This is a genomic window from Vibrio sp. Y51_MX_L26 (genome assembly GCF_024181935.1).
Lineage (GTDB): Bacteria > Pseudomonadota > Gammaproteobacteria > Enterobacterales > Vibrionaceae > Vibrio > Vibrio diabolicus.
In genome coordinates, this window is record NZ_JAMZAS010000008.1 from 1 (window position 1) to 182,009 (window position 182,009).

At 45.4% G+C, this 182,009-nt stretch carries 153 protein-coding genes, 1 tRNA gene, 1 rRNA gene, 1 other RNA gene and 2 other annotated features; of the genes, 57 read left to right on the forward strand and 99 right to left on the reverse strand.

The annotated features are described in order from the left end of the window. The 4 genes from NL645_RS16205 to rluD form a co-directional block, all read right to left on the reverse strand. Positions 1-224 (reverse strand): 16S ribosomal RNA (locus NL645_RS16205); the annotation flags it as partial. Between the two features lie 507 nt (positions 225-731). Continuing rightward, positions 732-3,305 carry an ATP-dependent chaperone ClpB gene (gene clpB / locus NL645_RS16210; protein WP_005397478.1) on the reverse strand — a complete coding sequence of 858 codons (2,574 nt, stop codon included), beginning with the start codon at positions 3,303-3,305 and terminating at the stop codon, positions 732-734. A 144-nt stretch (positions 3,306-3,449) separates the two neighbouring features. Continuing rightward, positions 3,450-4,178 (reverse strand): peptidoglycan editing factor PgeF, encoded by a 729-nt coding sequence (gene pgeF, locus NL645_RS16215; protein ID WP_253652041.1) that lies wholly within the window; start codon positions 4,176-4,178, stop codon positions 3,450-3,452. A gap of 1 nt (position 4,179) precedes the next feature. After that, a complete protein-coding gene (gene rluD, locus NL645_RS16220; RefSeq protein WP_005385913.1) occupies positions 4,180-5,157 on the reverse strand; it encodes a 23S rRNA pseudouridine(1911/1915/1917) synthase RluD in 978 nt (325 codons plus the stop codon). Between the two features lie 136 nt (positions 5,158-5,293). Between rluD and NL645_RS16225 the strand changes: the two genes are divergently transcribed. The 5 genes from NL645_RS16225 (at position 5,294) to yjjX (ending at position 10,279) form a co-directional block, all read left to right on the forward strand. Continuing rightward, positions 5,294-6,022 (forward strand): outer membrane protein assembly factor BamD, encoded by a 729-nt coding sequence (locus tag NL645_RS16225; RefSeq protein WP_006743118.1) that lies wholly within the window; start codon positions 5,294-5,296, stop codon positions 6,020-6,022. A 144-nt stretch (positions 6,023-6,166) separates the two neighbouring features. Then, positions 6,167-7,648, forward strand: a complete 1,482-nt coding sequence (locus NL645_RS16230; protein WP_309474421.1) for a lytic transglycosylase F — start codon at positions 6,167-6,169, stop codon at positions 7,646-7,648. Positions 7,649-7,973: 325 nt separating this feature from the next. Continuing rightward, the gene (gene raiA / locus NL645_RS16235; RefSeq protein WP_005397484.1) at positions 7,974-8,300 is read left to right on the forward strand and encodes a ribosome-associated translation inhibitor RaiA; all 327 of its coding nucleotides are present in this window, start codon (positions 7,974-7,976) and stop codon (positions 8,298-8,300) included. Positions 8,301-8,408: 108 nt separating this feature from the next. Further along, positions 8,409-8,530, forward strand: a sequence feature (Phe leader region). Positions 8,531-8,542: 12 nt separating this feature from the next. Beyond that, complete coding sequence (gene pheA / locus NL645_RS16240) at positions 8,543-9,721, forward strand: prephenate dehydratase (RefSeq protein WP_005397485.1); 1,179 nt, start codon at positions 8,543-8,545, stop codon at positions 9,719-9,721. A 24-nt stretch (positions 9,722-9,745) separates the two neighbouring features. After that, positions 9,746-10,279 (forward strand): inosine/xanthosine triphosphatase, encoded by a 534-nt coding sequence (gene yjjX / locus NL645_RS16245; RefSeq protein ID WP_005397487.1) that lies wholly within the window; start codon positions 9,746-9,748, stop codon positions 10,277-10,279. A 110-nt stretch (positions 10,280-10,389) separates the two neighbouring features. Here yjjX and trpR read toward each other — a convergent pair whose 3' ends face one another. Together trpR and sltY are read right to left on the reverse strand one after the other, a co-directional pair. Continuing rightward, the gene (gene trpR / locus NL645_RS16250; RefSeq protein WP_012842123.1) at positions 10,390-10,698 is read right to left on the reverse strand and encodes a trp operon repressor; all 309 of its coding nucleotides are present in this window, start codon (positions 10,696-10,698) and stop codon (positions 10,390-10,392) included. Between the two features lie 13 nt (positions 10,699-10,711). After that, a complete protein-coding gene (gene sltY / locus NL645_RS16255) occupies positions 10,712-12,649 on the reverse strand; it encodes a murein transglycosylase (RefSeq protein WP_253652042.1) in 1,938 nt (645 codons plus the stop codon). Between the two features lie 373 nt (positions 12,650-13,022). Here sltY and ettA point away from each other — a divergent pair, with 373 nt between their 5' ends. From ettA to NL645_RS16270, 3 genes are all read left to right on the forward strand, one after another. Continuing rightward, complete coding sequence (ettA, locus tag NL645_RS16260; RefSeq protein WP_253652043.1) at positions 13,023-14,690, forward strand: energy-dependent translational throttle protein EttA; 1,668 nt, start codon at positions 13,023-13,025, stop codon at positions 14,688-14,690. Positions 14,691-14,921: 231 nt separating this feature from the next. Beyond that, positions 14,922-15,290 carry a PilZ domain-containing protein gene (locus tag NL645_RS16265; protein ID WP_253652044.1) on the forward strand — a complete coding sequence of 123 codons (369 nt, stop codon included), beginning with the start codon at positions 14,922-14,924 and terminating at the stop codon, positions 15,288-15,290. A 28-nt stretch (positions 15,291-15,318) separates the two neighbouring features. Beyond that, complete coding sequence (locus NL645_RS16270; RefSeq protein ID WP_253652045.1) at positions 15,319-16,320, forward strand: peptidoglycan DD-metalloendopeptidase family protein; 1,002 nt, start codon at positions 15,319-15,321, stop codon at positions 16,318-16,320. 77 nt (positions 16,321-16,397) lie between these two features. Here NL645_RS16270 and tyrA read toward each other — a convergent pair whose 3' ends face one another. From tyrA to nagZ, 3 genes are all read right to left on the reverse strand, one after another. Beyond that, the gene (gene tyrA / locus NL645_RS16275; protein WP_253652046.1) at positions 16,398-17,525 is read right to left on the reverse strand and encodes a bifunctional chorismate mutase/prephenate dehydrogenase; all 1,128 of its coding nucleotides are present in this window, start codon (positions 17,523-17,525) and stop codon (positions 16,398-16,400) included. 21 nt (positions 17,526-17,546) lie between these two features. Continuing rightward, on the reverse strand, positions 17,547-18,623 hold the full coding sequence (locus tag NL645_RS16280; protein WP_005397501.1) for a 3-deoxy-7-phosphoheptulonate synthase: 1,077 nt from the start codon (positions 18,621-18,623) through the stop codon (positions 17,547-17,549). 207 nt (positions 18,624-18,830) lie between these two features. Continuing rightward, positions 18,831-19,814, reverse strand: a complete 984-nt coding sequence (gene nagZ, locus NL645_RS16285) for a beta-N-acetylhexosaminidase (RefSeq protein ID WP_046873941.1) — start codon at positions 19,812-19,814, stop codon at positions 18,831-18,833. A gap of 99 nt (positions 19,815-19,913) precedes the next feature. Here nagZ and NL645_RS16290 point away from each other — a divergent pair, with 99 nt between their 5' ends. Next, a complete protein-coding gene (locus NL645_RS16290; protein ID WP_182036161.1) occupies positions 19,914-21,026 on the forward strand; it encodes an anhydro-N-acetylmuramic acid kinase in 1,113 nt (370 codons plus the stop codon). A gap of 36 nt (positions 21,027-21,062) precedes the next feature. Next, on the forward strand, positions 21,063-21,992 hold the full coding sequence (gene murQ / locus NL645_RS16295) for an N-acetylmuramic acid 6-phosphate etherase (RefSeq protein WP_134647790.1): 930 nt from the start codon (positions 21,063-21,065) through the stop codon (positions 21,990-21,992). A 51-nt stretch (positions 21,993-22,043) separates the two neighbouring features. Here the strand turns inward: murQ and NL645_RS16300 are convergent, their stop codons facing one another. Next, on the reverse strand, positions 22,044-22,316 hold the full coding sequence (locus NL645_RS16300; protein ID WP_012842127.1) for a hypothetical protein: 273 nt from the start codon (positions 22,314-22,316) through the stop codon (positions 22,044-22,046). A 113-nt stretch (positions 22,317-22,429) separates the two neighbouring features. Further along, complete coding sequence (locus NL645_RS16305) at positions 22,430-22,771, reverse strand: DUF2799 domain-containing protein (RefSeq protein ID WP_012842128.1); 342 nt, start codon at positions 22,769-22,771, stop codon at positions 22,430-22,432. Between the two features lie 280 nt (positions 22,772-23,051). Between NL645_RS16305 and NL645_RS16310 the strand changes: the two genes are divergently transcribed. From NL645_RS16310 to NL645_RS16325, 4 genes are all read left to right on the forward strand, one after another. Then, positions 23,052-24,536 carry a carbon starvation protein A gene (locus tag NL645_RS16310; protein ID WP_005381914.1) on the forward strand — a complete coding sequence of 495 codons (1,485 nt, stop codon included), beginning with the start codon at positions 23,052-23,054 and terminating at the stop codon, positions 24,534-24,536. A gap of 193 nt (positions 24,537-24,729) precedes the next feature. Next, positions 24,730-26,400 (forward strand): sensor histidine kinase, encoded by a 1,671-nt coding sequence (locus tag NL645_RS16315; protein WP_253652047.1) that lies wholly within the window; start codon positions 24,730-24,732, stop codon positions 26,398-26,400. Between the two features lie 31 nt (positions 26,401-26,431). Continuing rightward, positions 26,432-27,160: a two-component system response regulator BtsR gene (gene btsR / locus NL645_RS16320; RefSeq protein ID WP_047009112.1), complete on the forward strand. Its 729-nt coding sequence runs from the start codon at positions 26,432-26,434 to the stop codon at positions 27,158-27,160. Between the two features lie 71 nt (positions 27,161-27,231). Continuing rightward, entirely contained in the window at positions 27,232-27,705 is a 474-nt protein-coding gene (locus NL645_RS16325) for a low molecular weight phosphatase family protein (RefSeq protein WP_124009012.1), read from the forward strand. 46 nt (positions 27,706-27,751) lie between these two features. On the opposite strand, the gene ispH is transcribed toward NL645_RS16325, so the two are convergent. From ispH to murJ, 6 genes are all read right to left on the reverse strand, one after another. Beyond that, positions 27,752-28,717: a 4-hydroxy-3-methylbut-2-enyl diphosphate reductase gene (ispH, locus tag NL645_RS16330; protein WP_167713382.1), complete on the reverse strand. Its 966-nt coding sequence runs from the start codon at positions 28,715-28,717 to the stop codon at positions 27,752-27,754. A 23-nt stretch (positions 28,718-28,740) separates the two neighbouring features. Then, positions 28,741-29,172 carry an FKBP-type peptidyl-prolyl cis-trans isomerase gene (gene fkpB, locus NL645_RS16335; protein WP_012842130.1) on the reverse strand — a complete coding sequence of 144 codons (432 nt, stop codon included), beginning with the start codon at positions 29,170-29,172 and terminating at the stop codon, positions 28,741-28,743. A gap of 156 nt (positions 29,173-29,328) precedes the next feature. Further along, positions 29,329-29,838 carry a signal peptidase II gene (lspA, locus tag NL645_RS16340; protein ID WP_005397302.1) on the reverse strand — a complete coding sequence of 170 codons (510 nt, stop codon included), beginning with the start codon at positions 29,836-29,838 and terminating at the stop codon, positions 29,329-29,331. 73 nt (positions 29,839-29,911) lie between these two features. Next, the gene (ileS, locus tag NL645_RS16345; RefSeq protein WP_253652048.1) at positions 29,912-32,740 is read right to left on the reverse strand and encodes an isoleucine--tRNA ligase; all 2,829 of its coding nucleotides are present in this window, start codon (positions 32,738-32,740) and stop codon (positions 29,912-29,914) included. Positions 32,741-32,804: 64 nt separating this feature from the next. Continuing rightward, positions 32,805-33,740, reverse strand: a complete 936-nt coding sequence (gene ribF / locus NL645_RS16350; RefSeq protein WP_006743103.1) for a bifunctional riboflavin kinase/FAD synthetase — start codon at positions 33,738-33,740, stop codon at positions 32,805-32,807. A gap of 70 nt (positions 33,741-33,810) precedes the next feature. Beyond that, on the reverse strand, positions 33,811-35,373 hold the full coding sequence (gene murJ, locus NL645_RS16355) for a murein biosynthesis integral membrane protein MurJ (protein WP_253652049.1): 1,563 nt from the start codon (positions 35,371-35,373) through the stop codon (positions 33,811-33,813). Positions 35,374-35,678: 305 nt separating this feature from the next. On the opposite strand from murJ, the gene rpsT reads away from it, so the two are divergent. Continuing rightward, positions 35,679-35,939 (forward strand): 30S ribosomal protein S20, encoded by a 261-nt coding sequence (gene rpsT / locus NL645_RS16360; protein WP_005381938.1) that lies wholly within the window; start codon positions 35,679-35,681, stop codon positions 35,937-35,939. Between the two features lie 304 nt (positions 35,940-36,243). On the opposite strand, the gene NL645_RS16365 is transcribed toward rpsT, so the two are convergent. Then, positions 36,244-36,552 (reverse strand): metalloregulator ArsR/SmtB family transcription factor, encoded by a 309-nt coding sequence (locus tag NL645_RS16365; RefSeq protein WP_005381940.1) that lies wholly within the window; start codon positions 36,550-36,552, stop codon positions 36,244-36,246. A gap of 289 nt (positions 36,553-36,841) precedes the next feature. Beyond that, positions 36,842-37,732: a transcriptional activator NhaR gene (gene nhaR, locus NL645_RS16370; protein WP_005381942.1), complete on the reverse strand. Its 891-nt coding sequence runs from the start codon at positions 37,730-37,732 to the stop codon at positions 36,842-36,844. 386 nt (positions 37,733-38,118) lie between these two features. On the opposite strand from nhaR, the gene NL645_RS16375 reads away from it, so the two are divergent. Together NL645_RS16375 and NL645_RS16380 are read left to right on the forward strand one after the other, a co-directional pair. After that, positions 38,119-39,264 carry a Na/Pi symporter gene (locus tag NL645_RS16375; protein ID WP_031780616.1) on the forward strand — a complete coding sequence of 382 codons (1,146 nt, stop codon included), beginning with the start codon at positions 38,119-38,121 and terminating at the stop codon, positions 39,262-39,264. 148 nt (positions 39,265-39,412) lie between these two features. Next, complete coding sequence (locus tag NL645_RS16380) at positions 39,413-40,555, forward strand: flavohemoglobin expression-modulating QEGLA motif protein (RefSeq protein ID WP_237309061.1); 1,143 nt, start codon at positions 39,413-39,415, stop codon at positions 40,553-40,555. A gap of 71 nt (positions 40,556-40,626) precedes the next feature. On the opposite strand, the gene NL645_RS16385 is transcribed toward NL645_RS16380, so the two are convergent. From NL645_RS16385 to rppH, 5 genes are all read right to left on the reverse strand, one after another. Next, the gene (locus tag NL645_RS16385) at positions 40,627-41,478 is read right to left on the reverse strand and encodes a thymidylate synthase (RefSeq protein ID WP_005381947.1); all 852 of its coding nucleotides are present in this window, start codon (positions 41,476-41,478) and stop codon (positions 40,627-40,629) included. A gap of 9 nt (positions 41,479-41,487) precedes the next feature. Further along, positions 41,488-42,309, reverse strand: a complete 822-nt coding sequence (gene lgt / locus NL645_RS16390) for a prolipoprotein diacylglyceryl transferase (RefSeq protein ID WP_150916304.1) — start codon at positions 42,307-42,309, stop codon at positions 41,488-41,490. Positions 42,310-42,396: 87 nt separating this feature from the next. Next, positions 42,397-43,188 (reverse strand): sulfite exporter TauE/SafE family protein, encoded by a 792-nt coding sequence (locus NL645_RS16395; RefSeq protein ID WP_253652050.1) that lies wholly within the window; start codon positions 43,186-43,188, stop codon positions 42,397-42,399. 6 nt (positions 43,189-43,194) lie between these two features. Beyond that, on the reverse strand, positions 43,195-45,441 hold the full coding sequence (ptsP, locus tag NL645_RS16400) for a phosphoenolpyruvate--protein phosphotransferase (protein ID WP_253652051.1): 2,247 nt from the start codon (positions 45,439-45,441) through the stop codon (positions 43,195-43,197). A gap of 2 nt (positions 45,442-45,443) precedes the next feature. Beyond that, a complete protein-coding gene (gene rppH, locus NL645_RS16405; protein ID WP_005381953.1) occupies positions 45,444-45,965 on the reverse strand; it encodes an RNA pyrophosphohydrolase in 522 nt (173 codons plus the stop codon). 619 nt (positions 45,966-46,584) lie between these two features. On the opposite strand from rppH, the gene mutH reads away from it, so the two are divergent. Continuing rightward, complete coding sequence (gene mutH / locus NL645_RS16410; protein WP_005397318.1) at positions 46,585-47,265, forward strand: DNA mismatch repair endonuclease MutH; 681 nt, start codon at positions 46,585-46,587, stop codon at positions 47,263-47,265. Between the two features lie 15 nt (positions 47,266-47,280). Here mutH and NL645_RS16415 read toward each other — a convergent pair whose 3' ends face one another. Next, the gene (locus tag NL645_RS16415) at positions 47,281-47,592 is read right to left on the reverse strand and encodes a DUF6482 family protein (protein WP_005397320.1); all 312 of its coding nucleotides are present in this window, start codon (positions 47,590-47,592) and stop codon (positions 47,281-47,283) included. A gap of 154 nt (positions 47,593-47,746) precedes the next feature. On the opposite strand from NL645_RS16415, the gene NL645_RS16420 reads away from it, so the two are divergent. After that, positions 47,747-48,781 (forward strand): NADP(H)-dependent aldo-keto reductase, encoded by a 1,035-nt coding sequence (locus NL645_RS16420; protein WP_253652052.1) that lies wholly within the window; start codon positions 47,747-47,749, stop codon positions 48,779-48,781. 134 nt (positions 48,782-48,915) lie between these two features. Here the strand turns inward: NL645_RS16420 and NL645_RS16425 are convergent, their stop codons facing one another. The 7 genes from NL645_RS16425 to xerD form a co-directional block, all read right to left on the reverse strand. Beyond that, positions 48,916-49,167, reverse strand: a complete 252-nt coding sequence (locus NL645_RS16425) for a DUF1127 domain-containing protein (protein WP_085343981.1) — start codon at positions 49,165-49,167, stop codon at positions 48,916-48,918. Between the two features lie 528 nt (positions 49,168-49,695). Then, positions 49,696-51,030, reverse strand: a complete 1,335-nt coding sequence (gene vpsR, locus NL645_RS16430; protein WP_253652053.1) for a cyclic-di-GMP-binding transcriptional regulator VpsR — start codon at positions 51,028-51,030, stop codon at positions 49,696-49,698. Between the two features lie 244 nt (positions 51,031-51,274). Next, positions 51,275-52,792 carry a lysine--tRNA ligase gene (gene lysS / locus NL645_RS16435; protein WP_005397328.1) on the reverse strand — a complete coding sequence of 506 codons (1,518 nt, stop codon included), beginning with the start codon at positions 52,790-52,792 and terminating at the stop codon, positions 51,275-51,277. A 34-nt stretch (positions 52,793-52,826) separates the two neighbouring features. Next, positions 52,827-53,925, reverse strand: a protein-coding gene (prfB, locus tag NL645_RS16440; protein ID WP_100068604.1) for a peptide chain release factor 2 whose coding sequence is annotated in 2 segments (ribosomal slippage) — positions 52,827-53,849 and positions 53,851-53,925 — 1,098 coding nt in all. Because the reading frame shifts where the segments join, the coding sequence is not laid out codon by codon here. A gap of 173 nt (positions 53,926-54,098) precedes the next feature. Beyond that, positions 54,099-55,838: a single-stranded-DNA-specific exonuclease RecJ gene (gene recJ, locus NL645_RS16445; RefSeq protein ID WP_253652054.1), complete on the reverse strand. Its 1,740-nt coding sequence runs from the start codon at positions 55,836-55,838 to the stop codon at positions 54,099-54,101. A gap of 44 nt (positions 55,839-55,882) precedes the next feature. Next, on the reverse strand, positions 55,883-56,671 hold the full coding sequence (dsbC, locus tag NL645_RS16450) for a bifunctional protein-disulfide isomerase/oxidoreductase DsbC (protein ID WP_253652055.1): 789 nt from the start codon (positions 56,669-56,671) through the stop codon (positions 55,883-55,885). Between the two features lie 59 nt (positions 56,672-56,730). Next, entirely contained in the window at positions 56,731-57,648 is a 918-nt protein-coding gene (gene xerD, locus NL645_RS16455) for a site-specific tyrosine recombinase XerD (RefSeq protein ID WP_005397336.1), read from the reverse strand. 158 nt (positions 57,649-57,806) lie between these two features. Here xerD and fldB point away from each other — a divergent pair, with 158 nt between their 5' ends. Then, positions 57,807-58,325: a flavodoxin FldB gene (gene fldB, locus NL645_RS16460; protein ID WP_005397338.1), complete on the forward strand. Its 519-nt coding sequence runs from the start codon at positions 57,807-57,809 to the stop codon at positions 58,323-58,325. Positions 58,326-58,410: 85 nt separating this feature from the next. On the opposite strand, the gene brnQ is transcribed toward fldB, so the two are convergent. Further along, the gene (brnQ, locus tag NL645_RS16465) at positions 58,411-59,721 is read right to left on the reverse strand and encodes a branched-chain amino acid transport system II carrier protein (protein WP_006742676.1); all 1,311 of its coding nucleotides are present in this window, start codon (positions 59,719-59,721) and stop codon (positions 58,411-58,413) included. A gap of 330 nt (positions 59,722-60,051) precedes the next feature. On the opposite strand from brnQ, the gene NL645_RS16470 reads away from it, so the two are divergent. After that, positions 60,052-60,771, forward strand: coding sequence for a tRNA1(Val) (adenine(37)-N6)-methyltransferase (locus tag NL645_RS16470; RefSeq protein WP_253652056.1), 720 nt, complete (start codon positions 60,052-60,054; stop codon positions 60,769-60,771). Between the two features lie 107 nt (positions 60,772-60,878). Then, positions 60,879-62,102 carry an ATP-dependent RNA helicase SrmB gene (srmB, locus tag NL645_RS16475; protein WP_253652057.1) on the forward strand — a complete coding sequence of 408 codons (1,224 nt, stop codon included), beginning with the start codon at positions 60,879-60,881 and terminating at the stop codon, positions 62,100-62,102. A gap of 109 nt (positions 62,103-62,211) precedes the next feature. On the opposite strand, the gene yaaA is transcribed toward srmB, so the two are convergent. Together yaaA and NL645_RS16485 are read right to left on the reverse strand one after the other, a co-directional pair. Further along, positions 62,212-62,988 (reverse strand): peroxide stress protein YaaA, encoded by a 777-nt coding sequence (gene yaaA, locus NL645_RS16480; protein WP_005396292.1) that lies wholly within the window; start codon positions 62,986-62,988, stop codon positions 62,212-62,214. A 111-nt stretch (positions 62,989-63,099) separates the two neighbouring features. Beyond that, positions 63,100-64,533 (reverse strand): sodium:alanine symporter family protein, encoded by a 1,434-nt coding sequence (locus NL645_RS16485; RefSeq protein ID WP_005396293.1) that lies wholly within the window; start codon positions 64,531-64,533, stop codon positions 63,100-63,102. A gap of 721 nt (positions 64,534-65,254) precedes the next feature. Here NL645_RS16485 and NL645_RS16490 point away from each other — a divergent pair. Next, the gene (locus NL645_RS16490; protein ID WP_005396294.1) at positions 65,255-65,440 is read left to right on the forward strand and encodes a DUF3545 family protein; all 186 of its coding nucleotides are present in this window, start codon (positions 65,255-65,257) and stop codon (positions 65,438-65,440) included. A 235-nt stretch (positions 65,441-65,675) separates the two neighbouring features. Here the strand turns inward: NL645_RS16490 and NL645_RS16495 are convergent, their stop codons facing one another. The 3 genes from NL645_RS16495 to nfo form a co-directional block, all read right to left on the reverse strand. After that, on the reverse strand, positions 65,676-66,227 hold the full coding sequence (locus NL645_RS16495) for a hemerythrin domain-containing protein (protein ID WP_005396296.1): 552 nt from the start codon (positions 66,225-66,227) through the stop codon (positions 65,676-65,678). A gap of 112 nt (positions 66,228-66,339) precedes the next feature. Beyond that, entirely contained in the window at positions 66,340-67,020 is a 681-nt protein-coding gene (gene ung / locus NL645_RS16500; protein ID WP_253652058.1) for a uracil-DNA glycosylase, read from the reverse strand. Positions 67,021-67,303: 283 nt separating this feature from the next. After that, positions 67,304-68,191 (reverse strand): deoxyribonuclease IV, encoded by an 888-nt coding sequence (gene nfo, locus NL645_RS16505; RefSeq protein WP_046873969.1) that lies wholly within the window; start codon positions 68,189-68,191, stop codon positions 67,304-67,306. Positions 68,192-68,517: 326 nt separating this feature from the next. Here nfo and grcA point away from each other — a divergent pair, with 326 nt between their 5' ends. Further along, a complete protein-coding gene (grcA, locus tag NL645_RS16510; protein WP_253652059.1) occupies positions 68,518-68,895 on the forward strand; it encodes an autonomous glycyl radical cofactor GrcA in 378 nt (125 codons plus the stop codon). A gap of 91 nt (positions 68,896-68,986) precedes the next feature. Here grcA and NL645_RS16515 read toward each other — a convergent pair whose 3' ends face one another. The 5 genes from NL645_RS16515 to thrL form a co-directional block, all read right to left on the reverse strand. Then, the gene (locus tag NL645_RS16515; protein WP_253652060.1) at positions 68,987-69,646 is read right to left on the reverse strand and encodes an NADPH-dependent FMN reductase; all 660 of its coding nucleotides are present in this window, start codon (positions 69,644-69,646) and stop codon (positions 68,987-68,989) included. A 115-nt stretch (positions 69,647-69,761) separates the two neighbouring features. Further along, entirely contained in the window at positions 69,762-71,042 is a 1,281-nt protein-coding gene (gene thrC / locus NL645_RS16520) for a threonine synthase (protein WP_104971278.1), read from the reverse strand. Next, the gene (gene thrB / locus NL645_RS16525; RefSeq protein ID WP_253652092.1) at positions 71,039-71,995 is read right to left on the reverse strand and encodes a homoserine kinase; all 957 of its coding nucleotides are present in this window, start codon (positions 71,993-71,995) and stop codon (positions 71,039-71,041) included. The genes thrC and thrB overlap by 4 nt, the downstream gene beginning before the upstream one ends. 20 nt (positions 71,996-72,015) lie before the next feature. Then, on the reverse strand, positions 72,016-74,475 hold the full coding sequence (gene thrA, locus NL645_RS16530) for a bifunctional aspartate kinase/homoserine dehydrogenase I (RefSeq protein WP_065645164.1): 2,460 nt from the start codon (positions 74,473-74,475) through the stop codon (positions 72,016-72,018). A 53-nt stretch (positions 74,476-74,528) separates the two neighbouring features. After that, positions 74,529-74,648, reverse strand: a sequence feature (Thr leader region). After that, entirely contained in the window at positions 74,584-74,661 is a 78-nt protein-coding gene (gene thrL, locus NL645_RS16535; protein ID WP_074192076.1) for a thr operon leader peptide, read from the reverse strand. It overlaps the preceding feature by 65 nt. 425 nt (positions 74,662-75,086) lie before the next feature. Here thrL and NL645_RS16540 point away from each other — a divergent pair, with 425 nt between their 5' ends. Then, positions 75,087-75,557, forward strand: a complete 471-nt coding sequence (locus tag NL645_RS16540) for a ribonuclease regulator (protein WP_065645163.1) — start codon at positions 75,087-75,089, stop codon at positions 75,555-75,557. Here NL645_RS16540 and NL645_RS16545 read toward each other — a convergent pair. Both NL645_RS16545 and NL645_RS16550 read right to left on the reverse strand, forming a co-directional pair. Continuing rightward, complete coding sequence (locus NL645_RS16545; RefSeq protein ID WP_005396309.1) at positions 75,554-76,036, reverse strand: putative 4-hydroxy-4-methyl-2-oxoglutarate aldolase; 483 nt, start codon at positions 76,034-76,036, stop codon at positions 75,554-75,556. The genes NL645_RS16540 and NL645_RS16545 overlap by 4 nt on opposite strands. Before the next feature lie 55 nt (positions 76,037-76,091). Beyond that, positions 76,092-76,499 carry a DUF3293 domain-containing protein gene (locus tag NL645_RS16550; protein ID WP_031780532.1) on the reverse strand — a complete coding sequence of 136 codons (408 nt, stop codon included), beginning with the start codon at positions 76,497-76,499 and terminating at the stop codon, positions 76,092-76,094. Positions 76,500-76,860: 361 nt separating this feature from the next. Between NL645_RS16550 and arcA the strand changes: the two genes are divergently transcribed. Further along, positions 76,861-77,577 carry a two-component system response regulator ArcA gene (gene arcA / locus NL645_RS16555; protein ID WP_005381824.1) on the forward strand — a complete coding sequence of 239 codons (717 nt, stop codon included), beginning with the start codon at positions 76,861-76,863 and terminating at the stop codon, positions 77,575-77,577. 83 nt (positions 77,578-77,660) lie between these two features. Here the strand turns inward: arcA and NL645_RS16560 are convergent, their stop codons facing one another. The 4 genes from NL645_RS16560 to NL645_RS16575 all read right to left on the reverse strand — a co-directional run bounded on the left by NL645_RS16560 (position 77,661) and on the right by NL645_RS16575 (position 83,451). Next, the gene (locus tag NL645_RS16560) at positions 77,661-78,110 is read right to left on the reverse strand and encodes a hypothetical protein (protein WP_253652061.1); all 450 of its coding nucleotides are present in this window, start codon (positions 78,108-78,110) and stop codon (positions 77,661-77,663) included. 1 nt (position 78,111) lies between these two features. Further along, on the reverse strand, positions 78,112-80,466 hold the full coding sequence (arcB, locus tag NL645_RS16565) for an aerobic respiration two-component sensor histidine kinase ArcB (RefSeq protein WP_046873978.1): 2,355 nt from the start codon (positions 80,464-80,466) through the stop codon (positions 78,112-78,114). 241 nt (positions 80,467-80,707) lie between these two features. Next, complete coding sequence (locus tag NL645_RS16570) at positions 80,708-82,456, reverse strand: diguanylate cyclase (protein WP_253652062.1); 1,749 nt, start codon at positions 82,454-82,456, stop codon at positions 80,708-80,710. A 35-nt stretch (positions 82,457-82,491) separates the two neighbouring features. Further along, positions 82,492-83,451: a TIGR01212 family radical SAM protein gene (locus tag NL645_RS16575; protein ID WP_253652063.1), complete on the reverse strand. Its 960-nt coding sequence runs from the start codon at positions 83,449-83,451 to the stop codon at positions 82,492-82,494. A gap of 552 nt (positions 83,452-84,003) precedes the next feature. Here NL645_RS16575 and gltB (NL645_RS16580) point away from each other — a divergent pair. The 10 genes from gltB (NL645_RS16580) (at position 84,004) to NL645_RS16625 (ending at position 101,113) form a co-directional block, all read left to right on the forward strand. Continuing rightward, positions 84,004-88,554, forward strand: a complete 4,551-nt coding sequence (gene gltB / locus NL645_RS16580; RefSeq protein WP_065645159.1) for a glutamate synthase large subunit — start codon at positions 84,004-84,006, stop codon at positions 88,552-88,554. Next, the gene (locus NL645_RS16585; protein WP_253652064.1) at positions 88,554-90,023 is read left to right on the forward strand and encodes a glutamate synthase subunit beta; all 1,470 of its coding nucleotides are present in this window, start codon (positions 88,554-88,556) and stop codon (positions 90,021-90,023) included. Before gltB (NL645_RS16580) ends, NL645_RS16585 begins: the two co-directional genes overlap by 1 nt. Before the next feature lie 451 nt (positions 90,024-90,474). Further along, complete coding sequence (gene gltB, locus NL645_RS16590) at positions 90,475-94,938, forward strand: glutamate synthase large subunit (RefSeq protein ID WP_253652065.1); 4,464 nt, start codon at positions 90,475-90,477, stop codon at positions 94,936-94,938. Positions 94,939-94,958: 20 nt separating this feature from the next. Further along, positions 94,959-96,371 (forward strand): FAD-dependent oxidoreductase, encoded by a 1,413-nt coding sequence (locus NL645_RS16595; protein ID WP_253652066.1) that lies wholly within the window; start codon positions 94,959-94,961, stop codon positions 96,369-96,371. A gap of 91 nt (positions 96,372-96,462) precedes the next feature. Further along, entirely contained in the window at positions 96,463-96,891 is a 429-nt protein-coding gene (locus tag NL645_RS16600; protein WP_031780533.1) for a DUF1499 domain-containing protein, read from the forward strand. Between the two features lie 63 nt (positions 96,892-96,954). Then, on the forward strand, positions 96,955-97,650 hold the full coding sequence (mtnN, locus tag NL645_RS16605) for a 5'-methylthioadenosine/S-adenosylhomocysteine nucleosidase (protein WP_005396324.1): 696 nt from the start codon (positions 96,955-96,957) through the stop codon (positions 97,648-97,650). Between the two features lie 11 nt (positions 97,651-97,661). Continuing rightward, positions 97,662-98,615 carry a cobalamin biosynthesis family protein gene (locus NL645_RS16610; protein ID WP_253652067.1) on the forward strand — a complete coding sequence of 318 codons (954 nt, stop codon included), beginning with the start codon at positions 97,662-97,664 and terminating at the stop codon, positions 98,613-98,615. Further along, positions 98,615-99,439: a vitamin B12 ABC transporter substrate-binding protein BtuF gene (gene btuF, locus NL645_RS16615; RefSeq protein WP_253652093.1), complete on the forward strand. Its 825-nt coding sequence runs from the start codon at positions 98,615-98,617 to the stop codon at positions 99,437-99,439. Before NL645_RS16610 ends, btuF begins: the two co-directional genes overlap by 1 nt. 69 nt (positions 99,440-99,508) lie before the next feature. Then, positions 99,509-100,129: a TRIC cation channel family protein gene (locus NL645_RS16620; protein ID WP_253652068.1), complete on the forward strand. Its 621-nt coding sequence runs from the start codon at positions 99,509-99,511 to the stop codon at positions 100,127-100,129. A 129-nt stretch (positions 100,130-100,258) separates the two neighbouring features. After that, complete coding sequence (locus tag NL645_RS16625; protein ID WP_253652069.1) at positions 100,259-101,113, forward strand: LysR family transcriptional regulator; 855 nt, start codon at positions 100,259-100,261, stop codon at positions 101,111-101,113. A 62-nt stretch (positions 101,114-101,175) separates the two neighbouring features. Here NL645_RS16625 and NL645_RS16630 read toward each other — a convergent pair whose 3' ends face one another. From NL645_RS16630 to carA, 5 genes are all read right to left on the reverse strand, one after another. Beyond that, positions 101,176-101,595 (reverse strand): hypothetical protein, encoded by a 420-nt coding sequence (locus NL645_RS16630; RefSeq protein ID WP_046873988.1) that lies wholly within the window; start codon positions 101,593-101,595, stop codon positions 101,176-101,178. Beyond that, positions 101,592-102,416 carry a hypothetical protein gene (locus NL645_RS16635; protein WP_046873989.1) on the reverse strand — a complete coding sequence of 275 codons (825 nt, stop codon included), beginning with the start codon at positions 102,414-102,416 and terminating at the stop codon, positions 101,592-101,594. Before NL645_RS16635 ends, NL645_RS16630 begins: the two co-directional genes overlap by 4 nt. Positions 102,417-102,552: 136 nt before the next feature. After that, positions 102,553-103,332 carry a TSUP family transporter gene (locus tag NL645_RS16640; RefSeq protein ID WP_114323150.1) on the reverse strand — a complete coding sequence of 260 codons (780 nt, stop codon included), beginning with the start codon at positions 103,330-103,332 and terminating at the stop codon, positions 102,553-102,555. Positions 103,333-104,231: 899 nt separating this feature from the next. After that, on the reverse strand, positions 104,232-107,465 hold the full coding sequence (gene carB, locus NL645_RS16645) for a carbamoyl-phosphate synthase large subunit (RefSeq protein WP_047009081.1): 3,234 nt from the start codon (positions 107,463-107,465) through the stop codon (positions 104,232-104,234). 16 nt (positions 107,466-107,481) lie between these two features. After that, complete coding sequence (gene carA / locus NL645_RS16650) at positions 107,482-108,621, reverse strand: glutamine-hydrolyzing carbamoyl-phosphate synthase small subunit (protein ID WP_253652070.1); 1,140 nt, start codon at positions 108,619-108,621, stop codon at positions 107,482-107,484. Positions 108,622-108,866: 245 nt separating this feature from the next. Between carA and NL645_RS16655 the strand changes: the two genes are divergently transcribed. Further along, positions 108,867-109,094 (forward strand): hypothetical protein, encoded by a 228-nt coding sequence (locus NL645_RS16655; protein ID WP_253652071.1) that lies wholly within the window; start codon positions 108,867-108,869, stop codon positions 109,092-109,094. Positions 109,095-109,102: 8 nt separating this feature from the next. Here NL645_RS16655 and dapB read toward each other — a convergent pair whose 3' ends face one another. The 3 genes from dapB to secA all read right to left on the reverse strand — a co-directional run bounded on the left by dapB (position 109,103) and on the right by secA (position 113,317). Next, positions 109,103-109,912, reverse strand: coding sequence for a 4-hydroxy-tetrahydrodipicolinate reductase (gene dapB, locus NL645_RS16660; RefSeq protein ID WP_006742699.1), 810 nt, complete (start codon positions 109,910-109,912; stop codon positions 109,103-109,105). 110 nt (positions 109,913-110,022) lie between these two features. After that, a complete protein-coding gene (gene mutT, locus NL645_RS16665) occupies positions 110,023-110,421 on the reverse strand; it encodes an 8-oxo-dGTP diphosphatase MutT (protein ID WP_005396433.1) in 399 nt (132 codons plus the stop codon). A 166-nt stretch (positions 110,422-110,587) separates the two neighbouring features. Next, positions 110,588-113,317 (reverse strand): preprotein translocase subunit SecA, encoded by a 2,730-nt coding sequence (gene secA / locus NL645_RS16670; RefSeq protein WP_253652072.1) that lies wholly within the window; start codon positions 113,315-113,317, stop codon positions 110,588-110,590. A gap of 408 nt (positions 113,318-113,725) precedes the next feature. Here secA and NL645_RS16675 point away from each other — a divergent pair, with 408 nt between their 5' ends. Next, the gene (locus tag NL645_RS16675) at positions 113,726-114,184 is read left to right on the forward strand and encodes a DUF721 domain-containing protein (protein ID WP_005396436.1); all 459 of its coding nucleotides are present in this window, start codon (positions 113,726-113,728) and stop codon (positions 114,182-114,184) included. A gap of 113 nt (positions 114,185-114,297) precedes the next feature. Here NL645_RS16675 and lpxC read toward each other — a convergent pair whose 3' ends face one another. The 16 genes from lpxC to rsmI form a co-directional block, all read right to left on the reverse strand. Beyond that, positions 114,298-115,215: a UDP-3-O-acyl-N-acetylglucosamine deacetylase gene (lpxC, locus tag NL645_RS16680; RefSeq protein WP_005381871.1), complete on the reverse strand. Its 918-nt coding sequence runs from the start codon at positions 115,213-115,215 to the stop codon at positions 114,298-114,300. Positions 115,216-115,316: 101 nt separating this feature from the next. Beyond that, positions 115,317-116,555: a cell division protein FtsZ gene (gene ftsZ, locus NL645_RS16685; RefSeq protein WP_012842149.1), complete on the reverse strand. Its 1,239-nt coding sequence runs from the start codon at positions 116,553-116,555 to the stop codon at positions 115,317-115,319. A gap of 30 nt (positions 116,556-116,585) precedes the next feature. Next, positions 116,586-117,848 (reverse strand): cell division protein FtsA, encoded by a 1,263-nt coding sequence (gene ftsA / locus NL645_RS16690; RefSeq protein WP_012842150.1) that lies wholly within the window; start codon positions 117,846-117,848, stop codon positions 116,586-116,588. After that, positions 117,841-118,623, reverse strand: a complete 783-nt coding sequence (locus NL645_RS16695; protein WP_012842151.1) for a cell division protein FtsQ/DivIB — start codon at positions 118,621-118,623, stop codon at positions 117,841-117,843. Before NL645_RS16695 ends, ftsA begins: the two co-directional genes overlap by 8 nt. Before the next feature lie 192 nt (positions 118,624-118,815). Beyond that, the gene (gene murC, locus NL645_RS16700; RefSeq protein ID WP_005396442.1) at positions 118,816-120,273 is read right to left on the reverse strand and encodes a UDP-N-acetylmuramate--L-alanine ligase; all 1,458 of its coding nucleotides are present in this window, start codon (positions 120,271-120,273) and stop codon (positions 118,816-118,818) included. Between the two features lie 22 nt (positions 120,274-120,295). Next, on the reverse strand, positions 120,296-121,363 hold the full coding sequence (gene murG, locus NL645_RS16705; RefSeq protein ID WP_253652073.1) for an undecaprenyldiphospho-muramoylpentapeptide beta-N-acetylglucosaminyltransferase: 1,068 nt from the start codon (positions 121,361-121,363) through the stop codon (positions 120,296-120,298). Beyond that, positions 121,350-122,546 carry a cell division protein FtsW gene (ftsW, locus tag NL645_RS16710; RefSeq protein ID WP_005396444.1) on the reverse strand — a complete coding sequence of 399 codons (1,197 nt, stop codon included), beginning with the start codon at positions 122,544-122,546 and terminating at the stop codon, positions 121,350-121,352. Before ftsW ends, murG begins: the two co-directional genes overlap by 14 nt. Positions 122,547-122,564: 18 nt before the next feature. After that, on the reverse strand, positions 122,565-123,878 hold the full coding sequence (gene murD / locus NL645_RS16715) for a UDP-N-acetylmuramoyl-L-alanine--D-glutamate ligase (RefSeq protein WP_253652074.1): 1,314 nt from the start codon (positions 123,876-123,878) through the stop codon (positions 122,565-122,567). 39 nt (positions 123,879-123,917) lie between these two features. After that, positions 123,918-125,000 carry a phospho-N-acetylmuramoyl-pentapeptide-transferase gene (gene mraY / locus NL645_RS16720; RefSeq protein ID WP_005372931.1) on the reverse strand — a complete coding sequence of 361 codons (1,083 nt, stop codon included), beginning with the start codon at positions 124,998-125,000 and terminating at the stop codon, positions 123,918-123,920. Continuing rightward, positions 125,000-126,364 (reverse strand): UDP-N-acetylmuramoyl-tripeptide--D-alanyl-D-alanine ligase, encoded by a 1,365-nt coding sequence (gene murF / locus NL645_RS16725; RefSeq protein ID WP_253652075.1) that lies wholly within the window; start codon positions 126,362-126,364, stop codon positions 125,000-125,002. The genes mraY and murF overlap by 1 nt, the downstream gene beginning before the upstream one ends. Continuing rightward, the gene (gene murE / locus NL645_RS16730; RefSeq protein ID WP_253652076.1) at positions 126,361-127,842 is read right to left on the reverse strand and encodes a UDP-N-acetylmuramoyl-L-alanyl-D-glutamate--2,6-diaminopimelate ligase; all 1,482 of its coding nucleotides are present in this window, start codon (positions 127,840-127,842) and stop codon (positions 126,361-126,363) included. Before murE ends, murF begins: the two co-directional genes overlap by 4 nt. A 62-nt stretch (positions 127,843-127,904) precedes the next feature. Beyond that, a complete protein-coding gene (locus NL645_RS16735; protein WP_253652077.1) occupies positions 127,905-129,698 on the reverse strand; it encodes a penicillin-binding transpeptidase domain-containing protein in 1,794 nt (597 codons plus the stop codon). Further along, entirely contained in the window at positions 129,695-130,012 is a 318-nt protein-coding gene (gene ftsL, locus NL645_RS16740) for a cell division protein FtsL (RefSeq protein ID WP_124008985.1), read from the reverse strand. The genes NL645_RS16735 and ftsL overlap by 4 nt, the downstream gene beginning before the upstream one ends. Before the next feature lie 5 nt (positions 130,013-130,017). After that, complete coding sequence (gene rsmH, locus NL645_RS16745) at positions 130,018-130,968, reverse strand: 16S rRNA (cytosine(1402)-N(4))-methyltransferase RsmH (protein ID WP_253652078.1); 951 nt, start codon at positions 130,966-130,968, stop codon at positions 130,018-130,020. A gap of 229 nt (positions 130,969-131,197) precedes the next feature. Beyond that, positions 131,198-131,625, reverse strand: an RNA gene (gene rnpB / locus NL645_RS16750) — RNase P RNA component class A. 167 nt (positions 131,626-131,792) lie between these two features. Continuing rightward, positions 131,793-132,656, reverse strand: coding sequence for a 16S rRNA (cytidine(1402)-2'-O)-methyltransferase (gene rsmI, locus NL645_RS16755; RefSeq protein ID WP_005396454.1), 864 nt, complete (start codon positions 132,654-132,656; stop codon positions 131,793-131,795). A 68-nt stretch (positions 132,657-132,724) separates the two neighbouring features. Between rsmI and NL645_RS16760 the strand changes: the two genes are divergently transcribed. Genes NL645_RS16760 through NL645_RS16775 form a run of 4 tightly spaced genes read left to right on the forward strand, consistent with a single transcriptional unit; the run spans position 132,725 to position 136,172 of the window. Further along, positions 132,725-134,536 (forward strand): penicillin-binding protein activator, encoded by a 1,812-nt coding sequence (locus NL645_RS16760; protein WP_253652079.1) that lies wholly within the window; start codon positions 132,725-132,727, stop codon positions 134,534-134,536. Next, positions 134,523-134,891 (forward strand): YraN family protein, encoded by a 369-nt coding sequence (locus NL645_RS16765; protein ID WP_104971259.1) that lies wholly within the window; start codon positions 134,523-134,525, stop codon positions 134,889-134,891. Before NL645_RS16760 ends, NL645_RS16765 begins: the two co-directional genes overlap by 14 nt. Before the next feature lie 3 nt (positions 134,892-134,894). Next, positions 134,895-135,485 carry a phosphoheptose isomerase gene (locus NL645_RS16770; protein WP_005372901.1) on the forward strand — a complete coding sequence of 197 codons (591 nt, stop codon included), beginning with the start codon at positions 134,895-134,897 and terminating at the stop codon, positions 135,483-135,485. 21 nt (positions 135,486-135,506) lie between these two features. Continuing rightward, on the forward strand, positions 135,507-136,172 hold the full coding sequence (locus NL645_RS16775) for a BON domain-containing protein (RefSeq protein ID WP_253652080.1): 666 nt from the start codon (positions 135,507-135,509) through the stop codon (positions 136,170-136,172). Positions 136,173-136,241: 69 nt separating this feature from the next. Here NL645_RS16775 and sspB read toward each other — a convergent pair whose 3' ends face one another. From sspB to zapE, 8 genes are all read right to left on the reverse strand, one after another. Then, positions 136,242-136,727 (reverse strand): ClpXP protease specificity-enhancing factor, encoded by a 486-nt coding sequence (gene sspB, locus NL645_RS16780; RefSeq protein WP_253652081.1) that lies wholly within the window; start codon positions 136,725-136,727, stop codon positions 136,242-136,244. A gap of 17 nt (positions 136,728-136,744) precedes the next feature. After that, positions 136,745-137,380 (reverse strand): stringent starvation protein SspA, encoded by a 636-nt coding sequence (sspA, locus tag NL645_RS16785; RefSeq protein ID WP_005372897.1) that lies wholly within the window; start codon positions 137,378-137,380, stop codon positions 136,745-136,747. 96 nt (positions 137,381-137,476) lie between these two features. Then, the gene (locus NL645_RS16790; protein WP_005372881.1) at positions 137,477-138,214 is read right to left on the reverse strand and encodes a cytochrome c1; all 738 of its coding nucleotides are present in this window, start codon (positions 138,212-138,214) and stop codon (positions 137,477-137,479) included. Then, positions 138,211-139,476 (reverse strand): cytochrome bc complex cytochrome b subunit, encoded by a 1,266-nt coding sequence (locus NL645_RS16795; RefSeq protein WP_005372880.1) that lies wholly within the window; start codon positions 139,474-139,476, stop codon positions 138,211-138,213. The genes NL645_RS16790 and NL645_RS16795 overlap by 4 nt, the downstream gene beginning before the upstream one ends. Beyond that, entirely contained in the window at positions 139,476-140,066 is a 591-nt protein-coding gene (gene petA, locus NL645_RS16800) for a ubiquinol-cytochrome c reductase iron-sulfur subunit (protein WP_005396462.1), read from the reverse strand. The genes NL645_RS16795 and petA overlap by 1 nt, the downstream gene beginning before the upstream one ends. Before the next feature lie 618 nt (positions 140,067-140,684). Next, complete coding sequence (gene rpsI / locus NL645_RS16805; protein ID WP_005372876.1) at positions 140,685-141,077, reverse strand: 30S ribosomal protein S9; 393 nt, start codon at positions 141,075-141,077, stop codon at positions 140,685-140,687. 15 nt (positions 141,078-141,092) lie between these two features. Continuing rightward, positions 141,093-141,521 carry a 50S ribosomal protein L13 gene (rplM, locus tag NL645_RS16810; protein WP_012842158.1) on the reverse strand — a complete coding sequence of 143 codons (429 nt, stop codon included), beginning with the start codon at positions 141,519-141,521 and terminating at the stop codon, positions 141,093-141,095. Positions 141,522-141,771: 250 nt separating this feature from the next. Next, positions 141,772-142,875: a cell division protein ZapE gene (gene zapE / locus NL645_RS16815; protein WP_253652082.1), complete on the reverse strand. Its 1,104-nt coding sequence runs from the start codon at positions 142,873-142,875 to the stop codon at positions 141,772-141,774. A 195-nt stretch (positions 142,876-143,070) separates the two neighbouring features. On the opposite strand from zapE, the gene zapG reads away from it, so the two are divergent. From zapG to degS, 3 genes are all read left to right on the forward strand, one after another. Further along, positions 143,071-143,514: a Z-ring associated protein ZapG gene (gene zapG, locus NL645_RS16820; protein WP_005395919.1), complete on the forward strand. Its 444-nt coding sequence runs from the start codon at positions 143,071-143,073 to the stop codon at positions 143,512-143,514. 203 nt (positions 143,515-143,717) lie between these two features. Continuing rightward, complete coding sequence (locus NL645_RS16825) at positions 143,718-145,085, forward strand: Do family serine endopeptidase (RefSeq protein WP_005395920.1); 1,368 nt, start codon at positions 143,718-143,720, stop codon at positions 145,083-145,085. Positions 145,086-145,275: 190 nt separating this feature from the next. Next, positions 145,276-146,340: an outer membrane-stress sensor serine endopeptidase DegS gene (degS, locus tag NL645_RS16830; protein WP_005395921.1), complete on the forward strand. Its 1,065-nt coding sequence runs from the start codon at positions 145,276-145,278 to the stop codon at positions 146,338-146,340. Positions 146,341-146,377: 37 nt separating this feature from the next. On the opposite strand, the gene parC is transcribed toward degS, so the two are convergent. The 6 genes from parC to nudF form a co-directional block, all read right to left on the reverse strand. After that, positions 146,378-148,663, reverse strand: a complete 2,286-nt coding sequence (parC, locus tag NL645_RS16835) for a DNA topoisomerase IV subunit A (RefSeq protein ID WP_253652083.1) — start codon at positions 148,661-148,663, stop codon at positions 146,378-146,380. 3 nt (positions 148,664-148,666) lie between these two features. After that, positions 148,667-150,547, reverse strand: a complete 1,881-nt coding sequence (gene parE, locus NL645_RS16840) for a DNA topoisomerase IV subunit B (protein WP_005395924.1) — start codon at positions 150,545-150,547, stop codon at positions 148,667-148,669. 249 nt (positions 150,548-150,796) lie between these two features. After that, entirely contained in the window at positions 150,797-151,381 is a 585-nt protein-coding gene (gene yqiA / locus NL645_RS16845; protein WP_046874000.1) for an esterase YqiA, read from the reverse strand. A 47-nt stretch (positions 151,382-151,428) separates the two neighbouring features. Continuing rightward, entirely contained in the window at positions 151,429-152,235 is an 807-nt protein-coding gene (gene cpdA / locus NL645_RS16850) for a 3',5'-cyclic-AMP phosphodiesterase (protein WP_253652084.1), read from the reverse strand. A gap of 61 nt (positions 152,236-152,296) precedes the next feature. Continuing rightward, positions 152,297-152,740, reverse strand: a complete 444-nt coding sequence (locus NL645_RS16855; protein WP_005395930.1) for a DUF1249 family protein — start codon at positions 152,738-152,740, stop codon at positions 152,297-152,299. Beyond that, on the reverse strand, positions 152,740-153,390 hold the full coding sequence (nudF, locus tag NL645_RS16860; RefSeq protein ID WP_161444865.1) for an ADP-ribose diphosphatase: 651 nt from the start codon (positions 153,388-153,390) through the stop codon (positions 152,740-152,742). The genes NL645_RS16855 and nudF overlap by 1 nt, the downstream gene beginning before the upstream one ends. Positions 153,391-153,619: 229 nt before the next feature. Between nudF and tolC the strand changes: the two genes are divergently transcribed. Further along, positions 153,620-154,948 carry an outer membrane channel protein TolC gene (gene tolC, locus NL645_RS16865; RefSeq protein WP_012842165.1) on the forward strand — a complete coding sequence of 443 codons (1,329 nt, stop codon included), beginning with the start codon at positions 153,620-153,622 and terminating at the stop codon, positions 154,946-154,948. Between the two features lie 181 nt (positions 154,949-155,129). On the opposite strand, the gene hldE is transcribed toward tolC, so the two are convergent. The 3 genes from hldE to NL645_RS16880 all read right to left on the reverse strand — a co-directional run bounded on the left by hldE (position 155,130) and on the right by NL645_RS16880 (position 160,841). Next, positions 155,130-156,560: a bifunctional D-glycero-beta-D-manno-heptose-7-phosphate kinase/D-glycero-beta-D-manno-heptose 1-phosphate adenylyltransferase HldE gene (hldE, locus tag NL645_RS16870; RefSeq protein WP_253652085.1), complete on the reverse strand. Its 1,431-nt coding sequence runs from the start codon at positions 156,558-156,560 to the stop codon at positions 155,130-155,132. A 67-nt stretch (positions 156,561-156,627) separates the two neighbouring features. Next, a complete protein-coding gene (gene glnE, locus NL645_RS16875; RefSeq protein ID WP_253652086.1) occupies positions 156,628-159,471 on the reverse strand; it encodes a bifunctional [glutamate--ammonia ligase]-adenylyl-L-tyrosine phosphorylase/[glutamate--ammonia-ligase] adenylyltransferase in 2,844 nt (947 codons plus the stop codon). A gap of 113 nt (positions 159,472-159,584) precedes the next feature. Beyond that, positions 159,585-160,841 carry a methyl-accepting chemotaxis protein gene (locus NL645_RS16880; RefSeq protein ID WP_005395942.1) on the reverse strand — a complete coding sequence of 419 codons (1,257 nt, stop codon included), beginning with the start codon at positions 160,839-160,841 and terminating at the stop codon, positions 159,585-159,587. A gap of 105 nt (positions 160,842-160,946) precedes the next feature. Here NL645_RS16880 and NL645_RS16885 point away from each other — a divergent pair, with 105 nt between their 5' ends. After that, positions 160,947-161,720, forward strand: coding sequence for a potassium channel family protein (locus NL645_RS16885; protein WP_104974514.1), 774 nt, complete (start codon positions 160,947-160,949; stop codon positions 161,718-161,720). Between the two features lie 40 nt (positions 161,721-161,760). On the opposite strand, the gene NL645_RS16890 is transcribed toward NL645_RS16885, so the two are convergent. Continuing rightward, the gene (locus NL645_RS16890; RefSeq protein ID WP_253652087.1) at positions 161,761-163,293 is read right to left on the reverse strand and encodes an inorganic triphosphatase; all 1,533 of its coding nucleotides are present in this window, start codon (positions 163,291-163,293) and stop codon (positions 161,761-161,763) included. A gap of 212 nt (positions 163,294-163,505) precedes the next feature. On the opposite strand from NL645_RS16890, the gene NL645_RS16895 reads away from it, so the two are divergent. From NL645_RS16895 to NL645_RS16905, 3 genes are all read left to right on the forward strand, one after another. Further along, complete coding sequence (locus tag NL645_RS16895; protein ID WP_031780508.1) at positions 163,506-164,186, forward strand: TIGR00153 family protein; 681 nt, start codon at positions 163,506-163,508, stop codon at positions 164,184-164,186. 131 nt (positions 164,187-164,317) lie between these two features. After that, entirely contained in the window at positions 164,318-165,577 is a 1,260-nt protein-coding gene (locus tag NL645_RS16900) for an inorganic phosphate transporter (protein ID WP_005395948.1), read from the forward strand. 178 nt (positions 165,578-165,755) lie between these two features. Next, a complete protein-coding gene (locus tag NL645_RS16905) occupies positions 165,756-166,367 on the forward strand; it encodes a TIGR04211 family SH3 domain-containing protein (RefSeq protein WP_031780509.1) in 612 nt (203 codons plus the stop codon). Between the two features lie 91 nt (positions 166,368-166,458). On the opposite strand, the gene ggt is transcribed toward NL645_RS16905, so the two are convergent. The 3 genes from ggt to NL645_RS16920 form a co-directional block, all read right to left on the reverse strand. Further along, on the reverse strand, positions 166,459-168,189 hold the full coding sequence (ggt, locus tag NL645_RS16910) for a gamma-glutamyltransferase (protein WP_253652088.1): 1,731 nt from the start codon (positions 168,187-168,189) through the stop codon (positions 166,459-166,461). A gap of 278 nt (positions 168,190-168,467) precedes the next feature. Then, positions 168,468-169,151, reverse strand: coding sequence for a general secretion pathway protein GspB (locus NL645_RS16915; RefSeq protein ID WP_253652089.1), 684 nt, complete (start codon positions 169,149-169,151; stop codon positions 168,468-168,470). Continuing rightward, positions 169,151-170,767, reverse strand: coding sequence for an ExeA family protein (locus NL645_RS16920; protein ID WP_005395952.1), 1,617 nt, complete (start codon positions 170,765-170,767; stop codon positions 169,151-169,153). The genes NL645_RS16915 and NL645_RS16920 overlap by 1 nt, the downstream gene beginning before the upstream one ends. A gap of 138 nt (positions 170,768-170,905) precedes the next feature. Here NL645_RS16920 and NL645_RS16925 point away from each other — a divergent pair, with 138 nt between their 5' ends. After that, positions 170,906-172,123: a multifunctional CCA addition/repair protein gene (locus tag NL645_RS16925; RefSeq protein WP_253652090.1), complete on the forward strand. Its 1,218-nt coding sequence runs from the start codon at positions 170,906-170,908 to the stop codon at positions 172,121-172,123. A gap of 222 nt (positions 172,124-172,345) precedes the next feature. Here the strand turns inward: NL645_RS16925 and NL645_RS16930 are convergent, their stop codons facing one another. Genes NL645_RS16930 through folB form a run of 3 tightly spaced genes read right to left on the reverse strand, consistent with a single transcriptional unit; the run spans position 172,346 to position 174,003 of the window. Next, positions 172,346-173,149, reverse strand: coding sequence for an undecaprenyl-diphosphate phosphatase (locus NL645_RS16930; protein ID WP_006743204.1), 804 nt, complete (start codon positions 173,147-173,149; stop codon positions 172,346-172,348). Between the two features lie 9 nt (positions 173,150-173,158). Next, on the reverse strand, positions 173,159-173,647 hold the full coding sequence (gene folK / locus NL645_RS16935) for a 2-amino-4-hydroxy-6-hydroxymethyldihydropteridine diphosphokinase (protein WP_012841141.1): 489 nt from the start codon (positions 173,645-173,647) through the stop codon (positions 173,159-173,161). Continuing rightward, the gene (gene folB / locus NL645_RS16940; protein WP_005395977.1) at positions 173,644-174,003 is read right to left on the reverse strand and encodes a bifunctional dihydroneopterin aldolase/7,8-dihydroneopterin epimerase; all 360 of its coding nucleotides are present in this window, start codon (positions 174,001-174,003) and stop codon (positions 173,644-173,646) included. The genes folK and folB overlap by 4 nt, the downstream gene beginning before the upstream one ends. Before the next feature lie 250 nt (positions 174,004-174,253). Here folB and plsY point away from each other — a divergent pair, with 250 nt between their 5' ends. Continuing rightward, the gene (plsY, locus tag NL645_RS16945; RefSeq protein ID WP_005379857.1) at positions 174,254-174,865 is read left to right on the forward strand and encodes a glycerol-3-phosphate 1-O-acyltransferase PlsY; all 612 of its coding nucleotides are present in this window, start codon (positions 174,254-174,256) and stop codon (positions 174,863-174,865) included. Positions 174,866-174,899: 34 nt separating this feature from the next. On the opposite strand, the gene NL645_RS16950 is transcribed toward plsY, so the two are convergent. Together NL645_RS16950 and tsaD are read right to left on the reverse strand one after the other, a co-directional pair. Beyond that, positions 174,900-175,715 (reverse strand): alpha/beta fold hydrolase, encoded by an 816-nt coding sequence (locus tag NL645_RS16950; protein WP_253652091.1) that lies wholly within the window; start codon positions 175,713-175,715, stop codon positions 174,900-174,902. A 175-nt stretch (positions 175,716-175,890) separates the two neighbouring features. Next, complete coding sequence (gene tsaD, locus NL645_RS16955; protein WP_046874179.1) at positions 175,891-176,907, reverse strand: tRNA (adenosine(37)-N6)-threonylcarbamoyltransferase complex transferase subunit TsaD; 1,017 nt, start codon at positions 176,905-176,907, stop codon at positions 175,891-175,893. A gap of 230 nt (positions 176,908-177,137) precedes the next feature. Between tsaD and rpsU the strand changes: the two genes are divergently transcribed. From rpsU to NL645_RS16980, 5 genes are all read left to right on the forward strand, one after another. After that, complete coding sequence (gene rpsU / locus NL645_RS16960) at positions 177,138-177,353, forward strand: 30S ribosomal protein S21 (protein ID WP_001145625.1); 216 nt, start codon at positions 177,138-177,140, stop codon at positions 177,351-177,353. A 27-nt stretch (positions 177,354-177,380) separates the two neighbouring features. Further along, positions 177,381-177,824: a GatB/YqeY domain-containing protein gene (locus NL645_RS16965; protein WP_005395984.1), complete on the forward strand. Its 444-nt coding sequence runs from the start codon at positions 177,381-177,383 to the stop codon at positions 177,822-177,824. A gap of 149 nt (positions 177,825-177,973) precedes the next feature. Beyond that, the gene (gene dnaG, locus NL645_RS16970; RefSeq protein WP_005379719.1) at positions 177,974-179,740 is read left to right on the forward strand and encodes a DNA primase; all 1,767 of its coding nucleotides are present in this window, start codon (positions 177,974-177,976) and stop codon (positions 179,738-179,740) included. A 99-nt stretch (positions 179,741-179,839) separates the two neighbouring features. Continuing rightward, positions 179,840-181,702 carry an RNA polymerase sigma factor RpoD gene (gene rpoD / locus NL645_RS16975; RefSeq protein WP_005395986.1) on the forward strand — a complete coding sequence of 621 codons (1,863 nt, stop codon included), beginning with the start codon at positions 179,840-179,842 and terminating at the stop codon, positions 181,700-181,702. A gap of 155 nt (positions 181,703-181,857) precedes the next feature. Continuing rightward, positions 181,858-181,933 (forward strand) — tRNA-Ile (locus tag NL645_RS16980). The last annotated feature ends 76 nt before the right edge of the window (positions 181,934-182,009 follow it).

Here is a 182,009-nt window from a genome sequence, read left to right on the forward strand (position 1 = left end):
GCCCGAAGGTCCCCCTCTTTGGCCCGTAGGCATCATGCGGTATTAGCCATCGTTTCCAATGGTTATCCCCCACATCAGGGCAATTTCCTAGGCATTACTCACCCGTCCGCCGCTCGACGCCGTTATCGTTCCCCGAAGGTTCAGATAACTCGTTTCCGCTCGACTTGCATGTGTTAGGCCTGCCGCCAGCGTTCAATCTGAGCCATGATCAAACTCTTCAATTTAAGATTTTGTTCGGCTCAATGAATACTGAACATTACATAAAGTAATGTTTGAATTGACTGTGCTGAATCCGAAGATTCAATGGTCACTTCGTTTCATTGAAACCTAATTTGAAGCCGAAGCTTCTAATTGGATTATCATCAACGAGTGCCCACACAGATTGATAGGTCTATATTTTTAAAGAGCACACTTTGAAATTCTCTTCAAAGTGGACGGCCATTTTAGCTAGATAACTTATCGTGTCAAACACTTTTTTAAGTTATTTATCTGCGAGTTAATTCTTAACTCACTGGCCTTGTTGTCTAGACGTCACTTAACTTGCTTTCCCTTGACAACGGAGGCGCATTATAGGGCGTTCATTAAGGAACACAAGTGCATTTTTAAAAAAAACTCACCTTTTTAGTTCATTCGTACAGAAAACAGGCAAGAGGCTCTAAAACATTATAGAAAAGGGGCCAAATGGCCCCTTGAATGTGATTTTTATCTCATTTCTTATTGTATCCGTGCAATTACTGATGGGCACGAATTTGGTCATTAGTAACGATTAGCTGCACTTTCTTGTCTGGAACAATTTCACCAGAAAGAATCGATTTGGCTAATGGGTTCTCGACATTCTGTTGAATTGCGCGTTTTAAAGGACGCGCACCATATACAGGGTCGAAACCAACTTGAGCGATCAAATCGAGTGCTTTGTCAGAAACCTCTAGTTGATATCCTTTTTCTTCTAGTCGTTTCGCCAAACGTTCTAATTGAATAGAAGCGATGGACTTGATGTGCTCTTGACCAAGTGGATGGAACACCACGATTTCGTCAACACGGTTCAAGAACTCAGGACGGAAGTGTTTGCTAACCACATCCATTACTTCACTCTTGATACCTTGATAGTCTAATGTTGCGAAATTCTCTTGGATACGAGATGAACCCAAGTTCGATGTCATGATCACAACCGTATTACGGAAGTCAACAGTACGACCTTGACCATCCGTTAAACGCCCATCATCGAGAACTTGCAGCAGAATGTTAAATACATCCGGATGCGCTTTCTCTACTTCATCTAACAGAATTACCGAATACGGCTTGCGACGAACCGCTTCCGTTAAGTAACCACCCTCTTCATATCCGACATAGCCTGGAGGCGCACCAACCAATCTTGCCACTGAGTGTTTCTCCATGAACTCAGACATGTCGATACGGACCATCGCATCTTCGCTGTCGAACATAAAGCTCGCAAGTGTCTTACAAAGCTCTGTTTTACCTACACCAGTTGGACCTAAGAATAAGAAGGAGCCAATTGGTCGGTTTGGATCAGAAAGCCCAGCTCGACTACGACGAATGGCATTCGATACAACAGAGACCGCTTCGCTTTGCCCTACCACACGATTATGCAGTACGTCTTCCATACGAAGTAGTTTCTCTTTTTCCGCTTCTAGCATCTTGGATACTGGGATGCCAGTTTGCTTAGAAAGTACTTCTGCAATCTCGTTGTCGGTTACTTTATTACGCAATAGTGTCATTTCCTGCATTTCCGCTTGGGTTGCAAGATCTAACTGCTTCTCAAGTTCAGGAATACGACCATATTGAAGTTCCGACATGCGGTTTAGATCACCAGCTCGGCGAGCAAACTCCATATCCATACGAGCTTGTTCAAGCTCAGACTTAATATGTTGAGTGCCAGAAAGTGCGGCTTTTTCCGTATTCCAAACCTCTTCTAGTTCAGCGTACTCACGTTCTTTTTCATTGAGTTCTTCATTAAGCGCTTTCAAACGCTTTTCACTCGCTTCGTCGTGCTCGTTACTAAGCGCCTGTTGCTCAATCTTAAGTTGGATGATTTTACGTTCAAGCTTATCTAATGACTCTGGCTTAGAGTCAATTTGTAAACGAATGCTTGAAGCCGCTTCGTCGATTAAGTCGATCGCTTTATCTGGCAGTTGACGGTCAGAAACATAACGATGTGACAAACTCGCCGCTGCAACAATCGCTGGGTCAGTAATTTCAACGTGATGATGAAGCTCATAACGCTCCTTCAAGCCACGTAAAATAGCCACGGTATCCTCAACGGTCGGCTCATCCACCAGAACTTTTTGGAAACGACGTTCTAACGCCGCATCTTTTTCGATGTACTGACGATATTCATCCAGTGTTGTTGCGCCAACACAGTGCAGTTCACCACGGGCTAATGCAGGTTTGAGCATGTTCCCCGCATCCATTGAGCCTTCACCTTTACCCGCACCAACCATAGTGTGGAGCTCGTCGATAAACAGAATGACATTACCTTCTTCTTTTGCGAGTTCATTCAATACCGACTTCAAGCGCTCTTCAAATTCACCACGGTACTTAGCACCAGCAACCAGTGCGCCCATATCTAATGACAGCACGCGGCGACCACGCAAACCTTCTGGCACTTCATTGTTAACTATGCGCTGCGCTAAGCCTTCAACAATTGCGGTCTTACCTACGCCAGGTTCACCGATGATCACAGGGTTGTTTTTAGTACGGCGCTGCAATACTTGGATGGTACGGCGAATTTCATCATCACGGCCAATAACCGGATCCAGTTTGCCCTGTTCTGCTCGCTCGGTCAGGTCAATGGTGAACTTTTCCAATGCTTGGCGAAGCTCTTCTGCATTCGGATCATTAACCTTTTGACCACCTCTGATCTTTTCGATTGCTTGGCTAACTTTTTGCTCTGTTAAACCGATCTCTTTGAGTAATTGCCCCAATGGTCCGCGATCTTCTAAAGCAGCAAGCAGGAAGATTTCAGACGAGATATAGGAGTCTTGACGCTTTTGCGCCACTTTGTCACACAGGTTAAACAACGTGCCCATCGAACTAGAGAGCTGTACATCTCCACCGATGCCACTGACTTTTGGTAATCGATCTAGCATTTCACTCAATTTAGAGCGTAAATGCGTTACGTCCACATCCAGCATAGTAAGCAATGGACGAATTGGACTGCCATTTTGGTCAAGCAAAGCCACCATGAGGTGAACTGGCTCGATATATTGATGATCGCGCCCTAACGCTAGTGATTGAGCATCAGAGATAGCGATTTGAAACTTACTTGTGAATCGATCAAGACGCATATCTACCTTCCTAACCTCAACTAAAGGAAATTCTTTTGACAGTTAGAAAGATGGATACTCAGAGGAGGAATTTCAAGGGAGTGAATGAATAAAGATAGCTTTGCAAAAATAGCACTATGCATCTTGGCACTTTAGTGCTTATAACTAATCTTCAATCCAAATAAAGGTGGCTTGCCGACCAGTTTTACCATCACGGCGATACGAATAAAAAGAGGCTTTATCTTGGTAAGTACAAAGTCCAGAGTCAAACACTTGTGTCACACCAGCTCGATTTAGACGTTGCGTTGCCAGCTTTGACATATCAGCCAACCATTTACCTTTAGCCTCTCGTGGCATAAAAGCTTGATGTGCCAGAGAATCGACATCAACAAAAGCTTGCAGAACATCTTCACCGACTTCAAAAGCTTCAGGCCCAATAGCAGGGCCAAGCCACGCTATCACTTCACCTGAAAACAACGCTAATGCATTTTCGACAATACCATTTGCTAAGCCGCGCCACCCTGCATGAACGGCAGCGACCTGCGTGCCTTGTGTATTAGTCAATAATACAGGTAGACAATCGGCGGTCATCGCTGAACAAACAACATGGCTTGAAGAAGTAAATACACCGTCCGCATCAAGCACTTGTGTTGTTGGTTCATTTGCTTGAGCCACAACGGTTGAATGCGTTTGGTTTAACCAGATTGGCGCATGGGGCATGTTCGCCTGCTGCGCCAACCAAGCTCGGTTCTTCTCTACTAAAGACAAATCATCCCCAACGTGAGTACCTAAATTTAGCCCTTGATAAGGGCCTGTCGAAAAACCGCCTATACGTGTTGAGGCAAAAGCTTTGACATTTTTAGGCGCACGCCAATTCGGAACGATTGTCTTCATCTTAGAACTCTTCCGGTAAACCGTGCTCTTCCGTATCTTGACGAAGCGCTTCAGTCATCGCCACCATGTCATCAGGCACAGGGGCATGGAACTCAAGTACTTCTCCCGTAATTGGATGTTCAAAGCGTAGCATTACGGCGTGCAATGCTTGGCGGTCAAAGCCACGGATCATTGCCGTTAGCTCTTCAGAAGCACCTGTCGGGATGCGAGCACGTCCACCATATGCAATATCACCGAGCAGCGGATGCTGAAGGTAAGACATGTGCACACGGATCTGGTGCGTACGACCCGTTTCAAGACGCAGACGGATACGTGTGTGTTCGCGGAAACGTTCAGCGACACGGTAGTGCGTTACCGCTGGTTTACCCATTGGTGCTACCGCCATAAGCGTGCGCTTGGTAGAATGACGACCAATAGGTTGGTCCACTTTACCGCCCGCTGTCATACGACCAATAGCGATCGCTTCGTACTCTCGAGTAATATTACGTTTTTGCAGCGCGCGAACCAGACGAGTTTGTGCAGGAACGGTTTTCGCCACCACCATCAGACCCGTTGTGTCTTTATCCAGACGGTGCACAATGCCAGCACGAGGCACTTCTGCAATATCAGGGTAATGATGCAACAACGCATTAAGCACCGTACCATCTGGCGTACCGGCACCTGGGTGAACCACAAAGTCACGAGGCTTATTGATAACGATAATATCGTCATCTTCAAAAACGATATCTAGCGGGATATCTTGCGCTTCCCAGCGTTCTTCATCTTCTAACTCGGCTTGCAATGTAATTTCCTCGCCACCCATTACTTTGGTGCGAGGTTTGGTGACAACTTCACCATTAACTTGAACTTTCCCATCAAGCAGCCACTCTTTCAGGCGCGAGCGAGAGAAGTCCGCGAATAATTCGGCGATAGCTTGGTCTAAACGTTGACCTAATTGGCTATCTTTTACGGTATTTGTTAATACAATCTGCTGAGCCATATCGAACTTTTTTAAAAACTGTGAGACTAATGCTCACGACTGTGAAAAAATAGACTATTACGTCATTGTATCTGTTACTGGAAAGAAAGTAACGGCAGCTTAAGAAATATTTAGATTCAAGGAACAGACTCCTGATATGAAACGTCAGACTTTAACAGGCCTTTTAGCGGTATCCCTTCTGTTTGGATGTGCAAGCAAAGAAGAAATCGTTCCTGATGTGCCGCCTTCGGAACTGTATGCAGACGCACAGATTTCTCTTCAAAGTGGTAATTGGCTTTCTGCAATTGAGAAACTGGAAGCATTAGACTCACGTTACCCATTCGGTGCCTACTCAGAACAGGTGCAGCTTGACCTAATCTATGCGTACTACAAAAACGACGACCTTGCTTTGGGCTTGGCAACCATTTCTCGATTTATGCGTTTAAACCCAACCCATGAAAAAATGGACTGGGTACTGTACATGCGCGGCCTAAGCCATATGGCGCAAGATCGTAACTTTATGCATGATCTGTTCAGCGTAGATCGAAGCGATCGCGATCCTGAGCCAGTAAAAAAAGCGTTTGATGACTTCAAAAAACTGCTCCAACGCTACCCGAACAGTCCATACGCAGAAGATTCACAAAAACGCATGGTTGCGCTAAAAAACCGCCTAGCGAACTATGACTTAGCGACGGCTGACTTCTACCTCCGCCGTGAAGCCTGGGTAGCTGCAATTAATCGCAGTCAAGAGCTACAAAAAGCATTCCCAGACACAGAAGCGGCACGTAAGTCACTGACTATCCAGCTAGAGGCCTACAAGCAACTCGGTTTGGAAGACGCCGTAGCAAGAACTGAAAAGCTTATCGAGCTCAACCCTGTGAAGTAACTGAGCCGCTTCAAACTAAACCGCCACCGTTTTTACCGTGGCGGTTTTTTATTACCCGCAATAGCGTTCTCTGCCCTTGCTTGATGATCTACGGGGCTCTACATATGCTTAAAGTTCCCCTCCCCTTTATAAAAGGATGTGAACGTGACGATACCTAAGCTATGCGCAGTTATGCTGCTCTTATTGTCTGCTTCCGTTTGCGCACTGCAAATATCACCACTCAAGCAACCTCCTTACACTGGGGATCTCGATGTTATTAAAGAGAAGAATGTTTTACGTGTCCTCGTTTCTGCTGATCTAGGCTTCTATTACATTGAAGGCGGTACACCAAAAGGAATAGGTGCAGAACTCCTGGCGCATTTCGAAAAAGACCTTCGTAAGCTCAAACCGAAACTTAACGTACAAATTATTCCTCTAGCCCGTGACCAACTTCTGCCAGCCTTAGAAAATGGCTCCGGTGATCTAGTCGTCGCCAATCTGACCATTACCAACACACGTAAACAGAAAGTCGATTTTAGTTCACCCATTCTTACTGGTATTGACGAGTGGATAGTCACGAACAAAAGCACACCAGCCATGACTAACATTGAGCAACTGAGCGGCAAAGAGGTTTGGGTACGTGCCAGTTCTAGCTACTTTGAGAGTATTCAAGCACTAAATAAGAAGCTAAATAAAAAAGGCTTGCCACCCGTTGTCGTACATTTTATTGAAGAAACACTGCAAGACTACGAACTGGTTGGGATGCTCAATAACGGCTACGTCAAAGCCATTGTTCTCGATAGTCATAAAGCCAAACTTTGGCTGAAAGTGATGGATGATATTCGAGCTCACCCAGAAATCCCTATTCGTGAAAATGGTAAAATCGCTTGGGCAATGCGGGAAAACAGCCCAAGTTTGAAAGCCGTCGTGAACAAGTTTATTCAGAAATCTCGTTCTGGGACACTGCTCGGTAACGTCATTTACGGAAAATACATCGATAACACAGGTTGGCTAAACAAAGCCCTTAACCCCAACAAAATTGCTCAACTAGAAAAGCTTGCTACGTTGTTTTCACGCTATGGTGAGAAGTACGATATCGACTATCTACTGATCGCAGCCGTCGCTTATAAAGAGTCCGGCTTTAATAACGACCTCGTTGGAAGTCGAGGTGCAGTCGGCATAATGCAAGTTTTACCCAGCACGGCTCGAGACCCTAATATCAATATCAAAAACGTTCGGCAGCTAGAAAACAATATTCATGCTGGCGTGAAGTATTTAGCATTTTTGCGTAAACAGTACTTCAGTGATCCTGCTATTACGGCGGAAAATAAACTCTACTTTACCTTAGCGGCTTACAATGCTGGCCCCGGGAATGTAGAACGAATTCGTAAACGTGCAGCCCAGCAAGGCTACGATCCTAATATTTGGTTCAATAACGTGGAAGTCGTTATGCGGAAAAGTTTAAGCTCAACGGTTGGGTACGTCACAAGCATTAATCGCTATTACGTTATATACAAACAGCTAGAAAGTTTGGACCAGGTCAAAAGTCTAGAGCGGGTATCACTGGCTCCAAAGGATCCCTTCTTCATGATACCGCTACGAAAAGTCAGTCAAACGCCAGACACAAAAAAGCCGCTTGTACAATAAGCGGCTTTGTAAATAAATTCGTCTGAGAGACTCAGTGACTGTCATCACACTTTACGTATAGTTAAATTTTAACCACCTCTAATATTAGGCCGTAAAACTTCCCTAAAAACGAAGACGTTTTCAGCTGAGTACTCTATCCAATCTACGGATTTACTAACCGATAACAAGCAATTTCACGATAAATCTCAGCAGATCTTGAGTGAGATCACATTCATTTTTCATCATAAAAAACCCGAACAAAATAATGATCTGAGTCACATTTTTTTATGCTTAAAGCGGTAATCTGAACTCAACCCATGAGGGATGCAACAGAGGAAAAACACTTATGACAATGAATATCACTGGCAAAAACATCGAAATCACCTCTGCAATCCGAGCTCATATTGAGAGCAAGTTTAAAAAACTGGAGAAATGGCAAGTAGACCTAATTGGTTGCCAAGCAACTTTCAGTGAGGAACCAAACAAACAGAAGAAATTCGAAGCGGTTATTAAAGTTCCTAAAGGCCAGCTCATTGCCTCAGCAACTCACGAAGATCTTTACGCAGCTATCAACGAAGTGGAGCAAAAACTAGAACGACAATTGAACAAGCTGACCCACAAACCTGAAGCTCGACGTGCAAATAAGCCTGAGCTAGTGGAAGAAGAAGAGTAAACTGACCTGATTGAGGAAATAGCGCCGAAAGGCGCTATTTTTTTGCTTGACGCTCTCCCCTGCCTTGCTTATTGTGTTTAAACACTCATAAATTAAGCACTATTTATGCATTTAACCTCACTGTTTATTTTTGACTTCTTTTTCCTCCCATAGTCGGAGGGGCGAACTCGTTTGTGAAAGAAAAGTCAAAAACAAACAGAAAGCCTCCCAAATCGGGAGGCTTTTTTATAAGGAAAGAATTGATGACTGACCAACCTATTTCCCTCGAAGAAATTCGTTTGCGCTTGAATGAGCTAGATGACCAACTTCTCAGCTTATTGTCTGAGCGCCGTAAACTCAGCATTGAAGTAGCCAAAAGCAAAGTACAAACCTCAAAACCCGTTCGTGATGCCGTTCGAGAACAACAACTATTAGTTAAGCTGATTTCTAATGGCCGAGATAAATACGAACTCGACGCGCAGTACATCACTAAACTTTTCCATACCATCATTGAAGACTCTGTGCTTCTTCAGCAAAGTTACCTGCAAAACCTCGTTAACCCGCAACAAAGTCGTAAGCCACTTGCTCGCGTCGCTTTCTTAGGAGCCAAAGGCTCTTACTCGCACTTGGCAAGCCGCGAATACTTCAGCCGTAAAAATACAGAACTTATCGAGCTCAACTGCGAACACTTCAAAGAAGTGACTCAAACAGTAGAATCGGGCCATGCTGATTATGGTGTTCTGCCTATCGAAAACACCAGTTCAGGCTCTATTAATGAAGTGTATGACCTACTACAACACACGACGCTGTACATCGTTGGAGAGCTAACTCAACCAATCGAGCACTGCTTGGTTGCGAAAAAAGACATTCGTCTGGAAAACATTAAAACGCTGTATTCACATCCTCAGCCACACCAACAGTGCAGTGAGTTTTTAAGCCGTATGAAAGGTGTAAAACTGGAGTCTTGCGCCAGCACGGCAGATGCAATGCAAAAAGTCCAAGAGATGGATCGTGATGATGTTGCTGCAATTGGTAATGCATCAAGCGGTAAGCTATACGGCTTGCAAGCAATTCAAGGCAACATCGCAAACCAAACTGAGAACCATACTCGTTTTATCGTGGTTGCTCGCAAACCAGTTGAGGTTTCAACTCAGATTCCAGCAAAAACCACCTTGATCATGTCGACCTCCCAAGAGGCTGGCTCATTGGTTGAAACACTATTAGTGCTGCAACGTTACGGCATCAATATGACCAAGCTAGAATCACGTCCAATTATGGGGAACCCATGGGAGGAGATGTTCTACGTAGACTTGGAATCTCATCTTGCTTCGACAGAAATGCAACAGGCACTAGAAGAGCTAACAAAAATAACTAAACACTTGAAAGTATTAGGCTGTTACCCTAGTGAGAACGTAAAGCCTACCCAAGTAAAATTGAGTTAATAGACACCAGTGAGTAAAAAGATCATGGCAACCCAAAAAGTCGTAATCGCATCGCTAAACCCAGCTAAAATTAATGCCGTTCAAAGTGCATTTAACAGTGCATTTCCGCACCAAGAGTTCAACTTCGTCGGCGTCAGTGTACCTAGTGAAGTCGCAGATCAACCTATGACTGATGAAGAAACTCATCGCGGTGCACTAAACCGCGTTAAAAACGCAAAAGTAGAGATGCCAAACGCGGATTACTATGTCGGACTTGAAGCGGGAATTGAAACAAACGTGACGTTTGCGTGGATGGTTATTGAGTCGAATACTCACCGCGGTGAATCTCGCTCTGCGAGCTTAATGCTGCCGCCCAAAGTATTGGAAAAACTCGAGCATGCGAATGAGCTGGGAGATGTCATGGATGAGGTGTTTGGTACCGAGAACATCAAACAGAAAGGTGGTGCCATCAGCCTGCTCACCCAAAACCAGCTGACTCGAAGTTCGGTTTACCATCAAGCCTTGATTCTGGCTCTGATTCCATTCACAAACCCTGAGCACTTCCCTTCAAATTTATAACGCTCATCCTATTCGCTAGGTACGAAAAAGGGCGGATATTTCCGCCCTTTTTAACACGTTATCTTAACCACTTGTGATACCAATACCTAAAAGCGAATAGGAATCACTGGCTACTTAGATACCGCAACTTGCTCTAACAAAACCTTGAGTTTGTCTTTCTCTTCATCAGATTTAGACTTTAACTCGTTAGAGCCACGAGTAATAGTGGCAATACCCACGCCAAGCATCTGGCTGATCTGGCGTTGAGATAATTCTCCTTTAAGAAGCTCGTTAATAATATTAACGCGTGATATTAATGATTCTCTCTCATCACGTGACATCAGCATGGTTAACAGCATGTCATCTTGCTCACTGTCCATGCTAGTTCGAATTAGCTCAATAATCTGTTGCCAGTCTTTGTACTCGGGTTCGTGCGACATCAAGTTACCTCACTCAATACTTGGTATTGATCTCATGTTGATTCAAGAACGCGCCATCGATACCCAAAAGATCACGGTAATATGTTTCAAACATCAGGATGTTTTGTACATAACCGCGAGTCTCTCTAAATGGAATTGCCTCAATAAAGGCATAAGCATCCACTTTTCCTTGGGTACGCTCTCGCCACGTTTTTACTCTGTTAGGACCTGCATTATAAGCAGCAAGAGCAAAAATACGATTATTATCGTAATCCTCTAATAAGCCTTGCAAATAATGGCTACCAATTTCGATATTTTTGCCCACATTGTAGAGATCCTGCGTACCTTGATAACTCAACTTATATTTACGTGCCGTGTACTTTGCTGTAGCGGGCATGATCTGCATAAGACCACGAGCACCAACTGGAGAACGGGCTTCGACATCCAACGCACTTTCCTGTCGAGCTAGGGACATCATCGTCACGGGATCTATGTTGTGTTTTTTTGCATAAAAGTTAAACCACCAGCGATGCGCAATCGGGAACCTCAGTTCGATATTATCCCACATCTGCGCTTGAATACTCGCGGTCACCGTTAGGTTATGCCAACGCTTAGAAGACGCATAAGCCGCCAGCATCGCCTTTTCATCTTTCCCTACGCGGCGCAATAAATGTGCCCATTCACTTTTCGCTGCTGCAATTTTATCCGTCGCGATCAACTCTTCAATACGAACTAACGAGTCTTGATAGGGTTGAACCACTCGCTTATCAAACTTAACCGTATGCGTAGGGTATTTGATTGATTGTCCAATCGCATTGGCGGCTGCCACACTATAAAAGTTTCGCTGCCCGACCAAAGTCGCTAAACGCTGTTTCCCTGCGATGTCATCACCTAACGCAATTTCACTTCGTCCAAGCCAGTATTGCCAGCGAAGCGACGCTTGCTCTTCTTTATTGAGAACGGCAATCCACTCTTGTACGCCCTTCCAATCCGCGTTCTGAATCGCTAAGCGAATGCGAGTTTCAATGAGCGGTAAGTACTGGCTGGTTTTCGTTTTATCATCACGCCACTTCGCTAGTGACTCAGACTCCGTACGGGTCAATCGAAATGCGATATAGTCAGCCAGGGCTTGCGCCTTTTCTGGAGAAAACTTCTGCCCTTTAATAACGGCATCATATACACTCTGCGCTTGACTGGTATTCATGCGAGCTAGCTTTTCCAACGCATATTCGCTTTGCGCTCGATTAAAATCATTAGCCGTTTTTTTCTTCGCGAACTCCGCAACGCTTGAAGGGTTATCAAACAACGCCTTCATTTCTTTCGCTTGTTGCCTTGCCTGCGAGGATTTAGGCAGTTTAAGTAAGTAACTCATCAAACTGCCATTACGAGCATCAAACGCCAGTAGCATACGCTGGAGGATCAATTCATCAGTACGTTCACCTGCCTTGTCCCATGCTGCGAATAATGGATCGCACTCATCGGCAATACTTCTGCCACGCAACCACATATGCTCAGCCCCTTTAAACGCGGCAACTTTCTTACCTTGCTCTAACTGAGCCACGTAGAAAATACATTGGTAACGCTCGCCACTTGGAATGACTTTTTGAAACTCAGTAATGGTTTTCCAATCTTTTTGCTTATAAAGATGGTTGAGGTATGGAGCGCGCACACGACGAGAAAAAGGAAACGACTCGTGCTCCGAAATAAATTCGTTCACCTGCTGTGGCGATTTTTCCGGTAACTGTCTAATAAACGTTCGGTAGTCCACATAAGGCGTCAGTGGATAGTCAGAAATTTTAGGACGGATCGAAAGGTATCCGTCGATGTCATTTTTATCTAATAAATCTTGAGCTTGCTCATAAACTTCACGCTGCTTTTCCAAGCTCAGCGCGGCATTAGCACTCAAACTCATCGCACACAGCGCGGCTGCACAGCATACGTTTTTAGCCAATTCAGATACGTTGAATCTCATTTGTGTCATTTTCCCCAGACATATACTGCCCCAAAGCCTCGTTTTGTTAGCGTTCATGTGATGTTAAGGCAATTTTCACACATGCATCTATTTACACAGAACGCAGATGTCCATGTAAAGCAACTTAGTGTATTAAAAATTGTACTCGTGAAACTTTTAAGACGATGGAGACAAGGAGTTCCTAACTTGTGCAGAAAGCACTTCGTCATTTATAACGAATAACAAAAGTGTATACCCTAACCGTGTAAGTTTCCGGTCAGCTCAAAATAAGAAATCCATTCGAAAGGGAAATTCTTGCAATGCGGTAACAAAAACAAAGCACTTGGTATAAAATGATAGGTTTGAATGACAGTTAATTTAGGAACGATCGGCAATGGCTGAATACGTATATACCATGTCGCGGGTGAGCAAGATTGTGCCACCTAAGCGTCAAATTCTTAAAGACATCTCTCTGAGCTTCTTCCCTGGTGCGAAAATCGGTGTTTTAGGTCTGAACGGTGCAGGTAAATCCACACTGCTACGTATCATGGCAGGTATCGACACGGATATCGACGGTGAAGCGCGTCCACAACCTGGTCTAAACGTAGGCTACCTACCTCAGGAGCCAGTATTAGACGAATCAAAAACCGTTCGTGAAGTTGTTGAAGAAGCGGTTGCTGACGTTGCTGACGCACTGAAACGTTTGGATGCGGTCTATGCGGCTTACGCAGAACCAGATGCAGACTTCGACGCACTTGCAAAAGAGCAAGGCGAACTTGAAGCTCTGATTCAAGCGAAAGATGGTCACAACCTAGAAAACGCACTTGAGCGAGCAGCAAACGCACTTCGTTTACCTGAATGGGACCAAAAAATTGCGCATCTATCAGGTGGTGAACGCCGTCGTGTCGCTATTTGTCGCCTGCTACTTTCTAAGCCAGACATGCTGCTGCTTGATGAGCCTACCAACCACCTAGATGCAGAATCTGTCGCTTGGTTAGAGCGCTTCTTAGTGGATTACACAGGTACTGTAGTCGCTATCACCCACGACCGTTACTTCCTAGATAACGCCGCGGGTTGGATCTTAGAGCTTGACCGTGGTGAAGGTATCCCATGGGAAGGTAACTACACCTCATGGTTGGAGCAAAAAGACGCTCGTCTACAACAAGAAGCATCTCAAGAAAGTGCTCGTCAAAAAACCATCGAGAAAGAACTTGAGTGGGTACGTAAAAACCCTAAAGGTCGTCAAGCGAAATCAAAAGCACGTATGGCACGCTTTGAAGAGCTGCAAAGCTCTGATCACCAAAAACGTAACGAAACCAATGAACTGTTTATCCCGCCAGGTGAGCGTCTAGGTGATAAAGTTATTGAAGTGAAGAACCTAACGAAGTCATTTGACGGCCGTGTTCTAATTGATGACCTATCATTCAACATCCCTAAAGGTGCGATTGTTGGTATCATCGGTGCGAACGGCGCAGGTAAATCGACCCTATTCAAGATGTTAAGTGGTACTGAACAACCAGATTCAGGCACAATTGAAATGGGCGATACTGTGAAACTTGCATCGGTCGATCAGTTCCGTGACAGCATGGACGATTCTAAAACCGTATTCCAAGAGATTTCTGAAGGCGCTGATATTATTAAGATCAACAACTTCGAAATCCCTGCTCGCGCGTACTGTTCGCGCTTTAACTTTAAAGGCAGCGACCAACAAAAAATCATTGGTGAGCTATCAGGTGGTGAGCGTAACCGTGTCCACCTTGCGAAACTGCTTAAAGCGGGCGGTAACGTGTTACTACTCGACGAACCGACCAACGACCTTGACGTTGAAACACTGCGTGCTCTAGAAGAAGCACTACTAGAGTTCCCTGGTTGTGCAATGGTTATCTCGCACGACCGTTGGTTCCTTGACCGTATCGCGACCCACATCATTGACTACCGTGACGAAGGCCAAGTTAACTTCTACGAAGGTAACTACACCGAGTACATGGACTGGTTGAAGAAAACGTTGGGCCCTGAAGCCGCAGAACCACACCGCATCAAATACAAGCGTATTGCGAAGTAATCGCAACTCGCAAAGTTTGATTGTAATTTGTACAAAGGCCGCTATCATAGCGGCCTTTGTTTTCTTTGTTATAAAAAAGAGCTCATTAGCCCGTCTCGTTCGTTAAGAACATGACATTGCACTTACGTCACTCTGTAGCGACCTCGACACTTTTCAAACAGCAATCGAACATTTTTTGTTCGCATTGATATACTATTCAATTCTGTTTGAAGACATGACGAGAAAATGCACATGGCAGAGAGACGACGCTTTTCACGCATTCTCCATCAAGCGCCAGCGAAGGTAGAACAACGTGACTTGGCAATTGAAGCTAGGATTCAAGATCTTTCCTTACATGGTTTACTCATGAAAGTGGAAGAGACTGAGGCTTTGGATCCAACCCTTCCAGCCCATGTTGCTTTTTCATTTGATCAATCTGAACAAGTGATTACGTTAAAAGCGCAAATTGTGGATGTTTCTAAGTGTGAGATTAGGTTAAAGATCATCAAGATAGACATCGAGAGCATTAGCCAACTAAAACGATTTATAGAATTGAATGTAGGCAATAACGACCTTCTGAACCGAGAGTTAGAACATCTCTCTGATTTAGGAGAAAAATAAATGAACGCCTATTTAAGTAACAATAACTATGTCTAAAAAAATCATCATGCAGATCCCGACGAAAGACGGCGATCAGCAGTTCTATTTGGGCCGCAGTTCGGTCCTAGCAGTATTTGCTTCGGTATTGGCATTACCCGCCGTCGTTGGTGGCGCGTGGTACCTCAATCAACAGCAGATACACAATAAAGACGAACTAACACAAACCATCGCCAAACTAGAAAGTGAAAAGGCCGAAATCACCGCTCTTTATGAAGAGCAGCTTGATACCAACCACTCGCTTTCTCAATCATTGACCGATAAAAACAATCAAATTCAGCTATTAGGAAAACGGGTATTCGACGTCGAATCGGTTCTAGGTCTCGCAGACGAAGAGCTGATGATCGATGAAAACAACATGGCGTTAGAAGAGCGAATTGATGCAGCAGCTATCGATTCCGCGGTTCGAGCAACCATGTTTCGTTTGATTCCAAATGATAGTCCAGTGACATACCAACGTATTTCTTCTTCCTATGGCAGTCGCATTAATCCTATTTCAGGTAAACGACACGTTCATACTGGTATCGATCTTACCTGTAAACGAGGAGAAGAAATCCTCGCACCTGCAGACGGAGTGGTGGAAACCGTTCGCCCGAGTAATCGTGGCTATGGCAACTATGTCACTATTCGTCACTCATTTGGCTTTATGAGCTCCTTTGCTCACTTACAACGCTTTAAAGTGAAAAGCGGCCAATTTGTCAGTAAAGGCGATGTGATTGCTCAATGTGGTAGTTCAGGTAATTCCACTGGCCCGCACCTGCATTATGAGGTGCGCTTTCTCGGGCGAGCACTCAACCCTCAATACTTGATGGAGTGGACACCTGAAAACTTCAATTATGTATTTAAAAAAGAGAAAAAAGTGAAATGGGGCCCTTTAGTTCAATTGATTGATAATGTCGTGCGTCTGCAAGTCAATTTAACCAACTCCCCCTATCGCGACACCAGTATCAATACAGTATCAAGTGAAGATACCAGCAATACCGCGACTAACTGATTTATCTCTCGACACAGAAAAGAGCAGCGTAAGCTGCTCTTTTCGTTTCGGGCTCCACACGGATAGATAACCCGCGATTAACCGCGATGAATATTATCATTCGCCTGTTTGAGTAAGTTTTGGCTCTCATTCATAAATTGTTGTGAATAATCACCAAACCACTCACTCACCTGCTCAAAGCTTTCGACAAATTTGGCTTTATTTTTGCTATCCAAAATCGCAAGTGCTTCGCCGAAGCGTTGGTGGAATCGCTTAATCATGTCGATGTTTTCTTGCGATGAGAGAATAATGTCACCGTAGAGGTTTGGATCCTGACCAAACAGACGCCCTACCATCGCCAACTCCAGGCGGTAGATTGGTGAGCTCAACTTTAACAGTTGCTCAATGTTCGGGTTCTCTTTGCTTAGATGCATGCCGTAAGCAAATGAGGTGAAGTGACGCAGCGCTTGGATTAACGTCATGCCATGATCGTGCTCTTGCGCATCAATCTGACACAAGCTCGCGCCCCAAATACCAAACTGTTGCAGCAACCATTGGTATTGATCATTTCCACGCCCATCACAGTACACAATCACCTGCTTGGCAAGGCTAGGCACATCTGGACCAAACATTGGGTGTAATCCAACTACCGGTCCTTGGTGCACATTCAACATTGCTTGCAGTGGCTTAGATTTGATAGAAGTCAGGTCACACAGAATGCAGTCTTGTGGCAGATTACCTAGCTTTTCAATCACACCTTCTGTTAGGTGAATCGGCACAGTAACCACCACCAGGCCCGCATCTTTTAGGATGTCATCCGCACGCTCCCAGTCTTTGCTACCAAGCACTTTGACTTGATAACCAGATAGCTTGAACATACGTCCAAACAGGCCGCCTAACTGGCCATTACCACCAATAATGACCACTGAGCGTAATTCAGGGTTCAAACACTTAAAACCGGAGTCTTTTTCACTGGCATAAGACTCACGCATGGTACGACGCAGAATATCTTCAATAAGCTGTGGAGGAATGCCCATTTTCTCAGCTTCTGCTCGGCGAGAAGCCAGCATCGCCGCTTCACGATCAGGAGCATAAATAGGCAAACCATGTTCGCTTTTTACTTCCCCAACTTTCTCTACGAGCGCCAAACGCTGAGCTAATAGCTCCAACATTTGCTTGTCGACTGCATCAATTTGATCGCGCAATGCGTTAAGTTCAACTGCCATTGATGTTCCTTAAATCCTGTATTAATTAGCCTTTAGACGATTTTCTAAGAAAGGCACGAGCTCTTCATGTGCATGACGTAATAGTGCCTCAGTTGAATCCCAATTGATACATGCGTCAGTGATAGATACACCGTATTTCATTTCTTCGAGAGCTAAGTCAGAAGATTGATTTCCTTCATTGATATGGCTTTCAATCATAAGGCCGATAATGGACTTATTACCTTCACGGATTTGGTGAATAACATCTTCTGCGACCAATGGCTGGCGACGGTAATCTTTACGTGAGTTGGCGTGACTACAATCCACCATTAATGATGCATCAAGGCCAGATTTCGCCATTTCTTGCTCACACTCAGTAACTGACACTGAGTCGTAGTTAGTTTGCTTGCCACCACGTAAGATCACGTGTCCATTAGCATTACCCTGAGTGGTCAATAGCGCTACTTGTCCCTCACGGTTGATCCCCATAAAACGGTGGCTAGAAGACGCAGCTTGCATCGCATTGATTGCGGTTGCCAAACTGCCATCCGTGCCATTTTTAAAACCGATTGGCATAGACAGGCCACTTGCCATTTCACGGTGAGTTTGTGACTCCGTAGTACGTGCGCCGATCGCAGCCCAACTAAAAGTGTCCGCCAAGTATTGTGGGCTAATTGGGTCCAGAGCTTCAGTCGCGAGCGGGATTTCCATCTCTGCCAATTCCACTAGCAGTTCGCGTCCAACATGCAGACCATGTTCAATATCGAAGCTGCCATCGAGGTGCGGATCGTTAATCAGCCCTTTCCAGCCGACCGTGGTGCGTGGTTTTTCAAAGTAAACACGCATAACAATATACAGTTGGTCACTTAATTGTTCAGAGAGCGCTTTAAGACGTTTTGCGTAATCCTTCGCCGCTTCCACGTCGTGGATAGAACATGGACCACATACAACTAGCAGGCGATGATCCTTTTTATGAATAATATTAGCGATAGTTTGGCGAGACTCTTGAATAAAGCGGCGCGCTTTTTCACTCAAAGGAAGCTTGGTTTTTAGCTCCTCTGGAGTAATAAGAACCTGCTCTTCGCTAATATTAATATTGCTCAACTCACTTTTCTGCATAACTCTAACCTGTATATTTATTTTTACACCCAACCAAATCCTTGGTGAGGCAACTTAGCTTTAACTACAAGATAACAGGCTAAAAAAGAAAAACAAGCGTACACAATAAAAAACATTTTGTGTAAATTTTTATTTACAGATAAATAAAAAGCCAAAGTATAATTAACTTTGGCTTCTAATCGGTGTTTTGAATCGTTTACAAGAAGTTTAGCTGGTCAAGCGTTTCATCGCTTCACTCGCCGCTTTCCACTCTTGAGATAACTTGAGATCGCTTAGAGAAAACGACTGTTTTTTCAGTAACGCATCCGCCAGTGGCACAGTTGATACCGGCAAGTTATCCAACACCTCAATATGTGCTTCGCGCTTATTACACATCAATAGCATATCGCAACCGGCTTTCAGGGCTTGAGCCCCACGCTCGGCAGGGCTACCCATAATTGCAGCGCCTTCCATCGTCAGATCATCGGAGAAAACCAATCCTTTAAAACCGAGTTGCTGTCGCAAAACTTGTTTCAACCAGTATTCGGAACCACTCGCAGGCTGAGAGTCGTAGTTCGGAAAAATCACGTGAGCAGGCATCATGGCATCTAAAATACCGGCATCAATTTGCGCTTTAAAGATAGCCATGTCTTGTTCAAAAATGTCGCTGCGCTCGTCGTATGGCGTTTCTAAGTGTGAGTCAGCAATCACACCACCGTGACCCGGGAAGTGTTTACCTGTTGTTGCCATTCCAACGCTCTTCATACCCTGCATGTAAGCGGTGCTAAATCGAAGAATGGTATCGGCATCTTCGCCAAATGCTCGGTTACCGATCGCTTTACATTGATGACCTTTATCGAGCACGGGTGCAAAGCTTAAATCAATGTCGTGTGCTATCAACTCCGCTGCCATTAGCCAACCGCCCATACGTGCTAACTCTTCACCATTTTGATGTTTGGCGTATTCTTCTGCTGCAGGGATCAACGAGAAACCTTCACGGAAGCGTTGTACTCGCCCCCCTTCTTGATCCACACCGATCAAAATCGGGCGCTTGGCTGCCTTGCGGATTGATTGAGTAAGTGCTTGAAGCTGTTCACTATCATGATAGTTGCGAGCAAATAGAATTAAGCCACCAACCGTAGGATGTTCCAGAATTTCTTTGTCTTCAGCGGTCAGTTCATAACCCGCGACGTCAACCCATAACGGTCCCATGTTTTCTCCTCAAAATCGGCTGAATATCTCGTATTCGATGAGGTTATTCGCTTCAGATTTGCTTTACAATAAGTGAATGAAGAATTGACGAGATCGGCTATGAAATTTAACGAACTGTACATTGGTGTGATGTCTGGAACGAGTATGGACGGCGTTGATACCGCTCTGGTTGAAATAAGTGATGAGCACGTTCGTCTGGTTGCGCACGACGATTACCCAATGCCCACAGCACTGAAAGAAATGCTGTTATCTGTTTGTACCGGTCAAGCCACAAATTTAAAAGCCATAGGTGAATTGGATCACCAACTTGGCCACCTCTTCGCTGACGCCATTTTACAACTGCTCAATAAGTCTGGCTACGTCGCGGAACAAATTCGTGCGATTGGTAATCACGGTCAAACGGTATTCCACCAACCTACTGGAGAGTTACCCTTTACCACTCAGTTGGGTGATGCCAACATCATCGCAGTGAAAACAGGGATTGATACGGTTGCAGATTTTAGACGTAAAGATATGGCGCTAGGTGGTCAAGGTGCACCGCTGGTTCCCGCTTTTCATAAAAGTATCTTTGCCATGCAAGATTCCACCACCGTCGTGCTGAACATCGGTGGTATTGCCAACATCTCTGTACTGCATCCCGAGCAACCAGTCATTGGCTATGACACAGGTCCGGGCAACATGTTGATGGACGCGTGGTGTGCGCTGCACACTGGGCAAAGCTTCGACAAAGATGCACAATTTGCACTGAAAGGAACGGTAAACGCGACTTTGTTGACTCAATTACTTAAAGAAGCTTACCTCGCCATGCCAGCACCTAAAAGTACCGGGCGAGAACTGTTCAATATTGACTGGCTGCATCAGCAACTGGCTCATTACAATTTACCAACCGAAGACGTACAGCGTACACTCTGCGAATACTCTGCGATTACCATTGCCAACGAAGTCGACAAGTTTTCTCATGGCATCACGCCTCAACTATTGGTCTGTGGCGGTGGAGCAAGAAACCCACTTTTGATGCAGCGACTGGCCAAGTTATTGCCACAATGGAGCGTTGCGACAACGGCAGAAAAAGGCGTTGATGGCGACTACATGGAAGCAATGGCGTTTGCTTGGCTTGCGCAGCGCCATATTCACGGCCTCCCTAGCAACTTACCGGAAGTTACGGGGGCAAGTCGTCTCGCTTCACTGGGTGTACTCTATTCAAAAAATTAAGGGCAATAGATCCTAAACAAAAAGGCTTAATTCATTATGACAAACGATGCACTTATCGCAGCTTTATCCCATCTGGTATCTGAAGGGCGAAATCCAGACACCATGGACATCGACTTGCTGCCTTCTCTCGATATTGTTCAACGCATCAACCAACAGGACAAACTCGTTCCTCTTGCCGTTGAAAAAGTGTTGCCTGAGATCGCTGAAGCCGTTGATAAGATCACGGAAGCATTTAAGGTCGGAGGTCGGTTGTTTTACATCGGTGCAGGCACCAGTGGTCGGCTCGGCGTCTTGGACGCTTCAGAATGCCCGCCGACTTTTGGCACGGATCCTGAGATGGTCGTTGGTATTATTGCGGGTGGAAAAGAGGCAATGTTCCGTGCAAAAGAAGGGGCCGAGGACGATCCTGCACTAGGCGAGCAAGATCTTAAAGAGAATGCGCTAACACAACGCGATGTCGTCGTTGGTATTGCGGCAAGTGGACGAACACCGTACGTGATTGGTGGCTTAGAGTATGCGAACGAACTTGGTGCCACCACTGTAGCACTATCTTGTAACCCTGACTCTCCGATTGCCGATATTGCCGATATTGCGATCAGCCCCGTTGTTGGACCTGAAGCGTTAACGGGCTCCACTCGCTTAAAATCAGGGACGGCGCAAAAGCTCGTCCTGAACATGCTCACTACTGCAAGCATGATTCGCCTAGGTAAAAGTTATCAGAACTTAATGGTAGATGTGAAAGCGACGAATGCAAAGCTAGTTGCAAGAGCGGCTCGTATTGTTATGCAAGCAACAGATTGTACTAACCAAGAGGCTAAAACGGCTCTCAAAGAAACGGACTACGACGCCAAGTTAGCTATTTTGATGATTTTAACCGGGCTGGATAAAGAAAGCGCGACTGAGCAACTGAAAGCCAAACAAGGATATTTAAGAAAAGTCGTGATCGATCAAGCGAATCAATCTTAATCAATAAAGCGCCTCACTTATTTAAAAGTCAGGCGCCTTTTATGGCTTAATTTAGTAGTTCAATCGTTCAATGTGAGTAATACCGACTTTACCTTCAAGGTCGCTGAACATATGAACCATTGCTGGGTATGGTTGTGCTCCAGGGTAGACAACTTCTGCATTACAGAAAAACGCATAGTTTTGTCCGGCTACGACTTGAGTAGCCACAACCAAAGGGGAATATTTGACGCCGACAAACCCCTCGATACCTTTAGCAAATACTTCTTTATCCTCTGCTTTGAGTTCATTAAATGGACTCCAGCCACCAGCCATTTGCGTTGACATAATGTGATTCCTTTTTTCTGTGCTCACTATCAAGCAATATGAACATAGTTTAATAATGGGGATTTTGCCACAATTATGTTTTGCGGACGGTATCACAACGGCTTTATTGACTATTAATTTGAGTACTCATTCCAGCCACGCTGCCATTCCATACGGAATTTTTGTGCTTGCTCAGTACCCTCACAAACCCCTTCATAATACTGACCAGATAGCCCCATTTGATACGCAAAAGCAGGGTTGCAGTATTCACGTAGCCCCTCTAAATAACCTTGGTCGTAATCACTTTGCTTAACGCTACCCAACTCACGCAGCTCGCTCATCGTGCGTGATGTATGTCCGGCTACACCATCTTGATATCCGATCTGATGCCAATCTCCTGACTTGGCAAGATCTTCCGTCGTTGCAGCGCATCCTGCAAGTAAAGCCAGCGCCAAACCTAACGTTGCCTTTTTCATGGTTCTTCCTTAAGTAATTGTTTTCAAAAATAAGCTTACCACTAATTATTGGCGTTTGCCGCTTAGCTTGCAGATTAAGCCACTGACGCCTCGAATCAACCGCTCACTACTGCAATCAACCGTTCGCCAATTTTAAAAACCGCTCAAGCAGTATATCGACCACTCAGTGCTCTATTCGACCACTCATCTACTAACCGAATGCATTTAACACAAGTGACGCATAACATGCATCCTGAGATTAAAAAATTACCCTACCCAACTAAGACCAAGGACAATTGCTATGATGTGGTTTCTAACCTGTGTCGCAGCCCTAATCGGCGGATACTTCATCTACGGCGCTTTCGTCGAGAAGATTTTCGGCATCAATGAAAAACGCCAAACGCCTGCTCACACCAAATCGGACGGTGTTGACTTCGTTCCAATGTCAACAAAGAAAGTTTATCTAGTTCAGCTACTTAACATCGCTGGTGTTGGTCCAATTTTCGGCCCAATCATGGGTGCACTATACGGTCCAGCGGCAATGCTTTGGATTGTTGTCGGTTGTATTTTTGCAGGCGCAGTACACGATTACTTCTCTGGCATGCTTTCAGTACGTAACGGCGGTGCATCTGTACCTACTATTACGGGTCGCTACCTAGGTAATGGCGCAAAACACTTTATGAATATTTTTGCCATTGTCCTACTGCTTCTTGTTGGCGTAGTGTTCGTTTCTGCACCTGCAGGCATGATTACTAACCTCATCAATGATCAAACAAGCTTGAGCGTAAGCATGACTACTATGGTTATCGCTATCTTCGCTTACTACATCATTGCGACGATTGTTCCTGTCGATAAAATCATTGGCCGCTTCTACCCACTGTTTGGCGCTCTGCTTATCTTTATGTCTGTTGGTCTAATGACAGCCGTTGCGTTTTCTAGCGAACACACAGTAATGGGTGACTTCCAAGTTTCAGACATGTTCTCGAACCTTAACCCAAATGATATGCCACTATGGCCAGCACTGTTCATCACTATCGCATGTGGCGCGATCTCTGGCTTCCACGCGACTCAGTCTCCACTGATGGCGCGTTGTATGGAAAACGAGAAAAACGGTCGTTTCGTTTTCTACGGAGCAATGATTGGTGAAGGTGTTATCGCGCTAATCTGGTGTGCTATCGCTCTGTCTTTCTTCGGCTCTCTAGACGCACTATCAGAAGCTGTGAAAAACGGTGGTCCTGGTAACGTAGTATACAGCGCATCATTTGGTCTGCTTGGTGTGTTCGGTGGTATCCTTGCGTTCTTAGGTGTGGTTATCCTACCAATTACGTCTGGCGATACAGCGTTCCGTTCAAGCCGTCTGATCCTTGCTGAATACTTCAACATGGAACAAAAGACGCTACGTAACCGCCTACTGATGGCACTTCCACTGTTCGTTATCGGCGGTATCTTAACTCAAGTAGACTTCGGCATTATCTGGCGCTACTTCGGTTTTGCTAACCAAACAACAGCAGTAATGATGCTTTGGACTGCGTCCGCTTACCTACTACGTCACAACAAGCTGCACTGGATTACCACTATCCCTGCTATCTTCATGACCACGGTATGTGTCACGTTCATCTTAAACAACAGCTCGCTAGGTTTTGGCCTGCCAATGCAACTATCAACTATCGTCGGTATTGTGTTTGCCCTAGCAGTGACTGGTTACGTTATCAAAACCTCTAAGGGTAAAGGTGAAACTGAACTGGCTGACGAAGAGAAACCACAAGCCGTATCAGAAACAGCGTAATACTCGTCACATCTGAGTGACTAAGATAGGAGCCTGCCAATTGCAGGCTCTTTTTGTTTTATACCCAAGTCACTTTAAGGTTCAGAACTCGGAGCGCAGCGTCATTTACTTAGCTGTTCTTATTTATCTGAGCCAAGCATCTTGAGGTGACTTAGGTATACAATAACAACATTGATTCTAGGTTAGGTTCACTATGGAACTGGTCGTTTCCCTTTTACAACAGATGTGTGTGTACTTAGTTTTGGCTTACATGCTAAGTAAAACGCCAATCATCTTACCTTTGCTGAGTATTTCTTCGCGCTTAAGCCACCGCCTAATTTGTTACGTACTCTTCTCTGGCTTTTGTATTCTCGGCACCTATTTCGGTCTGCACATCAACGATGCTATTGCTAATACTCGCGCGATCGGCGCGGTCATGGGCGGGCTGTTTGGTGGACCTGTTGTAGGTTTCGCCGTCGGATTTACTGGTGGCATCCATCGATACTCTCTTAGTGGCTTTACTGACCTCGCCTGCGCAATTTCAACCACCGCCGAGGGTGTAATTGGTGGCTTGCTCCACGTTTACCTTATCAAGCGAAATAAAGGCGCATTGCTGTTTAATCCAAGCGTCGTATTCAGCGTCACGTTTGTTGCAGAAGTGGTGCAAATGATTTTGCTGCTCGCCGTCGCGAAACCTTTTGCTCAAGCCTATGAGCTGGTGTCTGCCATTGCAGCACCGATGATCATCGCGAACTCATTTGGTGCGGCATTGTTCATGAGTATCCTGCAAGACAGAAAAGCGATCTTTGAAAAGTTTTCTGCGACGTTTTCGCGTCGAGCACTCACCATTGCTGATCGCTCAGTGGGAATTCTAAGCAACGGCTTCAACACCGAAAACGCTGAGAAAATCGCACGTATTATTTATGAAGAAACCAAAGTGGGCGCTGTCGCGATTACCGACCAAGAAAAAATCTTAGCGTTTGTGGGCATTGGCGATGATCACCATAAACCGAACACGCCGATTTCATCGCAAAGCACATTGGATTCCATGGAGAAAAACGACATCATTTATCTTGATGGCGCAGAACGTCCATACCAATGTTCCATCGCAAAAGACTGCAAACTTGGCTCCGCGCTGATCATCCCACTGCGTGCGGGAAAAGAGGTCATTGGTACCATTAAGCTGTATGAACCGAAGCGTAAATTGTTCTCCACGGCCAACATGTCAATGGCGGAAGGGATAGCTCAGCTTCTCTCTAGCCAAATCCTGTATGGCGATTACCAACAACAACAAGCCTTGCTCGCTCAAGCAGAAATCAAACTGCTTCACGCTCAGGTGAATCCACACTTTTTGTTTAATGCACTCAATACTATTAGTGCGATTACTCGTCGTGATCCTGACAAAGCGCGCGAGCTAATCCAAAATTTATCGCACTTCTTCCGCAGCAATTTAAAGCAGAACATTAATACCGTGACGCTAAAGGAAGAGCTTGCACATGTGAACTCGTACTTGAGCATCGAAAAAGCGCGTTTTACGGACCGCTTAGAGGTTGAAATCGATATTCAACCTGAATTGCTGGACATCAAATTACCAAGCTTTACACTCCAGCCTTTGGTTGAGAATGCCATTAAGCATGGCATTTCAAATATGCTTGAAGGTGGTAAAGTTCATATATACAGCGAAGCACACCCACAAGGTCACTTGATTACCGTCGAAGACAACGCAGGCAGTTTTGAACCACCAAAAGAAAACCACTCAGGGCTAGGTTTAGAAATTGTCGACAAACGTCTCACTAATCAATTTGGACGTGATGCAGCGCTAAAAATTACGTGCGAGCCACATCAATTTACTAAAATGAGCTTTATCATTCCCCCAAAATCATAAAAGCACGCTGAAGCAATAAAGGTAATGTTGGATGTTAACCGCACTCGTCATTGATGATGAACAGTTTGCTCGTGAAGAGCTAGCAGAGTTACTGGATGAAACAGGCCAAGTTGAGGTAGTGGGCGATGCCTCAAACGCAATCCTTGGCCTAAAAAAAATCAATGAACTCAAGCCTGATGTGGTGTTTCTCGATATCCAAATGCCTCAAGTCACGGGGATTGAATTACTTGGGATGCTTGATCCAGAAACCATGCCTTATGTGGTTTTTGTCACGGCTTATGATCAGTATGCGATTCAAGCATTTGAAGACAATGCCTTTGATTACTTGCTCAAACCTGTCGACCCATGCCGTTTAACCAAAACGGTCAAACGGCTAAATAAAGTCATTAGTCAATCAGCCCTAACTCAACAGCTGTCTGCTATTACGCCCGATACTTTAGATCAGATTCCGTGCATCGGGCACAACCGTATCGTTATCATGGCCACCGACACGGTAGAATGTGCATACAGTGACATCAGCGGCGTGCATGTACGCTCCACCAGCCAAGCCGCGAGCACTCAACTGACATTAAAAACGCTAGAAGAGAAAACCCCACTGGTACGCTGTCATCGCCAATACTTAGTCAGCATTAAGGCCATCAGCGAAATCAAATTACTCGAAAACGGATTAGCAGAAATCATCACCAAAACTGGCTTTGAGATACCAGTAAGCCGCCGCTACCTTAAAGTGCTCAAAGAGATGCTGGGCATTAGCCACTAACACAAAAAGTTCACACATCACCGCTGAGTTTCCGCTAGCGTATAAATAAGACGCTCCGAAAAGACGAGGCGATGATGTATAAAGTTTTGTTCATATGTAAGCACAATGCTGGACGAAGTGTGCTCGCTGAGTCGATCGCAACCCATATCCTACCAGCAGATTTTAGTGTCGCCAGCGGTGGCTCTCATCCCACAGGCAAAGTTCACCCGGTGGTGCAAAAATATTTAGATGACCACCAACTTCCCATTCCACATATCCACACCCACTCATGGGAAGAGCGAACTCAGTTTCTTCCTGACATCGTTATTATTCTCTGTGACTCTTTACATCAAGAGGCAGCTCCTCAGTGGCTTGCGGGTGGCGTTCGAGTAAACTGGCAAGTCGATGCCTTTCCGACTGAAGGTTCTGATGAAGAGGTGTACGCACATTGCGAAAGGGTTGCTCAGTCGCTTGAGCGAAGAATCACGAAGATGTCCGATATGATTATCGATGGTTTAGGGAAAGACCAAATTCGTGATTACCTAAATGAACTGAGAGAGATGTAAAAAAGACGACCCGCTGGTCGTCTTTTTAATATTCGATAAATGGAGATTAATCCACTTGCTTGATTTGCAGTTCTTTGGGTACTTCAAAGAACATATTCTCTTCACGACCAAGTACTTCATCGACCGCTTCGGCACCGACGAGTTCTTTGATTCGCTCTAGAATCTGATTAACGAGCTCTTCCGGAGCAGATGCCCCCGCAGTCACACCTACTTTCGTTTTGCCTTCGAACCATTCAGGTTTGATATCTTCCGGACAGTCGGTTAAGTAACCTGGTGTCCCTAGCTTTTCAGCTAGCTCTTTAAGACGTGTAGAGTTTGATGAGTTTCTAGAACCCACCACAACCATCACATCTACGTCACCCGCTAATTCACGTACGGCATCTTGGCGGTTTTGTGTCGCGTAACAGATATCGTCTTTACGTGGTCCTTGGATATCTGGGAAGACGCGGCGTAGCTCTTCGATAACATCGGCAGTTTCATCTACAGAAAGTGTCGTTTGGCTTACGTAATGAAGATCAGATGGATCTTTCACAATCGACTTCAGTTTCTCAACATCGGCCGGGGTTTCAACCAAGTACATGCCACCGGTTTCACTCGCGTACTGCCCCATTGTGCCTTCCACTTCAGGGTGACCTGCGTGACCAATCAGAACCACTTCCATATTGCGGCGGCTTGCTCGCGCTACTTCCATATGCACTTTGGTTACCAACGGGCACGTCGCGTCAAATACCGTCAAATCTCGCTGCTTGGCTTCCTGACGAACCGCCTGCGATACACCATGAGCAGAAAAAATCACAATGTTGTTGTCTGGCACTTCATGCAGCTCTTCAACGAAGACAGCGCCACGTTGTTTTAGCCCTTCAACCACAAAACGGTTATGCACCACCTCATGACGAACATAAATCGGTGGCTGATACATCTCTAGCGCACGCTCTACGATGCTAATCGCACGGTCTACACCAGCACAAAAGCCGCGTGGGTTAGCTAATAGGATTTTCATTTCATTGCTCATGGAAATTATCTTTATTGGGTTCGCTATTCTACTGACAAAATTTCAACTTCGAAAGTCACGTCTTGTCCCGCTAGAGGATGGTTGAAGTCCACAGTGACTGAATCGCCAGCAATCTCTGTAATAATGCCCGGGATTTCCATGCCATCAGGACCACTGAACGCCATGATTGTACCCACTTCTACTTCTGCATCACCTACAAACTTAGTGCGATCCATATGGTGTACATGGTCTGGGTTTGGCATGCCAAACGCGTCTTCTGCTTTTAGCTCAATCGCTTTTTGTGCGCCTGTTTCGAGGCCTATCAAGCACTGCTCAAAGTTTTCACTCAAGCTGCCATCACCCATAACAAATTTCGCTGGTTTACCCATGTTATGAGTACTATCCGCAACCGATCCATCTTTCATTTTAATCGTAAAGTGAAGGGTTACTACAGATTCATTGGTTATTGTTGTCACGTTACTGCTTCCTTGTTCTTGGGTTATTACGCTGTCAGCTTGGTCTTTTTATACATTGATATGCTGATTGGCGCTCCAACATAATAAAAAGCGTCGCTCGAATCAACGGGCGACGCTTAGGGTTATTCAACTTTTCGCAATATACACTGCCACTACTTAGGCTTTCGCCTCGTCTTTCTTTCGAAAGCCGTCAAGAATAATCATCGCGGCACCAATACAGATCGCCATGTCTGCAAGGTTGAACGCTGGCCAGTGATAATTACCCCAGAAAAAGTCCAAATAATCCACGACAAACCCATGTATTACTCGGTCGAATACGTTGCCTACTGCGCCACCAATAATCATGGCATAAGCAATATTATTCCATTTCTCTTTCGCTGGTAGTTTGCTCATCCAGTAAGTCAAAAGACCTGTAACGATAAAAGCAATACCTGTAAATAACCAACGTTGCCAGCCCGCTTGATCACTCAAAAAGCTAAAAGCAGCACCATAGTTATGCACGTACAAAAGATTAAAGAATGGCAAAATTTCTATGCGGTTTGCCCAGCCATATCCCATGTTGTTCATTACAACATACTTAATACCAATATCAGCTAAAAAGATAACCACCGCTAACCATAACCAGCGAATACCAGATTGCTTTAAAGACAGTGCTTTTTCACTCATTACTTAACCTACAAACAGCCCCAGTAAATACTGGGGCTGTTAATTTTAAAAAAAGTTCAGTCGTTCTAGGCAATTACGCGAATTTACGTACTTCACCTTCGCCGTCTACGTTAGACACACAACGACCACAGATCTTCTCGTGACCTTCGATTGTGCCTACGTCTGGCGTGTGGTGCCAACAACGGTCACACTTCTCGCCTTCAGCTGCTGCTACTTCAACAAACAAGCCTTCGATATCTGTCGCTTGTGCTGCATCCGTCTTCTCACCTAGAGGCTTAACTTTCGCAGCAGAGGTTAGTAGAACAAAGCGCAGTTCATCTTCAAGTTTGTTGATCTTCGCCGCTAAAGCGTCATCAGCAAATAGAGTCACTTCAGCTTGTAGTGCACCACCGATGGTTTTCTCTTTACGCGCATCTTCTAGAAGTTTGTTTACTGCACCACGAACCGCTTGGATCTCAGTCCAAAATTCGTTGTTCAGCTCTTCACCTTCAGCAAGACCGAATAGGCCGTCGAACCACTCACCAGTGAATACGAACTTGTCGCGCTCGCCTGGCATTTCGTTCCAGATTTCATCTGCAGTGAACGACATGATTGGCGCCATCCAACGAACTAGCGCTTCTACGATGTAGTAAAGTGCTGTCTGACAGCTACGTTGAGCGTTACCGCCACGTTTTGCTGTGTACTGACGGTCTTTGATTACGTCTAGGTAGAAAGAACCCATTTCAATTGAACAGAATTGCATTAGACGCTGAGTCACACCGTGTGTGTTGTACTCTTCGTATGCTTTAACAATCTCTTCTTGTGCTGCTAGCGCACGACCAACTGCCCAGCGATCTAGCGCAACCATCTCTTCAACAGGAACGATGTCTGTTTCAGGGTTGAAGCCGCTTAGGTTAGCAAGGAAGAAACGCGCTGTGTTACGGATACGACGGTAAGCATCTGCGCTACGTTTTAGGATTTCATCAGAAACCGCAACTTCACCAGTGTAGTCTGTTGAAGCAACCCATAGACGAAGAATGTCAGCACCTAGCTTGTTAGTTACGTCTTTTGGCGCAACCACGTTACCGATAGATTTAGACATCTTACGACCCTGACCATCAACCACGAAACCGTGTGTCAGTACTTGTTTGTAAGGCGCTTCGTCTTTCATCGCGATAGATGAAATTAGAGAAGACTGGAACCAACCGCGGTGTTGGTCAGAACCTTCTAGGTATAGGTCTGCACTATTGCCGTTGTACTCTTCACGAGCATCAACAACAGAGAAGTGAGTCACACCTGAATCGAACCATACGTCTAGCGTATCTAGTACTTTTTCGTACTGGTCTGCTTCGTCACCTAGTAGCTCAGCTGAGTCAACATCCCACCACGCTTGAATACCTTTCTCTTCAACCAACAGAGCAACCTTCTCGATAAGCTCTAGTGTGTTTGGATGAAGTTCTGCTGTTTCTTTATGAACAAACAGAGCAATTGGCACACCCCAAGTACGTTGACGAGAGATACACCACTCAGGGCGACCTTCGATCATACCTTCGATGCGGCTTTGACCCCACTCAGGCATCCACTCTACATTCTTGATTGACTCTAATGCTTTAGCACGTAGGCCAGCTTGGTCCATAGAAACGAACCATTGAGGTGTAGCACGGAAGATGATTGGAGTCTTATGACGCCAACAGTGTGGGTAGCTGTGCTCGTAAGCGTGGTGGTGTAGTAGTGCACCTTTTTCTTTTAGTACTTCTACTACTGCATCGTTCGCTTTAAATACGTGCTGACCAGCAAATAGCTCAGTGTCTGGAAGGTAAACACCGTTTGAGCCAACTGGGTTCGCTACTTCTAGGTTGTACTTGTTACCAACCGCAAAGTCTTCTTGACCGTGACCCGGTGCAGTGTGAACAACACCAGTACCTGAATCAGTCGTAACGTGATCACCAAGGATCGCCGGTACAGTGAAATCGTAGAATGGGTGTTGGAACTGAGAAAGCTCTAGATCCGCACCTTTCGCAAAACCAAGGTTATGGAAATGCTCGATACCCGCACGGTCCATAACGTCTTTCGCCAGCTCAGCAGCAACGATGATACGTTCAGGTTGCTCGCCTTCAACTTGGAGAAGTACATACTCAAGGTCATCACGTAGACACACAGCACGGTTCGCAGGAAGCGTCCAAGGTGTTGTCGTCCAGATGACAATAGAGATATCGCCTTTACCTTCATGGCCTTCAGTCAGCTCAAACTTAGACAACAGTGCCGCTTCGTCAGCCGCTTTAAAACGAACGTCGATAGATGGCGATACTTTATCTTTGTATTCTACTTCCGCTTCAGCAAGAGCAGAACCACAGTCTGTACACCAGTGAACAGGTTTGAAACCTTTTAGCAGGTGACCATTGCTTGCGATCTTACCAAGAGCACGAATAATGTTCGCTTCAGTTGCGAAATCCATAGTGCGGTATGGCTTGTCCCACTCACCCATGATACCAAGGCGTTTGAAGCTCTCTTTCTGACCTTCAACCTGACCTGCTGCGTATTCACGACATTTCTCGCGGAATTCTGCTGCCGTCACTTTTTGGCCTGGCTTGCCTACTTTTTTCTCTACCATTAATTCAATAGGTAGACCGTGGCAATCCCAGCCAGGAATGTAAGGTGCGTCAAAACCTGAAAGTGTTTTGGATTTAATAATAATGTCTTTAAGAATCTTGTTTAGTGCGTGACCAATATGAATGTCACCATTTGCGTAAGGAGGGCCATCGTGCAATACGAATGACTTTTTGCCTTTCTTAGCTTTACGGATTTCACCGTAAAGATCTTCTTTGTACCAACGCTTAAGCATTTCTGGCTCACGATTGGCCAGATTGCCGCGCATTGGAAACCCTGTTTCAGGTAAGTTCAGGGTATCTTTATACTCACTCATCGATTCTTAATTCCGTTATATTGGGCGAAAATTAGACATTATGTTGAACGGTGGAATAAACCGCTCAACGCTTAAGCTGACGCAGCCACACCCTTGCTGCTTCAGCATCCAATTCGATTTGTTGTTTAAGTGCTTCAAACGACTCAAACTTTTGCTCATCTCGAAGTTTATGCAAAAGTTCCACTTCTAGTTGCTTGCCATATAAATTGGCATGAAAGTCGAATAAGTGTACTTCTAACTGCTGGCGAACGCCATTGACAGTCGGTCTTTGACCAATATTAGCGACACCACCAACTGGCTTATTTCCTAAGCCAAGCGCTTGAACAACATAGACTCCGGAAACCGGAGAAACACAGCGTTTCAAAGGAATATTCGCAGTAGGAAAACCTATCGTTCTGCCCAGCTTTCTTCCGTGAGAAACACGACCGCTGATGCTGTAGTTTCTTCCCAGCATCTGTTGCGCGGAATGCAAATCGTCACGCGCCAGCGCTTGACGGATAGCCGTACTGCTGACACGTAATTGTTGTAAACAAAAGCTCTGGGTACTCACGACATCAAAACCGTACTTTTCCCCCGCTTCCTGCAGCATTGCAAAGTTACCTGTACGGCCTTTGCCAAAGCAGAAATCATCACCAACGACAAGAAACTTAACACCCAAACGCTCGACCAACAAGTCACGGATAAATTCTTCCGCGGTTAAACTTGCAAAATGACGATTGAAATTGACGCAGAGCAAGCGATCAATATCGAGCTTACTCAATTGCACGAACTTATCGCGTAATCGCGTCAACCGTGCAGGTGCCTTATCTTTGGCAAACAGCTCCATCGGCTGAGGTTCAAAGGTCATCACAACAGAAGGCAATGATAGCCTGTCCGCTTGCTCAGACACTTGCTGCAATACTTGTTGATGGCCTTTATGGACACCATCGAAATTGCCAATAGTCAGCACGCAACCATGATGTCGCGGGGTGATATTGTGAATGCCTCTAATCAGTTCCATTGGATACTGCTTTCTGCCTCTGTTTTTACTTTACACTGTGTGAAACTGACGGATTATATACTAATCACCCTTAGTCTGTCCCAGCTTTTAGGTCTTTTAAGCGTGCACCCGTTAAAAATAGAACCACTAGGTAAACCACGGCTCCTAGACCGATCAACATTCCTAGTACACCGCTGCGGTGAGTAAAGCTCCAATCTAGCCACACTGACATGTCTTCCAATTGCCATAAGATCGCAGCCACCATCGCCGCACCTGCAATAACCAAACGTATAATAAAGAAGACGGTTCGTTTGGTGATTTGGTATACCCCTGCGATATGTAGACCACGATACAGCAATGCCATATTCACAAACGCCGAAAGTGCCGTCGCAATAGCCAAACCAACGTAACCATAAAAGTACGCAAAAATTGCGTTAAACACCATGTTGGTCACCATCGCAATGATGCCGTACTTTACTGGCGTTTTAGTATCTTGACGCGAGTAATAACCTGGCGCGAGCACCTTGATCAACATGAAGTTCAACAAACCTGAAGCGTAGGCAAAGAGCGACAATGATGCTTGATGTACGTCTTGAGGAGAAAATTCACCTCGCATAAACAGAACCATGAGCATAGGTTTTGCCAGTACCATCAGACCAAGCATTGCAGGAAGGCCAAGCAAGATCACCATGCGCACCCCCCAATCCATGGTTTGCGCGAAGCCTTCACTTTGTGCGTCAACGTGTTTACGTGAAAGCGCGGGTAAAATCACAGTCGCAATCGCAATACCAAACAGACCTAAAGGAAATTCCAATAAGCGGTCTGAGTAATATAGCCAGCTGATCGAACCGGTTTGCAAAAAACTGGCGATGAACGTATCAAACAACAGGTTAATCTGACTGACCGATACACCAAATAAAGCGGGGATCATCAAAGTACGGATTTTCACTACACCCGGATCGCGCCAGCCCCATTTTGGCTTAACCATGACGCCTGCTTTAATAAGGAAGGGAATTTGGAATAAGAACTGGACCAAACCACCTAAGAAAACACCAATGGAAAGCCCTATTTCTGGCATTTCCATTTGCGGCGAGATAAACCACGCCGCCAAAATAATCATCACATTGAGGAAAACAGGGGTAAAGGAGGAGACAGCAAATTTACCTAATGTATTGAGGATAGCGCCCGATAGGGCGACAAAGGTAATGAACCATAAATAGGGAAAGGTGATTTTGAGCATCACGCTAGCAAGCTCAAACTTTGCTGCAGCCGGGCCACCATGCATCCAGTCAAGGAACCAACCAAAACCAAACACTGCAGTGACCACGCCGGAGCCTAGGACACCTAAAATGGTAACAATCGAGACTATCACCCCTAACGTACCCGCCGCTCTAGCAATCAGTTCCCGAGTTTTGTCCATGTCACCTTGAGCATGACTTTCCGTTAAAACAGGTACAAACGCTTGGGAAAAAGCTCCTTCAGCAAACAAACGTCGTAAAAAGTTAGGGATTTTATTGGCGAAGAAAAAGACGTCTGCGCTTGCTCCTGCCCCCATTAAATTTGCCACTACAACATCACGAACTAGGCCAAGAACGCGGGAAATAAATGTCATAGCACTGACGATCATGCCAGACTTGAGTAGTCGTTTACTCACTGTAACCTCGGAATATCACCATAAGACAGCTAACCCTATACTGTTTCTCTGACAGGTGCTGTAAATAGACGTCAAAAATCTATCCGCGGGTTGTAAGGAATAAGTGTGCCTTTCGCGGATAATTATTAGCATTGGTATAAAAATGCTGTTAGAATCCCCGCCATCTTAACCGCGATAACCTCTCTTACCAAAATTTGTTTTGGCTTAGATCGGTTTTTGCACAAATCATTTGACATTTAAGCGCAAATGAGGGATATTCCTCGCCCTTAAATTGTCACAGAACTAAGTTTTTGGGAGTTAGACCCTTGGCAAATAGTAAATCTGCTAAGAAGCGCGCTATCCAAGCTGAGAAACGTCGTCAGCACAATGCTAGCCGTCGCTCAATGATGCGTACTTACATGAAGAAAACTGTTGCTGCTATCGAAGCAGGCGACAAAGAAGCTGCAACTGCTGCATTCGCTGTAGTTACACCTATCCTAGACCGCATGGCAACTAAAGGCCTTATTCACAAGAATAAAGCAGCTCGCCATAAGTCTCGTTTCGCTGCACAAATCAAAGCTCTTTAATAGAGTCCTGATTTTACAGTGAAGAAAAAACCGACCTTGTGTCGGTTTTTTTATATCTACAAAATTTTCTTAATAAAAAAAGCTGGCAATGCCAGCTTTTCTTTTTCTGAATGTCCCATTTAAAGACATCAGCTTATTCATTACCCATATAACGCTCAAACTAGAAAGCACTAATAAAACACTTGAGAACAAAGCAAATTGGTCGATGAGTAGTACCCTATCATCAAAAGTTTAACGCCACTCTCAAATATTCCAACAAGTTAGATTCACACTCTAAGATGAGCAGTATATTAGGACTATTTAATTAATGTTGAGCACTCTCAGCACAATAAAGACTATGCAGTGTTTTTATTAACGCTTTCACTTCATCACTCTTTAATGTGTAGTACACGGTTTGTGCTTCTTTCCTTGTCGTGACTAGCTCATCACGGCGAAGCCAAGCAAGATGCTGAGATAATGCCGACTGGCTTAGCTCTAACTTTGCACACAGCTCTCCCACGGACAGCTCTTGGTTATGCAGCATACAAAGGATTTGTAGGCGTCTCTCGTTTGCCATCGCTTTGAGCAACACGACGGCTTTTGCGGAGTTCTGCTCCATTTCTTGTAGATTCATGTGTTGGACCTCTAGCTACAACTTACTTATTCCAACCCTGGCCAGCTTGTTGTGTTGCACTGATTTATATATCTAAGAAAATCAAGATACACTTCCAGAGTCTTCATTATTAGAACCTCTAATTTAGTTGTTAGTGATACACCAATATTATCCACCAAAGTGAAGAATTGATGCGCCATCAATAATTAATAGTTTTGCTCACTAAAACAAGTATCTTGAGTTACTTAGGTATTATTTAGAATTATATTTTTATTGATAGTAATCTATTTATTTGCGCAACGATACGGGTTTACTCAAACATTTGACTGAAATCAGCATCACAAACATTTTTTACCGCTGGGTGTTGGATCATTCGTTCCGCAAAAATCACGTAGTACTCTTCTTTTAACCCATCGACATGACCAATTAGCTGTAGATTTCGGTCGTCCTCAATCTCCGACATGTATACGGTCGGCGCTAAGAAAATCACATCATCGTGATACCGTGCGAAAGCCTTCATCAACGCAACATCATCAAATTCTCCCAACACATTAGGCTGAAGACCTTGACGATCAAACCACTGAATAACCTTACGCCCCATTGCTGTTCGGCTTGCAGGAATCAAAAGCTTTTTCTGTTCCAGAATCTCAGGGAAACGCACATTTTCAATTTCAGAAGAGGCGAAAAAGCTCATGCTGCTCTCACCTAGCTTTTTGCTATAAAGGCCAGGGCTTTGAGTTGAGTCAACGGGACAATCCGAGAGGATCATATCCAGCTTGTGCTGAGACAGTCGTTCAAGTAGCAATTCGTGGGTTGACTCATAACAGCGTAAATGAATACTGTTATCTTCCGGGACAGTCGTCATTAGTACTTTACTGACCAAGCGCTTAGATAACGCATCGGCTACGCCAACTTCAAACAGAATGTTCGAGTGCTGACTGTAATTGACGATATCTAACATCTCATAACTCAAACCAAACATTCGGTCGGCGTACTTAAAAACAAGTTGCCCTAACTCAGTTGGCTCAACTGTACGACCATTTCGTTTGGTTAACTTTCCTTTCATGCGTTCTTCAAGCGCTTTAATCTGCCCTGTCACGGTTTGCGGTGTCAGGAAAAGCGCATCGGCCGCTTTAGTTACAGAGCCCTGTTTGCACACCATCCAGAAATAATATAGATGGTTGTAGTTTAAATGTGACATGATCAAGTCCCGAAAAGAAAGTGATGCTTTTTATACCAAATGTGACAGAGACAAACAATAAACTCGACAAAACCATACAATACATTACAAAAACATAAGTTTTACCGAATATATAAAATTAACACTGTCATAAAAGTTGAACTGAGGCGCATTTTCTTTCTAAAGAAAACGCAAAAACCACACAAAACAAAAGTCAATTTTATTCATTAAATTCAAAGAGTTAAAAACCTTCATTTTTCCCTACTCACACCACTATCAAAAAGAACAATAAAAATTACTCACAGCAAGAAATCTGTAATATTACTGAAATATTTGTTCTCTAACATCGCCCGCAGTTTCAACTACAGACCGAAAAATGAACTGAAAGGTCAACGGAGAAAATTATGATGAACCAAGCTACTTCAACAGTGGCGCCAATTTCGAGCACTGCTCGTTGGTTACGCTGGGCTAACTTGGCATTCATGTTGTATCTGCTTCTTCTAGCAGTATCTATGGTTGGTAGTGGCTTCAAATGGGCAACTGGCGATCAAGCTAAGGTGCTATTTGAGTTTGCCGCTCACCCTGTTGCTGGTCTAATGATCGGCTTGGTGGCAACAGCCTTAATTCAGTCCTCAAGTACTGTAACGTCTATTATTGTAGGTTTAGTTGCAGGTGGCTTACCAGTAGAAACCGCGATTCCGATGGTGATGGGTGCCAATATTGGTACCACAGTGACTAATACGCTTGTTTCTCTTGGTCACGTACGTTGTAAAGAAGAGTTCAAACGTGCATTTGCAAGCGCAACTATTCACGACTTCTTCAACTTACTTGCTGTTGCTATTTTCCTTCCGTTGGAAATGATGTTCGGCATTTTAGAGAAAGTTTCTCATTGGCTTGTTTCTCCACTACTTGCTACTGGCGATATGAGCATTAAAGGCTTCAACTTCATTAAGCCAATAACAAAACCAGTTGTGGGTGCAATTAAAGAGCCACTTTCAACATTCGGTGATACTGTTGGTGGCATCATGCTTATCGTTTTGGGTATTGCGACAATCTTCGTTGCAATTACGGTAATGGGTAAGCTAATGAAGAGCCTAATGGTTGGCCGCGCACGTGAAATTTTGAAAAACGCGATTGGTCGTGGCCCTATTCACGGTATTGTATCGGGTTCAATCGTGACTGTGTTGGTACAATCTTCATCAACAACAACTAGCTTGATGGTTCCACTTGTGGGTACAGGCGTTCTTAAAGTTCGTGATATTTACCCATTCACGCTAGGTGCAAACATTGGTACTTGTATTACGGCGCTACTAGCAGCAACAGCCGTATCGGGTGAGTTCGCGGTATTCGCGCTTCAAATCGCTCTGGTACACCTAGTATTTAATATCATGGCAACGCTGTTTATCTTTGGTATTCCGTTCCTACGTGAAATTCCAGTGAAAGGCGCTGAGATGATTTCTGAAATGGCTATCAAGAACAAAGCTGTTGTCGGTGGCTACCTAATGTCTGTATTCGTTATTTTACCAGGCGCGATCTTAGCCCTAACGACATAACAATAACTTACATACCATCGCTTATTGTTTAGGCTCCACATTGTGGGGCCTTTTTTGCGTTAATGACGCTGTTCAAATTCGTTGTCTGGTGATAATTTGAGCCATACCAGCATACTTATGCTGAGCTACCTCATTTGGAGTCGACAACATGACGCAGCTTAATGGCACTATTTCTGATCAGCTACTCGCAATAGACGAAAACCTAACTCAACTGGTTGCTGATATTGATATCCTCAGTAGCGTGAATCCTCTCAATTATGCTCAGGAAAGAGAGCGCTTTATTAAGAACAAATACTCTCAAGAGCCTAACTTCCAATACTCAACTACCAATCTAGATACTCACAGCGCAAAGCGACGTTTGTATGAACTGCCTTTAGAAAATATTCAAGACACCCAATTACAAAAGCTGTACGCGGATGTGATTCAGTCTTACGCAGATAAATTGGATCAAGTGAATACTATCGGTACACAAGAGTTTCTTTATAACTCCTTGCGCTATTACGGAGAGCCGAGCGCCAAAGATATTGCCAACGCCCATTTCATTTTACACCTTCCCACGGAAGAAGAGAGCAAACCGCAGCATGATAGCCGTGCGATAGCACACTTCATGCAAAACTTTGCTCAACGTAATGGATATGAGTGTGAAATACAGGTGTTGGATGGGATGTTAGCAAACGCACTCGTTTCGGGGTCTCGAGTCAAAATTAACCACGCAGCATACATCACGACCGATGAGTTAGAGGCTCTCGCACATCATGAAATGGGTGTACACCTTCTTACTACGCTTAATGGTCGTCAACAACCGCTAAAGGTCCTGAGCTTAGGGTGCCCAGCCAATACCAACACCCAAGAAGGGCTGGCTATATTGTGTGAATATCTGTCAGGACATTTCAGTATCAAACGCCTAAGAACCTTAGCCTTACGAGTCCTGGCGGTAGAGTCGATGATCAAGGAACGAGATTTCCGCCATACGTTCATGCTATTAAAAGAACAGTATAAAACGTCTGACCTTCAAGCATTTACAACGACTGCTCGTGTGTATCGAGGAGGCGGTTTGACGAAGGATTACTTGTACCTCAGAGGGTTCCGAGAGGTGCTCAATGCCTACGATAAACTGGGCAATGACTTTTCATTGTTGCTATGTGGGAAAACAGAACTGAAGTATTTTGAGCTTATTCACTCATTAGTGAGCAAACAAATATTCACCCAACCCAAGTTTATTAGCCCGGCACTGTCTGCACCGAAGCAGACCAACCCTATTCACCGCTATATTGTCAGTGCACTCAAGTAATATCTTCAAAGTACGAAAAAGCAAAAAAGCTCCATTCGGAGCTTTTTTCATATCTTGAAGAACAACACTGGTTACACTGAGAATGGGTAACGAATAGGGTCGTGATGCTCGTATCCTTCAACCCAAAAGTCATCCAGTGTGACCCATGTTTCCAGATCTTCTAGAGATTTAATCTCTGGATTGATGTGGAACGTCGGCGCTTTTAATGGTTCACGCTTCAACTGAACATCACGCATCAGTTCAAGCTGATCTTCATAAATGTGCGCATTCACAATCTTATGAAATGCCTGACCAGGTTTCTTGCCCGTGATTTGCGCCATGATCGCCAAGAACACGTAAACTTGAACCATATTGAAGTTTAAGCCAAGCGGTACATCACACGAACGCTGAGTACTGTTCAGGTAAAGCGTATCATCCAGCAATGAAAAATGGTGGCTATACATGCAAGGACGCAAGCACCCCATGTGGAATTCACCCGGGTTGTAGAAGTTCAAGATTTCACCGCGATCATCAACACCACGCGTTAAGTCATCCACTATCTTGCGTAATTGGTCAACATGCCCGCCATCAGGCTTCGCCCATGCGCGCCCTTGGACGCCGTAGACACGGCCCATGTCGTCTTCACCTTTACGGTATGGATTATTTAACCAAGCATCATTTAGGTTGGCATTGGCATCCCAGGTTTTCGTGCCCAGCTTACGAAAATCTTCCGCATTATCGTAACCACGAATGTACCCTAGTAGCTCTGCAACGGCCGCTTTCCAAAAACTTTTACGTGTGGTTACCAACGGAAATTGATTGTTCGCAACATCGTAGGTTAAATCCGCGTTGATTACGGTCAGGCAGCGCTTGCCTGTACGCTCATTTTCAACCCAAACACCTTGGTCAACGATGCGTTGACACAAATCTAAATACTGTTTCACACCAATACCTTACTTCGTCTTTTGTGGTAACTCATCTTTGTAATGACCACGTTTGTATGCCCAAACCATCATTAGGATACCGATAACCACCATTGGCAGGGATAGAATCTGTCCCATGGAAATAAAGCCACCGAATAAACCCAAATGAGCGTCTGGTTCGCGCACGTACTCAACTAGGAAGCGGAATGTACCATATCCAGCTAAAAATAGCCCTGATACAGAACCTAGAGGACGAGGTTTCTTGATGAACCAATTCAAGATGAAGAAAAGTACGATACCTTCAAGCGCCATTTCATAAAGCTGCGATGGATGACGTGGCAGTGGACCACCATTTGGGAAAACGATCGCCCAAGGCACATCCGTTACTCGGCCCCACAATTCGCTGTTCATGAAGTTACCTAAACGCCCCATACCCAAACCAAATGGCACAAGCGGCGCGATAAAGTCGGCAACGCCGAAGAACGTTCGCCCGTTTTTGTGTGCATACCAGAACATCGCGGTAATAACACCCAGTAAGCCCCCGTGGAAAGACATACCACCGGTCCACACTTTAAACAGATACAAAGGATCAGCCAGGAAGAGCTCAAAATTGTAGAAAAGCACGTAGCCAACACGGCCACCAATCACCACGCCAAGGAAGCCTGCGAACAACAAATCAGAAACCTGTTCTCGTGTCCAACCACTTCCCGGCTTATCCGCACGTCGGTTCGCCAACCATAGGGCGAACATAAAGCCCACAAGGTACATCAAACCGTACCAACGAACCGAAACAGGACCAATAGAGATTAAAACCGGATCAATATTGGGAAATTCAATATATCCCTGAGACATAAATCATTCTCTTCTTATCACAACAAAATAAATATACCCAAGTAACCTCTAGATGCTTGGTTCAGCGAGAATGACTTGGGTACAAACTTAGAGCAGCATGGTCGCTGCTACAAACATTAAGAACACCGCGAATATCTTTTTTAATACCGCAGTTGGAAGGTTAGTTGCCAGCTTCGCACCCACTTTTGTTGTGAGCATCGAGGCCATGGCAATCGCTAATAATGCGGGTAGATAAACATAGCCAATACTGTATGAAGGTAAGCCTTCCACTTTATAGCCATGTAAGATGAAGCCGATCATACCAGAAATAGCAATCACGCAACCACAAACGGAGGATGAGCCCACCGCTTTACGCATTTCTATCCCGTGTTTATTTAGAAATGGTACCGACAGTGAGCCACCACCAATACCAGCAAGGCTTGATACGACACCAATTCCCGTGCCATATGCAACGGTCACCCGGCTGCTCGGCATAGGTTTACTGCTCGTAACTTTAATGGAACGGAACATTTGTACTGACAGGCAAAGAACAATGACACCAAATACTTTCGGCAAGTAGTGCGTAGGGATCCACTCAGCAATATTGGCACCGACAAAACCACCTATAACCACACCTGGCATCAACCATTTTACGACGAACATATCGACATTGCCGAGCTTAAGGTGATTCATCGCCGATGAGCCTGACGTGACAATAATACTCGCTAACGAAGTGGCTAAGGCCATGTGCATACTCATTTCTGGAGAGATCCCAGCAAGAGGAAGCAAATACAACAAGGCAGGAACAACAATCAAACCACCACCGATACCGAGTAACCCCGCCATCACACCCACAAAAGCGCCTAGCGCCAACAATAACAAAAATAAAGAGACGGTCACGATTTCCTACTTTTTACCTGCACGGATAAAGCCCGCAAAACCCTGTTGGATGAAGAAGTCATGCATCATTTGATGAATGTCCTCCCCGTAGGACTTTGTCATTGCTTGCTCCGCTAATTTTTCTAATTCTTCTTGTTGGCTATGACGAATCAAATATTTCACCTTAGCCACGTTGGAGGTGTTCATACTCAAACTGGTATACCCTAACCCAAGTAAGAGAAGAGCGCCAAATGGGTCGCCAGCTAACTCACCACAAATACACACTGGCACCTGATACTTATCGCACACGTCATGGATTTGCTTAAGCGCTAGCAGTACCGCAGGATGCATAGATTCATAGACATCCGCGACGCGGGAATTGTTCCTATCAACTGCTAATAAATACTGGGTTAAATCGTTTGTCCCGACAGAAACAAAATCAACACGGTGAGCAATCGTTGGCAATAAATACACCATTGATGGCACTTCGATCATGACCCCAACTTGTGGGAACTGAATTCTATCATCAAGCAACACGGCTTCGCTGTGAGCTTGATTAATCAAGCTAATGGCATCGTCTAGCTCTTTTACCCCTGACACCATTGGCAATAAGATACTTAAGTTTCTGCTTTCTGCACTCGCTCTTAACATTGCACGCAGCTGGATCAAGAAAATGTCTGGATGATCCAATGTAAAACGAATGCCACGCCAGCCTAGAAACGGATTATCTTCTTCGATGGGCAAATACGGCAAAGGTTTGTCACCACCAATATCCAAAGTGCGCATCACCACTCGTTGATTCGGATAACTGTTGAGTATCGCTTGGTATTGATGATACTGCTCATCTTCGGACGGAAAGTGATGTTGAAGTAAAAATGCAATCTCAGTTCGGTACAACCCAACTCCATCAACACCTGTATTGATGGCAATATTACTGTCTGCACTGAGCCCCGCATTGAGCATAATTTCGATGTAGTGATTGTCTTGCGTAACCGCTGGGAGTGCGAGGTCCTTGTTTACCATTGCAAACAATTCTGACTCTTCACTCACTAAGCTGTGATACTCTCGCAATAATTGACGGTTTGGCTCTAGGAAGATCTCGCCCGTATAACCATCCACTATCCCGAGTTTGCCATTGACCACATCCGGGTTAATGTTGGCGCCCATGACAGCGGGAACTCCAAGTGCGCGAGACAAAATAGCCGCATGAGAGTTCGCGCCACCTTCTAGTGACACGACGGCTAACAAAAACTCTTTAGGTACAGACGCGAGCAAGGTGGCTGTGAGTTCACTCGCCACCAAAATAATGGGACGATCAATTGCAGAATTTTCTTGCTCACTGTTATGTAGAAAATAGAGCAGCCTTTGCCCTAACTCTCGGATGTCTTGCGCTCTCTCGCGCATGTAGACATCCGACATTCTGGCAAATCGATTCGAGTATGACTCTACCACTTGGCGTAACGCCCAATCTGCCCTGTCTCCTTTTTCAATTTGCTTCTTCAAATCACCACGAAGCATCGGATCATTCAGTAAGTGAGTAAACAGATCGAAGATCGCCAGCGCATCTTTGTTGATTTCACTGTCCAGTTTTTTCCGCATACGGCGAAAGTCATTTAACGCTCGCTCTATCGCCACCAGCAATGTCTCGTGCTCACGTACCTTATCTAACGTGGACGATGGGAAAACATCCGATAAACTCGGTTGGGTATTGTCGAACCAAAACTCTCCAATCGCGACACCAGTAGATGCAGGCAAACCTTTTAATACCGTGGGTTTAGATGCCAACTGCCAATGCCCAAGATTCTGCGCATGCGCAATAAGCACTGCTAGCTGAGCGGACAACGTGACAAGAAACGACTCTTCCATTTCACTGAACAAGCGCGGTGTTTTTTGCTGGATCACCAACACACCTAAAACTTGTTTTCGATGAATGATTGGAGTGGCTAAAAAGGAGTGGTAAATCTGTTCGCCGAGTTGAGGGAAGAATTTAAACTCGGGATGTTTTGAGGCTTCGGCAAGGTTGAGTGGCTCTGCGCTTCGTTTAACCAACCCAACCAAGCCTTCATTGAAGTTGATATGAATACTATCACCTTCAAAAATAAGGCCTTGAGTTGCCATTAACTCAAGGCGCTGCATTTCTTCATTAGCAAGATAGATAGTACAGCACTCAGTGCGAAGGGCAGCACAAGTCTCTTTCACCAATATATCGAGTGCCAGATGCACATCATCGACCCTGGAGACTTTCTCAACTATTTCCCTTAGCTGACTGAGCATGATTATCCTCTACGTTGCTTTTTTCTTTTCCCTTTCGCTTTTCTCTCTCGAAAAGGCATGGCTAAGGATGCAAACTCTTTCATCGCTCGTCGATAAACATCTCGCTTGAAAGAAACAACTTGCCTAACTGGATACCAGTAACTCACCCAGCGCCAACCATCAAATTCAGGGGATTTTCCGCGTTGCATATTAATACGAGATTCATCGCATTCTAATCTCAGCAGAAACCATTTCTGTTTTTGGCCGATACAAACAGGCTTGGAGTCCCAACGCACCAATCGCTTTGGTAGCTTATATCTTAACCAATGACGACTTGTTGCAATGATCTTAACGTCTTTTTTCGTTAAACCGACTTCTTCGTATAACTCCCTGAACATGGCTTGTTCAGGGGTTTCACCTTCGTCAATCCCACCTTGTGGAAATTGCCATGAGTGTTGCCCGTATCGTTTAGCCCAGAAGACCTGACCATGGTTATTACATATCACAATACCAACATTAAGTCGGTAACCATCGCCATCTATCACTGGCTAACCTCTATGAATAAATTTTTTATTACCGTGATTTTTCCACATATCCCCATTACTAGCAAACTTACTGATGTGATATGAGCAAGATTTATTACCTTTTCACCATATTTGGATATCTTTTAATCAAGCCATACCTTATCAACACAAGAGTGAGACATTGCCCACATTTATTCACCTTTTCTGTGAATAACTTTGTGAAGAATTCAATTCAAATGAGTAATTCTGTTCAACCCCATCACAAGAAAAACAAATAAAGAAACAGAAAAACAAACATAAAACATTGATAAAAAAGTCTTTATTTTAAAAAATAGCGATAAATCGATCTTCAGTTTCTTGATGATCTTTTCACCAAACTCAGATCGGTCAAAGATCCACCAATAGGCTATTTATCCACACTCACCTGCTATTCGTTTAGATGATTACAACAAAATCAACCCCAAAAATGCATTTTAACCCCTGTTTATTCATACAGACCCCGTCAGGATCTTATCAATACCTCCTCCACCTGTGGATAAGTTATGAATTGATCGTTCTTACACCGCCTCGGTGAAATCTTAAACAGTAGATTTGGCCGGAGTTTGATAAACTATATTTTTTGTAATACCACCTTGTGACTATGAAACCAGAACCACAAACAGAAGCAGAGCTATTGGAACGAGCGCATGATATGGCTGGACTCAGTTTTGCTGAGTTGGCCGCCGAGGCGAATATGATTGTTCCTGAAAACTTAAAACGTGATAAAGGTTGGGTGGGTCAATTACTCGAATGGCACTTGGGCGCCCCAGCTGGCAGTAAACCTCAACAAGATTTCGCTAAGCTAGGGATCGAGCTGAAAAGTATTCCGATCAGTCACTCTGGCAAACCATTGGAAACAACCTTTGTTTCGGTGGCTCCTCTCACAGGTGTTCATGGTCTTACATGGGAAACAAGCCACGTACGCAACAAGCTGTCTCGTGTGCTTTGGGTACCAGTGGAAGGGGAACGAGAAATTCCACTTGCAGAAAGACGTGTTGGTAGCCCACTGATTTGGTCACCAGACGACGACGAAGAGCGTATTTTACGAAACGACTGGGAAGAGCTAATGGAGATGATCGTCTTGGGGAAATTTGATCAAATTTCCGCCAGACACGGAGAAGCGCTGCATCTTCGCCCTAAAGCCGCGAATGCAAAAGCCCTCACCGAAGCATATAGCTCAAATGGCAAGCCGATAAAAACTCTGCCCAGAGGTTTTTACCTCAGAACACAGTTTACTGAACAGATCTTACTCAAGCACTACATCAGCACGCCATCTGAGTAATGTTGTTTCCGCCATTTAGTGCGTCACGAGCGATAACTCGATATCACAGTACGAGGCTGCCTCTTCAGTGCCACATTCGTCATATGCATTGTGCAGCCTTAAGTACGCTTTATCTACCCCTAACCTCAGCAGCTCTTCTTTCACCAAATCTAGCGAACCGAAATGTATCGGATCTTCACCGTCTTTAATTGGCTCGAGTTGATGCTTGTACTCCACTGCTAGCAAATAGTCAGAGACATCAGAACACCCAATCACAAATACTTTGGGAGTTTTATAAGTATCTTTATGGGGACCGTGTAACCACATGTCCAATTGATGCTTCTGCATAACGTACCTCCTTCACACGATCATTTAAGTGTAGTTAGGCAATGTATAGCTTTCGAGTTTGGTCTTCCTTTATACGTAAATCATTTGCGATAGCGGTTAAAAATCCCCTATATTGGAATCACTTATTTAGTCGGTAACTCTTCAAGGACGTGATATGCAATACACAAAACTACCGCACTCATCACTTGAGATCAGTAAAATCTGCCTCGGAACCATGACGTTTGGCGAGCAAAATACAGAAAAGGACGCCTTTGAACAGCTCGACTTTGCCCTTGATCATGGGGTGAATTTCATTGATACCGCAGAGATGTACCCTGTACCTCCCAAAGCGGAAACGCAAGGACTCACCGAGCAATACATCGGTAATTGGTTAGCAAAGAGCGGCAAACGTGAAAAAGTTGTGCTGGCAACAAAAGTGGCTGGCCCTCGTGGTGTCCCTCACATCCGAGACAACATGAGCCTTAATCGTCGCCACATCCATACAGCAATTGATGACAGCCTTAACCGCCTGCAAACGGATTATGTCGATTTATACCAATTACATTGGCCTCAACGTCAAACTAACTGCTTTGGTCAACTCAACTACCCATACCCTGACAAACAAGAAGAAGTCACGTTAATTGAAACATTGGAAGCGCTTACAGAATTAGTGAATGCAGGCAAAGTACGCTATATCGGCGTATCAAACGAGACGCCGTGGGGTGTGATGTCGCTACTGCGTTTGGCAGAGAAACACGATTTGCCAAGAATTGTCTCCATTCAAAACCCATATAACTTATTGAACCGCAGCTTCGAAGTTGGCTTGTCTGAAATCAGCCATTACGAAGGCGTTCAGTTACTTGCTTACTCTCCTTTGGCATTTGGCTGCCTGAGTGGTAAATACCTAAACGGGGCAAAACCTGAAGGCGCTCGATGCACTAAGTGGGAGCGTTTTGCGCGCTACTTCACTCCACAAGGTGTTAAAGCGACCGAAGCTTACGTCAATTTAGCCCAAGAGCATGGTTTGGATCCTGCACAAATGGCACTTGCATTTGTCAATCAGCGCCCATTTGTAGCATCTAATATTATCGGCGCGACCAACCTCGACCAATTAAAAGCCAACATCGACAGTATCGATCTAAAACTAAGCGATGAGTTCCTGACTGAGATTCAAGCAATTGGTACAACCTACTCGAACCCTTGCCCTTAACAGTAAAGCTCCCCTCAAACGAAAACAGCTGACCTTCAAGGTCAGCTGTTTATCAAATGAAGTATGACTTCATATCGCACGTTAAACGTGTTGAATGACTCGATAGCAACTCAGTCAGTCCAACACGCTAACGATTACGTCATTATTCGCGATGTTAAAACTCGACGAAGGTGACGAACTCGACGTTCAACTTTTACTGCATCCGGAACATTGGCGCGTGTGGAACGACCATCGCTATCTAAACCAATATCTCTCAATAAATGAACATTCGTCCATGGAACATCATGAGCAGTGCGGCGTATGGTTCGCTGCCATTCCTTTTCTTCGCGTTTAAGGTCTGCTTTCAATAGCAAAGTTGCCAGTTGTAGGTAAATAGAGTGACGCATAATATTTTCTCCGATTATCGATGTATTCGACTGGGAAAAGTAGTGCGTAAAATGAACAGAGGTGTTCTGTTGATACTAAGCCGCTACTTTTCCGCAGCCTAGTAATAAATAAGATAGGTTACGGATTAATTTTTATCTTGTGAGCCAGTGGTATTGGTATCATCCGACTTAAGAGTCATCGGAGCGATAGGCATACGATCAGCGCAAGCAGTGGTGTTAACAACGTAATGTTTCATCTTGCGCCTCCTAGCTAAAAATTAATCCGTTTATAAAAGGTATAACTCATTGAGTTACGGTTAAATTGTAAGCTTTGATGAATATATATCAAACATTTTTTGTCTTTTTGATTAAAAACAAACCAATACACCGCAATTCAGTTTCATATACTTTTCTATATAACATATTCACCTAGGGAATATATGAAATTACGGATTTTATAAATCAAACTGAATACAAAACAAAAAGAGCGGCTTTGTAGCCGCTCCTTCACTGATATTCATTCACCAATTTAACTTCAGAAAGAACAAATTACATGGCTTGATCAGAAATCAAATTATGTTTGTTCAGTAGTCGATACATCGTCGCGCGTGAAACACCAAGCTCCTTCGCCGCATTCGAAACTTGACCAGAATGAGATTCCAAAACAACCAGTAACGCGTCACGCTCACTCTTCTCACGAATCGATTTCAAACTACGCTTTGAGTCATTACGCTGAGGCAAATCTAGGTGATGCTCTTCAATCATTACGCTGTCAGACATCAGAACCGCTCGTTTCACTTGGTTCATCAATTCACGTACGTTACCTGGCCAGAAATAACGTGTCAGTGCCTTGAGTGCATCCTCAGAAAAGCTTTTTGCTTGCGAGTTATACTCTTTAGAAAACTCTTGTAAGTAGTAGCGCGCTAACAAAGAAATATCGCTCGCGCGCTCTTTTAAGCTCGGGACATTAATGCGTAATACGTTAATGTAGTGGTAAAGCTCTTCATTAAAATCTCCGTCAATCAAGGCTTTTTCTACATCTGACGAGTTAGCCGCAAGGATGCGTACGTTGACCGCTTTTACACCATCTTTGGTATCAATGGTGCCTTCTTGCAAGAATCTCAGCAGATTCATTTGTTGCTCTTTTGAGATGGTAAGAATGTCATTAAACAACACGGTGCCGCCATCTGCTTGTTCGAGCATACATGCTTCCATATCTTCATCGGCGTTAATACCAAATACTTCCGCCTGGAAACGTTGCTCATTGAGCGCGCGACAGTTAATTGCCATAAACGGTTTATGAGAACGTGAAGAGACTTTGTGGATAGCGCGAGCAACCGCTTCTTTACCTGTACCACTTTCCCCAGAAATAAGAATACTGACGTCCGTCGGACCGATTCGCTTTACTTGATCGCGTAAACGCTTCATCGGGATAGATTCACCGAGCAGCCCCATGTCTAAGCTGCTACCAAAACTAGGCCAAACTTTTTTCTCCAACTTGAGCATACCAAGCTGGTGACCAATCGTGCTTAAAAGCTGGGCATCCGGGATTGGCGCAGTGAAAAAGTCTATACAAAAGTTAACAATGAACTGGCATATGGTATCAGTGCCAAGCTGAGATTCACGAATAAACGCTAACCAACGCACGTGTTTGTGAGAACTGACTAAGTTCGCCAAACCGTTCAAGCTGAATTCGTCATGGCTGAGATCGACAATACCGATACATGGACCAATATCCTCTAACAACGTATTAGCTTTGCGTAAGTCACCCACTTGGTGACACTTCCAGCCCACTTGCTCAAGTACTGATAACCAAGGCTCATAAGTACCGCCAACTACCACAAGCGATCCCGGGATGGAATCCATCTTAAACTGCCCAGCCATTCTCTAACCCTTTTTCATTGTTAATAGAAATTTTGCGCCACAAACCTATCTTTGCGAGCGGGTAACATTATCGAGACTCCGCGCCCCCACGTCTGTCTCAGTATTAAGACTATGCAATAGATTGAGATTTGGCGAATGTTTATTTGCATATCCTATTAAAAAGCAAATGCAACAACTTGAACTTATTTAACTAAAAGGCATAAAAAAACCACCCGAAGGTGGTTTTTTTGATCATCCTGCCAAATTACGCTTGTGGGCGCATTGCTGGGAATAGGATCACGTCACGGATAGTGTGCGTGTTAGTCAGTAGCATAACCAGACGGTCGATACCGATACCTTGGCCTGCCGTTGGTGGTAGGCCGTGCTCTAGTGCAGTGATGTAATCTGCATCGTAGAACATGGCTTCGTCGTCACCAGACTCTTTAGCTTCAACCTGTGCTTTAAAGCGCGCGTCTTGATCTTCTGCATCGTTAAGCTCTGAGAAGCCATTCGCCACTTCACGACCGCCGATGAAGAATTCAAAGCGGTCTGTAAAGAACGGGTTGTCATCACTACGGCGAGCCAATGGAGAGATGTCCGCTGGGTAGCCAGTGATGAACGTTGGCTGCATTAGCTTAGGTTCTGCTGTTTCACCGAAGATTTCTTCTAGAAGCTGACCGCATGTCCAGAAGTCTTCTACTTCAACATGTACTGATTTCGCGATAGAAACCATCAGTTCACGGTTTTGTAGATCTTCTTCGGTTAGCGCTTGGATTTGCGCGTGATCTGGGTTGTACTGCTTGATTGCTTCAAACATGCTCATACGAGTGTAAGTGCCACCAAATTCAACCGTTTCATCACCGTAAGGCATTGATGTTGAACCTAGAACTTCTTGCGCTACCGAGCTTAGTAGTTCTTCAGTAAAGTCCATCAGATCTTTGTAATCCGCGTACGCCATGTAGAATTCCATCATAGTGAATTCAGGGTTATGACGTGGAGAAAGACCTTCGTTACGGAAGTTACGGTTAATTTCGAATACGCGATCGAAGCCACCAACCACTAGACGCTTCAGGTATAGCTCAGGTGCAATACGTAGGTACATTGGCATGTCTAGTGCGTTGTGATGCGTGATGAATGGGCGTGCACTTGCACCACCAGGGATCACGTGCATCATCGGCGTTTCTACTTCCATGAACTGTTTTGAGATCATGAAGTTACGAATTGCAGACATCACTTTAGAACGTACAATAAATGCTTTACGTGAATCTTCGTTCACAATCAGATCAACGTAACGCTGACGGTAACGCATTTCTTGGTCAGTAAGACCGTGGAACTTCTCAGGAAGTGGACGAAGTGCTTTAGTTAGCAACTCGTATTCTTCCATGTTCACGTACAGGTCACCCTTACCAGATTTGTGCAGCGCACCTTTAACACCGATGATGTCACCGATATCAAGACCTTGGTATTTCTCTTTTAGCTCTTTTTGTACGTCTTTAGCAGCGTAAGCTTGGATACGGCCAGATGTTTCTTGAATTACTAGGAATGGACCACGCTTAGCCATAATACGGCCAGCAATTGCAACCACGTGGTTAAGCTCTTCTAGCTCTTCCTTCGTCTTTTCACCGAACTCTTTTTGAAGGTCGCCCGCTAGTGCGTCACGACGGAAGTCGTTTGGGTGGCCGTTTGCTTTGCAGCTCTTTCGGATTTCATCCAGTTTAGCGCGGCGTTCAGCAATCAGCTTATTTTCTTCTAGTACAGTTTCGTTTTGAACAGCATCAGTCATTTTCGATGTATCCTGTTTTTGTCGGTGAAAAGCTTTATAGTCCTGATTTCAGGCTAGCTTCAATAAATTTGTCCAGATCGCCATCAAGAACCGCTTGAGTATTACGGTTTTCAATGCCCGTACGGAGGTCCTTAATACGTGAGTCATCCAATACGTAAGAACGGATCTGGCTACCCCAGCCAATGTCAGACTTAGCGTCTTCATTAGCTTGTTTTTCCGCGTTTTGCTTTTGCAATTCAAGCTCAAATAGCTTCGCTCGAAGCTGTTTCATTGCCTGATCTTTGTTCTTATGTTGAGAACGGTCATTCTGACACTGAACCACTGTATTCGTAGGTACGTGCGTAATACGTACCGCAGATTCTGTGGTGTTGACGTGCTGACCACCTGCGCCTGACGCACGGTAAACGTCGATGCGTAGGTCAGAAGGATTAATGTCGATGTCGATATTTTCATCAATCTCTGGATAGATAAACGCAGACGCAAATGACGTATGGCGACGGCCGCCTGAATCGAACGGAGATTTACGAACAAGACGATGAACGCCCGTTTCAGTGCGCAACCAACCGTAGGCATACTCACCAGAGATGCGAACTGTTGCCGACTTAAGACCCGCGACTTCACCTTCAGAGACTTCAATCACTTCAGCTTTGAAGCCCTTCGCCTCTGCCCAGCGTAGGTACATACGCAGCAGCATGTTGGTCCAGTCTTGTGCTTCCGTACCACCAGAGCCAGCTTGCAAATCGATGTAGCAATCTGAGCTATCATGGTCACCCGAGAACATACGACGGAATTCAAGCTTTTCTAGCTTCTCTTCCAACTCAGCAAGTTCTGGTTCAATTTCGTCAAATGTTTCTTGATCTTCTTCTTCTACAGCCAGCTCAAGAAGACCTTCTACGTCTTCTACACCTTGCTCTAGTTGATCAATAGTTTCAACAACCGCTTCTAGCGATGCACGCTCTTTACCCAGTGCTTGTGCACGTTCAGGTTCGTTCCATACATCGGGTTGTTCAAGCTCTGCGTTGACTTCTTCTAGACGCTCTTTCTTCGCGTCATAGTCAAAGATACCCCCTCAGGACATTTGTGCGCTGAGACACGTCCTGCAGACGGTTTTTAATTGGATTGATTTCAAACATGTTTACTCAACATTTTAGAATAGAATTTAACCGAGAAATTCTACTGAAAAATGTGACCGAGATACAGGAAAATTTCGGATGAGAAATCAGATTGCGGTTAGAGAGAGCACGGTCATAAAATTTTACACCCTCTTAGGGGCAACCGTACTCTATAAGAAAGGTTAATCTAGATATTACTTAGCTTCGATATGATCGATCATCAATTGCAGTGATTGATTACCACGAAATTCATTCACATCCAATTTGTAAGCTAAACGTACCGTTTTAACTGATGCATCCGGCCAGCGACGCAAATCAACATTAAATGCAATACCATCGATCATCACATTGGTAGGATGACCTTTGTAAAGCGGCTCTAACATCAATTTAAGATGCTTCTCACCCACCAGCTTTTGATGCAACACTTTAAACTCACCATCAAAGATTGGTTCAGGGAAGGCTTGTCCAAAAGGGCCACCAGACCGCAGCTGTTCAGCGACATGCATAGAGAATTCTTCAGGCTTAAGTTCACCATCTGACATGATCACGCCTTTTAGCGCCGCTTCATCGAGTTCCTTTTTTACCACTTCATCAAATAAACGGCTGAAACGTTCGAAATCCTGCTCTTTAATTGTTAAGCCTGCCGCCATCGCGTGACCACCAAATTTGATGATCAAACCTGGGTTTTGCGTGTCGATGAAATCCAACGCATCACGCATGTGTAACCCCGGAATAGAACGACACGAGCCCTTAATTGTCCCTTCTCCGCCATCAGCAAATGCGATGACTGGACGGTGAAACTTCTCTTTGATGCGCGAGGCCAAAATACCAATCACACCTTGGTGCCAATCACGCTGGAACAAGGCTAAGCCATAAGGAAGCTCACTGCCTTCACCAAACTGAAGACGCTCGCAGAAAGCCATCGCTTCTTGCTTCATGCCTTCTTCAATCTCTTTACGAGTTTGGTTCAAACCATCCAGTTCACTTGCCATACGACGAGCGGCGTGAATGTTGTTACACATCAACAGTTCAACACCAAATGACATGTCATCAAGGCGACCTGCAGCATTGATACGAGGGCCTAAAGCAAAACCAAAATCGGACGCCACCAAACGACGCGCATCACGCTTCGCGACCTCAATCAATGCTTGAATGCCAGGGCGCGCTTTGCCCGCACGAATACGTTGCAAGCCTTGGTGTACAAGAATGCGGTTGTTTTCATCCAATGGAACGACGTCGGCGACGGTACCCAGTGCAACAAGGTCAATCAGTTCCATCAACTTAGGCTCTTGCATGCCCTGCTCAGCAAACCAATTGTGTTTTCGCATATGAACGCATAGTGCCATCATGAGATAAAATGCGACCCCGACACCAGCGAGCGCTTTAGACGGAAAATGACAGCTCTCAAGGTTTGGGTTCACCATTGCATCCACATCAGGCAACACTTGTCCCGGTAAGTGGTGATCGGTAACGAGCACGGTAATGCCGTTTTCTTTTGCGTAACTCACGCCTTCGATTGATGACACACCGTTATCTACCGTCATGATCATCTCAGCGCCAAGCTCTAATGCCTGGTCAACGACTTCTGGGCTTAACCCATAACCGTCTTCAAAACGATTCGGTACTAGGTAGTCCACATTGTGACTACCAAGCATACGCAGCGCGAGCACCGACAATGCAGAGCTCGTCGCACCATCAGCGTCAAAATCACCGACAACGATGATGCGTTTTTGTTCTTTTATTGCCTGAAACAAAAGCTCGACCGCTTGCTCAATCCCCCCGAGTTTTTGGTAAGAATGCAAACCACGAGCTGACGTTTCTAGTTGCGCAGGATCCGTAATCCCACGGTTGATGTAGATACGTTTGAGAATCGGAGGAATGGAGTCAGGAAGAAGGGAAAGATCAGGTTCAGGACGTCGTTGAATTTCTATCATGCTTGAAAAGAGCCGGCGACTTTGCCGGCTCTGCTCCTAAAGGATTATTGTTGCTTTAAACGTTTCAATAGCTCTGCAGGTGGTAGGTAACCGCCAACCATTTCGCCATTCGGTAAGAAGATCGCTGGCGTACCAGAAATTCCCAATTGGCGGCCTAGATTGTAATGTGATTGGATGGTTTCTTTACACTGTTTTAAGTCTTTCGCAGGGTTATCAAACGTACGATTCACTTTCGCGTTGTGCATTGCCGACTTTGGATCTTCAGCACACCAAATCGTCGCCATTTGCTCTGCCACTGAGCCAGTAGCACCTTGGCGAGGGTAAGCCATGTAACGCACTGTAATGCCTAGATCGTTATAGCCTTGCATTTGGCTGTGCAGACGCACACAGTAACCACAAGTGATATCAGTAAATACCGTCACAGCATATTTTTCATCGTCGGCTTTGTATTCAATCATGCTATCGGAGAACTGCGCGATTTTCTCCGCATTAAGCGGCGCTTGGCGCTCTGCAATGACATCTTTGTAACTACCATCGTCATTGATGGCATAAAGCGTACCGGCGATAAAATGGCTACCATCATTTGAAGCAAACAAGATCCCGCCATTAGTTTGGATTTCCAATAAACCAGCAACTTCTGATGGCTGAATATCAACGATAGATAAACCAAGCTTTGAGAACTTAGTTTTTAATGCTGCTTCATCAAAATTGCTTTGCGCAGCTGGCGCCACTTGCTGTGCAGGAGTGTCCGTTTTAGCCTGACTTTCTTCTGCACCACACGCGGTAACAAAAAATGGTAAAGTCAGCAGAGTTAGTCGGCGTAATACGCTCATGAAATTCACCTTAATATAAAATCGTTTTTCCAAGAAGACATGGATGAATCTAACCATTGTTATGCTCTTGGGTGGTGTTGACTGTGGATCTGCTTCAATCGTTCAGTCGCCACGTGAGTATAAATTTGCGTGGTCGATAAGTCACTATGTCCTAATAGCATCTGTACGACCCTGAGATCTGCGCCATAGTTCAATAAATGCGTGGCAAAGGCATGACGCAGTACGTGCGGCGACAACTGTTCAGTGTCAATCCCTGCTATCAAAGCATAGTACTTAATACGGTGCCAAAACGTCTGACGAGTCATTTGCCTTGCGCGTTTGCTAGGAAAAACAATATCAGATGATGTATCACCAAGTAACGCAGGGCGCCCTTGTTGAATAAACGTCTCGATCCAATCTACCGCGTTCTCCCCCATTGGCACTAAGCGCTCTTTACCGCCTTTACCTGTGACACGCACAACACCTTGACGCAAACTTATGTTTTCCATAGTTAAACTGACCAATTCCGTCACACGCAAACCAGTCGCATACAGCAGTTCCAGCATCGCTTTATCCCGCAATTCCACAGGATCATTCGGGTCTGGCGCTTCGAGCAAGGCGTCCACTTGCTCTTCACTAATATCTTTGGGCAAGCGTTGTGGCAGTTTAGGACTGACCAAGAGCGCACTCGGATCATCAGCACGTACTTTCTCACGATGCAGATATTGGAATAAACGGCGAATTGCCGACAACATACGCGCACGGGACGTCTGCTTGTAATCCAAGTCTACAAGGTAGCTTTGGTATTCTTGCAAGCCAGACAAACTAATGAAATCAAGACGGTAGCGATGTTTCTCCATCCACGTGAGCAGCTTCATCAAATCATTTCGATAGGAAGCCAGCGTGTTCTCTGATAGCCCACGCTCCATCCACATCGCATCTAAGAATTGCTCAACAAGCGAAAAATCTTGTTGATTGACAGGCTGTTGTGCCGTCATGAACGCTTCCTTATCTGTTTATATTTACAGTACTTAGATTAAGGCACCTGCCGATCCAATACCATAAAAAAATCATCCCGCTTAGGATATTCGCTGCAATCTTCCTCAATTTATGGTTAGAATCTTCCACAACAGCAACACAAATAACGATGAATATAATGAAAATCGGACTCTTTTACGGCTCAACGACCTGCTACACCGAAATGGCAGCAGAGAAAATTCGTACCATTATTGGTGAAGACCTTGTCGACATTCACAATGTGAAAGAGACACCGTTATCACTAATGGCGGACTACGACTTATTACTCCTTGGCATCTCAACTTGGGACTTTGGTGAAATTCAAGAAGATTGGAACGCGATTTGGCAAGACATCGCAACAACACCATTAAAAGGTAAAGTTGTCGCGCTGTTTGGTCTGGGTGACCAAGAAGGCTACGGTGAGTGGTATTTGGACGCGATGGGCTTACTTCACGATGAATTACAAGCGACCGGCGCAACCTTTATCGGTTACTGGCCAAATGAAGGCTACGAATTTGAAGCATCGAAAGCACTGATTGAAGATGGCAGCAAGTTTGTTGGACTAGCGTTAGATGAAGACTCGCAGTACGAACTGAGTGATGAGCGCATCGAAAAATGGTGTGAACAAGTTCTTGTGGAGTTCCACGACACACTTTAATAGTGTGAACGCTTCAAAGATAAAACATAAAAAGCCCGATGAAGTAATTCATCGGGCTTTTTAATATCTTGATAGTGCGAAGTTATTACGCTGTTTCTTGTGCTAGCTCTGGACGAGGTTTCGCGATGAAGAACATGCACACGATAGCCGCAAATGTTGGAAGCACCCAACCCATGCCCACTTCGAATAGTGGCAACATGTTAAACGCAGAAACATCAACACCCGATACTTTTGCCGCATCAACCAACGCAAACAGCAGAGATACAAGCAGTACCGCGCGGTAAGCAAAACGTGGATTTGGCAGTTTGCTGCGTACAAATGTTAGTGCAACCAATGCAATCGCTACTGGGTATAACGCAAACAATACTGGCACTGACAGAGAAATCAGTTGTGCAAGGCCGACATTCGCAACCAACGCACAAACAGAACCGTTAATAAGTACCCATTGCTTGTATGACAGTGGCGTTTTCGAGCTGAAGAAATCTGAACACGCAGAAATCAAGCCAATAGCCGTTGTCAAACACGCTAGTAATACAATTACAGACAGAACGATTTGACCGTATGGACCAAACAGCGCTTGAACGTATTGGCTAAGTACCAGACCACCGTTATCTGCACCAGCAGCAACAGTTGCACTCGTCGCGCCCAAGTAGAATAGTGAGATGTAAACAAACGCAAGACCGGCAGCTGCAATACAACCTGCATAGATCAGATACTTAGTGGTTGCAGAACGCTCAGTAATGCCTTTACCTCGCAGTGCATCAACCATCAGCATGCCAAACATCAATGACGCGAACGTATCCATTGTGTTGTAGCCTTCTAGGAAGCCTTTGGTCAGTGGTTGCGTTAAGTACTCACCGTGCGCGCCCAGCATGTCACCTTGAGGATCAATAAATACCGCCACAGCAAGAATGATCAAGCCGACAAACAGCGCTGGAGTCAGCACTTTACCAATCAAGTCGATAAGACGGCCTTGGAACCATGAGAACATCATCGCCGCAATAAAGAAGATCACTGAAAATGCAGTGAGATGCGTTTGTGACGCTTCAAGGAAGAAAGGTTTCACCGCCATCTCGTAAGCCACTAGGCCAGTACGAGGCGCAGCAAACGCAGGACCGATGATGATGAAGATCAACGCAGCCATAATAACCGCTGCTTTTTTCGGAAGGTCTTGCGTTAAGTGATCCCAAGAACCACCAGCAACAGCAATAGCAACGATAGTAATAAGAGGTAGACCTACCGCTGTTAGCAAGAAACCAAACATCGCTGGCATTAAGTTTTCACCGGCTAGCTGACCCGCTAGAGGTGGAAAGATGATATTGCCCGCACCTAAAAAGAACGCAAATAGCATAAAGCCTACTGCGATAATATCTGTTAGTTTTAACGTCTGCTTCACAGATAACCCTTGTCTTTTAATTAATGAATGTTGTGTATGCTTAGACCACTTTTTGTATACCTAAAGTCAATAAGTACACGTGGTTCAATCTATAAAATTTTCGCCGCATAATGACGAAAGACTCATCATTTGGCAACCTTTAAGAAAAAAACACCATATTAATTTAGTTTTCAAACTTAAAAGCAGTGGATATAACCAGTTCTAAACAACAGACCAGTTCTTTATCTCGATCAATTAACAATACAATTTAATAACCAACAAAACAACAATCTATACAATTAAGAAACAATAGAGAAATTCACTTAATTATTGAGCAAACATAAAACAATCATGAAGAGCAAAAAACTGAAAACTAAGGGCTTCAATTTTAAGCAATTTTGTATTGAGGGCGGCGAGAGTGGTATGCCCGTCAGCACTGATGGGGTCATGCTTGGTGCTTGGATTCAAAGCCCGAACAACGCTCAAATTCTCGATATTGGCACTGGCACCGGGTTGCTTGCCCTGATGTGTGCCCAACGCTTTACAGAAGCTCAAATAACCGCGGTCGATATTGAATTAACAGCTATTGAAGCTGCGCAAAAAAATGTGGTTCAGTCGCCTTGGTCAGATCGTGTGAGTGTGCATCATTCCGACATACTAGACTTTACGCCGACGCATCCATTCCAACGCATCATTTGTAATCCGCCCTACTTCAACAGCGGCGAGCAATCGAAACACAGTCAACGTGCAGCCGCGAGGCACACTGATACGCTACGCCACAACGCATTGCTACAACGTTGCTATCAGTTGCTTGATGAACAAGGGAAAGCTAATTTTGTGTTACCAATCACCGAAGGCGAACGGTTTATTGAACTAGCATTACACCAAGGTTGGCATCTATCGCGAGTCTGTCGTGTACAACCATCAGAAAAGAAACTGGTACATCGACTGTTATTTGAACTGGCGAAGCAGCCTTGCGATACTCAAGAATCCCATTTAATAATTCATTCGCATGACGGTTACAGTGACGATTTCGTCCAATTAACCCGCGAGTTTTATCTTAAGATGTGAAATAACATGTGATCCTTATCACCAATCACTTTATAATGTGCGACCTTTTTGTATTCTATGCTGTTGTGGCGAACCATTAACCAAGCTTTGCTTGTGGAGAACTCATTGTGATCAGAACCTTTGCTGAACTTGATCTAGACCAAAACCTACTTGAAGCCATTGAAGAGATGGGTTACGAACGCCCAACAAAAATTCAGGCAGAAGCGATTCCACAAGCGTTGGATGGTCGTGACATTCTAGCGTCAGCGCCAACAGGTACTGGTAAAACGGCAGCCTTCGTCCTGCCTGCATTGCAATACTTGCAAGACTTCCCTCGTCGCAAGCCTGGACCTGCGCGTATTTTGATCCTAACGCCGACGCGCGAATTGGCGATGCAAATCGCCGATCAAGCACGAGCTTTGGCAAAAAACACTAAACTGAACATTTTCACCATCACAGGTGGTGTTCAATACCAAGAGCACGCCGATATCCTTGCGACAACACAAGACATTGTGGTTGCAACGCCTGGCCGTTTAAAAGAATACATTGATGCAGAGCGTTTTGATTGCCGTGCGATTGAATGGTTAATTCTGGATGAAGCAGACCGTATGCTAGACATGGGTTTTGCTCCTACTGTCGATCGTCTATCTAACGAGTGCCGCTGGCGTAAACAAACCCTTCTGTTCTCAGCAACGCTAGAGGGTAAAGGCGTAGAAGGCTTTACCGCTGATCTGTTGAATGATCCAGCAGAGATCGATGCAAAATCGCCACTGCGTGAGCGTAAGAAGATTGCTCAGTGGTACCACCGTGCTGATGATGCAGAACACAAGCTTGAATTACTAAAACACATTATTACTCAGCAAGCAGAACGCACCATCGTCTTCTTGAAGACACGTGAGCGTTTGGCAGAGCTACGAGCGCAGCTTGAGAGTGCACAGATTCCATGTTCTTGGATTCAAGGTGAAATGCCTCAAGATCGTCGTAACAATGCGATTTCTCGCTTCCGCGATGGTGCTGTGAACGTGCTGCTCGCGACGGACGTTGCTGCGCGTGGTATCGACCTTCCGGATGTGTCACACGTTATTAACTACGACATGCCACGTACGGCTGATGTTTACCTTCACCGTATTGGCCGTACGGCTCGCGCAGGAAAGAAAGGTAACGCTATCTCAATCGTAGAAGCACACGACCAACCAATGATGGATCGCGTTGCACGTTACGTGAAAGAAGACATCAAAGAGCGTTTCGTGAAAGAGATGCGTCCAAAACACAAAAAACCTGTGTTTAAGAAGAAAAAGAAAAAAGAAGACAAGAAGAAACCAGCGAAAAAGAAAACCGCTAAGAAGAAGTAATCTTGTTGGGGCGAAATAGCCTAAGCTAAAACATAACAAAGGGTTGGCACTGCCAACCCTTTTTCGTTTGTGTTTATTGAGATTAACGTAGACTACGTCTCAATCAGTTTTAGTTTTGCTCTTCGCGTTTAAATACTAACTCTGTTGGTGTCGATTCATCTTCAACAAAGTAGTAACCCGCCGTATCAAACTTAGTCAGGTCTGCCACGCTCTCAATACGGTTTTCGATGATGTAACGCGCCATCATGCCGCGCGCTTTCTTCGCGTAGAAGCTGATGACCTTGTATTGGCCATTCTTACAATCTTTGAATACTGGCGTGATCACTTGCGCATCTAAGTTCTTTGGCTTCACCGCTTTAAAGTATTCATTTGATGCAAGGTTGATAAGCACATTATCACCTTGAGCAGAAATCGCTTCGTTAAGCTTGTCCGTAATAACATTGCCCCAAAACTGGTACAAGTTCGTACCTTTGTCGTTTGCAAGCTTGGTACCCATTTCAAGACGGTATGGCTGCATCAAATCAAGTGGTTTTAGTAAACCATAAAGACCCGATAGCATACGCAGATGATCTTGAGCATATTCGAAGTCTGCTTCAGATAAACTTTCGGCGTCTAGCCCTGTGTAAACGTCACCTTTAAATGCAAGAATGGCTTGTCGTGAGTTTTCCGTGGTAAACGTTTCACTCCACTCTTGGAATCGGCCCACATTTAAATCGGCAATCTTGTCGCTCACTTTCATTAAAGAGGCAACATCAGCAGGAGTCAGTTTGCGGCAAACATCGATAAGCTCTTTTGAGTATTCGACCAACTCAGGTTGAGTAAATTTTTCTGTCGCTAACGGAGACTCGTAATCAAGAGTCTTCGCTGGAGAAACTACGATAAGCATGACTTTCCCTTCTCTAATTTTGTTTTTTAATAGGGTACAAAAAAAGCCATGCATTGTCTGCATGGCTTTTTACATCGTACTAATAGCTTTCAACTATGAGTGATAGCTCACTTAGTCTTTTTTATCGTTGTACCAAATGCCTTCTTCAAGCTGAGATTTCAGCTCAGGGAAGTCATTCGCATCAAACGTTGGTACTTTACCTTCACCAAGTTGGCGGTTGTAATCTTTTGCTAGCTTAATCACGATGCCAGATAGCAAGATGATTGCCACCAAGTTGACTATCGCCATCAGCCCCATCGAAACATCAGCAAGTGACCATACGACTGGGAGCGAAGCAAGTGCACCAAACATCACCATACCAAGAACAACAACGCGGAAGATGCTTAGGCCCGCCTTATGGTTGTGCTCTAGGAAGATTAGGTTCGTTTCAGCGTACGAGTAATTCGCGATGATTGATGTAAATGCAAAGAAGAAGATTGCCACGGCAACAAAGATGCCACCCCAATCACCAACTTGCGAGCTCAATGCACGCTGAGTTAGCTCGATACCCGTCACTTCTGTTGCTTGACCGACATACTCACCTGACATCAGGATGATAGCCACTGTCGCTGAACAGATAACGATCGTATCCATAAATACACCTAGCATCTGAACATAACCTTGAGATGCAGGGTGTGGTGGGTAAGGCGTTGCTGAAGCCGCCGCGTTTGGCGCAGAACCCATACCCGCTTCGTTCGAGAATAGACCGCGTTTAATACCGTTAATCATTGCCTGTGCAATCGCGTAGCCAAGACCACCAGCCGCCGCTTCTTGCAGACCAAATGCACTCTTAAAGATAAGCATTAATACATCAGGTAGCTTCTCTAGATTAGAGAACATGATGAACAGTGCTAGAGCCAAGTAAAGCAGCGCCATGATCGGAACGATCATCTCTGCTACTTTTGCGATACGCTTGATACCACCGAAAATTACAATCGCAGACAGTACTACAACCGCGATACCAACGTACAGGTCACTCCAACCAAATGCGGTGCTCATTGCATTTGCAATTGAGTTAGCTTGTACGGCGTTGAATACCAAACCAAAAGCGATGATTAGGAAAACTGAGAACAATACGCCCATCCAACGCATGCCCAGGCCTTTTTCCATGTAGTAGGCAGGACCACCACGGTAGTTGCCATCATCATCTTTGGTTTTGTATAGCTGCGCCAGAGTACTCTCTGCAAACGACGTTGCCATACCAAGCATTGCGATCAGCCACATCCAGAAGATCGCGCCAGGACCACCTGCAGTCAATGCAACTGCAACGCCCGCCATGTTACCTGTACCAACACGTGCAGCAAGACTAGTACAAAGCGCTTGGAAAGAAGAAATACCAGCTTTGTCTGCTTTACGACTGTTCTTAAGAACAGAGAACATGTGGCCGAAATGGCGGAACTGAATGAACCCTAATCGAACGGTGAAGTAAATACCAACACCAACAAGAAGATAAACCAGAATCGAACCCCAAAGGAGATCGTTCATCAAATTGATTAAGTCTGTCATGTGTACCTCAAAGTGAGTTGCGCCGGTCTATGCGTCCAAGCCATCCACCAAATTGCCTGCTAAGTGTCAAAGTGTGCTTAGCTTTTTAAGTAATGTTTATGGGCAATCTAGAATCGTAAACGTCGCTTCATGCATCCATTTTACGTACCAGCGTATTTTTTGACGGGCGGATAATGCAACCTAGGAGCGCAAAAATCAATATGCAACCATGATAATAACATTGTTATTTTTCACTATAAAGTCACCAAAAAATAACATAAATGGAAGACTTAACACCCATAAACCGCAACATTTCAATTACCAAATGCCAACATAAATAATTATCGCCCACCAAACAGAACGGAGACCCATATAATTAAGACCAAGCTAGTATTCACAAGGTGTTACATAAATTTGCTCTAGTGCCTTACCATCTAATTGAACACTATTTCATCAAACTGGTTTTATGCAACTTTGACCTTTGCACTGTCTCCCCACTCGCCAAATCGAATTAACATTGAAAATCTCTCTATTTAATCGTTTTCTTGAGATCGTTTGTGCATTTTTTAGCCACCACATTGCCATGAAAAGTGTGATTTTGAGAATATTTTTGCACGAAAATGTCATGCTACCGACACAAATGCGAAATATATCATGGTTATTCTCACGGCTATTGTGGTACTTAAAAAACTCCACAAGGACTGGTTACAACAGTTTAGCTTAAGAAAGGTAAAGGTGGCTTATGGAAGGCTTTCAACTAGATGACATTTTTAATCTGGATACTACCTCAACAACCAAATCTCGTGCCAAACCAGTAAAGCGAAAGTGGCGTGAAATAGAAGAGATGAACGACAGGCGCAATTTGCTTAAAGAGCTACGCGAACTTGATGCCTGTACCGACTACAACTTGGAAGACATTAAACTCTAATTCAAACAAAAGGCACCTTAAGGGTGCCTTTTGTTTTTGTTTACAGTAACGGGTAAACGACTTGAGTTTAAGCGCCAGGATTTGAGTATGAGTACCGTTATTACTCAATAAGAATTTTCCTGTCTTTGGGTCGAGAAGCGCAAACGATAAATTTACGTCCAATTCTCAATAAATAAGAAATGCAGCTAACAAACCCGAGTGATACTTTCGCTCGCTCAGGTTTTATCGCACACACTTAAACATACTCAGCATCACTTTGACGCACACGTTCAGCTAACTGTTTATAACGATCGGCAATGGTGTCACCAAAAACTGGGTCATCTTCACTGACGCTCCATAAGCTTTCAACATGCTGCCAATCCTCGGTAGTGAACAGCTCCTCAATGAGAGGCAGGATTTTTCGCTCCTCTAACTCCAAGTGGCGTCTTTGTGATTCAATGAAGTCCTCTAGGTGGGCCACAAACATGTCTTGAGGCACAACAGCATCCTGCAGGATCATCTCTATCAAGGAAGCAAACTCTTTGGTTTTACTCGCTAGCTCTTGGTGTTCTTTCTCTAAGTTTTCCATGGTCTGTTGCTTACCATAGTGCTCAAGAAAGTGGTGATAGAGAATATCTTCTTTCGGATGGTGAACTTTTTCTGAATGATTAGAGAGGTAATCAACTATCTCGCTTACTAATGCGTAGTTGATCGCACGTTCTTCTTTTATCTCATTAAGTTTATGGCGCAGTATCGCCAACAGACGAACCATATAGCCGTGTTCGCGTCGAATTCTTTCGATCATCATAGCGTCTCTCCTTAACACCTACTTTTAATAAGTGTACATGAGAAATTTGCCATCAGCCTCGAGCGTGCTCAAAAAAACAGCGATAATGGCAGCATTATCGCTGTCTCTTCTTTTATACAGTTAATGGCAAATGCCAGTTGATTGGTGCTTTTCCTTGCGAGGCAAGTAACTGGTTTGCTTGAGAGAAATGCTTACAACCAAAAAAACCTCGGTGTGCTGAGAGTGGTGATGGATGTGGTGCGGCTAACACATGATGTTTATTGCGATCAATAAAGCGCCCTTTCTTCTGAGCGTGAGAGCCCCACAATAAAAACACCACGCCTTCCTGATGCTTGTTTATCGCTTCAATCACTCGGTCAGTGAACGTTTCCCACCCCGTTTTTGAATGTGAATGCGCTTTACCTTGCTCAACCGTCAATACCGTATTGAGCAACAATACACCTTGCTCAGCCCAACTTTGTAAGAATCCATGCTGAGGGATCTGGAACCCTTCAATATCTTGAGCCAGCTCTTTATACATATTAACGAGTGATGGTGGCGTTTTGATTCCAGGAAGCACGGAAAAGCACAAACCATGCGCCTGATTTGGACCATGGTATGGGTCTTGTCCCAGAATCACTACTTTAACATCGTTAAACTCGGTAAAACGAAACGCATTAAAGACATCTTTCGCTGGCGGGAAAATCGCTTTGCCTGCAGCGCGTTCTGCTTCTACAAAATTCAAAGTGTCTACAAAGTAGCTCTGTTTTTTCTCTTCGCCGATCACATCGTGCCAAGTGGGTGACTGATTCATGGAAAGTTCCTGTCCTAAATTTTGCTTCTATTCTAACGAGCGAAACCCAAACAAACAAAAACTTACCACGAACTTGAGAATAGTAATAAAAGACTAATGCTTCTGTGGCGTTCGAAAATGCCCCTGTCCTGTAATGTGACGATTAGGCATCGGCAAACGAAGCACGCGGCGGCTATATGCGTAAGAAGCAAAAGAGAGTGGTCGAGACATAGTGGCATCCTTCTTTCTTAATTCAAATTGACTTAAGTGGCTAAGAAAGAAAGGTGCCAACTCTGTGATCACATCATTGGTTATCTATCGCCGCTAGATGAAACTGACGCAGTGCGTTGATTTCTTGCTGCCAGATGTCCGGATCAATTGTTTCTAAAATCAGAGGGATACCATCAAATCGAGGGTCTTTCGCGATGTACTCAAAGCAATCCCACCCGATTTCTCCTTTGCCTAATGAGTGGTGGCGATCCACTTTGCTGGCAAACTCAACTTTTGAATCATTTAGATGCATTGCTCTTAAATAGTGCATCCCAACAATACGGTCGAATTCCGCAAAGGTATGCTCACAATCCTCTTTAGTACGCAGATCGTAACCGGCAGTAAACGTGTGGCAAGTATCGAGACATACACCAACACGTTCTTTGTCTTCCACTTGATCGATGATTTCAGCAAGATGCTCAAACTTCCAACCTAGGTTTGTACCCTGACCAGCCGTATTCTCGATTACCGCGATCACATTCGGCACCGCTTTGTGCGCAAGATTGATCGACTCAGCGATCGTCGCTAAGCACTCCTGTTCCGAGACTTTCTTTAAGTGGCTCCCAGGGTGAAAGTTCAGCAACGTTAAACCCAATTGATTACAACGCTCCATCTCATCGATGAATGCAGCGCGTGACTTATCCAACTTATCCGCTTCTGGTGCACCTAAGTTAATTAGATAAGAGTCATGGGGAAGAATATGTTCTGCGCCGAAACCCAGCATTTTACAGTTCGCTTTAAACGCACTGATGGTTTTTGCTTCTAAAGGCTTAGCCACCCACTGGCGTTGGTTTTTTGTAAATAGTGCGAACGCATTCGCGCCAATTTCGCGAGCTCTCAACGGCGCTTGATCGACCCCACCAGCAGCAGAGACATGTGCACCAATGAGTTTATTCCCAAGCTTGTTTTTCATGTTTGTCATTTAATCACTTTAGACTTTCAGTATTGCTACCTAAATACAGATAGTTGCGTTAATCAGTTTAAACTTTAAGCTTAATTTGTAGTAAATTTACAACAAAATAAGTTATTAAATATTTTTTATATTATCAAATAAATTGTAATTAGTTTGTTTTCAAAGGTTTTATTGATTTAACTCAATAAAATTACCTTAATAAAAATAATGTTTTTGGTTGTTTTTTGACTTAAATCAATATTAAAATAGTGGATATTAGCTATATAATACTCAGCTCAACGAAAATTCGAAAATTAACACCAATAATCACCACGTAAGTGGTCTAGGAGATAGTGATGATCCAAGGTATCCAAATTACAAAAGCGGCAAACGACGACCTACTAAACTCTATCTGGCTATTAGATAGCGAAAAAAGTGAAGCTCGTTGTGTTGCTGCAACTGCTGGCTACGAAGCAGACCAAGTTATCGCAATCAGCGATCTAGGTGAATACGAAAGCCGTGAAGTAGCAATCGAAACAGCTCCTCGCATCGAAGGCGGTCAACACCTAAACGTGAACGTGCTTAAACGCGAAACACTAGAAGATGCAGTTGCACACCCAGAGAAATACCCACAGCTAACAATCCGTGTTTCTGGTTACGCTGTACGTTTCAACTCGCTAACTCCAGAGCAACAACGTGACGTAATCGCTCGTACTTTTACTGAGACTCTATAATTTCTCAGTAAACTAGCTCGCTAGAATTTAAAAAGCTTGGTCTCAATGGCCAAGCTTTTTTGTTTTCCTAGTATCTAACCGTTCTGTTCCTTTACGGAGCATTTCTCTGTGACGGATCCTTCTTAAACACTTCAGCCAATGAGGTTGGGTCAAGCCTTTCTCTTTGCAACGACGCTCCTTCTGCCCACCAAATCAATTGATGCATAGTGCGATTCATATAGCTGTCCCACTGCGTCTGCTCAGACTCACCCGCAGCCACGCCCTGTTCATCAAACACTTCTTGCGCTTTCGGAATGTGAATCATCGCCGAGACAGGTAAACATCCAAGTTCAGATAAGAAGGTACGCATCGACACAGCAGCTCGAACACCACCCCATTGTCCAGCAGAATAGGTCACGATAGCACTTGGCTTATAAGAAAACAGCGAACTACCAAAATGGTTAAGCATGTTTGCCAAAGCAGGGCTCATCGAATGGTTGTATTCCGGACTGACCATCACGTACCCATCGGCGCTTTTAATTTTGTCTGCCAGTTCTCTCAAGTGGGATGGCACTTTAGCGCGATGGTAAGCAAACTCAGGCTTAAACACGTCGTCAAAGTCGTAGTTCAATGGGTCAATGATTTCGACGGTATGTTGCGAATGCTGACTCACGATGAGTTTTTCACACGCTCTAGTGACTCGCATTCCTAAACGGGCTGGTCGTGGTGGCGTGCTGTCTCTGACTGAGCCAAGAAAAATCAAAAAATGCATGCTTCTATTTCCATCTTTAAGTTCGTTTCTCAATCATAAAGAGAGTCGAGACTTACCGACAATAAAAAAGGCGAATGATTGCTCATTCACCTTTCGTCGTTCATCATTTTAATAATTACTGTACACGGCGCAGTACTTGTTTCAATGCATCAAAGTCTGCGTCTAGCTCTTCCGATAGCAGTTCCATCGCCGCGTGCTTCGCTAATGGAGCAGGAAGGTCGATGTCGGATTGCAGAATGTCATCCACCACTTCTTTGAACTTCGCTGGGTGCGCAGTACATAGGAACAGACCGGTTTCACCTTCTTGCAGTTGCTCTTCAAGAACGCGGTAAGCAATCGCACCGTGCGGTTCACATAGGTAGCCCAATGAGTACAGGTCTTTCACAGATTGTGCGCTTTGCTCATCTGAAACCGCGCCTTTACCTAGAGTCTCTAGGCCCCACTCTTTCACTCGGCAGAGCTCTTCGATACGCGGCCAGTTGTTCGGTTGACTCACGTCCATCGCGTTCGATGTCGTTGCAACCGTTGGTTTTGGCTCCCACTTACCTGTTTCTAGGTAGCGCGGAACCGTGTCATTAGCGTTAGTTGCAGCGATAAAGCGTTTGATCGGCAGACCCAGCGCTTTTGCCAGTAGACCAGCAGTTAGGTTACCAAAGTTACCACTTGGTACAGACACGACTAGGTTTTCACGCTCTTGTTTACTCATTTGCGCAGCTGCTTCAAAGTAGTAACAGATTTGCGCCATCAAACGGCTGATGTTGATTGAGTTTGCAGAATTCAGACCGATCTCTTCACGCAGTGCGGAATCATCGAAAGCTTGCTTAACCAGAGCCTGGCACGCATCGAAGTCGCCATCGATCGCGACAGTGTGAATGTTCTTGCCTAGCGTACAGAATAGCTTCTCTTGCAGTGGGCTGATCTTGCCTTTCGGGTAAAGAATCACAACGTTGATGTCTTCCATACCATAGAAAGCGTGCGCAACGGCTGCGCCAGTATCGCCAGAAGTCGCAGTCAGAATGGTGATCTTGCCACCGTCCGATACCGCCGCAAGAGATTGCGCCATAAAGCGACCGCCAAAATCTTTAAATGCCAGCGTTGGACCATGGAAAAGCTCTAACGCGTAAACACCGTCTTTGACTTGATTGATTGGCGCCGGGAATTGGAACGCTGCGTCCACAAGCGCGTTGACTTGCTCTTCCGCCAGCTCATCACCGATAAACGCTGATAAAATCTTAGTGCTACGAGAAACAAAGTCTTCTGCCAGTAGCGCATCAACGTCTTCAAACTTTGGTAATTCCGATGGGAAAAATAGACCTTGGTTACGGCCTAACCCTTGACGAACGGCTTGGCCAAAGGAAACTTGTTCATCATTTTCTTTTATATTGTAAAGCTTCATAGCTCACTTCCTGTTACTTTCGAACCCTGCTTATCTAGACGACAAACGTGGACGAATCCTTCTTCGTTTTGTACGTAGTTCTGTTCTAACCAGCGAGCAACTCGCTCAGCGACATCTTTCTCTTTGCAAATACTGAACAGTGTTGGACCACTGCCAGAAATACCGGTTGCTAACGCACCTGCTGATGCAGCGTATTGACGTGCATTCGCAAAGCCCGGAAGCAGTTTCTCACGATACGGTTCTGCGATCACGTCTTTGATCATTTTTGCAGCTAGCTCTGGCTGACCAGAATGACACGCATGAATAAAGCCCGCAAGGTGTCGACCATGAGCGATGATATCTTGTCGGCGGTATTGAGATGGTAGGATCTCACGCGCTTCTGCTGTTGATACTTTGATACCCGGATAAGCCATCACCCAGTACCAATCGTCAAAGCAAGGCACTTCCTGACTGATGATACCCAACTCTTCAAGCATCAACTGGACACCACCAAGGTAACACGGCGCGACGTTATCGTAGTGAATACCACCAGAGATTTTGCCTTCCATTTCCCCCATCAGTGCTAGCAGCTCAGTCTCATTCAGCGGTTGACCATGGAATCGGTTTAAGGCATCCAGCGCCGCCACGATAGAACATGCACTTGAGCCTAAACCTGAGCCTATTGGCATGTTCTTTTCTAGCGTCATTTCAAGTGGTTTTAGCTCAACACCTTTTTTGTCTAGTTCGCGAGCAAACACCAACCAACAATCGTAAACGATGTTCTCTTTTGGCTCTGTAGGCAACTTAGAGACAAAATTACCCGCAGTTTTCAGACTGAACGGCTCAGTCCCTGCCTTAACTTGCACTCTGTCACCTAGCAAGGCCCCATCCACTGGGGACACCGCCGCCCCCAATACATCAAAACCAACACTTACATTACCAATTGATGCTGGGGCATAAACCACTACATCCATATCACTTGAACTCATTCTTGTTATACCCCTAGTTTCCAACCTAAAGTACGCATCACGTCAGAGAATACACCCGCAGCCGTTACCTCAGTACCTGCGCCATAACCACGCAACACAAGTGGGATTGGCTGGTAGTAACGGCTGTAAAATGCCAGTGCGTTTTCACCGTCTTTGATTTTATACATCGGATCGTTTTCATCCACCGCAGCAATGCTTACTGTGCACTTGCCCTCGTTAATTTCACCAACGTAACGCAGTACTTTGCCTTCTTTTGCTGCTTTAGCTGATAACTCTTTGAAGTAGGCGTCCGCTTCTGGGAGACGCGCCATAAACTCATCAACACTGCCTGAATCATCAAAACCTGGCGGTAGCGCTTGGTCAACAACAACATCTTCAAGCTCTAGTGACATGCCCGCTTCACGAGCTAGGATCAACAGCTTACGCGCGACATCCATACCAGACAGATCATCACGAGGATCTGGTTCAGTAAAGCCATTTTCTTTTGCGATATTCGTCGCTTCACTTAAGCTCATTCCTTCATCTAACTTACCGAAAATATAAGAAAGAGAACCGGAAAGAATACCGCTGAAGCGCTCCAGTTCATCGCCTGCAGAAATTAGGTTTTGCAAGTTTTCAATAACCGGTAGGCCTGCACCTACGGTTGTTTCATACATCAATTTACGACGGGAGCTACGAGCCACATCGCGAAGCTGATGGTAGTACGCCATGCTTGCTGTGTTTGCTTTTTTGTTTGGTGTTACAACATGAAAACCTGCCGCTAGAAAGTCGGCGTATTGTTTAGCAATGTCTTCACTGGAAGTACAATCAACCAATACAGGGTTGATAATATGATTGCGTTGTACCAAAGAAATCAGACGCGCTAGGCTGAATTCTTCTGTGGCTGCTGACATACGATCACGCCAGTGCTCGAGCGGTAAGCCTTCGCTATCAAGCAACAGACCTTTGCTGTTTGCTAAGCCACAAACTCGAATCACAATGCCTTTCTCAGCCAGTTTGACTTGTTGGCGCTCGATCTGATCCACCAGCTCGCCACCCACACCACCAACACCAACAACGAACACATCGAGGAAGTGTTTCGAGTTGAATAGGTTTTCGTGACACGCTTTGATCGCCTCAGAAATTTTGTCTTCTGGAATAACGGCAGAAATCGCACGTTCTGATGAGCCTTGTGCTATCGCCACGATATTCACGTTCACTTCAGCAAGAGAAGAGAAGAAGCGAGAAGCCACACCACGCGATGTGCGCATACCGTCACCAACAAGCGTAATGATTGAAACATTATCAATAAACTCGACCGGTTCTAGTAAGCCATCTTTCAGTTCTAGCTCGAACGCATCTGCCAGCACTTGCTGCGCTTTCGCTTTATCTTCAGCCTCAATACAGAAGCTGATGCTGTATTCAGAAGAAGACTGAGTGATCAGAACAATAGATACACCAGCAGACGACATCGCACCGAATACACGACTCGCCATGCCTACCATGCCTTTCATACCAGGGCCTGATACGTTAACCATGGTTAGGTCGTTAAGTGTTGTAATACCTTTGATCGCAAGATTATCTTCACCAGTATCTTGGCCGATAAGAGTACCTGCACCTTGAGGGTTAAAGCTGTTTTTGATCAGACATGGAATGTGGAATTGAGCAATAGGGGCGATGGTTTTCGGGTGCAGAACGGAAGCACCAAAATAAGAAAGCTCCATCGCTTCTTGGTAGCTTAGTGATTTAAGTAGGCGAGCATCTTCGACTAAACGTGGGTCACAGTTGTATACACCATCAACGTCGGTCCAGATTTCACAGCAGTCTGCGCGTAAACAAGCTGCAAGAACCGCTGCCGAGTAGTCAGAGCCATTACGACCCAGCGTGACAAGCTCTCCTTTTTCGTTGCCAGCTGTAAAGCCCGGCATAATGTTCACATGACCCTGAGGAAGGGGTTTTTGACGGAAGTTTTGCGTTGAAATATCCACATCAACCATAGCTTCAAGATGATCACCTTGGGCATACAGATACTCGACAGGATCGATCAAGCTCGCTTGTTGTCCCTTCGCCTCCAAGACAGCTTTCATCAACTGAATGGAAACACGCTCACCTTTACTAATAATGCGCGCATTTACGTTGTTTGGGCACATACCTAATAGATTGATGCCGTGAACAAATTGACGTAATTGAGATAGCGAGGTTTTCACTTGGTTATCGAAAGCTGAGCCATCAATATTGGGTAGTACTGCTTGGATTTGAGTGAATAGCGTTTTAAACGATTCATCCAACTCTTTGATTTGCAGCTCTGCTTCACCATTGCGCAACGCGCCTTCAATGACCGCAACCAACTTATTTGTTGTTTTACCTGGGGCTGAAAGAACAACCGCCACTTCTTCTTGTTGAGCGTTATTGGCAATGATGTCTGCCGCTCTTAAAAAGCGATCTGCATCAGCTAGTGATGAACCGCCAAACTTCAATACTCGCATCCCTTCCTCCGGTATATCTTCTCAAACTTGTCTAAATTCTGGATAAAAAAGCATAAAAAAAGGCCTGTATCTTGTTGGATACAGGCCTTTTTTGTGAATTTCTTTCGCTCAGCAGCCTGCCCCAACATGTGTCGTGTCGGTAATAATAATGGTCGTGGTCATTACTACTAGGCTGTTAGATGGCATAAATAAATATTCAACGTTAATTGTGTTTGCTTAACTCTACGTTTACCGAGTTTCCGATTCATAGTCAACAAAAAATTGTTTGTTTTTCAGTCTTACAGCGATTTCTGCTAAGCAATCTTATTGATATTTAAAGCTAATTGGATGTTATTGCTCGTTAGGAAATCTGTCGCTTATTTTTGTAGGGGGCTCATCCCATCGTCATCAGTCTCACTTTTTACTCCATAACTAGTCTGATCTTCGTCATAAAGCGTAAGATCAAATTATGAAAGGGAGTTGTTGACACTTAACAACAACTTAACTGTGACCTATGTTCACAGGATCGAATTATTTAGAAAATAGGTGAGCTAGCTTTCATATTCTATGCTTTAATAGTGAGAAGCTTTGGGCACATACTAATAAAAAAGTTGACACAAGGAGTGGTGAGCATGAAAAGAGGGCTTTTTCTGTTGCTGTTTTTTGTGCCTGGCGTTTGTCTAGCAAACGAGCTTCCGCCTCTTCCAGGCAAAACATCCCCTTCTCCTCATAAACTATTTATTTCCAGCGACAGCTATCAATCTGACAGTTTCGATGTTTGGAATATCGACACGGGTTATGCGTACGAACTCTTTGACTCAGTAGACGTTTACGTCGGTGCACGAGTCAACAACTCTCCAACCCAAAACCAAAGCGGTTTTTTGAGTGGGATCAGCTATCACTTCAATGATCGTGTCACACTAAAAAGTACGGTTCGCTCTTACAAGAATGAGACTGCGGAAGGTATTCGCCAAGAAGACAGCAGCCTCGCAGCTGAAGTCTCAAGTCGCGTAAAAATCACCGATAAACTGGATCTTCACGCGACTCTTGATTACCAAGATTGGCAACAAGGTATTGAGGTAGGTTTAGGCTTTCGTTTTTAGAAATCTAATTTTTGCTTTGAGATCAACACACCATTCCAATCAGCGTACACATAATGCTTCGGCTGCACGATTTGGTTTTGCATCGTTAAGGTCACATTGACCTCTCCCATACCTCGCTTCTCTGTCTTAAACGGATTGGTACCAAGTGCTTGCACGCCAATGTCCATCTGAGATATTTGTGCTACGTCGCGTATTGCACCATAGACAATAATGCCTTCCCACCCATTTTCTATTCCGAGTATTGCTAATTGATCGCCAAGCAATGCTTTCTGACACGAACCATGTCCGTCAACAATCAATACTTTCCCCGTTCCATCTTCGCCCAGTACTTCACGTACTTTTGAGTTGTCGTGATAGCAACGCACTGTGACAATTTCTCCGTAAAAAGCGGTGCGTTGACCAAAGTTCTGCAGTGGCAAAGTAAGCAGGGTAACTTGGTCTTCAAATTGGTCACAAATATCGGGTGTAATGTCTCTCATATTTCCTCCGTGAATTTTCTCACCCAAGCAGTGCTTCGGTGAGTAGTATCCTTTCCTATACGAGTCGAGGCTTAAGGGAGCCTAACTTATGCAACACTTTCGGCTGTGAGCACGCAATAAGGTACAGTTGATCATCAATGACGTAGTAAATCGCGTTTTGTTGAAAGTCATTCGCCAATGCGACCGCCGCCTCTGGTGATAACTCGACGGCAAAGCTTTCCTCATACCATGTAAAAGAGCTGTCACCTACTGTGATAGGCGCGTAATTAACGTGCTGTAGCAGTGTTTCTAATGCTTGATTGCTTATGCAGTTCTCTTCTTTGGACCGCAAATTACTGTATGGGTTCCAAGCGGTTATCACAGCGTAGTTTGAAACGCACCACTCGGCCTCGAATCTGAAAAAAGATTCTGAATAAGCATTCCATAACGATGCGTCTATGTTCGTATTACTTTTTTCTATCATAAGTCTTAAACGATTAATAACAGTTACATTTCATCAATTGATATAAATCAACAAACTGAATGGAATTAACATTTGAGCATTGTTAGCATGCTGTTAACAATATAAAATCCGCTCCATATCTCAGGGTGTTTACGTTTCAGGCCCCACAGAAAGCAGGAAATGAAAGGTAAACAAGCCCTTTAGAATAAACGTCGCCATTGGATACTGGTGAGTTGGCAAAATTCCATGGAGGGCGGATAACTGAAAGAAGTGTTTTTTTGATCAACTTGATTTATTATCAAAATCACATTACCTGTATGTTATATTTTTGCCTAGAATTTATTCTATTAGCACAATTTTGTCACAAATTTAGGTACCGCCAATGCAAACCCCGCAGATTCTTATCGTTGAAGATGAGCAAGTAACTCGTAACACTCTTAAGAGTATTTTTGAAGCAGAGGGATACGCTGTTTTTGAAGCCAGTGACGGTGAAGAGATGCACCAAGTGTTGTCTGACAACTCAGTCAACTTGGTTATTATGGACATTAATCTTCCAGGCAAGAATGGCCTTCTGTTAGCGCGTGAACTACGCGAACAAGCGAACATTGCTTTAATGTTCCTGACAGGCCGTGACAATGAAGTGGACAAGATCCTAGGTCTTGAGATTGGTGCAGATGACTACATCACTAAACCATTCAACCCACGTGAACTGACTATTCGTGCTCGCAACCTACTTAGCCGCTCAATGAGCTCTAACGCGGTGCAAGAAGAGAAACGCTCAGTAGAAAAGTATGAATTCAATGGTTGGGTACTGGACATCAACAGCCGCTCTCTAGTTAGCCCTGCTGGTGATAGCTACAAGCTCCCTCGTTCTGAGTTCCGAGCTCTACTGCACTTCTGTGAAAACCCAGGTAAGATTCAAACTCGTGCCGATCTTCTTAAGAAGATGACTGGCCGTGAACTTAAGCCGCATGACCGTACTGTAGACGTAACGATTCGTCGTATTCGTAAACACTTTGAGTCTGTTTCAGGTACTCCTGAAATCATCGCGACTATCCACGGCGAAGGTTACCGCTTCTGTGGCGATCTAGAAGACTAATTGAATCGCTAATACGCAAAGGGCTTGCTCATTGAGCAAGCCCTTTTATTTTGGGTTTAGCAATTAGCGGACAATTCCTGAGTCTAATAAACCTTGTTAATCTTCACGTACTTTTCCACTAACCAGCGCTGTTTACCTGCGTCGTCTAAAAGGACCGCGATATCAACCGATTTTTCTGTGTCCGCGTCTACCTGAAACGTGAAGGCTACTTCCCATTGGCTCTCACTATGAGTTCGAGTTTCTAAAGAGTCTTCATCCACCCACCACTCTTTTTCCCCTTGCTTGATGATAAGCGCTTCGGCAGTCAGGTTGGCTGGGAGTAACTGGTCTCCTTCAAGGTAAAGTGATCCTTGAATGCTTTGCTCTTGCACTTCCCCAACGGTCGGCATCAGGTTCACCCATAAGTTACTTTTGAGCTCGACATTCACCTGGTTAATCGTAATCTGACTGTTTTGTTGCCAGTTCACACTTGGAACGGAACTGCAGCCAGCCATCAATGCTATAACCAACGCCAACGGTGCGATTTTTTTCATGTTATTTCCTTTGTTCCAACCAACTTTTGAGGACTTGAATATCGTTTTGGTATTCATTTTTGATCTCTTCAACCCAGTCTGAAATGTTTTCCCACCATGCTGGCATATCGGGAGATTGCGCTTTCTGCGCCACACTTTGGATACGTTTGAGGCCAATCGAACCTGCAGCGCCTTTAATTTTATGCGCTTCAGAAACAATCCCATCTTGATCTTTCGCCGTCATGTTTGAGTCTAAGACATCAATATAGTCTGGCATCATGTCTTCAAACATTTTTATGCTGTCGTAGACCGGCTTGGCACCAACAATGTCGACGTAAGACTCTAACATATCCATATCGAGCAAGTGTGTCTCAATCACAGGAGAAGGGGTCGGCTCTTCCACTGTTTCTGGAACGCTCTCAGGTTGCTCTTGCTGCTCTACCTGATGCGCGAAGAATTTATCAATTACAGACTGAATGGCGTTCACAGCAAGCGGTTTACTGATGGCATCATCCATACCGTTATCTAAGTATTCACGACGATCTTTCATCACATTAGCTGTTAGGGCGACCAATGGAGGCAGATTGTTATAATGCTCGCGATAATAATTTGCGACATCAAACCCCGTCATATCAGGCAGCTGAATATCCAACAACGCCAAGTCATATTTTTCTGGCACAAAGTTCACGAGCGCTTCTTGTCCCGTCATCGCCACGGTAACGGAGTGTCCTAAGCTCTCAAGCAACGATTTGGCAACAGTGACGTTAAGCTCAATGTCTTCGACCATAAAGATGTTGAGATGCACATTGTCGCGTTTTGCATCAATGACTGGTTCTTCGAGTTCCACAATAGGAACGTGAATCGATACAGTAAAAGTACTACCAAAACCTTCTTCACTGGCAACCGTAATGTCACCATCCATCATATTGATCAGCTGTTTTGACACCGCCAAGCCTATACCAGTCCCGACAGCATGCAGGTTGTCTTTACCTGATTTCACTTGGTAATACATGGCAAAGATTTTATCGAGCTCATCTTCCGGTATACCAATACCTGTGTCTTCCACTTCCATAATAATGGTGGCAAAATCGTCTTCGACATCCGCGCTCACCGTCATCACAACGCCACCTTCTTTGGTAAACTTCATTGCGTTGCTGACCAAGTTCCAAATTACCTGACGCAAACGGGTCGCATCCACTTCAATTGCTTTTGGTAAATCACTCAAACGTTCTAAGTCAAAACGCAGCCCTTTTTGCTCCGCCATCAAAGCAGAGATGCTTTCAATCTCAGCGACGAAGTCTTCGAAGTTAAGTGGCGCAGGTAATAGTTCTAGCTTGCGGCGATCAAACTTATCCATATCGATAATATCGTTGAAGATGTTACCTAGCGTAATCGCACTCACATTGATGGTCTGCATGTGTTTGCGCTGCTCTTCTGTCAATGGACTATCGAGAAGCATACGACTTAAGCCCACAATGCCATTTAGTGGCGTTCGCAGTTCATGACTGATGGTTGAGATGAAAGTAGTTTTATCACGGCTTGCTTTCTCTAACGACTCTTCATGACGTTTACGTTCAGTGATATCACGGCCAAAACCTACCAATCCAAGGTGACGACCATCTTTGCTGTAAAACGGCACTTTACGCAGTTCAAAGTAGTGCTTGCGTCCATCAGGGTACTCTAGCCACTGCTCGTAAGTGATGGCTTGATTATCGGCGAAGACCTTTTGGTCAGTATCAACGATGTGCTCAGCGATTTCTTTGCTATACACATCCCAAGGGCTTAATCCGACTAACTGGTGCTCTTTCTTGCCCGTTAGCTCTTCCATTGCCCGGTTACAACCGGAGAACACACCATCGGCATTGCGGTAGTAAATTAAGTCTGGCGAGGCATCAATAAATGAACGCAGTAGTGCAGTGCGTTCCGCCAGCTCTAACTGAGTACGCTCTCGTTGGAACACCTCGTTTTCGAGATCTTGCATCGCCTCTTCTCGAGCTTCTTCTGCTTTAATGCGCTCTTCAATTTCTTGGTTGAGCTTTTCGATGTTTTGTTGCAGTTGATAATTCAGTTCTTGGTCTCGCGAGCGCATGTCTTTCAGTTTGGACACCAACTTGGTTAAACGCTGGCGAGACTCTTCTAGCTGATCAACAACAACAGAAAGAAAATAAACCGCCCAAGGTGTAATCAAGAGACCAAAAAACACCGAACGGACAATGTCGATATCGTCGACTCGCCCCTTGAGAGCTAAAGTAATCCCCACCTGCACCACAACGGCTAATGCCACCAGCGCAAGGGCCAGCAAAATCGAGAAACGAACAATCCCCAGTTTGACTAGCAAGTCGACATAATACTGGGCGAGATTTTTCATGGGTTTCATTAACTACTCCATGGTGCTGGCTAGATGTTGCCCTTCAATGATAAAAAACGAGCAGACATATTCGGCCTAACGCAATTTAGGTCTGTGTGATTAGTGAAAAATACGTAGTGCGAACTGCGCTTGCTAAACAAGATAAAAAGATAAGTTAACCAACGAACGCACAGGCTTCGGTAAGTTTAACGTGTTTAATACGGCGATTTAAACAATCAGCTATCAACTTAGAGCAAGCGGTCACAAAGCGTTAGCAAGAACTTGGGTGAATACAGGTGCGATTACGTCCATCCGCTTTGGCTTGGTATAGCGCACTGTCAGCCATGGCAATACCCATTTCCGGTTCATCACCATGTTGAGGAATATAAGAGACAAGACCGATACTGACCGTGAGACGTTCCGATGCTTCTGAGCTGTCGTGCTCCATATCGAGTTGTCGAATTTGTTCATGAATACGCTGTGCTACATTGCTCGCGCCTTCCGTTGTGGTATTCGGCAGGATAAAACCAAACTCCTCACCACCATAACGCGCAACACAATCCGAAGAGCGATTGATGACTTTTGTGAATACGGTAGCAACACTGACCAATGCTTCATCACCTTGCTGATGGCCGTAACAGTCGTTGTAATCTTTGAAAAAGTCGATGTCACACAACATGATAGTGAGCGGCAGCTTTTCGCGGGCATGGTGGTACCATAGTACCTGCAGTTGTTCATCGAAGCGGCGTCGGTTCGATACCTGAGTTAAGCTGTCCATAAAGCTCAACTTTTCTAACTCTAAATTGGCTCTCTCCAACTTTTGTTCGGCAAGGTAACGTTCAGAAATATCACGCGCCATGATCAGCACACCATTTGTTCCTGAAGCTTTATCTTTAAAAGGCGATTTCACCACATCAAACCACGTACTTTTGCCATCACTGCTAACGACTTTATCTATGTATCGGACAGGCTCTGACTGACGCAATGCATCTAAATCACTAGCAGCTAAGCGAGCGTACATCTCTTCAGGAATGACATCTTGAAGGCGCTTACCGATCAAATCAGACACGTCTGAAATACCTAATGCATTAACGAACGGTTTATTACACGCTTGATAGACCATATTCTCATTGAAGATACCGATAGAGTCAGGGCTAGCGTCAAGAATAGTTTGTAAGATGGTATCCCTTTGCGCCAATGCAACTTCTGTATCTTTACGACGCTCCATTTCATCTCTCAGGTTTTGCTGCATTTTGTGCCACTCGGTCACATCATGACTAATGGATAATGTACCGATCAGCTCACCACTCGGTGACACAAGGGAGTTTTGATTCACTTCCAATAAGCAACTGCGACCTTGTGGATCCGTCGTCCACTTGCGCTCACTCTTTCTGGTAGCCTCACCCATGGAAGCCTTTGATGCGCAGGCTTCTTCCCTTCGCCCTTCCCAAAATTGATCAAATGCTCGGTTCGTCGTTAATAAATTCCCTTGGCGATCTTGGGTACAGATTAACTCAGAGAGTGAGTCTAGTGCCGAACGGGCGATCGTTAATTGCGCAAGCTCTTGTTGCTGCTCTTGATGAGTGGATTGATATGGCTGCGCGTAGATGATCCAAACACGGTGATTGCGCAGCAAACTCTTTCTTCCTGACAACTCCACCTTGATAGATTCGCTTTCAGATAAGCGCCAATCAAATACCTGCTGGCTAAAATGACGACTAGAGACACTGTCGAGAAACGACTCAAGCGCACGAATATCGAATAAAGCGGGATACAAATATCCCGTGCCTAGAGAGCGAATACCTAATAACTGCATCGCAGCTTGGTTAGATAACAAGATCTGAGCATGGCCAGTATCCAGCACTATGACTGGATAGGGTGAATCCGTTACGAGTTGCTTAAGTGATGTTTGAAAGTGCAAATAGATCAGTGCTAACGCGCACACGCTAGCAATTAATAACAAGACGACATAGCCATAACCGCCTTGACCATCCCAAAGCCAATTGAGTAACTGATCCATCGTTTAAACCTTTAAAGAAAACTGGTTAAAATATATCAGTTATTTATTGAGCGATCTGCTATTAATTCCGGTTTACTATAGATAAAAGCGTTTCCCGTTAGGCTTCCTTGAGCACCATGTTCACTGAGGGCTCGACCAATTTCAGTCATCGCCAGCCAGCGATTTTCACACCACAGTGGCGATAATAAGGTAGGTCTACGAGCTGCTGATGAAACGCGATGGTAAATCACGTCCGGTGGCGTCATACGAATCATCTCACTGGCAATTGCGACATATTCTTCTAGCTCTGGCGCCTCTAATCGTCCTGCACGCCACGCTTTCGCCATGGTGCTGCCTTCCACAATATGCAAGCCATGTAACTTAATGCCATCCGTGCCCACGGCTAACACTTTTTGCAGCGTCTCAATATTATCGTCGCGGCTTTCTTTCGGTAATCCAACAATTAAATGAGTACAGACTTTAATACCTAGCGCACGCGCACGCTTGGTGATCTCGGCATAACATTCGAAATCATGACCGCGATTGATGCGCTTAAGGGTGTCGTTATTAGCGGTTTGAAGCCCTAACTCTAGCCAAATTTCATAACCTTGCTGTACATAGTCAGACAGCAAATCTAATACGGCATCAGGCACGCAATCTGGACGAGTCCCGACACACAATCCCACAATATCAGCCGCTTTTAGTGCTTCTTCATACATATTTTTCAGCACTTGCACTTCCGCATAAGTACTGGTGTAAGCCTGAAAATAAGCCAGATACTTCTTCGCTCGATGAATTTCGCCCGCACGATCTTTCAACTGATCGTGAATACTCTTTATCTGTACTTCTTCATCCGCAAACGAAGCCACATTACAAAAAGTACATCCTCCCCGACCAATCGTGCCATCTCGGTTAGGGCAACTAAATCCACCGTGCAACGTTAGTTTATGGACTTTTTCACCGTATCGACGCTGAAGATCTTGGCCGATTGTATTGACCAACTCATGTAACTGCATAAATTCTCACCAACAATGAACCGTAATCAATCTCACTACGATCTGTGTAAATAAATTACATCCCTGCAAGAAAAAACACACAATACTAGTCAATTCAAACAAACATCATACGGCTCAAAATCAATAAACCTGCATAAATACAGATAAAAAACGTTCATGTTGCGTAAATGTTAAACTAAAAATGCATAATTAAACGAAAAAATTGGGTCACAACGTCGACTTTTTCATTGCATTCTGAAGTGACAAAATTGTAGGATACTTACACAACCCCGTTATTTTTGTGACTTTTATTACAAAGTACACTGCGGGATTTGTCGGTGTTATCCCACTCCTACCTATATAAATCACTAAATAGTGGCAATAAATAAAGGGATACCACCAAGGATTGTTTTTCTCGCAAAACTTTTCCTGCGAGATACGGAAAGGAATCAAGATCGATCAACCTAGATCGGTGGCGATAATAAATATAAAGGACAAGACGTAATCAATGGTCTAGGTGGCATTTGCCTGCCTGGTGCTTTTGCGTCGACATTGAACTGGAAGGATGTATCTATGGTAGATAGAGAGCAAAATCCACAGGGTCTATATACTCCTGAATTGGAGCATGACGCGTGTGGTATCGGTTTTGTTGCTCACCTTAAAAACCGTAAATCTCATGAAGTAGTGACTCAAGCATTGGATATGCTAGCTCGCATGGAGCACCGTGGTGGTCAAGGTTGTGATCCATGCAGCGGTGATGGTGCGGGTATCTTGCTACAAAAACCTCATGAATTCCTATTAGAAGAGGCCGTAAAGCTCGGCATTAAACTGCCTTCATTTGAAAAGTATGGTGTGGGTGTCGTACTTTTCCCGAAAGACGAATACAAACGCGAGCAATGCCGTGACATTCTAGAACGCAACGCTCAGCGTCTAGACCTTGAAGTTATTGGCTACCGCGTTTTGCCAACCGATAACTCGATGATCGGTGCCGACCCGCTAAGCACAGAACCTCAGTTTGAGCATGTGTTTATCTCTGGTGGTCCAGGTATCACACCTGAAGAGCTAGAGCGCAAACTGTACGTACTTCGTAACTACACTGTACGTGTTTGTCTAGAAAGCGTTTCGAACATTGGTGATGACTTCTACATTAACTCAATGTCTTACAAGACATTGGTGTACAAAGGTCAGTTAACGACCGAGCAAGTCCCTCAGTACTTCCTTGATCTGCAAAACCCGACCATGGTGACCGCACTGGCACTGGTACACTCTCGCTTCTCTACCAACACCTTCCCGAAATGGCGTCTTGCACAACCTTTCCGTTACATTGCCCACAACGGTGAAATCAATACAGTTCGAGGTAACTTGAACTGGATGAAAGCCCGTGAGGCGATCATTGAATCCGATCTATTTACCCAAGCTGAAATCGACATGCTGCTTCCTATTTGTCAGGAAGGCAGTTCGGATTCATCTAACTTTGACATGGCTCTTGAGCTCCTAGTTCTTTCTGGTCGTAGCCTGCCGCACGCATTGATGATGATGATCCCGGAAGCATGGCAAGAAAACAAAAACATGGATCCTAAGCGTCGTGCGTTCTATCAATACCACGCGAACATCATGGAACCATGGGATGGTCCGGCTTCAGTATGTTTTACTGATGGTGTTCAAGTTGGTGCGACACTCGACCGTAACGGTCTGCGCCCTTCTCGCTACACAGTGACCAAAGATAACTTCCTAGTAATGGCATCAGAATCTGGTGTTGTGGATATTGAGCCAGAGAACGTTGAGTTCCGCGGTCGTCTACAACCAGGTCGCATCTTCGTTGCAGACTTAGAGCAAGGTCGCATCATCTCTGATGAAGAAGTGAAAGACACCATCGCAACAGCGCAGCCTTACGAAAAGTGGGTAGAAGAAAACCTACTGAGCTTGAAGAAGCTGCCAGATGCGAGCAACCAGTTCAGCCAACCTAAGCCAGAACATCTTCTACACCGCCAACAAGCGTTTGGCGTAAGTACTGAAGAAGTGAACGAAATCATCGTTCCAATGGCGAATGACGCAAAAGAACCATTGTCAGCAATGGGTGCCGACTGGCCTCTTGCAGTTCTATCTCATCAGTCTCAACATCTTTCAAACTACTTCAAGCAGCTGTTCGCACAGGTAACTAACCCACCGATTGACCCGATCCGTGAGCGTATGGTGATGTCGCTGAACACTTACTTGGGTAAAGACCAAAACCTTCTGACTGAAACACCACTTCACTGTCAGAAAGTCGAATTGGAATCGCCTGTTCTGGCGAACTCTGAGCTTGAGAAACTGCGTGCGATCGATAACGAGCATCTTCAGGCGAAAACGCTAGATATCGTATTCCAAGCCAGTGAAGACCAAGGCAAGCTTGAGCGCGCACTAAAACGTATCTGCCAATACGCAGAAGACGCGGTTATTGATGGTTACTCAATCATCCTGCTAACTGACCGCGCAGTGAACTCAAACCACGCCGCTATCCCAGCCATGCTGGCAGTTGGTGCAGTGCATCACCACTTGATCCGCAAAGGTCTACGTGCGAAGTGTGACATTGTGGTTGAAACCGGTGACGCGCGTGAAACGCACCACTTTGCAACGCTAATTGGTTACGGTGCCAACGCCGTTAACCCATACCTAGTGATTGAAACCATCATTGAGCTTCAGCGTACGAAGAAGCTGGACCCAGAAGCGAACCCTCGCGATCTGTTCAACAACTACCGTAAAGCGATCAATGGCGGTCTTCTGAAGATCTTCTCGAAGATGGGTATCTCAACCCTGCAGTCGTACCACGGTGCGCAAATCTTCGAAGCCTTAGGTATTCATAAGTCAGTGGTAGACAAGTACTTCACAGGTACAGTTTCTCGTATCCAAGGTCTCACCCTTGACGATATTGCTAAAGAAGTGCTCGTTCGTCACCGCATCGGTTACCCACAACGCGAAATCCCAATTCAAATGCTGGATGTTGGTGGTGTTTACCAATGGAAACAGCGTGGTGAGAAGCACCTATTCAACCCAGAAACCATCTCGCTACTGCAAGAGTCTACGCGCAACAAGAACTACGATCAGTTCAAGCAGTACGCGACAGCAGTCGATAAACAAGGTGACAACGCGGTAACTCTGCGTAGCCAGCTAGAATTCATTAAGAACCCAGCTGGTTCTATCTCTATCGACGAAGTCGAGCCAATTGAAAGCATCGTGAAACGCTTCGCGACAGGTGCAATGTCATTCGGTTCTATTTCTTACGAAGCACACTCCACATTGGCTGTTGCGATGAACCGCCTTGGCGCAAAATCGAACTCTGGTGAAGGTGGTGAAGACCCAATGCGTTTCGAGCGCAAAGAGAACGGCGATTGGGAACGCTCTGCAATCAAACAGGTAGCTTCGGGTCGTTTCGGCGTAACCTCTTACTACCTAACCAACGCTGATGAGCTACAAATCAAGATGGCTCAAGGTGCGAAACCAGGTGAAGGTGGTCAGCTACCAGGCGATAAAGTAGATGACTGGATCGGTGCTACACGTCACTCAACTCCGGGCGTCGGTCTTATCTCGCCACCACCACACCACGATATCTACTCAATCGAAGATTTGGCTCAGCTTATCTACGATTTGAAGAACGCGAACCGCGCGGGTCGTGTAAACGTGAAGCTGGTATCGGAAGCTGGCGTAGGTACGATCGCTTCCGGTGTAGCGAAAGCGAAAGCAGACGTTGTACTAATCGCAGGTTTCGACGGCGGAACTGGTGCATCACCAATGTCTTCAATCCGTCATACCGGTCTTCCTTGGGAACTTGGCTTGGCAGAAACGCACCAAACGCTACTGAAGAACGGTCTACGTAATCGTATCGTGGTTCAAGCGGATGGCCAGATGAAGACACCTCGTGACCTTGCAGTCGCAACACTACTTGGTGCAGAAGAATGGGGCGTGGCAACCGCAGCATTGGTGGTTGAAGGTTGTATCATGATGCGTAAGTGCCATAAGAACACCTGTCCTGTTGGTATCGCGACTCAGAACAAGACGCTTCGCGAGCGCTTTGATGGCCGCGTAGAAGACGTCGTAACCTTCTTCCAATACATGGCACAAGGTCTACGTGAAATCATGGCTGAACTTGGCTTCCGCACTATCGATGAGATGGTCGGCCAAGGTCAGAAGCTGAAGATTCGCCAAGACGTTTCTCACTGGAAATACAAGAACCTAGATCTGTCTCCTGTTCTACACGTTGAACAACCACGTGAGTCAGACGGTATCCATAACCAAACGCAACAGAACCACAATCTGGAATCGGTACTAGACCGTAAGCTGATTCAAGCGGCGATTCCTGCTCTCGAGAAAGGCGAGGCGGTGAATGCCGAATTCCCTATCGTCAACACTGACCGTTCTGCGGGCACCATGCTGTCGAACGAAATCTCGAAAGTGTACAAAGATGCCGGCCTACCTCGACCAATGAACGTGAAGTTCAAAGGTTCAGCGGGTCAGTCATTCGGCGCATTCCTAGCTAAGGGCGTGAAGTTCGAAGTAGAAGGCGACGCGAACGACTACTGGGGTAAAGGCTTATCTGGCGGTACGTTAGTACTTTACCCAGATGCGAAATCAAGCATTGTCGCAGAAGATAACATCGTGGTTGGTAACGTGTGTTTCTACGGTGCCACTTCGGGTGAGTCTTTCATTCGCGGTATGGCTGGCGAACGTTTCTGTGTTCGTAACTCAGGCGCGAAAGTAGTAGTAGAAGGCGTCGGTGACCACGGTTGTGAATACATGACGGGCGGTGCAGCAATTATCCTTGGTTCAACAGGTCGTAACTTTGCCGCAGGTATGAGTGGCGGCGTGGCTTACGTATGGGATAAATCAGGCGACTTTGAGTCGAAACTGAACCCAGAGTTAGTAGACCTAGATCCAATCGAGCAAGAAGACAGAGATCTATTACTCGACATGCTAACTAAGCATGTTCAATTCACAGGAAGTGAAGTCGCTCAGTCTTTCCTAGACAACTTTGAAGCAAGCCTAGCCTCTATGGTTAAGGTGATGCCGCGTGACTATAAAGCGGTGCTTCAAAAGCGTAAAGCTGAAGCACAGTCTCAAGGAAACGAAACTCAAGTGGAGGCCGTATAATGGGTAAGCCTACTGGATTTTTAGAGCATGGTCGTGAACTACCACAGAAGATCGACCCAGCTGAACGCATCAAGAACAACAAAGAGTTCGTTCTGAACGAGGAATTTGGTGACAAGATCAATACTCAAGCGTCTCGTTGTATGGATTGTGGTGTGCCGTTTTGTCATAACGGCTGCCCTATCGGTAACATCATCCCAGAGTTTAACGATGCGGTTTATCGTGATAGCTGGGAAGAAGCATGGAACATTCTAAGCTCAACCAATAACTTCCCAGAGTTTACTGGTCGTGTTTGCCCTGCTCCATGTGAAAGTGCTTGTGTACTTGGCATCAACCAAGACCCAATCACCATCTGTAACATCGAGAAAACCATCGTAGAAACGGCGTATCGTGAAGGGTACGCCAAGCCAAAAACGCCACGTTCTCGCACTGGTAAAACGATAGCGATCATTGGATCTGGACCAGCGGGTCTTGCGGCTGCTGAGCAGCTGAACAGCGCTGGTCATACTGTGACAGTATTCGAGCGAGACGAGAAGGTTGGTGGTCTGCTGCGTTTCGGTATTCCAGATTTTAAACTGAGCATGGAAGTCATTGATCGTAAGATCAATCTAATGGCAGAAGCTGGCGTTGAGTTTAAAGTAAACCAACACGTCGGTGTTGATGTAAATGCTCAGCAACTGCGTCAAGAGTTCGATGTGGTTCTACTGACGGGTGGCTCAACGGTTCCACGTGATTTGCCAGTTCCGGGTCGTGAGCTCAAAGGCGTTCACTTCGCAATGGAATTCCTAGGTCAAAACAACCGACGTGCAAATAACATGGACCTGAAAACGGAAGAGATTCACGCAAAAGGTAAACATGTGGTTGTCATTGGTGGTGGTGATACCGGTTCAGACTGTGTAGGTACGTCAAACCGTCACGGCGCAGCAAGCGTAACTCAAGTGGAAATCATGCCGATTCCACCAGAGAAGCGCCCAGCCAATATGCCTTGGCCTCAATACCCAATGATCCTACGTACTTCGACCTCTCATGAAGAAGGTGTCGATCGTCACTGGAACATCCTGACCAAAGAGTTCATCGGAAATGACAAAGGTGAAGTCACAGGCCTTCGTCTTGCTGATATCGTTTGGCAAGATGCAAAACCAGACGAGCGCCCAAGTTTCAAAGAAGTAGAAGGCAGCGAGCGAGTGATCCCATGTGATATGGCATTCCTAGCAATGGGCTTCTTACACCCAGAACCTACAGGCGTGCTTGCTCAACTGGATATCGCGCTAGATGATCGCGGTAACGTAGCAACTCAAGGTTTTGCTACTAACCAAGAAGGCGTATTTGCTGCTGGTGATATGCGAACAGGCCAATCTTTGGTGGTTCGTTGTATCAACGAAGGTCGCGAATGTGCTCGTGCTATCGATGACTACCTAATGGATGGCACAAACCTAGAAGCAAAAGCAGATTCACTGATGCTTTCTGCTTAACGGAAGTATTCACGCTTCCCTCTTTCAATGCCATAAATAGCCATCAGCGATATCGATGGCTATTAGCAAAGAAAGAAAACAATTCCTTCCAATCTTTCTATTTTGACCAGCATTTTATGCTGGTCTTTTTTATTTTCCACAGAATCAAATGTTACTTTTTTGTAACAATCAATTTTCTATCTATTTGAAATCATTAAACTATTTTAGCTTATTAAATGGTAAATCGCATATTCACGTGATTATCCACTAATAACTTGACCTTTTTTACAATAAGCTATAGCTTGTGAAGTTGATGAAAATAAAACACTCAAAAAATGTTAAATATTTCACAGATTTTATTGAATAAATATACATAAAACCATAAAAGATGACGCATATTCAGTCATCACTATCAACGTAAGCAGTGTTGATATATCTGTCGGGATGACGGATAAGCAAAGGGAGAATTGCAATGGCTCTTTATGATCCAAGTCTTGAGAAAGACAACTGTGGATTTGGCTTGATCGCGCATATGGAAGGCGAACAAAGCCACAAGCTGGTTCGTACAGCAATTTCTGCACTTGACCGAATGACCCACCGTGGTGGTATTGCCGCCGATGGTAAAACCGGTGATGGTTGTGGTCTTCTATTACAAAAGCCCGATTCCTATTTACGTCTTATTGCCGAAGAAAATGGTTTCAACCTTGGCAAGCAATACGCCGTAGGGATGATTTTCTTCAACCAAGATCCGGTCAAAGCTCAACTCGCTAAAGACATCGTCAACAGAGAACTTGCGCAAGAGACGCTAACAGTGGCCGGTTGGCGTGAAGTTCCAACCAATTCAGAAGTGCTCGGTCCAATTGCGGCTAACTCGCTTCCAAATATTCAGCAAGTCTTTATCTCTGCACCGGCTGGTTGGCGAGAGCGTGACATTGAACGCCGTCTCTACATCGCACGCCGTCGCATCGAGAAACAAATCACCGAAGATCCTGATTTCTACATCTGTAGCTTGTCGACTCAAGTTTTGGTGTACAAAGGCCTGTGCATGCCTGCGGACTTGCCTCGCTTCTACCTTGATCTTGCTGATCTACGCATGGAATCCGCTATCTGTCTGTTCCACCAGCGTTTTTCTACCAATACTCAACCGCGTTGGCCATTGGCTCAGCCGTTCCGCTATCTTGCTCATAACGGTGAGATCAACACCATTGAAGGTAACCGCCAATGGGCCCGAGCGCGTGCTTACAAGTTCTCGTCACCACTGCTGCCCGATCTTCAAACTGCAGCACCATTTGTGAACGAGACAGGTTCAGACTCCTCCAGCTTAGATAATATGCTGGATCTCTTCTTAGCTGGCGGCATGGATATCTTCCGTGCCATGCGCATGCTTGTGCCACCAGCATGGCAAAACCACCCAGATATGGATCCGGATCTGCGGGCGTTTTACGACTTCAACTCCAAACACATGGAACCATGGGATGGTCCTGCAGGTATCGTACTGTCCGATGGTCGTTATGCTGCTTGTAACCTAGACCGAAATGGTCTGCGTCCTGCACGTTATGTAATTACCAAAGACAAGTTGATCACTCTGGCATCTGAGGTAGGGATTTGGAATTACGCCCCAGATGAAGTTGCCGAAAAAGGGCGTGTAGGTCCGGGTGAATTGCTCGTCATCGACACTCGTAAAGGTAAGCTTTGGCAGTCTAGCGAGATCGATAATGATCTGAAATCTCGTCACCCTTATCGCGAATGGATGGAAAACAACGTTCGCAAACTAACACCATTTTCTCAGCTACCTGAGGATCAAGTAGGCGAGCGCAGCTTTGATGAAGACTTACTTAAGACTTATCAAAAGCAATTCGCGATGACGAACGAAGAAGTCGACCAAGTTCTGCGTGTACTCGGAGAAATGGGCCAAGAAGCCGTTGGTTCTATGGGTGACGATACTCCAATGGCTGTGCTCTCCTCAAAAGAGCGCTTGGTAACTGACTACTTCCGCCAGAAGTTCGCTCAGGTCACCAATCCACCGATCGATCCACTGCGTGAAAAACACGTGATGTCACTGGCGACCAGTATCGGTAAGGAAATGAATGTCTTCTGTGAAACCGATGGCCACGCGCATCGCGTAACATTTGATTCGCCTGTACTGCTTTATTCAGACATGCAGCAACTGCTCGAGCTTGGTGACGATCACTACCGTAATACCATTCTAGATATCAACTACGACCCACAAGAGAAAGATCTTAAACAAGCCATTAATGATCTCTGTGAGCAAGCAGAGCAAGTCGTACGTGAAGGCACGGTTTTAGTGGTACTTTCAGATCGCGCTTTGGTCAAAGGCAAGTTACCAATTCCAGCGGCAATGGCAGTCGGCGCCGTTCAAACTCGTTTGATTGATGCGAACTTACGTTGCGATGCCAACATTGTAGTCGAAACCGCAACTGCACGTGATCCACACCAATTTGCTGTCTTACTTGGCTTTGGTGCGACTGCAGTTTACCCATACCTTGCTTATGAAGCGTTAGGTAAACTGATTGATGATAAGGCACTAGAGAAAGACTATCGCGATGTGATGCAGAACTACCAATACGGCATCAACAAGGGCCTGTATAAAATCATGTCAAAGATGGGGATCTCAACCATCGCCTCTTACCGCTGCTCACAACTGTTTGAAGCAGTTGGCTTGAGCCAAGATGTGGTCGACCAGTGTTTTAAAGGCGTCACAACTCGTATTGAAGGCGCAAATTTTGACGACTTCCAGCAAGATCTTACAAACTTATCTCGCAAAGCATGGGCGAAACGTAAATCGATTGATCATGGCGGCTTGTTAAAGTATGTCCATGGAGGTGAGTATCATGCTTACAACCCGGATGTTGTCGGCACGCTGCAACAGGCCGTTAAATCTGGCGAAAGTAACGACTATCAGAGCTTTGCTAAGCAGGTAAACCAACGCCCTGTTGCCATGCTGCGTGACTTAATGTCGCTGAAAAAATCAGACTCACCGCTGCCACTCGAGCAAATAGAACCACGCATTGAACTGTTCAAACGCTTCGACTCTGCGGCCATGTCCATTGGCGCACTTAGCCCTGAAGCGCATGAAGCACTCGCGACTGCGATGAACCGTCTTGGTGGCTATTCAAACTCCGGTGAAGGTGGTGAAGATCCTCGCCGTTTCGGCACTGAACGTAACTCGCGCATCAAGCAAATTGCTTCAGGCCGATTTGGTGTCACGCCTCATTACCTTACTAATGCGGATGTACTACAAATCAAGGTAGCGCAAGGAGCTAAACCGGGTGAAGGTGGTCAGCTACCGGGACACAAAGTCACCGCAGAAATCGCCAAGCTACGTTACTCCGTGCAAGGGGTGACGTTAATCTCTCCTCCTCCACACCACGATATTTATTCTATTGAAGATTTGGCCCAGCTGATCTTCGACCTTAAACAAGTCAACCCGAATGCGCTGGTTTCGGTAAAACTCGTCTCCGAGCCAGGTGTCGGCACCATCGCAACGGGCGTAGCCAAGGCTTACGCTGATCTTATTACCATCTCGGGTTACGACGGCGGTACAGCAGCAAGCCCGCTGACTTCGGTAAAATACGCAGGTAGTCCATGGGAATTAGGTCTAGCAGAGACGCAACAAGCACTGGTTGCTAATGGTCTGCGTCATAAGATCCGCCTACAGGTAGACGGTGGTCTAAAGACTGGTCTAGACGTGGTTAAGGCCGCGATTCTTGGTGCGGAAAGCTTCGGATTTGGTACCGCGCCAATGGTTGCTATGGGTTGTAAGTTCCTGCGAATTTGTCACCTCAATAACTGTGCAACAGGGGTTGCGACTCAAGACGAAACGCTGCGTAAAGAGTTCTTCAAAGGCTTACCTGAAATGGTGATGAACTACTTCACCGGACTGGCAGAAGAAGTGCGCGAGCTGCTTTCTGAGCTAGGCGTTGAAAAACTGACGGACTTGATTGGTCGTACCGATTTACTTGAAGCAGTAGAAGGCTTTACCGCGAAGCAAACCAAATTGGATCTATCCAACATTCTAGAAGCTCCCGTCTCGCCTGAAGGTCATCCACTGTTTTGGACGGAACCAAATAAACCGTTTGATAAAGCTGAGCTCAATCAAAAGATCATTGATGATGCCATGCATGCGGTAGAAAACAGCCAATCGGCAAGTTTCTTCTACAATGTCATCAACACTGATCGTTCTGTGGGTGCACGCTTATCTGGCGAAATAGCGAAGCGCTATGGCAACCAAGGATTGGCGGCTTCCCCTATCAAAATCTATCTTGACGGCACAGCCGGTCAGTCGTTTGGTGTTTGGAACGCAGGTGGTGTAGAGCTGTACCTCACAGGTGATGCGAATGACTACGTAGGGAAAGGCATGGCAGGCGGCAAGATCGCCATAAAACCTCACTTAGGTACAGCGTTCAAGTGTCATGAAGCCACCATTATTGGGAACACGTGTTTGTACGGCGCAACGGGCGGTAAACTGTTCGCGGCAGGTAAAGCGGGTGAACGTTTTGGGGTACGCAACTCAGGTACGATTGCCGTCATTGAAGGTGCGGGAGATAACGCTTGTGAGTACATGACCGGCGGTATTGTTGCCATTCTAGGTGCAACAGGCGTGAACTTTGGTGCAGGTATGACCGGAGGCTTTGCCTATGTTCTGGATGAAAACCAGAGCTTTGAAGGTCGAGTCAATACAGAATCTGTCGAAGCCATTTCATTGTCCGATCTATACATCCACCAAGAGCATTTGCGCGGCCTGATTGCGGAACACCTTGAAGAAACAGGGTCGAGCCACGCAGAAAATATTTTGGCGAACTTTGATGAATGGATTCCAAAGTTCTATTTGGTGAAACCACAAGCGGCAGATCTTCGCACGCTACTTGGTCACCAGAGCCGCAGTGCCGCTGAGCTGCGCGTTCAAGCACAGTAATCATGGAGGATGTTTGAATCATGAGCCAGAACGTTTATCAATTTATCGATGTGCAGCGCGTAGATCCTGCGAAGAAGCCTATCAAAGTTCGTAAGATCGAGTTCGTTGAAATCTACGAGCCGTTTACTAAGCAACAAGCCACTGCGCAAGCAGACCGCTGTTTAGATTGCGGTAACCCATACTGTGAATGGAAGTGCCCAGTCCACAACTACATCCCTCAATGGCTAAAACTGGCAAATGAGGGACGTATTCTTGAAGCTGTTGAGCTATCGCATCAAACCAATAGTTTACCTGAAGTATGTGGACGCGTTTGTCCTCAAGACCGTCTATGTGAAGGTTCATGCACGCTTAATGATGACTTTGGTGCCGTCACCATCGGTAATATAGAAAAGTACATTACCGACAAAGCCTTTGAAATGGGCTGGAAGCCAGATATGTCCAAGGTGGAGTGGACCGATAAAAAGGTCGCAATCATTGGAGCTGGCCCAGCAGGCTTGGCAGCCGCTGATATCCTAGTGCGCAATGGCGTTAAGCCAGTCGTGTTTGACCGCTACCCAGAAATCGGCGGACTACTGACTTTCGGTATCCCTTCGTTCAAGCTTGAAAAAGGGGTAATGGAAAATCGTCGCCGTGTGTTCACTGAAATGGGCGTCGAGTTCCGCATGAACGTGGAAGTCGGTAAAGATGTACAAATGCAAGATCTAATCGATGAGTACGATGCCATTTTCTTAGGCGTTGGCACCTATAAATACATGCGTGCAGGACTAGAAAATGAGGATGCGCCGGGTGTATATGACGCGCTGCCATTTTTAATTTCGAATACCTACAAAGTCATGGAGCTTGAGAACAACCAACCTTTTATCGACATGGCAGGAAAGAAAGTGGTCGTGCTTGGTGGTGGCGATACCGCAATGGACTGTGTACGAACCTCTATTCGCCAAGGAGCCTCCAATGTGATTTGTGCTTATCGTCGTGACGAAGCCAACATGCCTGGCTCTCGTCGCGAGGTAAAAAACGCGAAGGAAGAAGGCGTGAAGTTCATGTTTAACCTGCAACCACTCGGTGTGGAGGTCGACGCCTCAGGTAACGTATCGGGCGTTAAAGTGGTAAAAACCGCGTTAGGTGAGCCCGATGATGCAGGTCGTCGCAGACCAGAACCAGTGGAAGGCAGTGAACATGTATTGCCTGCGGATGCCGTGATCATAGCATTTGGTTTCCAGCCACACAAAATGGACTGGTTGGAACCGTATGGTGTCGATTTAGACCAATGGGGACGTATCAAGGCACCTGTTGAGCAAGCGTTCATGTACCAAACCAGCAATGCGAAAATCTTCGCTGGCGGTGATGCGGTCCGTGGCTCAGACCTCGTCGTAACCGCCATTGATGAAGGGCGAAAAGCGGCAGAAGGCATTCTTGATTACCTAGAAGTCTAATCACAGCTAACATCACAAAAAGGATCCTATTATTGGATCCTTTTTCTTTTGTATCCATATAATTAGAAGCAAAATTATAAGAGTAAATACAATGAAAAAAGCCGCTCTCCTTTCCATCGCTTTACTCAGCCTTACAGCCTGCAGCCAAGGAGTCACCAGTATGCCAGATCGTTCTCAATCACCTTGTGGTGACAAACCAAATTGCGTTTCAACTCAGGACTCAAGAGACAAGTTTCAATTAGCACCTTTTTTGCTCACTGAGTCCGCAACGTTAGATGCCATTGAGCAAGCCGCGCTTCAACTTCCTGGCGCCAAAACCGCGGTAAAAGAGGGTGATTACCTTCGGATAGAATGCACATCTAAAATCATGCGCTTCGTGGATGACCTCGAATTAAAAGTAGCAGGAGACAAACTGATTGTTCGCTCAGAGTCACGTGTGGGCTATTCTGACTTTGGCGTAAACAGAAAGCGCGCCGAACAATTACGAGAAAAGCTCACTCAAGCTAAGCTCATCAAATAGAAAACTGCTCACGGGGAGTGCTATACTCTCGGCCAACTAAAATATTTACCGAAAGAGAGTGTTATGAAAGTTGGTATCATCGGTGCGATGGAACAAGAAGTGACCATCCTGAAAGAAGCAATCACAAACTGCAAAACCGTAAATAAAGCAGGTTGTACGTTTTTCTCTGGTCAAATTAATGATGTAGAAGTAGTCGTACTACAATCAGGTATCGGTAAAGTTGCAGCTGCAGTAGGCACTACCATTCTTCTTGATGAATACCAGCCAGATGTTGTGATTAACACAGGCTCTGCTGGTGGCTTCGATTCAAGCCTAAATCTAGGTGATGTTGTTATCTCAACAGAAGTTCGTCATCACGATGCAGACGTGACCGCTTTTGGTTATGAAATTGGCCAAATGGCTGGCCAGCCTGCTGCATTCAAAGCGGATGAAAAGCTAATGGATTTAGCAGAAAAGGCACTAGCGCAAATGGAAAACACTCATGCAGTTCGCGGCCTGATCTGTACTGGTGATGCATTTGTTTGCACCGCTGAACGCCAAGAGTTTATTCGTAAGCACTTCCCATCCGTTATCGCGGTAGAAATGGAAGCATCTGCTATCGCTCAAACTTGTCACCAATTCAACACGCCGTTTGTTGTTGTGCGCGCAATCTCTGATGTCGCTGATAAAGAGTCACCAATGAGCTTTGATGAGTTCCTACCGCTAGCAGCAAAAAGCTCTTCTGAAATGGTATTCAAAATGCTGGAACTCATTAAGTAAACGACTCATTCATGGAAGAAGTTTTTCAGTCATTTTATGCCAACGGTGCGCTCCTTATTATGTGGGGCGCACTGCTCTTTCACCTTATTTTACCAATCCCCCGTTCATCGCATCCCATCACTTTATGGCGAAAGTTAGCTGAGAACCTCGCCAACAAAGTAAACAATAATCATAGTTACTCACAGAGCCTGACCTCCGGCAGTCTTGCATTGGGCTTGATGCTATTGCCTTGCTTGATCTTGCTGATTGCCGTGGAGCCATTCGTTTGGCAAGTGCCTTTATACGAACTAGTGCTATTGATCATTGCTTTGGACTGGCGCAACAGCGAAGCCTTAACGAAACAACTCGTCACAAGTATGTCGAGAGAAGACAAAGCTCAGTGCCGACAATTACTAAGACCATACCTTAATCGCGATACTGACAGCCTCTCGATCATCGGCATAGGTAAAGCAAGCTCAGAAGCTGTGATTATGGGATACAGCCGCAACGTAATCGGTGTGTTATTTTGGTACGCACTAGCAGGTGGTATTGGTGCGTTAATGTATCGACTAGCCACAGAGTTAGCTCGAGTTTGGTCCCCTAGCCGACGCCAATATTTGCCCTTTGGTAAACCTGCCGTTCAGCTGGTTGCCGCTCTGGATATTATTCCACTTCGTCTCTTTGCCATACTTTTAGCTGTAGGAAAGAACGTAAGCAATGTGCTTTCTGGTGTACAGCAACAAGCGAAGTCTTGGCCACTACCCGGGCCCGCCTGGGTGTTGTGTACCATCGGACACAAACTACAACTCTCTTTATGCGGCCCTGCTATCTATCAAGGTATACGTGCGGAACGCGCAAAAATCGGTGGACGAATCGCCCCATCGGCTATTCACCTTTCACAAATACATACGCTGCTCGTTTTGCGAGTCTTCGTTTGGATAGCTATCCAAAGTCTGCTTTTAGGAATGATTTATCAAGGATTATGATGAATAAACTATGCTTCGCATTAACGCTGTTTGTTTCGACAGCGACCTTCGCCCAAACACCAGCGCAACGCATTGTAAGTTTAGCTCCGCATGCCACTGAAATTGCCTTTGCGGCAGGGCTAGGAGGCAAGCTTGTTGCTGTCAGCGAAATGAGTGATTATCCAGAGCAGGCAAAGCAGCTGGAAAGAGTCTCTAATTACCAAGGAATTAAATTAGAGCGCATTATTGCTCTTCAACCGGATTTAGTCATTGCTTGGCCGGCAGGAAACCCGGCAAAAGAGCTGGAGAAAATTAAACAGTTCGGCATTCCTATCTATTATTCCACTACAGGCTCACTGGAAGATATCGCCAATAATATCGAGCAGCTAAGCCAATACAGCGAAACCCCGCAAATAGGACAAAAGGCCGCTGAAGATTTTAGAACGCAACTGAATACACTAAAAGAGAAGTACAACACGCATGAGAAAGTTCGTTACTTTTATCAGTTGAGTGAAAAGCCTATCATCACTGTCGCCGGGAAGAACTGGCCAAGTGAAGTCTTTACTTTTTGCGGTGGTGAAAACATTTTCGCAGCATCCAGCGCGCCTTATCCTCAGGTCAGCATCGAGCAGGTCATCACTCGCCAACCAGAGGTTATTTTTACTTCTCGTCACGCAATGAGTAATGATGGTATGTGGGCAGAGTGGAGCAATGAGCTTCCCGCGCTTAGAAATAAACACATCTGGTCTCTAAACTCAGATTGGATTAACCGCCCAACCCCACGCACACTAAATGCGATCACAGAAGTGTGTGAGCACTTTAAAAGCGTTCGTCAAAAACGCTAACGATTTCGTGGCAAATACCGTACAATTTCCGCCCATTTTTTCTCACACTATATAAAGGTACTAAGTAACATGGACTCCATGCTGCTTTATATGATCGATTTGTTCGGTACCGCTGTTTTCGCTATCTCTGGCGTGTTACTGGCGGGCCGTTTAAAAATGGATCCATTCGGCGTTATCGTTCTCGGCAGTGTGACTGCTATTGGTGGCGGAACAATCCGAGACATGGCGCTAGGTGCCACTCCTGTATTTTGGGTAACAGATACTACGTACTTATGGGTGATATTTGTTACGTGTCTACTAACCATGCTTGTTATTCGAAGACCCAAGCGACTCTCATGGTGGGTATTACCCGTTTGTGATGCCATCGGTCTCGCTGTATTTGTGGGAATTGGAGTAGAGAAGGCACTCGCCTACAATGCATCTGGAATGGTCGCTGTGATAATGGGGGTTATTACTGGCTGTGGAGGTGGCATTATACGAGACGTGCTGGCTCGCGAAGTTCCTATGGTATTAAGAAGTGAAGTCTACGCTACGGCATGTATTATTGGCGGCATGTTCCATACGATGGCGGTAAACATGGGTTATGACCACTCAACGGCTTTACTCGCTGGTGTAATCTCAACGCTCATTATACGTCTCGGTGCTATTCGTTGGCATCTATCCCTACCAACTTTCGCAATTAATCGTTAAAAACAAATTACATGATTCGGTCATGGAGTCGACTGAGTGTCGGCTCCTCTCATTTATACTCATTTGATTCGCCAACTCTTGTACAATTCGCTAAATTATTTCAACCATTCCTAACTTTCATTAATCATTATGTTGCTTGAAGGTATTGAGACGTTACTTGTCCTCAGTAAAGAAAAAACCATGAGCCGCACGGGCAGCCAACTCTATATTAGTCAATCTGCGGTGAGTAAGCGCATTTCGAATCTAGAGAAGAAGTTAGGAAAAAAATTGATTGAGCCAAGTGGTCGGCACATAAAGCTGACCTCCGATGGCCATGCGCTCATCAACACGATCGAGCCAACGTTCAATGAGTTAAGAGGTCAGATCTATGATCAGCAAGAAATAGAAGATACTTCTTTGATCAAGATAGACTGCTCTGAAACCTTAGTCGCTGGATACCTTAGTGTGATCATGGCAGAACGCTTTGCCCATGACCAGTACATACGAATATCGACCAATCATACACCACGCATTATTGAGAACGTCAAATCGGGTAAAGCGACACTGGGATTCTGTGCTGGTTATTTACCGTCTCATCATGGATTAATGAGCCTTCACCTCGCTGATGAACCTTTTTCAATCGTCAGTAGATACCCACTTTCGCAACTACCCAAAGCCATTTTGACCAATGACTTAACCAATCCTGCCAACACTTACCAACAAGCTATTTTGTCAAAATACGGAATTGAGCCTTTGATGGAAATGGATTCATACACTGCGGCAGCACAACTGGCTTTGGGCGGAATGGCTCCCGCTTTAATTCCTAAATCTATCCTGAAGACACTTAATATCACACCCAAATTCTGCTATGACTTTGAAGAACTAGGACAGTTAATTCGACCAATACATATCTGCTTGCGCCACAGCACATATCGCAGCAAACGAGTTAAAGCACTGACAAAATCCATTGCTGATGTTGTTGCCAAAGAAGTTTCGTTGCCATAAGCATCGACATCACAACAACTAGACAATTGAAGTAGAGTATAATGTAAAAGTGTATTTCATAGTCATTTTACAAAAACATAGTACTCACTTAAGAACCATCGAGAACTAAGTTCCTCAGAATAATGGTATCCATGACTTTCAGCATAAGACAGCAGCCACTCATTAAACATATAAGAAAACAAAAAACTAGAAACTAATAAAACAAAACATAATTTAAAAAGCTTTTTAAGTTTTTCTTTATTTGGCTTTCTCTTAGTAGAAACAGTATAAATAGAAACATAAGAAAGCAAAGCAAATAAAAAACCGGATGAAAATAACTGAATATTCTGACCACCTAAGGATAAACTTTCCTGATCGGATGAAATTGCTCCAAAAAAGTCCAACAAATCAGATACCGGAAGATAAATCATAAAATATGTACATATAGGAAATAGAATTGAACCTATAATAAATGTGCTATAATCTATTTCTTCATTTTTCATAATGAAAAACCACTATTTTTAAAGCTCTGCATCGCTCGGTATTGGTTTATTTTATCTTTCATCTCCCATTTTTCCACCTCTTCCTTTTGAGACCAAAATAGCATAATTTCCTTTTGGAACCTCTTTGTGAGGTTAAATTCTTCATCTATTTTACTAGCTGCAAAGCTGGCAACAACACCGACAAAAACAACCACAAACAGAGCTGCTGAACCACCAGCAGCGACAACACCTACAGAAACCATCGTTTTTAATGTTATACTAGCAACTAAAGCAGCCAAACCCACTTTAATAATGTCACTTGCTATAACTCCGAATAATTTAGCCAATACTCTTTTATTTGACTCTTTAAAGAAATACTCAGCTATTCTATAAGATGTGACAAAGATAACAGTAATAATTGCACCTTGCTTAACCGTCTGTAATGCCTTTTCTTTTCCTATAGCAAAACTTACGGCCATCGGTGGCGAAATCTTACCAGACAAAGCCATAACTTTTCTTTGTAAACTAGGTGTTCCTTTAATTACAATATGATTAAAACCACCATACTTCTCAACTGCAATAGGAGCTGCGCTACCTGACAAGGCTACAGCAACTCTACCTAAATACGCCAAATCATCTACAGTTGCATAGTAGTTTGCAATAAATTCTAACTTATCCTTTAAACTATTCCACCGAAGTTGTTCATGCTTAGGGATAAATTTACTAACCAATTTATCAAATTCATTGATAGAAAATGCATAGCATTCTCTTTTTGACTGGGTATTATCTCGAGATATAATAGGATACATATAACCAACAATTAAATATTCTAAACTTAGCATTCTAACTTTATTAAATAAAAATTGTTTATTACTTTTTCATTTTAAGTACGATATCACACTATAATGAAATCATAGATATATCAGTATTTCTTTACATATAATTCATGAGTAGGCGTAGTTGAACGTAGAGAACGAGTTATAATACTGACAAAATCCATTGCTGATGTTGTTGCCAAAGAAGTTTCGTTGCCATTAGCATCGACATCACAATAACTAGAGGACGAATCCATTTTTGCCCTTTACTTACCACGACCTTCGCCCCTAACTGAGCACCAAGAAAACCGCCAACAGCCATGGTTAAGCCAAGCTTCCACACTGGCAACCCGGCTAAGATAAAAAAGAGTAGTGCCGCTATGTTTGACGTGAAATTGAGGATTTTTGTTCTAGCAGTGGCTTCGACCAAAGAAAAGTGACCCAGTGCAACAAAACAAACAGTAAAAATAGATCCAGTCCCAGGGCCAAAAAAGCCATCATAGAAACCGATCCCACCACCAATGCATAGCGCAAACATCGCTTCAGATAACTTTGGTTCTCCATCGATTTTTCGCGTACTTGGCGCGAGTAAAAAATAGAGGGAAATGGCGATCAAAAGAACAGGGATCAAACTGGTGAGTACGCTAGCATCAATAAACTGCACAGCCTCGGCACCAATCGCTGCACCGATAAAAGTGCAGAGTATCGCGAAACGCATTTCCTTTAGGCTGACAATACCGTTACGCACGAAATACCAGCTAGCAGAGAAACTGCCAAACGAACTTTGTAACTTATTGGTTGCTAGAGCTTGAGTCGGACTCACCCCCGCAGCCAAAAGCGCAGGGAGCGTAATGAGCCCTCCCCCACCAGCCATCGCATCAATAAAGCCTGCGGCAGTCGCAACCAAAAATAGGGCCAACAAAATCTCAACCGTGATTTCCACTACACTTCCTTTTTGAAGAGGTATCAAAGAGGAAGAAACGGTAGCACTTATTCACAAAACTACCAATGGAAAGTCAAGACACCAATCTATTCCTAATTTTCATCAATTAATGAATCTAGAAAATGACACATTAAAAATATCAATTACATCAAAATATAGAGCCTCTTAATATTTTGATAGAAAAGGAAAGCGCTGTCTTAATAGGGAACGTCTAATCTGATAAAAGCGAAAATAATGGATAACTTACTGACTCGACCATCCAGAAAAACAACAATTACACTCAAAAATCGAACAAATAGTGAACATTAATCAGCTATTCAACGTTATTGGCTCTAAACCCAAGACGAACGGTTATTCGGGAGAGCTAAGAAATCTTACAATTGGAATCTATGAGGAATTGAAAGTTGAATACTAAATCAATTAACATAGCGAACATCTCAATAAGTGTATGTTTATACTTGGCATTGACTATTGGTCTGACTATTAGCTTAAGCATTTGGAATGACTGGTTTTCTTTCACTCAACACATTGATCTAGATACGTACCTTCTTACATTGGGAGCTATTACGGTTGTTGTTGTATGCATTCCAAACATCCTGACAATAAGCAAAGGATTAAGTATTGCTGCAAAAATAAACTTAATCACTATCTCTTTTATCATTCTTACCTGCAGTATCAACTTTGTTGTAGCAAGTGGTAGTACTATTTCTTCATCTTTAGGAACATTGCTTGCCATAATTAGCTTGATGATCTTCAAAAGCGAAGCATACCAATCGTTCCTAGCACACTTTAATGCTCTTCATTTTAGAAAAACCTCAATATAAAAAAGCCCGCTCAAATGAGCGGGCAATGAGGTTGTCATGTAAGCCCTGATTAACGAGCTTACTGATTTTTATCTGTTACGCGTCTAGACTAGCTTTCACTTTAGCGTGTAGCTCTTGAACCGAAGTTACTGACGCTTTTGCGTCTGCAGTATGAGACATACATGTAGCGAACGCTGCGTTCAGTGTCGTTGTGTAGTTCACTTTCTCTGCCAGTGCGCCGCGACGTAGAACTTTCGAATCTTCAATCGCTTGACGACCAGCAGCCGTGTTTACGATGTAGGTGTATTCGTTGTTCTTGATACGGTCAAGAATGTGTGGACGACCTTCGTGTACTTTGTTTACCAAACGTGGGTTAATACCCGCTTCGCCCAGAATTACAGCAGTACCGTGTGTCGCATCCAACTGGTAACCCAGTTTCACTAGCTTAGAAGCCAGGTCAACAACACGCTCTTTATCGCCTTCACGTACTGACAGTAGCGCACGACCACCTTCAGGGTAAACCGCACCACAACCTAGCTCTGCTTTCGCGTAAGCTTCTGCGAATGTTGCGCCAACGCCCATTACTTCACCTGTTGAGCGCATTTCTGGGCCCAATAGCGGATCAACGCCAGGGAACTTGTTGAACGGCAGAACCACTTCTTTCACTGAGTAGTAAGGAGGGATAATCTCTTTAGTAAAGCCTTGTGACTCTAGAGATTGACCCGCCATTACACGTGCAGCGATTTTCGCTAGAGGTGCACCTGTCGCTTTCGATACGAATGGTACCGTACGAGCAGCACGAGGGTTCACTTCGATTAGGTAAACGTCGTTGTCTTTCACAGCAAACTGCGTGTTCATCAAACCGCGTACACCGAGTTCGAACGCCAGCTTCTCAACTTGCTCACGCATCTTGTCTTGAATTTCCTGACTTAGCGTGTATGCAGGCAGTGAACATGCAGAGTCACCAGAGTGAACACCGGCTTGTTCGATGTGTTCCATGATACCGCCGATAACGACGCGTTCACCGTCACAGATAGCATCAATATCAACTTCGGTTGCATCATCCAAGAAACGGTCTAGTAGAACTGGAGACTCGTTCGATACGCTTACTGCTTCGTTGAAGTAGCGACGCAGGTCTTGCTCATCGTAAACAATTTCCATCGCACGACCACCGAGTACATAAGACGGGCGAACAACTAATGGGAAGCCAATTTCTTTCGATTTTTCAACCGCCTGTTCCATCGTTGTTACTGTCGCGTTTTCTGGCTGAAGTAGACCTAGACGGTCAACAGCTGCCTGGAAGCGTTCACGGTCTTCCGCACGGTCGATAGCATCTGGGCTAGTACCAATGATTGGAACACCAGCCGCTTCTAGAGCACGAGCCAGTTTAAGTGGCGTTTGACCACCGTACTGAACAATCACACCTTTTGGTTTTTCAACGCGAGCGATAGACAGTACATCTTCCAGAGTTACTGGTTCGAAGTACAGGCGATCAGACGTATCGTAGTCAGTAGATACCGTTTCTGGGTTACAGTTAACCATAATGGTTTCGTAACCGTCTTCACGCAGCGCAAGTGATGCGTGTACACAACAGTAATCGAATTCAATACCTTGGCCGATACGGTTTGGACCGCCACCAAGAACCATGATCTTGTCTTTGTCTGTTGGGTTTGCTTCACACTCTTCATCGTAAGATGAGTACATGTAAGCCGTGTCAGAAGAAAACTCTGCGGCACACGTATCCACACGTTTGTAAACCGGGTGAATATCAAACTGCTCACGAGCACGGCGAATTTCACTTTCAGCGACACCTAGCAGTTTAGACAAGCGCGCATCAGAGAAGCCTTTACGTTTCATCTGGCGAAGAACTTCTTTGGTCAAACCTGCGTAGCCGCCCGCCTTGACTTGCTCTTCGAGTTTTACGATTTCTTCGATTTGAACCAGGAACCAACGGTCAATTTGAGTCAAGTTGAACACGCCGTCAACTGACATGCCAGCTCGGAATGCATCGGCGATGTACCAGATACGCTCAGCACCTGCTTCTTTAAGTTCGTGACGAATCTTAGTCAGTGCATCTGGTGCTTCTAAATCGACCATCTCGTCAAAACCAGTTGCGCCAACTTCTAGGCCACGAAGTGCTTTGTGAAGAGATTCTTGTTGGTTACGACCAATTGCCATTACCTCACCAACCGATTTCATCTGAGTAGTCAGACGGTCGTTTGCGCCAGCAAATTTCTCGAAGTTAAAGCGAGGAATCTTAGTTACGACGTAGTCGATAGTTGGCTCGAATGATGCTGGTGTTGCACCGCCCGTGATGTCGTTTTGTAGTTCATCCAGAGTAAAGCCAACAGCAAGCTTCGCGGCAATCTTAGCGATTGGGAAACCTGTTGCTTTTGACGCTAACGCAGAAGAGCGAGATACACGTGGGTTCATCTCGATGATAACCATACGGCCATCTTTCGGGTTGATACCAAACTGTACGTTTGAACCACCTGTTTCAACACCAATTTCACGTAGAACGGCTAGCGATGCATTACGCATTAGCTGGTATTCTTTGTCAGTCAGTGTCTGTGCTGGTGCTACTGTGATTGAGTCACCCGTGTGGATACCCATTGGATCAAAGTTTTCGATTGAACATACGATGATACAGTTGTCCGCTTTGTCACGAACGACTTCCATTTCGTACTCTTTCCAACCGATTAGTGACTCATCGATAAGAAGTTCGTTGGTCGGAGATAAGTCCAGACCGCGACGACAGATTTCTTCGAACTCTTCTTTGTTGTACGCGATACCACCACCAGTGCCACCCATGGTGAACGATGGACGGATGATACAAGGGAAGCCAACCATATCTAAAACTTTGTAAGCTTCTTCCATGCTCTTCGCTGTATCTGCGCGAGGACACTCAAGGCCGATAGACTTCATCGCTTTATCAAAACGAGAACGGTCTTCCGCTTTGTCGATTGCATCTGCAGTTGCGCCGATCATCTCTACGCCGAATTCTTCTAGTACGCCGTGTTTCTCTAAGTCTAACGCACAGTTAAGTGCAGTCTGGCCACCCATGGTTGGCAAAACTGCATCTGGACGCTCTTTTTCAATGATCTTGCGTACCACTTCCCATTGGATTGGCTCGATGTAAGTCGCATCAGCCATCTCTGGGTCAGTCATGATCGTTGCAGGGTTCGAGTTAACCAGAATAACTCGGTAGCCTTCTTCACGAAGTGCTTTACAGGCTTGTGCGCCAGAGTAGTCAAACTCACATGCCTGACCGATAACAATCGGACCAGCACCAAGAATTAGAATACTTTGAATGTCAGTACGTTTTGGCATTATCTACTACTCCGAATTAAGCGCTGTGTTTTTTGATTAGTTCGATAAAGTGGTCAAATAGCGGTGCCGCGTCATGTGGACCTGGGCTCGCTTCTGGGTGACCTTGGAAGCTAAATGCTGGCTTGTCTATGCGGTGAATACCTTGCAAAGAGCCATCAAATAACGATACGTGAGTAGCACGTAAGTTTTCCGGTAACGTTGCTTCATCTGCCGCAAAGCCGTGGTTTTGCGAAGTGATCATAACAACGTTACGGTCTAAATCTTTTACTGGGTGGTTTGCACCATGGTGACCAAACTTCATTTTCACGGTTTGTGCACCTGACGCTAACGCAAGGATTTGGTGACCTAAACAGATACCGAAGATAGGTAAGCCTTTTTCTAGGAACACTTTTGTCGCTTCAATCGCGTAAGTACATGGTTCTGGATCACCAGGGCCATTTGATAGGAAAACACCGTCCGGGTTCATCGCAAGCACTTCTTCCGCTGACGTTTCAGCAGGAACAACCGTTAAGCGGCAACCGCGGTCAACCAACATTCGTAGGATGTTGCGTTTTGCGCCGAAGTCGTAAGCAACAACGTGGTATGGCAGCTCGCTGTCATCTTTCGCCTCTGGAAGTCCACCTTCAAGCGTCCACGAACCTTGTTTCCATTGATACGCTTCTTTCGTTGTAACTTCTTTCGCAAGGTCCATTCCTTTTAAGCCTGGGAATTCTTTTGCTTTCGCTAGAGCCAAAGCTTCATCTAGGTTATTACCCGCAACAATACAACCGTTTTGAGCACCTTTTTCACGCAAGATACGAGTGAGCTTTCGCGTATCAATATCAGCGATGCCAACGATATTTTGAGACTTAAGGTAATCAGAGAGGGATTGTTCATTACGGAAGTTAGAAGCGATAAGAGGAAGATCGCGAATCACAAGGCCTTGTGCATGAATGGAAGAGGATTCTTCATCTTCGGAAGTGGTTCCGGTATTGCCAATGTGAGGATAAGTAAGGGTGACGATTTGCTGAGAATAGGAAGGATCAGTGAGGATTTCTTGATACCCCGTCATCGAGGTATTAAAAACGACTTCACCAACGGAAATACCATCTGCCCCTATGGACACTCCGTGGAACACTGTCCCATCTTCTAGGACTAACAGTGCTAATTTACCCAAGACAACCTCCAGAATAAAAATGCAAAAAAAATAAATCAAACTGCAAACATGCCTTCCTTTACCTATAAAATCTACATAAATAGGTATTTCAGACAAATTGGCGGTATTCTAAAGTTGGACTGGAAACCTGTCAACCTACAATCAAAAATAAATTATCAATTTCTAGCGAGTAAGGTCATTTCGAATCAGTAAGGCTCAAAAAGACAACTTTTGAATGCTATTACATAGGGAGGGATAGAGGTTTAATGAATTTTACAAATTTGAACTTTTTAGGGATCACAAAAAATTATGAGTTTTTAACGCAAACGTTCACTACGGCAAAAACAGGAACACTTTTAACGGTTACACCCAAAAATAAAGCCAAAACAGACAAAAACATAACAAAAGTAAGTGCTAAAATCTTCTCTATCAGAATCATTTTATTTACAAACAATTCTATAGATATAAAAAAGCCGGCTAGCGCCGGCGAATAATTATGTATTTATAGTTCATTCAATCCCAAAACATCCGTCATGGTATAAAAGCCCGCAGGTTTAGCACTCAACCAAACGGCAGCCTTTACGGCCCCATTAGCAAACGTCATGCGATCAGTCGCTTTGTGCGTTATTTCCACTCGTTCCCCGATATCAGCAAACATAGCTGTATGCTCACCGACGATATCGCCAGCGCGAATCGTAGCAAAGCCGATCTCATCTTTTGTTCTTTCACCAGTAATGCCTTCTCGGGCATAGACAGCTACATCATTCAGCTTATTACCCATCGCACCAGCAATAGCTTCTCCCATTCCGATAGCAGTACCAGAGGGGGCATCAACTTTATGGCGATGGTGTGCTTCAACAATCTCGATATCACAGTAATCTCCCATCACTTTGGCCGCTTTCTCAAGAAGCTTAAAGACAAGGTTTACGCCTACAGAATAATTTGGCGCCATCACAACAGGCACTTGCTTGGCTGCTTCATCGATAAGATCACGCTCTGCATCGCTGAAGCCAGTCGTCCCAATCACAATGCTCTTACCGTATTTCTTACACAACTCGAGATTCGCTAATGTGCTTACTGGAGCGGTGAAATCGATGATTACATCAAAATTATCGACGTCTTTAGCAAGATCATCCGTTAAGAGCACATCGAATTTACCTTCACCACAAAGCTCACCGATATCGACGCCGACAAGTGAAGACTCAGGTCGTTCTGATCCCGCGCTCACTGTCGCTTCAGGATTAAGGTGTGAAGCTTTAACCAAATTGCGGCCCATTCGGCCAGCTGCTCCTGCGATTGCAATACGAACCATTGCGCTTTCTCTCCTTCTCTGGATAACGAGGTTTGCTCTCGTTCTCTCGTTTCGCTTAATCTGTTTAAACTAACAACATACCGTGGTTACCACAAGCAAGTTCATCGAGCTTAAGCAAACTCTTTTACAACACGCTCCAAGATAGGTACGTTCGCTTCAGGAAAGGTGTAGTCGCCCAATTCGCTGATTTCAACCCAGCATCCTTCTTGACCTTCTCGACCGTAAGGCTCATTACTGAATTGAGATACTGTAATAAAATCAAACTTGAGTGATTTGTCTGGATAGTCGTATTCCAAATGTTCAAAAGGGGCTTGCTCAATAACTTCAATTCCTACTTCTTCTTCGAGTTCTCTTGTAATTGCAAGCTCAATGCTTTCTCCCGGCTCGACTTTGCCACCCGGAAACTCCCAAAACCCGCCTTTGTGCTTATCATCAGGACGCTTTGTAATAAAGATCTTTGATTTATCTTGGTTAAAAATAATTGCCGCGACTATGTGAATTCTTTTCATGGGGATTCCTAACTCTCAAGACCGTTGTACTTTACTATTGTGACAACGAGCTTCTACATCTCAAAAACTTTCTGACCTATCAAACTTATGGAATTTGATAGCCAAAGAATTTATTTAAAAAAAGAGTCGCCTAAGCGACTCTTTGATAAATAATCCGACTAACAGATTAGTCGATTTTGCCGTGGCACTGTTTGTACTTCTTGCCACTGCCACAAGGGCAAGGTTCATTGCGACCTACTTTACGTTCATCACGTACCATTGGTTGATTTGAACCTTCTTCAGATTCTTCGCCTTCAGAAAGCGGATTTTGTGCTGCAGCGTGTTGCGCTTGTGCACGACGAGCGGCTTCTTCAGCTTGCGCACGACGCTGGTCTTCCATACGTTCAACTTCTTCTTGTTGCTGAACGCGAACACGAGATAGAACAGTAATAACGTCTGTTTTCAGCGCTTCTAGTAGACCCTCAAACAGTTCAAACGACTCACGTTTGTATTCTTGTTTTGGGTTCTTCTGTGCGTAGCCGCGTAAATGGATACCTTGACGCAAGTGATCCATCGCAGCCAAATGCTCTTTCCAAAGCGTATCCAGAGTCTGAAGCATGACCGATTTTTCGAAGTTGCGAAGCACTTGTGCGCCCACCACTTCCTCTTTCTCTTTGTACACTTCAACGGCTAGGTTGATGATCTTTTCACGTAATGCTTCTTCGTAAAGCTTGTCGTCTTCTTCAAGCCATTGCTTCACTGGCGCATCAAGATCGAAGTCCGCTTTCAAGCGCTCTTGTAGACCTTCAACATCCCACATATCTTCTAGTGACTGTGGTGGAATGTACTCATCAATAACCGCTGTTAGCACATCTTCACGGTTTTGCTCGATCATGCCGCTGATGTCTTCAACGTTCATTAACTCGTCACGCAGTTCGTAGACAACCTTACGTTGATCGTTCGCTACATCATCGTATTCAAGCAGCTGCTTACGGATATCAAAGTTACGACCTTCCACTTTGCGCTGTGCTTTTTCAATTGAGCGAGAAAGCATTTTCGATTCAATAGCTTCACCTTCTTCCATACCACTTTGAATAAGGCTCGCCATACGATCAGAAGTGAAAATACGTAGCAAAGAGTCTTCCATAGATAGGTAGAAGCGCGATGAACCCGCATCACCTTGACGACCAGAACGACCACGTAGCTGGTTATCAATACGGCGAGATTCGTGGCGCTCAGTACCGATGATATGTAGACCACCAGCTTCTAGTACTTGGTCATGCACCACTTTCCACTCTGCTTTAATCGCATCGATTTGCTCTTGAGTTGGGTTCTCTAAAGCTTCAACTTTTGATTGCCAGCTACCGCCAAGCACAATGTCCGTACCACGACCGGCCATGTTGGTCGCGATAGTTACCGCACCAGGCATACCCGCTTCAGCAACAATTTCCGCTTCTTTCTCATGGAATTTCGCGTTCAATACGTTGTGTTTGATCTTAGCCTTCTTCAATGCGTTAGAAAGAAGTTCTGACTTTTCAATCGACACAGTACCAACAAGCGTTGGCTGCCCTTTGGCAACACGCTCTTTAATATCTTCAATGATTGCCGCAAACTTCTCTGCTTCAGTACGGTAAACCACATCTGGCATATCGTTACGAATCATCGGCTTGTTGGTTGGGATAACCACCGTTTCCAAACCATAGATAGACTGGAATTCGAACGCTTCAGTATCCGCTGTACCTGTCATACCTGACAGTTTTTCGTATAAACGGAAGTAGTTCTGGAAGGTAATAGAAGCCAAAGTTTGGTTTTCGTTTTGGATCTTAACGCCTTCTTTCGCTTCTACTGCTTGGTGAAGGCCTTCAGACCAACGACGACCTGGCATTGTACGACCAGTGTGTTCATCAACGATGACCACTTCGCCTTCATCAGTAACGATGTAATCAACGTTACGCTCGAATAACACATGAGCACGCAAAGCAGCATTCACGTGATGCAACATGCTGATGTTAGCCGGAGAGTAAAGTGTATCACCTTCCTCCATCAGACCGTTTTTCACCAACAGTTCTTCAACGTATTCTTGACCCGTTTCAGTTAGGTATACTTGCTTTGATTTTTCATCAACAGTGTAGTGACCATCACCACGGTATTCTTCAGAGTCTTCTTTATCTTGCTTTTTCAGATGCGGGATCAAAAGGTTGATTCGAGTGTATAGCTCAGAGCTATCTTCAGCAGGACCAGAAATGATCAAAGGAGTACGAGCTTCATCAATTAGGATTGAGTCTACCTCATCGACAACTGCAAAGAAGCGATCACGCTGTACACGGTCTTCGCTACGGAAAGCCATATTGTCACGAAGGTAGTCAAAACCAAATTCATTGTTGGTTCCGTATAGAATGTCAGCTTGGTACGCTTCTTTTTTCTCTTGAGGAGGCATGTTTGGCACGTTTACGCCAACGGTCATACCTAAAAATTCAAATAGAGGGCGGTTCGTCTCAGCATCACGTTTAGCTAGATAATCGTTCACTGTTACGATGTGAACGCCTTTACCAGCAAGAGCATTTAAGTAAGCAGGAAGCGTTGCAGTCAGCGTTTTACCTTCACCTGTACGCATCTCCGCAATTTGACCCGCATTTAGAACCATACCACCGATAAGCTGAACGTCGAAGTGACGCATGCCGTAGACACGCTTAGATGCTTCACGAACCGTAGCAAAAGCTTCAGGAAGTAGTTTATCAAGAGTTTCACCTTTCTCTAGGCGCTCACGGAACTCAACCGTCTTTGCTTTTAACTCTTCATCACTTAGAGCTTCGAATGTTGGCTCGTAGTTATTAATTTCTTTTACAATTTTTCTAAGGCGGCGCAGTGTTCGGTCGTTGCGACTGCCAATCACTTTTGTCAGTAGCTTAGTTATCATTTTTCGTGAATCTCTCTTTAATCAGACCGTTCCCGATCTACTCATAATGCCTTCAGTCTCTGCCAGTTTGGAACTAAGAATACTGAGATAAATCATTTATCAAAGATATTGAGTTCAAACATCCATATTTCAAGGCTAAGTTTCGAAACAATGTGGCTTAGTGTAAGGATTTTTCATCGATACAACCATAAATAGACGTATTTGTTTGAAGCACTCTGAAGTTTTTACTTAAAGTGGTGACTGATTAGACGATATTGCATACCACAATATGTGTAATCTATTCAGAGCAGACTTTGCTTTTTACCTTGCTACATTGTAAAACTGAAGCGAAAGACGTTAATGTAAACTATACCTTGATAGAAAGCTGCTCTAGAATAGCTGATATCTCAACAAAATTAGATTTTACCTATGCGTGATCACCGTCCAACCTCGACTGAAGATGTTATTGCTGAATCACAGTTCAAGCAGATTCAAGAACATGCTGGAGAAATCTTACAGCTTAACCAAGCTTTGCAAGAGATCTTACCCAAAGGGACGGCCGATCATTGCCGGGTGGCGAATGTTCGTAACGGCCACCTATTGATCGATGTTTCTAGTGCCGCGATCAAAATGAAGATCGATTACGATCGCCTCATGATCCTAAATAAACTTCGTACTCAAGGCTTTGCCAAACTGATGAGCGTTGAAGTGAGGATCAATCCATCATTATACCGAAATCGTTTCGAACAAGACGACAGACCTAAACGTCCACCATTAACAGAATCTGCAGCAAAGTCATTGATGACGATTGCCGACATGGCACCGCCTAAAATTCAAGAGCGTTTAAAGCGATTGGCCGATATGGCAGAAAAGAAAGACCGTAAGTGATCGTTATTTCAATATGCTGAAAAGCTCGAATGCTATTAATAAGCCCAAGATTAAAGCCAAATAGCAAAAAACCAGGCATAAGCCTGGTTTTTATTAATTTTAATGCCGAGTATTTACGCAAGCACCATATTTGGTTCAGCGAATGCTACTGGTGAGCCGACTTCTTCTTCGAATGTAGTCCACTCCCACGCTTCCTGATCAGCAAGAACAGCTCGCAGAAGTTGGTTGTTCAAACCGTGACCCGATTTAAAGGCGCGAAATTCACCGATGATTGGGTGACCACACATGTAAAGATCACCAATCGCATCCAACACTTTGTGAGTCACAAACTCATTTTCAAAGCGTAGACCTTCTTCGTTAAGAATACGGTAATCATCCAATACGATAGCATTGTCGAAACTACCACCCAATACTAGGTTTTGAGATTGTAGATATTCGATATCACGCATAAAGCCAAACGTACGTGCACGAGAAATTTCACGAACGAAGCCTTTTGAAGAGAAATCAAACAGCAAGCGCTGTTCGTCTGACTCAATAGCAGGGTGATTAAATTCAATTTCGAAGTCCATGCGGAAGCCGTTAAATGGTACAAACTCTGCCCATTTATCGCCATCTTCAAAACGAACTGGCTTTTTAATACGGATGAAACGTTTTGGCGCATTTTGCGTTTCGATACCTGCTTGTTGTAGCAAGTATACAAATGGGCTAGCACTACCATCCATAATTGGAATTTCAGGTGCGTCTACTTCGACAACAATGTTGTCGATGCCCATACCAGCAAGTGCCGCATTCAAGTGCTCTACAGTTGAAATACGCACACCTTCGTCGTTTACCAAAGCAGTACATAGCATGGTGTCACGAACAGAAGCTGGATCAGCTGGAAAATCTACAGGTGGGTTTACATCTGTACGACGGTAAATGATACCTGTATTTGCAGCAGCCGGGCGCAGAGTAAGCGTGACTTTACGACCAGAGTGGAGGCCCACACCAGTTGTTTTCACTATTTCTTTCAGAGTACGTTGTCTGATCATCTGCTTGCCTCTCAAAAATTTGCTACAAAACACGGCCGTCTGTAACGTCGACCGTGAATGCTACCATAATTTTGAGCCATGTCAAATTTATGGATTAAAGATTAATCAGCCTGACGACGCAAAAATGCCGGGATATCTAAATAACCACTTTCCTTCTCTTGCTTCGGAGCCGCAGAGCTTTGGCTCGACGATGCTGGAGAAGAAGAAACTGTATTTGTAGGCTGAGGAGTTACCTGTGGCTTCTCTTGCACTTGATTATTTTGCAAGGTTTGTGCCGGCTTCTCTTCAGCTTGCGTTGCCGCCGCTTGCTGTTGTGGTTGAGCCTGCGGCGTCGGAGCCACTTTCGCTTTACCACCCGCAACTAGCGTGATATCTGGTTTTTTCTCATTGCCAATACCTGTCGCTACAACTGTTACGCGGATTTCGTCCGTCATATCTGGGTCTAGAGAAGTACCGATAACAACAGTGGCATTGTCAGAAGCAAATGCTTTCACTGTATTACCAACCGTCTCAAACTCGTCAAGACGCATATCCAGACCTGCAGTAATATTGACAAGAACACCACGAGCGCCCGCTAGATCGATGTCTTCCAGAAGTGGGCTAGAAATTGCCATTTCAGCCGCTTCTTCAGCACGATCTTCGCCTTTAGCAATACCGCTGCCCATCATCGCGTGACCCATTTCAGACATTACTGTTCTTACGTCCGCAAAGTCGACGTTGATCATGCCTGGGCGAGTAATTAGCTCTGCAATGCCTTGAACTGCGTTCTTAAGAACGTCGTTCGCACTTGCAAAAGCTTCTAGTAGCGTGACACCACGGCCAAGTACTTTAAGCAGCTTTTCGTTTGGAATCGTAATCAAAGAGTCAACGTGCTTAGACAGCTCATCGATACCTTGCTCTGCAAACGCCAAACGCTTTTTGCCTTCAAAGCTGAACGGTTTTGTCACTACCGCGACAGTTAGAATGCCAAGCTCTTTAGCTACTTCAGCAATAACAGGTGCTGCACCAGTACCTGTACCGCCACCCATACCAGCTGCGATAAACACCATATCGGCGCCAGTTAGGGAATCTTTAATTCTATCTCTGTCTTCGAGAGCTGCGTCACGGCCAACCTGTGGATTAGCACCTGCACCCAGACCTTTGGTGATATCGCCACCGATCTGAATAACATTGCCAACGCTTGTCTTACGAAGTGCTTGCGCATCAGTGTTGACGCTGATGAATTCCACACCTTCGATGGATTCACGCACCATGTGTTCAACGGCGTTACCACCGCCGCCACCAACCCCAACGACCTTGATTACTGCATCGTCAGACATTTCCATCATCGGTTCAAACATGTGTTGTCTCCGTTTATCCTGCAACTCAGGTTAAAACTCTTTTTGTATCCAGTTACGCAATTTATCGAAAAAGCCAGTAACAGATGAGCGTTTAGGTTCATTATAATCGCTATCGTCGCTAGACTGCATGTCTCTTGCGTAATGAAGTAATCCAACTGCCGTAGAATGGTACGGCTCTTTTACATAGTCAGTTAATCCGCTGACTTCGAGCGGTTTGCCGACCCTTACTTGATTGCGGAATACGCGTTCCGCACATTCTATCACTCCGTCCATTTGCGCAGCACCGCCGGTGAGTACAACTCCCGCAGCTAGATGGTGCTTTATACCCTCTTCGCGCAATTTCGCTTGTACAGAGTCAATAGTTTGGTTAACCAGTCCCATAAGCTCAGAGTAGCGTGGCTCAATCACTTCTGACAACGTTTGACGTTGCAGACTACGTGATGGTCGCCCACCTACGCTTGGTACATTAACCGTGTCATCCTTACTGACCAGTTCACTCAAAGCACAGCCATATTTAACTTTTATTTCTTCAGCATCGCTCACTGGCGTACCAAAAGCAAAAGCAATATCGCTGGTTACAGCATTTCCTGCGTACGAAAATACTTCTGTGTGACGTAACGCACCGCCAGTCCAGATGGCCACATCCATCGTGCCAGCGCCAATATCCACCACACAAACTCCAAGCTCTCTTTCATCCTCGGTGATTACTGCATTACTTGCAGCAAGCCCAGAAAATACGAGTTGCTCTACTTTAAGGCCGCATCGTTCTACCGCCTTAATAATATTGCGTGCCATGTCATTATGGCATGAGATAAGGTGGACACTTACTTCCATTCTTACCCCAGATAAACCAAGCGGATTTTTGATTCCCTCTTGGTAATCAATGGTGAACTCTTGCGGAATCACATGAAGGATTCGCTGTTCATCACCGATTTTAATCGATTTTGCGGTATGGATAGCGCGATCCATGTCTTCTTGAGACACTTCTTCATCTGAAATCGTGCCCATACCTTTTTCAATTCGGCTTGCGATATGCTTACCAGACAACGAAATGAAGACTCGGCTGATCTGGCACTCGGCCATCAATTCAGCTTGATCAATTGCACGTTGTACTGATTTTACAACCGACTCCAAGTCATTCACGCCACCTTTATCCATGCCACGTGAAGGGCTACTACCTGCGCCAATAATATTAATTTGACCGTCTGGTAGAACCTCACCCACTAGAGCCGATACGGTTGCAGTGCCTATATCAAGACCAACAATAATGTTGTCATCAGCGGCCTTAGTCATCTGTACTCTCTTCTAACTCTTGTTCAGGAAACCAACCAACTGCGGCTCCTGTATCGTACCTAAGATCGATATAACTGATTCTTTGCGTGTCACTGCCAAGCTTGTTATAGAGCTTAAAAAATCGCTCTATACGCTCAAGAAGAGACTCTTTACCGAGCTCTAATCGAATACCGTTATCAAGGATGATTTGCCAAGCTCGTCGCTCGTTTAATACCAGAGACGATATCGCTAAACCCAATTGCTGAAACTTAGGACTCAAATCACGGTAAGTCTGTAAGACTTCTGGTCCGCTGTCTTTGGGTCCGTACAGTTTCACTTTTTCTTCTTGTAACAGAGCCACATCGCCATCAAAAACAAACCCGTTTTTATCTAACAGTTCGTTGCCATTCCAAATGGCTTCAGGTTGATGCTCTGTCAAAAAAACTTTTACTGTATCCGGCCACTGCTTTCGGATTGCGGCATGCGCCACCCATGGCAGAGCTTCGACACTTTGCTGTAATACATCAATATCCTGAGACATAAATGTACCGATGTGATCTATTCGACTAAATGCAGCCTGCACATCGTCAGCTTGGACATACTCCAGTTTTCCCTGAAGTACTATTTTGGAGAGAGGTAACCTTTGGTCATCCCACATCCAACTGATCGCCGAGTACAAAACAGAACTAATTAAGGTCACAACCACAACGAAAAATAACGCACCCAAGATTTTCTCTTGGCGACCACGGTTATTATCCGTGTTTGGCCGCTCGTCATTCAGTGCAATATTCAACAACGTCTTCGTTTCCTGACTTTTGTCGTGTACTTTTTACCCACATAATTACGCAGAGGTAAAAGTCTTGACTTTAACCTTGGGATTATACTGAGCTCTTGTAAACTATCAAACACTGATAGCAATAAATCACAATGATATTGACGCAAAATCGAGATCTGAGTCTTTATCTGTCCTTCGCGCCAACAATCTGTGTTAACCAAGCATCTTGTTTATATTTAATTCAAGACCTGCCAGTTGTTTCGCCACTTTACCAACATCACCCGCACCTTGCGTTAAGATTAGGTCGCCGTCTTGTATAACGTTAGCTAAAACTGAAGGTAATTGCTCGATTTCTGGAACAAAAATCGGATCTACCTTACCTCGGCTGCGAATTGTGCGACACAATGAACGTCCATCAGCTCCTGCAATTGGCTTTTCACCTGCGGCATAAACATCCAACATGATTAATACATCAACTTGCTCTAGCACATTCGCAAAGTCATCGTACAGATCACGAGTACGGCTATAACGGTGTGGTTGGAAAATCATAACGAGACGTTTATCTTGCCAACCGCTTCGCGCAGCATTAATGGTCACATCAACTTCTGTTGGGTGGTGTCCGTAATCATCCACTAACATGGCATGACCATTACCAGTATCAAACTCGCCAAGGTGATCAAAACGTCGTCCCGTGCCTTGCGTACCGGCCATTGCTTTTAGAATTGCATCGTCTTCAATGTCATCTTCGGTAGCCACTGCAATCGCAGCCGACGCATTAAGTGCATTGTGACGACCTGGAATGTTCAGAGTGATATCTAGGTTGGCACGCCCTTTACGTACTACCGTAAATTTGCCTTGCTGACCTTCTTGACGATAGTTTTCAATGCGTACGTCAGCATCTGCGGAGAAACCGTAAGTAATCACTTGACGACTAATACGTGGGATTAACTCTCGAACCACAGGATCATCAATACAAACAATAGCTTGGCCGTAGAACGGTAGATTGTGTAGAAAATCAATGAAGGTTTGCTTTAACGTTTCAAAGTCACCACCATAAGTATCCATATGATCGGCTTCAATATTAGTGACGATACTTACCATTGGTTGCAGGTGCAGGAATGACGCGTCGCTCTCATCCGCCTCAGCAATTAGAATACGACTCGAGCCTAAACGAGCATTTGTACCTGCGCTTTTCACCAAGCCGCCGTTTACAAACGTTGGATCAAGGCCTGCTTCAGAATAGATTTGTGTCACGAGTGCCGTCGTCGTCGTTTTACCGTGCGTGCCCGCAACGGCAATACCATGACGGAAGCGCATCAACTCAGCGAGCATCTCAGCACGACGTACAATAGGGATACGTAACTCCCGTGCTGCCATCACTTCTGGGTTTTCTTCGTTGATAGCGGTTGAAACCACAACCACACTGGCTTTTTCAACATTGCTAGCTTGGTGTCCGATAAATACCGTCGCACCTTTTGATACTAAACGCTCTGTCACAGGGTTTTCTGATAGGTCAGAACCCGTGATTTGATAGCCTTCATTCAACAGCACTTCTGCAATGCCGCTCATGCCCGCACCACCAATACCGATGAAGTGGATGGATTTCACGCGGCGCATCTCTGGCACCATGGCGCGAATCTGAGCTAAGTCTTGTGTATGTTGGATTGTCATCAATTCTATTCTCAATAATTCGTTAACGCTTTTCGGTCAAAGCGACAATGGCTTGTGCGACAACTCGGTCGGCATTCAATTTAGCAGCGCCACGCGCTTGCTCAGCCATCGTAAGTAAAGCTTGGCGATCCAATTGTTGGATCTGCTGAGTCAAAGACTCAACGGTTAAATCTGGTTGTTCAATCATTTTCGCTGCGCCGCATTCTACTAGATGATCGGCATTCAGTGCTTGTTGGCGATCTTTATGCATAAAGGGAATAAAGATCGCACCAACGCCAGCAGCAGAAACTTCAGAAACGGTTAACGCCCCTGAACGACAAACTAAAAGGTCAGCCCATGCATAAGCTTCTGCTACGTCGTCAATGAACTCTGTGACCTCTGCATTTACCACACCATTAGCTTGGTATGCTGCGTTCACTTCTTCGGCGGAACCTTTGCCCGCTTGATGACGAATACGGTAATCACCGCCCAGCTTTGCCATCACTTCTGGCAGAGTTTGGTTAAGAATGCGTGCACCTTGGCTACCGCCCATCACCAGAATACGAATTGGGCCTTGGCGATCTTGCATTCGCTCTGCAGGTGCTTCTAATCTTGTTAGGTCTTCACGCACAGGGTTACCGACTACCTCAGCAGCAGGGAACGCGCCAGGAAAGGCCTGAAAGACTTTCTTAGCAATTTTTGATAGCCATTGGTTTGTCAAACCCGCAACCGCGTTTTGTTCGTGCAGAACAACAGGAATATCGCTCAACCAAGCCGCAATACCACCGGGGCCACTCACATACCCCCCCATACCTAACACGGCATCGGGCTTCCAATGCTTCATGTGCGCGCGAGCTTGCATGATGGCATTAATAATTTGAAATGGAGCTGCAAGCAGACGCTTTACGCCTTGACCTCGTAACCCTTTCACTTTGATAAAATCGATTTCAATGCCATGTTTTGGCACCAAATCCGCTTCCATTCGATCCGCCGTGCCTAACCAACGGATCTCCCAGCCTTGCTCTTGCAGCTGTTTTGCTACAGCTAACCCTGGGAATACGTGACCGCCAGTACCACCAGCCATCACCATCAAACGTTTATTTTGTTTCATTAGTTTGTTGTTCTGATTGTTGTTGCTCGCGTTTCAAGCGGCATTCGTAATCGATACGCAGCAATATGGACACTGCGACGGACATAATAATCAGACTGGAACCACCATAACTGATTAGCGGAAGTGTTAAACCTTTGGTTGGTACGATACCAGCTGCAGCACCAACGTTCACCAAGGTCTGGAACGCAAACCAAATACCTATACCGAAAGCCAGATAACCGCCGAACATTTCGCCTTCTTCAAACGCACGCTTGCCTATGTAAACCGCTTTTAGCACTAAGCTAAAAATCAACATTAAGACCAACACAACGCCCACGAAACCAAGCTCTTCAGCAAGTACCGCAAACACAAAGTCGGTATGCGCTTCTGGTAGATATTCCAGTTTTTGAATTGAATTACCGAGACCTTGACCGAACCATTCACCACGACCAAACGCCATCAAAGATTGAGTCAACTGATAGCCACTACCAAATGGGTCTTCCCACGGGTCAAGGAAGGAGGTTACTCGTCGCATACGATATGGCTCGACTAAAATCAAACCTACCACAGCGCCGATACCTGCCACCATCAACGCGAGAAACTGAGTCAGTTTTGCGCCTGCGATAAAAAGCATGCCAAACAGCGTGACCAACATTACGACGACCGTCCCCAAGTCTGGCTGACCAAGTAGCAATACTGCGAAGAAGGCAAACACCATGATTGGCTTCATAAAGCCACCAAAGAAGGTTTGTCGTACTTCGTCTTGCTTTCGAACTAAGTAACCAGACATGAAGATAAACAGCGATAGCTTCGCGACCTCTGCTGGCTGAAGGTTAAACAGCCCAAGGGGAATCCAACGAGACGCACCATTAACCGACTTACCCGCCAAGAGCACGATGATCAACAGTGCGAAAGAAGCCCAAAGTAAGTAGTGGCTTTTCTTAAACCACTCTTGCAAAGGCACTTGCAAAATAACAGCGGATGTCCCTAGCGCCAGCACAAGAAACGTCGCGTGACGAAACATAAAGTGAAACGGCTGTTCGGTTAATCGTGAGCTGATCGGAAATGATGCAGAGGTTACCATGACCAACCCCGTCAACATCAAACCCAGTGCAATCCACACTAGCTGACGATCAAACATCGCCTCTGGGGCTGGATGCTTGAGCCAATTGCCAATACTGCGTTTAACGTTACCTAAACCCACGAAGTGTGTAACCTTTAATTATGCATATTTCTGAACAAGAGCAGCGAAGGCATCGCCTCTTGCCATAAAGTTGTCGAATTGATCAAAGCTAGCACATGCTGGAGACAGCATCACCATATCACCTGGTTTTAACTGCGAAGATACTTGTTGAATCACATCTTCCATGGTGTCGAAACGTATTGCAGATTCATGCAGTGGCATAAAATCATCGCCATCAGCGCCAAAGCAGCACAGTTGCAAGTTAAGCGTCGCGAAGATCGGTTTTAATGGCGAGAAGTCAGCACCTTTGCCAACACCACCAACGAGCAAGTAGAGCTTGCCTGTCGATTCCAAACCAGATAGCGCAGCCATAGTGCTCGCAATATTAGTTGCTTTAGAGTCATTCACCCATTTTACGCCTTGATTATCCGCAACCACCTGGCATCGGTGTGTCAGTCCCGTGTAATTTTTAAGTGCATTCAATGCGTTGTGATAATCAACGCCCGCAGCCTTTAAGAGCGCTAAAACGACCAATGCATTGGATAAGTTGTGTTTACCAACCAACTTAAGCTCATCACTTGCGACGACTCGTTGACCGTGATCGAGCAGCCAAGTACGGTTGCCATCCACCTCGAGACCAAAGTCCTGATTGTCGCTGCCAAATGTCACCAATGGCATCTCTTCATCTGGGAAGGTTTCTTGATCATCACGGTTCACTACCGCAAGAGCAGCGTGGTCAAAAATACGCAACTTAGCTTGTCGATAGTCAGACATGCCTTGATAACGGTCCATATGATCTTCAGAAAGATTCAGAAACGCAGCGGCTTTGAGCTTTAAGCTTGACGTCGTTTCTAACTGGAAGCTCGAAAGTTCAAGCACATACAGGTCTGCGTCTTGTTCTAACAAATCCAGTGCAGGAACACCAATGTTACCACCAACGCCCACATCCAAACCTGCAGCCTTAACCATCACACCTGTGAGGTCGGTGACTGTGCTCTTACCGTTTGAGCCCGTAATCGCAATCACTGGTTTCTGCACCGCCCAGGCGAATAACTCAATATCACCAACTACTGTCGTGCCTTTTGCTAATACGGCTTGGATCTCTGGTGTCGCTAGCGCAATACCAGGGTTGGTCACGATAAGATCAGCGTCAGAAAGCCAGTCTGTATTCCAACCACCACTATGCAGTTGAACATCTTCCGGCAAACGCTCTGCACCCGGAGGGTTTACGCGAGTATCAATGACTTTGACCACAAGCTGTGGCTGATTTTTTCTTAGGTGTTTAACGACAGAGAGCCCGGTAATACCGAGCCCTACGACGACAACACTATGTATGTTTTGCCAACGTTCCATATTTGATCACACTGTAAATCTTGTTCTTGGAAAGTGCGATTAACGCACTTTCAATGTCGCAAGACCAATCAGAACAAGAACCATAGAAATAATCCAGAAACGCACGATTACGCGAGGTTCTGGCCAACCTTTCAATTCGTAGTGGTGGTGAATCGGTGCCATACGGAAGATCCGCTGACCACGCAGTTTGTATGAACCCACCTGTAGAATTACCGACAGCGTTTCCATCACAAACACACCGCCCATGATCACCAACACCAACTCTTGACGAACGAGAACAGCAATAGTGCCTAACGCGCCGCCAAGCGCTAGTGAGCCGACATCACCCATGAACACTTGTGCTGGGTACGTGTTAAACCACAAGAAACCAAGGCCTGCACCGACGATTGCTGTACATACGACAACCAACTCAGAAGCATGTGGTAGGTATGGAATATGAAGGTATTCAGAGAAGTTAACGTTACCCGTCGCCCATGCAATAACCGCGAAGCCTGCAGCAACAAGAACCGTTGGCATGATTGCCAAACCGTCTAGACCATCGGTCAGGTTAACCGCGTTACTCGTACCGACAATCACAAAGTAAGTCAGGATAATGTACATCAAACCAAGTTGCGGCATGATGTCTTTAAAGAATGGCACCACGAGCTGAGTGGCTGCAGTGTCTTTACCGTAAGCGTACAATGCAAAAGCCACGACAAACGCGATCAACGATTGCCAGAAGTACTTCCAACGCGCGATCAAACCATCGGTATTTTTGCGCACCACTTTACGATAATCATCAACAAATCCGACTGCACCGTAGCCAAGCAAGACCGTCAATACCGCCCATACATATGGGTTGGATAAGTCAGTCCAAAGCAAGATTGTGATTGAGATGGCCGCTAAGATCATGATACCGCCCATAGTTGGAGTACCACGCTTACTAAAGTGAGATTCAGGACCTTCGTTACGTACTACCTGACCAATTTGCAGCATTTGCAAACGCTTGATCATGATTGGTCCCATCCATAATGACAGACCCAGAGCGGTTAATACGCTTAGAATTGCTCGAAAAGACAAGTATTCAAACAATCGGAAAAAAGACAGGTATGGCTGTAGCAGCTCGGCAAGCCAAATAATCATTAATAATACTCCTTCAAAGCAGCAGCGACTTCAAACATACGTGCACCGTTCGCTCCTTTCACCAAAATCGTATGGTTTTCAGGAACGGCTTGGTCTAGATGCTGCTTGATGTATTCAATCATCTCTTGGTGCTTCTCAAAATGAATGCCTTGGCAAAGCTCACTGATCACCTTGGCGTCTGCACCATATGTGAGAACATGTTCAAATTTTTGTGGGGCAGCATGTTCCCCGACTTGACGATGAAGTGCAAGACTTTCCTCGCCCAATTCCGCCATATTACCTAAAATCAGCCAGCGCTGACCTGGGAAAGCAGCCAATAAGTCAACCGCCGCTTTCATGGCTGGCACGCTTGCGTTGTAGCTGTCATCAATCAATTTGATTTTTTCGCTCAGCGCTTCAACCTCGACGCGACCTTTCACTTTGTTTAAATGTTTAAGGCCAGCGCGAACCTCTTCTAATGTGGCGCCCATTTGTAACGCAATAATAGAAGCTGCGATTGCATTCGCCACGTTGTGTTGACCTATAATACCCAGAGACAGTTCAATTTCTTGTGAGCTTGCTGCGATATGTAGGTTAAAGCTGGCCTCTCCCGCGGCATTCATCACGATATTTGATGCATAGTAATCAGCCGCAGAATTACTTTGTGAGAAGGTGATAACTTCCTTATCCGCCAGCACGCTTTCCCACTTTGTTTCGCCATTGCTGTCTAAATTGACAATCGCAATACTACCTGCAGCAAGACCTTGGTAAATTTCACCTTTGGCTTGTTTCACGCCATCAATAGAACCAAAGCCTTCAAGGTGCGCAGCGGCTACATTATTCACTAACGCGATATCTGGTTTTACTAACTGCGTTGTGTAAGCAATTTCACCGATATGATTAGCACCAAGCTCAATCACGGCATAGTCGTCATCCTGCTGTGAGCGCAATAACGTCAACGGAACACCAATATCATTATTGAAGTTACCTGCAGTAAACAGCACTTTGCCTTTCAATTGCAGAATGCTCGCGACCATTTCTTTGACGGTCGTTTTACCACAACTGCCTGTGATGGCAACGGTAGGTGTTTGGCAAGTTTGATGCACCCAAGAGGCTAACTCACCCAGTGCCATTTTGGTGTCCGACACCACGACTTGTGGCACATTCACATCTAGATGTTTTTGTACGAGTAAAGCACCTGCGCCTGCATCCACCGCTTGTTGGCAAAAGTTATGCGCATCAAAGCGCTCACCCACCAGCGCAACAAATAAAGCACCGTTGTCAATCGCTCGTGTATCAGTAGAAACCGCGTCGATAAGTAGATCATCGCCGAATAGCTCACCGCGAGTGATGTTGGCAATTTGAGATAACGTTACTTTGATCATAAGGACAATCCTAAAAGCTGCATAGCAGACTCACGGTCGGAGTAATGAATCGTTTCGCCATTCCGAATTTGATAATCTTCGTGGCCCTTACCCGCTAACAAGATGATGTCTTTTGGCGAAGCATTCTCAACCGCATAAGACAGTGCTTTGAAGCGGTCATGCTGCACAATCGCTTCGGCAGGTTTTGACAGCCCGGATAACATGTCTTTTACAATCTGAGCCGGCTCTTCGCTGCGTGGGTTATCGTCAGTCAACACCACTCTGTCGCCTAGACGCTCTGCAATTTCCGCCATCATTGGGCGCTTACCTGCATCGCGATCGCCTCCGCAACCAAAAATAGCCCACAGCTGCCCCTCACAGTGAACTCGTAAAGCTTGCAGCGCTTTTTCTAAAGCATCAGGAGTATGGGCATAATCGACCACGACTTTGGCACGGTCCTCTGTCTGGAATAACTCCATTCGGCCGAGTACAGGTTGTAACTGACCTGCGGTTTCGAGTAACGCTTGTTTATCCTTACCCAAGCTTAATAAGGTCGCAAAAGCGAGCATTATGTTGGTTGCGTTAAACTCACCAATCAGTGGCGCGTGCAATTGACCTGAGCCAAATTTACCATCAAATTGGATAGTAATCCCCGACTCCGCGTAACGGACATCTGTCGCCCAAATTGCGCTTTCAAATTCAGTGTTCGGTTTAAGTGACACCGCAATCGCATTGCTTAACTGCGACGCCCATGCATGACCGACTTCATCATCGACATTGATAATGGCACGTTCACATTGATGTTGCGTAAACAACTCCAGCTTTGCATTGGCGTACTCTTCCATCGTGCCATGATAATCTAGGTGATCACGACTTAGATTAGTAAACACACCCGCCGCAAACGACAACGCCTTGACACGGCCTTGCGTTAAGCCATGAGAAGAGACTTCTAGCGCGGTGTATGTGGCGTGTTGATTTGCGAGAGAGGAGAGCGTTTTCTGAATTTCTACAGCATTCCCTGTTGTATTCGCGGCTTGCTGTAAATTGTCGAGAAAACCATTTCCCGTCGTGCCCATCACTGCCGATTTGTGGCCAAGTAGCTCTAGCCATTGTGCAATTAGCTGAGTAATGGTGGTTTTGCCGTTGGTGCCGGTGACACCAATCAAATCCATATCTGGGTAAGCATAGAGCTTTCCAGCGATTGCAGATAAACGTTGATCCAACGTATCGAGGTAAATAACGGGAACGTCATCGATGATTTCCACCGTGCCGTGTGCTTTTAGATCGCAGGCTTGCGCTAGAACCGCATTGGCGCCTTGCTCAATGGCAGAGGCAATGAAGTTACGCCCATCCACAACATGGCCAATCACCGCAACAAACGTGGTTCCAGGCTGAACTCTTCGGCTGTCGAGCTCCAATTCAGAAACAAGAACGGACGATAAGCTAGGGCAATCCACCCAAGGGGAAAGCAGCACGTCCATACTGATGGCTTTAGTCATATTTGTTCTCCGAGCTTTGGCTCAGGTTTTCTTAATTTTGTTTGCTCAGTAAGCCACTCGGCTTACTGCTGGAATTTGTTTTCGTCTGGTGCAACATTGAGTATTTGTAGCGCGCCTTTCATGATTTCAGAGAAGACAGGAGACGCTACCGAACCACCATAGTAATCATCACCTTGAGGCTCGTTTACGATCACAACCAATGCAATTCGCGGATCGCTAACCGGAGCAAGCCCTGCCGTATAAGTGATGTACTCATCGCTGTATCCACCTGCAGACGCTTTACGTGAGGTACCCGTTTTGGCTCCCACTCGATAACCAGGAACTGCCGCTCGACGAGCTGAGCCTCCTTTTTGGGTTACGGTTTCCAGCATGTCCAAGACCTGGCGTGCGTACTTTGCACTCACTACTTGGCGCGACATGTCATGATCATTGCTTTCGATAATATGGATTGGCTCGTATTTGCCGAGATTTCCAAGCGTCGCATAGGCATGCGCTAACTGGATTGGCGTTATCGATAGACCATAACCAAACGCAATCGTGGCACGTTCAATAGGAGACCATCGTGTTCGTGTCGGGAAGATACCAGTCACTTCCCCAACGAGGTTCAGACCAGAAAGCTCACCAAAGCCCACAGAGCTGTACAGACCGAGCAGCGCCTCTACTGGCATTTGCATTGCCAGCTTCGTCACACCGATGTTACTCGATTTTTTGAGGATCGTGGTCAAGCTAGCTTTACCCACGCGGGATACATCTCTTACTCGGCTACCACCTAAACGAAGTACACCATTACCGGTATCTACGATGGTATCTTTATCGGCTACCCCATTTTCTAAGGCGGCTAAAATAACGAAAGGCTTAATGGTAGAGCCAGGCTCCATCGAGTCCGTGATTACTCGGTTACGCATTTTATAGCTTTGCCAGTCGCTACGATTGTTAGGGTTGTAGGAAGGCGCATTCACCATGGCCAATACGGCGCCGGTTTTCACGTCCAACATAACAACGGAGCCTGACGTGGCGCGATGGTCCGCAACAGCTTGTTTAATCGCACGATAAGCAATCGCCTGTAGGCGCTGGTCGATTGTCAACTGGAGTGACTTACCTTCTTGCTTGTCTTGCCACGCAATGTTTTCTACGACGCGACCATAACGGTCTTTACGAATAGTTTTCTTACCTGCGGCGCCAGTAAGCCACTCATCGTAGCTACGCTCAACACCCTCTAGACCATGCCCATCAATCCCCGTCACCCCAACTAAGTGAGCACTAACCTCACCGGCAGGATAGTAACGACGAGATTCTGACTTAAGACCCACACCAGGCAGCTTTAGCTCACGAATATAGTTCGCCATGGCTGGACTCACTTGGCGCTGCAAGTAAATAAAGCGGCGCTTTTCATTGTGCTTGATCTTGTCTATCAACCCTTGTCGGTCAACACCAAGAACATCCGCTAATGCATACCAACTCTTGGTCTGGCTTAAGGCATTTTCTTTAAATATCGTCGCGGGATCCGCCCAAACGGCCTCAACAGGCACACTGACAGCGAGCGGCTCACCATTTCGGTCCGAAATAATACCGCGTGCAGAAGGAATGGATTTCACACGAACCGAGCGTAGGTCACCTTGTTTAATCAGGTTATCCGGTTCAATGATTTGAATATAGGCTACGCGCGCCACCAAAAGTGCAAATGCACAAAAGACAAAAAACAGTAATAGATGGAAGCGCCAACGAATCAGAAAGGATTCTTCAACCGCCACTTTCACTGCTTTTTTCTCGATTTTCGTATCCCCCGAAGCGTTTTTTTCTTTCGCGACAGGTTTACGCTTGTTGCTTGGTTTCGTGTTGGTTTTCTTTCTAATCATTTGAGCGTGACAACCACTTCTTTATCGCCATCAGGTCGTTTCATTTCAAGTTCTTTTTTGGCAAGGTCTTGAACACGGCTGTGTTCCGCGAGGGCCGTTTCTTCCAACATCAGGTTGCGCCATTCGCTATCTAAACGCTCTCGTTCAACCAAAGTGTGATCTTTTTCGGTGATCGCTTGACGCGCATGGTGGGTAGCAAATACCACTCCCATTGCCGATGCCACGATCAATAGCAACAACAGTAATGGCCAGCGACCAACGCTGATAAGATCCGTTGCAATCAACTTAGCAAGGTTAGGAGTGGGTTTCGTCATAATAATTAAAGCTTTTCTGCAATTCTTAGTACAGAGCTGCGCGAACGAGGGTTCATTTCAATTTCTTGTTTGCTTGGCTTAATCGCTTTGCTCACCGCTTTCATATTCGCACTACCAAGAGCACGAATTTGCTCTTCAGTCATTGGAATGCCATGTGGCACTTCAGGTCCTTTGCTCTCTTTACGGATAAAACGTTTGACCATACGGTCTTCCAGAGAGTGGAAACTGATGACAGATAAACGACCTTCAGGAGCCAGAATACTTGCCGCGCCTTTTAGTGCCGTATCAATTTCTTCTAACTCACTGTTGATGTAAATACGAAATGCCTGGAACGCACGAGTCGCAGGGTGTTTTTTCTCTTTAAAGCTTTTGGGTGCAGCATCTGAGATCAGCTTCGCGAGCTGGCCAGTACGTACCAGTGGTTCATTTTCTTCGTCTTCACGGTAGGCAACAATCGCTTTGGCAATGCGGCGCGCGTGTTTGTCTTCACCAAACTCACGAATCACCCAAGTAATATCATCTAAGTCAGCTTCCATTAGCCATTGAGATACGGGAATACCTGATGTTGGGTCCATACGCATATCTAGCGGGCCGTTTTTCATAAAGCTAAAGCCACGCTCTGCGTCGTCTAACTGCGGAGAAGAAACACCTAAATCCAGTAGAACGCCATTAACTTTGCCAACCAAGTCATACTCTTCAGCATACTCAGCAATACCAGAAAATGGACCATGAATGATGGTAAAGCGAGGATCATTGATTTTGCCTGCTTCAGCTATCGCTTGAGGGTCACGATCGATACTGTACAGTCGGCCGTTTTCTCCGAGTTTAGATAGAATAGTCCGGCTGTGACCGCCACGGCCAAATGTTCCATCGATATAGATACCGTCTGGTTTGATAGCTAAGCCATCAATGGATTCATTTAATAACACGGAAATATGTTGGAAGGTTTCGGTCATAGCTTTCTCGTTGAATGATCTTGAAGCGATTTTAAGATATGTTGCTCTCTCATGCTGAATACTTATAGCAAAAGATCAACCTACCATAGTGTACTGATTTCCCACATCATCGCCACCTCAAGTCTAAAGTCAGACGTGATTTAACGCCAAGTTTATTGGTAATGACAGGGTTTGCGTCAATAAAATGCAAAAAACCCATCACTACAAAAAGTAGTGATGGGTCTCGAATAGTTGGAGTCGACACATAAGCCGGGTTCTGTTCCGCTTGCGCGGCGGTAGCCATTCGTCTAGGCCAGCAATCGCTCACTGGCTCAAGCAACCTACCCGCCTCCTTACGCGAGCAACGCAATGTGGAGGCCTATTTGGTCTTGCTCCGGGTGGAGTTTACCCTGCAACGAACTATTGCTAGTCGTCCGGTGCGCTCTTACCGCACCCTTTCACCCTTACCTGTGCCCTAGGGCCATCGGCGGTCTTCTCTCTGCTGCACTTGTCGTAGGCTTGCGCCTCCCAGGCGTTACCTGGCACCCTGCTCTATGGAGCCCGGACTTTCCTCCCCTTTACCAGTCTCCCGAAGGACGTCAACGTCAGTCTCCCAAAGGACTTCAACGTCAGTCTCCCGAAGGACATCAGTAAAGCAGCGACTACCCAGTCAACTCCGAGGGCGGATTGTATAGAGTTATCCACTCAGAGTCTAGTGAGATCACAGATATGATGAAATGAATGCATTGAGTGGTGTTTTTTTAACCTAACCATCAAACATTGAGCCTAAAAAAGGCCGATATTTTCACATCGACCCGCTTTACCATGTGTCTCGTTAGCAGTGCTTAGTCTAAGTTTTCTAAGCCCCACTTATACAACGCATTCTTCTTCAAGTTATGAATTTCTGCCACCAAAGCCGCTGCTTTTTTCAAAGGCAGCTCTTTGGTTAAAATCCCTAATGTACGCAAAGCATCATCTGGCAATGAGTCGTCCGCGGTTTCGCGATGGCCATGCACCAGCAACACCATTTCACCACGCTGTTGGTTATCGTCACTTTTCACCCACTCAATTAACTCACCTAATGGCATGCCTTGAATGGTTTCAAAGGTTTTCGTTAGTTCTCTCGCCAACACGACTTCTCTATCTGGGCCAAGAACGTCTAACATGTCTTGTAGAGAGTCCAAAATACGGTGCGGTGACTCGTAAAAAATACACGTACGCTCTACCGAAGCAATCTCTAGGAATTTATCCTTACGGCCTTTGCTTTTCGGTGGTAAAAAGCCTTCGAAGCTAAAGCGATCGGATGGCAAGCCTGATGCACTTAACGCCGTAATGACCGCGCAAGCACCAGGAAGCGGCACAACTCTAACGCCCGCTTGACGACATTTTGTCACCAAATGGTATCCTGGGTCGCTGATAAGTGGCGTACCAGCGTCAGAAACTAACGCGATAGACTGACCGGAAAGCAGCTTTTCTACCAAAACCTGTGCTTTTTGCTGTTCATTGTGATCATGCAGAGCAAAAGTTTTGGTTTGAATATTGAAGTGAGACAGTAATTTACCCGTATGTCGAGTATCCTCAGCAGCAATGATGTCCACCGTCGACAGAATTTCGATAGCACGTTGGGTGATATCCGCTAAATTTCCGATTGGAGTCGGTACGATATAGAGAGTTGGCCCCTCATTCGGCAACTTATTTTTATCTGTCATTTGTTTACCATCACTTCAACGATTAATATAGAGACAATTTTGTACAAAATTATAGAGAACTCACGGCAATGATTAACCATAAGAGACTCAGTGTACCACGCATACTTACTCCTGTTGCACTAGCAATTACGCTCGCCGCCTGTTCTTCAGGTCCAAGACAGCCTGATGGCGTTGATGTAACACTTGAGCCTACTCAGTCTGTTCAGAACTATATGATCCAAGCTGATAGCACGGAAGGCAGTTTACAAAATGACTGGTTGATCATGGCAACCAAAGCCGCTATTCAAGCGAACCAGTTTGATCAAGCAGAACTGTTGATCAAACGTCTGGCTCGACAACAGTTGACCGAAGTTCAGCAAGCGGAGTGGCAACTGGCGCGTGCGACCATACAGCAAAAGCAAGGTAATTACTCGCAGTTGCTGCAATTGTTAAACTTTAAACCTTGGTGGAAATTGCCAAACGAGCAATGGAAAGACTATTACTTGATGCGTGCCGACGCTTATCAAGGCCTCAACCAAGCGTTTGAAGCAAACCGCCAGCTGGTTGCATTTGGTCAATACGCCTCGTCAGCAGAGCAGAGGGAAATCTCTAGCCGTATTTGGATGAACTTTGGCAGCTACTCAGAATATGAACTCACCTCATTAGAAACAGAGCCGAATGAGGATGTTCTAGACGGCTGGCTTCAGCTGGCTGTTTATGCAAAAACGCTGTCGGGCAACCTGTCCCAACTTAAAAATACGCTAGAGCGCTGGTTAAGCGAAAACCCTTCGCACCCAGCTGCTATCTATACACCAGAAGAGATTCAAAACATTCTCTCTCTTGATATCGTGAAGCCAAACAATACTGCTTTATTGCTGCCGCTGACGGGTAAGTTCTCGCCACAAGCGCAATTAATTCGTGATGGTTTTGTGTTTGCGATGATGAATGATCGTAATCGAGATCCTAGTGCAACACTTACGGTGATTGACACCAATGCGTATAACGCTGACCAAATTAAACAACGCTTGATCAATGAAAACATCGATTTTGTTGTTGGCCCTCTAGAAAAAGAGAACGTGGAGTTGTTACACACAACCATGGATGGCTCAGCAAATGGCACTACCATTCCAGCCCTTGCGCTAAATATTCCCGAGGATGTGCAACCAGATAGCAATATTTGCTACTTGGCATTATCACCGGAACAAGAAGCCGCACAAGCTGCAAAACACTTGTTCAGCGAAGGCTACAACTTCCCTCTTATTCTTGCACCAAAAGGCAGCTTTGGAGAGCGTGTAACTGAGGCTTTCAACAAAGAATGGCGAAAGTACAGCTCTAACAAAGTCGCAGCAAGTTACTTTGGTGACAAGCGCCAACTTCAAAAAGACATCAATGAAGTATTTGGCCTGCAAGAGAGCAAGCAGCGTATCGCCCAGATGCAATCATTAATGCGAATTAAGCTTGAAACACAGCCACGTAGCCGTCGTGATGTTGATGCGGTTTATATCGTAGCTAGAAGCACTGAGCTGACTTTGATCAAGCCGTTTATCGAAGTAGCGATTAACCCTGATGCGAAAGCACCACAAATCTTCTCTAGTTCGCGTAGCAACAGTGGCGGCGCGACATACGAAGATCTAACAGGCATCATCTACAGCGACATTCCATTGCTTATTGACCCAGATCCTAGCGTGACCGCTGAAATGAACGAGCTTTGGTCAGAGCAATCTAACATGGAAAAACGTTTGAAAGCACTCGGTATGGATGCATATAAATTGATCGGTGAACTTCCACAAATGAAGGTCGTTCCTGGTTACTCAGTCGGTGGCCAAACCGGTATTTTAAGTATCGACAACAACTGTGTTGTACAGCGTGAATTGAGCTGGGCTGAGCGTGGGGCTCTTTAGTAAGCGCCAAATCGGAAATCAATATGAAGCTCTGGCGAAGCACTATTTGCAACGCCAGGGCTTGCGCTTTATTGAACAAAATTTCCTGACCAAGGTCGGTGAGATTGATTTAATCTTCCAACAAGGTGAAACTATTGTGTTTGTTGAAGTCAAATATCGTAAGAACGATCACTTTGGCTCAGCAGCAGAAATGGTAACGCACGCAAAAATGCGCAAGCTAATCAAAACTGCACAAGTTTGGCTTAGCCAACAAAAGCGCTTAAAACACAATATCGATTATCGGTTTGATGTCATCGCTATTCATAACAATGGGCGAGATATCAACTGGATAGAAAACGCAATCTCTGAAGGATAAGCGATGCTAGACAGCATTAAAGACAGCTTTACAGAAAGTATTCAAATTCAAATCGCAGCAGCAGAGGCGCTGCCCGATGCCATTACTCACGCGGCCCAAGCGATGGTCTCAAGCTTGCTCAATGGCAACAAAATTTTATGTTGTGGTAATGGCGGCAGTGCTTCAAACGCTCAACAATTTGTTTCTTGTCTTTTAAACCGTTTTGAAACTGAGCGCCCTAGCCTACCAGCAATGGCCTTAACAGCCGATAATACAACCCTGACCGCTGTTGCAAACGACTACCACTACCAGGAAATTTTCTCAAAACAGGTACGAGCGTTTGGCCAGCCAGGCGACATTCTGCTTGCCATGTCGACTAGCGGTAACAGCAAAAATATTATCAAAGCGATGGAAGCGGCCGTAACTCGAGACATGACGATTATCGCGCTAACAGGAAAAGATGGCGGTGAGATGGCAGGCCTGCTTGGTGAGAACGACGTCGAAATTCGCATTCCATCACACCGCACTGCACGTATTCACGAAGTACATATGGTGACACTCCATTGTCTTTGTGATCTTATTGACCAGGTGCTTTTCCCTGCTCATGAAGAGTAACCAAGACTGAGGGTCAGAATTATGATACGTAGCCTCGTTATCTTATTAACAGCATTGAGTTTAAGTGGTTGCGCTGGCTTGTTTATCGCTGGCGCTGCAACCACAGCAAATATTGTCACGGACACACGCAGTACAAAACAAATTTGGCAGGACAACAACATCGAATTCGAAGTTGCGGCGATCGGTAACAAGGCGCCGTTTAAAGGTGAAGTTCGTGTGGTTGCCAGCTCCTATAACGGTACGGTTGTTCTTATGGGTCAGGCTCCAACGCAAGACCTTATCCATGCTTTAGAGCGAAGAGCTCGAGAAGTTAGTGGTGTGAAAGTCATACACAATCAAATCAAACAAAAAGAGCCACTCACTGTCACTCAAATTAGCAACGACAGCTGGATCACAACCAAAGTAAAATCAGCCTTGCTTACCGACTCTGAACTCAATGGCGTTAAGGTTAAAGTGATCACCGAAGACGGCGATGTTTTTCTGTTTGGTTATGTCACACCAGAGCAAGGCGAGCGAGCGACAGAAATCGCGCGTAATATCTCTGGCGTAAAACAAGTCATTAAAGGGTTCCAATATGGCGAAATGGAACCTGTTGAAGTGGACTTACCGAGTGACGGTGTACAAACAATAAAAAGTGAGACAAACGCGGAAAATGAAGCCAACGTCGAAGCATTTACGATTGAGTAATTGCGAAACATCACTTGAAAACACGTCAAGACACTAAAAAGAAAAAAAAGCAGCGTTACGCTGCTTTTTTTATTTAATAACTCTTAAGCTTGGTTTGCCTTTTGGTCGAGGAGCATCGTCCTCTTCGGCATCCGAATCAGAGGCTAACTCAGAAGGCTCATCGCTAACCGTTGTAAACGGTGGGGATGATTCTTCCTCGGTCATCGCTTCTTCTTCGATGTTAGTGTACGCTTCTTCTGGTTCAAACATAGTACCAGCACCATTCTCACGCGCATAAATAGCTTGGACAGCATACACAGGCACAATTACTGAGTGTGGACGACCGCTAAAGCGAGCATGGAAGGTAATCGCATCATTACCTAACTCAAGATTACCCACCGCACGTGGCGCAATATTCAAAATAATTTGACCATCTTGAATAAACTCAACCGGTACACGTACGCCCGGCATCGTTGCATCCACCACCAAGTGAGGAGTCAAGTCATTGTCTACTAGCCAATCGTAAAATGCACGAAGCATATACGGACGGCGAGCAGTCATTTTTGCAATATCCATAACGTGTTCTAAATCGCTTAGCGAACTAGGCGCATTTCACGTTCAGCTTCAGTTAAAGAAGCAAGGAACGAATCACGTTCAAATACGCGGTTCATGTACACCTTGATTTCTTTTGAACCAGGGCCAACCAGATCGATACCAAGTTGAGGCAGACGCCACAATAATGGAGCTAGGTAACAGTCGATCAAGCTGAATTCTTCGCTCATGAAGTACTCATATTCAGCAAAAATTGGCGCTAACGTCAGAAGATCATTACGCAGCTTTGTGCGTGCTTTTTCTGATTCTTCCGCATTACCTTTCATCACTTTTTCAGCGAGTGAATACCAGTTGCGTTCGATACGGTACATCATCAAGCGGCTGTTGCCGCGAGCAACAGGGTAAACCGGCATTAGAGGTGGATGAGGGAAACGCTCGTCCAAGTACTCCATGATGATTTTTGAATCGTAAAGAGCTAGCTCACGGTCAACAAGAGTTGGCACTGATTTATATGGGTTTAGCTCAACAAGCTCAGCAGGAAGGTTTGCTTCATCAACAAGCTCAACTTCAACACTTACGCCTTTTTCAGCTAGTACAATGCGAACCTGATGGCTATACAAATCTGATGCACTTGAGAAAAGAGTCATCACAGAACGTTTATTGGCAGCTACAGCCATGGAGCCCTCCAGTACACTTACAAATAAAAACAATGGAGGCTAAGCCTCCATTGTACATCAATTAAAATTGGGAATTAGCACGGTATTTTAGCACAATTAATGCACATCGCGCCAATACTCTTTCTTGAGCATCACGACAACGATGGTTAGAAGCACTAAGAAGCCCATTACCCACCAACCTAAAGCATGACGCTCAAGCTGCACTGGGTCACCTGAATAAACCAAGAAGTTCACTAGGTCGCCAACCGCTTTGTCGTATTCGCCTTCGCTCAGCTCACCCGTACCATCTGTTTCAGTACCAACAACAACTTGTACTTCTTCGCCATCTACGATTTTCGTATCGTAAATCGGCGTCGGGATACCCTGTAGCTCTTCAAGCACATGTGGCATACCAACACTCGGGAAGACAATGTTGTTCACGCCGAATGGACGAGATGGATCAACATAGAAAGAGCGTAAGTAAGTGTATAACCAATCAGCACCACGAACTCGTGCAACCAACGTAAGATCTGGTGGTGGAGCTCCAAACCAGTTTGCCGCTTGCTTCGGTGGCATTGCATTGACCATTAGATCACCGATTTTCGCTTCAGGATTGAAAATCAGGTTTTCTTTCATTAAGTCTGTTGGAATTTCCAAGTCTGTTGCTACACGCTCATAACGCTGATACTGCGTTGAGTGACAAGCAAAACAGTAGTTCATGAACAACTTCGCACCGTTTTGTAGCGAAGCTTTATCCGTTAGGTCAACATTCGCTTTATCAAGCGGAACGTTAGCCCCCGCTGCCATCGCTAGTGATGGCAACATAGCAAATAGAATTACAATCCACTTCTTCATTTGAATGTCACCCTCTCTGGTAATGGTTTGGTTGCTTCATTTTTGCTGTAGAAGAACAGCAACACAAAGAACATGAAGTAACACAAGCTAAAGATCTGAGATAGTAGTGTGTACGTTGGTGTTGCAGGTAACGCACCTAAAATACCCAGAGCGATAAAGGCGATAGTGAACTGTACAATATTCAACAGATGAAGTTTGCTACGGTAACGGTATGAACGAACTTTACAACGATCCAACCAAGGTAGAACAAACAGCACTGCTATTGACGCACCCATTAGGATAACACCTAATAGTTTGTCTGGAACCGCACGTAAGATTGCGTAAAACGGCGTGAAGTACCATACCGGAGCAATGTGCTCTGGTGTCTTCAGTGGGTTGGCCGCTTCAAAGTTAGGCGGTTCAAGGAAGTATCCTCCCATTTCTGGGTTAAAGAACAGCACGTAACAGAAGAAGAACAAGAAACCAGCCACACCAACTAAGTCCTTAACCGTACCGTATGGGTGGAAAGGAATAGAGTCGATAATGTCGTATTTCTTCGTGTAGTAATCGTGGAACTTGAACTGTGTCTTGTAATCATCGCCCATTGAACCTTTTGGTAGCTTAGTTTCGATACCATCAGGGTTGTTTGAGCCGACTTCGTGCAGCGCCAATACGTGCAGAACCACAAGAAGAAGCAGAACGATAGGCAGTGCAATAACGTGTAGTGCGAAGAAACGGTTTAACGTTGCACCAGAGATGATGTAGTCACCACGGATCCAAAGCGTTAGGTCATCACCGATAACAGGAATCGCACCAAACAAAGAAATGATTACCTGCGCACCCCAGTATGACATCTGACCCCATGGCAGTAGGTAACCCATGAATGCTTCAGCCATTAGAACGAGGAAGATCAACATACCGAAGATCCACAGTAGTTCACGAGGTTTTTGGTATGAGCCGTAGATCAGGCCACGGAACATGTGCAAGTACACAACAACGAAAAACGCAGATGCGCCAGTTGAGTGCATGTAACGTAGAAGCCAACCGTACTCTACATCACGCATGATGTACTCGATAGAAGCAAACGCACCGTCACCAGAAGGAACGTAGTTCATCGTTAGCCAAATACCCGTTAGGATTTGGTTAACCAGAACCAGCATCGCCAGAGAACCGAAAAGGTACCAAAAGTTGAAGTTCTTAGGCATTGGGTATTCAGACAAATGCTTTTTATAAGCATTCATTGCAGGAATACGCTTTTCAACCCAGTCTAACATTGCTTGCATTATGCATCCCCCTCATCAACACCCACAATGAGCTTGGTGTCGCTCAAATACATGTGCTTAGGAACGACAAGGTTCAATGGAGCAGGTACCCCTTGGAACACTCGACCAGCCATATCGAACTTAGAACCATGACAAGGACAGAAGAAGCCAGATCTTACGCCCTGGACCTGCTCTGAGAAAGAGTCTGGTAGATAGGTTGGTGAACAACCTAGGTGAGTACAGAAACCAACAGCGACAAAAAACTCTTCCTTAATCGAACGAAACTCATTCTGAGCGTACTCAGGCTGCTGTTCCATTTCAGATTGCGGATCACGAAGCTTATCGCCGATCGTTTTTAAGTTATCTAGAACGCTTTGAGTGCGGCGAACAATCCATACAGGTTTCCCCTGCCACTCGACACGAACCAGCTGACCTGGTTCAATTTTACTTATATCCACTTCCACCGGTGCACCTGCCGCTTTGGCTTTGGCACTCGGATTCCATGATTTGATAAAAGGCACGGCGACGGCGACTGCCCCTAACCCACCAACAACTGCCGTTGTAGCGGTTAGAAAACGCCTGCGACCGTTATTTAAAGGCGCGTTGCTCATCCAAACATTCTCCCATTTGCTCCCTTTGGATCGTTATTATTCCGCTTATAAGAGCATGGCTAACAAATAATGAATTTAGTTCTATTTATTGGAGGGAAATGATAAAGAAAACCCTACTTTTTGACAAGATAAAGCTACCTTTTTGTAACATTTGTGAGGCAAATCGCTCGCGTCGTCACAAAAGCGGCAGAATTATAAAAAATTGATGTGATTTGTAACAAGAAAGCACAACATAGAAGTTCTGCTGAAAGCTATTCAAACCTTTTATCTTGGTAGTTTTCAGTTAATTACACAGCAAAATATTTCTTAGTGCGCATTCAACTTACGTTGTTTGTATTTTCACTTTTGTAGCACGCCGCATACGCAAAAAAGACGAGTAGGCATTTTAAAACATGTTGCAGGGATATTAAGACGTAAAGGCACCCACAGCAGATAAATAAGCTTATAACGTATGGTAAGGAAGAAGCCTTACTCTGAGCCTAGTTATAAGTGAATACAAATGGATATTGATAGGCAGGTATTATTTCTTTAAAAACAAAAAAGCCCGGCATAGAGCCGAGCTTTTGGTACACAGTTTCCAGAGTAACTCTGAAAAGCAGAATTTCCAATAAGAGGAAATTAACGCTTAGAGAACTGTGGACGACGACGTGCTTTACGTAGACCAACTTTCTTACGTTCAACGCAACGAGCGTCACGAGTAACGTAGCCAGCTGCGCGTAGAGCAGGACGTAGAGACTCATCGTATTCCATAAGCGCGCGAGTGATACCGTGACGGATAGCACCAGCTTGACCAGAAATACCGCCGCCTTTAACTGTTACGTAAAGGTCTAGCTTTTCAGTTAGTTCAACAAGTTCTAGAGGTTGTTGTACAACCATGCGAGCTGTTGGACGACCGAAGTATTCGTCAAGGTTACGCTTGTTTACTACAATGTTGCCGCTGCCTGGTTTAATAAAAACACGTGCAGCTGAGCTTTTGCGACGGCCAGTGCCGTAGTATTGATTCTCTGCCATTTTCGAAATCCCCAATTAGATGTCTAGTACTTGTGGTTGTTGAGCAACATGGTTGTGCTCAGCGCCTGCGTAAACTTTAAGCTTACGGTACATAGCACGGCCTAGAGGACCACGTGGAAGCATGCCTTTAACTGCAAGCTCAAGAACCATCTCAGGTTTACGATCGATCAACTTTTCAAAAGTGATAGATTTTAGACCACCTGGGAACTCAGAGTGACGGTAGTACACTTTGTTCTTAGCTTTGTTACCAGTTACAGCAACTTTCTCAGCGTTGATAACGATGATGTAGTCACCAGCGTCAACGTGAGGAGTGTATTCAGCTTTATGTTTGCCACGTAGGCGAGATGCAATTTCACTTGCTAGACGACCAAGAGTTTTACCTTCAGCGTCTACAACGTACCAGTCGCGTTTTACAGTTTCTGGTTTAGCAACGAAAGTTTTCATGCTAATAATAACCCGTTAATTAAAATTTAAACTTTAAGGAACACCGTTCTGGTGCTCCCACACTGTCTAAGAGCCCAGTCATCACCCCTTCGAGTCGTTGGTACTCTCGACCTTCAATTTCGAAATAACTTCGATAATCCGGTCTGCAGTAACGGTGGGTCGCAGGATTATAGAGAAGAGCGAAGAAAAAATCACCTTTTTTTGCGCCAAATCACTAATTTTTTCTTCACTTTTTAAGAACACACTAGATTTAGGCCAAATGCTCACGCGCGAGGTACTCATGACTTTGCATCTCAGTGAGCCGAGACAAACAGCGCTTAAATTCAAAGTCGAGCTGCCCCTCAGTATATAAGTCTTCCATTGGCACTTCAGCAGAAATAATCAACTTCACATTGCGCTCGTAAAACTCATCGACCAGTGCGATAAAACGCCTCGCAGCGTCATCTATTTTTCGGTTCATCTGTTGAACGTCCGCCAATAATACCGTGTGATAAATTCGGGACAGCTCAATGTAGTCATTTTGACTGCGAGCGGTTTGGCATAACTGAGCAAACGACGCATGCAGAACCCCATCACTCGCTTCAATTACCTCAAGCTGACGGTGATTAACTTCGATTTGATGAGCGACGATCTGACGTTCGCCCGTCAGCTGCTGATAATACTTGTTGAGATTAATGTTGGCCTGTTCATCAAGTGGATAATGGTATATTTCGGCCTGTTCAAGCGTTCTTAAGCGATAATCAACGCCACTATCAACATTCAACACGTCACAACGTGCCAAAATCATATCAATTGCAGGCAAAAAGCGCGCTCTTTGTAAGCCATTACGATATAAGTTCTGCGGTTCGATGTTTGAAGTCGCGACTAGGATCATCTGCCGCTTGAACATCTCTTGGAGTAACGTTGCAAGGATCATCGCATCCGTAATGTCAGAGACAAAAAATTCATCAAAGCAAACCACATCCGCTTCTTCTTTGAATTTATCCGCTACTTTTGCTAGCGGATTTTCGACATCACCTAACAGCTTCAACTCATCATGTACTCGATACATGAAGCGGTGAAAGTGTACGCGCATTTTTCTTTGGGTTGGTAAAGCATCAAAAAACGCATCCATGAGGTACGTTTTACCGCGTCCGACTCCTCCCCAAAAGTAAAGACCTTTTGGGGGTTCAGGCATGTCGATTTTTTTCCCCATGAGCTTTTGCCATTTGGAAAGCTGGGGCACAGGAGCTGACTGAAATTCAACGATAGCATGGTAAAGCTTATCTAATGCAACGACCGCTTGATACTGAGCTTCATCACGCTGAAACCCGTGTTCTGCTATGTCTTTTTGATATTGTTGTAGTGGTGTCATCGTATTAAGTCGTATAGAGGTACTGGGAAAAGGGTTACCTCGGGGTCAACTTTGAGAATAGAGAGAAGTAGTTATCAGTCCCCGAAGACATACTGCTATTTTTCTTTATCGGCTGTTCAAGCCATAGTAACATGGACTAGCACCGCGTGTAACTAAGTAGTAAAAGACTTGTTAAAACAACTATAAGGAGCAGTTATGCCTTGGATTTATGCCATTGTGGGTTTGCTGGTCGGTACAATCGTAGGCGTAGTCATTAGTAGACTAACCACCCCTGAATACAAGAAACAAAAGTCTGTGCAGAAAGAACTTGAAGCGGCCAAGTTTGAACTAGAGCAACAACGTCAAGAGCTCGTCGATCATTTTGCACAAACCGCAGAAATGTTGGATACACTAGGTAAAGATTACACCAAGCTGTACCAACATATGGCTAAGACCTCTTCTGAGCTTTTGCCAAACTTGCCAGAGCAAGACAACCCGTTTGATAAGAAAACGGCAATGTCTTCTGAAGCTATTGCAGAAGATCAACCAGAGTTTAACGAACAGCCAAAAGACTACGCCAATGGCGCAACGGGTCTTTTAAAGGATCAAGAGAAAGAAATCATTAATGCTCCCGAAGCGGTAACCGCAAAAGCATCATAACCTTCTCTTACCTCTACCTACTAGGGCCGATACATTTGTATCGGCCCTTTTTTGAACTTTTTCTTCTTACCTTTGCTCTAACTTGGATGTGAGCTGCCTCCCCCTTTGATTATCCGAACTAGGCCCTATATTAGTTATTAACAAAGTGAACTAACCGTTCGGATATTTCTTTTTGGCAGACATGTTTCAAGAGGAGTTATTGGATGAAAAAACCACTGCTTGCGCTCACCGTTCTATCTCTGAGTTTGGGCTCTATTATTGCGCCAGTTCAAGCCACCGCCGCATTACCTTTAAATGTGGATGGCCAACAGTTACCTAGCTTGGCGCCCATGCTTGAGAAAGTAACCCCTGCTGTTGTGAGTATTGCTGTAGAAGGCAAACAAGTACAAACCAGCCGTATTCCCGAACAATTTCAATTCTTCTTTGGACCGGACTTTCCGATGGAGCAAAGGCGCGAGCGCCCGTTCAGAGGTTTAGGTTCTGGTGTCATTATTGATGCGAAAAAAGGGCATATAGTCACTAACTACCACGTAATCAAGGGCGCGGATGAGATTCGAGTTCGCCTCTATGATGGTCGCGAGTATGACGCTACGCTCGTTGGCGGCGATGAGATGGCCGATGTTGCGTTGCTTAAATTAGAAAAAGCGAAAAACTTAACGCAAATTAAAGTCGCAGATTCCGACAAACTTCGCGTAGGTGACTTTACGGTTGCGATTGGTAACCCATTCGGACTCGGTCAAACCGTGACGTCGGGCATCGTCTCAGCGTTAGGCCGTAGTGGCTTAAACGTTGAAAACTTCGAAAACTTCATCCAAACCGATGCCGCAATTAACAGCGGTAACTCTGGTGGTGCATTGGTCAACCTTAATGGTGAGCTGATCGGTATTAATACTGCGATTTTAGGCCCTAACGGCGGTAACGTGGGGATTGGCTTTGCGATTCCGTCCAACATGATGAAAAACCTCACCGAGCAAATTCTAGAGTTTGGTGAAGTCAAACGCGGCATGTTGGGTGTACAGGGCGGTGAAGTAACCTCTGAGCTGGCTGATGCATTGGGTTACGAGTCGAGTAAAGGAGCCTTTATTGGCCAAGTCGTACCAGACAGCGCAGCCGATAAAGCTGGATTGAAAGCCGGTGATGTAATTGTATCGGTAAACGGCAAAGCGATTAATACTTTCTCAGAGCTCCGTGCAAAGGTGGCAACGCTGGGCGCAGGAAAAGAAATCACGTTAGGTGTGGTTCGAGATGGTAAGAATAAAACCTTTGATGTAACGCTTGGCGAATCTACAAATATGAAAGCCAAAGCCGAAACATTACACGAAGGGCTCAAGGGTGCGGAATTAAGCAATACGACACCAAGTGATGCAATTCAAGGCGTTAAAGTATCGAGCGTTGCAGATAACTCTCCGGCTGCTCAATATCAATTACAACAAGGGGACATCATTATCGGTGTGAACCGTCAGCGCGTGAAAAACCTTGCTGAGCTTCGTGCAATCGTGGATAAGCACAAAGGCGTATTGGCTCTGAATATTCAGCGTGGCGAACGTACTATTTATCTTGTTATTCGTTAGTCACTTTCAAAGTAATAGGAAATAAGGTTTTCGATGCATAGCATCGAGTAATAAGCCTCGAATACTTTTCCTTATCGCTCAATAGCTAATGAAAAGGGCAGCACGATTCCGTGCTGCCCTTTTGTTATTTTTCAATGTAATGCTATTCTTCATCTTCTATGCCATTTTGGCGCTCATGCATGGAGAGGATATGCTCAGCTTTTTATTACGTTCTGTCTTTTTAGGCTTGGCTACTGCCGCAGTGGTATTACTGGCGGTACCATCTTTGCGCAACAACGTAATTCCTGCCGCGCTAGATCCGCAACCTGTTAATATCGCGTCCGTTGAGTTGACATTTAATCAGGCGGTGCGAAGAGCAGCACCTGCCGTAGTAAACATCTACAGCCGTAAATATGTTGAAAATGATCGCAGTAAACTCTCGACTCAAGGTCTGGGTTCAGGTGTTATTGTCAGTGAGAAAGGCTACATCATTACCAACTACCATGTGGTTGCTCAAGCAGACCAAATTGTTGTCGCATTACAAGACGGTAGAGCCGCAGCGGCTCAGCTAGTTGGCACGGATAAACGCACAGACATTGCCGTACTGCGTGTCGAAGGTTCAAATTTACCTGTTATTCCTCTGAACTCTAATTACAAGCCACAAGTGGGTGATGTGGTCCTAGCCATCGGTAACCCATACAACCTTGGACAAACCACAACGTTCGGCATTATTTCAGCAACAGGACGCTCATCTATTAGCGACGGTCGCCAAGCATTTATTCAAACCGATGCCGCCATCAATGAGGGGAACTCTGGTGGCGCCCTAGTGAACACACAAGGCGAGCTCGTCGGCATTAATACCGCCTCTTTTCAGCAAGCGACAGACTTAGAAACTTACGGTATTTCTTTTGCTATCCCTGCGCCGCTAGCCAGCAAGATCATGCAGAAAATCATCGCTGATGGCCGCGTGATTCGTGGTTATATTGGTATCGACGGCCAAGACATTAATGCGGTCACTGCTCGCCTACTTGGAAATGAACACATAGGTGGTATTGTCGTGCTTGGTATTGATCCAAATGGTCCAGCCAATGCAGCAGGCTTCCAAAAGCAGGACATCATTATCAGTATTGATGGCAATAAAGTGCAAGGGCGTCAGAGCGTCATGGATATCGTCACCGATTTACGTCCTGGCACCACCGTGGACGTTGGCATCATTCGCAAAGGAAAAGAGATGAGCTTGAAAGTCACCATTGCCGAAGACAAGCAAGAAGCATAAAAAATCCCAGCCACTGGCTGGGATTTTTATTTGTGCGTTACTCGCTATCGCTCGGTGTTTCCGTCGTATCGGAATCATCCAGCTCAACTTCAATGCGAGTGACTCGCTGCAAACCTCTTGGTAATAACCCACCTCGGCGACCACGTTCGCCACGGAAGTTATCAAGGTCAGACGGTTTAAGACCCAACTTTCGCTTACCCGCGTACAGCGTTAACGATGCACCTTTTGGTAAAGACATTAAGTGAGATAGTACTTCTTCTCGCTCTTTTGCTTTAGCAGCAGGAATATTGATGATCTTATTCCCTTTACCTTTCGCCAGTTGTGGCAGGTCTTTGATTGGGAACAGCAGCATGCGACCTTGGTTAGTGATTGCTAAGATTTCATCAGAATCTAAATCTTCAATCGCTTTTGGCGTCATGACCTCAGAGTTAGCCGGCAAAGTGACCAGCGCTTTACCACTGCGGTTTTTAGACAGCAAGTCAGCGCCTTTACATACAAAGCCGTAACCTGCATCAGAGCCCACCAGCCACAGCTGATCTTCTTCACTCATGATCACTTGGCGAATACTGCTACCAGCCGTAATATGCAAACGACCGGTAATCGGCTCACCTTGACTACGAGCAGAAGGCAGCGAGTGCGATTCCAGAGAGTAACTTCGACCGTCACTACCTAGGAATACCGCAGGCTGATTACTCTTACCTCGTGCGTGCGCTAAGTATTTATCACCCGACTTATAGTTCAGGCCTTCTGCATCTACGTCATGGCCTTTCGCGTGACGAATCCAACCTTTCTCAGAAAGCACAACCGTGATTGGTTCGCTTGGAACAAGATCACGTTCAGTAAGCGCTTTTGCTTCTGCACGCTCAACCAATGGAGATCGACGGTCATCACCGTATTTCTCAGCATCCGCTTTGATTTCTTTTTTCAGTAGTGTGTTTAGACGACGCTCAGAACCGAGTAGCAGTTCTAGCTTCTCACGCTCTTTCTCTAGCTCGTCTTGCTCACCACGGATCTTCATCTCTTCTAGTTTGGCTAGGTGACGAAGTTTGGTGTCTAGAATCGCATCCGCTTGGATATCGGTAATACCAAAACGTGCCATCAATACCGCTTTAGGATCATCTTCAGTACGGATGATCTCAATCACTTCATCTAGGTTGAGGTAAGCAACCAACAAACCTTCCAAAATGTGTAAGCGAGCCATGACTTTGTCTAGGCGGTGTTGTAGTCGGCGACGTACGGTCGTGCGACGGAACTCAATCCACTCTGACAGAATTTGCACCAGACCTTTAACTTGAGGACGATTATCCAAACCAATCATGTTCAAGTTAACGCGGTAGCTGCGCTCAAGATCCGTTGATGCGAACAAGTGGTTCATTAACAAATCACAATCGACGCGGTTTGACTTAGGTACCACAACGATACGCGTTGGGTTCTCGTGATCCGACTCGTCACGAAGATCGTCAACCATTGGTAGCTTCTTCGCACGCATCTGGTTGGCGATTTGCTCAAGCAGTTTTGCACCCGATACTTGGTGTGGCAGAGAGGTGATAACGATATCAGAACCTTCTTTGTGCCACACCGCTCGCATCTTGATGCTGCCGCGACCGTTGCGGTAAATCTTCTCAATATCCGCTTGCGGCGAGATGATTTCTGCTTCTGTTGGGTAATCCGGACCTTTAACATATTGCATCACGTCCGGCAGTTCTGCTTTCGGGTTGTCGATCAAATGAATAGTCGCATCTGCGATTTCACGAACGTTATGCGGTGGGATATCTGTTGCCATACCAACCGCAATACCGGTTACACCGTTAAGCAGGATATGAGGCAGACGTGCTGGCAACATTTGTGGCTCTTTCATTGTGCCATCAAAGTTAGGTTGCCATTCAACCGTACCCTGGCCCAGTTCGCCTAGCAATACTTCAGCAAACTTAGACAGTTTTGCTTCGGTATAACGCATTGCCGCGAATGATTTCGGGTCATCTGGCGCACCCCAGTTACCTTGGCCATCCACTAATGGATAGCGGTAAGAGAATGGCTGAGCCATCAATACCATCGCTTCGTAACACGCTGAATCACCGTGCGGATGGTATTTACCTAGCACGTCACCAACGGTACGTGCAGATTTTTTGTATTTTGCAGATGCTGAGAGACCAAGCTCTGACATCGCATAAATGATACGTCGTTGAACCGGCTTTAAGCCATCGCCAATGTATGGCAAGGCGCGGTCCATGATTACGTACATCGAGTAGTTCAGATAAGCGTCTTCAGTGAACTTGCGCATTGGCAACTGTTCGACGCCATCGTAGGTAATTTCTGTAGACATCCGTTACACCTCTGCCAAGTCGCCGTTGTTTTGTAGCCAAGAACGACGGTCATCTGCACGCTTTTTGCCCAGCAGCATGTCCATCATTTCCATGGTCGCCGTAGAGTCGTCAATGGTTAACTGCACTAAGCGACGCGTGTTCGGATCCATGGTGGTTTCACGCAACTGAAGTGGGTTCATCTCACCCAAACCTTTGAATCGTTGCACGTTGATTTTGGCTTTCTTCTTCGACAAGCGCTCTAAGATGCCATCTTTTTCATCGTCATCAAGGGCGTAGAATACTTCTTTCCCGCAATCGATTCGATACAGAGGCGGCATCGCCACGTAGATATGACCCGCTTCAACCAGTGCACGGAAGTGACGAGTGAACAGTGCACAAAGCAGCGTTGCGATGTGAAGACCATCCGAGTCCGCATCGGCAAGGATACAGATCTTACCGTAACGAAGACCATCAAGGTTATCGCTGTCAGGATCAATCCCCAAAGCCACTGAAATATCGTGTACTTCTTGAGATGCTAATACTTGGTCAGCAGAGACTTCCCACGTGTTCAAGATCTTACCACGCAGTGGCATCACGGCTTGGAACTCACGGTCACGTGCCTGTTTTGCCGAGCCACCCGCAGAGTCACCCTCCACAAAGAAGATTTCAGTGCGACTTAAGTCCTGTGCTGAACAGTCGGTCAACTTACCTGGCAGTGCCGGGCCGGACGCCACTTTCTTACGTACGACTTTTTTCGCTGCACGCATACGACGGTGCGCGTTAGCGATACAGACTTCTGCCAATTGCTCTGCTAGCTGAGGCTTTTCGTTCAACCAAAGACTGAACGCATCTTTTACGACACCTGAGACAAATGCCGCGGTTTGACGAGAAGACAGACGTTCTTTGGTCTGGCCTGCAAATTGCGGATCTTGAATTTTAACCGACAACACGTAAGAACAGCGGTCGAAAACGTCATCACCCGTTAGCTTCACGCCACGAGGTAATAGATTACGGAACTCACAGAACTCGCGCATCGCTTCTAACAAGCCTTGGCGTAAACCATTAACGTGCGTACCACCTTGAGCAGTTGGGATCAGGTTAACGTAGCTTTCGGTGATCATCTCACCACCTTCTGGCTGCCAAATTACCGCCCAGTTTGCCGCTTCGGTATCCGCCAAGAACTCACCAGTAAATGGTTCTTCAGGAATAACTGGGTAGCCTTTTACGCCTTCCGCAAGATAGTCTTTAAGACCGTCTTCGTAGTACCACTTATAGTCTTTACCATTAACTTTGTCGGTTAATGTAATTTCTAGGCCCGGGCACAAAACCGCTTTTGCGCGCAGATTATTGACTAGGCGTGTAACAGAGAAGTTAGCCGAATCGAAGTACTTCGCATCAGGCCAGAAATGCACGCTGGTACCGCGATTGCGACGACCACATGTGCCGGTTACGGTCAGGTCAGAGACTTTATCACCGTGCTCAAATGCAATTTCATACACTTGACCATCACGACGAACGGTTACTTCAACGCGTTTTGACAACGCGTTTACTACCGAAATACCTACCCCGTGCAAACCACCAGAGAATTGGTAGTTTTTGTTAGAGAACTTACCACCTGCGTGCAGCTTGCATAGGATTAACTCTACGCCTGACACTTTCTCTTCTGGGTGGATATCAACAGGCATGCCTCGACCATCATCGATCACTTCTAGTGATTGGTCGGCATGTAGGATGACTTGTACTTTTGAGGCATGTCCGGCTAGCGCTTCATCGACACTGTTGTCGATAACTTCTTGGCCCAAATGGTTTGGGCGCGCTGTATCCGTATACATCCCTGGTCGGCGACGTACTGGCTCTAAGCCATTCAGTACTTCAATGGCACCAGCATTATATTGTTCAGTCATAATACGGAATTATTCTCAAAGTTTACTTGTTGCCTGAATATCACCAATGGGTGAACCCATACTCAGGAAACGAAAAAGCCACCCTGTTCACATCACTAAGTGCTTGTAAACATGATGCATAACAAAGTAGCCAGGGTCCTCGACCCTTAAGATCTTTTGGCAAAACATAGTCGGAAAGCATACCGCCCATGTCAAGAAACGGTTGGATATATCAATAAAAACTATGAGCCTTTTCCAATCGCTTTCGAATTACAGTTCTAGAAATTCGATAATCTGTGCAGGATAACGCTCAAAGCCTACAAAACTGTGATCACCGCCTTGTTCTACTGTTTGCTTAGCGTCTGCAAACTTATCTACCGCTTGTCGATAGTCTAAAACCTCATCTTCTGTCTGCTGTAACAACCAGAAAGAATGTGGCGACGCGATGCTTTGTACATCAAGAGCTTTTAACTCGTCAATATGACAAGCTTCAAGTGTATAGGTTTCGTGCGTATAAGGGTTAGTTTGCTCACCCAAATAATCTACTAACAACTCATAGGGCTTAACCGCGGGGTTGACCACAACCGCTTTAAATCCAAACTTGTCATTTAGCCACATTGACATAAAGCCGCCTAATGAGCTGCCCACCAGACCAATGTTATAGTCGTCTTTATATTGCTCGATGATATCCAACAACATTTTCGCCGCTTGTTGAGGATAACAAGGTAACTGGGGAACAATCACTTTGATATCAGGACGATGCTGCTCGCAGTATGCTCTCATCACATTGGCTTTCATTGAGAGTGGGGAGCTGTTAAAACCATGGATATACAGAAGAAGTGAAGGTTTACTCATAGATATCTCGCACAAAAAAGCGAGCCCGAACATAGAGCTCGGGCGCGTTAGTATCCGCTAGAAGAGAAGTCTGGTTGGAACTGACCATCAGGAAGTCGGCCCACTTGAGTCGTAATATCACCACAAGCATGCAGCTGCAGTTCACGCCAACCAGGCGAAGTCGTATCGAGGGCAAAATCATCCGAGTTAGGCTTAAACTGAACACACGTCGAGGGTGTTGCCATCACTCGAATGCCATTATGAAGCACATTCATGTCTTGATGAACATGACCACAGAGAATACCTTTCACGTTATCAAAACGATCGACAACCTGCCAGAACGCTTCGGCATCTTTTAAGGTATGTTGATCAAGCCACGCGCTTCCCACTAATAATGGATGGTGATGCAGCAACACAAGTGTGTGCCTTTCTGGGTGTTCTGCTAACTTTTCTTCGAGTAACGCTAACTGCTGATCACTCAAGCGTCCGTGGGGAACGCCAACAACTTGCGAGTCTAAAAGAACCAACTGCCAATGCGCGCCAAGCAATACATGCTCTGCCGCTTTGATTTGTTGCGAAGGTAATACACTGCCCATATTGGGCTTGTAGTCATGATTACCAGGCAGCCAAAAGCAGTCTTTCTCTAGCGGTTCAATGCCTTCGGCAAAGCGCTGGTAAGATTCTGCACTATGGTCTTGGGAAATGTCCCCTGTCGCCAAGATGTAATCAAACGTCACGTTGCGGCGTAAAACATCAGCAACAACAGCGTTAAAGCTATCGGCCGTTTTTACGCTCAGCAAACTTCCCTCATCGGCAGCAAACAGATGAGTATCCGTAATTTGTAAAAGTTTGATGCTGTCACTAGATGATTGCAAAATGAAAACCTGATTCGTCCACTATATCGTTATTTGTTATTTTCCTTTAGTGACGTGACGATCAATTGAAGGCAAGTGGTGTTCTACTGATACCACTTCGTAAACAAAACGTCAGCCATTCACCGAGGAATGTGTTTAGTTGATGCTTTTCATCTTTCTGCATCAGTTGGTCGTTGGGATAATCATACTTAGCTTTTATGCGAGAGAACTCTCCGCTTGAGCATACTTCGGCTACTCTCGCATCGTGATAAAGCCTGACAGACATCGTCGGTAAAGGAAACACTGGCGTTTCATCACTCTGACATATCTCAACAACTGTGGTGTATTTTGTGATTTCATTCACGGTCAGTTGGTAAACCATGTTCGCCGCTTGATAGCAGCGTACATCCCCAACTTCGGCAGAAGCAGGCAATAAGGCGTTCAATTTAGCGTAGTTGGTCTCATAGGTTCTCATTAGACCCGCTAAATCAACATGATACCTCTGTTTTTCAGCCACTTGTGCCATTACTTACTCTCCACCATTTGGGGTTGCCCCCACTGTGACTTCAACTCTTGATGGTTTAATTGCAACCATTGCAACGCAATAATCGACGCACCATTTTCAAATTTTCCGTCTTTCACCCATTGATATGCTTGCTCACGACTCAAAACATGTACGCGAATATCTTCATTCTCATAGTCTAAACCATGAATGCCGTGCGCTTTAGATGCGTCCACTTCACCAACAAATACGTCCAACTTTTCCGAGCAACCGCCAGCAGAAGGATAATAAGAGGTGACTGGCGCAACACGCCTCACTTGTATCCCCGCCTCTTCGACAGCTTCTCGGCGAATGACGGCTTCAGCTGATTCATCACGGTCAATCATACCCGCGACAATCTCTAGCTGCCATGGGTGTTGATGCTCTAAGGCTCCTACTCGAATCTGTTCAATGATAACCACTTGATCCGTATTTGGATCATAAGGAAGCATCGCTGCAGCATGACCACGCTCGAACATTTCTCGTTCGACAACCTCGCTCCAACCTCCAGCAAATAGCTTATGCTGAAAGCGATATTTCACCATTTTGAAAAAGCCTTCAAATAAGGTTTCTTTCGAGATGACTTTTACATCTTGCGAAGTAAAATCCTTTTGTTGTTTGTCACACTGTTGCATTCGACACCTCTCTGAGTGAATCTTGTAGTTTACTCATTGTTATTCGCTTGCTCAAAGGACTTGGCTCAACTTTTTGTACAATAGTTACAAATTAATTTAAGTCTTTGGTGAAAATTTATTGCACAACTGGATAGTTACGTGTAAAAAAGTGCAAACTTTAGAGTAAATATCGTGCAAATTGAGTTAAACTACTGAGAATTAACCAATCTATTGACCGCGGGAATAGAAAATGAAAAAATTGCTTCCACTATTTATCAGTGCAGCGCTAGGTAGCATGAGTACGTCTGCGTTCGCAGACTCTTTGGCTGAAATCTACGACTTAGCAAAACAAAATGATCCACAATTGCTCAGTGTAGCAGCACAACGTGACCAAGCTTTCGAAGCAATCACCTCAAGCCGTAGTGCTCTATTACCACAAATTAACCTAACAGCAGGTTACAACTTAACTCGTGGCGATACTGAATACGACTCAAATCTAGTCAATGACGTATCAAACGATGCCAACGCTCTAACCGCTGGTGTTAGCTTTTCACAAGCACTTTACAACCGCGCATCTTGGATCTCGCTAGATACCGCTGAGAAAAGTGCTCGCCAAGCAGACGCAACTTACGCTGCGACTCAACAAGCACTAATTCTTCGTGTTTCACAAGCGTATTTTGAAGTTCTACGCGCACAAGACAACCTTGTTTTCGTCCGTGCAGAAAAAGCCGCAGTGGGTCGTCAACTAGAGCAAACAAAACAGCGTTTTGAAGTAGGTTTATCTGCGATCACTGACGTACACGACGCGCAAGCTCAGTACGACCAAGTACTGGCGGATGAAGTGTTAGCAGAAAACGCACTGACTAACAGCTACGAGTCATTACGTGAAATCACCGGTCAAGAGCACAAAGATCTCAACATCTTGGACACTCGCCGCTTCACTGCTAGCCCATCGACCGTGCCTGCTGAATCACTAATTGACGAAGCAAAAACCAAAAACCTGACCTTGCTATCTTCACGTATTCTTCAAGATATCGCACGTGACAATATTTCACTAGCAAGTTCTGGTCATCTACCAACGCTGTCTCTAGACGGTGGTTACAACTACGGTGATACGTCTCATAGCTCTCGTGACAACACCACAGACAACTTCAATATCGGTGTGAACCTTGCGGTGCCACTATACACGGGTGGTAACGTCACCTCTCAAACCAAACAGGCTGAATACGCGTACGTGGCTGCAAGTGAAGATCTTGAAGCACAATACCGTAGCGTAGTAAAAGATGTTCGCGCACAAAACAACAACATTAACGCCTCTATCGGCGCACTACGTGCTTATGAGCAAGCCGTTATTTCTGCGCGCTCTGCACTAGAAGCAACAGAAGCAGGTTTTGATGTGGGTACTCGTACTATCGTTGACGTGCTAGACGCAACTCGTCGTCTATACGATGCGAATAAAAACCTATCGAACGCTCGTTACGACTACATCTTAAGTGTTCTTCAGCTACGCCAAGCCGTTGGTACGCTAAGCGAACAAGACATCTTAGACGTTGATGCAGGTTTGAAAGCGGCAAAATAATTGCTGACTGAATGCTTCAGTTCTCAATAAATAAAAACGCCAGTTGATTTATCAGCTGGCGTTTTTATTTATTGCTTGCCGTTAAGAGACGAAAAGTGTCTCAGAACATCAAGTATCAAAAAGGCCGCACTTGGCGACCTTTTACAAACAAATAGCGTTTCAATGCCAACAAATCGTAGGCTTAGCCCTTACCGCCTTTGATTGCATTGATGATTTCACTGGTTGAGCACCCATCCTCAAAGTTCAATACACGAACTTCGCCACCTGCAGCAATGACTTCTTTACCACCAGCAATCTCTTCTGGTTTGTAGTCACCACCTTTTACTAGCAAGCTTGGCAGAACTTCCGAGATCAAACGTTGCGGCGTATCTTCACTAAATGGTACTACCCAATCCACAGCGCCCAAACCTGCCAATACCGCCATGCGGCGATCAGTTGGATTCACAGGACGACCAGGCCCTTTAAGACGCTTCACTGATTCATCGGTATTCACCGCAACAATCAGGCGATCACCAAGTTCTGCAGCGTGATTGAGGTAAGAAACATGCCCAGCGTGAAGAATATCAAAGCAGCCGTTTGTCATAACGACTTTCTCGCCACGTGCGCGTGCTTTTTTCACTGCTTCAATCAGCGCTTTTTCTGAAATCACACCGTAATCCGTGTCTTGGCTGCCATGTACCGCTTCTGCCAGTTCAATTTCAGACAAGGTCGAGGTACCAAGCTTGCCAACAACAACGCCTGCCGCCGCATTCGCTAGTGCACACGCTTCTTCGAAGGATTTACCCGCCGCAACTGAAGCTGCAAGTACAGAAATCACCGTGTCACCAGCACCTGTCACGTCGTACACTTCTTTCGCTTGAGTCGGAAGGTGGAATGGCTCCTGACCACGGCGGATCAACGTCATGCCGTTTTCACTACGCGTAACCAGTAGCGCTTCAAAATCAAACTCTTCAACAAGCTGAAGTGCTTTTTCAACCAGATCTTGGTCTGATTTTACTGTGCCAACGACATCTTCAAACTCTTTCATGTTTGGTGTTAAGAGTGTTGCTCCACGGTAGCGTTCAAAATCCGCACCTTTAGGGTCAATGAAAACTGGAATGTTTGCTGCGCGCGCTTTTTGGATGTATGCCTGAACATGCTCTAACGAGCCTTTTGCGTAGTCAGACATAATCACGGCTTTAACATTTGGCAGAGCGGCATCCATACGCGATAGCACAGGTGCAGAATCCGTGTTTTCAAACTTATCTTCGAAGTCGAGACGAATAAGCTGTTGTCCACGGCTCATTACGCGAAGCTTCGTGATCGTTGGGTAATCAGGCAGTGCAACGAAATCGCACTTCACATTGAGTGAGCTCAGCGTCTCCGTCAGCACTTTTGCAGGCTCATCTTCCCCTGTTAGACCAACAATGTGAGCATGGCCACCTAGTGATGCGATGTTCATCGCAACGTTCGCAGCACCACCAGGACGCTCTTCATTGTTTTCTACTTTTACAACAGGAACCGGCGCTTCAGGAGAAATGCGTCCGGTTGGGCCATACCAGTAACGATCTAGCATGACATCACCGATGATGAGCACACCAGCGCTGTTGTAATCAGGTAGAATTGGTTTCATTATTGGTCTCCAAAAATTAAATCGAAGTGAGTTTATCACAGCCCTTATCGAGGCTAAATATATGGTCTTAACTGAACCACTGATTCCAAGCCTGTTTTACCCACTCCCTTTCGGCAACAAACTTATCTTCCACCACATCAGCATCTAAATTGAGTAGATTTCTCCGGTGTATTTCGTTTCGCATTGTCGTGTAGGCACGTATCAACTGCATTGCCTGGTCTTCGTCCATGACATTTTGTGCAATGAGCGTTTCAAAGATGCGCACATTATCACACCAACGCGTTAATTTCGGCTTATCGTGACTATAGTTGAGCACTAAGTACTGAGCGAGAAATTCGATATCGGTAATCCCTCCCACGTCTTGCTTGAGCATAAAACGGCCGGGCTTTTTCCCCCCAAGATGACCGCGCATTTTCTCTCTCATTTCGACAACGGCTTTTTTCAGTTCCGTCCGATCGCGCGCTTTGCACAACACATCATGTCGCGTATTGTGAAATGCAATGGCAAGGGGTTCATCGCCGTAAATCAAGCGCGCGCGCACAAGTGCTTGATGCTCCCATGTCCAGGCTTCTTGATGCTGATAATCGTCAAACGCATCGGTTGGGCTAACCAACAAACCTGACGCGCCAGATGGGCGCAAGCGGGTATCGACTTCGTACAAAATGCCGGAAGCGGTGCGAGTCGAGAAAATATGGATGATGCGCTGCGCTAGGCGAAGGTAGAACTGACGACCGTCGATTTCCTTTTTGCCATCTGTATAGACATTGACTGGGCAGTCATGCATGAAGACGATATCCAAGTCGGAGTTATAGCCGAGTTCCCAACCACCGACTTTGCCATAGCCAATGACGGCAAAACCCTTGCCTTCACGATCTTTTACATGCGTTGGCTCGCCGTATTTTTCGGACACTTGCAACCAAGCCTGACTGACCACAGCATCAACGATAGCTTCCGCCAAATAGGTTAAGTGATCACTCACTTTCATCACCGGCAATGCACCAGCAATATCCGCCGCCGCAATACGTAAAATGCAGATTTGCTTAAACTGGCGCAACGCTTCCATTTGCTGCTCCATATCATCTTCTGGAATACGGGCCAGATAATCACGCAGCTCTGTACGGTAACTGTCTAATGGGATTGGATTGTACAACTGTGCAGGGTCGATCAACTCATCGAGTAAGATCGGATACCGAGATAGCTGCTCTGAAATCATTGGGCTTGCGGTACACAAACGCACGAGCTGTACTAGAGCAGCTGGATGCTCATCCAATAACTCCAGATAAGTCGTACGAGTGCAGATATTGTGCAGTAAATGCAGCACTCGCGGTAAACCAAACTGTGCATCAGGGTGGGCAAACACCGCATCAAACACCTTCGGCATCAAACGGTTTAACACTTCTCGTCCACGCGGTCCTAACGTTTTTTTAGCCAGATCGGTTTTAAAGTTGATGATGGTTTTCGCGCATGAAGCAAAGTCTTCAACCTGAATATCCTGCTGCAAGATATGTTCAAGCACATCTTGTTTGTTCGCCATATCCCATAACTCATGAAAATGACGAGCAACCGTAGTGCCCTCATCTTCTTCATCATCACCAATTAACGACTCAAATACTTGATGGACATTCGCCATGTGCTGCTGAGTTTGCTCAATCAGTTGGTCCCAAGAGGTCATTTGCATCGCGGTAGCGAGCTTTAAGCGTTCGGTTTCGCAATCAGGCAGCGTCTGGGTTTGCTTGTCCGCCATCGCTTGCAACAAGTTTTCTAATTGACGTAAATACTTGTATGCAGCTTCTAGACTGCTGACTTCTTGCGAAGTGAGTAACCCCAGCTCTTCAATGCCTTGCAGCGTTTCCAACAACCCTCGATTACGAAGAGAAGGCTCGCGCCCCCCTCGAATTAATTGAAAAACTTGGGCGATAAATTCAATTTCTCGGATGCCACCTGCGCCTAACTTAATGTTGTTGTTCAAACCTCGGCGGCGAACCTCACTACTGATCATCGATTTCATCCGACGCAAAGACTGAATCGCACTGAAATCAATATAGCGACGAAAAACAAAAGGACGCAGCATTTGGCGTAGCTCTTGGTATTGCGGGTACATTTCGCACCCCATCACTCGAGCTTTGATCATAGCGTAACGCTCCCAGTCACGTCCCTGTTCTTGATAATAATCTTCAAGCGCAGCATAGCTCATGACTAATGGGCCACTTTCTCCAAATGGGCGAAGTCGCATATCTACGCGGTAACAGAAGCCATCGAAGGTTTGTTGGTCGAGCGCTTTGATGATGCGTTGACCAAGGCGAGTAAAGAACTGGGCATTGGCAATACTGCGGCGCGCGCCTTGTGTCTCACCGTTTTCTGGATACGTGAAAATCAGATCGATATCGGAAGAAAAGTTTAATTCGCCGCCACCCAGTTTCCCCATGCCGATAATCAACATCGGCTGTACTTCACCTTCCTCACTAGTCGGCGTTCCCCACTCCTGACAACACGCTTGATATTGCCATTGATAGGTTTCAAAAATCATCGCTTCTGCCAATTCGGATAAGTGGCTTAAAGACGTTTCTAGCGACCATGCATGCATGAAATCCTTCCACGCAATGTACACCATTTCTCGGTTGCGAAACTGACGCAACACGCGATGACCAGACATCTCATCCGGGCATTGTCCCAACAGTGCAGCAAGACGTGAACGGTAAGATTCCTGACGACTTGGTTGCGCTAACATGCTTGGCAACTCACGGGCTAAAATTTCATCGCGATGAATGGCTTCGGTAATAAACTGGCTTAAGCCCGCCACATAGCGAAATTGCTGCGCAATCTCATCTGGCCAAAGGGGAAAATAACCTGCCTCTTGAGCATTTTGTACGGCAGATTCAGCGATAGAAATCAGTGGCGAAGGCAGCTGCATTTTTCTTCCTTGTTTGAAAAGCACGGTAACTCATTCTTTATACCAGACTTAAAGCAAATAAAAACGCCCACAAAAGGTTTGTGGGCGTTTTATCAAAAGTTCTGGATGGAATATTAAACTTGGAAAGATTTGATCTTCTTGTCTAACTCACCAGCATTATTTTGCATCATTTCAGAAGTTTCTAGCAGCTCTGTCACAACCACAACCGAGGCTTCTACCAGCTCACGTACATTGGTAAGGTTTTGACTCATCTCTTCTGCAACACTGCTTTGCTGACCAGACGCCGTCGCGATTTGGAAGTTCATGTCATTGATTTGCGTCACTTGCCCAACAATACCATCGAGCTCAGATCCAGCATTAGAAACCAGCTCGTTTCCATCGGCCGCTTCCACTACACTTTTCTCCATGAGTTCTACAGCAGATTCTGCACTGGTTTGCAGCTGCGCAATCATCTCTTGAATTTCTACCGTCGCTTGTTGTGTACGTTGTGCAAGGTTACGAACTTCATCTGCAACCACAGCAAAACCACGACCCGCCTCGCCAGCTCGCGCCGCTTCAATCGCCGCATTCAGTGCAAGCAGGTTAGTTTGTTCAGAGATACCTTGAATCGTACCCACAACACTACCAATGGATTCAACACGTTCTTCGACCTGGTTAACCGCCTGAGCCGATGAAGCGATGTCCGACGAGAGTTCACTCATTTTCGCCATCGTACTTTGCAAGAACTGTTGACCAGAAATCGCTTGTGCGGAAGCTTGCTCTGTAAGAGAAGACGCCGTCTGGGCATGTTCTGCGACGGTTTGCACCGTCGACGACATTTCACTCATCGCCGTCGCAAGTTGATCAATTTCGTTAAACTCTTCTTGCGCCGACTCTTTCGTTTCCGACATGCTCAGCGTCATCACTTCCGTGAGTGTGGATAACTCATCAGAAGCATTAATTTGCATTTGAATCACATCGTGCAATTGGCGACGTGTCTTTTCTAATTCACGTGCCACGTCTCCGTATTCATCTTTACAATCCATACCAAATGGCACGGAGAGGTTCTTGCTCGCCATCAGTTTGATCGCGTCGCTCAGATACTGTGTTTGACGCAGCATCACTCTAGCCGCCGCTAATAAGAGTACGACAAAAACCACAATCAATAAGGCGGTTTGCCAAGCAACTTGCGTTAAGTATGCTTCGTAATGCTGTTGGGCAACTTGCGCGTTTTGTGTCGCCGCTAAAAGTGAATCGTAAAAGGTGTTCGCGTCCCACAGTTGTTTTGCCACTATCAGGACAGTACTGAAGACCATCAACATGACCATTTTAGGAACCAGTCGAATGTCGGATATGACCCTTTCCCATGGCTTAAATGCCAGCTTTTCCATTGTCAGTTCTCCACCGAGTCTTATATAGTCTTTATCTATAATCTTTATATTACTTATAGTTATGTTCGCGTTTAGCGTGGTTACGCGATTTATTTCGAGCTTCGTATGAAAAACAATGATATCAAAGACAGCACACGACCGATGGGCCTGTTGTCACTAATATTGTCTTTTATGGCACTATTTGTGATCTCTGGCTTGTTGTTTTTCCCGATCGATCACGAAACCCGTCAAGTTCTTATCGGTCTGGATTTCATAATCTGTAGTATTTTTCTATTACAGCTCACCATTGATTTGATCCGGTCCACAGATCGGTGGTTATTTCTTAAACGTCATTGGATAGATTTCGTGGCGAGCATCCCATTAATAGAGCCACTGCGCTTTGCTCGTATCTTTCATATTCTTCGAGTGGTATTAGTACTGCGCTCGTCGAAGTTCATTTTGCATCAGCTCAAAGAAAACCGCCGCGAAACCACGGTCGCCTCAATATTACTGTTGATGGTGATCCTCATTACGCTCGGTTCTAGTGCAATGCTGTTTATCGAAGCGAAAAACCCAGAAGCGAATATTCGCACTGGCGCCGATGCTTTGTGGTGGGTATTCGTAACGATCTCAACCGTTGGTTACGGCGATCATTATCCGGTGACCTCAATAGGAAAGTTTTTAGCCGTCATCATCATTGTTTGTGGTGTGGGGATCTTTGGTATGATTTCGGGTCTTATCACCTCTATCCTTACTGCCCCGACAAAACAACAGACGCACAGCTCAATCAATAAAGAACGTATGCTCGAGCAGCTCCTAAGCCAACAAGCGCAAATACTAGAACGACTCGACTTCATAGAACAAGAGCTGCAACAAAGCAAAACAAAGACAAAAAAATAGGACCATGCGGTCCTATTTTTTGTACAGGTAGTCAAGGTGATCATTCACGCCAATAAGGCTGAACTTCCACACTGATCGCTCGGGTTTGATCCATTGCATGCAAAATTGAACGCTCTTGACGGTGCAACCAGCGTTCTAACTGCTCTTTTTCTGCGCCTTCCAACATATCAACCAACGGAAGTAAGTGGTTCAGCATTAGCAGATCATCAATACCATGCACCAGATCCGCCCATGGCAAACGGAAGCTGTTACGCTCATCCGAGTTATATAGACTCGCGAAACCAATACCGGTATAGAGATTACGCAGCAAACGATAGCGCTGATCAACGTACTCTTGCGCCGTCAGGTCACGCTCTGCAGGGAAAGCTTCCATTAGTTCTGCCCAAGTGCGATCGAGCTGAGTGACTGAAAACGGCATGATATTACTTGCCATTTTTTCGCGCGCTTTTTCATCAAGAAACGGCTGCCAGCCACGCGCTAAGATCCAGCGACTAAGATCCAGCAATAACCCAGTGTAACGCGCGGAATTGAGTAGCCCTAGCACTTCTTCACGGCTTGGCAACTCTTGTAACTGCTGAGTCAACTCAGATACTAAGAACTTACGCGCATCCAACTTACGCAGCACATTGCCTTTGTCATCTAAGAGCTCTTCAAGGTGTGCATGCTCATCCAACCAACTCAGTTCTTCTTCCAACCATTTAAGCTCTTGGCGCAGAATCGCACTCGCGCGACGAGGGACAACACCACCAAAAATGGTCAATGTTTGACGAATAAAACGAATGGCATTGCTGATTTCACGTAGCGCTTCCACATTGTCACGCTCAGCATAAATTTGCTCGTGATAATGCCAGTGAGATAGGGCGTGTTCTAAAGAGTTGATCAAGCAGTATTCAACGGTATCCGTCGGGCTACTGTCCACAAGTGCCAACGATTTTACTTCATCACCTGCATAGCCACTTGCAAGTCGATAGCCTTTCGCCGCCTTACTCAAGTTACCCAAACGCATGCCACCTTGCTCGCAAAAGCTACGTGCTAGTGTAAATAGGGCATCGGTTTGGCCCGATTTAAGTTCCAGTTCAACTTCGCAAATCGGTTCTTGTTTCTCTTCCCCATCTTCACCTTTGGCTACGACCATACCTTGGTCAAACGCCACTTCTATTTGGCTACCATCTGGCATGCCAATCAGCCACTGTTCACGTGTGAAGTTGGTCGAGAATAACGGCATAAGCTCAGATTGCAGCGTTGCTGCATCTTTACCTGGCGGCCAAATGTCTACAGGATGAAGCGACAGGTTAGGCTCGTCGCTAGTGTGCTCAGCATTGTATTCTGGTCTTTGATGTAAGCCTGCGACGACGCGTCCTGCTGTCTTTACGGTTTGGACGAATACATCATCAAAACGGCGAATTCTTAAACCAATGTCGTGCTTTCTCAGCCATTTATCGGCGGTATCAAAGTAGGTGTTACCCAAGTCACGACAACTATGCTGAAGTACTTTTGTCTCAGAAATTTTTTCTTTTAAAGTTTCTGAAAATTCAGGAGAAACAAAAAACTTCAGTTCTATTTCGGTTTCCATAGCTATACCTTTCAAAGCAGATAGAAACAGGATATTGCGTAATTTCTCGCACGGCAAGAGAGAAATATCGCCGGAATGATGATCTAAAACAGTTTTAATGAGCGATTTAATGCGTTACCATGCGCGCCTTTATAGCCATCGTTCAACATTTCGCCAAGCACTCAGAAATGGTGTATGTTTTTTTAAGGTTATAGTTATTAGGTTGAATGACCATGCCAGTAAATACAATTATGGGGTTATTTGCAAAGTCCCCAATTAAGCCTTTGCAACGCCACGTTGTGTGTGTCAACGAATGTTGTTCACACTTGGTGAAATTCTTTGAAGTATCTTCAAAGGGTGACTGGGAAAAAGCATCTGAAATCCGTGCACAAATTTCTCACCTAGAGAAAGAAGCGGACGTGCTGAAACGTGAAATCCGTCTAAAACTGCCTCGCGGTTTGTTCATGCCAGTAGACCGTACTGACATGCTTGAGCTTCTGACTCAGCAGGACAAACTTGCAAACCTGGCAAAAGACATTGCTGGCCGTGTATATGGTCGTCAACTTGTCATTCCTGAGGCTCTCCAACCAAACTTCCTCGCTTACGTTCAACGTTGTCTTGATGCGGCCGATCAGGCGCAAAAGGTAATCAATGAACTTGATGAATTGCTAGAAACCGGCTTCAAAGGTCGTGAAGTGACGCTCGTCGCTGAAATGATTCATCAATTAGATGTCATCGAAGATGATACCGATGCTATGCAGATTGAACTTCGTCAACAGTTGATGGCGATTGAGTCTGACATGAACCCTATCGATGTCATGTTCTTGTACAAGATTCTTGAATGGGTAGGTGGTATTGCCGACCAAGCGCAGCGCGTAGGTGCTCGTTTGGAAGTCATGCTATCTCGATCTTAAAACATAAAGTTAACGACATAACGAAGAGCATAATGAACACGTGTCATAGGGACGATGACTATTTTCATCGTCTTATGGTTTGGCGCGCGTAAAATTTTGTTCCGCTTGTTATAAAACAACTAGGTATTACGATGGATATCCTTGCGAACTACGGCACTGTCCTGATTATTGTTGCAGCGATTTTTGGTTTCATGATGGCGATTGGTATTGGCGCGAACGACGTTGCTAATGCGATGGGTACATCAGTAGGTTCAAAAGCGCTAACCGTAAAACAAGCTATCATCATTGCGATGATCTTCGAATTTGCAGGTGCTTACCTTGCAGGCGGTGAAGTAACCGACACTATCCGTAAAGGTGTAATCGAAACTTCTTTATTTGCTAGTCAACCTGACGTTCTTGTCTACGGTATGATGTCTGCTCTTTTGGCTGCGGGTACATGGTTACTTCTTGCCTCTTACATGGGCTGGCCAGTATCTACGACTCACTCAATCATCGGTGCAATCATTGGTTTTGCATGCGTATCAGTAGGAACTGAAGCGGTTGACTGGGGCAGCGTTCAAGGCATTGTTGGTAGCTGGATTATTACACCAGTGATTTCAGGTTTCTTTGCTTACGTTATCTTTGTCAGCGCACAACGTCTGATTTTTGATACTGAGAACCCGTTATTTAACGCCAAACGTTTTGTTCCTGTTTACATGTTCATCACAACAATGGTGATTGCACTTGTAACTATCAAAAAAGGTCTAAAACACGTTGGTCTTCACCTAACCAATGGCGAAGCTTGGATGTGGGCAGCAGCAGTTTCAGCACTCGTGATGGTTGGCGGCTACGTATACATCCAGAAAAAATTCGCTAATCGCGAAGAAGACCGCAGCTTTTCTGGCGTGGAAGGTATCTTCAGCGTTCTGATGGTTATCACCGCTTGTGCAATGGCATTTGCACACGGTTCAAACGACGTTGCAAACGCCATTGGTCCACTGTCTGCTGTAGTATCGACTGTTGAACACATGGGCGAAATCAGCACGAAAAGCACCATCGCTTGGTGGATTCTACCTCTTGGTGGTATTGGTATCGTGGTCGGTCTTGCGACACTGGGTCACAAAGTAATGGCAACCGTTGGTACAGGTATCACTGAGCTAACTCCTAGCCGTGGTTTTGCAGCTCAGCTAGCAACCGCTTGTACTGTTGTTCTAGCTTCTGGTACTGGTCTGCCAATCTCAACCACTCAAACATTGGTTGGTGCGGTTCTCGGTGTTGGCTTTGCTCGTGGTATCGCGGCACTAAACCTGGGCGTGGTTCGTAACATCGTGGCATCATGGATCGTTACACTACCAGCAGGTGCACTATTGGCCGTTGTATTCTTCTACGGACTTCAAGCGATGTTCGCTTAAGACACTCGTCAATAGAATGTAAGCGCTTTGTCATTATTGACTCAAACGCACAGAAAGGGAGGCTTTGCCTCCCTTCTTTGTTGCACCGAAGTTTGAAACTGCATACTATTCGTCTATTTCCGGCTCCAATCATTCGGTGCCAACGCTGTCTCCAAGAAAAATCGTTAAGGGATTTACTGTGAAAAAACTAATCATCACGGTTTTGTTTACTTTGCTAGCAGCGCCAGCGGCCCTAGCAGCAGACCGTTATATTTCTGATGACCTCTTCACTTTTATGCACTCAGGTCCAAATAACACCTACCGTATTATTGGTAGTGTTAATGCCGGTTCTAAAGTACAACTTATTAAAACCAACCGAGATACTGGCTATACGCAAGTTCGTGATGACCGCGGTCGTACTGGTTGGGTACAAAGCAAGTTTGTGACAAACCAAGAAAGCATGGCGATTCGCCTTCCTCGCATTGAGAAAGAGCTAGCAGAAGTGAAAGAGCAGCTTGCTAACGCTCGTAAAACTTCTGATGCAGAGAAAGCTGGCCTTGTTACCTCTCTAGAAACGCGCAACCAACAAATTTCCGATCTTGAGAATAAATACTCTGAGATCAGCGACCAGCTTACTTCTGTTGAAACAGAAAACCGCGAGCTGCGCGCTAAACTGGATACACAAAAAGACGACATGCTGCTTAAGTACTTCACTTATGGCGGCGGTGTTGCAGGTTTAGGTTTGCTATTTGGTTTGATTCTTCCGCATGTCATGCCTCGTAGAAAACGTTCACCTGCGGGTTGGGCATAAGTCCTTAGCCCTTTTATCTATAAAAAAGAATGCAAAAGCCAGTCGATATTCGACTGGCTTTTTTGTTTGCTTAGTTTTACGGAAATCTGCACTACTCCCCCATTGAACTAGATGCTCGACGACGATCCGTTGCGCCATAAAGCTTGCCATCTTTTAGCTCAATTGCATTCAAACCACTTACCACTGGAATAACGTGTACTGGGTAGCCAAGCTCCATAAACTCCGGCACCAACATTTCTGCGAAGGTTTTCTTCTCCACCAGCAAGCCTGTTGGGTCATACGGCTTCGTGCGGTCTATCTTGGTACCGTACTGGATGTTTGGTAAGTCAATAGCCTCTTGCGCTGATAAGTTCCAATCCAGCACGCCAACCACGGTTTTGAGTACATACCCCGGGATTTGCGAACTTCCTGGTGAACCGACAACCAAACGCAAGTTATCATCACTGTCCATCACCATTAATGGCGTAATGGCTGAGCGTGGACGCTTACCCGCTTCAATCGAGTTTTGAGTAGGCTTACCGTTAAGCGTTGGTTGAGGTGAAAAGTTTGCCATTTGTGCATTCAAGATAACGCCATCAACCATGACACCAGATCCCATTCCCGTGCCAACGGTGCTGGTCATAGCAATCGCATTACCTTCCCTATCAACGATAGAAATGTGCCCTGTATCTTTGCTCTCGAAGCCTTGATATTGCGCATACTGAGTTTGCGTTATCTGTCCGGCTTTTGGATTCTCTTTCGAGGTGCCATTATCAGGGATTAAATCACGTCTCTGGTCCAAATAGGTTTTAGATAACAATTGTTCAACTGGTGCTTCCACATAATCCGGATCTCCGGCATACGCAATACGATCAGCTTTTGCTAAGCGCATCGCCTCGGTCATTAAACGCCAAGGCTCTACATCCGTTTTCGCCATATGGGCAATGTCATAGGGTGCAAGCAGTTCAAGACTCTGAGCGACCATCACACCGCCAGAAGCTGGGTAACCAAAAGAGACGATTTTATTCCCACGATAGTCGCTCTCGATGATGTCACGCTGCTTCACTTGGTAATGTTTAAAATCTTCTAAAGACAACTTCTCGTGTTGGTCGCCAATACGACTATTGACCGTCTCTACGATGTGCTGACCAAGCTCACCACTATAAAGGTAACTATCGCCTTGTTGCGCGATCTTCCTCAGCGTCTCAGCCATCTTAGGGTTCTTCATTAACGTCCCTGTTGGCTTCACTTCATCATCTTGCCAATACAAGGCTTTAATTTCTGGATCGCGAACCAAACGCGTTTGCTCTCGCACGACGATATCATAGGTATAGCTGTTCATCGCGTATCCATCACGCGCGAGCTTAATCGCAGGTTGAACCAACTCAGACCATGGTAATTTGCCGTATTGCTCATGAGTGGAATAAAGTAGACGCAAGGTGCCCGGCACTGCAACGGAGCGAGGCCCCAAAATTTCATCGCGGCTGAGTGCTTTCCCATTTTCAAGAAACATCTCAGGGTGAGCGCTAGACGGCGCTTCATCTCGCCCATCAAGGGCTAAAAACTTCTGCTTGTCATGTTGATAAAACAGCGCGAAAGTACCGCCGCCAATTCCCGTCATATCCGGTTCAACCACAGACATCACCATCTGCATCGCGACCATAGCATCAACGGCGTTCCCGCCATCTTTCAATATTGAATAACCAGTGCTGCTCACGTAAGGGTTGGTCGCGCTGACCATAAAATCTTGTCCGTTATTATCTGGTGTTATAGGGAAAGGGGTCGGCTTTGCTGCGTAACTTAACGACGCAACAACACTTAAAGAAAAAATCAGAATACGCATGTGTCTCTGTGTAGACTCCTGTTATTTCATGGGGTCTAACGTGGACCAGGTCGTGATGACGAAGTTCGTCAATATGGCGTTTTTTTACACAACGCTGACTGGAGTTATTCTACTAATACATGACTGATATTGATGTAATTTAAACGACTGAGAAAAGCTATATTTAGCTTGTGTGAGTCCCTAAAAATCATCACTCAAATAGATAAAAAAGACCTTATGAGAAACAAAAAAGCCAGCGACATGACCTCGCTGGCTTGATGATTTACTATAAAAAACGGCTACCCTTTCCACTCATACAACGCTGGGATACGAATTTGCTCACCTTGGAACTCGACAATCACCGCTTGCGGTTGTATTTCCCTTAATGTGACCTGCCCATCAACAACGTCTCCTTGATGATATTCAACATTGTTAATCTTCACCCAGCGGCGATTTTCATCACTGGCGTACATGTGAGTTTGCAAATTGAGCGCAGGTAAACGCCCTTGCCATTGGTGAGCGTTGCGCTCTAAATCGTTCACGCGCACCGTTTGTGGTGAAGGCGCATCATCTCGGGATAACGCATTTTCGACCTTTCGCGCCAAATCAGGAGATAATGAGGACAAGTCAAGATCATCCAGAGACAAACCTAGGTCCTCTTCAACTACTGAAGTGCCTTGAGTTGATACAGATGTTTCTATCTCGTCTTTGTTTGCTGTATTACTCACGTATTCATCAGATGTTGCAAACGTACCAAAATCACGAGACAGCTCTGCACTTGGCCACTCTCTTGGCAATTGCGCCAACTGAGTAGTTTCAGGGTAGTCCAATGCTTTGAACGGTTGTTCCGCTTCCATCTTAGCCTTAGGGGCGGAAGTACTAGCTTCAGCATGAGGCGTAAGGAGATATAAATACCAAGCAACTCCGATTGCAGCAACGGTGATCGGCAACAAGAACAAACCAATATGTTTCATGGCTGACATTATGCGTCCTCCTTCTCGATTCGTGCCAGTTGAGGCGCATCTGGCTGCACGTTTTGTTGAAGACGATCTAGCGTCCGCTTACCTGCAATGCCGTCGACCCCAATACCTTGCCAACGTTGGAATAACTCAACGCGCTCTTTCATCGCACCATCAAAAATAGACGTCTCAAGCAGTGGTTCACTTACCGCTTCTGCTAATAGTCGGTCTAATACTTCGATCGCAGGGCCTTCCATGTCTAAACGTAATGTCTCTTTCAACGGCGCTTGCCACAGTTCAATGATATTGCCTTGCCACATCGGCTTTAGCCACGAAATAGGCAGACGCAGGCGCTGCTTGCCATTGAGTACTTCGACTTTGTCATTACCGACGGCGTACAAAATGACATACCCAACATCACCTTGATAATTCAACTCCAAAATTACAGGGCGATTTTGTTGCATCAGCAGCGGCCAGGTCGCCATTTTACGCTCACAACGCATGGTCGATTGGGGTTCTGATAAACAAAGATTGTCGCGAACCGATGCTTGATAACCCCACAAGCGATACAAATCATTCACGGCGAGATTCGACTGTTTTTGTGCTAACAATAAGTCACGCTGATCATCTGTCAATTGTTGGTTGACGACTATTGGCGTTGGCTCCTCTCTTGGTGCGGTCACTTGCGCCAACACTGACGTTGCTTGAGCTGGCATATAATTCACGACCGCCCACCCCGTACCTAATGCCGCAATAAGACCCACCGTGACAGAGCCCCAAGCAGGCCAGCGGAAAGTACGGCGCTCTTTTTTATCTTGCTGATAAATATCTGCCTGAAACTGCATCACCTCTTCACAGGCCTGCTGAACGGTTTGCTTATCCACCACCACATTACCTTGGTGATAACTGATGTTGAGAGATTTATCACAGATAAGATTAATCAAGCGCGGGATGCCGTGACTGTATTTGGCAATGAGTTTACAAGAAGCACGATTAAACAGTTGTTGGTCACCACCTGCCGTATGTAATCGAAACGCGATGTAATCTTCTGTCTCTTTTTCATCCAACGGCAACAAGTGATAACGCCCAGTAATCCGCTGAGCGAGCTGGCGTAGTTGCGTTGTTTGTAATAACCGCTGTAATTCAGGCTGTCCGACCAACAACACTTTGAGAAGTTTTCTGGTATCGGTTTCCAAGTTGGTCAACAAACGTAACTGCTCTAAAACGTCGGCAGCGAGGTGTTGAGCCTCATCAATGACCAGCAATGTCTGCCAGCCTGAGCGATAATTACGCAGCAAGTATTTGTGAATCACTTGGTTTAGCTGTTTGAGGTTTGCATCTGGCGGGTAAGTAATTTTGAATTCATCGCAAATAGCTTCGAGCAAGTCTCGACTCGAAAACGTGGGATTTAGGATCAGACCCGCTTTGGTGTTATCACCTAAATTCGCCAGCATCGCTTTTGCGACGGTCGTTTTGCCTGTACCCACTTCGCCAGTAAGCATAGCAAAACCACCGCCATCGCCTAGCCCGGCTTGGAGATGTGTGATTGCCTCTTTGTGACGTTGGCTTAAATACAAATAACGCGAGTTTGGAACAATCGAAAATGGTTGTTCTACAAACCCAAAAAAGTCCTTATACATTAGGCTCTCCAGCTAAAAAACCACCAGGGAATAGTCAGATATAATATAAACATAGCTGCATCTACTCTCGGGAGTAAAGAAAAGTACCATTGCTTGCTACAATGTCCAACGGCATATCAATAAATTAAGAGGTAATTCGTGCAAGTTTATTTAGTAGGTGGCGCAGTTCGAGATAAATTGCTCGGAATTGATAGTTATGACAACGACTGGGTGGTCGTAGGTGCGACTCCCGAGATGATGCTGTCCCAAGGGTACACCGCCGTTGGTAAAGACTTTCCTGTATTTTTGCACCCAAAAAGTAAAGAAGAACATGCACTTGCGCGAACAGAAAGAAAATCAGGCTCTGGTTACACTGGCTTTGAGTGTTTCTTTGATCAAAGTGTCACCTTAGAAGAAGATTTAATTCGTCGTGATTTAACCATTAATGCAATGGCAATGGATGATGCAGGTAAGCTCCATGATCCTTACGGCGGCCAGAAAGATCTCAATAATAAACTCCTACGCCATGTCTCAGACGCCTTTGTCGAAGATCCTCTACGCGTTTTACGTGTCGCTCGCTTTGCTGCCAAGCTGGCTGATCTAGACTTTACGGTTGCCGACGAAACCATGCAGTTAATGCGCCACATGGCAGAATCTGGGGAGCTGAGCACACTGACTCCCGAGCGTGTTTGGCAAGAATGGCATAAGTCCCTCTCCACCCCTCGCCCTGATATCTTCTTATCGGTTCTAAGAGATTGTGGTGCATTGGCCGTTGTTTTACCTGAAATTGATGCACTATTTGGCGTGCCTCAACCAGCAAAATGGCATCCAGAAATCGATACAGGCATCCATACTTTGATGGTGGCAGAGCAAGCCGCAAGATTGAGTGACTCACTCCCCGTCAGATTTGCCGCTCAAGTGCATGACTTGGGCAAAGGGGTGACGCCAGAGAGCGAATGGCCAAGCCACAAAATGCATTGTCATACAGGATTAAAACTGATCAAAAAGCTGTGCGAGCGTGTCCGTGTACCGAATGAGTTTCGTGATTTAGCCTTGATGGTGTGCGAACAGCACTCCAATATCCATCGTGCGGCCGAGTTAAAGCCGCAAACCATCATAAAAATACTCAACAAATTCGATGTGTGGCGCAAAGCTGAGCGCTTAGAAGATATTTTAATATGTTGTCAGGCTGACCATGCAGGTCGAAAAGGGTTAGAAGAGAAGCCTTATCCTCAAGCTGAGATTTTTACCCACGCTTATCAAGCCGCAGCCGCCGTAGATGTTCAGAGCATCATTAAGGATGGATTTAAAGGCCCGGCAATACGTGATGAACAAGAAAAGAGACGGATTGAAGCGGTAAGAGTCGCTTTGAAATAAGTGATCTGAGCTCAGATTAATTAACCGAATTGTATTCATGCCAGGTCATTCCAGCGAGACTAGGAATCTAATATCAGCACGCAGGGAAGTTTTAGAAATGGCCAACGCTACAAGAAACTCGGAGAGAAGGTTCTGAACCTCGCTCCTTCGTCGCTGTTCAGAATGACGTTGTGGTTTAGGTATGCAGCTTGCGGTTAAGCAAGCTGCCAATCCGTCGCGTTATCAGGCGCTAAGCAAGAACGCAAACAAACCGAAACCTAGAATCAGACGGTAAATCACAAACGGTGTCATGCCCATGCGTGAAATCATCTTTAAGAAGAAGTGGATACAGATGTACGCACTGATAAACGATGTGATGATACCAGTCAGCAAGAAACCAATATGGACAGGTTCACCACTGGTCACTAGCTTCATGCCTAAGTAGCTACCTGCTAATGTAATGATCGGGATCGACATTAAAAATGAAAAGCGCGCAGCCGCTTCTCGAGTAAAGCCAAGGTAAAGTGCAGCCGTAATGGTCGCCCCTGAACGCGACGTTCCAGGAATCATCGCTAAGGCTTGGGCAATACCGATAAACACGGCTTTCTTCCAACCCGTTTGGTATTCATCCGCAACCAACTTAGCGTTTTTGTCTACCCACCAAAGCAACAAACCAAATACGATCGTTGTGGTCGCGATGACATAAGCGCTACGTAGATACACTTCAATGATGTCTTTCATCAACAAGCCAAACACACAAGCTGGAATCGTGGCGATCACGATCATCCAAGCAAGTTTTGCTTCTTTACTCCGATCTCCTTTAAAGATCGAAGCAAATAATGCCTGGAACAGAGTGATCACTTCATGGCGAAAATAGATCACTACCGCCATTAATGTACCGACGTGAACAGCAACATCAAAGGCTAGACCTTGGTCTTCCCATCCCAAAATGGCGGAGGGCAGGATCAAATGGGCAGAGCTCGAAATAGGCAAAAACTCTGTCAGACCCTGAATCAGAGCCAGAATAAAGGCTTCAAAATAACTCATGTAAACAACTCAAATTAAAAATGAAAAAGAAACAGGTTTGAGTGAATCGACTGGCTGCATTGCATGCCAAATATCTGCGACTGTGCGTCCATCGCCTGGGATCACTAATTGAGGTTCGAGATCATACAGAGGCTTTGTGACAAAAGGATATTTGTAGATATCACTGCGAGGTAGCTCAGGTTTTTTCTTGGAGACACATTCACCGAACAACACTATATCGAGATCCAGTGTTCGATCCTGATACTTTTGCGCATTTTCTTCGCGTCCCCACTTAAATTCAATCTCACGTAGCTGATGACTCAACTCTTCTAATGACAACTCGGTACGCATTGCAACGACAAAGTTGTAGAAGTTCTGGCTGCTAAAGCCAATAGGTTCACATTCATATACCGGCGATACGAGGAGACTTTCTCCAAGCTGTAGCAGCTCCTGATACGCAGCGAGCGCATGTTGTTCTCTTTCTACATTCGTACCAACACCGATATAGGTGGTGATCATGCTTGACCTCGCTCAATCACGACACCAACAGCGCGTGCTTGTGGCACTGCACCAGGTTTTGCTAAACGGATTTTCACCCAAGGCACAGAGAAACGCTGCATGATAAGCTCTGCCACTTCTTCGGCTACGCGCTCAACCAACAGAAAACGACCATTTTCAATATGGCTCAGTACCGCCTCACTCACTTGCGAGTAATCCAACGCATCTTGCACATCATCACTTTTACCCGCAGGCTTATTGTCGTGCGCCATTTCGATATCCAGAACCAACTTTTGTTTAATTTGTTGTTCCCAGTCGTACACGCCAATCGTGGTGATTACTTCTAATTGTTCAATAAAAACTTTATCCAGAGCCATCTTATGTCCTTCTATTACAGAGGTCGGATACCCGTGAGGGGTAATTTGATCGTAGTATTCTATACCTAAGTAACATTTCCTTGGGTCATCACAATGTTACTTAGGTATAAACTGCGAAAGCATCTTTATATACAAGAAATCACATAATGCAAGCTCTATCACAGTGAGGATTTCTGCATTATGTGAATTCGAGGTATGATAGCAACTACGCGGGAACCGAGCATTAAATTCCAATCCATCAAGGACTTCTATGGACGCACTGGCACTGATAATGACAATGGCCGCCTATTTACTGGGTTCGGTTTCCAGTGCGGTTTTGATCTGTCGACTCTTAAAACTGCCAGACCCACGCAGTGTAGGCTCCAACAACCCTGGAGCAACGAACGTATTGCGTATTGGCGGACGAGGAGCCGCTGTTTCAGTCTTGTTGTGCGATATGCTCAAAGGCACCATCCCCGTGTGGGGCGGATACTTTCTTGGTATCGACCCTATCATTCTTGGCGTCATCGCCATTGCTGCCTGTCTTGGGCACATGTACCCCATCTTTTTCCACTTTAAAGGCGGAAAAGGTGTCGCAACCGCACTTGGCGCTATCGCTCCGATTGGTTTGGACTTAACAGGATTAGTGATGTTAACTTGGCTGTCAGTAGCCGCGCTATTCCGCTATTCATCCTTAGCGGCTCTCGTCACGGTTTTGGTCACTCCGTTTTATACTTGGATGTTTAAACCGCAATACACGTTACCTGTTGCTATGCTGTGTTGCTTAATCGTATTTAAGCATCATCAAAATATTCGGCGGCTTTTGTCTGGCGACGAGCCAAAAATCGGCGAGAAGAAACTGACACAAAAAAACTCGGCTTAATGCCGAGTTTTTCGTTTAAAGAGGGATGCATTGGTTATGCATAAACTCGATTCAGGAAGTTCAACAGCATTTGGTTGACGAATTCCGGCTGTTCTAAACAACTGATGTGTCCCGCTTGCGGAATTTCTACCAACTCACTGCCCGTGATACAGTCTTTCATTAAATACGATTCGAAAACCGGGCGAGGCTTATCTTCACAGCCCACCGCAATTAACGTCGGCAGAGCGAATTTTTCCGAATCTTCAATCACATCACGGCGACCAAACACCATGCGCCCTATGCGAGCTACTTCCACTGCACGCTCACCACTCAGGCTTTCTAAACTGCGTTTGAATGAAGCGACCAACTCAGGGTTATCCTGATCGACGTTGTTGGCAAAGAACAGCGGCACAACGGCTTCAATAATTGGCGCAGGCACCGCTTGGACTTGGCTGATAGTATCAAGCATTGCAAAGTACTTTTTATACGTAACTTCTGGCTCCCAGCCAATGAAGGTATCCATCAATACCAGTGATTTCACACGTTGCGGTGCTTGAGCCGTTAGCTCCGCTCCCCACATGCCGCCAACAGATAAGCCCACCACCGAAAACTCTTCAATGTCCAAATGATCCATCAACGCCAACATATGTTGTGCATAATCAACTAATGACTCTGTCGATGTAGGGGCCGCTTCTGACTCACCATGTGCCCACAAATCTGGCACAATACAACGATATGACTGGCTTAAAACTTCAATTTGTGGCGCCCACATTTGGCTATCCCACAAATAACTGTGACCAAACAGTAATACTGGACCATCACCTTTATCAAGGTAAGCAAGTTGCTGACCTTCAATTTCAAACTTATTCATTGTTATATCCATTTCTTATTCTTCCGCACCATCCTATCACTGAAACGATACCGAACTGCTCGCATCAGTCAGAGTGTAAACGAAGCTTTTCATTGAATAGCTAAAAATAAAGGCCTCTGATGAGCAGAGACCTTTATCGTAGTGAATCTATTTCAAACCTACCGCATAAGTTTGATTAAGCGACTGGCGTCAGTTGGTCAATCGGCCAACGTGGGCGAGCCTCTACCGACATATCTGCCACTTCGCCATTCTTCAAACGCTGCATACCAGCGTAAGCGATCATCGCACCATTATCCGTACAGAACTCAGTTCGTGGGTAGTAAACCTCGCCGCCAACTTTCTTCGCTAGCTTCTCTAACTCTGCACGTAAACGACGGTTAGCACTCACACCACCAGCAATAACAATACGCTTCATGCCTGTTTGCTCAAGCGCGCGTTTACATTTAATCGCCAATGTTGCACACACGGCTTCTTCAAATGCCAGTGCGATGTCTGCGCGAGTTTGCTCGTCATCGCCATTCGCAGCAATCGTATTTGCTGTAAAGGTTTTCAGGCCAGAGAAACTCATATCCAAGCCAGGGCGATCAGTCATTGGGCGCGGGAACTTAAAGCGACCCGGCGTGCCTTTTTCTGCCAGTTTAGATAATAGTGGGCCGCCTGGGTAATCCAAACCCATTAGCTTCGCTGTTTTATCAAACGCTTCGCCCGCCGCATCATCAATCGACTCACCCAGAATTTTGTACTCACCGATGCCTCTCACTTCGACCATCATCGAGTGACCACCAGATACTAATACCGCTACAAACGGGAACGGTGGTGGGTTATCTTCCAGCATTGGAGCCAACAGGTGACCTTCCATATGATGAACAGGTACCGCTGGCACTCCCCAAGCATAAGCAATACTGCGACCAATAGTAGCGCCCACTAATAGTGCACCAACGAGACCCGGCCCCGCGGTGTACGCGACACCATCAATGTCTTTCGAAGTTAAGTTCGCTTCTTTTAGTGCCTCTTTAATAAGAGGAATGGTTTTCTTTACATGGTCACGTGAAGCCAACTCAGGCACCACACCACCGTAATCTGCGTGCAGTTTTACTTGGCTGTAAAGCTTGTGTGACAACAGACCTTTTTCATCGTCATAAATCGCGATGCCAGTCTCGTCACAAGAGGTTTCAATACCGATAATGCGCATGGTTTTCTCAGTATGCTTTCTGTATAGAGGAAATTTGGGCGTCATATTACCTCGCCTTGGTGCTGCAAACAAATTTTGTACAGACAATAATCGACAAAAGGCTTTACAAAGTAGTTGTGATCGGATTAAAATTCCGCACCATTTTTGATCAAGCTGGTAAGAGACCAAACAATTGTGATTTGGTCTGTTGAATGCCAGCGTTAACGAATAACCCCTGAGGTGAAAGGCATATGCCAGTAGTTAAAGTACGTGAAAACGAACCGTTCGACGTTGCTCTACGTCGTTTCAAGCGCTCTTGCGAAAAAGCAGGTATCCTTTCTGAAGTGCGTCGTCGTGAGCACTACGAAAAACCAACTACAGTTCGCAAACGCGCTAAAGCAGCAGCTCAAAAGCGTCACGCTAAGAAGCTAGCTCGCGAAAACGCTCGTCGCGTTCGCCTGTACTAATAACTGAGCTCCAAAAGGAATTTAGTTATGGCTCTGATTGATCAACTCAAAGAAGAGCAAAAATTAGCGATGAAAGCCAAGGACAAATTGCGCCTTGGTACTATTCGTTTAGCCCTATCAGCAATCAAGCAACGTGAAGTTGACGAGCAGATTACTCTGAACGATGACGACATTCTTGCAGTATTGACCAAAATGGTTAAACAACGTCGCGACTCTGTAGCGCAGTATGAAGCAGCGGGTCGTCAAGATCTTGCTGATGCGGAACAAGCAGAAATTACCGTTCTTGAGGACTTTATGCCTCAACCACTGACAGACGAAGAAGTAGCGGCTCTTATCGAGAACGCGATTGCTGAATCTGGCGCAGCTGGCATGCAAGACATGGGCAAAGTAATGGGCGTTCTGAAACCGCAAATTCAAGGGCGCGCAGATATGGGTAAAGTAAGCGGTTTAGTTCGCGCTAAACTGGCTTAAGATACCCCACCCAATTGCAGCAAGCCGTGCTATCCTTTGGAACGCACGGCTTGTTTGTATCTGGATGAATGGAATGAAATAAGTGAGCAACACGCTTATTCTTTTAAAGCATTCACTCCACTCATCATCTTCTTTTTTTGTTAGGTTTTATGGCTGGACACATCCCTCGCAGTTTTATCGATGACCTTCTAGCTCGACTTGATATTGTCGATATCATCGACGCACGTGTGAAACTTAAGAAAAAAGGCAAAAACTACGGCGCATGCTGCCCGTTCCACAACGAAAAGACGCCGTCATTCAGCGTCAGTCAAGAAAAGCAGTTCTACCATTGTTTTGGTTGTGGTGCGCACGGAAATGCCATCGACTTTTTGATGGAATTCGACCGGCTAGAATTCGTCGAAGCCATTGAAGAACTCGCTTCATACTTGGGCTTAGATGTTCCTCGCGAACAACGTAGCGGCGGTAATGGTTCGTTCCAGTCAGGCCCACAAGCAAGCAGCAGTGAAAAACGTAATCTATACGACTTAATGGGCAGCATTGCTCAATTTTATCGTAACCAACTCAAGCAGCCAGCAAGTAAAGTGGCGATTGAGTATCTAAAAGATCGCGGCCTGTCTGGTGAAATCGTCCAGAAGTTTGGCATCGGCTATGTGGCTGATGAATGGGATTTAGTTCGTAAGAACTTTGGCCAGAATAAAGAAAACCAAGACATGCTCGTCACAGGCGGCATGTTGATTGAAAACGATAAAGGCAACCGCTACGACCGATTCCGTGGTCGAGTGATGTTTCCTATTCGAGACAGACGCGGCCGAGTAATAGGCTTTGGTGGTCGAGTATTAGGTGATGGGACACCGAAATATCTCAACTCACCCGAAACCCCGATATTTCATAAAGGTAAAGAATTGTATGGCCTTTATGAAGTACTACAAGCGTACCGTGAGCCACCACAAATTTTAGTGGTTGAAGGCTATATGGATGTTGTCGCGCTTGCTCAATATGGCGTAGATTATTCCGTTGCCTCATTGGGTACCTCTACAACGGGCGATCACTTGCAAGTATTATTCAGGCAAACAAGCACTGTCGTATGTTGTTACGACGGTGACCGCGCAGGTCGTGAAGCCGCGTGGCGTGCCATGGAAAATGCATTGCCTTACCTAACTGATGGTCGCCAGTTAAAATTCATGTTTTTGCCGGATGGAGAAGATCCCGACTCTTATATCCGACAAAACGGAAAACAAGCATTTGAACAACAAGTGTCTAATGCGATGCCCTTGTCTGAATTCATGTTCAGCTCATTGACTCAGCAAGTCGATATGAGCACGAAAGAAGGCATGGCAAAACTGAGTACCCTTGCTGTTCCTCTCATCGACAAAGTCCCTGGCGGCACTTTAAGACTATACTTGAGAGAACTGCTTGGCCGCCGTTTGGGTTTGGTTGATGAACGCCAACTACAGCAGCTAATTTCAAAACAAGGTAAAGAGGATAAAAGGCCTCAACCTCATAAAGAAATCAAGCGAACGCCGATGCGAGAAGTGATCGCGTTACTGATTCAAAACCCACAATACGTAAGTATGGTGCCAGATCTAACTAGCGTTAGAGATTTACCCATTCCTGGTCTAAGTTTATTTGTTGATGTACTTGATAAATGCCAAGCGCATCCCCATATCAACACAGGCCAATTATTAGAGCATTGGCGAAACAGCCAAAATGAGACCCTTCTGTCTCGTCTCGCGAGTTGGGACATTCCACTCGATGAGGACAACCAAGAAGAAATATTTTTAGACTCACTGGACAAAATTATTGCCCAGTGCGTAGAAAAACAAATTGAAAACCTGCAGGCCAAAGCAAGAAGTGTCGGTTTATCAGCCGAAGAGAAAAGGGAGCTGCTAGCACTTATGCTAGATTTAAAAGCGTAACCCTGTTTAATTAGTCAGCAACGATTTAATTTGTTATAGTAAGTGGTTTGCATTTCGCATACTGATTCCTTCACCAGATTACGAAGTTGGATACCGTCTATGGATCACAATCCGCAGTCACAGCTAAAGTCACTTGTTATTAAAGGCAAGGAACAAGGCTATCTGACCTACGCCGAAGTAAATGACCACCTACCTGCTGAAATCGTAGATTCAGAACAGGTAGAAGACATCATTCAGATGATCAACGACATGGGCATTAAGGTAGTAGAAACTGCTCCTGATGCTGATGATTTAGCACTGAACGATGACACAAATATTACCGATGAAGATGCAGCCGAAGCTGCAGCCGCTGCACTGTCTAGCGTAGAGAGTGAGATTGGTCGTACAACAGACCCAGTACGTATGTACATGCGTGAGATGGGTACTGTCGAACTTCTAACTCGCGAAGGCGAAATCGACATCGCAAAACGTATTGAAGAAGGTATTAACCAAGTTCAATCGTCTGTTGCTGAATACCCAGGTACGATTCCGTACATTCTTGAGCAATTTGACAAAGTTCAAGCTGAAGAACTACGTCTTACTGACCTTATTTCAGGTTTTGTAGACCCAGATGCTGACGACACCGCTGCCCCAACAGCAACACACATCGGTTCTGAACTGACTGAATCTCAGTTAGAAGAAGAAGACGATGAAGACGTTGATGACGACGAAGATAGCGATGACGATTCAGATGATTCTGAAGAAGATGTAGGTATCGATCCAGAATTAGCGCTAGAGAAATTCAACCAACTACGCAGCACCTATCAAAATCTTCAATTAGCAATCAACGAGTACGGCTATAACAGCCCGAAAGCAACCGTTGCTAATGAAATGATGCTAGACGTATTCCGCGAGTTTCGTCTAACGCCTAAACAGTTTGATCACCTAGTGAATGAACTGCGTACTGCTATGGATCGCGTTCGTACTCAAGAACGCCTGATCATGAAGTCTGTGGTTGAATACGGCAAAATGCCGAAGAAATCATTCATCGCGCTGTTCACTGGTAATGAATCAAGTGAAGCTTGGTTGGATGAAGTTCTTGCTTCAGACAAGCCATACGCTGAAAAGATCAAACGTAACGAAGAAGAAATCCGTCGTTCAATCGCTAAGCTAAAAATGATTGAAGAAGAGACTTCTCTAAACGTACAGAACATTAAAGACATCAGCCGTCGTATGTCTATCGGTGAAGCAAAAGCTCGCCGTGCGAAAAAAGAGATGGTTGAAGCGAACTTGCGTCTTGTAATTTCTATCGCGAAAAAATACACCAACCGTGGCCTACAGTTCTTGGATCTTATCCAGGAAGGTAACATCGGTCTGATGAAAGCGGTAGATAAGTTCGAATACCGTCGTGGTTACAAGTTCTCGACTTACGCAACGTGGTGGATCCGTCAGGCAATCACTCGTTCAATCGCGGACCAAGCACGTACGATTCGTATCCCGGTACACATGATCGAAACGATCAACAAGCTAAACCGTATCTCTCGTCAAATGTTGCAAGAGATGGGTCGTGAGCCACTACCGGAAGAACTGGCTGAGCGCATGCAGATGCCAGAAGACAAGATTCGCAAAGTTCTGAAAATCGCTAAAGAGCCTATCTCAATGGAGACACCAATCGGTGACGACGAAGATTCGCATCTAGGTGATTTTATCGAAGATACAACGCTAGAACTTCCGCTAGATTCTGCAACAGCAACTAGCCTTAAAGTGGCAACAAAAGACGTGCTTGCAGGTCTAACGCCACGTGAAGCGAAAGTACTTCGTATGCGCTTTGGTATTGACATGAACACTGACCATACTCTAGAAGAAGTTGGTAAGCAGTTCGACGTTACTCGTGAGCGTATCCGTCAGATCGAAGCAAAAGCACTACGTAAACTTCGTCACCCAAGCCGCTCAGAGACTCTGCGCAGCTTCCTAGACGAATAATCGCAGCGCATACAAGCTTTTAGAAATCAAAAAAGGTGACTTTAGGTCACCTTTTTTATTATCTACTGTGCTAAGTGGATAAAAACTAAGCGCAATTGCCCTAGTTGGTATCTAGACACCTTGCAACGCTTCCCCTATAATCGTTGTCCTATTAAGGCCCCTTAGCTCAGTGGTTAGAGCAGTCGACTCATAATCGATTGGTCATGTGTTCAAGTCACATAGGGGCCACCATTATTCCTTAAGGCTTATGGAGAAATCCGTAAGCCTTTTTTCGTTCTGGTCCTTTCCATATCCGGTCTGCGATTAC

Bases quoted from the DNA above. Each gene is read 5' to 3' on its own strand.
- rsmI (WP_005396454.1), bottom strand. From the start codon at position 132,656: ATGACAGATAAAAATAAGTTGCCGAATGAGGGGCCAACTCTCTATATC.
- recJ (WP_253652054.1), bottom strand. From the start codon at position 55,838: ATGATAGAAATTCAACGACGTCCTGAACCTGATCTTTCCCTTCTTCCT.
- NL645_RS16470 (WP_253652056.1), top strand. From the start codon at position 60,052: ATGAAGAGCAAAAAACTGAAAACTAAGGGCTTCAATTTTAAGCAATTT.
- gltB (WP_253652065.1), top strand. From the start codon at position 90,475: ATGGCTCTTTATGATCCAAGTCTTGAGAAAGACAACTGTGGATTTGGC.
- vpsR (WP_253652053.1), bottom strand. From the start codon at position 51,030: ATGGCTGGGCAGTTTAAGATGGATTCCATCCCGGGATCGCTTGTGGTA.
- NL645_RS16920 (WP_005395952.1), bottom strand. From the start codon at position 170,767: ATGTATAAGGACTTTTTTGGGTTTGTAGAACAACCATTTTCGATTGTT.
- NL645_RS16545 (WP_005396309.1), bottom strand. From the start codon at position 76,036: ATGAGAGACATTACACCCGATATTTGTGACCAATTTGAAGACCAAGTT.
- NL645_RS16855 (WP_005395930.1), bottom strand. From the start codon at position 152,740: ATGGCACAAGTGGCTGAAAAACAGAGGTATCATGTTGATTTAGCGGGT.
- murE (WP_253652076.1), bottom strand. From the start codon at position 127,842: ATGACTAAAGCCATCAGTATGGACGTGCTGCTTTCCCCTTGGGTGGAT.
- NL645_RS16540 (WP_065645163.1), top strand. From the start codon at position 75,087: ATGAAAAGAGGGCTTTTTCTGTTGCTGTTTTTTGTGCCTGGCGTTTGT.
- zapG (WP_005395919.1), top strand. From the start codon at position 143,071: ATGCCTTGGATTTATGCCATTGTGGGTTTGCTGGTCGGTACAATCGTA.
- NL645_RS16305 (WP_012842128.1), bottom strand. From the start codon at position 22,771: ATGAAAAAGGCAACGTTAGGTTTGGCGCTGGCTTTACTTGCAGGATGC.
- NL645_RS16885 (WP_104974514.1), top strand. From the start codon at position 160,947: ATGAAAAACAATGATATCAAAGACAGCACACGACCGATGGGCCTGTTG.
- NL645_RS16610 (WP_253652067.1), top strand. From the start codon at position 97,662: ATGGAAGAAGTTTTTCAGTCATTTTATGCCAACGGTGCGCTCCTTATT.
- tsaD (WP_046874179.1), bottom strand. From the start codon at position 176,907: ATGCGCATTATCGGTATTGAAACCTCTTGTGACGAGACTGGCATCGCG.
- NL645_RS16655 (WP_253652071.1), top strand. From the start codon at position 108,867: ATGAATTTTACAAATTTGAACTTTTTAGGGATCACAAAAAATTATGAG.
- NL645_RS16770 (WP_005372901.1), top strand. From the start codon at position 134,895: ATGCTAGACAGCATTAAAGACAGCTTTACAGAAAGTATTCAAATTCAA.
- NL645_RS16630 (WP_046873988.1), bottom strand. From the start codon at position 101,595: ATGAAAAATGAAGAAATAGATTATAGCACATTTATTATAGGTTCAATT.
- NL645_RS16380 (WP_237309061.1), top strand. From the start codon at position 39,413: ATGACGCAGCTTAATGGCACTATTTCTGATCAGCTACTCGCAATAGAC.
- hldE (WP_253652085.1), bottom strand. From the start codon at position 156,560: ATGAAACCAATTCTACCTGATTACAACAGCGCTGGTGTGCTCATCATC.
- NL645_RS16415 (WP_005397320.1), bottom strand. From the start codon at position 47,592: ATGCAGAAGCATCAATTGGACATGTGGTTACACGGTCCCCATAAAGAT.
- sltY (WP_253652042.1), bottom strand. From the start codon at position 12,649: ATGAGATTCAACGTATCTGAATTGGCTAAAAACGTATGCTGTGCAGCC.
- NL645_RS16965 (WP_005395984.1), top strand. From the start codon at position 177,381: ATGGCTCTGATTGATCAACTCAAAGAAGAGCAAAAATTAGCGATGAAA.
- sspA (WP_005372897.1), bottom strand. From the start codon at position 137,380: ATGGCTGTAGCTGCCAATAAACGTTCTGTGATGACTCTTTTCTCAAGT.
- parC (WP_253652083.1), bottom strand. From the start codon at position 148,663: ATGTCTACAGAAATTACCTACGATGGCGTCGAACAGTTGCCAATGCGC.
- lysS (WP_005397328.1), bottom strand. From the start codon at position 52,792: ATGACTGATGCTGTTCAAAACGAAACTGTACTAGAAGAAAATAAGCTG.
- rpsI (WP_005372876.1), bottom strand. From the start codon at position 141,077: ATGGCAGAGAATCAATACTACGGCACTGGCCGTCGCAAAAGCTCAGCT.
- arcB (WP_046873978.1), bottom strand. From the start codon at position 80,466: ATGAAACCCATGAAAAATCTCGCCCAGTATTATGTCGACTTGCTAGTC.
- btsR (WP_047009112.1), top strand. From the start codon at position 26,432: ATGTTAACCGCACTCGTCATTGATGATGAACAGTTTGCTCGTGAAGAG.
- NL645_RS16325 (WP_124009012.1), top strand. From the start codon at position 27,232: ATGATGTATAAAGTTTTGTTCATATGTAAGCACAATGCTGGACGAAGT.
- ftsA (WP_012842150.1), bottom strand. From the start codon at position 117,848: ATGACTAAGGCCGCTGATGACAACATTATTGTTGGTCTTGATATAGGC.
- pgeF (WP_253652041.1), bottom strand. From the start codon at position 4,178: ATGAAGACAATCGTTCCGAATTGGCGTGCGCCTAAAAATGTCAAAGCT.
- yjjX (WP_005397487.1), top strand. From the start codon at position 9,746: ATGGCAACCCAAAAAGTCGTAATCGCATCGCTAAACCCAGCTAAAATT.
- ileS (WP_253652048.1), bottom strand. From the start codon at position 32,740: ATGAGTGAGTATAAAGATACCCTGAACTTACCTGAAACAGGGTTTCCA.
- NL645_RS16790 (WP_005372881.1), bottom strand. From the start codon at position 138,214: ATGAAGAAGTGGATTGTAATTCTATTTGCTATGTTGCCATCACTAGCG.
- NL645_RS16280 (WP_005397501.1), bottom strand. From the start codon at position 18,623: ATGCAGAAAAGTGAGTTGAGCAATATTAATATTAGCGAAGAGCAGGTT.
- trpR (WP_012842123.1), bottom strand. From the start codon at position 10,698: ATGTCGCACGAACCCGAGTACAAAGACTGGCAACAGATTATTGAGCTA.
- folB (WP_005395977.1), bottom strand. From the start codon at position 174,003: ATGGCTCTGGATAAAGTTTTTATTGAACAATTAGAAGTAATCACCACG.
- NL645_RS16585 (WP_253652064.1), top strand. From the start codon at position 88,554: ATGGGTAAGCCTACTGGATTTTTAGAGCATGGTCGTGAACTACCACAG.
- pheA (WP_005397485.1), top strand. From the start codon at position 8,543: ATGACTGACCAACCTATTTCCCTCGAAGAAATTCGTTTGCGCTTGAAT.
- mraY (WP_005372931.1), bottom strand. From the start codon at position 125,000: ATGATTATTTGGCTTGCCGAGCTGCTACAGCCATACCTGTCTTTTTTC.
- mutH (WP_005397318.1), top strand. From the start codon at position 46,585: ATGAAACCAGAACCACAAACAGAAGCAGAGCTATTGGAACGAGCGCAT.
- NL645_RS16895 (WP_031780508.1), top strand. From the start codon at position 163,506: ATGCCAGTAAATACAATTATGGGGTTATTTGCAAAGTCCCCAATTAAG.
- NL645_RS16675 (WP_005396436.1), top strand. From the start codon at position 113,726: ATGCGTGATCACCGTCCAACCTCGACTGAAGATGTTATTGCTGAATCA.
- nagZ (WP_046873941.1), bottom strand. From the start codon at position 19,814: ATGGGACCGTTATGGGTTGACGTCGCGGGTTATGAACTGACCGCTGAA.
- NL645_RS16900 (WP_005395948.1), top strand. From the start codon at position 164,318: ATGGATATCCTTGCGAACTACGGCACTGTCCTGATTATTGTTGCAGCG.
- zapE (WP_253652082.1), bottom strand. From the start codon at position 142,875: ATGACACCACTACAACAATATCAAAAAGACATAGCAGAACACGGGTTT.
- degS (WP_005395921.1), top strand. From the start codon at position 145,276: ATGCTCAGCTTTTTATTACGTTCTGTCTTTTTAGGCTTGGCTACTGCC.
- thrB (WP_253652092.1), bottom strand. From the start codon at position 71,995: ATGGATGTAGTGGTTTATGCCCCAGCATCAATTGGTAATGTAAGTGTT.
- ftsL (WP_124008985.1), bottom strand. From the start codon at position 130,012: ATGACGAAACCCACTCCTAACCTTGCTAAGTTGATTGCAACGGATCTT.
- xerD (WP_005397336.1), bottom strand. From the start codon at position 57,648: ATGACGGCACAACAGCCTGTCAATCAACAAGATTTTTCGCTTGTTGAG.
- mtnN (WP_005396324.1), top strand. From the start codon at position 96,955: ATGAAAGTTGGTATCATCGGTGCGATGGAACAAGAAGTGACCATCCTG.
- grcA (WP_253652059.1), top strand. From the start codon at position 68,518: ATGATCCAAGGTATCCAAATTACAAAAGCGGCAAACGACGACCTACTA.
- NL645_RS16420 (WP_253652052.1), top strand. From the start codon at position 47,747: ATGCAATACACAAAACTACCGCACTCATCACTTGAGATCAGTAAAATC.
- NL645_RS16290 (WP_182036161.1), top strand. From the start codon at position 19,914: ATGAAATTTAACGAACTGTACATTGGTGTGATGTCTGGAACGAGTATG.
- plsY (WP_005379857.1), top strand. From the start codon at position 174,254: ATGGACGCACTGGCACTGATAATGACAATGGCCGCCTATTTACTGGGT.
- NL645_RS16310 (WP_005381914.1), top strand. From the start codon at position 23,052: ATGATGTGGTTTCTAACCTGTGTCGCAGCCCTAATCGGCGGATACTTC.
- parE (WP_005395924.1), bottom strand. From the start codon at position 150,547: ATGACTGAACAATATAATGCTGGTGCCATTGAAGTACTGAATGGCTTA.
- NL645_RS16635 (WP_046873989.1), bottom strand. From the start codon at position 102,416: ATGCTAAGTTTAGAATATTTAATTGTTGGTTATATGTATCCTATTATA.
- NL645_RS16485 (WP_005396293.1), bottom strand. From the start codon at position 64,533: ATGACAGACTTAATCAATTTGATGAACGATCTCCTTTGGGGTTCGATT.
- ribF (WP_006743103.1), bottom strand. From the start codon at position 33,740: ATGGAACTGATTAGAGGCATTCACAATATCACCCCGCGACATCATGGT.
- rpsU (WP_001145625.1), top strand. From the start codon at position 177,138: ATGCCAGTAGTTAAAGTACGTGAAAACGAACCGTTCGACGTTGCTCTA.
- NL645_RS16620 (WP_253652068.1), top strand. From the start codon at position 99,509: ATGGACTCCATGCTGCTTTATATGATCGATTTGTTCGGTACCGCTGTT.
- fldB (WP_005397338.1), top strand. From the start codon at position 57,807: ATGAAAATCGGACTCTTTTACGGCTCAACGACCTGCTACACCGAAATG.
- NL645_RS16365 (WP_005381940.1), bottom strand. From the start codon at position 36,552: ATGAATCTACAAGAAATGGAGCAGAACTCCGCAAAAGCCGTCGTGTTG.
- petA (WP_005396462.1), bottom strand. From the start codon at position 140,066: ATGAGCAACGCGCCTTTAAATAACGGTCGCAGGCGTTTTCTAACCGCT.
- gltB (WP_065645159.1), top strand. From the start codon at position 84,004: ATGGTAGATAGAGAGCAAAATCCACAGGGTCTATATACTCCTGAATTG.
- NL645_RS16595 (WP_253652066.1), top strand. From the start codon at position 94,959: ATGAGCCAGAACGTTTATCAATTTATCGATGTGCAGCGCGTAGATCCT.
- clpB (WP_005397478.1), bottom strand. From the start codon at position 3,305: ATGCGTCTTGATCGATTCACAAGTAAGTTTCAAATCGCTATCTCTGAT.
- raiA (WP_005397484.1), top strand. From the start codon at position 7,974: ATGACAATGAATATCACTGGCAAAAACATCGAAATCACCTCTGCAATC.
- sspB (WP_253652081.1), bottom strand. From the start codon at position 136,727: ATGGATATTGCAAAAATGACTGCTCGCCGTCCGTATATGCTTCGTGCA.
- tyrA (WP_253652046.1), bottom strand. From the start codon at position 17,525: ATGGCAGTTGAACTTAACGCATTGCGCGATCAAATTGATGCAGTCGAC.
- thrL (WP_074192076.1), bottom strand. From the start codon at position 74,661: ATGCCATCTAACAGCCTAGTAGTAATGACCACGACCATTATTATTACC.
- glnE (WP_253652086.1), bottom strand. From the start codon at position 159,471: ATGCAGCTGCCTTCGCCACTGATTTCTATCGCTGAATCTGCCGTACAA.
- yqiA (WP_046874000.1), bottom strand. From the start codon at position 151,381: ATGAGTAAACCTTCACTTCTTCTGTATATCCATGGTTTTAACAGCTCC.
- NL645_RS16550 (WP_031780532.1), bottom strand. From the start codon at position 76,499: ATGATAGAAAAAAGTAATACGAACATAGACGCATCGTTATGGAATGCT.
- NL645_RS16425 (WP_085343981.1), bottom strand. From the start codon at position 49,167: ATGCGTCACTCTATTTACCTACAACTGGCAACTTTGCTATTGAAAGCA.
- nhaR (WP_005381942.1), bottom strand. From the start codon at position 37,732: ATGTCACATTTAAACTACAACCATCTATATTATTTCTGGATGGTGTGC.
- NL645_RS16270 (WP_253652045.1), top strand. From the start codon at position 15,319: ATGTCTAAAAAAATCATCATGCAGATCCCGACGAAAGACGGCGATCAG.
- ptsP (WP_253652051.1), bottom strand. From the start codon at position 45,441: ATGCTCAGTCAGCTAAGGGAAATAGTTGAGAAAGTCTCCAGGGTCGAT.
- murD (WP_253652074.1), bottom strand. From the start codon at position 123,878: ATGGAACGTTGGCAAAACATACATAGTGTTGTCGTCGTAGGGCTCGGT.
- NL645_RS16315 (WP_253652047.1), top strand. From the start codon at position 24,730: ATGGAACTGGTCGTTTCCCTTTTACAACAGATGTGTGTGTACTTAGTT.
- mutT (WP_005396433.1), bottom strand. From the start codon at position 110,421: ATGAAAAGAATTCACATAGTCGCGGCAATTATTTTTAACCAAGATAAA.
- ung (WP_253652058.1), bottom strand. From the start codon at position 67,020: ATGAATCAGTCACCCACTTGGCACGATGTGATCGGCGAAGAGAAAAAA.
- yaaA (WP_005396292.1), bottom strand. From the start codon at position 62,988: ATGCTTATCGTAGTTTCTCCAGCGAAGACTCTTGATTACGAGTCTCCG.
- folK (WP_012841141.1), bottom strand. From the start codon at position 173,647: ATGATCACCACCTATATCGGTGTTGGTACGAATGTAGAAAGAGAACAA.
- NL645_RS16375 (WP_031780616.1), top strand. From the start codon at position 38,119: ATGAACCAAGCTACTTCAACAGTGGCGCCAATTTCGAGCACTGCTCGT.
- NL645_RS16490 (WP_005396294.1), top strand. From the start codon at position 65,255: ATGGAAGGCTTTCAACTAGATGACATTTTTAATCTGGATACTACCTCA.
- arcA (WP_005381824.1), top strand. From the start codon at position 76,861: ATGCAAACCCCGCAGATTCTTATCGTTGAAGATGAGCAAGTAACTCGT.
- NL645_RS16560 (WP_253652061.1), bottom strand. From the start codon at position 78,110: ATGAAAAAAATCGCACCGTTGGCGTTGGTTATAGCATTGATGGCTGGC.
- murQ (WP_134647790.1), top strand. From the start codon at position 21,063: ATGACAAACGATGCACTTATCGCAGCTTTATCCCATCTGGTATCTGAA.
- rsmH (WP_253652078.1), bottom strand. From the start codon at position 130,968: ATGACCGAAACCTTCCAACATATTTCCGTGTTATTAAATGAATCCATT.
- thrC (WP_104971278.1), bottom strand. From the start codon at position 71,042: ATGAAGCTTTACAATATAAAAGAAAATGATGAACAAGTTTCCTTTGGC.
- murC (WP_005396442.1), bottom strand. From the start codon at position 120,273: ATGACAATCCAACATACACAAGACTTAGCTCAGATTCGCGCCATGGTG.
- nfo (WP_046873969.1), bottom strand. From the start codon at position 68,191: ATGACAAACATGAAAAACAAGCTTGGGAATAAACTCATTGGTGCACAT.
- NL645_RS16880 (WP_005395942.1), bottom strand. From the start codon at position 160,841: ATGGAAAAGCTGGCATTTAAGCCATGGGAAAGGGTCATATCCGACATT.
- ftsZ (WP_012842149.1), bottom strand. From the start codon at position 116,555: ATGTTTGAACCGATGATGGAAATGTCTGACGATGCAGTAATCAAGGTC.
- NL645_RS16735 (WP_253652077.1), bottom strand. From the start codon at position 129,698: ATGATTAGAAAGAAAACCAACACGAAACCAAGCAACAAGCGTAAACCT.
- NL645_RS16930 (WP_006743204.1), bottom strand. From the start codon at position 173,149: ATGAGTTATTTTGAAGCCTTTATTCTGGCTCTGATTCAGGGTCTGACA.
- NL645_RS16760 (WP_253652079.1), top strand. From the start codon at position 132,725: ATGATTAACCATAAGAGACTCAGTGTACCACGCATACTTACTCCTGTT.
- ispH (WP_167713382.1), bottom strand. From the start codon at position 28,717: ATGAGCAATGAAATGAAAATCCTATTAGCTAACCCACGCGGCTTTTGT.
- NL645_RS16915 (WP_253652089.1), bottom strand. From the start codon at position 169,151: ATGTCAGCCATGAAACATATTGGTTTGTTCTTGTTGCCGATCACCGTT.
- murF (WP_253652075.1), bottom strand. From the start codon at position 126,364: ATGATCAAAGTAACGTTATCTCAAATTGCCAACATCACTCGCGGTGAG.
- lspA (WP_005397302.1), bottom strand. From the start codon at position 29,838: ATGAGTGAAAAAGCACTGTCTTTAAAGCAATCTGGTATTCGCTGGTTA.
- NL645_RS16795 (WP_005372880.1), bottom strand. From the start codon at position 139,476: ATGCAAGCAATGTTAGACTGGGTTGAAAAGCGTATTCCTGCAATGAAT.
- thrA (WP_065645164.1), bottom strand. From the start codon at position 74,475: ATGCGAGTATTGAAGTTTGGCGGTTCATCACTAGCTGATGCAGATCGC.
- dnaG (WP_005379719.1), top strand. From the start codon at position 177,974: ATGGCTGGACACATCCCTCGCAGTTTTATCGATGACCTTCTAGCTCGA.
- lgt (WP_150916304.1), bottom strand. From the start codon at position 42,309: ATGTCTCAGGGATATATTGAATTTCCCAATATTGATCCGGTTTTAATC.
- ggt (WP_253652088.1), bottom strand. From the start codon at position 168,189: ATGCGTATTCTGATTTTTTCTTTAAGTGTTGTTGCGTCGTTAAGTTAC.
- nudF (WP_161444865.1), bottom strand. From the start codon at position 153,390: ATGCAACAGTGTGACAAACAACAAAAGGATTTTACTTCGCAAGATGTA.
- secA (WP_253652072.1), bottom strand. From the start codon at position 113,317: ATGATAACTAAGCTACTGACAAAAGTGATTGGCAGTCGCAACGACCGA.
- NL645_RS16515 (WP_253652060.1), bottom strand. From the start codon at position 69,646: ATGCATTTTTTGATTTTTCTTGGCTCAGTCAGAGACAGCACGCCACCA.
- NL645_RS16600 (WP_031780533.1), top strand. From the start codon at position 96,463: ATGAAAAAAGCCGCTCTCCTTTCCATCGCTTTACTCAGCCTTACAGCC.
- NL645_RS16950 (WP_253652091.1), bottom strand. From the start codon at position 175,715: ATGAATAAGTTTGAAATTGAAGGTCAGCAACTTGCTTACCTTGATAAA.
- NL645_RS16495 (WP_005396296.1), bottom strand. From the start codon at position 66,227: ATGATGATCGAAAGAATTCGACGCGAACACGGCTATATGGTTCGTCTG.
- NL645_RS16890 (WP_253652087.1), bottom strand. From the start codon at position 163,293: ATGGAAACCGAAATAGAACTGAAGTTTTTTGTTTCTCCTGAATTTTCA.
- rplM (WP_012842158.1), bottom strand. From the start codon at position 141,521: ATGAAAACTTTCGTTGCTAAACCAGAAACTGTAAAACGCGACTGGTAC.
- rpoD (WP_005395986.1), top strand. From the start codon at position 179,840: ATGGATCACAATCCGCAGTCACAGCTAAAGTCACTTGTTATTAAAGGC.
- NL645_RS16265 (WP_253652044.1), top strand. From the start codon at position 14,922: ATGGCAGAGAGACGACGCTTTTCACGCATTCTCCATCAAGCGCCAGCG.
- NL645_RS16300 (WP_012842127.1), bottom strand. From the start codon at position 22,316: ATGTCAACGCAAATGGCTGGTGGCTGGAGTCCATTTAATGAACTCAAA.
- btuF (WP_253652093.1), top strand. From the start codon at position 98,615: ATGAATAAACTATGCTTCGCATTAACGCTGTTTGTTTCGACAGCGACC.
- lpxC (WP_005381871.1), bottom strand. From the start codon at position 115,215: ATGATCAGACAACGTACTCTGAAAGAAATAGTGAAAACAACTGGTGTG.
- rluD (WP_005385913.1), bottom strand. From the start codon at position 5,157: ATGGCTCAGCAGATTGTATTAACAAATACCGTAAAAGATAGCCAATTA.
- NL645_RS16570 (WP_253652062.1), bottom strand. From the start codon at position 82,456: ATGGATCAGTTACTCAATTGGCTTTGGGATGGTCAAGGCGGTTATGGC.
- tolC (WP_012842165.1), top strand. From the start codon at position 153,620: ATGAAAAAATTGCTTCCACTATTTATCAGTGCAGCGCTAGGTAGCATG.
- dsbC (WP_253652055.1), bottom strand. From the start codon at position 56,671: ATGAGCGTATTACGCCGACTAACTCTGCTGACTTTACCATTTTTTGTT.
- NL645_RS16575 (WP_253652063.1), bottom strand. From the start codon at position 83,451: ATGCAGTTACATGAGTTGGTCAATACAATCGGCCAAGATCTTCAGCGT.
- murG (WP_253652073.1), bottom strand. From the start codon at position 121,363: ATGAAACAAAATAAACGTTTGATGGTGATGGCTGGTGGTACTGGCGGT.
- NL645_RS16225 (WP_006743118.1), top strand. From the start codon at position 5,294: ATGAAACGTCAGACTTTAACAGGCCTTTTAGCGGTATCCCTTCTGTTT.
- NL645_RS16625 (WP_253652069.1), top strand. From the start codon at position 100,259: ATGTTGCTTGAAGGTATTGAGACGTTACTTGTCCTCAGTAAAGAAAAA.
- carB (WP_047009081.1), bottom strand. From the start codon at position 107,465: ATGCCAAAACGTACTGACATTCAAAGTATTCTAATTCTTGGTGCTGGT.
- NL645_RS16825 (WP_005395920.1), top strand. From the start codon at position 143,718: ATGAAAAAACCACTGCTTGCGCTCACCGTTCTATCTCTGAGTTTGGGC.
- ettA (WP_253652043.1), top strand. From the start codon at position 13,023: ATGGCTGAATACGTATATACCATGTCGCGGGTGAGCAAGATTGTGCCA.
- NL645_RS16775 (WP_253652080.1), top strand. From the start codon at position 135,507: ATGATACGTAGCCTCGTTATCTTATTAACAGCATTGAGTTTAAGTGGT.
- dapB (WP_006742699.1), bottom strand. From the start codon at position 109,912: ATGGTTCGTATTGCAATCGCAGGAGCAGCTGGCCGAATGGGCCGCAAT.